Source organism: Glutamicibacter uratoxydans, assembly GCF_006539925.1.
Taxonomy (GTDB): Bacteria; Actinomycetota; Actinomycetes; order Actinomycetales; family Micrococcaceae; genus Glutamicibacter; species Glutamicibacter uratoxydans.
This window is the reverse complement of sequence record NZ_BJNY01000006.1, coordinates 1-219,806: the sequence shown is the minus strand read 5'-3', so window position 1 is coordinate 219,806 and position 219,806 is coordinate 1. Positions and strand designations below refer to the sequence as shown.

Annotated in this window: 184 protein-coding genes, 6 tRNA genes and 1 pseudogene; 54 read left to right on the top strand and 137 right to left on the bottom strand. The window is 60.1% G+C overall.

Translation table 11 applies throughout. The annotated features are described in order from the left end of the window. Together AUR04nite_RS06625 and AUR04nite_RS06620 are read right to left on the bottom strand one after the other, a co-directional pair. Positions 1-593 (bottom strand): hypothetical protein (locus AUR04nite_RS06625; protein ID WP_141363206.1); only part of this gene is annotated, 593 nt, incomplete at its 3' end. Between the two features lie 124 nt (positions 594-717). Next, positions 718-1,968, bottom strand: coding sequence for an ammonium transporter (locus AUR04nite_RS06620; protein ID WP_141363204.1), 1,251 nt, complete (start codon positions 1,966-1,968; stop codon positions 718-720). A gap of 272 nt (positions 1,969-2,240) precedes the next feature. On the opposite strand from AUR04nite_RS06620, the gene AUR04nite_RS06615 reads away from it, so the two are divergent. Then, the gene (locus AUR04nite_RS06615) at positions 2,241-2,891 is read left to right on the top strand and encodes a DNA-3-methyladenine glycosylase (RefSeq protein WP_141363202.1); all 651 of its coding nucleotides are present in this window, start codon (positions 2,241-2,243) and stop codon (positions 2,889-2,891) included. A 14-nt stretch (positions 2,892-2,905) separates the two neighbouring features. Here AUR04nite_RS06615 and AUR04nite_RS06610 read toward each other — a convergent pair whose 3' ends face one another. The 4 genes from AUR04nite_RS06610 to ftsY all read right to left on the bottom strand — a co-directional run bounded on the left by AUR04nite_RS06610 (position 2,906) and on the right by ftsY (position 9,071). Further along, positions 2,906-3,553, bottom strand: coding sequence for a hypothetical protein (locus AUR04nite_RS06610; protein WP_141363200.1), 648 nt, complete (start codon positions 3,551-3,553; stop codon positions 2,906-2,908). A 36-nt stretch (positions 3,554-3,589) separates the two neighbouring features. After that, the gene (locus AUR04nite_RS06605) at positions 3,590-5,110 is read right to left on the bottom strand and encodes an SH3 domain-containing protein (protein WP_170184118.1); all 1,521 of its coding nucleotides are present in this window, start codon (positions 5,108-5,110) and stop codon (positions 3,590-3,592) included. 252 nt (positions 5,111-5,362) lie between these two features. Next, a complete protein-coding gene (locus AUR04nite_RS06600; protein WP_141363196.1) occupies positions 5,363-7,504 on the bottom strand; it encodes an acyltransferase family protein in 2,142 nt (713 codons plus the stop codon). A 376-nt stretch (positions 7,505-7,880) separates the two neighbouring features. Continuing rightward, a complete protein-coding gene (ftsY, locus tag AUR04nite_RS06595) occupies positions 7,881-9,071 on the bottom strand; it encodes a signal recognition particle-docking protein FtsY (RefSeq protein WP_141363194.1) in 1,191 nt (396 codons plus the stop codon). A gap of 170 nt (positions 9,072-9,241) precedes the next feature. Between ftsY and AUR04nite_RS06590 the strand changes: the two genes are divergently transcribed. Continuing rightward, entirely contained in the window at positions 9,242-10,477 is a 1,236-nt protein-coding gene (locus AUR04nite_RS06590; RefSeq protein ID WP_141363192.1) for an MFS transporter, read from the top strand. Between the two features lie 80 nt (positions 10,478-10,557). Here AUR04nite_RS06590 and AUR04nite_RS06585 read toward each other — a convergent pair whose 3' ends face one another. Together AUR04nite_RS06585 and smc are read right to left on the bottom strand one after the other, a co-directional pair. Further along, complete coding sequence (locus AUR04nite_RS06585; protein ID WP_141363190.1) at positions 10,558-11,904, bottom strand: glycosyltransferase family 2 protein; 1,347 nt, start codon at positions 11,902-11,904, stop codon at positions 10,558-10,560. 207 nt (positions 11,905-12,111) lie between these two features. Further along, positions 12,112-15,684: a chromosome segregation protein SMC gene (smc, locus tag AUR04nite_RS06580; RefSeq protein ID WP_141363188.1), complete on the bottom strand. Its 3,573-nt coding sequence runs from the start codon at positions 15,682-15,684 to the stop codon at positions 12,112-12,114. A gap of 153 nt (positions 15,685-15,837) precedes the next feature. Here smc and AUR04nite_RS06575 point away from each other — a divergent pair, with 153 nt between their 5' ends. Next, complete coding sequence (locus tag AUR04nite_RS06575; RefSeq protein WP_141363186.1) at positions 15,838-16,650, top strand: serine hydrolase domain-containing protein; 813 nt, start codon at positions 15,838-15,840, stop codon at positions 16,648-16,650. A 14-nt stretch (positions 16,651-16,664) separates the two neighbouring features. Here the strand turns inward: AUR04nite_RS06575 and AUR04nite_RS06570 are convergent, their stop codons facing one another. From AUR04nite_RS06570 to AUR04nite_RS06540, 7 genes are all read right to left on the bottom strand, one after another. Next, positions 16,665-17,579, bottom strand: a complete 915-nt coding sequence (locus tag AUR04nite_RS06570) for a class C sortase (protein ID WP_246055413.1) — start codon at positions 17,577-17,579, stop codon at positions 16,665-16,667. A gap of 116 nt (positions 17,580-17,695) precedes the next feature. After that, the gene (locus AUR04nite_RS06565) at positions 17,696-19,111 is read right to left on the bottom strand and encodes a SpaH/EbpB family LPXTG-anchored major pilin (RefSeq protein WP_170184117.1); all 1,416 of its coding nucleotides are present in this window, start codon (positions 19,109-19,111) and stop codon (positions 17,696-17,698) included. A gap of 90 nt (positions 19,112-19,201) precedes the next feature. Next, the gene (locus tag AUR04nite_RS06560; protein WP_141363182.1) at positions 19,202-22,177 is read right to left on the bottom strand and encodes a SpaA isopeptide-forming pilin-related protein; all 2,976 of its coding nucleotides are present in this window, start codon (positions 22,175-22,177) and stop codon (positions 19,202-19,204) included. 370 nt (positions 22,178-22,547) lie between these two features. Continuing rightward, complete coding sequence (gene mutM, locus AUR04nite_RS06555) at positions 22,548-23,480, bottom strand: bifunctional DNA-formamidopyrimidine glycosylase/DNA-(apurinic or apyrimidinic site) lyase (protein ID WP_141363180.1); 933 nt, start codon at positions 23,478-23,480, stop codon at positions 22,548-22,550. Positions 23,481-23,488: 8 nt separating this feature from the next. Further along, entirely contained in the window at positions 23,489-24,187 is a 699-nt protein-coding gene (rnc, locus tag AUR04nite_RS06550; protein WP_141363178.1) for a ribonuclease III, read from the bottom strand. Between the two features lie 3 nt (positions 24,188-24,190). Next, positions 24,191-24,394: a 50S ribosomal protein L32 gene (gene rpmF, locus AUR04nite_RS06545; RefSeq protein ID WP_141363176.1), complete on the bottom strand. Its 204-nt coding sequence runs from the start codon at positions 24,392-24,394 to the stop codon at positions 24,191-24,193. A 2-nt stretch (positions 24,395-24,396) separates the two neighbouring features. Beyond that, positions 24,397-24,918, bottom strand: coding sequence for a YceD family protein (locus AUR04nite_RS06540; RefSeq protein ID WP_141363174.1), 522 nt, complete (start codon positions 24,916-24,918; stop codon positions 24,397-24,399). Between the two features lie 354 nt (positions 24,919-25,272). On the opposite strand from AUR04nite_RS06540, the gene AUR04nite_RS06535 reads away from it, so the two are divergent. Further along, positions 25,273-26,487 (top strand): CDP-glycerol glycerophosphotransferase family protein, encoded by a 1,215-nt coding sequence (locus tag AUR04nite_RS06535; protein WP_141363172.1) that lies wholly within the window; start codon positions 25,273-25,275, stop codon positions 26,485-26,487. Between the two features lie 89 nt (positions 26,488-26,576). Here AUR04nite_RS06535 and AUR04nite_RS06530 read toward each other — a convergent pair whose 3' ends face one another. The 11 genes from AUR04nite_RS06530 to coaD form a co-directional block, all read right to left on the bottom strand. After that, positions 26,577-30,314 carry a CDP-glycerol glycerophosphotransferase family protein gene (locus AUR04nite_RS06530; RefSeq protein ID WP_141363170.1) on the bottom strand — a complete coding sequence of 1,246 codons (3,738 nt, stop codon included), beginning with the start codon at positions 30,312-30,314 and terminating at the stop codon, positions 26,577-26,579. A 280-nt stretch (positions 30,315-30,594) separates the two neighbouring features. Next, the gene (locus AUR04nite_RS06525) at positions 30,595-31,854 is read right to left on the bottom strand and encodes a CDP-glycerol glycerophosphotransferase family protein (protein WP_141363168.1); all 1,260 of its coding nucleotides are present in this window, start codon (positions 31,852-31,854) and stop codon (positions 30,595-30,597) included. A gap of 69 nt (positions 31,855-31,923) precedes the next feature. After that, entirely contained in the window at positions 31,924-32,385 is a 462-nt protein-coding gene (locus AUR04nite_RS06520; RefSeq protein ID WP_141363166.1) for an adenylyltransferase/cytidyltransferase family protein, read from the bottom strand. 70 nt (positions 32,386-32,455) lie between these two features. Next, a complete protein-coding gene (locus tag AUR04nite_RS06515; RefSeq protein ID WP_141363164.1) occupies positions 32,456-33,346 on the bottom strand; it encodes a glycosyltransferase family 2 protein in 891 nt (296 codons plus the stop codon). Between the two features lie 36 nt (positions 33,347-33,382). Then, the gene (locus tag AUR04nite_RS06510; protein ID WP_141363162.1) at positions 33,383-34,204 is read right to left on the bottom strand and encodes a CDP-alcohol phosphatidyltransferase family protein; all 822 of its coding nucleotides are present in this window, start codon (positions 34,202-34,204) and stop codon (positions 33,383-33,385) included. Then, on the bottom strand, positions 34,201-35,238 hold the full coding sequence (locus tag AUR04nite_RS06505) for a glycosyltransferase family 2 protein (protein ID WP_141363160.1): 1,038 nt from the start codon (positions 35,236-35,238) through the stop codon (positions 34,201-34,203). Before AUR04nite_RS06505 ends, AUR04nite_RS06510 begins: the two co-directional genes overlap by 4 nt. A gap of 12 nt (positions 35,239-35,250) precedes the next feature. Beyond that, positions 35,251-36,138: an ABC transporter ATP-binding protein gene (locus AUR04nite_RS06500; RefSeq protein ID WP_141363158.1), complete on the bottom strand. Its 888-nt coding sequence runs from the start codon at positions 36,136-36,138 to the stop codon at positions 35,251-35,253. Continuing rightward, positions 36,122-36,970: an ABC transporter permease gene (locus tag AUR04nite_RS06495; protein ID WP_141363156.1), complete on the bottom strand. Its 849-nt coding sequence runs from the start codon at positions 36,968-36,970 to the stop codon at positions 36,122-36,124. The genes AUR04nite_RS06500 and AUR04nite_RS06495 overlap by 17 nt, the downstream gene beginning before the upstream one ends. Positions 36,971-37,114: 144 nt before the next feature. After that, entirely contained in the window at positions 37,115-37,987 is an 873-nt protein-coding gene (locus AUR04nite_RS06490) for an LCP family protein (RefSeq protein ID WP_246055412.1), read from the bottom strand. A 309-nt stretch (positions 37,988-38,296) separates the two neighbouring features. Further along, positions 38,297-39,199 (bottom strand): UTP--glucose-1-phosphate uridylyltransferase GalU, encoded by a 903-nt coding sequence (galU, locus tag AUR04nite_RS06485; protein WP_141363152.1) that lies wholly within the window; start codon positions 39,197-39,199, stop codon positions 38,297-38,299. A gap of 72 nt (positions 39,200-39,271) precedes the next feature. Next, a complete protein-coding gene (gene coaD / locus AUR04nite_RS06480; protein ID WP_141363150.1) occupies positions 39,272-39,742 on the bottom strand; it encodes a pantetheine-phosphate adenylyltransferase in 471 nt (156 codons plus the stop codon). A 112-nt stretch (positions 39,743-39,854) separates the two neighbouring features. On the opposite strand from coaD, the gene AUR04nite_RS06475 reads away from it, so the two are divergent. After that, complete coding sequence (locus AUR04nite_RS06475; RefSeq protein WP_141363148.1) at positions 39,855-41,063, top strand: aminotransferase class I/II-fold pyridoxal phosphate-dependent enzyme; 1,209 nt, start codon at positions 39,855-39,857, stop codon at positions 41,061-41,063. Continuing rightward, positions 41,060-41,842, top strand: coding sequence for a spermidine synthase (locus AUR04nite_RS06470; RefSeq protein ID WP_141363146.1), 783 nt, complete (start codon positions 41,060-41,062; stop codon positions 41,840-41,842). Before AUR04nite_RS06475 ends, AUR04nite_RS06470 begins: the two co-directional genes overlap by 4 nt. Here AUR04nite_RS06470 and rsmD read toward each other — a convergent pair. The 4 genes from rsmD to AUR04nite_RS06450 are packed head-to-tail and all read right to left on the bottom strand — an operon-like array spanning position 41,810 to position 46,641. After that, positions 41,810-42,403, bottom strand: coding sequence for a 16S rRNA (guanine(966)-N(2))-methyltransferase RsmD (gene rsmD / locus AUR04nite_RS06465; RefSeq protein WP_141363143.1), 594 nt, complete (start codon positions 42,401-42,403; stop codon positions 41,810-41,812). The two genes, AUR04nite_RS06470 and rsmD, sit on opposite strands and share 33 nt — an antisense overlap. Before the next feature lie 20 nt (positions 42,404-42,423). Continuing rightward, complete coding sequence (locus AUR04nite_RS06460; RefSeq protein WP_141363141.1) at positions 42,424-44,613, bottom strand: ATP-dependent DNA helicase RecG; 2,190 nt, start codon at positions 44,611-44,613, stop codon at positions 42,424-42,426. After that, positions 44,603-45,571: a DAK2 domain-containing protein gene (locus tag AUR04nite_RS06455; RefSeq protein ID WP_141363138.1), complete on the bottom strand. Its 969-nt coding sequence runs from the start codon at positions 45,569-45,571 to the stop codon at positions 44,603-44,605. The genes AUR04nite_RS06460 and AUR04nite_RS06455 overlap by 11 nt, the downstream gene beginning before the upstream one ends. A gap of 23 nt (positions 45,572-45,594) precedes the next feature. Then, positions 45,595-46,641 (bottom strand): LCP family protein, encoded by a 1,047-nt coding sequence (locus tag AUR04nite_RS06450; RefSeq protein ID WP_141363136.1) that lies wholly within the window; start codon positions 46,639-46,641, stop codon positions 45,595-45,597. Positions 46,642-46,716: 75 nt separating this feature from the next. Between AUR04nite_RS06450 and AUR04nite_RS06445 the strand changes: the two genes are divergently transcribed. Further along, the gene (locus AUR04nite_RS06445) at positions 46,717-47,229 is read left to right on the top strand and encodes a DUF3515 family protein (protein ID WP_407646666.1); all 513 of its coding nucleotides are present in this window, start codon (positions 46,717-46,719) and stop codon (positions 47,227-47,229) included. 87 nt (positions 47,230-47,316) lie between these two features. Here the strand turns inward: AUR04nite_RS06445 and AUR04nite_RS06440 are convergent, their stop codons facing one another. From AUR04nite_RS06440 to leuC, 6 genes are all read right to left on the bottom strand, one after another. Next, positions 47,317-48,429 (bottom strand): D-alanine--D-alanine ligase family protein, encoded by a 1,113-nt coding sequence (locus AUR04nite_RS06440; RefSeq protein ID WP_141363134.1) that lies wholly within the window; start codon positions 48,427-48,429, stop codon positions 47,317-47,319. Continuing rightward, a complete protein-coding gene (locus AUR04nite_RS06435; RefSeq protein WP_281285110.1) occupies positions 48,429-49,463 on the bottom strand; it encodes an NAD(P)H-dependent glycerol-3-phosphate dehydrogenase in 1,035 nt (344 codons plus the stop codon). Before AUR04nite_RS06435 ends, AUR04nite_RS06440 begins: the two co-directional genes overlap by 1 nt. Positions 49,464-49,493: 30 nt before the next feature. Next, positions 49,494-50,258: a lysophospholipid acyltransferase family protein gene (locus AUR04nite_RS06430; protein WP_141363132.1), complete on the bottom strand. Its 765-nt coding sequence runs from the start codon at positions 50,256-50,258 to the stop codon at positions 49,494-49,496. A 12-nt stretch (positions 50,259-50,270) separates the two neighbouring features. Then, positions 50,271-51,590, bottom strand: coding sequence for a UDP-N-acetylglucosamine 1-carboxyvinyltransferase (murA, locus tag AUR04nite_RS06425; RefSeq protein WP_141363130.1), 1,320 nt, complete (start codon positions 51,588-51,590; stop codon positions 50,271-50,273). 298 nt (positions 51,591-51,888) lie between these two features. Next, complete coding sequence (leuD, locus tag AUR04nite_RS06420) at positions 51,889-52,494, bottom strand: 3-isopropylmalate dehydratase small subunit (RefSeq protein ID WP_141363128.1); 606 nt, start codon at positions 52,492-52,494, stop codon at positions 51,889-51,891. Between the two features lie 14 nt (positions 52,495-52,508). Continuing rightward, positions 52,509-53,957, bottom strand: coding sequence for a 3-isopropylmalate dehydratase large subunit (gene leuC / locus AUR04nite_RS06415; RefSeq protein ID WP_141363126.1), 1,449 nt, complete (start codon positions 53,955-53,957; stop codon positions 52,509-52,511). A gap of 113 nt (positions 53,958-54,070) precedes the next feature. On the opposite strand from leuC, the gene AUR04nite_RS06410 reads away from it, so the two are divergent. Continuing rightward, positions 54,071-54,796: an IclR family transcriptional regulator gene (locus AUR04nite_RS06410; RefSeq protein WP_141363124.1), complete on the top strand. Its 726-nt coding sequence runs from the start codon at positions 54,071-54,073 to the stop codon at positions 54,794-54,796. A 32-nt stretch (positions 54,797-54,828) separates the two neighbouring features. On the opposite strand, the gene thiL is transcribed toward AUR04nite_RS06410, so the two are convergent. The 11 genes from thiL to AUR04nite_RS06355 form a co-directional block, all read right to left on the bottom strand. Continuing rightward, positions 54,829-55,848 (bottom strand): thiamine-phosphate kinase, encoded by a 1,020-nt coding sequence (gene thiL / locus AUR04nite_RS06405; RefSeq protein ID WP_141363122.1) that lies wholly within the window; start codon positions 55,846-55,848, stop codon positions 54,829-54,831. A gap of 6 nt (positions 55,849-55,854) precedes the next feature. Continuing rightward, positions 55,855-57,498: a GTPase gene (locus AUR04nite_RS06400; protein WP_141363120.1), complete on the bottom strand. Its 1,644-nt coding sequence runs from the start codon at positions 57,496-57,498 to the stop codon at positions 55,855-55,857. Beyond that, the gene (locus AUR04nite_RS06395; protein WP_246055409.1) at positions 57,495-59,282 is read right to left on the bottom strand and encodes a dynamin family protein; all 1,788 of its coding nucleotides are present in this window, start codon (positions 59,280-59,282) and stop codon (positions 57,495-57,497) included. Before AUR04nite_RS06395 ends, AUR04nite_RS06400 begins: the two co-directional genes overlap by 4 nt. Before the next feature lie 83 nt (positions 59,283-59,365). Further along, a tRNA-Glu gene (locus AUR04nite_RS06390) sits at positions 59,366-59,441 on the bottom strand. A gap of 46 nt (positions 59,442-59,487) precedes the next feature. Then, positions 59,488-59,559, bottom strand: a tRNA-Gln gene (locus AUR04nite_RS06385). A 108-nt stretch (positions 59,560-59,667) separates the two neighbouring features. Further along, positions 59,668-60,432, bottom strand: coding sequence for an HAD family hydrolase (locus AUR04nite_RS06380; RefSeq protein ID WP_218024640.1), 765 nt, complete (start codon positions 60,430-60,432; stop codon positions 59,668-59,670). Positions 60,433-60,449: 17 nt separating this feature from the next. Beyond that, positions 60,450-61,955, bottom strand: coding sequence for a glutamate--tRNA ligase (gltX, locus tag AUR04nite_RS06375; RefSeq protein ID WP_141363115.1), 1,506 nt, complete (start codon positions 61,953-61,955; stop codon positions 60,450-60,452). 113 nt (positions 61,956-62,068) lie between these two features. Beyond that, entirely contained in the window at positions 62,069-62,833 is a 765-nt protein-coding gene (locus AUR04nite_RS06370; protein WP_141363113.1) for a fumarylacetoacetate hydrolase family protein, read from the bottom strand. 49 nt (positions 62,834-62,882) lie between these two features. Next, the gene (gene galE / locus AUR04nite_RS06365) at positions 62,883-63,953 is read right to left on the bottom strand and encodes a UDP-glucose 4-epimerase GalE (protein WP_141363111.1); all 1,071 of its coding nucleotides are present in this window, start codon (positions 63,951-63,953) and stop codon (positions 62,883-62,885) included. 78 nt (positions 63,954-64,031) lie between these two features. Next, complete coding sequence (locus tag AUR04nite_RS06360) at positions 64,032-65,126, bottom strand: branched-chain amino acid aminotransferase (protein ID WP_141363109.1); 1,095 nt, start codon at positions 65,124-65,126, stop codon at positions 64,032-64,034. Between the two features lie 114 nt (positions 65,127-65,240). Continuing rightward, entirely contained in the window at positions 65,241-66,299 is a 1,059-nt protein-coding gene (locus AUR04nite_RS06355) for a 3-isopropylmalate dehydrogenase (protein WP_141363107.1), read from the bottom strand. 189 nt (positions 66,300-66,488) lie between these two features. On the opposite strand from AUR04nite_RS06355, the gene AUR04nite_RS06350 reads away from it, so the two are divergent. Next, positions 66,489-67,709: a sensor histidine kinase gene (locus AUR04nite_RS06350; protein ID WP_246055407.1), complete on the top strand. Its 1,221-nt coding sequence runs from the start codon at positions 66,489-66,491 to the stop codon at positions 67,707-67,709. A gap of 6 nt (positions 67,710-67,715) precedes the next feature. Continuing rightward, the gene (locus AUR04nite_RS06345) at positions 67,716-68,408 is read left to right on the top strand and encodes a response regulator (RefSeq protein WP_141363103.1); all 693 of its coding nucleotides are present in this window, start codon (positions 67,716-67,718) and stop codon (positions 68,406-68,408) included. A 100-nt stretch (positions 68,409-68,508) separates the two neighbouring features. On the opposite strand, the gene metG is transcribed toward AUR04nite_RS06345, so the two are convergent. The 3 genes from metG to AUR04nite_RS06330 all read right to left on the bottom strand — a co-directional run bounded on the left by metG (position 68,509) and on the right by AUR04nite_RS06330 (position 74,218). Continuing rightward, a complete protein-coding gene (gene metG, locus AUR04nite_RS06340; RefSeq protein WP_141363101.1) occupies positions 68,509-70,059 on the bottom strand; it encodes a methionine--tRNA ligase in 1,551 nt (516 codons plus the stop codon). Positions 70,060-70,115: 56 nt separating this feature from the next. Continuing rightward, entirely contained in the window at positions 70,116-71,120 is a 1,005-nt protein-coding gene (locus AUR04nite_RS06335; RefSeq protein WP_141363099.1) for an NYN domain-containing protein, read from the bottom strand. A 395-nt stretch (positions 71,121-71,515) separates the two neighbouring features. Further along, complete coding sequence (locus AUR04nite_RS06330) at positions 71,516-74,218, bottom strand: Mur ligase family protein (RefSeq protein WP_141363097.1); 2,703 nt, start codon at positions 74,216-74,218, stop codon at positions 71,516-71,518. Positions 74,219-75,365: 1,147 nt separating this feature from the next. On the opposite strand from AUR04nite_RS06330, the gene AUR04nite_RS06325 reads away from it, so the two are divergent. Together AUR04nite_RS06325 and AUR04nite_RS06320 are read left to right on the top strand one after the other, a co-directional pair. Next, on the top strand, positions 75,366-76,193 hold the full coding sequence (locus tag AUR04nite_RS06325; RefSeq protein WP_141363095.1) for a hypothetical protein: 828 nt from the start codon (positions 75,366-75,368) through the stop codon (positions 76,191-76,193). A gap of 28 nt (positions 76,194-76,221) precedes the next feature. After that, positions 76,222-79,662: a CapA family protein gene (locus AUR04nite_RS06320; protein ID WP_141363093.1), complete on the top strand. Its 3,441-nt coding sequence runs from the start codon at positions 76,222-76,224 to the stop codon at positions 79,660-79,662. A gap of 396 nt (positions 79,663-80,058) precedes the next feature. On the opposite strand, the gene AUR04nite_RS06315 is transcribed toward AUR04nite_RS06320, so the two are convergent. The 9 genes from AUR04nite_RS06315 to cuyB all read right to left on the bottom strand — a co-directional run bounded on the left by AUR04nite_RS06315 (position 80,059) and on the right by cuyB (position 94,354). Beyond that, entirely contained in the window at positions 80,059-80,853 is a 795-nt protein-coding gene (locus AUR04nite_RS06315; protein WP_141363091.1) for a hypothetical protein, read from the bottom strand. A gap of 27 nt (positions 80,854-80,880) precedes the next feature. After that, entirely contained in the window at positions 80,881-81,516 is a 636-nt protein-coding gene (locus tag AUR04nite_RS06310; RefSeq protein WP_141363089.1) for a nucleotidyltransferase family protein, read from the bottom strand. After that, positions 81,513-82,394 carry a sugar-transfer associated ATP-grasp domain-containing protein gene (locus AUR04nite_RS06305; RefSeq protein ID WP_141363087.1) on the bottom strand — a complete coding sequence of 294 codons (882 nt, stop codon included), beginning with the start codon at positions 82,392-82,394 and terminating at the stop codon, positions 81,513-81,515. Before AUR04nite_RS06305 ends, AUR04nite_RS06310 begins: the two co-directional genes overlap by 4 nt. Before the next feature lie 95 nt (positions 82,395-82,489). Continuing rightward, a complete protein-coding gene (locus AUR04nite_RS06300; protein ID WP_170184115.1) occupies positions 82,490-83,665 on the bottom strand; it encodes a CDP-glycerol glycerophosphotransferase family protein in 1,176 nt (391 codons plus the stop codon). Positions 83,666-83,680: 15 nt separating this feature from the next. After that, positions 83,681-87,358 (bottom strand): sugar-transfer associated ATP-grasp domain-containing protein, encoded by a 3,678-nt coding sequence (locus tag AUR04nite_RS06295; RefSeq protein WP_141363083.1) that lies wholly within the window; start codon positions 87,356-87,358, stop codon positions 83,681-83,683. Positions 87,359-87,874: 516 nt separating this feature from the next. Continuing rightward, positions 87,875-89,470, bottom strand: a complete 1,596-nt coding sequence (gene serA, locus AUR04nite_RS06290) for a phosphoglycerate dehydrogenase (RefSeq protein WP_141363081.1) — start codon at positions 89,468-89,470, stop codon at positions 87,875-87,877. A 492-nt stretch (positions 89,471-89,962) separates the two neighbouring features. Continuing rightward, positions 89,963-91,141, bottom strand: coding sequence for a hypothetical protein (locus AUR04nite_RS06285; RefSeq protein WP_141363079.1), 1,179 nt, complete (start codon positions 91,139-91,141; stop codon positions 89,963-89,965). Between the two features lies 1 nt (position 91,142). Continuing rightward, the gene (locus AUR04nite_RS06280) at positions 91,143-93,620 is read right to left on the bottom strand and encodes an acylphosphatase (RefSeq protein WP_141363077.1); all 2,478 of its coding nucleotides are present in this window, start codon (positions 93,618-93,620) and stop codon (positions 91,143-91,145) included. After that, a complete protein-coding gene (gene cuyB, locus AUR04nite_RS06275) occupies positions 93,617-94,354 on the bottom strand; it encodes a cysteate racemase (protein ID WP_141363075.1) in 738 nt (245 codons plus the stop codon). Before cuyB ends, AUR04nite_RS06280 begins: the two co-directional genes overlap by 4 nt. 820 nt (positions 94,355-95,174) lie before the next feature. On the opposite strand from cuyB, the gene AUR04nite_RS06270 reads away from it, so the two are divergent. Next, positions 95,175-95,789 (top strand): sunset domain-containing protein, encoded by a 615-nt coding sequence (locus AUR04nite_RS06270; protein ID WP_141363073.1) that lies wholly within the window; start codon positions 95,175-95,177, stop codon positions 95,787-95,789. A 72-nt stretch (positions 95,790-95,861) separates the two neighbouring features. On the opposite strand, the gene AUR04nite_RS06265 is transcribed toward AUR04nite_RS06270, so the two are convergent. The 5 genes from AUR04nite_RS06265 to ilvD (AUR04nite_RS06245) all read right to left on the bottom strand — a co-directional run bounded on the left by AUR04nite_RS06265 (position 95,862) and on the right by ilvD (AUR04nite_RS06245) (position 102,258). Next, a complete protein-coding gene (locus tag AUR04nite_RS06265) occupies positions 95,862-96,566 on the bottom strand; it encodes a class I SAM-dependent methyltransferase (RefSeq protein WP_141363071.1) in 705 nt (234 codons plus the stop codon). A 193-nt stretch (positions 96,567-96,759) separates the two neighbouring features. Continuing rightward, the gene (ilvC, locus tag AUR04nite_RS06260; RefSeq protein WP_141363069.1) at positions 96,760-97,791 is read right to left on the bottom strand and encodes a ketol-acid reductoisomerase; all 1,032 of its coding nucleotides are present in this window, start codon (positions 97,789-97,791) and stop codon (positions 96,760-96,762) included. Between the two features lie 69 nt (positions 97,792-97,860). Then, entirely contained in the window at positions 97,861-98,379 is a 519-nt protein-coding gene (gene ilvN, locus AUR04nite_RS06255) for an acetolactate synthase small subunit (protein ID WP_141363067.1), read from the bottom strand. Between the two features lie 3 nt (positions 98,380-98,382). Beyond that, on the bottom strand, positions 98,383-100,266 hold the full coding sequence (locus AUR04nite_RS06250; RefSeq protein WP_141363065.1) for an acetolactate synthase large subunit: 1,884 nt from the start codon (positions 100,264-100,266) through the stop codon (positions 98,383-98,385). Between the two features lie 288 nt (positions 100,267-100,554). After that, entirely contained in the window at positions 100,555-102,258 is a 1,704-nt protein-coding gene (gene ilvD / locus AUR04nite_RS06245) for a dihydroxy-acid dehydratase (RefSeq protein ID WP_141363063.1), read from the bottom strand. A 357-nt stretch (positions 102,259-102,615) separates the two neighbouring features. On the opposite strand from ilvD (AUR04nite_RS06245), the gene AUR04nite_RS06240 reads away from it, so the two are divergent. Beyond that, complete coding sequence (locus AUR04nite_RS06240) at positions 102,616-103,077, top strand: hypothetical protein (protein WP_141363060.1); 462 nt, start codon at positions 102,616-102,618, stop codon at positions 103,075-103,077. 130 nt (positions 103,078-103,207) lie between these two features. On the opposite strand, the gene idi is transcribed toward AUR04nite_RS06240, so the two are convergent. Beyond that, complete coding sequence (gene idi / locus AUR04nite_RS06235) at positions 103,208-103,720, bottom strand: isopentenyl-diphosphate Delta-isomerase (RefSeq protein ID WP_141363059.1); 513 nt, start codon at positions 103,718-103,720, stop codon at positions 103,208-103,210. Positions 103,721-103,859: 139 nt separating this feature from the next. Here idi and AUR04nite_RS06230 point away from each other — a divergent pair, with 139 nt between their 5' ends. Continuing rightward, the gene (locus AUR04nite_RS06230; protein ID WP_141363057.1) at positions 103,860-104,432 is read left to right on the top strand and encodes a GNAT family N-acetyltransferase; all 573 of its coding nucleotides are present in this window, start codon (positions 103,860-103,862) and stop codon (positions 104,430-104,432) included. A gap of 73 nt (positions 104,433-104,505) precedes the next feature. Here the strand turns inward: AUR04nite_RS06230 and AUR04nite_RS06225 are convergent. The 5 genes from AUR04nite_RS06225 to AUR04nite_RS06205 all read right to left on the bottom strand — a co-directional run bounded on the left by AUR04nite_RS06225 (position 104,506) and on the right by AUR04nite_RS06205 (position 105,761). Then, positions 104,506-104,590, bottom strand: a tRNA-Leu gene (locus AUR04nite_RS06225). Positions 104,591-104,681: 91 nt separating this feature from the next. Next, the gene (gene bcp, locus AUR04nite_RS06220) at positions 104,682-105,173 is read right to left on the bottom strand and encodes a thioredoxin-dependent thiol peroxidase (protein WP_141363055.1); all 492 of its coding nucleotides are present in this window, start codon (positions 105,171-105,173) and stop codon (positions 104,682-104,684) included. Positions 105,174-105,236: 63 nt separating this feature from the next. Next, positions 105,237-105,309 (bottom strand) — tRNA-Lys (locus AUR04nite_RS06215). A gap of 254 nt (positions 105,310-105,563) precedes the next feature. Next, positions 105,564-105,639: transfer RNA gene (locus AUR04nite_RS06210), tRNA-Lys, on the bottom strand. Positions 105,640-105,688: 49 nt separating this feature from the next. Beyond that, positions 105,689-105,761, bottom strand: a tRNA-Lys gene (locus tag AUR04nite_RS06205). Positions 105,762-105,934: 173 nt separating this feature from the next. On the opposite strand from AUR04nite_RS06205, the gene AUR04nite_RS06200 reads away from it, so the two are divergent. The 4 genes from AUR04nite_RS06200 (at position 105,935) to AUR04nite_RS06185 (ending at position 114,048) form a co-directional block, all read left to right on the top strand. Further along, positions 105,935-106,867 carry a 2-hydroxyacid dehydrogenase gene (locus AUR04nite_RS06200; protein ID WP_141363053.1) on the top strand — a complete coding sequence of 311 codons (933 nt, stop codon included), beginning with the start codon at positions 105,935-105,937 and terminating at the stop codon, positions 106,865-106,867. Positions 106,868-107,061: 194 nt separating this feature from the next. Further along, a complete protein-coding gene (locus tag AUR04nite_RS06195; RefSeq protein ID WP_170184113.1) occupies positions 107,062-108,903 on the top strand; it encodes an ABC transporter substrate-binding protein in 1,842 nt (613 codons plus the stop codon). Between the two features lie 87 nt (positions 108,904-108,990). Further along, positions 108,991-110,484, top strand: a complete 1,494-nt coding sequence (locus AUR04nite_RS06190; RefSeq protein WP_141363049.1) for a malate:quinone oxidoreductase — start codon at positions 108,991-108,993, stop codon at positions 110,482-110,484. 177 nt (positions 110,485-110,661) lie between these two features. Beyond that, positions 110,662-114,048 (top strand): efflux RND transporter permease subunit, encoded by a 3,387-nt coding sequence (locus AUR04nite_RS06185; RefSeq protein ID WP_141363047.1) that lies wholly within the window; start codon positions 110,662-110,664, stop codon positions 114,046-114,048. A gap of 66 nt (positions 114,049-114,114) precedes the next feature. Here the strand turns inward: AUR04nite_RS06185 and soxR are convergent, their stop codons facing one another. Next, positions 114,115-114,600 carry a redox-sensitive transcriptional activator SoxR gene (gene soxR / locus AUR04nite_RS06180; protein WP_141363045.1) on the bottom strand — a complete coding sequence of 162 codons (486 nt, stop codon included), beginning with the start codon at positions 114,598-114,600 and terminating at the stop codon, positions 114,115-114,117. An 84-nt stretch (positions 114,601-114,684) separates the two neighbouring features. On the opposite strand from soxR, the gene AUR04nite_RS06175 reads away from it, so the two are divergent. The 3 genes from AUR04nite_RS06175 to AUR04nite_RS06165 all read left to right on the top strand — a co-directional run bounded on the left by AUR04nite_RS06175 (position 114,685) and on the right by AUR04nite_RS06165 (position 116,630). Further along, positions 114,685-114,921 (top strand): hypothetical protein, encoded by a 237-nt coding sequence (locus AUR04nite_RS06175; protein WP_141363043.1) that lies wholly within the window; start codon positions 114,685-114,687, stop codon positions 114,919-114,921. 130 nt (positions 114,922-115,051) lie between these two features. Beyond that, the gene (locus tag AUR04nite_RS06170; protein ID WP_141363041.1) at positions 115,052-116,188 is read left to right on the top strand and encodes an LLM class flavin-dependent oxidoreductase; all 1,137 of its coding nucleotides are present in this window, start codon (positions 115,052-115,054) and stop codon (positions 116,186-116,188) included. After that, positions 116,172-116,630 (top strand): MarR family winged helix-turn-helix transcriptional regulator, encoded by a 459-nt coding sequence (locus tag AUR04nite_RS06165; protein ID WP_246055405.1) that lies wholly within the window; start codon positions 116,172-116,174, stop codon positions 116,628-116,630. Before AUR04nite_RS06170 ends, AUR04nite_RS06165 begins: the two co-directional genes overlap by 17 nt. A 54-nt stretch (positions 116,631-116,684) precedes the next feature. Here AUR04nite_RS06165 and AUR04nite_RS06160 read toward each other — a convergent pair whose 3' ends face one another. Beyond that, complete coding sequence (locus AUR04nite_RS06160; protein WP_141363039.1) at positions 116,685-117,161, bottom strand: SRPBCC domain-containing protein; 477 nt, start codon at positions 117,159-117,161, stop codon at positions 116,685-116,687. 121 nt (positions 117,162-117,282) lie between these two features. Here AUR04nite_RS06160 and AUR04nite_RS06155 point away from each other — a divergent pair, with 121 nt between their 5' ends. Beyond that, positions 117,283-117,879 carry a dihydrofolate reductase family protein gene (locus tag AUR04nite_RS06155; protein WP_141363037.1) on the top strand — a complete coding sequence of 199 codons (597 nt, stop codon included), beginning with the start codon at positions 117,283-117,285 and terminating at the stop codon, positions 117,877-117,879. 30 nt (positions 117,880-117,909) lie between these two features. Here the strand turns inward: AUR04nite_RS06155 and AUR04nite_RS06150 are convergent, their stop codons facing one another. Further along, complete coding sequence (locus AUR04nite_RS06150) at positions 117,910-118,419, bottom strand: GNAT family N-acetyltransferase (RefSeq protein ID WP_141363035.1); 510 nt, start codon at positions 118,417-118,419, stop codon at positions 117,910-117,912. 279 nt (positions 118,420-118,698) lie between these two features. Between AUR04nite_RS06150 and AUR04nite_RS06145 the strand changes: the two genes are divergently transcribed. Further along, complete coding sequence (locus AUR04nite_RS06145; protein WP_170184111.1) at positions 118,699-119,976, top strand: M15 family metallopeptidase; 1,278 nt, start codon at positions 118,699-118,701, stop codon at positions 119,974-119,976. 51 nt (positions 119,977-120,027) lie between these two features. Here the strand turns inward: AUR04nite_RS06145 and AUR04nite_RS06140 are convergent, their stop codons facing one another. Genes AUR04nite_RS06140 through AUR04nite_RS06130 form a run of 3 tightly spaced genes read right to left on the bottom strand, consistent with a single transcriptional unit; the run spans position 120,028 to position 123,884 of the window. Beyond that, positions 120,028-121,446, bottom strand: a complete 1,419-nt coding sequence (locus tag AUR04nite_RS06140) for a YlbE family protein (RefSeq protein ID WP_141363031.1) — start codon at positions 121,444-121,446, stop codon at positions 120,028-120,030. 3 nt (positions 121,447-121,449) lie between these two features. Continuing rightward, positions 121,450-122,985 carry an acyl-CoA synthetase FdrA gene (fdrA, locus tag AUR04nite_RS06135; protein WP_141363029.1) on the bottom strand — a complete coding sequence of 512 codons (1,536 nt, stop codon included), beginning with the start codon at positions 122,983-122,985 and terminating at the stop codon, positions 121,450-121,452. Continuing rightward, a complete protein-coding gene (locus tag AUR04nite_RS06130) occupies positions 122,964-123,884 on the bottom strand; it encodes a DUF2877 domain-containing protein (protein ID WP_141363027.1) in 921 nt (306 codons plus the stop codon). The genes fdrA and AUR04nite_RS06130 overlap by 22 nt, the downstream gene beginning before the upstream one ends. 113 nt (positions 123,885-123,997) lie before the next feature. Here AUR04nite_RS06130 and arcC point away from each other — a divergent pair, with 113 nt between their 5' ends. Together arcC and AUR04nite_RS06120 are read left to right on the top strand one after the other, a co-directional pair. Next, a complete protein-coding gene (gene arcC / locus AUR04nite_RS06125; protein ID WP_141363025.1) occupies positions 123,998-124,957 on the top strand; it encodes a carbamate kinase in 960 nt (319 codons plus the stop codon). A 192-nt stretch (positions 124,958-125,149) separates the two neighbouring features. Beyond that, the gene (locus tag AUR04nite_RS06120; RefSeq protein WP_141363023.1) at positions 125,150-126,778 is read left to right on the top strand and encodes an MFS transporter; all 1,629 of its coding nucleotides are present in this window, start codon (positions 125,150-125,152) and stop codon (positions 126,776-126,778) included. Positions 126,779-126,793: 15 nt separating this feature from the next. On the opposite strand, the gene AUR04nite_RS06115 is transcribed toward AUR04nite_RS06120, so the two are convergent. After that, positions 126,794-127,507, bottom strand: a complete 714-nt coding sequence (locus tag AUR04nite_RS06115) for a TetR/AcrR family transcriptional regulator (RefSeq protein ID WP_170184110.1) — start codon at positions 127,505-127,507, stop codon at positions 126,794-126,796. Positions 127,508-127,608: 101 nt separating this feature from the next. Here AUR04nite_RS06115 and AUR04nite_RS06110 point away from each other — a divergent pair, with 101 nt between their 5' ends. After that, positions 127,609-128,823: a glycosyltransferase gene (locus AUR04nite_RS06110; RefSeq protein ID WP_141363018.1), complete on the top strand. Its 1,215-nt coding sequence runs from the start codon at positions 127,609-127,611 to the stop codon at positions 128,821-128,823. A 9-nt stretch (positions 128,824-128,832) separates the two neighbouring features. Here AUR04nite_RS06110 and AUR04nite_RS06105 read toward each other — a convergent pair whose 3' ends face one another. The 5 genes from AUR04nite_RS06105 to AUR04nite_RS06085 all read right to left on the bottom strand — a co-directional run bounded on the left by AUR04nite_RS06105 (position 128,833) and on the right by AUR04nite_RS06085 (position 134,529). Then, the gene (locus tag AUR04nite_RS06105; RefSeq protein ID WP_141363016.1) at positions 128,833-129,975 is read right to left on the bottom strand and encodes a cysteine desulfurase family protein; all 1,143 of its coding nucleotides are present in this window, start codon (positions 129,973-129,975) and stop codon (positions 128,833-128,835) included. Next, a complete protein-coding gene (gene nadC, locus AUR04nite_RS06100; RefSeq protein WP_141363014.1) occupies positions 129,972-130,853 on the bottom strand; it encodes a carboxylating nicotinate-nucleotide diphosphorylase in 882 nt (293 codons plus the stop codon). The genes AUR04nite_RS06105 and nadC overlap by 4 nt, the downstream gene beginning before the upstream one ends. Further along, positions 130,850-132,448, bottom strand: coding sequence for an L-aspartate oxidase (locus AUR04nite_RS06095; RefSeq protein ID WP_141363012.1), 1,599 nt, complete (start codon positions 132,446-132,448; stop codon positions 130,850-130,852). The genes nadC and AUR04nite_RS06095 overlap by 4 nt, the downstream gene beginning before the upstream one ends. Further along, entirely contained in the window at positions 132,445-133,713 is a 1,269-nt protein-coding gene (nadA, locus tag AUR04nite_RS06090) for a quinolinate synthase NadA (RefSeq protein ID WP_407646665.1), read from the bottom strand. Before nadA ends, AUR04nite_RS06095 begins: the two co-directional genes overlap by 4 nt. A 90-nt stretch (positions 133,714-133,803) precedes the next feature. Beyond that, positions 133,804-134,529: an NUDIX hydrolase gene (locus AUR04nite_RS06085; protein ID WP_141363008.1), complete on the bottom strand. Its 726-nt coding sequence runs from the start codon at positions 134,527-134,529 to the stop codon at positions 133,804-133,806. Positions 134,530-134,658: 129 nt separating this feature from the next. Between AUR04nite_RS06085 and AUR04nite_RS06080 the strand changes: the two genes are divergently transcribed. Then, the gene (locus AUR04nite_RS06080) at positions 134,659-135,408 is read left to right on the top strand and encodes an alpha/beta fold hydrolase (RefSeq protein WP_218024639.1); all 750 of its coding nucleotides are present in this window, start codon (positions 134,659-134,661) and stop codon (positions 135,406-135,408) included. 124 nt (positions 135,409-135,532) lie between these two features. Here AUR04nite_RS06080 and AUR04nite_RS06075 read toward each other — a convergent pair whose 3' ends face one another. Both AUR04nite_RS06075 and AUR04nite_RS06070 read right to left on the bottom strand, forming a co-directional pair. Then, positions 135,533-136,036 carry a GNAT family N-acetyltransferase gene (locus AUR04nite_RS06075; RefSeq protein ID WP_141363005.1) on the bottom strand — a complete coding sequence of 168 codons (504 nt, stop codon included), beginning with the start codon at positions 136,034-136,036 and terminating at the stop codon, positions 135,533-135,535. A gap of 226 nt (positions 136,037-136,262) precedes the next feature. Beyond that, the gene (locus tag AUR04nite_RS06070) at positions 136,263-137,042 is read right to left on the bottom strand and encodes a helix-turn-helix transcriptional regulator (RefSeq protein WP_141363003.1); all 780 of its coding nucleotides are present in this window, start codon (positions 137,040-137,042) and stop codon (positions 136,263-136,265) included. Positions 137,043-137,128: 86 nt separating this feature from the next. Here AUR04nite_RS06070 and ilvD (AUR04nite_RS06065) point away from each other — a divergent pair, with 86 nt between their 5' ends. Continuing rightward, positions 137,129-139,039: a dihydroxy-acid dehydratase gene (gene ilvD, locus AUR04nite_RS06065; RefSeq protein ID WP_141363001.1), complete on the top strand. Its 1,911-nt coding sequence runs from the start codon at positions 137,129-137,131 to the stop codon at positions 139,037-139,039. A 121-nt stretch (positions 139,040-139,160) separates the two neighbouring features. Here ilvD (AUR04nite_RS06065) and AUR04nite_RS06060 read toward each other — a convergent pair whose 3' ends face one another. Further along, positions 139,161-140,117 (bottom strand): alpha/beta fold hydrolase, encoded by a 957-nt coding sequence (locus AUR04nite_RS06060; protein ID WP_141362999.1) that lies wholly within the window; start codon positions 140,115-140,117, stop codon positions 139,161-139,163. A gap of 47 nt (positions 140,118-140,164) precedes the next feature. Here AUR04nite_RS06060 and AUR04nite_RS06055 point away from each other — a divergent pair, with 47 nt between their 5' ends. Genes AUR04nite_RS06055 through hpaD form a run of 4 tightly spaced genes read left to right on the top strand, consistent with a single transcriptional unit; the run spans position 140,165 to position 145,022 of the window. Continuing rightward, positions 140,165-141,667 carry a fumarylacetoacetate hydrolase family protein gene (locus AUR04nite_RS06055; RefSeq protein WP_141362997.1) on the top strand — a complete coding sequence of 501 codons (1,503 nt, stop codon included), beginning with the start codon at positions 140,165-140,167 and terminating at the stop codon, positions 141,665-141,667. Next, a complete protein-coding gene (locus AUR04nite_RS06050; protein WP_141362995.1) occupies positions 141,667-142,326 on the top strand; it encodes a GntR family transcriptional regulator in 660 nt (219 codons plus the stop codon). The genes AUR04nite_RS06055 and AUR04nite_RS06050 overlap by 1 nt, the downstream gene beginning before the upstream one ends. A 59-nt stretch (positions 142,327-142,385) precedes the next feature. Further along, complete coding sequence (hpaE, locus tag AUR04nite_RS06045) at positions 142,386-143,891, top strand: 5-carboxymethyl-2-hydroxymuconate semialdehyde dehydrogenase (RefSeq protein ID WP_141362993.1); 1,506 nt, start codon at positions 142,386-142,388, stop codon at positions 143,889-143,891. A 33-nt stretch (positions 143,892-143,924) separates the two neighbouring features. Continuing rightward, positions 143,925-145,022 (top strand): 3,4-dihydroxyphenylacetate 2,3-dioxygenase, encoded by a 1,098-nt coding sequence (gene hpaD / locus AUR04nite_RS06040; protein WP_141362991.1) that lies wholly within the window; start codon positions 143,925-143,927, stop codon positions 145,020-145,022. A gap of 82 nt (positions 145,023-145,104) precedes the next feature. Here hpaD and AUR04nite_RS06035 read toward each other — a convergent pair whose 3' ends face one another. Together AUR04nite_RS06035 and AUR04nite_RS06030 are read right to left on the bottom strand one after the other, a co-directional pair. Then, positions 145,105-145,389 (bottom strand): META domain-containing protein, encoded by a 285-nt coding sequence (locus tag AUR04nite_RS06035; protein WP_170184108.1) that lies wholly within the window; start codon positions 145,387-145,389, stop codon positions 145,105-145,107. Positions 145,390-145,483: 94 nt separating this feature from the next. Further along, complete coding sequence (locus AUR04nite_RS06030) at positions 145,484-146,938, bottom strand: HNH endonuclease (RefSeq protein ID WP_141362987.1); 1,455 nt, start codon at positions 146,936-146,938, stop codon at positions 145,484-145,486. A 147-nt stretch (positions 146,939-147,085) separates the two neighbouring features. Here AUR04nite_RS06030 and AUR04nite_RS06025 point away from each other — a divergent pair, with 147 nt between their 5' ends. Both AUR04nite_RS06025 and AUR04nite_RS06020 read left to right on the top strand, forming a co-directional pair. Further along, positions 147,086-147,529, top strand: a complete 444-nt coding sequence (locus AUR04nite_RS06025; RefSeq protein WP_141362985.1) for an HD domain-containing protein — start codon at positions 147,086-147,088, stop codon at positions 147,527-147,529. Between the two features lie 60 nt (positions 147,530-147,589). Beyond that, positions 147,590-148,255, top strand: coding sequence for a phosphoribosyltransferase (locus AUR04nite_RS06020; protein ID WP_141362983.1), 666 nt, complete (start codon positions 147,590-147,592; stop codon positions 148,253-148,255). On the opposite strand, the gene AUR04nite_RS06015 is transcribed toward AUR04nite_RS06020, so the two are convergent. After that, positions 148,219-148,572, bottom strand: coding sequence for a hypothetical protein (locus tag AUR04nite_RS06015; protein ID WP_141362981.1), 354 nt, complete (start codon positions 148,570-148,572; stop codon positions 148,219-148,221). The two genes, AUR04nite_RS06020 and AUR04nite_RS06015, sit on opposite strands and share 37 nt — an antisense overlap. A 27-nt stretch (positions 148,573-148,599) precedes the next feature. On the opposite strand from AUR04nite_RS06015, the gene AUR04nite_RS06010 reads away from it, so the two are divergent. Then, positions 148,600-150,243 (top strand): ABC-F family ATP-binding cassette domain-containing protein, encoded by a 1,644-nt coding sequence (locus tag AUR04nite_RS06010; RefSeq protein ID WP_141362979.1) that lies wholly within the window; start codon positions 148,600-148,602, stop codon positions 150,241-150,243. Positions 150,244-150,247: 4 nt separating this feature from the next. Here the strand turns inward: AUR04nite_RS06010 and AUR04nite_RS06005 are convergent, their stop codons facing one another. From AUR04nite_RS06005 to AUR04nite_RS05975, 7 genes are all read right to left on the bottom strand, one after another. Then, positions 150,248-150,625 carry an META domain-containing protein gene (locus AUR04nite_RS06005; RefSeq protein WP_141362977.1) on the bottom strand — a complete coding sequence of 126 codons (378 nt, stop codon included), beginning with the start codon at positions 150,623-150,625 and terminating at the stop codon, positions 150,248-150,250. Between the two features lie 48 nt (positions 150,626-150,673). Beyond that, complete coding sequence (locus AUR04nite_RS06000; protein ID WP_141362975.1) at positions 150,674-152,185, bottom strand: MFS transporter; 1,512 nt, start codon at positions 152,183-152,185, stop codon at positions 150,674-150,676. 135 nt (positions 152,186-152,320) lie between these two features. Continuing rightward, positions 152,321-153,058: a TetR/AcrR family transcriptional regulator C-terminal domain-containing protein gene (locus AUR04nite_RS05995; protein WP_141362973.1), complete on the bottom strand. Its 738-nt coding sequence runs from the start codon at positions 153,056-153,058 to the stop codon at positions 152,321-152,323. 52 nt (positions 153,059-153,110) lie between these two features. Beyond that, positions 153,111-154,100 carry an HAAS signaling domain-containing protein gene (locus tag AUR04nite_RS05990; RefSeq protein ID WP_141362971.1) on the bottom strand — a complete coding sequence of 330 codons (990 nt, stop codon included), beginning with the start codon at positions 154,098-154,100 and terminating at the stop codon, positions 153,111-153,113. Positions 154,101-154,134: 34 nt separating this feature from the next. After that, positions 154,135-155,022: a sugar ABC transporter permease gene (locus AUR04nite_RS05985; RefSeq protein ID WP_141362969.1), complete on the bottom strand. Its 888-nt coding sequence runs from the start codon at positions 155,020-155,022 to the stop codon at positions 154,135-154,137. Beyond that, a complete protein-coding gene (locus tag AUR04nite_RS05980; protein WP_141362967.1) occupies positions 155,022-156,593 on the bottom strand; it encodes an ABC transporter permease subunit in 1,572 nt (523 codons plus the stop codon). Before AUR04nite_RS05980 ends, AUR04nite_RS05985 begins: the two co-directional genes overlap by 1 nt. A gap of 80 nt (positions 156,594-156,673) precedes the next feature. Further along, positions 156,674-157,933, bottom strand: a complete 1,260-nt coding sequence (locus AUR04nite_RS05975) for a sugar ABC transporter substrate-binding protein (protein WP_141362965.1) — start codon at positions 157,931-157,933, stop codon at positions 156,674-156,676. A 266-nt stretch (positions 157,934-158,199) separates the two neighbouring features. Between AUR04nite_RS05975 and AUR04nite_RS05970 the strand changes: the two genes are divergently transcribed. Both AUR04nite_RS05970 and AUR04nite_RS05965 read left to right on the top strand, forming a co-directional pair. Next, a complete protein-coding gene (locus AUR04nite_RS05970) occupies positions 158,200-159,879 on the top strand; it encodes a glycoside hydrolase family 13 protein (protein ID WP_246055404.1) in 1,680 nt (559 codons plus the stop codon). Between the two features lie 89 nt (positions 159,880-159,968). Further along, entirely contained in the window at positions 159,969-160,976 is a 1,008-nt protein-coding gene (locus AUR04nite_RS05965; RefSeq protein ID WP_141362961.1) for a LacI family DNA-binding transcriptional regulator, read from the top strand. Between the two features lie 69 nt (positions 160,977-161,045). On the opposite strand, the gene AUR04nite_RS05960 is transcribed toward AUR04nite_RS05965, so the two are convergent. Then, a complete protein-coding gene (locus AUR04nite_RS05960) occupies positions 161,046-162,383 on the bottom strand; it encodes an MFS transporter (RefSeq protein WP_141362959.1) in 1,338 nt (445 codons plus the stop codon). A 279-nt stretch (positions 162,384-162,662) separates the two neighbouring features. Here AUR04nite_RS05960 and AUR04nite_RS05955 point away from each other — a divergent pair, with 279 nt between their 5' ends. Then, entirely contained in the window at positions 162,663-163,370 is a 708-nt protein-coding gene (locus AUR04nite_RS05955) for an IclR family transcriptional regulator (protein WP_141362957.1), read from the top strand. A gap of 93 nt (positions 163,371-163,463) precedes the next feature. Here the strand turns inward: AUR04nite_RS05955 and AUR04nite_RS05950 are convergent, their stop codons facing one another. From AUR04nite_RS05950 to AUR04nite_RS05940, 3 genes are all read right to left on the bottom strand, one after another. After that, positions 163,464-164,693, bottom strand: a complete 1,230-nt coding sequence (locus AUR04nite_RS05950) for an MFS transporter (RefSeq protein WP_246055402.1) — start codon at positions 164,691-164,693, stop codon at positions 163,464-163,466. A 156-nt stretch (positions 164,694-164,849) separates the two neighbouring features. Further along, positions 164,850-167,906 carry an AAA family ATPase gene (locus AUR04nite_RS05945; protein WP_141362954.1) on the bottom strand — a complete coding sequence of 1,019 codons (3,057 nt, stop codon included), beginning with the start codon at positions 167,904-167,906 and terminating at the stop codon, positions 164,850-164,852. Then, positions 167,903-169,069: an exonuclease SbcCD subunit D gene (locus AUR04nite_RS05940; RefSeq protein WP_141362952.1), complete on the bottom strand. Its 1,167-nt coding sequence runs from the start codon at positions 169,067-169,069 to the stop codon at positions 167,903-167,905. Before AUR04nite_RS05940 ends, AUR04nite_RS05945 begins: the two co-directional genes overlap by 4 nt. Before the next feature lie 52 nt (positions 169,070-169,121). Here AUR04nite_RS05940 and AUR04nite_RS05935 point away from each other — a divergent pair, with 52 nt between their 5' ends. Further along, positions 169,122-170,054 carry a hypothetical protein gene (locus tag AUR04nite_RS05935; protein ID WP_141362950.1) on the top strand — a complete coding sequence of 311 codons (933 nt, stop codon included), beginning with the start codon at positions 169,122-169,124 and terminating at the stop codon, positions 170,052-170,054. An 83-nt stretch (positions 170,055-170,137) separates the two neighbouring features. On the opposite strand, the gene AUR04nite_RS05930 is transcribed toward AUR04nite_RS05935, so the two are convergent. Next, positions 170,138-170,515 (bottom strand): hypothetical protein, encoded by a 378-nt coding sequence (locus AUR04nite_RS05930; RefSeq protein WP_141362948.1) that lies wholly within the window; start codon positions 170,513-170,515, stop codon positions 170,138-170,140. 95 nt (positions 170,516-170,610) lie between these two features. Next, positions 170,611-171,612: an exonuclease domain-containing protein gene (locus tag AUR04nite_RS05925; protein ID WP_141362946.1), complete on the bottom strand. Its 1,002-nt coding sequence runs from the start codon at positions 171,610-171,612 to the stop codon at positions 170,611-170,613. A gap of 283 nt (positions 171,613-171,895) precedes the next feature. Here AUR04nite_RS05925 and AUR04nite_RS05920 point away from each other — a divergent pair, with 283 nt between their 5' ends. Further along, complete coding sequence (locus AUR04nite_RS05920) at positions 171,896-173,122, top strand: MFS transporter (RefSeq protein ID WP_141362944.1); 1,227 nt, start codon at positions 171,896-171,898, stop codon at positions 173,120-173,122. Between the two features lie 63 nt (positions 173,123-173,185). On the opposite strand, the gene AUR04nite_RS05915 is transcribed toward AUR04nite_RS05920, so the two are convergent. Genes AUR04nite_RS05915 through AUR04nite_RS05905 form a run of 3 tightly spaced genes read right to left on the bottom strand, consistent with a single transcriptional unit; the run spans position 173,186 to position 175,195 of the window. After that, positions 173,186-173,881, bottom strand: a complete 696-nt coding sequence (locus tag AUR04nite_RS05915) for a hypothetical protein (RefSeq protein WP_141362942.1) — start codon at positions 173,879-173,881, stop codon at positions 173,186-173,188. Then, on the bottom strand, positions 173,878-174,795 hold the full coding sequence (locus tag AUR04nite_RS05910; RefSeq protein WP_141362940.1) for an ABC transporter ATP-binding protein: 918 nt from the start codon (positions 174,793-174,795) through the stop codon (positions 173,878-173,880). Before AUR04nite_RS05910 ends, AUR04nite_RS05915 begins: the two co-directional genes overlap by 4 nt. 40 nt (positions 174,796-174,835) lie before the next feature. Continuing rightward, positions 174,836-175,195 carry a GntR family transcriptional regulator gene (locus AUR04nite_RS05905; protein WP_174787861.1) on the bottom strand — a complete coding sequence of 120 codons (360 nt, stop codon included), beginning with the start codon at positions 175,193-175,195 and terminating at the stop codon, positions 174,836-174,838. A 349-nt stretch (positions 175,196-175,544) separates the two neighbouring features. Here AUR04nite_RS05905 and AUR04nite_RS05900 point away from each other — a divergent pair, with 349 nt between their 5' ends. From AUR04nite_RS05900 to AUR04nite_RS05890, 3 genes are read left to right on the top strand one after another with little or no spacing between them, the layout of a single operon-like run. Then, positions 175,545-176,192 (top strand): DUF4956 domain-containing protein, encoded by a 648-nt coding sequence (locus tag AUR04nite_RS05900; protein ID WP_141362938.1) that lies wholly within the window; start codon positions 175,545-175,547, stop codon positions 176,190-176,192. After that, positions 176,189-176,977, top strand: coding sequence for a polyphosphate polymerase domain-containing protein (locus AUR04nite_RS05895; protein ID WP_141362936.1), 789 nt, complete (start codon positions 176,189-176,191; stop codon positions 176,975-176,977). The genes AUR04nite_RS05900 and AUR04nite_RS05895 overlap by 4 nt, the downstream gene beginning before the upstream one ends. Further along, the gene (locus AUR04nite_RS05890) at positions 176,974-178,620 is read left to right on the top strand and encodes a CotH kinase family protein (protein ID WP_141362934.1); all 1,647 of its coding nucleotides are present in this window, start codon (positions 176,974-176,976) and stop codon (positions 178,618-178,620) included. The genes AUR04nite_RS05895 and AUR04nite_RS05890 overlap by 4 nt, the downstream gene beginning before the upstream one ends. A gap of 77 nt (positions 178,621-178,697) precedes the next feature. On the opposite strand, the gene rdgB is transcribed toward AUR04nite_RS05890, so the two are convergent. The 3 genes from rdgB to AUR04nite_RS05875 are packed head-to-tail and all read right to left on the bottom strand — an operon-like array spanning position 178,698 to position 180,769. Continuing rightward, on the bottom strand, positions 178,698-179,333 hold the full coding sequence (gene rdgB / locus AUR04nite_RS05885) for an RdgB/HAM1 family non-canonical purine NTP pyrophosphatase (RefSeq protein WP_141362932.1): 636 nt from the start codon (positions 179,331-179,333) through the stop codon (positions 178,698-178,700). Further along, positions 179,330-180,064, bottom strand: coding sequence for a ribonuclease PH (gene rph / locus AUR04nite_RS05880; RefSeq protein ID WP_141362930.1), 735 nt, complete (start codon positions 180,062-180,064; stop codon positions 179,330-179,332). The genes rdgB and rph overlap by 4 nt, the downstream gene beginning before the upstream one ends. A 9-nt stretch (positions 180,065-180,073) precedes the next feature. Further along, a complete protein-coding gene (locus AUR04nite_RS05875) occupies positions 180,074-180,769 on the bottom strand; it encodes a helix-turn-helix transcriptional regulator (RefSeq protein WP_141362928.1) in 696 nt (231 codons plus the stop codon). Between the two features lie 91 nt (positions 180,770-180,860). Here AUR04nite_RS05875 and AUR04nite_RS05870 point away from each other — a divergent pair, with 91 nt between their 5' ends. The 3 genes from AUR04nite_RS05870 to AUR04nite_RS05860 are packed head-to-tail and all read left to right on the top strand — an operon-like array spanning position 180,861 to position 183,257. Further along, complete coding sequence (locus tag AUR04nite_RS05870) at positions 180,861-181,334, top strand: hypothetical protein (protein ID WP_141362926.1); 474 nt, start codon at positions 180,861-180,863, stop codon at positions 181,332-181,334. Next, positions 181,331-181,990 (top strand): GTP cyclohydrolase I FolE, encoded by a 660-nt coding sequence (folE, locus tag AUR04nite_RS05865; protein ID WP_246055400.1) that lies wholly within the window; start codon positions 181,331-181,333, stop codon positions 181,988-181,990. Before AUR04nite_RS05870 ends, folE begins: the two co-directional genes overlap by 4 nt. Positions 181,991-182,027: 37 nt before the next feature. Continuing rightward, on the top strand, positions 182,028-183,257 hold the full coding sequence (locus AUR04nite_RS05860) for an NAD(P)/FAD-dependent oxidoreductase (RefSeq protein WP_141362924.1): 1,230 nt from the start codon (positions 182,028-182,030) through the stop codon (positions 183,255-183,257). Positions 183,258-183,339: 82 nt separating this feature from the next. Here the strand turns inward: AUR04nite_RS05860 and AUR04nite_RS05855 are convergent, their stop codons facing one another. Further along, positions 183,340-183,780 carry a PACE efflux transporter gene (locus AUR04nite_RS05855; protein ID WP_141362922.1) on the bottom strand — a complete coding sequence of 147 codons (441 nt, stop codon included), beginning with the start codon at positions 183,778-183,780 and terminating at the stop codon, positions 183,340-183,342. A 155-nt stretch (positions 183,781-183,935) separates the two neighbouring features. Here AUR04nite_RS05855 and AUR04nite_RS05850 point away from each other — a divergent pair, with 155 nt between their 5' ends. Beyond that, a complete protein-coding gene (locus AUR04nite_RS05850) occupies positions 183,936-184,613 on the top strand; it encodes a CatA-like O-acetyltransferase (protein ID WP_141362920.1) in 678 nt (225 codons plus the stop codon). A gap of 193 nt (positions 184,614-184,806) precedes the next feature. Here the strand turns inward: AUR04nite_RS05850 and AUR04nite_RS05845 are convergent. The 4 genes and pseudogenes from AUR04nite_RS05845 to clpS form a co-directional block, all read right to left on the bottom strand. Continuing rightward, positions 184,807-185,601: pseudogene (locus AUR04nite_RS05845) on the bottom strand (MBL fold metallo-hydrolase); the annotation flags it as partial. Then, positions 185,598-186,521: a glutamate racemase gene (gene murI, locus AUR04nite_RS05840; RefSeq protein ID WP_141362916.1), complete on the bottom strand. Its 924-nt coding sequence runs from the start codon at positions 186,519-186,521 to the stop codon at positions 185,598-185,600. The pseudogene AUR04nite_RS05845 and the gene murI, both read right to left, overlap by 4 nt. A gap of 7 nt (positions 186,522-186,528) precedes the next feature. Beyond that, entirely contained in the window at positions 186,529-187,107 is a 579-nt protein-coding gene (locus tag AUR04nite_RS05835) for a DUF2017 domain-containing protein (protein ID WP_141362914.1), read from the bottom strand. 2 nt (positions 187,108-187,109) lie between these two features. After that, a complete protein-coding gene (gene clpS, locus AUR04nite_RS05830) occupies positions 187,110-187,394 on the bottom strand; it encodes an ATP-dependent Clp protease adapter ClpS (protein WP_141362912.1) in 285 nt (94 codons plus the stop codon). A 146-nt stretch (positions 187,395-187,540) separates the two neighbouring features. Here clpS and AUR04nite_RS05825 point away from each other — a divergent pair, with 146 nt between their 5' ends. Both AUR04nite_RS05825 and AUR04nite_RS05820 read left to right on the top strand, forming a co-directional pair. Then, a complete protein-coding gene (locus AUR04nite_RS05825) occupies positions 187,541-188,839 on the top strand; it encodes a nicotinate phosphoribosyltransferase (protein WP_141362910.1) in 1,299 nt (432 codons plus the stop codon). A gap of 82 nt (positions 188,840-188,921) precedes the next feature. Next, positions 188,922-189,515, top strand: a complete 594-nt coding sequence (locus AUR04nite_RS05820; protein ID WP_141362908.1) for an isochorismatase family protein — start codon at positions 188,922-188,924, stop codon at positions 189,513-189,515. Positions 189,516-189,543: 28 nt separating this feature from the next. Here the strand turns inward: AUR04nite_RS05820 and AUR04nite_RS05815 are convergent, their stop codons facing one another. The 5 genes from AUR04nite_RS05815 to AUR04nite_RS05795 are packed head-to-tail and all read right to left on the bottom strand — an operon-like array spanning position 189,544 to position 194,920. After that, positions 189,544-190,245, bottom strand: coding sequence for a DUF998 domain-containing protein (locus AUR04nite_RS05815; protein ID WP_141362906.1), 702 nt, complete (start codon positions 190,243-190,245; stop codon positions 189,544-189,546). Then, positions 190,242-191,114, bottom strand: a complete 873-nt coding sequence (locus AUR04nite_RS05810) for a hypothetical protein (protein ID WP_141362904.1) — start codon at positions 191,112-191,114, stop codon at positions 190,242-190,244. Before AUR04nite_RS05810 ends, AUR04nite_RS05815 begins: the two co-directional genes overlap by 4 nt. Next, positions 191,114-192,805, bottom strand: a complete 1,692-nt coding sequence (locus AUR04nite_RS05805; RefSeq protein ID WP_141362902.1) for a bifunctional lysylphosphatidylglycerol flippase/synthetase MprF — start codon at positions 192,803-192,805, stop codon at positions 191,114-191,116. The genes AUR04nite_RS05810 and AUR04nite_RS05805 overlap by 1 nt, the downstream gene beginning before the upstream one ends. 36 nt (positions 192,806-192,841) lie before the next feature. Beyond that, positions 192,842-194,608 carry a DEAD/DEAH box helicase gene (locus AUR04nite_RS05800; protein WP_141362901.1) on the bottom strand — a complete coding sequence of 589 codons (1,767 nt, stop codon included), beginning with the start codon at positions 194,606-194,608 and terminating at the stop codon, positions 192,842-192,844. 60 nt (positions 194,609-194,668) lie between these two features. After that, a complete protein-coding gene (locus tag AUR04nite_RS05795) occupies positions 194,669-194,920 on the bottom strand; it encodes a DUF3039 domain-containing protein (RefSeq protein WP_141362899.1) in 252 nt (83 codons plus the stop codon). Between the two features lie 152 nt (positions 194,921-195,072). Here AUR04nite_RS05795 and AUR04nite_RS05790 point away from each other — a divergent pair, with 152 nt between their 5' ends. Further along, positions 195,073-196,824: an HNH endonuclease signature motif containing protein gene (locus AUR04nite_RS05790; RefSeq protein WP_141362897.1), complete on the top strand. Its 1,752-nt coding sequence runs from the start codon at positions 195,073-195,075 to the stop codon at positions 196,822-196,824. Positions 196,825-196,929: 105 nt separating this feature from the next. On the opposite strand, the gene AUR04nite_RS05785 is transcribed toward AUR04nite_RS05790, so the two are convergent. From AUR04nite_RS05785 to AUR04nite_RS05770, 4 genes are all read right to left on the bottom strand, one after another. Continuing rightward, positions 196,930-198,495 carry a transporter gene (locus tag AUR04nite_RS05785; RefSeq protein WP_141362894.1) on the bottom strand — a complete coding sequence of 522 codons (1,566 nt, stop codon included), beginning with the start codon at positions 198,493-198,495 and terminating at the stop codon, positions 196,930-196,932. Next, positions 198,477-199,235: an ABC transporter ATP-binding protein gene (locus tag AUR04nite_RS05780; RefSeq protein WP_141362892.1), complete on the bottom strand. Its 759-nt coding sequence runs from the start codon at positions 199,233-199,235 to the stop codon at positions 198,477-198,479. Before AUR04nite_RS05780 ends, AUR04nite_RS05785 begins: the two co-directional genes overlap by 19 nt. Before the next feature lie 148 nt (positions 199,236-199,383). After that, the gene (locus AUR04nite_RS05775) at positions 199,384-200,298 is read right to left on the bottom strand and encodes a tetratricopeptide repeat protein (protein WP_141362890.1); all 915 of its coding nucleotides are present in this window, start codon (positions 200,296-200,298) and stop codon (positions 199,384-199,386) included. Between the two features lie 2 nt (positions 200,299-200,300). Continuing rightward, the gene (locus AUR04nite_RS05770; protein WP_141362888.1) at positions 200,301-202,010 is read right to left on the bottom strand and encodes a hypothetical protein; all 1,710 of its coding nucleotides are present in this window, start codon (positions 202,008-202,010) and stop codon (positions 200,301-200,303) included. Between the two features lie 161 nt (positions 202,011-202,171). On the opposite strand from AUR04nite_RS05770, the gene AUR04nite_RS05765 reads away from it, so the two are divergent. Next, complete coding sequence (locus tag AUR04nite_RS05765; protein WP_246055398.1) at positions 202,172-203,542, top strand: AI-2E family transporter; 1,371 nt, start codon at positions 202,172-202,174, stop codon at positions 203,540-203,542. A 19-nt stretch (positions 203,543-203,561) separates the two neighbouring features. Here AUR04nite_RS05765 and AUR04nite_RS05760 read toward each other — a convergent pair whose 3' ends face one another. After that, complete coding sequence (locus AUR04nite_RS05760; RefSeq protein ID WP_141362886.1) at positions 203,562-203,915, bottom strand: hypothetical protein; 354 nt, start codon at positions 203,913-203,915, stop codon at positions 203,562-203,564. Between the two features lie 59 nt (positions 203,916-203,974). On the opposite strand from AUR04nite_RS05760, the gene nucS reads away from it, so the two are divergent. Together nucS and nagA are read left to right on the top strand one after the other, a co-directional pair. Further along, the gene (gene nucS, locus AUR04nite_RS05755) at positions 203,975-204,670 is read left to right on the top strand and encodes an endonuclease NucS (protein WP_141362884.1); all 696 of its coding nucleotides are present in this window, start codon (positions 203,975-203,977) and stop codon (positions 204,668-204,670) included. 9 nt (positions 204,671-204,679) lie between these two features. Then, on the top strand, positions 204,680-205,888 hold the full coding sequence (gene nagA / locus AUR04nite_RS05750) for an N-acetylglucosamine-6-phosphate deacetylase (protein WP_141362882.1): 1,209 nt from the start codon (positions 204,680-204,682) through the stop codon (positions 205,886-205,888). 100 nt (positions 205,889-205,988) lie between these two features. Here nagA and AUR04nite_RS05745 read toward each other — a convergent pair whose 3' ends face one another. From AUR04nite_RS05745 to rho, 15 genes are all read right to left on the bottom strand, one after another. Further along, entirely contained in the window at positions 205,989-206,417 is a 429-nt protein-coding gene (locus AUR04nite_RS05745) for a DUF2550 domain-containing protein (RefSeq protein ID WP_141362880.1), read from the bottom strand. 8 nt (positions 206,418-206,425) lie between these two features. Beyond that, entirely contained in the window at positions 206,426-206,698 is a 273-nt protein-coding gene (locus AUR04nite_RS05740; RefSeq protein ID WP_141362877.1) for a F0F1 ATP synthase subunit epsilon, read from the bottom strand. 2 nt (positions 206,699-206,700) lie between these two features. Next, the gene (gene atpD, locus AUR04nite_RS05735) at positions 206,701-208,149 is read right to left on the bottom strand and encodes a F0F1 ATP synthase subunit beta (protein ID WP_141362875.1); all 1,449 of its coding nucleotides are present in this window, start codon (positions 208,147-208,149) and stop codon (positions 206,701-206,703) included. 37 nt (positions 208,150-208,186) lie between these two features. Further along, entirely contained in the window at positions 208,187-209,080 is an 894-nt protein-coding gene (locus AUR04nite_RS05730; RefSeq protein ID WP_141362873.1) for a F0F1 ATP synthase subunit gamma, read from the bottom strand. A gap of 78 nt (positions 209,081-209,158) precedes the next feature. Next, complete coding sequence (gene atpA / locus AUR04nite_RS05725; protein WP_141362871.1) at positions 209,159-210,796, bottom strand: F0F1 ATP synthase subunit alpha; 1,638 nt, start codon at positions 210,794-210,796, stop codon at positions 209,159-209,161. A gap of 125 nt (positions 210,797-210,921) precedes the next feature. After that, positions 210,922-211,734, bottom strand: coding sequence for a F0F1 ATP synthase subunit delta (locus AUR04nite_RS05720; protein ID WP_141362869.1), 813 nt, complete (start codon positions 211,732-211,734; stop codon positions 210,922-210,924). Next, positions 211,734-212,288: a F0F1 ATP synthase subunit B gene (locus tag AUR04nite_RS05715; RefSeq protein WP_141362867.1), complete on the bottom strand. Its 555-nt coding sequence runs from the start codon at positions 212,286-212,288 to the stop codon at positions 211,734-211,736. Before AUR04nite_RS05715 ends, AUR04nite_RS05720 begins: the two co-directional genes overlap by 1 nt. A gap of 80 nt (positions 212,289-212,368) precedes the next feature. After that, on the bottom strand, positions 212,369-212,581 hold the full coding sequence (locus AUR04nite_RS05710; protein ID WP_038990456.1) for an ATP synthase subunit C: 213 nt from the start codon (positions 212,579-212,581) through the stop codon (positions 212,369-212,371). 108 nt (positions 212,582-212,689) lie between these two features. After that, positions 212,690-213,481: a F0F1 ATP synthase subunit A gene (gene atpB, locus AUR04nite_RS05705; RefSeq protein WP_141362865.1), complete on the bottom strand. Its 792-nt coding sequence runs from the start codon at positions 213,479-213,481 to the stop codon at positions 212,690-212,692. Between the two features lie 286 nt (positions 213,482-213,767). After that, positions 213,768-214,307, bottom strand: a complete 540-nt coding sequence (locus tag AUR04nite_RS05700; RefSeq protein WP_141362863.1) for a hypothetical protein — start codon at positions 214,305-214,307, stop codon at positions 213,768-213,770. Positions 214,308-214,349: 42 nt separating this feature from the next. Then, the gene (locus tag AUR04nite_RS05695; RefSeq protein ID WP_141362861.1) at positions 214,350-215,489 is read right to left on the bottom strand and encodes an MraY family glycosyltransferase; all 1,140 of its coding nucleotides are present in this window, start codon (positions 215,487-215,489) and stop codon (positions 214,350-214,352) included. Further along, positions 215,486-216,214: an L-threonylcarbamoyladenylate synthase gene (locus AUR04nite_RS05690; protein ID WP_141362859.1), complete on the bottom strand. Its 729-nt coding sequence runs from the start codon at positions 216,212-216,214 to the stop codon at positions 215,486-215,488. The genes AUR04nite_RS05695 and AUR04nite_RS05690 overlap by 4 nt, the downstream gene beginning before the upstream one ends. Before the next feature lie 59 nt (positions 216,215-216,273). Beyond that, a complete protein-coding gene (prmC, locus tag AUR04nite_RS05685; protein ID WP_141362857.1) occupies positions 216,274-217,203 on the bottom strand; it encodes a peptide chain release factor N(5)-glutamine methyltransferase in 930 nt (309 codons plus the stop codon). 11 nt (positions 217,204-217,214) lie between these two features. Further along, positions 217,215-218,288: a peptide chain release factor 1 gene (prfA, locus tag AUR04nite_RS05680; RefSeq protein ID WP_141362855.1), complete on the bottom strand. Its 1,074-nt coding sequence runs from the start codon at positions 218,286-218,288 to the stop codon at positions 217,215-217,217. A gap of 172 nt (positions 218,289-218,460) precedes the next feature. After that, positions 218,461-219,806: transcription termination factor Rho (rho, locus tag AUR04nite_RS05675; RefSeq protein WP_141362853.1), on the bottom strand; the 1,346-nt coding region annotated here is incomplete at its 5' end.

The window sequence follows — 219,806 nt, the reverse complement described above, 5'->3', positions numbered from 1 at the left end:
GGATTCGACCGCCACCCATAAGGACTGGAAATCGACCGGGTCGTCACCGGGTGCATCAGCTGCAGGCCACCGGGAAGCTCACCGATCTGGCCCACCTCACCAGCAAGCAAAGTTTGCTGAGAGCCAAATATACTGCTGCGCTGCCCCCTGGACAGAGCACCGGAATCACCTGCAGCAATGATCTTTTGCTGCTGCGCATCAATTCTTTCCTGTCCTGACAGCGACACCGAATCAACGTACAACTCATTTTGAGAATTGAAGCCAATGATTTCATTGGTAAATGCCCCGGCTGCGCTTGGCTTGACCAGCACCGCTTCCTGCCCGGGCGGCATCTGCAACACCGGTTCAACTTCAAAAGTCCCCGTTTGGGCACTTGAAGTGGATGAATCAGCAATCAGCGGCCAGGCAATGGTACTAGTCAAGCCGAACGCGGCAGCTATGACAAACGCACCTTGGGCAACTGCTCGATTGAATGCGAGAGGTGCCTCACGCGCGAAGATAGTGGAATTCTGATGACGCCGTTTCATGTCTTGCCAGTCCCCCAAAACTGCAATACAACAACAGACCTTCAGCATAGGCTCAGCACGGCGCATTATCTAGAGGTTCTGGGGGCAATAATTAACGTTTGGTAAAGGCCCGCGTCATGAATCGATCTCAATATTCGCTTTGCACTTTAATGAAGCTTCGCTGAGATCAAGCTCCGACGGCCTCCCCGGGCTAGTCCTCGCGACTCCATCCGGCATCTTCTGAGGCTGCGACTAGGCGATATCCTGACTCGTTGTGCTCGACTTCATCAATTCCAGCAACCTCGACTTCAGATGAAACCCTCCACGGAGTGACTCGGTCGATGATCGAAGCGATAATCCATGTTGCCGCCGCAGAAAAACCAATGACAACCAAAAGGGCTACAGCCTGCGAAACAAGTTGACCCCAACCACCGCCATAGAGCAAGCCGCCGGCACTCTCCGAATTCGGAAGTGCGAAGAAGCCGAGGAACAACGTTCCAATGACACCAGAAACAAGGTGGACGCCGACTACGTCCAATGAATCGTCGTAGCCGAGTTTCCATTTGAGGTTGACTGCCCATGCTGATCCGGCTCCTGCCAAAACGCCCAGGAGTACAGCGGCCCACGGGGCAATGTTCGCGCAGGAAGGAGTGATGGCAACCAATCCTGAAACAACGCCCGAGGCCACTCCGAGCGAGCTTGGCCGGCTGCCGCGCAGCTTTTCAATGAGGATCCAGCCAAGAACTGCGGCGCCTGGGGCAACCAGCGTATTGATCCAGATCAGCCCTGCTTCCTCGACCGTGCTTGCTGCGCCGGCGTTGAACCCGAACCATCCGAACCAAAGCAGCGCCGCACCGAGCATGACTAGTGGGGTATTGTGTGGCTGCGGACGATCGTGGAAGTTGTATCGCTGTCCGAGTCGCAGCGCCAGCACGAGGGCTGCAATGCCAGCATTGGTGTGGACCACGGTTCCGCCGGCAAAATCAATCGCCTCGCCGAAGATTCTTCCCAAGGCGCCTTCCGCAGAAAGAATTCCGCCTCCCCAGACCCAGAAAGCCACGGGGGCGTAAACACAGGTAACCCACACCGGCACAAAAATCAGCCAAGGTGCGAATCGAGCACGGTCGGCGATAGCTCCAGAAATGATCGCTACGGAAATCATGGCAAATGTTCCGGCAAAACCGACAGACAAAAGCTGCCCGGGTTTCGTGGCCTCCAGCGCAAAATCACTGATGGGATTGCCGATGATGCCCGCGATCGCCGGTTCGCCGGCAGATACCGAGTACCCCCACAAAACCCAAACTACTGCGGTGATTGCAGCGGCGAGAAAACTCATCAGCATCATGTTCACGACACCTGTCGCACGGGTCATCCCTCCATAGAAGAGCGCCAATGCCGGCGTCATGAGCAAAACCATTGCCGCCGCGATGAGGATCCACACGCTTCCCACATCCAAAGCCATCTGACCCACATCCTTTCGATCTTTTGCAGCCACCGAATACGGCTGCCTTTGGCGAATTTGTTCGAGTTTCGCTTCTGGTTACATATTTTTCGGGATCAATGTTTCAGGAGTGCCGACGAAGCGTTACGTATAAGTCACAGATTCAGCTCCGTCGTTACCACTTCATTCCGAGGAGATTTCATGTACGTTTCACTGATGCGGCGAGTCACGGACTTACCTTTGTCCCGCAGCTGATCCACCGGCCTTGTCCTTGGCAGTCGCATACTGGATCTATGGATCGTTCATTTTTCTTGCCCCATGCCCTTGAGGTGGCACCGCGGTTATTAGGTGCTCAGCTGAGCCTAGATTCCGAGCAGGGGCCGGTCACGATTCGAATTACAGAAGTCGAAGCCTATATGGGATTGGGCAGCGGCGGCCGCTACGATCCGGGGAGCCACTCAAAAGACCGCAAGACCGATCGCAATGCGTCTATGTTTCTCGGGCCGGGGCACGCCTATGTGTACTTCAGCTACGGCATGCACTTCGCCCTGAATCTTGTCTGCTCGCCTGAAGGCATCGCCTCGGGTGTGTTAATCAGGTCAGGCGAGGTGCTCGACGGCATTGAGCTGGCCAGAGAACGGCGCCTAGCAAAGAGGTCTAAAGGCTCCGATCCGTCCACGCTGAAAGACAAAGATTTGGCTCGCGGTCCGGGAAATTTCGCCGCAGCATTGGGCATCACCAGGCCAGCGCATGACGGCTTGGATCTATTCGCTCGACCGTTCGCTATCCGGCAGGCAGAGGATCTGGAGGTGAAAATTGTGTCGGGGCCGCGCGTGGGAGTTGCTGGTATTGCCGGCGGTCCCGAGTTCCCGTGGAGGTTCTGGATCGACCGTGATAGGACAGTTTCAGCGTTCAAGCCCGGGCGCAATGCGCCGCGGGCTTGAATCAACGACGTCTACTAGTAGTCCCAGGTCCATCCTCCGGTGCCTTCTGGATCGTAGACTACCTGACCGGAGCTGTACGGAGAGTCGAGCATAATCTTTCCGCTGATCCGATCCCCTGCGCCGACAGCAATATCCATTGCCCCGCTCACATCGCAGGAGAAGGCGGCAATGGTGTCGAGACTGCGCTTAACCGGCTTATTTTTGCCAGAGGAAACGCCGAAGACCGAAGCATCCAGCGGCATGAGCGCGATCTCCTCGTCAACGTATTTTTCTGCCGAGGCCGCCAGCCAGGCTTCAGCGTCGACTAGTAGGAAGTACCCGTTCTCAGGCTTGATCTTTTTGCCATCGCCGCGAAGCGTACATGAATCGAGAACTTGGACATTCTTGACTGTGATTTCAAAGGATGGTTCAGTTTCACCTTCGACCGTCAGCTTTCCTGCTTCACCGAGGTTCTTGACGACCTGCGATTCCAAATCAACCAGCACCCGGGCTCCGGTTTGCGGATCAACAGGCGCAACGTTCTTGAGATTCAGCTGCTGGTCGTCGTTGGTCTGCTCGGCTTGAACGTTGTTTCTCTCCAAGACCATCCCGCCGCCGACGACGGCCGCTGCAACCACAGCCGTTGCGGCGATGCTGGCAATGACTTTGTTTTTCGGTTTCATCTCAAAGCACTCTCATGGGGGTTCGTCGTCAGGCTGCTACGACCGCTTGAGGAAGTCGCCGGAGGAAATGTATCTTCCAGAATTCTTGACGACCTTCTCTGAATACGGGGTTGTCTTATAGGTCCATGACTGCGAGCGGTCCTTCATGGTGACCTTTTGACGTGTGTACATCGGCTGGCCGTTGTACTTCAGCTGGCTTTCATAGGCATCGAGCTTGCTGAGCATGGCGGGCCCCCTTGCATCCGAGTACTGGAACTGTTCGGCCACAACCGTTTTGGGTCCGTTGGTCAGGAACGTCCAGTTACGGTTCCACAGCTGATACAGCGAAGAATTCGCGATGCGCTGATCGAGGTTTTTCTGTTGGAAGCCGCCCATGATTCCATATGCCGATTGGCCGGTCCGCAATGTTCCATAGACTGCCACCGAGTAGGGTCCGTGAACTCGCAGGTTGTCGCTGGTTTTCACCCAGCCCCCTGTATCGCCCAGCCAAGCACGAGCCCAGCCGCCTTCGGCTTCATGGGTGACGATCACTTTCATGCCCTTGGGAACTGTACCGACTGTCTTATACCCGCTGGCTGGTTGCGACAGTAGCGTGATCTTTTTGGTGGTGAACCTGGCGTAGTTCGACACGTTGGTCACCGTCGGCAACGGGTAGTTGCGATCGGTCACACCGCTCCACACCCACTTGCCGTCCAGCAGAATTTCGTCGCGCCGATTCTTCGAATCCCAGGCACCCCAGCGCACCTTGGTGCCTTTCTGAATGGTTCCGACAACGCTGGATTTGTTTTGGTCGGCTGCACTGTAGACATTGCCGGTCTTCTGAGCGTATCGGTACTGGTATTTCACGACTGGGCGATCGGTCGTGCTGGTCCAGACCCATTTGCCGTTGACCTTGATCTCGTCTCGGCGAGTTGAACCGACCCATCTCCGGTATTCATAGCGGTCTCCGTAGTGGATCCTGCCTGCATAGGAGCTCTTGGCAGGGTCCCAATGTGTATAGACAGAGCCGCTGGTCTTGACGTAGCGGTATTGAATTGCCGGGCGTTTCGTGGCAACCCGGTCAAGGGGAACCCAGCCGTGGTAGTACGCGGTCTTAATGTGGGCGAGCGACCCTTTGACCTCCAGCAGTGAAACCTGGGTCCTGAAGTTGACGCCTCCGATGTGGTGGGACATCGCCGAAGTTTCGTAGATTTCAGTGAACCCGGTCATGTACCGGACAGATTCGTCTTTGGTGTAGGTGCGGGTGGTCATGTACGTCCCTGACGCCCAGCCTGTTTTGGAACCCCAGTTCACCTGTTTCCATGAGCCTGAAGTCTGGCCGGTGGGAGCCACGATGGTGCCCTTGGGCATGATGCCGTAGCTCGACGCACTGGTCGACGGCTTGGTTCGCAGGTTCAGATTCTCCGTCGTTTTAGTTTCAGTGACTTTCTTGATGAACTTCGACGGCGGAGCGTTTTCAGGATCCCAAGGAGCCGATGCAACCCTGATGCTGGCGGCGGGGGCTTCAACAGAAGCAACCGCGGCCCCGGCTGGGACCAAGAGTGCTAGGGATGTCATTACTGCAAAAATGAGGCGAGGTTTTTCAATGATGTTGCTAGACATGAGGCTTCTCTGTCCAAACTGATTCGCAACAGAATCTTCGGTACGGTGATGTACTCACAGACCATAGCCCGGCCGACAGTGCTTCTCAACCCTTTAATCAAATTAATATCAAAATTGTACCCAAATATACATGCTCCACTTTTTCGACTAGTTCGGGTTGAGAAGTATTCATGGCAGGTGCTTTGACACCCCGGCCGTCAGGATTGCCTATTTGAACAGCTTTTCACTGTCCAGCTCGGCTTCCATACGCTTGCCAAGCTTCGGGCTCAGGCTTTGAGCGAAAGTCTCGGTCAGGTGCGAGTGGTCCCAGTAGGCCAACAGCCCGCCGACGACCGAATAGCATTGCCCGTCGCGGCATAACTGATCGTTCATGTCCACCGCGACAACTCCCGGCTCATCCAGCGCATTGACTGCATCAACTTGCGGATCAGCGGGGATCCATTTCTCGGCCGAACCGCTGCACTCCTCGAGGTCGCCGCGGTTCTGGGCCACGCAGTCCGGCACATTGTCCAAGGTTGTTCCTGGCCACGGGGTGTCCTTGATGACGACAACCTCGGCGCCAGTGTCCGACCACTGTGTCAGCAGCTTTTCATAGGCTTCGCGTGCTGGAGCTAAGGAATCCTCCATGCTGTGCCCCTGAACCGGCACTGACTGTCTGTTGGAAGAAATCACCAAGTCGTAGTCCTTGTCCCGGATCTGTTCGGTGACCCAGTCCCCCATCTGCTCACAGCCTTCCGACTTGTCGTCGGTATTGAATTTCTGTTCCTCGGCCATAATCGCGCAGCGGCTGGCCACGTAGGTGTCGACCTGCCAGTCGTTTTTCTCAGCCAGTTGTTCCACTGCCGGGAACCACTGCCCTGCGTGGGAATTGCCCACCAGCGCCACCTTGACTTTCCCCTTGCCATAGGAGCAGACCGGACGCTTTTGGAAGTCGGTGCTCTGGCTGGCGAAGCAGTCGTCGGCATAGACTTCCGGCTTGTCCGTTTTGGCAACCACCGGAGCAGGTGCAAGGTCCTTGTAGGAGGTTGCCTCATCCTGCACATTGTCGCACCCGCTCGTCAAAGCCTTCGAGCCGAAGCAGGAAGCACCGACTTCTCCCTCGACCTTCGCCATGGCCGCCGGAATATCCGAGCTGCGTTCAATTTGGACGCTGCTGTACTGGTAGAAGCCGCCGGCGGTGATGGCAAGAACCAAGCTGCCGGCCACAAGGAAGCGGGGAGCTGAGAGGTAGGCAGAGCTGTCGATGAACTTGCGGAACCTAACCTCGACGAGCTTCTGCGTCAGCGCGGCAAGGAGCAGGGTCAGCGCCACGACCCCGAACTTCTGGTACCAGTAGAAGTGCTCCATGGCGAAGGGCAGCAGGACCAGCAGGGGCCAATGCCATAGGTAGATGGCATAGGAGTTATCCCCGATGAACTGCACGGGCTTGAGCGAAAAGATGCGCGTCGGCGAGTAGGCATGGCTGCTGTTGGCAAGGATCATCAGCGCGGTGCCGAGCACCGGCAGCAGGGCGATGTAGCCGGGGAACAGCATTTCAGGGGTGAAGAACAAGACGCTGAAACCGATGGCCGCCAGCCCGACCCAGGCGGCAAGCATGCTCAGGACATCGCTCTTGGCGCGGAAAATTGCGGGCCCCAGCGCGGCGACCAGTGCACCGGCTGCGAATTCCCATCCCCGGGTGAAGGTCGAAAAATAGGCGACGCCCGAGTCCTCGATCGTGCTGACGACCGAATACAACAGCCCGGCAGCAAACACGGCGCCTAGCACGGACAGAAGCATCTTGCGCTGGGCCAGGCCGAAGCGCAGCGCCAGCATGATCGCAGCGGCAATCAGCACAGGCCAGACGAAGTAGAACTGCTCTTCCACTGACAGGGACCAGAAGTGCTGGAAGGGGCTGGGAGCATCCGCTTCGGCCAGGTAATCGACCTTGTTGGCAGCGAGGAACCAGTTTTGGAAATAGAAGGTTGCGGCCAGCGCCTGCTGCAGCCAGTCCTTCCACAGGGTGGAGGGAGCCAGCAGCCAGATCCCGACCACGGAGGCGATAATGACCAGGAACGAGGCAGGCAGCAGGCGCTTCACCCGCCGCATCCAGAAACTGCCGATGTCCTTGAGCCTGCGCGGCGGCTTGGAAATAAGGTGGGAAGTGATCAGGAATCCCGAAATGACGAAGAAGACATCGACCCCGACATATCCGCCGCCCAGCCGGTTGGGCCACAGGTGGTAGAGCACGACCGCGGTGACGGCGAGCGCTCTAAGCCCTTGGATGTCTGCGCGGAACCCCGACGGCTTCGCCGAGGCGCGCTGGGCTTGCGGTGGTGTTGGTGTTTGCTTCTCTTGAATCAGTGTCACTCGCGAGGTGGCTTTCTACAGGTTGATGGTCCGCCCCAAGTTCGCAGATCTTCCAGCAGCGGCAGCAACTGCCGTCCGCTTTTCCCCCAGTTCTCTTGTCTATCGAAAGTTTCTGGACAATTACTCAAAAAGGCGGCAAGGCCCACCGGACGCCTTCTGCCGGCCAGACGCCCAAAGACCGGAGAAACTGGCATCTGACCTGTTCAGTTTCGGGCGGCGTTGGGCGTGTGAAACACCGGGCCCCGGGCTCCGGCTCGGCGCGCAGATCCGGCGTGTCCTCCGCCGCTGCCGTATTGAGCGCACCGGGGCCCGGTGCTTAAAACAGCAGGAGCCCCGAATGACTCGGGGCTCCTGCTGGTGGTCGATCGGCTGCTGCCTAGCCTTCAAGCAGCGCGTCGACGAATGCTTCTGGATCAAACGGCGCCAGGTCGTCGGGGCCTTCGCCCAGTCCAACCAGCTTGACCGGGACGCCCAGCTGGCGCTGGATCGCCACGACAATGCCGCCCTTGGCGGTGCCGTCGAGCTTGGTCAGCACGATGCCGGAGACGTTGACTACCTCGGAGAAGACCTTGGCCTGGGCCAGGCCGTTCTGTCCGGTGGTGGCGTCAAGGACCAGCAGGACCTCGTCCACGGTGGCCTTCTTTTCGATGACGCGCTTGATCTTGCCCAGCTCGTCCATCAGGCCCACCTTGTTCTGCAGGCGGCCGGCGGTGTCGATCATGACAATGTCGACTTCCTGGTCGATGCCGGCGCTGACGGCTTCGAAAGCCACCGACGCAGGATCTGCCCCGTCGATGTCAGAGCGCACGGTCGGCACGCCGACGCGGTCGCCCCAGGTGGCCAGCTGCTCGGCGGCGGCGGCACGGAAGGTGTCAGCGGCACCCAGCAGGACGTCCTTGTCTTCGGCGACCAGCACGCGGGCCATCTTGCCGATGGTGGTGGTCTTGCCCACGCCGTTGACGCCCACGACCATGATGATGCTCGGGCGGTCGGGGTGGCGCTCGGGCAGGTAGCCGCGGTCCAGGGATGGGTCCACGAGCTTGAGCAGTTCCTCGCGCAGCATTTCCTTGACCCGGGCCGGGTCCTTGCTGCCTTCGATCTTCACGCGCTCGCGCAGCGCGTCGACCAGCTCGAGGGTGGGCTCGGTGCCCAGGTCTGCCAGCAGCAGGGTCTCTTCAACTTCGTCCCAGACGTCCTCGTTGATGGAGTCCTGGCTCAGCAGGGCCAGCAGGCCCTTGGAGAACATGTTGTTGGATTTGGTCAGGCGCGCGCGCAGCCGGGCCAGGCGGCCCTGGACGGGCTCGGGAACATCCAGCGCTGGGGCGGCCGGAGCCTGCGGCTCGGCGGCTGCAGTGGCTGCTTCGTCCTCGATGGTTGCGGTGGCGGTTCCCGCACCGGCTTCGGTTTCACCGTCTGCGACGGTGCCGGTGGGCACGTCGTCGGCGTCACGCTCAGAAGTGTAGGGGGTCTTAGGCTTGCGGCCCTTGGCTACGAAGGTGGCGACAAGAATGCCGACCACGGCAACGACCGCGACAATGATAATGGTGGTTAATAGCGAATCGGTCACCAGTTAATCGTCTCATATCCGCAGGCGCTGGTCTGCTTGTGTCCTTCGCCCGCCGATGGGCGCGGCCTCAGGCAAGGGCCTAGACTTAAGCCTTGGTGCCTGCACCATAGTGTTTCTCCAACGAAAGGCCGGCCCCGGCCCCGCGGCACCGCGGCGGCAGGGCCACGAACATGGCAACAATCCCCACCCGCACTGCGCGCCCGGCGATCCCCCAGGAAATCCGGGTGCTGCTGGTTGCGGCATTCATCATCGCCCTGGGCTTCGGGCTGATCGCGCCGATCCTGCCGCAGTACGCGGTGAGCTTCGACGTGGGCGCGGCGGCCGCGACGATCATCGTGAGCATCTTCGCCTTCACCCGCCTGGTTTTCGCCCCGGTGGCCGGATCGCTGGTCGGCAGGCTGGGCGAGCCGAAAATCTACGTGACCGGCGTGCTCCTGGTGGCTCTCTCCACGCTGCTGTGCGCCGTGGTTCAGGACTACACTCAGCTGCTGGTCGCCCGCGGTCTGGGCGGGTTCGGCTCCACCATGTTCACCATCTCCGCGATGGCGCTGATCGCCAGGCTCTCGCCGGAGGAATCACGCGGCCGCATCTCCGGGCTCTACGCAGGCTCCTTCCTGCTGGGCAATGTCGCAGGGCCTGTGCTGGGCACCGTGCTCGCCCCGCTGGGCATGCGCATTCCCTTTGTCATCTACGGCACCGCGCTGATCATTGCGGCCCTGGTGGTGTACTTTGCACTGGGTCGGCGCCGGGACCTGGACAAGAAGGCCGACAGCTCGGCGAATGCCGCCAAGCACATCGAGGTGGTCACTGTGCGCCAGGCGGTGGCCTCGCCCACCTACAGGGCGGCGCTGTTCTCCGGGTTCAGCTACGGCTGGCTGGCTTTCGGCGTGCGCAACAGCATGATTCCGCTGTTCGCCCTGTACGTGTTCGGCCAGGGCGAAGGGCAGGGCGTCGCTGGCATCTCGCTGGCGATCTTCGCCATCGGCAACGGTGCGGCCCTGCTGTTCTCAGGCAAGCTCACCGACCGCATTGGCCGCAAGATTCCCGTGCTGATCGGCATGAGCATCCTGGTGCTGTCCATCGGCGCCATGGGCTTCTTCACTTCCTGGGCAGGATTCATCATCTGCTCCATCATCGCCGGCTTCGGCGCCGGCACCCTGGGCCCTGCCCAGCAGGCCTCAGTGGCAGATGTCATCGGGGCAGGCAAGAACGGCGGCAAGGCGCTGGCAGGATTCCAGATGTGCCAGGACCTGGGCTCCATCATCGGCCCGCTTATGGCCGGAGCCATCGCCGACTGGTGGAGCTACCAATTGGCCTTCAGCATCTCGGCCGTCGTCGGCGTGGTGGGCCTGGCCGCCTGGCTGCTGGTCCCCCGCGCCATAACACCTGCCGGCGAACAGGCCTAGGACTGAGAGCCACACGCCAACGGCTGCGGCTGATCTCCTGAAACGGGATCGGCCGCAGCCGTTAGTTTTTGCGCGATTGGCTAAGCGAACTTTGCCTTGCGCAGATCGATGCTGAGCGCGCCATTGACAGTGCGGTACACCCGAGCCCCCTTGTCCTTGGTCTCCACAACCGAGCTAGCCACCCGGATGCGTCGGGTCTCAGCATGTGCGTACTTCACGTGCACATCGCCGATCGTCGAAGCCAAGGTTCCCAGCGTCTCGAAAGGCAACTGCACCATATGCTGCCCCTTGCGGCCCAGCTTGCCGATCGGGAATTCCAAACGCCGGTCTCCCCCGCGCTCATTGACCAAGATCGCCACCGGGTCGGGGCCGGCCACCGGGCTGGTGAACTGCAGTTCAAAGGCCTGGCCCTTGCTTGCCGACCTCACCAGCTCCGGCTTCTGCGCGGCCTCAAGATCCACTGCTGCCAGTTTCTTGAGCTGCTCGTAGTCGCCGGCGATGATGGCATCCGTCTTCGCGGCGTCATTGGCACTGAAGTATTCTTCCCGGTGGTCAGGCAGGTACTTGCTGATGTAGGGGCCAAAAGCTTCAATCCACAACTTGGCCCTGGCCTCGCGGTAGTTCAAGAAGCGCTCGCCGACGAAGAACTTCAGTCCCTTGCGCTTGAACAGTCCGGCGGTGAGCATGCGGCCCAGGTGTGGATCCTCAGTGGTGAGGTCCTTGATGGTCTGGCTGATGTGCGCGACCGATTCGACGTATCCGAAGGGCTCAAAGGGCTGGGCGCTGATGTTGTTGCCGTCTTCGCGCTCGCGGATGTAGTAGTACTCGTAGTCGGCAAGAATGCTTACGCGCTTGGCCAACAGGTAAACGGCGGAGAGCACCATCCCGTCTTCCAGCCGCACCTTCTCCTCGCTGAAACGCAGGTTGTTTTCGACCAGGAGGCTGCGGCGGATCAGCTTCTGCGGCATCAGCGTGGCGAAGATGGATTCCAGCGGAGCATCGACCATTGTCTTAGCGAACAGCGAGGTGCGGATCACGCGTCCCCCGGTGGGAACAAGCTTCGGAGCAAGAACATCGACATCGTATTTGAAGGCGAAGTCGCGCATGCGTCGCAGTGCTTCGGTGCCTAAGGTGTCGTCAGAGTCGGCGTAGAAGATGTACTCTCCTTGGGCCAAGTCGGTGCCGACGTTGCGCGGCTTTCCTGCCCAGCCGCTGTTTTCCTGGTGGACGACTTTGAAATTGCTATTGCGCTTGGCATAGATATCCAGGATTTCCCCGCCGAAGTCCGTGGACCCGTCGTCGACTGCGATTACTTCATAGAACTCTTTATCCAGATCCTGCAGCTCTAATGAGTTAAGCAATTCGGTCAAATAAGGCATCGAGTTGTAGACGGGAATGACGACACTGATGAAGATTCCGTCAGGCATTTCTGAGAGCGGGCGTCCGTGGTTTTCTGGTTCCTTTTGGGCTGCTTCTTGGGTGACCTTTTGGGGTTCGATTTCCCCTTGATACTTCTGGTCAGAACTTTTTTTGGAACGTTTTTTAAAAAAGGCCACTTCATCCCCAATTTTGAATACCAAATTTGGTCGAACAATTTGCTTGGTATCCACTATAGCGATGGAGAAATTCTGTGTTTAGTGCGACTCGCTGCGTTGCATCTTCTGACTGATCACAGTCGACACGCCATCCCCGCGCATGGTCACACCGTACAATGCGTCGGCCACTTCCATGGTCTTTTTCTGGTGGGTGATGACGATCAGCTGTGAAGATTCGCGCAATTCTTCAAAAATTGTAATCAAACGCCCCAAATTCATGTCGTCAAGGGCCGCTTCGACTTCATCCATGACGTAGAAAGGCGAGGGGCGCGCCTTGAAGATCGCAACCAACAGCGCAACGGCGGTCAGCGAACGCTCGCCGCCGGAAAGCAGGGACAGGCGCTTGATTTTCTTTCCTGCTGGCCGTGCTTCAACCTCGATGCCAGTGGTCAGCATGTTTTCCGGGTCGGTGAGCACCAGCTGGCCTTCGCCGCCTGGGAAGAGGCGTTCAAAGATTCGCTTGAACTGGACGGCAGTATCGTTGTACGCCTCGGTGAACACGCGCTCGACATGGGCGTCGACGTCCTTAATGATCTGCTGGAGATCAGTGCGGGACTTTTTCAGATCTTCGAGCTGCCCAGCGAGGAACTTATTCCGGTCTTCCAAGGCGGCAAACTCTTCCAGTGCCAGCGGGTTGACCTTGCCTAGAGCAGCCAAGTCGCGCTCTGCCTTTTTCAATCTCTTTTCTTGTTCAGCACGGTCAAATGGCAGGGTGCCGATGACGTTTCCTTCGTCGTCGACGTCCTGTCTCAGCTGACCCCATTTGTCATCCGGATCTGCCGGTTGCGGGATGAGCTGGTCCGGGCCGAAGTTCGCAATCAGGTGGTCAGGCGTGTAGCCGAGCTCTTCCAGCGACTTAGCTTCGAAAGCCTCGATCTTCATCCGCAGCTCGGCTCGGGCGAGTTCGTCCCGGTGCGCCGCATCCGACAATCGCGCCAGTTCAGCCGACAGTTGTTCCGACTCGGCACGCTGGGCAGTCAAAAGCTCATCAAGTTCAGCCTTCTGTGCAGACAGTTCTTCGCGCTGCTCGCTGGCCATAGTCACCGAAAGCTCGATGAACCGCAGTACCCTCTGGGCTGCCTGCTCCACGCGCAGCGCTTTGGCTGCCTGTTCCTTGCGCTGGGCAGCGCGCTGCTGGGCTACTTCTCGGTGGCTTCGCTCGGCGGCTGCCGTGCGGCGCAGGCCTTCGACTCGTGAACGCAACGCGGTCACACGTTCTTCACTGCTGCGCAGTGCAAGGCGTGCTTCGAGCTCCTGCTGGCGGGCGGATGCCGCCGCGTCGGCAAGTGCTGCACGAGCGGCATCGTCGACGGTCTCATCCTCATGATCGCTGGAAGCCATTTCCATGCGCTCAGTGATTTCTTCCAGTGACTCCTGTTCGATCTCCAACTTCTCATTGAAGTCTTCGAGCTTTTGGGCCAGTGCTTCCTTCTGCGACTTGGCGCTGCGCAGCTTCTGGCCCAGGCGTGCAAGGTAGTTCGACAGCTCGTCGATGGTCGCATCCGATTGCGCCAGCTGAGAGAAGGCTTCCTGCCGCCGCTGTTCTGCCTCCGAAAGCAGCGGCGCCCGCTGGGCTAGCTGAAGCTGCAGCTCGGCAAGCTCGTCCTTGGCCGCTGCCAGTTCTTCTGCAGTTTGCTCAACTAGGGCCTGCTGGGCGATGAGCGAAGCACCCTGCGAGTCGCCGATAGAACTTCTCAACTGGGAAATCGACTGCCCCTCAAGGGTTGTCAGTTTTGCGTCCGGGTGCGCGTCAAGGATCTCTTGGGCTTGAGACAGCTCCTCAATGATGAAGTGGTCGGCAAGGAGGTGGTCAAGGAGATTCGCAAATTCCGGCGCGCTGCCGACAACGCTGCGTGCGGTGATTGCATGGTCGCCGATGGCTTCCGTATGCCGGGGCGGCATGGACGCATGGATGAAGGAGGCGCTCGCGTTTGCAGTTTCTTCGAACTCGGAGATGATCGCCAGTGCCGAGCTTAGGTCCTTGGCAACGAGTATTTCCGCAGATTCGCGGAGGATCGAGGAAATCGCCTGCTCATAGCCTTCGGCGACGTTGATCAGTTCGCCGAGCCGACCCGCCAGTGAATCCGGGTTCCGTACAAGGATGTCCGCCGATTGGTCGTCCGGCTTGGTATTGAGCTTCAGCGCATCGAGTCGCGCCTGCAGCCCGGTAACCCGCGCGGAAAGTTCCCGCTCTCGGCCGAACTGTGCTTCCTGTTTGCTGCGCAGATCGGAAAACTCGTGGTCAGCCTTTTCGAAAACCTCGTTGAGCTCGAATTCTTGACCCAGTACGCCTTCAAGCTCAAGTGAGACTTCCGAGTGGGAGCGTGAGTCCGCGGCGAGATCCGAATCGAAGGACTGCAGCTGATCTTGCAGCCTGGCGATCTCGGCTCGGGTGACATCTACGCGGCTGCGCGCGGAGGCAACCTGGGATGCAAGTCTTGACATGCCTTCTCGGCGATCTGCGGCGGCGCGCAACATCGCCGCCATGCGCTGCTGTTCGGCCCGCGCCTGCTCTTCGGCGTGCTCCTTGGCTTCGATGGCCTCCGCAAGAATTTCGTGGCGGTCTTCCACCGATTCTTGGAGCTCTTCAAGCTCTTCGCTCATCCGCTCGGCCTGGGCTTCCAAACGGTCGGGGTCGCGGCTGGAATCAAAGTGGGTTTCATTGCTTTCCAGCAGTTTGCCGCGTTCCCTGGCTAGCGCGCTGAGCGAACGGAAACGCTCGGCCTGCGTCGAAAGGGATACCCAGGTTTCCTGAATCAGGCTCAGGCGAGGCGTCAAGACCTCTGATTTTTCAGTCAGCTGGGCGGTATAGCGCTTCACCTGTTCAAGTCTGGCGGTGGCTTCCTGCTGGGCCGCCTGCACCCGAGACTCGTCGTTGATGTCCTGGGCAAGCTTGTTGTTGAGTGTGACCAGGTCATCCGCCAGCAGCCGGGCCTTGGCGTCACGAACGTCAAGCTGCACGCTCTGGGCTCGGCGAGCAATCTTCGCCTGCCTGCCCAAGGGAGCCAACTGACGGCGCACTTCAGCGCTGAGGTCTTCAAGCCTGTCGAGGTTGCCCTGCATAGCCTGTAGCTTTCGCAGGGTCTTTTCCTTGCGCCGGCGGTGCTTGAGCACGCCGGCTGCTTCTTCAATGAATCCCCGCCGATCCTCTGCCGTTGCATGAAGGATCCGATCCAATTGCCCTTGGCCGACGATGACGTGCATTTCGCGGCCAAGGCCTGAATCTGAGAGAAGTTCCTGGATGTCCAGCAGGCGGCAAGAGCTGCCATTAATGGCATACTCTGATCCGCCGGCACGGAACAAGGTACGCGAAATCGTCACTTCGGCATAGTCGATGGGCAGCTGGCCGTCAGTATTATCGATCGTCAGCGATACGTGCGCTCGGCCCAGCGGGGGCCGCCCAGAGGTGCCGGCGAAAATGACGTCTTCCATCTTGCCGCCACGCAGGGTTTTGGCACCCTGCTCCCCCATGACCCACGAGAGGGCGTCGACAACATTCGACTTTCCCGAGCCATTCGGGCCGACGACAGCTGTAACGCCCGGTTCGAATTCAAAGGTTGTAGCCGACGCAAAAGACTTGAAGCCGCGAACGGTAAGAGTCTTTAGATGCACGGCGTGAAATTCCTAAGGTCGGCCCAATATCGATATGGTTAGCATGAAGGTTGCAGACCATGTGGTTCGAAATCGATTCTATCGAAATGAGTGCGTGATTCTTGGCTTCTGCCCACCCTATCTAAGATCCAAAAACGAGGGATAGATCAACTTATGAGTGTCTTGGCTCAAATTGAACAGTGGCCAGTGGAAAACGCAGTATCCGTAGTGGTGGATGGAAACGGCAAGATTATCGGCCGACATGGCGACGAAGAAAAGATCTATCCTTTAGCCTCGGTGACCAAGTTGCTGAGCACCTATGCGTTTCTCATCGCTCTAGAGGAAGAAGCAATCAGCCTGGCCGACCCGGCAGGTCCAGAAGGCTCCACCGTTCACAACTTGTTCTCCCATACCGCTGGCTATGATTTCGACTCTGATGTCATTCGCTTCCCCGTGGGAACGAAGCGCGGCTATTCAAATATCGGCTTCGAAAAGCTGGCTGAGCATCTGGAGCGCGAAACAGGAATTGATTTTCCAAGCTATGTCCAGGAAGCAGTCTTCGGCCCGCTGGGCATGGCCAGTACCGAAATTGCAGGCAGCTGTGCTAAGGATGGCAGGTCCACTGCCGCGGATCTGGCCAAGTTCGCCGCCGAGTTGCTGAACCCAACGTTGATTTCTTCAGCCACCATGTCCGAGGCGACCCGCGTGCACTTCGAAGGCCTAGCGGGGATCCTGCCAGGTTATGGACGCCAGAATCCCAATGACTGGGGTCTGGGCTTTGAGATCCGTTCCTCTAAGAATCCCCATTGGACTGGGGCAAGCCACCCTGCAGCGACATTCGGCCACTTCGGCCAATCAGGAACTTTCCTCTGGGTTGACCCCGTGGACAGGATCGCATGCGTCACCTTGACTGATCGAAACTTTGGTCCGTGGGCGGCCGAAGCATGGGCCCCATTCAACGAAGATGTGCTTCGACAGTACTCATAACCCGACTGCTGGTGCTATGCCGCGCCGTTCTTCCGAGGGCGGCCGGCTAGGTACACCCAGGTGCCTGAACCGATCACTGCCGCTGCTAGACCCCACGCCCACCAAGGGTGTCCTGGAATATCGGGGATTTTCCCGGCGGCTTCGATGTCCTCAATAGGTGTCGGAGTCACTCGTTCTGCGGTCACCAGCATGCGGTGAGTATTGATGCCCAATGGTGTACAGGTAACGAGCGTGACAAGGTCTTTGCCGTAGACAGGAATCAGGGCCTTGGATTCGTCGGGCAGGACCGTCTGAGTCTCTTTGACCTCATAGGTCAGGACTTCTCCGAACACCTCAACGGTGAAGCGGTCACCGATCTTCAACTTGGGAAGATCGTTGAAAAGTGTCGCGTCAGGTAGGCCACGATGAGCCGTCAAGACTGAATGCTGCGATTCACCACCTACCGGCAATGAGGTGCCTTCCAGATGTCCTACGCCCTTTTCGAGGGTCGAAGCTGCGGTTCCGTGATAAATCGGCAGATCCACTTTGATCGCTGGAATCTTTAGCCGTCCCATCAGGCCATCGCCGCGCACCTTGAGTAGATTGTTGTAGTCGAGCTCTGATCCGGAACGCCCGTTACCCATAGGGACGTTGCTTGAAGGGGAAAGCTCGGCTCCGCCAACTAGAGCCTTGTTGTATTCATGCGCTTTGAGAATTTCCTCGTGAAGAGCAGAAACACCTTCGCCCGAAACTTCGCTGCTCATCGAGCCGATGATCTTCGACTGGTTGTATTGGGAGAACCAGCTGGCAACCGTCGGGTAGGAAACAGTGAGTGCACCGATCAGGAAAATTAGTGCGATAACAAAAGTGCTCCACGGCATTTTCCATTTGCCGTCACGCGGCCGTTTTCTTCTCTGACGATCTTCGCCGAGTTTAGTCGTGGTGGACACTCGCAGACCTTTTCTTGAACCAAAATCTTTAAGTCGGATAATACGCAATCGGTGGGAGAACTACCATAAGGAAGTCCTCCCACCGATTACCAGTGTTCAGCCGAAGCCAGAACTATTTAGGAGTGGTTGCGGCGTGCGCGGCGAACCATGAGCGCGCCACCTGCTGCTACCATCAAGCCGATGCCAGCAACAGTGAACAGCAAGGTTCCCTGTGCACCGGTCAGTGGCAGATCCGGGCCGGTTGGCGAGAAGTTCTTGATTTCCACGGTGTTTGCGGTAACCGTTCCCTTTTCGACAAGGATTTCGGTCCATGGATCAGCCGGCAGGACGTAACCGTCTGGCGCCTTTGTTTCCACGACCCAGAAGGTCTGGCTCAGCTTATCCCCAAGATGCAGCTTCCAGTTGATGACGCCATTCACATCGGTAGGGGCTGTTGCCAGCGGCTCACCGACAGGATTGCCGTCCGCATCCGGAGCGGAAGCGTAGATTGCGAACTCTGCGCCAGCCAAAACCTTTGCCAGATCATTCTTATCGACCTTGTTGATGATCAGCTGGCCAACATTGGTCGAAGCATCAGGCTTTTCTTCGTTGCCATTGAGCTTGACGCTCGCAACGTTGGGAACCACGCCGTCTTCTGGCACTGCGATCACCTTGCTGTTGACGACAACGACAACGGTAGCTTCAGCGTCGGCAGTAGCAGTGTCGACCAGCTGGAGGCCATTCTCGGTGAACACAATCACGCCGTCGACAATCTCGTAGTCAGCATTAGGTTCCAACGTGGTGCCGTTCAAGGTCACGGCGCCCCAGGAAACGAATTCCAAGGCGCCGGTCATGTCATCAGCGATGGTCAACGACTCATATGGATTGGCAAGGCTTGGAACCTTGACCGAAATTTGCCAAGGAACATTCTGTCCGATGAGTCCCACAGGCGCATCGACGGTCTTGGTCGCGTCAAAGCCGGTCTTGACGTTCTTCGGGTACACGTGGACGTTGTAGTTCCAGGTGTTGTCGGCCTTGTTCGGGTAAGGAATGGTGACGAAGAACGGTTCAACCTTCTGCGAAATCAGGTGGTCGCCCGAGCCAACTTCTTCAACGTAATACAGGCCAGTGTGCAGACCGTTGGCGGTCACCGAGCCGTCAGCGCCAGTCACGACCGGTGTCATGTCGCCAAGAGTAAAGTCGGATCCCACTGCAGGGAAAGGATCGCTCGGAGTGGCGCCCAAGCTGTTGACCTTGTCCCAGCCTTCGCTGACAGTCAGGTCAATCGGATCACCCTGAAAGAGAACTTCGTGGATCTCGAATTCAACGCCTGCAAGTCCTGGGCCTGGCGCTGGATCGATGATGTTGCCATCACCCTTGTCACCGCGGTCGTCGAACGACTCCACGGCGGACTTATGGATTGTGAGGCTGCCTTCCTTATTGACAATGTCCTCTGCATTTGCAGCTGTCACCCCAATAAGTCCAACACTTGCAAGCGCCAAGGTGCTTGCTGTGGCAATAAGTTTGCCAACGCGTCCGGTTGTGCTGAACACTTAACTGCTCCTTACTAATTGTGCGAGTTACTAGGCCGTCCATCCCCAAATTTCGCAGCGGACGGCCTAGCTTCTGAATTGATGCTTACTTCAGCGCGTGCGGCGCTTCAGGAAGCCTCGTACCCCGAGTACAGAGGTGCCAATTGCAAGCACCAAGCCACCCAGAAGATAAATGTGGTCTCGTCCAATGCCGCCGGTGAGCGGCAGGTCTGGACCAGTCACCTGAACGTTCTCAATTGACTTCAAGTCAACTGCCCGTTCGAGGTCCAAGTTGGTAATTGTGAACTCGTGTACCGCATCAGATCGAACATATCCCGGAGGCGCCACCGACTCGGTCAGTTCATAGTCGCCCCAGGACAAGCCGTCGAGCTTGAAGGAACCGGCCGCCGGGTCCTGATCCAGCAGTACATCTACCTCGTCAGTTTCAGCGGCGCATGGTGCCTCGTCGCAGTCGACCACGGTGAAGCTCTTGCCGCCGTAGGTCACGGTCCATTCCGATCCCGGCAGCGGACTCTTGGTTACACTGTCAACCTTGGTCCAGGTCACCGAACCAGGCAGCGCCTTGTTCACCACTGTGCAGGTGACAGTATCGCCCAGTTCGACCTTGACCTGGTCGCCGTCGACGTCCGCTCCCTCGCAGGTCCATGAGCCTTCCTGCTCATAGCCCTGGGGGCCTGCCTCGCTCAAGGTGAAGGTTCCAGTCTCGACTTCGACGTTCTTTACATCGTCGCTGCCATGCTTGCCGGTAACGACGGGCAGGGAATCCTTGCTTGCTGTCAGCGTCCACTGGTCAGGATCCAGTCCAAGTTCGCCGCCATACGGCTCATTGTTGACTTGCTTGACCAGGGTCATTTTCTGCGTGCAGACTACCGTGTTGACCACGTTCACAACGTTGGTGTCGCCATCAACCATGGTGTGTTTGTAGGCTTCGCCAATCGTGACATCTTGGCCGTTGAAGGTAGAAGTCACGGTGCAGGTTGCAGGCAGGCCGGAGACTTTCTCAGAAATTCCGACCTCGTCGCCCAGCAGATTTCCAGTCAAAACGTCGCCGAACTTCGGATCAGTTTGTCCGTCAACTGACAACCCGGCCTCGCCAATTGGCTGCTTGCCGTTGTCGTATGCGTCCCCGTTGATCTTCCAGGACTTGTTGACCTGCAAATCAATCTCCACAGTGTTTGTGAATGTGCAGGTAACATGTGTACCCTTCGCGATCTCAACGCTGTCGCCAGTTAAGGTTCCGTTGTCGCACTTCAAAGCAGTCTGTTGGTACTTTGCTGCAGTTCCAGCCTCTGACAATACGTAGGTACCGTTCTCGATTCTGACGTTGGTTACAGCGTCACTGTCGGCACGACCCGAAACGGTATCTGGACCGGTGGCAGTCAAAGTCCAGTCACTTGGAACGGCGCTGCCACCCTTGACCTCTTTGACGAGAGTCAGGTGAGTACAAGTCACGGTATTTGTGATCTTGTAACGATTCGCGCCGGCCGACAGTTCAAAGTCTCCGATGTTTCCCTTCGGCACGTTGACACAGCCTGCCGGAACGATCACTGGATCGGACTCGCCGATCGTCACCGTTTGTCCAGCTTCGAATCGTGCGCCGGAAGTCCGCTCGCTGTAGGAGGTGCCAAACTCCGGATCGATGACTCCTGAGATAGTCAGCTCTGCGTCAAAGCCTTCCGGCTGCTGTCCATCTTTGAAAGTCTGACCGTCAATCACCCATTCCTTGTCGACGGTGAGGTCGGAGCAAGTGCTGGGAACATCTAATTGTGTCGGCCGGACCCAGTCCTTCAAAGAAGAGGTGTCGTTAGCTGCGGTGTTTGAACGAACATTGAGCCATCCGTAGTTGCCACTGCAATTTGCTGGGCCAAAAAGGGCAGACAGGTTGATTGCCACTTCAGCAAACATTCCGGTATCGATTGTTCTTCCATCCAGCGACTGAATTGGAGCAGTATTGATTGCGCCGGCAAAACCGTTTTTCCCGATCGCAATCCACTGGCCTGAGGACCACTTGTACGCTTGCACAAAGTCTAGATTCGAGTTGCCGTTCTGTTGAATCAGCAAGCGCAAGTCGTTTTCGGAGCGCGTTGTCACCGGAGAATTGGCAGGATTGTTGCCTTTCGCATTTAGTTCGATGGTAAATTGGACGGTTCCCGTATTTCGAGCGATTCGTTCGAACCCGAAGAAAGTAAATACGTCGCCATCAAGCGTTCGCTGTGTCGCATAGATATTGCCCAGGTCTGTTGAATCATTGAGGTTAGACCCGGAGCCACCGTACCTGTTCGAAGACCATGGCCAGTTACTTTCATCAGCACCTTGCGAAAACTGTGTGCTGTCGTTACTACCGTAACCATCGTTCATGACAGGCTGCCCTGGGACCGATGCCCAGTCGTCAGCTGAATTAACGCACAAGTTTCCATCGATTTCGAAACCAGCAACTGTCTGCGATCCTGTTACGGGGTTCTCGCAAGCGGCAACGGCCAGAGCCAATGATTTTGTCTCGTTCTGCGAAGCTTCAGTGGTGCTATTGTCTTCATGCGAAGAATCAGTAGCTAGCTCATCTGCCCCTGGGGCGCTGGCCTTAACTTCCTCGGACGTTTTCTTTGAGGTTTCTGGGTCCTGCTCAGTTGAGGTTGGCGCTGGAGTTTTGGAAATTTCTTTCGGTTCAGTCGTCGGTGCTACTACATCCGAATCTGAATTCTTCATGTTCTTTGCCGACGCGCTCGGTGATTCTTCGACCGACTGAGAATCATGGAGTTCAGATACTTGAACAGACGGTTTCTGACTAAACAACACAGAATCGGGTGAGCTGGACTTCAACGCTTTGGCTGACGGTTCTGCTTCAGTTTCGTGAATCAAGCTTGCTGAAGGCTCGGCCGAGTCCGAAGCTTCAGATGGCTGAACATCAGCAACTTGACTTTGACCAACGGCGGCAATAGCAAAGCCAGGCCCCATAACGACAACCACGATGCAGGTTAAAAGCGCAATAAATATGTTCCGAAACTTCGGACCATTCCCCTGCTCATTGTGCGCCGTCCCCATTTTTGGGCGCACCCATTTATCAAACACAACTGCTCCTACAGATTCCCCAAATACCTGCAAAGCCGTCAGTTAAACTTGAAGGCTCTTTTTACGAGTGAGTACTTGAGGGAAACTGTAGCAAGGGGAAATTAGGAAGACAACGGGAAAGAAGCAGAATTCTCCAAAAATTGAACATTTTAGAATTCAGCCTAGCACTTTGGCTTATTCTGTTGATGTGAATCAAATCATCACTTATTACCGTTAAGTACAAGAATTAAATTTCATGTTTCCTGAAGACGCGACATGATTCCCCAAAATGGGGACATATGCTGTAAAGTGCTGTGCCCTGGAAAATTGAATGACAAAAAGCGCCTGACTAGACGGTATCCGCTAATACAAGCTAGTCAAGTAGCAATCGCTAGGCTCGAGGCTGCCGCCGGGGCCGCGGCTGGCACACCGGGCAGGTGTAGGAAGAACGCCCCATGAATGGATCGCGCCGAATGAGCGACTCGCGCCCGTTGTCCAGGCATCGAAGGCATGGCTTGCCTTCACGCCCGTAGGCGTTAAGTGAGCGCGCAAAGTAGCCGCTTGCACCGTTCACATTGACGTACAGCGAGTCGAAGCTAGTTCCGCCAGCTGCCAAGGCACGCGTCATAACATCGATCAATGCGTCGTTGAGGCGCGAGACCTCGTTGCGGCGGATGGTTGCGGTGTTGCGCAATCCTAAGAGGCCGGCCTGCCACAAGGCTTCATCAGCATAGATATTGCCAACACCCGAGATGATTTCCTGGTCGAGGATCGCGCGCTTGAGCTGTGTAGTTTTCTTACGCAGCGAGAGGTAGAGGTCTTCTACGCTGCGGGCTGGGTCCAAGACATCTCGTGCAATGTGCGACGCGGCCTGTGGGATGAAGGCAGAAATACTTCCTGCCCCGCCGGCTTTGCTGTCTGCGGTGGGCACCAAGGGTGAAAGGAACATGCCGCCGAAGATTCGTTGATCGACGAATCGCAGTTCTGCAGGTGTATCCGCCAGATCGCTGAGCGAGAGCCGGACTTTTAGATGTTTCTCATCGGGTGCGTCAGATTCCTCAATGAGCAGCTGGCCGCTCATTCCCAGATGGGCGACAAGTGCCGCGGGTGTGTCCAGGCCATCCAGTTCCATCCAAAGGAACTTTCCCCTGCGGACCACGCTGGCCACAGTGCAGCCTGTCAGGGTTTGCTGGAAGTCTTCCGGGCCGTCCAGGTGGCGACGGGTTGAGCGTGGGTCGAGCACTTCGACGGCGTCAATCCGTCGATTGCGGACCCACTTGTCCAATCCCCTGCGGACAACTTCAACTTCAGGCAGTTCGGGCATCGACGATTCTAGCCCAGCGGGATCTGTTCGCCCGGGTGGATCTGCAGCCAGGTATTGCGGGCAGCTTCCTGCTCGGCTTCCTTCTTGGACGGACCATGGCCGACGCCGTAAGCCTGGTCGGCAATGACCAATACGGCTTCGTAGCTGCGGGCATGGTCAGGTCCGGTGCCGGTTACCTGGTAGTGCATTTCGCCCAGCTTTTTGGATGCGACATCTTCTTGGATTGCTGTCTTCCAGTCGGTGGTTGCACCCAGTAGGCGGGAATCCTGCAACAGCGGTGCGACAAAGCGCAGAACAAGCGAACGCGCGGCGTCCATTCCCTGCACCAGATAGGTAGCGCCAATCAGCGACTCCATCGTGTCAGCCAAGATCGATGCCTTATCGGCACCATTTGACTGGGCCTCGCCGCGCCCAAGCAGGATATGCTCGCCCACGCCGAGATCGCGGGCGATGATTGCCAGCGCGCGGGTGCTGACAATGGCAGCACGCCGCTTAGCCAGATCACCTTCGGGCAGATCCGGGAACGTTTGATACAGGTACTCGGCTATGGAGAACCCAAGAATCGAGTCGCCGAGGAACTCTAGGCGCTCGTTCGTGGGTATGCCACCGTTTTCATAGGCATATGAACGGTGGGTCAACGCAAGACGAAGCGTCTCGGAATCAATGTCGATTCCGAGACGCTTCAAAAGTTCTTCTTTAGAAGACATGTCTTAGACGTCTGCGACCTTGCGACCCTTGTACTCAAGGAACAGCTCGGTACCGGCCGAGTCGGTGACAACCTTAGCCTGGTGAGGCAGGCTGTAGGTTACGCGACCGTTTTCAACGGTCTTCACCAGGCTCGGTGCGGATGCCTTCCACTGAGAACGGCGGGCACGAGTATTCGCACGGGACATCTTCCGCTTTGGAACAGCCACGACTACTTCTCTTCTCTCTTGTCTGACGTATTATCATTTGCCGCATCATCTGCGACAATGTCGGCCAACTGCGCAAGCGCTGCCCAACGTGGGTCCAGTACAGCATGCTGGTGCTCAGGGTCATCATTGAGATTCACTCCGCATTCACTGCAGAGCCCCAAACAATCTTCCCGGCAAACCGGCTGGAATGGCAGGGCGGTTACAATTGCGCTCCGCACCACCGGGTCGATGTCAATCAAGTCATCGACTACCCAGTACTGATCCACTTCATCATCGGATTCGAATTCTTCGCTCCCCTCATAATAGAAGAGCTCTTGAATATCAGCCTCGTAGTCATACTCGATAGGCTCCAGGCATCGTCCACATTCCCCCGCAATCTGTGCGGTAGCGGTACCCGATACAAGGATTCCCTCGTGCACGGCTTCAAGGCGAAGATCTAAGTCAAGCTCAGATCCTCCACGAACACCGATGAGTGCATTTCCCACATCTGTGGGTGCCAAAACCTGCTCGTTCAGAACTTTCATCGATCCCGGCGAACGGCCAAGATCTTTGGTTGATATAACCAAAGGCGAGTTGCGATCGAGTGCGCCGTGTGGCGATCGATCAGAACGCTTATCGCTAATGATGACTCCTATAGAACATAGTCCGACATTTCATCTTAGCGTGACCAAGGCCCAGTTCCCAAACCGATACAGGACCACTCGGCAAATTTCACTTGTTGCAATGGCCACACTGGCCAGCAGAAGCGCGAAGCCGGAAGATATTTTCTGCGTAACATCTAGATACTCTGCGACTCGCCCGGCCGGGTAATTCTCATTCTCCCCGGCCGGAACCTTAACCTTAACTGTGCGAGTTTTTCTCTTCTGGAAGGTGCCATCATGAAGGTAGTCGACACCTTGGGCAACGCGGCATCCTATGCGACTACCCGGCTGAAGGCCCGAGCCCACCGCAAGTACATTGCGCAGCACGCCACGGAACTGAGCCATCTGCCAACAGGCGGGGAACGCTACCAAGCCGCGTTGTACTTCGCAGACGAAATGGTCAACGCCTACCAGATCCGCCAATGGTATGAACCGTTCAAGCAGCTTGCCGAGCAAGTGCCAACTGTCGTGATCACCAGGCTTCCTGCCACGGCATTGGCTCTGCGCGAAGAGTGCCCGCTGCCGGTGTACTTTGCCCCGGCCATCGAAGACGTTGAGCGCCTGGTGGATACGCAAGATCTCCGCACGGTCTTCTATGTCAACCAGAACATCCGCAATTTCCAGATGATGCGCTTCAATGAACCTTGGCACGTATTCATCTGCCATGGCGAGAGCGAAAAGGCCTACATGTGGTCGAACCAGCTCAAGGCCTACGACTACGTGTTTTCCGCGGGCCAGGCGGCATCGGACCGGCTGGCCAAGCACCTGCGCAATTTCGACGTCGAGACCCGGACCTTTAAAGTTGGCAGGCCGCAGATCGACGTCGAGTACCTTGCGCCCTATTCGCTGAACGAGTCCCTGCCCACGGTGCTCTATGCGCCCACGTGGGAAGGCGACAGGCCGTCGATGAACTATGGTTCGGTGCGATCCCACGGCATGGCGCTGGTCGATGCGCTCATCAAGGACGGCGGGTTCAACTTGATCTTCCGCCCCCACCCGCGCTCGGGCATGAACTCCGCTAAATACGGCGAGGCGGTGCAGTCGATTCGGGACAAGCTGCAGCTGGCAGATTCGACCTCTTCGGCACGATTCCTGTTCGACGACACCGCGCACTGGGGGTGGCAGTGGGCGAAGGCAGATGTCAGTATTACCGATATTTCAGCCGTCGCATATGACTTTCTGGCCACCGGAAAGCCGATGTTCGTGACCACGCCGATCTCTGCGGAAGCGACGCTGATCGACTCCCCCGCGCTGGCCCACGTCCCCGCCCTTGCGCAGGAGGACGCCGCCAATGTTCCGACGCTTGCCCGCCATGCGATGGCGGAGAAGAACTTGGAGCTTGCCGAGGTCGTCGAGTACTACTTCGGCGACATCCAGCCCGGTGCGAGCATGGCGCGTTTCATCGACGCTTCGCTGCGGCTGATCCGCGGCGGCGAAGCCTCCGGCAAGTAGCCGCAGCACCCCCTATAAAAAATGGTTCAGGGCCCGTCAATTGGACGGGCCCTGAAGCATTTTTCCCAGCGGCCGGCTGGGCGGTGCCGCTAGACCTTGGCCAGCTGCAGCAGCTGCTCAAACTGGGCCAGCGCACTGGCCTGGTATTCGGCGGCGTCGAACTTCTTCGGCGCCTGGTAGCCGGCCAGCTGCTGCTCCATGCCGTCGACCAGGCCCTGCACGGAATTCTCCACGAGCAGGCCGTAGCCTCCAACCAGAACGCTGTGCGAGCCCACGACATCGGTGGATACCGCCGGCAAGCCGAGCATGAGCGCCTCGACCATTGCCAGTCCCTGGCCTTCGTAATCCGAAGAGAAGACGAAGCAGTCGGCGCTCTTGAGGGTAGGGAACGGGTTGGCCAGAAGCCCAGTGATGGCTACGACCTCTTCCAGGCCCCTAGCCTCGATCTCGCGGTCAAGATCCGAGTGCAGCGGGCCGTCGCCGATCAGCAGCAGGCGGGTTTCCGGATGGCGCTGGTGGACTTCGGCGAAGGCTTCGAGCAGTTTGGCCTGCCCCTTTTCAGGCGACAGCCTTGCCATGTTGGCGAAGACCGTCAGGTTTTCCCCTTCGAACTCGTGGACCGGCTCGCCCAGCTTTGACCAGGCCAGCGGCTTGTCCAGGTCCAGCAGGTTCTCCGAAACGGTGAACTGCGCCGGGTCCAGGCCGAAGCGCTCGGAGAGCTGTTCGCGGTTCAGGTCCCCCACGCTCTCGGTCACCGAGACCAGCTGGTCGAAGTGCGGGTAGGTCACGAACAGGCCTGACATCGTGCCGAAGCGCAACAGCCACTCGCCGACCATGTCATTGTGCAGGTAGATCAGGGTGCGGTCCGCGTGGGAGTGCGCGGCGGCGAACAGCGCGGCCCAGAAGCGCGAATAGCCTTCAAAGTCGATGGCCGCATCGAAGTGCACGTCGCCGAATGAACGGTGCATTTCACGGGTCATGGTGCCCATGTGGATCTGCTCCGCGGCCGGCGAAGCGTGGCCGCGCTGCGCGTGGAACTGGTCGGAGACCCAGCGCTCCTCTGCGGACATCGTGGTCGCCCCGGCGCGCGGCAGGATCCGCACGTGCTCCGGCAGGGATTCAAGGATCTGCAGGGCATCGGGGTTGTTGGCCACCGCGTTGGTGTCCACCGCAATGGACACCAGGTATTTCCGCGGATCCAGCGCGCTGATCAGGTTCGTGAAGGCGGTGGCGATGCCGTTGGGCTTGAACCCGCCCTGGTAGAACAGCAGCTTGGTGCGTTCTTCCACCGGCTGCTCCAGCAGGTGCGAATCGTCGCCGAAGAAGAAGAATTCAATGACCCGCCCGGTGGCCGCGCCGTCCTCCATCGGGGAGAATTCGGCGGCGTTCTGCGCGAAGTTGGCGTGGGCTTCCACGCCCTGGCCGGAGGTCAGGCGCCGCACCTCGGCGGCCGCGTCATCAATCTCGTCGTAGACATTGCCTGGCCACGTGGCGCGGTCGAAGTACAGCCCGCGCTCGGCCTCATAGGCTTCATAGTCCGGCGTGTAGAAGACGACCGGGCGGTTCATCGGCAGGTAGTCGTAGAAGATCGAGGAGTAGTCGGTGATCAGCACGTCGACTACCGCCAGCAGCTCGTTGGTGTCGATCGATGCCGGGACAATGGTCGCATCCAGGTCTGCGTCGCCGATCAGCTGTTCGGCGAAGCGGTGGGCGCGGAAGAGCATGTGGTGTCCGCCCTCGGCCAGCTTGGCCAGGTCGTCGACCAGCCCTGCCACATCGTAGGAGCGGTCCTTAAGCTGGCCGCGCCAGGTGGGCGCGAAGAGCACGATCTTCTGCGTGCTGTCCGCGTCGATGCCCAGCAGTTCAAGGATCTCGCCGCGGCGCTGGGCGCTGAGGTTCAGCGTGCTGTCGATGCGCGGGCTGCCGGTCAGCGCGACCTTGCCCGGGAAGAGGCCGTCGAGGTCGTGGTCCACCGACAGCGTCTTGAAGGTGTGTTCGTTGGGGACCATCATGTGGGTGGTCGCCATGAAGTTGCGCTGCACATTGCGGTGCTCGGCCACGCCGTCCTTGACCAGCTTGCCCATGAACTTCAGCGGCGTTCCGTGCCAGGTGTTCAGCACCTGCTGGCCCTCGCGGCGCAGGAAGTAGGTGGGGAACGTCGCGTTGTTCACCAGGTACTTGGCGGTGCCCAGCAGCGAGATGTACTTGTCCGAATGCTGCTTGACGATCGCCACGTCGGCATCTTCAGCCAGCTGCTGCGGAATGGAGCTCTGGTCGTTATACACCCAGGCGTAGCGGAATCCGGCAAACCGCGGGTCCTGGCGCATGGCCTGGTAGATGGCGAACGGGTGGCAGTGCACGTTGTTGCCGTGGGAGGACTCGAAGAGCACGAGATGCTCGTCCATGGGCTGCGTGTCTCGAGCATGGATGGCCAGGGCTCCGCGGCGCCGGCCCACACCTTTGAGCGCGTCGCCGGTGCCTGCCACCGAGATTTCGGTGAACATGAGCATGTGCTCGAAGTACCGGCAGGCGGTTTCGAACTCGCCCAGCTTGGCGAAGGCGCGTCCGGCACGGGCCTGCCAGCCGCGTTCGGTGGAGGAAGCATGCCACAGCGCCTGCGCGAACTGCTCGGCCGCTTCGCGCCAGTCGCCTGCGGCTTCCGCTGCGGCGCCCAGCTGGAAGTGCTCGTTGCCGCGCAGGCCCGCCCACTTGGAATCCTTGTCCTTGCCGGCGTAGTAGCCCCACGCGTCGGCGGCCAGCAGGTACTGCTTGGCCGCGCGCTCGAACTGGCCTTCGCGCTGCAGCGAGTAGCCAAAGCGGAAGTAGGGAACTTGGGGCTTGATCGCCTGCTGCTCGCCCAGTTCATAGACGAAGGCCTCGTAGGCGGCTACCGCGTCGCGGTGCCTGCCGGCGCGGGCCAGCACCCGTCCGCGGGCATAGCTGGACTTCACGCGCTCTTCCGCCGTGGCGCCGAGCTTGGCCGCCGCGGCGAAGAACTCGGCCGCCTCGTCCAATTTGAACAGGCGCGAGGCCACCTCGCCGGCCCGGTAGTTCAGGTTCCAGCGTTTGGCCGGATCGCCGCCCAGTTCCAGCTGCCGCGTGTAGGATTCCAGCGCCTTGGCCCACTGTTCATTGCGCTCGTGCAGCCTGCCGATGCCGGTCTGGTGCACCAGTTCGCTGTTGGAAATGGCCACAGCCTGGGCATAGGCCTGCTCCGCCTGCTCGGCGCCGCCCAGGGATTCCAGGGCCTGTCCCAGCGCGTAGTGGTACTTCAGTACATCGTCGTTCAGCTCGATGGCCCTGCGATAGAAGTCCGCCGCCTGCTCGAAGCGGGACATGAAGCGTGCAGCTTCGCCTGCGAGATAGAACCATTCCGGCTCGCTCTCGTGCTGTTCTTGGTAGGCCTCGCGGATATCTAGCTCGCGCCAGCGCTGGCCGTGGTCCTTCAGGAAGGTAGCGATCGCGCCGCTGGCTTCGGGGCTGTCCGGGAAGTCGACGAGCATCTGGTCCAGGATTGCCAGCGCCTCGTCGTTCCGGCGGGCTTGGCGGGCGCATTTTGCCCAGCGCACGCGCCAGTTGATGCGGTCGGGTTCGCCTTGGCAGGCTGCTTCGAAGAGTTCCAGCGCGCGCTCGTAGTTCTTCATGCGCTGCATGTTCAGTGCCAGCGTCTGGATCCACCCATAGCGGTACGGCTGGCGGGCGATGGCACCTTCCAGATGGACCACTGCATCTGCGTACTTCTTGCACTTGTACAGGCTCAAGCCATAGGAAAACTGCACTTCGGGTGCCGTGGAGACTTTGAATCCCAGTACTTTCTTGTAGTACAAGGCGGAAATTCTAGTCCTCTTGATCCGGTCGATCCGACGACCAAGACTTAGGACAACACGGGTACGAAATGAGTTCACGAGCAACCTTCATGGTGAATAAAAAATTATGCTGCCAAGACTTTGAATCCGCCTACGACCGAACCAGGCTTGAGCAAACATGAAATCTTCTCACATTCAGCTTGGTATTACCTTGAAACATGAAGCCTCTTCGTCAATACCCCTGCCGAATGCAGTGCCCCGGCGATTCATTGCCTCCGGGTCCCAGGTGGTTTTGCGAGTTCTAGCTGTGCCAGCCCTTGAATTCGGCCAGCTGCCCCTCGCGGGTTTCAATAAGGTCAGCCACTACCTCTTGGAACCGTTCGGTGGACTGGCCCAGTTCCAGGTCGCCAAAGTAGAACTTGCGCATCTCCCGGCGCTGCTGGGCGTTTTCGTCCTTCAACAGGCCGGTTTCCAGCAGTTCATCGACTGAACCGATGCTGTCCTGGTCGATGACCGGGCAGGCTTGGGCGATGGGAGCGTCGCGCAGCAGCCGTTCGCGGTTGCTGCGGCGATCCGAGATGATCAGCGGCTTTTCGGGCTGCAGATACAGGTAGTCCAGGCCAACGCTTGAAACGTCGGTGATCAGCGCGTCGGTCGCCTCGAACATTGCAAGAATATTGCCCTGTTCGGAGACGATGTGTTCGCCGCCAGCGGCATTCGCTTCGGCAATCAGCTCCATGATCTTGGCATGGCCCTCGGCAACGCCCGGAGTCTTGCTTTCCTCGACCCGGGGATGCGGCTTATAGATCACCCTGAACGCAGGGTTGGACAACAGCGAGGCGACAATGGCCGTGCCGTACAAATCAATGGACGTGTAGTTGTTGTCTTCGTTCTCGCCTTCCCAGGTGGGAGCGTAGAGGACGTCGAACTTCCGGCTGGGTTCCAACTCCGGCGCAAAGTTGATGTCAAGCTGCGGGCGTCCGACGACCACCAGCTTGTCCAGGTCGAAGTCGATCAACATGGCCTCGTGGCGCTTGATTGCCGCGGGGCCAGCGACGAAGACCTTGTCATAGGCTTTGGCCTTGTTCGACACCATTGACAACTTGTCGCTCTCGCCATGGTTGACATGCACATGGACCAGGCGCGGGTGATCTAGGGACTGGAAATTGCTGCGCGAGTTGTTCACGTAGATCACCAGTTTGAGGTCGTTGTCGTCATAGAGGTCCATCAGGTCGCCAAAGCGGCGGACGAAGGCGCGAGGCAGCGCGGAGATCTTTCCGGCGGCCTTGTAGGCGCCCACCGACCGGAAGACCAGCAACACCTCGTGCTTCTCATGCAGTTCTTCAAGCACCGGCAGCCACTGAGTGAGCTGGTAGATCTTGTCCGCTCCATCGCCGAAATACACTGCGACGGTGCCAGGGATCGTGATATTCGAAATTCCGACGCTTGCACCTGCGGGATTGGAGTTGAATCCCATCAGCTGCGAGGCACGCCGCACCAGCGGCTGGCGTCCCAGCGCATTGAGCGAAAGTCTGATTCCGGCCTTGAACGAGCCACTCACTTCGTTGAACTTCCTTCTGTTTTTCCTGGTCTTAGCGAAACATCGATGGACGAGCTGTTGGTTAAGAACCTAGCTCAGTTCCTTGACGATCTGGCTGAGCGTATCAAGGGTGTTCTTCAGGGATTCGACGTGGCGTTCGTCGAATTCGCTGAGCACGCGCTTCATTTCGGTGGTCGAGATGCCTGCGGTGCGCGGCAGGTAGACAACTTCGACCTCGTCGCCCAGGTCGTCGAAGTGGCCCTTCCAGTCCTCGCCGATGCCGAAGACCTTCGCATCATACTTCTTGATGTCCAGGCGCTTCTGCTCCCAGTTCTCTTCCGGGATGGCCAGGTCAACGTACTTGATGGCCTCGACGATCTGCCGGCGCTGTTCGAACGGGACAACAGGCTTCTTGCCCTTGACCGCGTTGAACTCGTCGGTGGACACGCCGACGATCAGGCGGTCGCCCTTTTCCTTCAGACGCTTGAGAATGTTCAGGTGGCCGATGTGGAACAGGTCGAACGTTCCATAGGTCAGAACTGTTTTAGTCATGTTTACCTCCAAGCCACCTTCGTGGTGGATCATCGTAGCTGTAGCTGGTTCCGGGCTGTGCGCACGGACCTCAGATGACCGGCGGCCTGCCGGCCAGGGTCATCCGAAGCAAAGTCTTCCATTTAAGTTTAGGGCGCGGGTCCTTGTACCAGGGACTGCCCTTCCATCCGGCGCGCCATCCCGAAAGATACTGCTGCACTGCGCTGCGGTTCTTGCGCTGGCGCAGGCATTCGATGAGCATCCACGAGGTCGGGTAGATCCAGGTGAAAGGCGCCGGCAGGTTCCTGCGGGCAAGCCACACCCGGTTGCGGGCGTTGAGCCGGTAGAACTCGTCGTGGCGGCGCGGATCGACGATCGGGTGGCCGATGCGCATGTCCCCCGCGTACCAGACGTAGGTCCCGGTGTCCCAGACGCGCCAGGCAAGTTCGATCCCTTCGTGGGCGTACCAGAATCCGCCGGCCCATCCCCCGGTGGAGTCGAAGAGCTCGCGCTTAGTGACCAGGCAGGTTTCCCCCACGTGGAAGACCTTGCTCGGCTCCACCGCGGTGCGCTTGTTCAATCGCGGAATCCACCGGGTGGGGTTCTGGTCCTCGTGCTCGGGATCGGTGATCCGTGGCTGCAGCAAACCCATTTTTGGATACTTCTCGAAGCGGCTGACGGCACTGGAGAGGAAGTCCTCATCGAGGAACCAGGAGTCGTCGTCGAGGAAGCAGAGGTATTCGCCCTCTACCTGGGACACGCCGGCATTGCGTCCGGCGGGGATGCCCAGATTCTCCGGCAGGAAGTGAGTCTTGATCGGTGCCGGAATGTCGACAGGATCCCATCCATTGCCCACGACGACCGCGTCGATGGACACCCCGCGCTGGGCAAGCAGCGAGTCCAAGGCGCGCCGAAGTTCCACCGGGCGGTTGCCCATGGTCAGTACGACGACGCCGATGCTCGGCTTGGTTTCTGTGGACATCAATTCCTCAACCTTGGATGGACAGCGTATCGGCCGCTAGGCCTTGAGCCTGGACGAGGCCATATTCGACAGGAAATGGCCGATGTTGACCAGCACGCAGGCCGGAAGCAGGATCCAGATCATCCACTTCTCGGCCAGGCCGGGAACTCCCGCCACTGCGGAAACCACGGAACAGGCCAGGATGATCAGGCTCAGCTCTACCGCGTGCAGCAGCTTGTGGAAGGGCATGAAGCGCGCGAGGGAGCGCAGCCGTCCGATCAGGGTGGTGGTGGGCACCGCCCTGGCGGCCGCGGTGTCGGGCAGCTTGCCCAGCCCCGCCATGCCGCGTGCGGCGTGGACCATCAGCGACTGGGAGCGGTTGAGCACCAGCAACACCGAGAGGCAGGCGGCCATGAACAGCGTCGGCCAGGCCTGGCCGGCAGTGTCCTGCGTCGCGGAGAGCTCGGTGAACACCCGGTAGCCCAGCGCGATCGGAATCAGCGCCTCGGTAGTGTGGTGGCCCACCATGTCGATGAAGATGCCGCGCGGGGACTGGGTCCCGCGCCAGCGGGCCACTTCCCCGTCGGAGCAGTCGAAGTACAGCTGCACCTGGGACAGGACCACCGCCAGCAGCGGCCCCCAGATCCCCGGAATCAGCAACGCCAGCGACATGCACCAGCCGGCCAGGATCATCAGCCCGGTCACTCCGTTGGCTGAGATTCGAGTGCGGACCAGCACAGCTGTCAGGTAGATGGAAATGTGGCGCAGGTACAGCTCGGCTGTCCAGTGCTCGGCGTTCTTTCGGGCCCTGACCTCGGGCGGCTGGCAGACGGCGCGCAGCTGGTCCAAGGTGGGGCTTTTCGGTCGGTCTACGCTCACTTCACGCGGCCTTTATCCAGCGTGCCGGAAGCGCCGAAGAGGCGCCCCTTGACGTAGCCAGCGGCCCACGGAAGGTGGATCAGCGGATAAGCGGCGGCGGTCAGCAGCTTCTCCTTGATTCCCACCGCCGAACTGCGCAGCCCTGCCACCAGGCACACGCCCGCATACACGATGGGGCCCGCCTGCGCGGCGCTCATCAGGAAGTTGACAAAGCCAGGCACCGAATCCTCCACCATGGGCTTCACGAAGACCGACGCGATGCCGATCCCCAGGCCGAGCAGCATCAGCGGCGGGATGTCATGGCGCAGGGACTTGCCCTCCGGGAAGCGGCGGGCAATTTCCCCTCGCCAAGTACCGGAGGCAAAAGACTGGTTGATCAGCGCGATGAAGTTGTCCCTCGGGTAGTAGCCGACCTTCAGCTCCGGGTCGAACCAGACCTTGTATCCGGCCTGGCGGATGCGCAGGCACAGCTCCCAGTCCTGGGCGCGCCACATGCTCTCGTCGTAGTAGCCGACCTCTTCAAAGATCTCCCGGCGGAAAATACCGAGGTAGGCAGATTCTGCTTCGCCTTCGGGCGCGCCCGAATGGTAGGCAGGGCCGCCGAAGCCGAACTTCGAGTGGTAGGAGGCGGCGATCGCGCGCTGCACCGGGGTCTTGCCGCGGGCGTCCATCAGGCCGCCGACGTCGTGGGCGCCGACCCGGAACAGCGTTTCGACGCCGCGCTGGGTGTAGTTGGTGGGGATCTCGCTGTGCGCGTCCACGCGGATGATGATCGAGTGCACTGCCTGCGCGATGGCAAGGTTCAGCGCAATCGGGGTGCGGCCCTGCGGGTTGTACACCAAACGGACACGTGAGTCGGAGTCGGCAATGCGCTGGGCGACTTCGTCCGTATTATCGGTGCTCGGTCCGAGCGCCACGATCAGTTCCTTCTCGCCCTCGTATTCCTGGGCAAGGATGCAGTCGATGGCCTCTTGAAGGTAATCGGCTTCATTGAGCACCGGCATTATGTAGGAAACACCGGGTGATTCAGTCATGTGTCCCCAACTCTACTTCTTGTGCTTCTGATAGGCCTCGATCACCGTTTCCGGGTCGCCGTCCATTTTCTGGACGCCTTTTTCAATCCAAATACAGCGGTTGCAGGTTTCCTTGATGGAGTTCATCGAGTGGGACACCAAGAACACGGTTCCGGCGCTCTCGCGGATCTCGCGGATCTTTGCCTCGCTGCGCTTGCGGAACTTCGCATCGCCCACCGCCAGCGCCTCATCCACGATCAGGATGTCGTGCTGCTTCGAAGCGGCAATGGCAAACTTCAGGCGGGCGCCCATGCCGGACGAGTAGGTGCGCATCGGCAGGTCGATGAAATCTTCAAGCTCTGCGAACTTGGTGATTTCTTCGCGCATCTGCTCAACCTGCTGGCGGTTGTAGCCGAGGGCCAGGCCACCCAGGGTGATGTTCTTGTCTCCCGACAAGTCGGGGATCAGGGCGGCGCCGACGCCCAGCAGGCTCGGGCGCGACCGGGCATACACAGCGCCGGCGGCCGGCGGGGTCAGGCCGGTAATTGCCCGCAGCAGGGTGGACTTGCCCGAACCGTTGGAGCCGATGATCCCGATGGATTCGTTCTCGTAGGCCACAAAGGAGATGCCCTTCAGGGCGTGCACGGTGCGGATGCCGCGGGTGCTCGCAGGCTGCAGCAGGCGGCGTGCCCCTGCGTTGCCCACGGCCTTGCCGCTGGAGTACACCTGGTACTTCACATGCAGGTTGTCGACCATGACCACAGGCACCCGGGCAGGGTCAACCTGCAGGGTGGAGGTCTTGATGTCTTCCGGACGGATGACATCGATGAACGAGGTGTCGTCCGAGAAGATCGGCGCCGGCTCGTATTCGGGATGTAGATCCGGGTTGATCAGGTCGTCGAAACTAATTGGTCCGGCCATAACGCTCCTCCGCCTTCCAGAAGTACACAAGTCCAAATGCCAGTGTCAGCACCGACCAGACGCCGACCACAACCCAGGCGAAAGGGTCGTAGGGTGCGTCGTTCATGACCATCGCGCGGGCGATCTGCAGGAACTGGTAGAGCGGGTGGAAGTCGAAAATCCGGACCAGCCAAGGCCAGTGGTTGAGGATGCGATCAACGCTGAACAGCACGCCAGAGGTGTACATCAGGGCGCGGGTAACCAGCGGAAGGATCTGGGTGAAGTCCCTAACGTGCACGGTAATGCGCGCGCAGATCAGCGCGATGCCCATGTTGAAGACTGTCATCAGGGCAATCAGCGGCAAGATCACAAACCACGACCACTTGGGCGTGGTGCCCAGGATCATCGCGTAGATGAACATCACCACGACCATCGGCATCAGCGTCAGGACGTTTTGCGTCACCTGGGCGACGGGCAGCGTCAATCTGGGGAATGAGAGCGATTGCACCAGCGCCTGGTTGCCCGTGATGGACTTGGCGCCGCCATTCATCGAGGTGGTGAAGAATTCGAAAAGGAACACACCGATGACAACAAAGACTGGGAAGTCCGGGCCCTTGGCACTTCCCTGGAGGACGCCGAAAATGACGCCGTACATGATGGCGTTCATGGTCGGCTTCAAGACAACCCAAATCATTCCCAAACGGTTCTGCTGGTTCTGCCGCTGAACCCTGGCCTTTGCAAGCTCATAAATGAACTCACGACGTTCCCAAGTCTGCTTCAGATAGTTAGCCAAAGATGGGCGAGCACCAACACGGTGCAAACCATACTTTTCGGCCTCCTCTGCGACTGTCATGTGTGAAATGTCCTCAATATGTTCCGTCAATTAACATCTGGCAAAAAGCGCAGACACTTATTCAAAGTCTAGTAGATCGATAGGGTTTTCCTGCCCATCCATGCTGGCATAAACGCCAGCTGTAGCGTCCGTCACTGAATATCCCTACTCTTGCGGAGGATTATCCTTCAAGTATTGGGCCATGGTATCGGTTTTCAATGCTTCGCTAATTTGGGCAATCGCCGCTTCATTCGGAAGTTCAATCGACTGCCCATCCGGGCTGGTCGACGAGCCCGCCGTCGGCATGGTGAACATCTCCATGTGCTCAGGATCGACATTCTTCAACTGCATTCCCAAGCCAACCATCGTTGCAGCGTCAAAATTGCTGTCGAAGGTAAGGTACGGGGAGACCTTGTCAACGATGTCGTAGAGCTTGACCGGGTTGGTCAGCGTGTCCTTGGACAGCAGCTGGCTAGCGGTGGCGGCGATGAACTTGCGCTGGTTTGCCACGCGCTGGTAGTCGCCATTGGTGAAGGACTTGCGTTCGCGCACAAACCTCAGCGCCCTATCCCCCTCCAGGGTGATCTCGCCCTTGGGATAGAAGTAGTCGGTGTCATGGGCAGTGAACGGGATGTCATTTTTGACCGTCACGCCGCCCAGCGCGGTGGAAAGTTCCTTGAACCCGTCGAAGTCGATCATCGCAACATGGTCAATCTTCGTGTCCAGCATGCCTTCAAGGGTCTGCATCAACAGCGGGACGCCTCCCAGGGAGACCGCAGCATTCAGCTTGTTCTTGCCATGTCCGGGGATGTCCACGTACATGTCGCGCACCGTGGACATCACGTAAATCTGGGAGCGGTCTTCCGGGATATGCACGAGCATCATGGAGTCGCTGCGCTGGCTCACTGCACCATCCAACGCAGCGGACTGGGCAGAGTCGTCATCTGCATGGTCCACGCCGACCAGCAGAATATTCATCGAGCCGTCATCGGGGTCTTTCACCGGGCGGGCATTTTCCTGCTCCTGAGTGAAATTCAAGTCGACGGTATTCGACTTGGAATTAAAGGCGTGCTGCAAATTGAACAGGTAATAGCCTGCGGCGAGCAACGCGACAAGTACAACCGCTAAAACAGAGAGAACAATTGCACGAACCCTGCGCTTCTTGCGCCGCGCCGTGCCGAATTGTGCACTTCTGGACGCAAAAGTCTCGCGTGCTGGTTCTTCTAGTTTCATTCCTACCCCACCGGGAAATTCCGAGGAAGCCAACGGTTCTCCCGGGTGACTTCGTGCAATCAAAAAGACTACCCAAGATACTTGTGTGCATCCTGAGTAGTCTTTCCATGTTTTCTAGTCGTCGAGCTTTGCGACGAACTTCTTGAGCCAGGATTTGAGGCCATCGCCCAAATCATCATGGTCCACGGCCAAGGTGATATTTGCCTGCAGGTAGCTCAGCTTGTCGCCGGTGTCGTAGCGGCGGCCACGGAAGATGACGGCATGAACCCCGGCGCCTTCCCCTTCAGCGGAGGCAAGCACCTGAAGCGCATCTGTGAGCTGAATTTCGTGCCCGCGGCCCGGAGCCGTGTGCTCCAGCACTTCGAAGACGCGCGGGTGCAGCAGGTAGCGGCCAATGATCGCCAGGTTGCTCGGCGCTTCCTCAACCGACGGCTTCTCCACCAGGCCGTTGACCTTGACGTAGTCTTCGCCGTCAACGGCTGAGACATCCGCACAGCCATAGGCGCTGATCTGTTCCGGAGCGACTTCCATCAGGGCGATGACCGAACCGCCGGTATTGCGCTGGACTTCGGCCATGATGCTCAACAGCTCGTCGCGTTCGTCGATCAAGTCGTCGCCGAGCAGCACAGCGAACGGCTCATTTCCCACGTGCTGCTTAGCGCACAGCACCGCGTGGCCCAGACCGCGCGGATCGCCCTGGCGGACGTAGTGGATGTCTCCCAGGCTGGTGGCCTCGTGGATCGCGTCCAGCTTCTTCTTGTCGCCCTTGGCTTCCAGCGAATACTCCAGGGAAGGGACACGGTCAAAGTGGTCTTCCAGAGCGCGCTTGTTGCGGCCGGTGATCATCAGCAGGTCGGTGAAGCCTGCCTTGACGGCTTCTGCGACAACGTACTGGATTGCCGGCTTGTCAACGACAGGCAGCATTTCCTTGGGCATGGCCTTGGTAGCTGGGAGGAATCGAGTTCCCAGACCGGCTGCTGGGATGACTGCCTTGGTAATCGGCGACGGAGATGTCATTGTACTTAAACCTTGTCTATCGAAAGCTACAACTATTCAAGCATGTTCCCGAGGCCCGATAGGGCCATCTGACTACTTCTTCAATAGTCGTTTCATCACAGCGCGGGGGAAGTACTCCGTGACGTCACCGCCTAAGACCTGGACTTCCTTCAACAGCGAGGAAGATAGGTGGGTGAAACGGGTGTCAGCTTGCAGGAATACCGTCTCAACACCTGTCAGGTGCCGGTTCATGGTGGCCATGGGGATTTCGTAGGCATAGTCGACGGTGCTGCGAAGCCCCTTGACGATGGCCTCAGCTCCCTGTTCCTTGCAGAAGTCTGCAAGCAGGCCGTTGCCCATGGGCAGGGCTGTCACTCCGCGCAGTCCTCCCACGGTCTCTTCGACAATTGCTACGCGTTCTTCTTCGGTGAATCGATACTTTTTGGCATAGTTGGTGGACACCGCCACGATCACCTCGTCAAAGAGGCTGGCGGCTCGGGCGATGATTTCGACGTGTCCGTTGTGGATAGGGTCAAAGGATCCGGGGCAAACAGCTCTACGCATACGTTGAATGTATCAAGAAGATTCGCGAATCCAGCGCTTCGCCGGTCTGCGACCCGCAAGCATTACGTTCACAGTTGGCCTTAGTTTTCCGCGCTCACTTCATAATGGAGATATGAGCCTTGATTACACCCCGTGGCAGCGCACAGCTGATTCGGCCAACCTCCTAGACTCCAGCGGGACGCCGAGCATGACAATCTTCGAAGAGATCACCGCGCTGGCCAACAAGCACCAGGCGGTGAACCTCGGTCAGGGATTCCCGGATACCGAAGGGCCTGAAGAGATCCGCCGGATTGCCGTCGAAGCGATCCTTGGCGGAGCCAACCAATATGCCCCGGGCTCCGGCATCCTCGATCTGCGCGAAGCGATCTGCGAACACCAGCAGCGCTTCTACGGCATCAATTTGGACCCCGCCACCCAGGTGGTCGTTTCCACCGGAGCCACCGAAGCGATCGCCGCCTCGCTGCTGGCCTTCGTGCAGCCCGGCGACGAAGTGGTGACCTTCGAGCCCTACTACGACTCCTATGCAGCAATGATCGGGTTAGCCAATGCGCGCCACAGGGTGGTGCAGCTTGAACGCCCCGACTTCCAGCCGGATATCGAAAAGCTGCGTGCGGCGGTCACCGATGCAACACGCGTGATCGTGGTCAATAACCCGCACAACCCCACCGGTTCGGTGCTCAGCGACCAGGTGTTGCAGGAAGTGGTCGATCTGGCCCACCAGCACGACTGCATCATCGTTGCCGACGAAGTCTACGAGCACCTGCGCTTCGGGACCAAGCACACGCCAATCGCCTCGCTGCCCGGAGGCTTTGAACGCACCATCACCATTTCCTCGGCAGGAAAATCCTTCTCCTTCACCGGGTGGAAGGTGGGCTGGGCCAGCGGCCCGGAGCACCTAATCACCGCCGTGCGCACGGTCAAGCAGTTCCTGACCTATTCCTCGGGCCCGGCCTTCCAGCCCGCGGTCGCCCAGGCGCTGCGCCTGCCCGATAAGTTCTTCACGGGATTCGCCGAAGAACTGGGGCACACCGGGCAGCTGTTGGCCGCCGGTTTGGAGCGGGCCGGCATTCCGGTCTTCCGCCCGCAGGGAACCTATTTCCTGGTGGCCGATGTGGCCCAGCTCGGCTATGAGGATGCCACCGAGATTGCACGGATCATGCCCGAACGCCTGGGCGTGGCAGCCATACCACTGTCAGTCTTTGTACATCCGGAAAACCGGGCGGCCTACGCCTCGCTGCTGCGCTTCGCCTTCTGCAAGAAGGAATCAGTGATTGCCGAAGCAGTCACGCGGCTGCAGCGCATCGGAGAGTTGAAGCGATGAGCGGAAAGATCCCTTCGCGCTGGCTGGGTTTCGTCCAGCAGCATGCAACCATCTTCGACGACGACCTGGTGCCCAATGCCAAGATTCTTGCCATCGGCGGCGCCGAGCAGTCGCATGTGAACCTGGCCAGACCCGAGGAAGTCTTCTACGAATACCTTGCACGAATCGCCAATCACATCCAGGTGCTCAAGCCTGCCGGTTCCACGCTGCGCATGCTGCATTTGGGCGCCGGCGCACTGACTCTGGTCCGCTGGGCCAGCGTAGTCTACCCCGGCAGCACCCATGTGGCCGTGGACATCGAGCGCGAGCTGCTGGATTTCGTCTTGGAGGAGCTGCCGCTGCCCCAAGGCTGCAGCCTGACGCCGGTGGTGGCCGATGCCCGCGAGGTCTTGGTCAATGAACTTGCAGGCCAACAGTTTGACGTGATCATTGTCGACATCTTCAGCGGACCGGAAGCACCGGAGCACCTGACAGTGCCCGAGTATTACAAGCTGCTGGGTGCGGCGCTGCAGCCCGACGGCCTACTCTTCGTGAATATCGGAGACGATCCGCCGCTTCGGTTTACCGACAGCCAGGTGAAGGCAGCAGAACAACACTTGGACTTTGTGATGCTCTCGGCCCCACCGCAGATGTTCACCCGCAGGTATCCGGGAAATCTGGTCCTCACCGCCGCCAAGAAGAGTCTGGACCCCTCGGCGATTGCCGCCTGCGAGGCGGCTGGCCCCTTCCCTTCGGAAATCCACTACTCAGTCGGCCTGGACGGGTTCGGCAAACCATAACTGGGTTTCGCCGTATTTTTTAGAGGCGATCAGTTCAATGGACGCCGGCCAGCTGGGCTCGGGCGAGCGGCTGGAGCGCTCGATGACCAAGGTGGCATCCTCGGCAAGGATCCTTGCCGCCTTGGCCAGGGTGGTTTCCAGCTCCGCTTCGGTGAGCGGGTAGGGCGGATCCATGAAGATCACGTCAAAGGTCTTGCGCGGCTGCCCGGTGGATTCGTCGAAGTAGAGGTCGAGCACCGAGTCAACCGAGCCGCGGTGGACGTTGACAGTCTCGTTCTTCAGCACCTTGTTGACCAGCGCTGCATTCTGCTGGCACACGGCCACCGCCTTGGGCGCCTTCTCCACCAGGGTGACCTGGCGTGCCCCGCGGCTGGCAGTTTCCAGCCCTAGGGCGCCGGAGCCGGCGAACAGGTCAAGGACCCGCGCTCCTGAAATAATGTCCCAGCTCTCAAGCCGGGAGAACAGTGCTTCCTTGACGCGGTCGGTGGTGGGCCGTGTGGCATCTCCCGGCACCGACTTCAGGGGGTTGCCGCCGGCGGCTCCGGCAATAATTCGGCTCATAGTCTCAGACCTTCAGTTCACTAGTTCTTGTTCAAGAATTCGCGGGTGGATTCGTCGACCCAGCCCATCACCGTCTTGAAGAGCAGCGGGTACTCGTGATGCCACTGCGCGTAGCCCATGAGAATTTGGACGTCATGGCGCGCCTGTTCAATGAGCGTGCGGTCCTTGATGATGCTCAGCTCGCGCAGCGTCGATTGGCTGCCCGACTGCTGTACGCCAAGGATGTTTCCTTCCCTGCGCTCAAGCAGGTCGGCCTCCGCCAGTTCGAACCCGTCAAGGGTGGATTCGATGACCCGCAGCCGGTTGACCGAGGCGTGGTCCGCATCCAGCCAGGTGGTCAGCAGGCAAGTTCCGGGCAGGCCGCCGCGGCCCACTCGGCCGCGCAGCTGGTGCAGCTGGGAGATGCCGAAGCGTTCGGCATCCATGATGACCATCAGCGTCGCATTGTGCACGTCCACGCCGACTTCGATGACGGTGGTGGAGACCAGCACGTCGATGGAGCCGGCGGCAAAGTCATCCATGATCTGCGCCTTGTCTGCAGCGTCCAGCTGGGAATGCAGGCTTTCGATTTCCACGCCTTCGAATTCGGGCATAGAGCGCAGCATCTCAAACATCATCTCCACGCTCATGGTCTGCGCAGAGGTGTCCTCATAGGTGGCCAGCAGCACTCCCTGCTCCCCCGCAGTTTCGGTGATGCGTGGGCAGACCACGTATACCTGGTGCCCCTTAGCCACTTCTTCGCGGATCCGCGAATACAGCCTGTCGCGGTAGCCGGTCAGCTGCATCGGGACGATGTGGGTGGAGATCGGCGCGCGTCCGGCGGGCAGGCGCTTGATAGTTGAGGTTTCTAGGTCTCCGAAGACTGTCATTGCCACGGTGCGCGGGATCGGGGTAGCTGTCATCACCAGAGTGTGGGGCATCGCGTCCCCAGCCTTGGCGCGCAGGGCGTCGCGCTGTTCAACGCCGAAGCGGTGCTGCTCGTCGACCACGACCAGCCCCAGCTCGGCGAAGCGCACCTGGTCTGAGAGCAACGCGTGAGTGCCGATGATCAGCCCGGTTTCGCCGCTGGCAATGCCCAGCAGGGCCTCGCGGCGCTGGGCGGTCTTGGCCGATCCGGTCAGCAGAGCCACTCCGGTGCCTTCGCCTTCTCCGAAGAGCCCTGGATCTGCCAGAGGGCCGAGCATCTTGGTAATGGACGCGTAGTGCTGGGCCGCAAGGACTTCTGTGGGGGCTAGCAGCGCCGCTTGGCCGCCGGCGTCGATGACCTGCAGGATGGCGCGCAGCGCCACCACCGTCTTGCCGGAGCCCACCTCGCCTTGCAGCAACCGGTGCATGGGGTGCTCCAGCGACAAGTCCCCGCTGATCTCTTCACCGACCTGCAGCTGGTCTTCGGTCAGGGCAAAGGGAAGCCTGGCGTCGAATTTGTCCGCCAGTCCCCCACTGGTCCGGGCTCTTGGCACCGCGTGCTGGCTGCCCAGCTGCGCGTTCTTCTGCGCCAGCGACAGCTGGAGGATAAATGCCTCTTCATAGGCGAAGCGCTGCCTGGCGATATACGCCTGCTTGAGGTCGCGCGGGTGGTGCCGGTTGAAGAACGCCTGCCAGCGGGCGGGATAGCGGCGCGCGTCGAGCAGCGGCTGAGGCAGGAATTCGGGCAGGTTCTGCTCGTTCACGTGCTCAAGCAGAAGGCCCATCAAATCGCGGATCCGCTTGTTCGGCATCTTGGCGGAGGCAGGGTAGATGGGGATCGGGGTTGGATCCGCCTGGGAAGCTTCATCCAGGATGGCGTAGTCCGGCTGCGAGAGCTGCAGATGGTCCTGGTACCAGCCCACCTTGCCGCTGAACATGGCGATGGTTCCGACCTGCAGGTCGTTGCGGGCCTGGTAGCCGTTGAAGAATGTCATCCGCAGTTCTTGGCCGGCATCTCCCAGCTCGTCGCTCACGGTGACTTCAAAGATGAATCCCTTGCGCGAGTGCATCTGGCGCTGGCTGACATTCACCACCTGGGCAACCACTGTGGAGTGCTCGTCGAAGGGCAGCTCGGCAATGGGGGTCAGTTCCCCGACCTCTACATAACGGCGCGGGAAGTGGCGCAGGAACTCGCCAACACTCTGGTAGCCGAAGGCCTTTTCAAGGGCGGCTGCATGCTTGGCGCCCAGCGCGTCTGCCAGGGCTGTCTGTTCAAAATCTGCTGCAAGTTTTTTAGTCGTCATGAACGCAGAGGTCGGTCACGCTGATGTTTACTGGCTCGCCCTGTTTCCTGATCAATTCCAGGGCTGCATCCGAGTCTGGGACGTGGACATGCACGCGCCAGCGGTAGGTGTCTTCATCCAGCTGGTTGACCGGGGACATGATCACCGAGTCGCCGATCGAATCCAGCTGTCCACGCAGGGTGGCCGCGCCCAGCGCATCAAGGGTGATGGTGCACATGACTTCAAGACCTTGGGCCGCTTCGTACTCAAGGTGCACATGCGGGTCCTGGACATGGTAGCCGTGGAATTTTTCGTAGTCCTCAAAGTCGGCGTGCTCATTGCGCACCGCGGCGCACATCTCATCGATGATGATCATCATGCCGACGGCTCCGGCGTCGACGACTCCTGCCTTCACCAGGGAGGGCAGGGTGTTTTCGGTTCCCTGGACTGCTAGACGGGCGGCCTGGGTCATCTGCGAAAGCAGCGTGTCCAGGGCGGCGCGGCTTTCGAGGTCAACCTTGAGGTGGTTCAGCGTCGAGGCGGCGGCCAATGCCAGGGCGTTGATCACCGAGAGCATGGTGCCTTCCACCGGTTCGCTCAACGCAGACCAGGAGCGGACCTTGGCCCGTTCCAGGCCCAGGGCCAGCAACGGTGCGGTCAACCGCTCTTTGCCCTTGAGTGGTTCGCTGAGCCCGCTGAGGAACACCGCAAGCAATGTTCCGGAATTGCCGCGCGCTGACTCCATGGCCGCGCGCGCGGCAATTTCAAGGAAAGCTCCAATATCATCGCTATCCAGTTTGCTCACCGCGTCATGTCCTGCCCGGGCGGTCAGATACAGGTTGCTTCCCGTATCGCCATCCGCCACGGGGAAGATGTTGATGGCGTTAAGCCGGTCTGAATGATTCCCCAAGCTCTTGACGCTTCGTGCGAGCCATACAGCAATGGCGCGAACGGAAGTGTCAAGCTTTTGGGTCGTCATGATGAAGAGGATTCCTTCGGTAGTTACTGAGACAGATCCGTATTTGCTACGAACTCGTCAACTGTGTCGTTCTGCAGTGCTTCGCCAAACTTATTAATCGTAGCCATATCCGGTACGACAATCGACTGTCCGTCAGACGAACGGCCGGTTCCATTGTTTGGAAGCGTGAAGAACTCCATGTCGCTTGGGCGCACATTGATCATAGATGAAGCGATCGTAGCAATCTTGGCTGCGTCCAGGGTGTCGTCAACAGAGATGTATGGCGCAAACTCGGAAACGATGTTCTGCACCTTGCCCGGATCGGTCAAGGTGTCCTTGGACATGATCTCTCCCAGCAGCGACTTGACGAAGAGCTGCTGGTTCTTGACGCGCTGGTAGTCGCCGGTCTTGAACGCCTTGCGTTCGCGGACGAAGGCAAGTGCCTGCTCGCCGTCAAGCGTGATTTCGCCTTCTGGGAAGTGGGTGCTCTTGTCGTGAACCGGGGAGAACGCGATCGGGTTGTTCACCGTCACGCCGCCCACTGTATCGGTCAGGCCCTTGAAGCCTTCAAAGTCGACGGAGGCAACGTGGTCGATGCGGACGCCGAACAGGCCTTCCAAGGTTTCAACAGCCTTGGCAACGCCGCCGTAGGCGAAGGCCGCATTGATTTTCGCATTGCCGTGGCCCGGGATGTTCAGCCAGGTGTCGCGCATAATCGAGGTGACGTAGACGCCCTTGCGGTCCGAAGGAATGTGAACCAGCATCATGGTGTCGGAGCGTCCGCCGTTGGGCAGCGTGCCGAATTCTTCGCTGTTCGCATCGATGCCATCGCGCTGGGCGCGAGTGTCGCTGCCGAGCAGGAGGATGTTCAGGGCATCCTTGGATGCTTCCTTGACCTCTGGACGGTTCTCCTCCACGGGGAAGGCATTCTCAATCTTCTGGCTCTTCTCGTTGAAGGTCCGGCTGAGATTCCAAACGTAGCCGCCTGCGATGAGTCCGGCGATCACCACCAGTGAGAGGATGCTCAGCAGAACTATGCGCCCAGTGCGCTTCTTTTTACGCGGGCGCGTAGCCTGATTTTCAAATGACATATGTGACCTTTCACAGTTTCAACTCAGTACATCTTATCTTTCAGCCACGCACGGTAGGCTTTAAACGTGTCGAAAATCAGCTTGACCCTCGAACCGTCACCGAATCGTAATCTAAAGATTGGGCGAATCGCATCAGTTGTTCTTCTTGGCGGCTTTTTAGCTACCAGTTTGGCTTCCTGCGCTTCGGTGGCTTCCGTAGACGCAGCCCCTGATGCCGCAAACCCTGCTTGTGCCGAAATGATGGTTGTGCTTCCCGAAGTCATCGGCGACGCAGAACGCCGGCCTACCTCGTCCCAGGCAACCAGTGCATGGGGCGATCCTTCACAGGTGGTTTTGCGCTGCGGGGTTGAAGCCCCTGGCCCAACTACCGATCCGTGCGTATCAGTTAACAATGTCGACTGGGTCGCACATGAAGATAAGTCCGGCATTTGGACTCTTACTACTTATGGTCGCACACCTGCCACAGAAGTCGTCCTCGATCCGAATGTGATTCCATCCAGCACGGTTCTCGCTACGCTTTCCGATTCGGCTTCCCGCATTCCAGCGCAGAAGCAGTGCACCAGTGTGGAGAAGGCTGAAAAGTTCTAAATAACGGACGCTGAGATCCGGACAACATAAACCAAGAGGCACCTTGTTTGACTAGGTCAAGCAAGGTGCCTCTCGGTTTATGTCGTTTTAGCGTAGACCGATCTTTCGATCCAGTGCTAGGCCGATCAGCTCGTCGATCAACTCGCGGTATTCAATACCGGTCTTGGCCCACATCTGCGGGTACATGCTCGACGGGGTGAAGCCTGGCATGGTGTTAATCTCATTGATGATCCAGTCGCCTTCTGGGGTGTAGAAGAAGTCGACTCGCGAAAGCCCTTCGCCGTCCAGCGAGTCAAATGCCTTGACTGCCAGCTCACGGATCTCCTGGGTGGCTTCCTCGCTCAGGTCGGCCGGGCAGCTGAGCTTGGAGGCGGTGCCGTCAACATACTTGGCTTCAAAGTCATAGAAGGTGTGGCCGCTGTCAGCAACCGCGACTTCTCCAGGGAAGGAAGCACGAGTCTGGTCCGAGCCGCGTCCTTCTAGAACGCCGCATTCAATTTCTCGACCAATGATGCCCTGCTCAACGATGACCTTTGGATCTTCAGCTCGCGCAACTTCAATAGCTGCACGAAGCTCCGATGGGGAATCGACTTTCGTAATTCCAACGGACGATCCAGCGCGGGTTGGCTTCACAAATAGCGGGTACTGCAGGCGCTCACAGCGAGCAAGCGCTGCTTCGCTATCACGCAACCACTGCTTGTTGGTAATGACTTCATATGGGCCGACCTTGAAACCCGCGCCTTCGAAGGCAACCTTCATGAAGTGCTTGTCCATTCCGATAGCACTGGCGGCGATGCCGGAACCAACGTAGGACACACCTACCATTTCAAGCATGCCCTGCAGGGATCCGTCTTCGCCGAATGGACCATGCAGCAGAGGGAAGACCACGTCGATGGTGCCGAGGTCGGTAACACCGGAGTCCGTCAACGAAAGCAATGACGTTCTGCTCGGATCCGAGGCAAGCTGCACCGGGTGGGATACATCGGTGATCTCCGGAAGTTTGCCAGTGTTCAACGCCCAGTCCTGCGGATCTTCCTCAAGCAAGGTCCACTGACCTTGACGGGTGATTCCCACCGGAACGATGTCGAAGCGATCCTTGTCAATCGACTTCATGACACCGGCCGCTGTCACGCATGAGACGGAATGTTCTGAGGAACGACCGCCGAAAAGTAGCAGGACTCGGGGTTTCTTGTCGGTCATTACTGCTGTTCTCCTTCAGACTTCAATTCTCGTGACAGCAGTCGCTGGGCCATGTTCTCAACACTGAGTGTTCCTTCAAGCACCATGACGACTGCTTCAGTAATTGGCATTTCGACATTATTGGCACGTGATAGATCAAGTACCGCTCGCGCAGACTTGATGCCTTCAGCAGTCTGCGACATGCGGTCGTTTACTTCTTCTAGGAACAGACCTTGTCCCAGCAACCGGCCGGCCGTGTTATTCCTCGATAACGAAGACGAACAAGTTGCTACGAGATCCCCAAGTCCCGAAAGGCCGGACAAAGTCTCCATGCGCCCTCCCAAGGCAAGCACAAGACGCATGGTTTCTGCAAGTCCTCGAGTAATTACGGTGGACTTGGTGTTGTCCCCCATGCCCATTCCGTCACACATGCCAACTGCCAGTGCGATGACATTCTTGACGATGCCGCCAAGCTCTACGCCGAGCACATCGTCGTTGGTGTAGGGGCGGAAATACGCTGCCGAACACAGCTGCGCAATCCATCCAGCGGTGTCTTCATCCGAGCAGGCAACCACCGAGGCGGTGGGCTGTTCGCGGGCGATCTCCATGGCCAGGTTGGGACCGGAAAGCACTGCGATGCGCTCCTCAGGCAAGCCTGAGACCTCGGCGATGACTTGGCTCATCCTCATGTCGGTACCGCGTTCCAGGCCCTTCATCAAGGACAGGACGGTGACTTCTGGCTCGAAGAATTCCTTGAACTTGTCCAGCTCTGCACGCAACGACTGCGAAGGGATGGCCAGCACGACAAGATCAGCACCTGCAAGCACTGCCTGCTGATCCGATGAAGCACTGATGTTGGCGGGAAGCTTGGTGTTGCGCAGGTACCGAGAGTTGGTGTGATTCTCCCGGATTTCTACAGCGGCATCCTCGCGTCGAGCCCAGATTTCCACCTGAATGTTGTGCTCGGCCACGGCATCTGCCATTACCTTCGCGAAAGTGGTGCCCCAGCTGCCTGCACCCATTACGGCAATCTTGCGTGGTAGTGGCTTAGTCACAATTTTTCCTTTGACCGAACTGACACGAATTTATTTGTCTGGATTCTCAAAGCTGCGGCCGGTGCGGGCCTGGCCGTGCTCGCTGGGGTCCCACAGCTTTTCCGGAGGCGTTTCATTTCGAAGCTCCGCCTGCAAAGAAGTAATCGAGTTCATGATGCGCTCGGTGGCTACTTCCAGCACCTTGCGGGTGCGCGGCCCAGAACGCAGGTCATCGAGATCCACCGGCGAACCTACTGAAACCGTGACATGCTTGCGTGGGAAAAGATAGACCTTCTTGGAATAGCGCGGCAGGAATTCCTGGTCTCCCCAGTGCGCCATGGGCACTACCGGTGCGCCAGTCTGCAACGCCAGACGTGCAGCACCGGTCCGTCCGACCATGGGCCAGAGATCCGGATCCCGTGTGAGCGTGCCTTCAGGGTAAATGACTACTACTCCCCCGGCATCCAGCACTTTCTTGGCGGCCTTGAGAGATTCGCCAGCGCCGGAGGCACTGCGTGCCACCGGAACCTGACCGGTTTCGCGCATGATCCATCCGAGCACCGGCGGCTTGAACAGGGATTCCTTAGCCATCCAGCGCGGCAGCCGGCCATTGCTGTAGATAGCGTGGCCGACTACCAATGGATCAATCTCGGTGAGATGGTTCGGGCAGAGGATGTATCCGCCTTCCGGCAGATTCTCGAAGCCCTTCCACGTTTTGCCCATCAAGCTGTTCATCAATGGACGAACAATTGTTCCCAGAACATTGAAGATGCGCTTGGTTCTCGGATCTTCTCCGGGAGCCGTGATTTTTACCATTAACCGAACTTTCTATTCGCTCAATTCAACGTTGGCGCCCAAAGCAGTCAGCTTCTCCATGAAGTGCTCGTAACCGCGGTTGATCAGCTCGATGCCAGTGACACGGCTGGTGCCGTCCGCCGCCAAGGCAGCGATGAGGTGGGAGAACCCGCCACGCAGATCCGGTACATCAATTTCGGCACCGCTGAGCTGAGCCGGTCCAACGACGACAGCCGAGTGCTTGAAATTGCGCTGTCCGAAACGGCACGGAGTCGAACCGAGGCAGTCGGTGTGCACCTGAACGGTGGCACCCATACGCACCAGAGCGTCGGTGAAGCCGAAACGGTTTTCGTACACGGTTTCGTGGATGACCGAGACGCCGGAAGCCTGGGTCAGGGCCACGACCAGCGGCTGCTGCCAGTCGGTCATGAAGCCTGGGTGCACGTCCGTTTCGAGGATCAACGGGTTCAGGTCCCCACCTGGGTGGTAGAAGCGGATGCCGTTGGACTTGACCTCGAACTCGCCACCGATCTGGCGGTAGACATGGAGGAATGCGGTCAGGTCTCGCTGCTGCGCGTCTTGGACGAAGATGTCGCCCTTGGTAACCAGCGCGGCCGAAGCCCACGAAGCAGCTTCGTTACGGTCTGGAAGCGCGGTGTGGTCATAGCCTGAAAGCTTGTCGACACCCTGGATGCGGATGATGCGGTCGCGGTGCACCGAGATGATCGCGCCCATCTTCTGCAGCAGCGAAATCAGGTCGAGGATTTCCGGCTCGATGGCAGCATTGCTGACCTCGGTGACGCCCTTGGCGCGAACAGCCGACAGCAACACCTGTTCGGTAGTGCCGACGCTAGGGTACTTCAGATGGACCTTAGCGCCTTTCAGGCCCAATGGTGCAGAAATACGGATGCCATCTACTGCCTTATCGACTACTGCGCCGAATTCGCGCAGAACTTCCAGGTGGAAGTCGATTGGACGGTCGCCGATGCGGCAACCGCCAAGGTCTGGGATGAAGGCTTCGCCCAGGGAGTGGATCAGCGGGCCGCAGAAGAGGATCGGAATTCGAGAATCGCCGGCATGGGCATCAATCGCCTGATTCGATGCGGACTTTGCCTGGCTTGGATCCATGGTCAGGTCGCCGGTTTCCGGGTCCTGGTCAACCTTGACACCGTGGATCTCCAAAAGATTGCGGACTACGGTGACGTCCTTGATCTCGGGCACGTTGCGGAGCACCGATGGAGTGTCGCCCAACAGCGCAGCAACCATAGCCTTTGGAACTAGGTTCTTTGCTCCGCCTACTCGAACGGTGCCCTCTAGTGGCACACCGCCATGGATCGTCAAGACCTTACCCATGTATGAATTACCTCATCGCGTAGTCGTTATTGTCTGCCGTGGCCTGCCGGCCGAGAACTAGCAGGACTAAGTAAGCATACCGCCTTCACAGTCCATAAAGGGTTCATAGAGCTTCGTGGCGCATCGATTGTGAGCATGCTTTCAGGCGCGGAATTTCGGGAATAAATTGCGTGACTTAAAAGAGAAAAAGATTCGACTCGTTCGCAGGTAGCACAAACTGCATGCAGCCCCGTGAACGAGTCGAATCTTGGCGATTCTCTCTCGGAATCAAAATCTAGGCGTCAACACCAGGCAGCTATTAGTCAGCTGACCTAGCCGGAAGAGTCTTCGGCTTGTAAGCCGGACGGGAAGACTCATAGGCAGTGATGTCCTCTTCATGCTGAAGGGTCAGGCCAATGTCGTCCAGGCCCTCCATCAAACGCCAGCGGGTGTAGTCGTCGATCTGGAAGGGCGCAGAGATGGAACCGCACTGAACGGTGCGGGATTCCAGATCAACGGTAATCTGGGTGCCCGGATTGTTCTCCAGCTCCTTCCAAATCAGCTCGATGTCGCTCTGCGCAACTTCCGCCGCGACCAATCCCTGCTTGCCCGAATTGCCACGGAAGATGTCGGCGAATCGCGCCGAAAGCACCGCCTTGAATCCGTAGTCCTTCAACGCCCAAACCGCATGCTCACGAGACGAGCCAGTGCCGAAGTCCGGGCCGGCCACCAGGACCGAACCGGCATTGAATGGCTCCTGGTTCAAGATGAAGTTCTCATCACGGCGCCAACCTGCAAACAAGGCATCTTCGAACCCCGTACGGGTGATGCGCTTGAGGTAGACGGCAGGAATGATCTGATCGGTATCCACATTGCTTTGACGCAGTGGAACGCCGATACCGGTATGGCTAATAATCTTTTCCATGTTCAGAATCCTTCCTAGACCGCAACCGGGGTATTTGCGAGGTCGCTTGGAGATGAGAGGGTGCCGCGGATCGCCGTAGCGGCGGCAACCAATGGGGATACCAAGTGGGTGCGGCCGCCCTTGCCCTGCCGGCCTTCAAAGTTTCGGTTCGACGTGGATGCGCAGCGCTCCCCCTCGGCCAACTGGTCCGGGTTCATTCCCAAGCACATGGAGCAGCCGGCAAAACGCCATTCAGCACCGAAGTCCTTGAAAATCTGGTCAAGCCCCTCGGCTTCCGCTTCGAGTCGAACTCGCGCAGAGCCAGGAACAACAATCATGCGGACGTTAGGATCCTTTTCCTTGCCCTTGATGATCGCCGCTGCCGCACGCAGATCTTCCATGCGCGAGTTGGTGCACGAGCCCAAGAACACGGTGTCAACCCGGATGTCCTTCATCGGCGTGCCGCCGGTCAGACCCATGTAGGACAGTGCACGCTCGCAGGCCTTGCGGTCGTTTTCATCCTCAAAGTCTTCGGGCGCTGGCACCCGGTCAGACAGCGAGACGCCCTGGCCCGGGTTGGTACCCCAGGTGACGAACGGCTCCAAGGTGTCAGCATCGAGGAACACCTCAGCGTCGAACTGGGCGCCTTCATCAGAGTGCAACTGCTTCCAGTCTTCGACTGCCGCGTCCCAGTCCTCGCCCGATGGGGCATGCGGGCGTCCCTTGACGTAGTCAAAGGTGGTCTGGTCCGGCGCGATCATGCCTGCTCGGGCACCTGCTTCAATCGACATATTGCAGATGGTCATGCGGGCATCCATGGACAGTGCGCGAATCGCCGAACCGCGATACTCCAAGACATAGCCCTGTCCGCCGCCGGTGCCGATCTTGGCGATGACTGCCAAGATGATGTCCTTGGACGTCACACCCGGCTTCAAAGTGCCTTCAACATTGATGGCCATGGTCTTGAACGGCTTCAGGCTCAACGACTGGGTCGCCATGACATGCTCGACCTCGGAGGTGCCGATGCCGAAGGCCAAGGCGCCGAAGGCACCGTGGGTGGAGGTGTGCGAGTCGCCGCACACGACAGTCATGCCTGGCTGGGTCAGTCCAAGCTGCGGGCCGACCACGTGGACGATTCCCTGCTCCTTGTCACCCAGCGAGTGGAGGCGGACTCCGAATTCCTTGCAGTTTTCACGCAGGGTATTGATCTGGGTACGGCTCGTCAGATCAGCAATCGGCTTGTCAATGTCAAGCGTAGGCGTGTTGTGGTCCTCGGTGGCAATGGTCTGGTCCGGGCGGCGCAGCTTGCGGCCGGCAATCCGTAGACCTTCGAAAGCCTGAGGGGAGGTCACCTCGTGCAGAAGGTGAAGATCAATGTAAATCAGATCTGGCTGGCGGGACTCGCCCTCGCCCGAACCACGGCGAACGACGTGCGCGTTCCATACCTTCTCTGCCAATGTCTGTGGCGTTTGCGTTGCAGACATGCGACACACTCCTCAAGCTACGTACTTTTGATACCTCAACTTTGACACTTCACAGAAGGACTTTTCCAGTATGCGGACTTGAATCTCAAATACTGAGATACGACAATTGAACTATGACAACTGGTAGCGGCGTAGGCGTACTCGACAAAGCAGCGGCAATTCTGAATGCGCTGGAAAACGGACCAACGACACTTTCACAGCTCGTCGAGCTCACGCAGATTTCACGGCCGACAGTGCATCGCATCGCACAGTCCTTAGCTCACCACGGGCTTGTCGGACGGGACATGCACGGCCGCTTTGAGCTGGGTAGCCGGCTGGTCGAGCTGGCCAGCTCCGCCGGCGAAGACCGTCTGGTCAGCGCCGCTGGTCCCATTCTTCTCAAGCTTCGAGACCAGACCGGCGAGAGCACTCAGGTTTTCCGCAAGCAGGGTGAGTTCCGCGTGTGCATTGCCAGCGCCGAGCGACCTGTAGGACTGCGCGACACTATTCCGGTGGGCACCCAGCTGTCCATGAAAGCGGGTTCGGCCGCCCAAGTGCTTCTGGCGTGGGAAGACAACGAACGCATGATCGAAGGACTGCACCATGCACGCTTCACCCCAACCATTTTGGCTGGCGTCAGGCGGCGCGGATGGGCCCAGTCGCTGGGTGAACGCGAACCAGGCGTTGCTTCGGTCTCAGCGCCAGTTCGAGGACAGTCGGGACGTGTGATTGCCGCCCTGTCCATGTCCGGCCCCATTGAACGGCTCACCCGTCAGCCGGGGAAGATTTATCACGAAGTTGTCGTCGCAGCGGCGCATGAGCTCTCGGAACTGCTGCGAGTACAGAACGAAAGGCCCTGACTGGGCAGGCAGTTTCCTGCCTGCCCAACGCGTTAAGAGCTGAAGTGGTCGAATCCTCGGGATCCGTTGACAACTTCCCCGTCGATCTTGGTCAGTGAACGCCGTCCCGCCTGTTGCTGGACTTGCCCGATCACGGTAAATTCCTCCGGAATCTCCACCGAAGCAGGGAAGGTTGCAAGCAGTCCAAAGTCTTCTCCGCCTTCAAGCACCCAGGTCATCGGGTCCTGTTTGAGCCACAAGCTTGCCGGCTCCAACCGAGCCTTAAACGACTCAAGGGCAGTCGAATCAAAGTTGAAGTTCACCTTGCTGGCCTTGGCCATGCGAACAGCATCGCGCAGAAGGCCATCGGAAATATCCATCATGGCAGTTGCGCCAGCTACTGCGGCGCGCGGACCGGATTCAAGAGGCGGTTCAGGACGGCACTGTGCATCCACGAGGCGGCGCACCGAACGGTTCCAGGTCTGCCACTGCTTGCTCGAATCAAGCACTGCCAGCCCTGCCCCGGCCGAACCCAGGCGGCCGGCGACGGCGATTCTGTCGCCAGGCTTCGCACCGGTGCGCAGCACCTTGCCATGATGACATTCGCCTAGCACTGTTGTCGTTACGGAAATCTCCGTGGACCGGCCCAGGTCCCCACCTACGATCGCCAAGTCCTGCGCACCCAATGCCTCGATTGCTGCGCTCATGCCGGCGGCCAAGTCCTTGACCCACTCAACGCTGAGGTCTCCCGGCAGCGACAGGGAAACCACCGCGCCGGTAGGCACGCCGCCCATGGCGTTGATATCAGAAACATTCTGGGCAATGGACTTCCAGCCCACGTCAAATGCCTTGTGCTTGAAGCCGCTGGGCCACGCCTGGCGAAAATCCTGGTTTTCAACCAAGGTATCCACAGAGACGACAACCTCAGATCCCTTGACCTTCAACGCACCTGCATCATCACCAGGACCCAAGTTGGCTTTTCGCGTCGAGAGCAGGGGCAGCATTGCATCCAAAATGCCTTGCTCGCCAAGTTCGCTCACGGTAGGGATTTCATTGGTCTGACGAATGGTCACAGAGACTTAATCTGCTTTCTGCGCAGCCTTGTCAACTAAGGCCGCATAGCTGTTGTACTTGTCCAGATGCGTTTCGACAGGTCCCACGACGAGCTGCCGCACAACCATCGAAACTGATCGTTCGAGGTTCTTTTGTGCACGCTTTCCTTTTATCTTAGCGACCATTCGATTGAGAAATGACCCCAACAGGCCGAGAACGATTCCTAGGAGAATCCCGATAATCAACATGAGCGTCGGTACGGCGATTCCCTCGACTTTGGGAGCTGGCGGCAGGTCGAATTGCAGGTAGCCGGCTACTGCCATCCCGGCGAGCCACAGAGCTCCTGCCAGCGCAACGACGAGGGCTGTCCACTGCAGAAATTTGGTTGCCGGCCACCACCATGAGCGCTTGTCGATGCCCAGTTCGGTAGTAGCGATGGCAGTATCAATTTCTTGATCCAAGCGTTCTGACTGTGCCGCGACTTCGGCGCCGAGCGGATCTTTCCACCCTTGGGGAAGATCTTCAGCCGCCGTGGCTACGTACTTGTCAATGCCGAGACTGATTGCCGAAGACTCCGCCGCCGACCGCGGGCCGCGAGAAGTCGTGGCAAGTTGAGGATTTTCTTTGGCCCGGCCAAGGTTCAGACGCTTGAGCGGGTCGCTCTTGAGCCTGACAAGCCACGTGGTCAGCGGCCATCCTGTACTTGCCGAAGCGCGAAGCCGGTAGGAGTGCTGTACGGCTTCGGCAATGAGCTGGACTCCATGTGCGTGGGAAATAGTCTTTTCCAGCTCGGCTTGATCAAGTTTGGAGGGCATCCGCACCTTGATCACGACGAGCTCGGAAGCCAAGCTTTCCACGACTCCATCAACATCGGTCTTCAGCTTGCGTGTAGCAAGCGCACGATTCGAACAGGCTTTTTGAATGCCTGCAGCTAATTTTGGCAAGCCTTCGCCGGTTTGCGCCGAAACAGTCATCACGAGTGAATCCGCTAGCCCCTCGGCTTTCAGGATGCCGTCCAGAGATTCCTTGACTAGCTGGCGTTCAGATTCGGGGACCTTGTCGATCTGGTTCAGCACAACCAGCAGGTGCCCCTGATAGCTGTTCATATCCAGCAGGTAGCCGTGGTGGATGGATGCATCAGCATATTTCTGGGGGTCCAGCACCCAAATCATGAAATCCACCTGAGACCTCAGACGTTCAGAGATGGCGTGGTGTTCCACAGCGGTGGAGTCCATGTCTGGAAGATCTAGAAGAATCAGACCCTCGCCGCGTTTGAGGCTCTGGGTGAGCAGCGATGGAGGATTCTCCGAGCCGGCCACATGCCGCTGGTCGATGTCCAGCCAGTCAAGCAGCTCGCCTGAGCCTTCGGCTCCCCATATGGCCGCAACGGTTTTTGTGGTCGTCGGGCGAATCACGCCGGTTCGTGCAATGTCAGCGCCGGCTAGTTCATTAAACAGGCTGGACTTTCCTGAACCGGTCGCTCCGAAAAGGCCAATGACTACATGCTCAGAAGACAATGCGCGGCGTGACTCCGCCCGGGACAGGACTTGTTCGCCATGTTCAACCAGCTCGGGAGCCAGGTACTGGCCTCCTAGTTCCAACGCTTCAACCAGCGCATCGATCTGCTCATTCAGGCTGGATCTTGCACGAATGACTTTTCGTTCGCTCACGAGTGCTGACCTTTCTGCCCTTGGCTGCGGACAAAGGTTGTTAGCTGGGAAATAATTTCTGGTTGTTCATTAGTTTCAATAGTGTCCAGGTATTTGCTGGAGCTGTTGCTGATGAGCTCCTTTGCCCGGTTGTGAAGCATGGTCCTAGCCTTGGCGGCCATTCGACGCACGGCGTCCTCGCCGAATATTGCTTCAAGCAGCTTCTGGCCCACGACGGCCGAACCGCCCGCAATGCCGAGTTCGATTCCCGTCAGGCCTGCCGTGGAAGCAAAAACCACGACCATCAGGATGACTGCCACGCTATTGACGCCGATAGCTGCAATCCTTGCGCTCTTGCGTTTGCCCGAGCCTTCTTGGCGGATCATGGACAGGACATCGTTCTGCCATTCGCGGATGCACGTTGCGGCCCGCTCTTCTAGGTCAGCCGCTGGGCCGGCAGCAGGCAAGTTTTCGAGCAGCGCCTGGCCTGTTGGGGTATTTTTCCACACCAGTTCCGTGTCTTTGCATGCAGAAGTGATCTCGGAGACAAAAATCGTGTGCAAGCCTGTTTCAATCGCTTGCTCCACCCGGCGCTCGGCAGGGGGCTTGCCTGAGAAGAAGGAACCGATGCGGTCTCTGACCCGTCCAACGGCGCCTTCAATGCCCCTGAGCAGGTCCCCCGTGCCGACGAAGTCCTGCCATCGGGTCAGGATTTCTCCACGCAGCAGCGCACCATCATTCAGTGCATCAGTGGCCCTTTTCAAAGCCAGGCCGAAGCGGTGTTCCACGTCCTGTGTCAGGTCTTCGAGCTGTTGATGTTGGTCCCGAAGCTCGGCCAAAAGCTCCCCGACATCCGCGGTGGTCCGTTTAAGTGCACCGTCAAGGGTCTGAGCGGCGATTCTTTGGCGTTCCTGCGCATCGCTCGCCAGAGATTCAATCCACAGCCTTAGGTCTTGGACAAATTCTGCTGGGATGAATCCATTTGCATCCAGAACCACCTCGGGGATGACATGTAGACGCGACGGATCCAGCTGGTGCTCGGCAAGCAGCCGGCGCAAGTCGGGTGCTATTTCGGCATCCGCGCCCGGAGGAACTCGGTTGAGGACGACAAACACTGTGATATCTCTCACCCCGGCTTCCGTCAGCAACTCCCAGGGAAGTGCATCGGCATAACGATTTGCCGTCGTGACGAAAATCCATAGATCCGCGGCGTTGAGAAGTTGCGCCGATAGTGCGCGGTTGTCTTCCGAGATGGAGTCGATATCCGGCGCATCAAGCAGAGCGATGCCTGCCGGAACCCTGCTGTTGGGGGTCAGCAGCACTTTGCCTTTGCCAGCAGTCGTGCTTGCGCGTTCAGCACCTTCGGCTTGGACCCTGCGCAGGTCCGGCAGGATGCGCTGGTCGTCAAACCACGCTGTATCAGCTGGATTGTGGGCCAGAACGGGTACTCGGGTTGTGGGCCTAACCGCGCTTGAGATGCTGATCTGGTCCTGGAGCAGTGAATTGACCAGGGTGGACTTCCCAGAACCGGTGGAGCCGCCGACCACCGCGAGCAGTGGTGCGTTCAGGTTCGACAAACGAGGAATCAGGTAATCAGAAATCTGATGAATGCTTTTGATCCGCAGCACTTCACTGGGGTGGGTAGCTGCAGTGCCAGCTGAGAGCAATGTTGTTTGCTCCAGCGCATTTCGCAGTCCATCAAGGCTGGAAGTGATCGATGCTGCATAGTCGGAGTCTTCAGCGGACTGGTTCGTCTTCTTTGCTGGTCCCGGATCAAAAATTGCGGCCATGAGACCATCTTGCACTATTTGCTGGGCATTCTTCTGATGCGGTGCTGATTTACCAGTGATTAAATGAAAAAGCCACAGTCGAAACTGTGGCTTTTTGTTGGTGACCCCAGCGGGATTCGAACCCGCGTTGCCGCCGTGAGAGGGCGGAGTACTAGGCCGCTATACGATGGGGCCGTATGCCAAGATTGCTCTCAGCCCATCAAATTGCTTTGATGGAGCGCTGGGATACCAGGACTCGAACCTAGAATGACGGAACCAGAAACCGTTGTGTTGCCAATTACACCATATCCCAATGTGACTTGGAGCTTGACCGAAAACATTGAATGCTTCCCGTCTGCGCTCTTCAGCACGAGATACAACTATACAGAGGAATTTAACTGAGCACAAATCGACGGGAACGCTAGGCCAGTTCAGCGAAAAACCCCGGATTTTCAACGTAAAACGATGCAAATTGGTTAAAATTCTCGATCCGATGCCCAGCAAAATTCCTGTGAGTTGAACCACGATCCAATAAGAGTGACTGAAGGCCGGCGTCAACTGCGCCCTGGTAGTCTGTCAACGGGTTATCTCCGATGTACAACGTTTTCGCCGGCTCGGTGCCCAAGGCCAGGCAACCTGAGATGAACGGTGCCTTGTCAGGTTTCGGGGCGCCAGCCGTATCCGAACCGACCACTACTTCAAATCCGGGAATTCCAGCGGCCACCAGCTTGCCGCGCTGATACTCTTCGACGTTGTTGCTGACAGCCCCGTACGGAATCGCCAGCTCATCCAGCTGATTCAGAAACGGCAAGACGTCTGGAAAAGGCTTCCAGCCGGCACGAACTTTCAGCTCATAGGCATCTGCCCACGCCTCGAATTCCTCGTGCCGCGGAGGTTTGAGGCCCGCCTGTTCATAGGCGTAGGTCAGCCGCAGCACACGCTGGCCAAGGAACGTCAGTTCGCCGGCCATGTATCTGTCATAGGCACCGACGCGGTCATTCGCGAAGTCGCGGGCAATCAAGTCAATTTCCTGGCCGCCCAGCCCCGCAAAGTCTGCATGGACCATCTGCTTGAAACCGGCAATCGAAGCTGTTTTCAGGTCGACGAGCGTCTCGTCGATGTCAAAAAGGATGCCTTGGATGCCTCCGATTTCGAAGGCATCCAAGGCATCTGAAGGGTTCAACACGAAGCTGTGCTCAGTTCTTAGCGCGAAGCAGCGAACGCGCGGAGGCGGTTGAGGCTTGATTCTCGGCCGAGAATTTCCATGGACTCGAACAGCGGCGGGGAAACTTTCTTGCCCGAAACTGCAACACGTGCCGGTCCGAAGGCCTGGCGCGGCTTCAGCTCCATTTCATCGATCAGCTTTGAACGCAATGCTGCCTGGATTGACTCGGCGTTCCAGTCCTGGATGCCTTCAAGCGCTTGGACAGAAGCCTCGACGACCTCAACAAGGTTCGCGGGCATGCCCTTCAAGGCATTATCGGCAATGACAATCTCGTCATCAGACTTGAAGAGGAATTCCAGCATGTCCGCTGCTTCGCCCAGCAAGGTGATGCGTTCCTGGACCAGCGGAGCTGCCTCATCGAGGATCTCGTTCTGGCGGTCGGTCAGCACCTCGCCGACAAGGTCTGCAGCCTGCAGGTACGGAATCAACCGGTCGCGGAAGTCAGCTGCCTCAAGCATGCGCACGTGCGTACCGTTGATGGCTTCAGCCTTCTTGACGTCAAAGCGTGCAGGGTTGGACAGCACGTCGGCAACATCAAATGCCTCGACCAACTGGTCGCGGCTGAAGATGTCTTCATCGGCACTCAGCGACCAGCCCAGCAGCGCAAGGTAGTTCAGCAGGCCCTCTGGAATGAAGCCGCGGTCGCGGTGCAGGAAGAGGCTCGACTCCGGATCTCGCTTGGACAGCTTCTTGTTGCCCTGGCCCATGACATATGGCAGGTGGCCGAAGCGTGGCATGTAATCGGCAACACCGATGTCATGCAGCAGAGAGTAGAGAACAACCTGTCGCGGGGTCGAGGACAGCAGGTCTTCGCCGCGCAGCACGTGGGTAACGCCCATCAGCGCGTCGTCAACCGGGTTGACAAGGGTGTAGAGCGGCTGGCCGTTGGCGCGGACTACTACGTAGTCGGGGATGCTTCCCGGCTTGAAGGTGATCTCACCGCGGACGAGGTCGGTGAAAGTGATGTCTTCATCTGGCATGCGTACACGCAGAACTGGTTCGCGGCCTTCTGCCTTGAACGCTGCGATCTGCTCCTCGGTCAGCTCGCGGTCGAAGTTGTCATAGCCAAGCTTTGGATCGCGGCCAGCGGCCTTGTGGCGGGCCTCGACTTCTTCAGGGGTGGAGTAGGACTCGTAGACATGGCCGGCCGCGCGCAGCTTTGCGATGACATCCTGGTAGATGTCCGAACGCTGCGACTGGCGGTAAGGCTCATGCGGGCCGCCAACGTTGACCCCTTCGTCCCAGTCGATGCCCAGCCATGACAGCGCATCGAGAAGTTGGTTGAAGCTTTCCTCGGAATCGCGCTTCGCATCGGTATCCTCGATGCGGAAGATGAGCTTGCCCCCGGTGTGGCGTGCGTAGGCCCAGTTGAACAGGGCGGTACGGATCAGGCCAACGTGTGGAGTACCGGTAGGCGATGGGCAGAAACGGACGCGAACCGGAGTTTCTTCGGTCACGGAAGGAATCAGCGATAGATCAATCATGATGGTTTCATTCTATGCCTTCAGCCCGGCGCCGTGCACCACTATGGACAAGGCTCCGCATCACATTTGATGCGGAGCCTTATCCAGGATCATTCCAAGAACTGCCACTGAGGCTATCTGCGGAAAACCGAACGCAGGGCGCCTAGACCTTCAAGCTCGATTTCTACTACATCGCCAGCTTCTACAAGTCCCACGCCTGCTGGCGTACCGGTCATGATGACATCTCCGGGTAGCAGAGTAAAAGCCTCGGAAGCACGCGCCACGAGTTCTGCAACGGGCCAGATCATCTCATTGGTCGAGCCGTCCTGGCGGACTTCGCCGTTGAGCCGGGTGACAATGGCAATGTCATCCGGGTCATCCAGCTCAGTTTCGATCCATGGACCGAGCGGGCAGGAGCCGTCGAAGCCCTTGGCACGGGCCCACTGGGGGTCGGAACGCTGGGCGTCGCGGGCGGTCAAATCATTGGCAATGGTGTAGCCGAAGATTACATCCTTGGCTTTTTCCGCCGGAACATCTTTGCAGATGCGACCGATCACCACAGCTAGCTCGCCTTCAAAAGACACTTCCTGGGAGAAGGACGGAAGGGTTACAGGCTCGCCATGGCCCACCACGGAAGTATTGGGCTTGAGGAACATCAGCGGTTCTGCTGGAACTTCGTTGCCCAGTTCTTTGGCATGTTCGCGGTAGGTCCGTCCAAACCCCACAACCTTGGAGCGCGGAATGATCGGTGCGACCAGGCGGACATCATCCAGAGGGTGCACGGCGCCGGTGGTCTTGACGCCTTGGAAGAAAGGATCCCCGGCGAGAACATGCACGTTCTCTCCTTCGACCACTCCGTACATCGGGTCGCCGTCAACAACAAATCTTGCAATACGCAATCTAAATCCTCAATCTCATCGCGTTAGCCTGCACACTCACCGGGGAATTCTACTGATCACGGCGAAGAAAATCGACCAGCTCTTCGTCTGTCAGCTCATCGGTGTCGATTTCAGAGAAGCCCGTCGGGTTCATGCTCTGCCAGCGCCACATATCTTCAACCATCTGTTCAAGCCCGCGTTCAGCCTTCCATCCCAGATCCAATCGCGCCTTTTCTGGGTTGGCATAATTTTCGGCGACATCGCCAGGGCGGCGGTCGACAATTTCGTAGGGCACGGGCCGGCCGGAAACCCGCGCAAAGGATTCAACGACTTCAAGCACACTGGACCCCTGGCCGGTGCCGAGGTTCCATATGTGCGCCCCGGTGGTCTTCGAAAGGTATTCCAGCGCCGCAAGATGGCCTGCTGCAAGATCGACTACGTGGATGTAGTCGCGCACGCCGGTGCCGTCCACCGTGGGGTAGTCGCCGCCGAAGACGTTGACCTTCTCACGCCTGCCAATCGCGACTTGTGCAACATATGGCATCAGGTTGTTGGGAATTCCTTGCGGGTCTTCTCCGATTTCACCTGATTCGTGAGCTCCTACTGGATTGAAATACCGCAAATTCGCAATTGACCAGCGTTTGTCGGCGGCTGCCAATTCTTCAAGCATTTCTTCGATATGAAGTTTCGTCCGGCCGTAGGGATTAGTCGCTGAACGCGGTGTCGTTTCGGCCAATGGCAATGCGTCAGATTCTCCATAAACTGTTGCCGAAGAACTGAAGACAATGCGGCGGCAGCCAGCAGCTTCCATGGCATCAAGAAGATTGATGGTTCCGGTGACATTATTTCGGTAGTAGCGCAGCGGCTGGGCTACCGACTCCCCCACGGCCTTCAGGCCGGCGAAGTGAATCACCGCGTCCGGCTTCAGCTGCGCAAATAGATCGTGCAGACCTTGCTCGTCCAAGAGGTCAATCTTGTGAAGTGAAGCTGTTTTCCCCGTCAGCTTCAGCACGCGACGAATTGATTCTGGTGATGAATTGCAGAAGTTATCCACTATAGAAACTCGGTGGCCTTCTTCGAGTAATTGAAGCACCGTATGCGATCCAATATAACCGGCTCCCCCAGTTACCAGCACATGCATCTTTAAATTCCCATCGTCAAAGTACGAATTGCCTGCACAAACAAGTTGTACAGGCAATTCGCATGAAACTAAAACTTATTAAACTAGGCGCTCCAGCCAGCCGTGACGATCTTCTACGGTGCCGCGCTGGATGCCGAGCAACTCCTCACGAATAGACATCGTCACTTCGCCGGCCTTGGCATTCTCGTCGCCGATCAGCTCTTCGCCGTTCTTCAGCACGCCGATTGGAGTGATCACCGCTGCGGTGCCACAGGCAAAGACCTCGGCAATATCACCGCTGGCGACGCCATCGCGCCATTCATCCAAGGTGATCTTGCGCTCTTCAACTTCCAGGCCACGGTCCTTGGCCAGCTGGATCACCGACGACCGGGTGACGCCTTCCAGGATGGTACCGGTCAACGCCGGGGTAACCAGCTTGTTGTCCTTGGTTACGAAGAAGACGTTCATGCCGCCAAGCTCTTCAACCGCGTTGTCGTTGAACGGGTCGAGGAACAAGACCTGCTTGCAGCCGTGCTCCTCGGCTTCCAGCTGGGCCACCAGAGAAGCGGCGTAGTTGCCGCCGCACTTTGCCGAGCCGGTTCCGCCGCGGCCAGCGCGGGCATACTGCTGGGAAACCCAGATAGCCACTGGCTTGAGTTCGCCGCCGAAGTAGTTGCCTGCCGGAGAGGCGATCACGCGGTAGGAAACCTCGCGAGCGGCCCGAACGCCCAAGAATGCTTCGGTGGCGATCATGAATGGACGCAGGTACAGGGCCTCGCCGTCACCAGTCGGCACCCAGTCGATGTCAGCAGCCACAAGCTTGCGCAGTGATTCGACGAACGCTTCTTCATCCAGCTGCGGGAGCGCCAAGCGCGCTGCGGACTTGTTCAGGCGGGCAGCGTTGGCGTGGGGGCGGAACGTCCATACCGAGCCGTCTTCGTGGCGGTAGGCCTTGAGGCCTTCAAAGATCTCCTGGCCGTAATGCAATACGGAAGCGGCCGGGTCCATGCTGATCGGGCCGTATGGCTCGATGCGGGCATCATGCCACTGGCCATTGTGCCCCTGGGCATCTGCGGTCCAGTCAATAACGGCAGTATGGTCCGTAAAGAAGTCCCCGAAACCCGGGTTTGCTAGAACGCTTGCGCGTTCCTCGGCGCTCTTGCGATTCTCTGAGAGATTTTCGGTGAATTCCATCTACTTTGGACTTCCTTGTGTAATAACGAGCAACGGGTGCCCCACATCAGTAGCGGAACACCCGTTTGTGGATTTGCTGCCGATTATGCGCTAATCGGAAACATCACATTTAGCTTATGCCAGCAGGGACACAATTGCATCGCCAATTTCGCGTGTAGTGCGGTGATCTGTCAATTCCTGACGTGATGTGATCTCCTTTTCGACAGCCTGCTCAACCGTGCGAGCTTCGGCTGACAATCCGAGGTGGTCCAACATCAGCGCAACAGACAAGATCGCCGCGGTAGGGTCGGCCTTCTGCTGGCCCGCGATATCTGGCGCCGAGCCATGCACCGGTTCGAACATCGATGGATAGGTGCGGTCCATGTTGATGTTGCCGCTCGCCGACAGCCCGATGCCGCCGGTAATGGCGCCGGCCTGATCGGTGAGGATGTCTCCGAACAGGTTGTCGGTCACGATGACGTCGAAGCGCGATGGATCGGTAGTCATGAAGATTGTTGCCGCATCCACATGCAGGTAGTCGTGAGTCACTTCTGGGTATTCGGAGGCTACTGCTTCGACAGTGCGGCGCCACAAATGGCCTGCGTGGACCAAGACATTGTGCTTGTGCACCAGCGTCACGTGCTTGCGCTCGCGCTTGGAAGCCCGTGCGAAAGCGTCCCTGACTACACGCTCGACACCGTATGCGGTGTTGATCGATACTTCGGTGGCGATTTCGTGTTCAGTTCCGGTCCTGACTGATCCGCCATTGCCTACATACGGGCCCTCGGTGCCTTCACGCACCACGATGAAGTCGATCTCCCCCGGGTTTGCCAGCGGGCTCTCGATACCGGGGTACAACTTGGACGGACGCAGGTTGACGTAGTGGTCCAATGAGAAACGCAGCTTCAGGAGCATTTCGCGCTCGATCAATCCCGACGGAATGCGCGTATCGCCGGGTGCCGCGCCGACCGCACCGAAGAGAATCGCATCGTGCTTCTTGAGGGCTTCCAAGGTTTCATCCGGGAGAGTTTCTCCGGTCTGGAGCCAATGCTCGGCACCCAGCTTGTATTCGGTCAGGTTGACCTTGTTCTCGCTGCCATTGGTGACGAAGTTCAACACCTTGACTGCTTCTGCCACGACCTCAGGGCCGATGCCGTCGCCTGGAATTACTGCAATCTCAAAAACGTTTCCCATGAATTAAGACTAACGAATAACGTCCATCATTTGAGAGTCTGTCTCAAATAGTAAGATATTGGCGTTGGTGGAGTCCCAAACTTCAGACTCTGGTGGGAGGACAGGTGTCCCCATGCCTCACTAAACTAGGTTTACCGCCGTAGTTCTTTTCAGTTCACGGAACAGACCCGCACGTTCTTGAGGAAGCCGTTGATCCTTTCAAATCCACATCGTCGAATTGATAATTGGATACGCTCCAACCCGAACAAGGTGGACTTTGCTACTGGCTTGCTTTTCACGCTGTTCTGCTTGCTCATTGCAGGGACCTTCGGACTGAGCACATCAATTGCTTCGGCACTCTCGCTGGTCGCGATCTCCCTGATGCAAACCGCTCCCCTGATGATGCGCCGACGGCACCCCATGACCGCAACGGTGATTATTGCTGCAGGCCACCTGCTTCAGCTGGCGTTCGAAGGCCTCATGCTGCCTTCGCAGCTGTCGGTGCCCATCATGATTTACACCATGGCCGCTTATGGCAAGCGTTGGCAGTCTTTCGCAACACTCGGGTTGGGGTTCCTCGGCGCACTCTTGGCGACATCCAGCATTTTCAACAGCTCGTCCTATAACCCCGACAGCCATCAAGGCCTGACCTTTGACATGGTGATCTCATTTGTCGGCCTAGCACTGGTCGTCACTGTGTCGTGGACGTTCGGCGACCTAGCAAGGAACCGCCGGCTGGCAATGAAAGCGCTGCAAGACCATGCCGAACGACTCGAAAAAGAACGTGTCATTGAAAGAGATCTTGCCGCCTCCGATGAGCGCAACCACATTGCTCGCGAGATGCACGACATTGTCGCCCATTCGCTCTCAGTGATCATCACCCAGGCGGACGGTGCCCGCTATGCGGCGGCAAATGATCCGCAGATCGCCATAGATACGCTCAAGACAGTATCCGACACCGGCCGCTCTTCACTGCGCGAGATGAGAAGGCTTCTGGGGATCCTCCGAACAGACGAAGAACTGGAAAACCGACCGCTGCCGACTTTGGAAGACATCCCGGATCTGATCCAGGACGCCGAAAACGCAGGGCTAGAAGTAGCCTTCCAGTCTGGAGGAGTCCCTCGCAAAGAACTGCCGGCCGGAGCGGAATTAACTGCCTACCGAACTGTTCAGGAATCACTGACCAATGTCATCAAGCATGCTGGCCCCGGGGCCAAAGCAACGGTACAGGTGGCATGGACCATGCGTGGGCTGACGCTGCACGTCGAAGACGACGGCCGCGGGGCCGGAACGTTGACGATGAACGGCCCAGGACAAGGCCTGCGAGGCATGCAAGAGCGCGTCGCCCTATACGATGGAACTTGTAGCGCGATGCCGCGAACTGGCGGCGGCTTTACCGTATCCGTATTTATCCCCTATTCAGAGGACTAAAAGCTCATGACCTCAAGCGACACCATCAAAGTCGCACTGGTTGACGACCAGTTGCTGGTGCGCAGCGGCTTCCGCATGCTGATCAATTCACAGCCAGACATGGACGTCATTGCCGAGGCCGGCAACGGCAGAGAAGCACTGGCTTCGCCAGTGCTTCAACAGGCCGATGTGATCCTCATGGATGTACGCATGCCGGAACTTGACGGAATACAAACGACCGAACGAATTTTGGATCCAGCCAAGAAAGCCGCTGATGGTCCGAAGGTGATCGTGCTGACTACCTTTGATATGGATGAGTACGCGTTGAGCGCTATACAAGCCGGTGCCAGCGGGTTCTTGCTCAAGGATGCCCCGCCAGAAGAACTGCTGGAATCAATTAGAACAGTCAACCGCGGCGACGCAGTCATCGCTCCGTCGACTACACGACGGTTGCTGGATCATATGGCTCCAATCCTCAAGCGTTCTACTTCACAACCCGATGACCAGTTGATGAGCTTGGTGGATTCTTTGACTCCTCGCGAACGTGAAGTCTTTGGACTGATCGCTGCAGGCCAGTCCAATCCGGAAATTGCCGAGCATCTCTTCTTGTCCGAGGCAACCGTCAAAACTCACGTTGGTCATATTCTGGCCAAACTGGGCGCCCGGGATCGGGTCCAGGCAGTTGTGATCGCCTACCAGACGGGAATCGTCAGCCCGTAACGCCGGCCTGCCAGCGAATCTGGACAAACGAGTAAGGCACGGTCTGATTCCGAATAATTCGGAGTCAGACCGTGCCTTACTCGTTTGAGAAAAGTATCGGCTACTTTTCTTCTTCGTAACGGGGGAAGACCGGTGAAGGTGCAGGAAGTTCAGTTCCTGGAACCAACGCGGTATCGAAGTTCTCGAAGTTGCGTGCTGAACCTTCGCCGACGCCAAGGATGCTGAGTAGCGAGGTCATGGCTTGCGGCAACACTGGCTGGAGCAAAATGGCAACCTGGCGAACGATTTCGATAGTCACATAGAGAACAGTCTCCATACGGGCGGCATCGGTCTTCTTGAGCTTCCAAGGCTCCTGCTCGGCGAAGTAGGCGTTGGTATCGCCCAGTACGTGCCAAATAGCCTCCAGCGCGCGGCTGAACTCCTGGCGGTCGTATGCTTCCCGGTTGATCTCCAACAGCCTGGAAGCGGCTTCAAGGATTGCTTTGTCGGCATCCTGCAGTGCGCCGGGAGAAGGAACCACGCCGCCGCAATTCTTTGCCACCATGGACAAGGAACGCTGCGCAAGGTTGCCTAGGTTATTGGCCAAGTCGCCGTTGATGCGTGCCACGATGGTTTCATGGTTGTAGCTTCCGTCGGCGCCGAATGGAACTTCGCGCAGGAAGAAGTAGCGGACCTGGTCCAAGCCATAGCGGGTCACAAAATCGTCAGGCGAAACAGTGTTTCCCAGCGACTTTGACATCTTGACGCCGTTGTTATGCAGGAACCCGTGGATCATGACGCGCTTTGGCAGCTCCAGCTTGGCCGACATGAGGAATGCAGGCCAGTAGATCGCATGGAATCGGGAGATGTCCTTGCCGATGATGTGGACATCAGCTGGCCAGTACTTCTGGAATGAAGCCGAATCCACGTCCGGGAAACCCGCTCCGGTGAGGTAGTTTGTCAGAGCGTCGACCCACACGTACATGACGTGCTTTTCATTTCCCGGGACTGGGATACCCCAGTCAAATGTTGTCCGCGAAATCGAAAGGTCGTTCAGGCCGCCTTCGACGAAACGAATTACTTCGTTGAATCGTGAACGCGGCGCCCCGAAATCGGGGTTGGCTTCGTAGTAGGCAAGCAGCTTGTCCTGGTACTTCGACAAACGGAAGAAGTAGGACTCCTCCTCGGTCCAGGTCACTTCGGTCTCGGTTTCGGTAGAGTAGCGAACTCCATCTTCACCAACGTGCGTCTGCTCTTCGGTGTAGAAGGCTTCGTCACGCACTGAGTACCAGCCGGCATACTTGTCTAGGTAGATATCTCCGTTGGCTTCCATACGGCGCCACAATTCCTGGGCCGCGGCATGGTGGTCCGCGTCCGAGGTGCAAATGAACCGGTCATAGCTGGTGCCCAGTTCGTCATTCATTGCCTGGAAAGCGTCAGAATTGCGCTGTGCCAGCTGGGCTGGAGTGATGCCTTCCTTTTCTGCCGTCTGCATCATCTTCTGACCGTGCTCATCGGTGCCGGTCATGAAGAAAACATCATACCCGTCGAGTCGCTTGAATCGAGCCATCGTATCGGCCGAGACGACTTCGTAGGCATGTCCAATATGAGGAGTGCCATTCGGGTAGGAGATTGCAGTGGTTACGTAGAAAGGTTTCTGCTGAGAAGTCACGTTCTAAATTTACCTTAGTGCAGTTGGGAATACCGATTACGCGTAAACGAAGAACATCACATGAGACGATCCAAGTAGTCCCAGAAAGCTCCGCGCAGGACCCGACGAATCTTCTGCTGATCGGTCTTCCACTCCCCCAGCACCTGCGCGCAGTCCTTGAGCAGTGTTCGGTCGATCTCAGGCGGGAGCTGTGGCTTATCGGCCAGAATCTCTACAACATCAGCCTGCGTGGTCAGCGCCAACCAGGATTCGGCCACCTTGGCGCCAATCTCTTCAGCCACTGCCAATTCTTTTTGCTCGTAAGCTGCACTGCCTTGGTAGCCTTGACGATCGGTTCCGCTTGAATAAACGATCTCAGAAGGCACAGGTGCCTCGGGAACAACAGTGGGGACGTTCTTCTTGCCCATGACTGCTGGCGTGGGCACTGAACTGCGCGGAGTCGGAGATTCCGGGACTTCAGTAGCATTCGCAATCAATGCAGATTTTTCAGAATGAGTCTGGTCCCACTCGATGACCTTCGTGAACGCAGAATCCAGCAGCTGATCAGGAATCGTTTCAATACAATCTGCCGTCAAAGCCAGGTGCTCGGCCACCGAGGCAACTCCGAGCCGGCTGTTCGCCTTGCAAACTCCTAAGAGGACTACTTTCATTCCAAGGTCTTGGGCTTCTTCAACTGCCTCCGCAAGATCGTCATCACCCGAAACCAGATAAGCCACAGACGCGGCCCTTGTTCGAGCAACCCCGACAAGATCAAGAGCCAAGCGGAGATCAACCCCCTTCTGCTCCCCGTTGTACGAGATTCGTCCAAGGCGGACTTTGACGCCAGGAATCAGGCCGATGCGCTTGTGCTGTTCAGTAAATAAACCGTCCTTAGACGCGTCGTACCAATAGACGCGGAGGTTACTCAAGCCAGTATTCTTCTTCACCGTTTGCACGATGCCCCGGACTAAAGACTCATAATGCGTAGTAAAAGCAGACCGTAATGTTGTACCAGCAGCGCGATGGCCGCCTAAGGACAATAAGAACCCGGCATCGATAAAAATTGCAGTTTGATTAGACATACTTCGATCCTACTTGTACGTATACATCATTCAACTCTTCGGCTGTTGTAACACACTTACAACTTTCTTCAAGTATTAAGATTCATCCGTTTGGAGACGACATGCGCGGTTCTAGCAAGAACAGGAGCAATGAACCGGGGATCCATGCGAGAGCATGCCAATACCACTTAAATCGATACACTAATCCGATTGCATAATTTTAGTTGAAACCTAACAGCACTAATAAACAACTTGTTTCATTAACTAAATAGGCACCAAAGCCCCCATAAACGCAATACGAGGAAAGCGACTAAGGGGGCCAAGTGGACTACAATATTCGTACTGCTGGATTAGAATTTCCTGCAGATAGGTTCGATAATCTAACTCAAGACTTCCAACAAGTTAACTAGTGACGATTATGCAATAACCCCAAACAGTGGATAGACTACAAGCTTCGTCAGATTGACCGCGCCGGACGCCTTGAACAAAATGACATCGCCCGGACGCAATTCTGAGCTTAGCGCCCGAATCAGCTCCTCAGGGTCCATCGTATGGAACACCGGAATCTCAGAATTGCGGAGACGATCCGCAGTATGTGACACGCCTTCTCCGATCCCAAAGAACTGGTCAACAAGACATTTAGCAATCCTGTCCCCAATCAATTGGTGGTTTTCGACGAATTTATCGCCCTGCTCCCCCATATCACCCATAACAACCACACGTCGACCACCTGGACGCGGATTTTCCAATGACTGGAGAGTCTCTACAGCCAAAGTCATGGACAATACATTCGAATTGAACGCATCCAAGAAGACTTTATATCCACCAGTTTCGATCACGTTCTGCCGAATAGAAGATGGGCGATAACGCGACAATCCGGCAATGATAATGTGTGCCGGAATCAAGGCTTGGCGCGCGGCCGCAAAGGTTGCCAAAGCGTTGCTGACGTTATGTTTTCCCAAAACATTCAAGCGCACAAAATGTCGGTCACCTCCAGGTTCCACGACTTCAAATTCCATAGATTCGCCAACGGTACGCACATTAATCGCCCGATAATCGGCTGACTCGTCATCGATTCCATATCTGATCACGTTCACAGCTGGATCAACTGATTTCAAGTATTCATTGTCATTATTGAGTACAAGAACACCACCCTCAGTCAGGCCATCCGCAATCTCAAGTTTCCCTTGAACAATGTTCTCTATGGTGCCCATCTGTTCGAGGTGGCCTTCACCGATCGAGGTGATAATAGCAACGTCAGGTTTAACCATTTCAGAATGTGCTTTCGATGAGCCTGGAGTAGCACCATGCACTTCCTGAATGTAATAGCGGTCTTTCGGCGATAGCCGCATGATTGATGCAGCTCCTCGAATTTCCGTATTTCCATTTCCAGTTATATGCATGGTTTGCCCAGCCCGAGGAAATACCATACCAAGCATGTCTTTGGTCGTAGTTTTTCCAGCAGTTCCAGTGACAGCGACAGTAAATGGGTTATACCAATCGCGCACAGCCTTAATGAGCTGCATGTAAGCATCCCATGGCTTTTCTACGATCAAAGTCGGCACACCCTTCAATGACTTTGTCGCGATTGCCATTACAGGGGACGTCTCTATCACCTGACCATGGCTAATTCCTTTGAAGAAGTTGCGGCTAGACTCTCCACGTTTATAAGTCATTGATACAGCACAAACGTCTTCATTAAGAAGATCCGGAGTTGCGACTACTGGTACTGCCTTTTCAAGCCTATCTCCTAGTATCTTGAGATCTCGTGGCGAAAATTGCACACTCAATAGTTGCGAGATTTCCTTAGGGGTCAGTTGAGGGCGAACCGGAGTCACGTTAGAAATTCGGCGTTGCCCATTCAAACCGATTTCGCTCCCAAGGATTTTTTCTGCTTTTTGCTGAACTTCCATGCCTGCGGCTGAATCGAACTTACGATGCGCGTAGAACTGATGCGCTACCGCCACTGGCGATAGTCCGCCTTTGTCATACGCCTGGCGCCCGATTGGGATATATGAATCCTCATATTCAATGGCACCGTCTTCACGCTGACGAATCGTAACTGACAACAAGGCAGAAACTCTCGTGTAGGGCAACCCAATTCCAGCTAGAACGGTACCTAGACTTGAAGCAATTGGCACGACTCGCCCATCGCTGGCACGAAACTTTGAATATCGGGACATCGTCCGCGGCTCTGTACAAACGATGTAGTCAGCCCCAGCTTCGGCAAACTCACGCGCTAGTCTCTCGCGATCATTCAATTTATATCGACGATCGTTCGACTGAGTGTCGAGATATCCAATAATGAATTTAGCACCTCGTTCACGTAACGCTTGAATCTCCAACCGCGCACGTTCTTGGGCAAATTCCCTTACGAGCTTCGTGCGACCGTCGTCTGTAAGAGTGCTCTGCAGATTAATCGCTGCGCTAAATGAAACGAGCCCTATGCTGATGCCGTTTACTTCAAACAGTGGGCTTTCATGAACACCTAATCCTGCAGGAACCATTCCACGTGCCAAAACGTTGGCTTCTGTTGCAAGTGCGCCCCTTGCCCCAGCGTCGAGATTGTGCACGTTCGCAAGCGCTAATGCGTCAAAGCCACCGAACCTGATACCGTCAAGATATTCGACGCGTGCGTTTGAATAGTGCCCCCGACCCGATAGGGTGTGAGTCATTCGGCTAACTGTCGGATACATGTCCGCAACGGCAACGCCCAGACTCCCCACCGACAAATCCGCGCGAGTCAGAACGTCTCGAAGTCCGCCAAATAGGTGACGAAATTGAAACCGGTCTCCCACATTTGCATACGATTCCAGTAATCTGTCATACATCAATGAACCCGCCAGAATGAGATTCGCCTCACCAATAGCAGACGGTTCTACTTGTTTCCAAGTATTTGAAATAGGATCCAAATAGAAGTTACTTGGAACCTTTTCCAATGACGCATTTTGATACTGCATCGCAAATCGTGGTTCCTCAATCGAGAATTGCCGAACCAAATCCTCAATGTTCTCAGACAGCGCGGTCCCTAAAGCGTCCATGGCAGCAGTGCTTCCTAATAGTGTGAAGGGCGCCAAAATAGCAACTAGCTGGGTGACAAACTGACTGGTTTCGCGCAAATCGCCTTAGATGGAGTCGTCCTGTCAGCAAGCCCTTGCCCGGGTTTGTCACATGCGCAATACATTATGGTGCCCAATTGATACGACGGTCCCCACATCGTCACGGATTTGTAGTAATTCTATCGCAGACTGCAGCTCCAGACTGGAACGCCACAACCCATTCACCTCATAAAATTGCTCATCATCAGATAGACAGCCGCCATGACTAGGCAGGTTTTACTGGGAATACTGGGTCCTGTAGCTTCAAGAACGCTCTTTAGCTCCCTAAATCACAGCACTCGCGACCCCGTTCTACGGAATCATGCTTGCAGGACTCAATGAAGCTCGACTCGACACGCTCCGCTTTCGTGCCTTGGGCAGCCCTTCAGGGAACGCCTTACAAGGATTTCCTTCGATATGCACCCGTCCACAAAAGATTCCGACTAACCGATATGGGGATTGGCTGCCCAAATCTAATACCGTTGGCGCGAACTCAAGTACCTACCATTCACGACGATCACAACTCACGATTTTTTGTGGAAACTTACAGGTCAACAACAGCTTCAGATGCGGATCTCATGAATTGAACTACCATTATCACAGCTCCAAAGAGACAAATACTCACTAGTGAAACTGCGATTGAGCCGATGGACTAGATCACTTCGTGATGTTTCAGCTTCCGAGCGGCAGCTCAGAAGCGCACCTCAGACTCTGATTCTTCAAGTTAAGGGCTCAGCGCCAATGTTCCCAGATGAGCGCCATCTAATTGGCGCACACTGAAGCGGAAAAGCCTATTCGATATATGAAATTTTGACTACTAATAGTGTTCGAACGTAACCCATTCGACTACATGAAGGTCCTGGCTTGCGAAAGTTGCCAGAGGCCATTCCCTCCGCCCCAGACGAAAAGCTCGCCGATTTCCCATTGCTCCAGAGAAAGTAAAGTCGTTTCGGATATCACGCCGGTAATGTCAAGATGGTAGCCTAAGTCGGTCGAGAACTGTGATCGCCTGAAGGCCAGGGAGACCGTCGATGTCCACCCTCTTGTTGCGCAATATCAAAGTCGCACTCATGGGCCAGAATGGCACACAGGACGATCATCATTTTTAGTAAATTAAATAATTATCAATCCCAAAACCATAAATCAGAATTCACACAAGGCTATAGGCATGAAAACAATCTTAGATGGAAATAGCAAATACAAAATTATTTTTACTGCTCCCGAGTCTCCGAACCCTGAATATGCAGGGAAAATACTAGTAGGCTTTGGAGAAATTGGTTCGGGTATTGATAGTGCCGGATTCGGCAGCGCATTGGCCGAAAAGCTAGGAATTGCATACGTAACTGTAAACCAAGCGAAGCGAACACAGTATCAATATCTTACACGCGAGAAGATTCAATCTGTTCTAGAGCCACTTCAAGAGAATAATAAGTTCTATTTTTACGGAACTTCACTCGGCGGATACGCCGCCGCTTACTACAGCAGACCGCTTGGCGCCAACTTTCTTGCACTATCGCCTAGGTTGCCAGTTCACCCAATAACTGACAAGAGGATTCCCATTCGCTTCAGATCCGAGGGATATTTACACGACGCAATGAACGCAGGTCAAATGCCTTCGAACTCAAGCAGGAAAGTAGTGTTATTTGACCCGAAAAATTCCGTGGATTCGTTCTTTGTTCGCACAGAGCTTGCAGCAGCATATCCAGACCTTGAATTACATCATGTCAAAAATGCTGGGCACTATGTACCTCGTGTCCTACTACTCTCCGGCTCGCTCAAGAAAGTGGTCGTTGACTTCCTTTCTGACAATGACCTAGAAATTACCTTAAAGGAATCAGAGATAATAGAATGGCATCGTTCAAGATTCTATCTAAATCTGGAGAAAAAGCGATTTGGACATGCATCGGAACATCTTGAAGTACTGCTTGAGAATGATTCTCAAGAGCAAATTGATGAATATACCAAGTCGCTAAATAGCGCCATACATGAAAAATAGATTTTCAATTTCAAAGGATTAACTTCAAATGAGTGTAACCACTACTAATAGTGCAAAATCTGATGTCTTTCCACAACGGGTTATGATCCGGGGTGTTATTTATCGAATTTACGAAGATCGAGCGATCGTCATGGGACGTTCCGGCCCCAGACTCGATATCACGATTCGAGATGAAGTACGCGGAAAGAAAGTAACTGCAATTAATCGTCGTGCCTTTCAAGACGATTCAGCGCTGCAATCGATTAAGTTCCCAAATTCGCTAAAAACGATCGGTTCACATTCATTTGAAAACTGTGTCTCACTAACAGAGATTGAACTTCCGACCAATTTGGAAAAGATTAATTGGAATGCATTTGCTGGTTGCACGGGCTTGAAGCACGTGTATTTGCCTTTTGCGATTCAGCGAATTGGACATCACGCATTCTCAGGTTGTAGTGCACTTGAAGAGACTCCCCATTTTGTGCAGACCGGCCCAAGATCTCAGGCCAAACTATCGAGGTCGCTAGTGGAGCAGTCTTTGCCGGTGTCTTTAAGCCACCTCGGTGAGTCGGCTTTCGAAGGATGCACCGCACTCAAGCGTGTTGTTGTTCCTTTCAAGATCAAGTCAATTCCCGCGAATCTCTTCAGAAATTGTGAATCACTGGTCTCGGTGTGGCTCCATGCCCGAATTCAGGACCTTGGCGATGGGGCATTCCAGGGGTGTCTCTCGCTTGATGCTCTTCGAATTCCCGAAACTGTTTCGGAAATCGGCGCAGACGCAATTTCGGAGTCAACAACCATTATCAGCGAATCTGGCTCGATGGCAATTGAGTATGCGAAGCAGAAGAACCTTCGTTATCGTGTGACCGAACTCCCGCCGACATCAGTGTCTTCGTTACTAGGCGCACCCACTGCGTCGCAGTTCACCGAGTTAGTTTCGGACAACGACTTCGTTGCGCGAGTAGTAGAGCATTACGAAGTGCGGCCCTCGGCACCTTCTATTGAGCGATCGGATTACGAGCCGAGTATTGGGCAAGTACCCGCGTCTCGATTCCGCTACAAGGATGGAATCTACTATCAGGATGCTCCAACAAATGACGACAATGATGTAACACTTGCGCTGACAGGCGATCTTATGTGCGGATTCCGCCAACAGCGTCTAGCTGCTGACGGAACTTCGTATAATTTTGATGAGCAGTTGCAGCATGTGGCCCCAATATTTAGGCAATCAGACCTGGCTATCGGCAATTTGGAAACGATGGTGAATCCAAAATTGCCATTCATGTCAGAACGGCTTTACATCGACGATCGACCAAATCTGAACTCGCCGATTGAATACTTAGCATCCGTGAGGCGAATGGGTTTTGACGCAGTTATGAGCGCGCAGAATCACATGTACGACACCGGTGTCCAGGGAATCCTAGAAACTCTTGATGCGCTAAATCAAACAAACCTTATTCATGGTGGCCTTTTTAGCGGTAGTAATGATCCCCGCGTGCTTCACTTCAATATTAAGGGTATGCACATAGCAATCGTTGCTTATTTGGATCCAATCCGGCAACGAATGAAAAAGGCCAACTTCACCGCTCAGGGCCTGAAAGACATGGCAAGTTTGTTCGATGAAGAACAGATCGTCAAAGACATCAAGTCCGCTAGGGATGCCGGCGCTGAGTTCATCCTTGCTTACGCACATTGGGGCGTCGAATACACCTCTAAATTGGCTGATCGACAGCTTGGATTTGCTGAAATGTTGGCTAATTCTGGAGTTGATTACATCTTCGGGTCGCATTCCCACTGCCCACAACCGTTTGACTATACAGAATCAGCAACTGGCAAGAGAGTACCGACACTATTTTCAGCAGGGAACTTCCTTGCCGACATCCAACGACATGCACCCATTACCCACGATGCAGTCTTGGGTCTTGTCAAACTAACCCGAGATTCCGATGGTCAGGTTGTGCTCGCCGGAAATGGTTACATTCCTTGTCGGATTGTCCAAGCTGACCGTGCTTCGACAGTAACTGTTGTCCCTTGCGAAGCGCTAGCGGACGGACTGTTTGGGTTTACTGAATCAGAGGCAATTGCCGACGCACAACGCATCGGGAATGTTCTGGGCGACGATTACACACCTATCAGCATTAAGCATGTTAGGGATTCAGATCAAACCGTTTCTGTTTGGCAAAAACCAGCAGTACAGCGAGCTGAGAAAATCTACGAGGTCGCCGCAACAGCAAATGACTTTGGTTTCAATCCACTCGTGCATCTGGATAAAAACTCCTTAGAGAGCGCACTTATGGAAGTCCAGGCACTTGGATTTGGCCTGTCGACCAAGCGTTATTCCACGCAAGTTTTCACAGCTGCGGACGAAAAGCAAAACGAAATTGGTTTTAAACGTGTTGCCAGTAACTTGACCTCGATGGTTGGACTCGAATTCTGCGCGGACAAAATTCTTTGCAAGACTCTACTCTTGGAAAACGGTTTGCCAACCGCGTTCGGACTTCCGATGCCTAGGAAGGGCTACGCCGCTGCCAAACGTTTTGCCGATGACAACGGATGGCCGGTTGTGGTCAAGCCTCGTCGTGGTTCTGGCGGTCGAGCCGTGACTGCTAATATTCAAAACCACGAACAACTTGAAGCAGCGGTTAAGACTGCGGACGAATTCGGTGGATTCTTGATAGAAAAACATGTCCCCGGTGAAGACTACAGATTCCTAGTCTCAGGAGACGAAGTTCTGGGTGTCTGGTGTCGTGATGCTGCAAATGTCATCGGTGATGGGAAGTCTTCGATCGATGAGCTAATTGAGATTAAAAATGCTCTACGATCCAAAAATCCTCATCTTGCCTCTCGTCTGATTAAGAAAGACGACGCACTCATCCATCATTTACGCTGGTCTGGTCTGACACTAGCTCACGTTCCAGGACATGGCGAGAAGATCTATCTACGTAGTGCAGCGAATTTGAGCGCAGGCGGTGACAACATTGACCTAACCGACGAAACTCATGATTCTCTTAAAGAGATTGCGGTTCAGGCTAAGAAGGCGCTACCTGGAATCGAACTTGTCGGAATCGACTTCCTAATGCAAGACCACCGGCTACCGGTTACTGAGCAGGTTGTCAATATCTGTGAGATCAACTCAACCCCAGGGGTTTCAGCTCACGAGTACCCGATGTTTGGAAAACCGCGCCCTGCAGCGCGGAACTATGTTGAACACATTGCAAAATCATCGAATTTGGTTGTGAAACCTTTCACTGATCAAGGCGATTTTGTCCTGACCATCCACGGCCAGTTCAAAGATGATTCCCTAGAAAACGTGATTCAGAAATGGGCCACGACTTCGGGTGTCACCCTGACTGGTGTAAAGGCTAGCCGCGATCTCATCCAAGTTGAGTTCAGTGGCACAACGGTTGGAGCATCATTCATGAGCTATTCAACCGTCAAGCCGAACAAGTTGGATTCCCGGATTACTTCATGTGAACTAACTCGGAAATAATACCCGTGATGATGCCATCGAAATCATTTTAGAGCCAGGGTCCAACTTCCTTTTCGACTAGAGTGTCTTAGAGCCCTTCGAAAATATTCAATGGTAAATATATGAGCCTCGGAGTAAAACTTGAACTTACTCCGAGGCTCTGCCTATTCTCTTGTCTTGTCTGCAGAATAGCGATTGAAGGTACTTCTGTTCCGGTGAGATGGTATGAGATGGTACCGCTATTTCGTCCTCAAGGAACCAACCAAAATTGCCCATGGGGACCACCAATATTTCCGTTGGGAGCCCTTGACTCATCCAATGACAACCACCAGGCGCCAGCCGTTTTCAGACTACGATAGTCGCAACTATTCACACATGTTAAATGTTCAGAATAATTCATTCGCTCGACAGAAATAGCTATTTTTTTCCTACATATCGCCATATGTCGTATTCACGACCTCTGGCGTCTTCCCTCGCCCCATCAATTGGGTTGCGTCGCAAAACGGGCAAATGCGCCGTTGAGCTTTCATCCGTACCGAATGAAGCATCTGCAATGACGTTGTCTATCCCGTCCACACGCCCGAGCCATATCCAAGTATGGCCAGATCTTTGCTCGGCGCTTGAAATGAAGACGTCGCCAACCTTCAAAGTATTTTTATTTGGAGTAGTGGAAGACCCTACTTTGACCCATCCATTGCTCGGATTCTGTACGTACGCTCGTTGCTTGTACACCAGCAACCCCGGATAACTAGGATCAACTGTATTAACTATGACAGTCGCAACAAATGCACCGCAATCGGCAAAGTTACGTGTGCTGTTAGGTGGAACAAGATTGTTGGCAGCCAAAGCGATCGAGTGGGCTCGTGCCTTTGCCTCATAGTATTGTTTACTCGCTAAAACTTGATCCGCATTTCCGCCGCCAGTATACGAAGCTGGATATGGTTTATCGCCTAGTCCGAAAAGTGGAAATGACAATGAAATAGCTAAGCTTTTGGGCGAAGAGAAATCGGGTTCCGGAGCGAGTAATCCCTGGTAAGTGGGCTGCTTATCCGCATCATTCGATTCTTCTTGATTGTAGTGTGTTTTTTCAGCATCAGGTTGACTGCCGTATCCATCAAGAATCCTGAAAGTAGCAATCGTTCCGAAACTCAGAACAATAATTAAGAATAAAATGAGAATATTTTTTGCGCGATCTTTTGATCGATCCGCCATATTCGGCACCCTTTCCAACCTAATTATTTAATTGCTCGCGCTAACGTCAAAGTCGCGACCCATTACGTCTATAAATTTCCTTAAATCTTCAGGCGAATTAAAACCGCATGTCATCCGTTCATCGAGGCGAACGAAATAGTCGCCGATTTCAATGTCGTCAAAGAGTCGTCCGACAAACGACTGATATACTTGCCAGCCGATACAATTTTCAATTTGGCGAGCGGCAAACGCATCTCGTACGTTCTGGAGGTGATGTCTAAATAAAGATTCATCATGACAAGAAACCCCGACGATGCTCCGTTCATCGCCAAAAAAAGCGACGCCCTGTGAAGCAGCGCGAACAATTATCCGGATTGCCTCATCCGAATAATAAGTGTCACCATAAAGGAAGCACGTATTATTTGTTATCAGCTCCTCGACGAATCGATCTAACTCAATCTCATTACGTAGCGGAACATACCGCACAGCACCTTCGGTTTCATGACGTGGGTCCCCCGAGGAAATTACCACTTCAGCAGTGGGATCAAACTGTGATACTTGTCGAACAATTCGCCGTAAAAGGGTTTCGCCTTCAATTTCAATCAATTGCTTTGGAATGCCAAGATGACTCCCCCAGCGCGTCCCCCGGCCATTGGCCATGATTACATATCGCTTATGACTCACGAAAGTACTCCGTGTTGTCGATAGAAATCGCCAAGCTTTCCACTTCTCTGCGGTCCCCAGACCTGAATTATGTTTACACCAGATGAAGTATTCGCTTCGATCACTACAGGTCCGTCTTCAGTCAACAGCACATCCCAGGCAACAAACTGCAGATATGGGAGCGAATCCGCTAATTCCAGTACTGATTTACAAGTTTGTTCCCAGTTTGGCAGCACCGTACCTTGGATCATCGTGCCGGAATCAGGATGCACGTCAAATTCATCGTTCGACCATAGTGTGCGAGCTTGCGACAGTAGACCCGTTTCCAGATCGACATGTGCTACCAAACCGCCGCGACTACCATTATCGACGGGAACAGTCTTCGCCGTACCTACACGGAGCACTGAAAACAATAACTCCGCATCGCCATCCTGATTACGAACAGTAATCATCCGCAGCGTGTTTGTTGTCTCCGCATAAATTTCAGCAAGAATCGGATGCTGCTGCACACCGTGAGTAAGCAGCCAACCATCCAGAGTATCGATAAGATTCAGAATAGTCTGGTCATCAACCGGTTTACGGTCTAGGACATATTTCCCATCCTCAAAGTCAAGACGATGAACACCTTTGCCTTTACCGGCTGCCAATGGCTTCAAGAAATATGTTTGAGCATCTCGCAATGCCTCCAGAACTGCTTCAGGCTTCACTGACTTAGAAATGTCGGTGAGTGAAACAAGGCGGCCCTTATTTTTGACGAAGTCGATGGCCGGCACGGAAATATGGTGGCGCAAAACTTCGTTACAAGCGATCTTGTTGTTAAGCATCGAATCGAACGGAGCATTGATTGAGCGTGAACGATACCAGTCAAATTCCGACAAATACTCGTTCTTGTTTTTCAACGTTAGACCATAACGGCCTATCTGGTCGCAGGTATAGCCACCCGCGATAGCGTAAAAAACGCGCTTCTGGATTGAAACACCATAGTGATTCGGCGCTAGGAGGATACGACTGATCCAGAGATAAGCGAGTTTTCCTTGTTTAAGTGCTGCTCGTAGGAACGGGAGCAAAGTTCACCTACAGTCAAAATATGTTCTGCGAGATCCGAGGTTGAATGCCCGAGATCGGTGCTGATGTATTTCTTCTTATACTTTTGAAGAGTTTGAGTTGGATAAGTCTTGTATAGTGCCTGTACTAAGTCATCTGCCGATTCAAATACGCATCCAGGCATCTCCTCGTCCAAAGAGATATTCAAGCCATTATTCTGCAAATACTCTTCTCTGTCATAGACGTAATACATGGTATTAACATCTAAAATTGCAGCTTCTAGAGCGATCGAAGAATAGTCGGTAATCAGATAGTCAGTAACGGAAAGAAGTTCCGTCGCAGTAAAATCGGGAACTTCTATGTGTCCAGAGTCTGGCATAATCAAAGTGTCGCTGCCATGCATCTTAATTACAAGGTTAAATCGGTCAGTGTCCAGTGCTTCAACCAAACGCAACGCACCATCTGCATCGGTACCACGACGGAAAGTTGGTGCGTAAACCACTACCGGCTTCTTGCTCAGGTCAGGATAGCGTGAGTTGATTCTATCGGCGACCCTAAAACGTTCATGAAGCAGATAATCAGCACGAGGCAACCCAAAGTTGAGCAGTTGGCTTTCTTGGACTCCGAATGATTCAACGTATCTTGGGTTCCAAACCTCGGCGCCGGCAAGAACATAATCGTAACCTTGATGCATCTGCAGCACATCGGCTACCGCATGGTCACGGCCATCAGTACGTCCGACTGTCTGCAAACCCGATTGCTTGATCTTTCCTAGTGAATGCCAGATCTGATAAACAACCAATTCTGGACGATGAGTAAGCGCGGAAACAGCTGGCCAGTAAGAATCGAGAACACATACTTTGGCGGTAGCCAAATGGTAGATGCTTTCAATCAATACAGGGGCAAACTTTAAGGTTTCTTTCCAACCGCCTCGATACATCCTGGACAGGACTACAGGCCGAATTTCAGAATTCTGCTTCTGGAGCTCTTCAAGTAGAAGCCGAAAGTCCAAGGGCGTTCTATCCATTCGACGTCCAAGGAAGACAATCTTGTTCTCGTCGACAGACGTAAACTTCTTCACCGTCCAATAGGCGGCCGCCATCGAGGCTTTGACTGTCCTAGCCATGAATCGACGCATAAGCTAGCCCTTCCTCGAAGGCAACGAAATCAGCTTGCGCGGCGGATTGATGTCGTACCCGAACATGCGCTTCTTCTTGTCCAACTTGTAAAGCAGGTAGTCGATTGTCTCCGGAGTCAACTTATCAATGCGTGGGAAATCTGGCGAGCGGTTAATTTCTGGCAACATGATGCCAGTAGGTGTGATTGCCAAGTCGAATCCCAAGTACTCGAGCTGTGGCATGCTCGCTGCAATGTCCAAAACCTTTTGAACCGCGTACTCCCAATGTGGAATAACACCTTCAATTGCTACATCCGTATCTGGGTGACGTGGGCAGTCTGCGATACGACCATGTTCAAGAATCTTCGCATCGCCAAAACGACCGGTCGCTGGATCGATCTGTGCAAGCATCCCACCTGCCGCAGTGTTATCCACGTAACCAGATTTTAGTGAGCCGATTCGTAGATAGGCATTGCCGATCTCAGGAGTAACGCCGTCCTTTTTGAAGACGATGAGACGGATCGTATTGACTGAATGAGGATAGATTTCAGCCAGCACAGGATGCATCTGAATGAACTCAGTCACCAAGTACTGGTTCTTTGTATCTTGAAGAATCGCTAAGACTTCAGCTTCAGTTGCAGACTCGCCGTTGAGTAAGAACTCTGAGCCAGTCCACTCCAGACGATAAAAACCGTCACCGTGAGAGCCCTCGTCGGGCTTCAACGCAAGGACCTTCTTGTCCTTTGCCAGGCGAATGACAGAGGCAAAACTTGCGTCAAAGTCTTCAGGACAGTCCATCATTGGAACGACGGTATTCTCGCCCTCGTGAGCTGCAGTGTAGAAATAATATGCTGGCAAGCAATCATTGAATTCGGCAGCTACGTACTTAATGCTGATCTTGTCTTCAAGCCAATACTTGTACTTCTTGTTAATATGGCGGAGCCAGCGGTACTCAAAGTCGGAAATATACTGCTCGCGGTTTTCCTCAGTGATTCCATATTGAGGAATTCGGTAGGACAGGAACCCGTTCTTGTAGGCCCAAATCTTGGATGTCAGTGGAATTTCGTTTCGCTGGAACAAATCGCGGCGGATATCGCCAAGCCAACGAACCGACTGATACGGCACAAGACCCTTCGGATACAAAGCGTTTGCAAATTCTCGTCGGGTCTTCAACTTTGTCTGGTGAAGCCACTTGGTGAGCACAGTCTTAGTTGGCGTGCTCTTTGCTTCTTTCTCAACGAGTTCATGACGCAAGAACCGGACCGTCATCGGAGAAAACGCATACTCCTGGCCGTATAAAGGCGTCGCAGACACACCGTTGATGACTGGGCCGGACTCAGTCAGAACCACTGAGAATTCTACAAAACGAAGCTGAGGGGCAAAGAGGCAAAGTTCCTTTAGACGCGCAACGACTTCGTCCCACTGCGGGATCTCCCGAGCAATGAGATCTCCAGTGACAGGATGGTTGGTGTACACACGCAGACGTCCCTGTACCACTGAACGTGCTGCTTCAATGCGTCCAGTCTCGGGAGAAATCTGAGAGACCAAACGCAAACGTGCAACATGGATGTCCAGAGTATCGTCTTCAACAGAGATATCATCACCGTTGAAGCCAGGACCCGGGTCATCACCATCTGAGCGCTGATCTTCACCGGCCAACTGCATTTCGATGAGCTGTTCGTCAGAAACTGCAGCTGCAGCACGGCTGCGGATCTTGCCCAAACGGCCAAGTGCATATCCGTTTTTGCGGAACTCAACAATATGTTCAGCATCTTCAATCGCAACCACTGCAGCTTCCGCTACCTCAGGTGCAATACCGTTCGGGTTAAGCATCGTTACGCTAATGGCAACGTCGCCCGTAGTAGACAATTCTGCAAGTGGCGAGGAATCGACTTTCTTGTCTCCAAGAACATAGAACTGCTCGCGTACGCGGAAAGTCAACAACTTCTCAAACTCATCAGAAGTAAAAGGAATGTCGTTCATCACGAACTGACCGCCTTCGAACGTTACCTGATCTGAGACAGATCCGCTCCACGCCGATGACGACAATGTCAGCGAACCATGAGCGATCAGGAACTGAGCAACGCTGCTAATGTCGGAACCAAATTCCCGGGCTTCTTCCGACAATGCGATGATTTGAAGTTCGCGGTCACGGCGCAGCACTTGGTAATGAAGGGTTTCGAAAGAATCCATGTACGGTTTAAACACAGAACGTGCAGAAACACGGTCTCGAACCCACTTAGCGTATTTGCCGTTCAAAGGCTGTACATACAGGTAGTCGCGTAGCGAAAAGAACTCATTGCGATTTGCCTCAGTGATACCAAATCGACGAGCGTAAATAGGGTCAAATCCCCAGTCGATGGCCTGCTGATCGGTAGTGCTCAGAGCATCACTATTCTGAGTTTTCATAGCATTCACGCGACGAACCCACAAACGAGCTGTGCGGCCGGTGAAGCCTTTAGCACGAAGCTGGAACGCGTCGTACTTGCGGGAAAGCCGTTGAACCCGTCGCAGAGCCTGGGCTGATACGGTCTGTCGCTGCCCATTGTCGAGCTTTCGTCCGATGCGGGTATCTAGTACACCACTGAGGAACTTTGAAGCTTCTTCGTTGAATCCGGTGGACATTGGGAAGCGAGGAGCAATTGACAGGTCACGGATCTCGAAAGATTCCTCCGACCCCAAAACAACGTCTACGGAAATGAATGTAAAGTCATGGCGTTCGCTGGAGAGAACTGCCACCAGAGAGCTGGTGATTTCGTCGATTCTAGCAACCGTTGAAATTCCTCCGGTTGGCAACTTGAACTCGCCACTTTCGAGATCGACGTCAATCACGTCGTCGAAACGCTGCTCGCCAAGAGACATCCGCTGGCGGCGCTTGCCCCACCCTCGACGGACTCCATCCTGCTGTGATGCTTCAATCTCTTCAGGTGTTGGCTTGACGGCACGCCAGCGATCTCCAGCACAAAGTTGGCCCTGAACAACACGCACAGTTCCTTCTTCGTCGCGTGAGATGAAGAGGCGTAGAACAGCGTCCCCTAGTCCAAGCACTTCTCCAGTGAACGCACGTGCGTCAAAGCCCGGCAGGAGTACGCAGCGTGAGCCAGTGCTCATTTTTCGCAGGGTATTGAGAACGTCATCTGCGGTTGCTGGCCAACCATCAATTTGGTAATTCTCGCCATCAAAATCAATGTGGCGCCCCAGACCCCGGTCCCAGCGCACAGGACGGACCGTAATCTGCCCGAAGGTACGAATTACTTCCAGAAGTCCGTCATCATCTGCGGTCGCGTTCTCCGGGAAGTCATGCAGCCGAACAATATCGAATACGTCACGGTAGGTAAACACGGTGCAAATAGGGGTTGGCATGTACTTTTCGAAACCGTCGACAAAACGGTAGGCGGTAACAAGGTTGGTAAGCCATGCACGTTTACGGTTAATCGGGCTCAAGTATAAGAAATCTTTATAGCTTATGAGCTCAGATGAAGCACTAGCAGCTGACGCGGTAGAAGTAGTGTGCCCTGTTTCATGGAGTTTCCGCGTATCCAGAACATTGCTGAAGCTACCTGCAGACTGAAGATCCCTAATCTGGCTTCGGACCCAACGTCGAGCCGCCGCGGTAGAGAAGCCCTTAGTAACGAGTTGGTGAGACGCTACAGTTACAGCGGCCTTCCGTGCCTTCTTTGCCACTTTTTCAGTAGTGCTCATGCGTTGCCAAAAGACCTTTCGTCTTGCCGGTATTCAGGCCGACGTGCGTTTAACTTCAGCTGCTTTTCTGCAGGTACAAGTGGGTGCAGCTACCTACTGCTACCGTTCCCTCGAAGCGAATCCAACCTTTGCGCGACCTTAGCATCAGGTAAATCCACCATGTAAAGGATAGCAAGAGCTAGGCCAACCTCAAACACTCTGTGTTTTTACTGACAGTTTACGAATTGCCGACGATGGCAAAAATTATCCTTTAACATCATCGGGTGTACTTTAGACGTACTTGTCAACTGCATTATATACGAATATAAAGAAAGCATAACGTTACCCCTGCTTCGTGAGTAGCTTCGCCCACTCGGACCATGGGTAGCAGTCCCCGTACGATCCCAGTCCAAACACTACAGCTCCTTTTACTTATCGGAACGTAGTGGCGGAGAAACGAGAAATGCACCCACCAACAGTCGTTTGGCGGGTGCATTTTACGATTTCCCGGCTTACCTGTTCGGGGCCTTCCGGAAACTAGTCTGCGAGATTGACTTCCCGAGCCACGCTAGCGCCGATAGCTGCGCCAACGACGTCGAGGACGCCAGACGGAAGTGCTGAATCGATATTGATGACAGCGAGAGCCTCTTCACGCTTCTCATCGCGCGACACCTGCATGCCGGCAATATTGATCTGCTGCTCCCCCAGCACGTTGCCCAAAGAGCCGACAACACCTGGACGGTCCGCATAACGCAGTACCAGCATGTGATCTGAGATTGGGAGCTCGATCTCGTGGCCGTTGATGCCGACGATCTTCTCAATCTGCTTTGGACCGGTCAGAGTACCAGCCACCGAAAGCTGAGCACCTTCATTAGTTGCTCCCTTGATTGTCAGCTGGTTTCGGTATTCAGGTGAGTCGGCCGTGGTGATCAAGCGAGTAGCAACTCCGCGCTGCTCCGCTAGTACCGGAGCGTTGACGTAGGAGACCTGTTCGGAAACAACGTCCATGAAAACTCCCTTCAGCGCAGAGAGTTCCAATGCCTTGACGTCCAGGGCCGCGATTTCTCCGGCGATTTCAACGTCGATGCTGGTCAATGAGCCGGAAGTCAGGGCGTTGAAGATGCGTCCAAGCTTCTCAATCAGCGGAATACCTGGTCGCACGTTCTCATCGATGACGCCGCCAGCAACATTGACGGCATCCGGTACGAGTTCGCCAGCCAAGGCCAATCGAACGGACTTGGCTACCGAAACACCGGCTTTCTCCTGAGCTTCGTCGGTGGAAGCTCCGAGGTGCGGTGTAACCGTCACATTCTCGAATTCGAAGAACGGAAGGTCTGTGCTTGGTTCCTTGACGAATACGTCGATGCCAGCGCCAGCGATTTCTTCGTTCTTCAGCGCTTCATACAGTGCGTCTTCATCTACAAGGCCACCACGGGCTACGTTCACGACGTAGGCAGACTTCTTCATCTTGGAGAAGGCTTCCTTGCCGAGCATGCCCAAAGTCTCAGGAGTCTTTGGCATATGGATAGTAATGAAGTCAGCCTGGGCCAACAACTCATCCAAAGTCACGAGGGTAACGCCCAGCTGGGACGCACGAGCAGTTGTGACATATGGGTCGTAGGCAACGATCTCCATGCCGAAGCCCTGAAGACGGGCAGCTACCAGTGCGCCGATGCGGCCGAGGCCGATAATGCCGGCTTTCTTCTCGAAAAGCTCAATGCCGGTGAAGGAACTGCGCTTCCACGCGCCGCCCTTCAAGGAAGCATTCGCCGCCGGGATTCGACGAGCTAGGGAAACAATATGCCCCACAGTGAGCTCGGCGGCAGAGATGATATTTGATGTTGGTGCGTTGACAACCATCACTCCGGCCTGGGTAGCGGCCTTGATGTCTACATTGTCCAAGCCAACGCCTGCGCGGGCGATGACCTTCAGGTTCTTTGCTGCAGAGATAGCCTCAGCATCAACCTGGGTTGCAGAGCGGACAAGGATTGCGTCCACGTCTGCAATTGCTTCGAGCAGTTGGGAGCGGTCTGCTCCGTCAGTCTGACGAATTTCAAAGTCGGGGCCGAGTGCCGCTACTGTGGCGGGCGAAAGCTGTTCGGCTAGCAGTACTACTGGTTTGTTGTCAGACACGGGTGTGGCACCTTTGCGATTTCATTGGGCTGATGCTTGCTTGGAATCCTTCGACAAAAGAGATTCCACTACTCAGGTTAGACCTGAGAAGGGCTCAAAACCCTTGAATTTACGCATGTTACGTTTCGAATCGCGGACTTTGTGAAAACTTTCACTTAGTTGATAGCATGATTAAAACTGCGCCGAAAATGCATGCCATCCATGATTCTCTCCTCTCAATGCTGCCGATCGAACATTTGTTTATTGGGCCCTGCGCGTTGTCTGGCGAGGATATTTCATAGCAAGCAATTCATGGCTCGTTCCATCGTTTCGAAATTCAGATTTTAGTACCACCTTGTCGCACACTCGCACCGCTATGACGACAACCAAATGCCCCGACCGTTCGAGCTTCAGCTCATGGTCAGGGCAATTCGCTTGGACCTGCTCCAGCACTTCACTTTCAATCCAGCATCTGGATCGACTTGAGGTACTGATGCCGCTCGGTTTCCTTATCTAGTTCGAGGCAACGAATTTCGAACGCATGGCAGGAATCCCATCGACCTCGCCGCCTAGCAGAGCATTCATAAACAACGCAATATCGATAGCTTGCGCCTTGATCTGGGCCTCCATAGACCCAGCCAATTGATCAACCTCGGCCACGGAGAATTCGATTCCGTGATTCTTCGCAGATTGAGAAATCGCTTTAACGCTACCTTCGGCGTCGGGCAGTGCATGGATATGCAAAGTTCCCTGACGTGTTTCATTTGAAGGCGGCACGACGACCTGCTCGTTGGCAGCGTATGTCGCAAGAATCTCACGTCCCATTTCAAAGGCCAGCGATACGTCGACCTTGTGCTGCAACCACAGTCCTGGACGTTCCGAGAACTCGACGATGAATACTTCCTGTTCTCGAAGAGGCGCCGACAAGTTCGGAATGATGAGGTCCATAGAAACTACATCGAGGCCTGGAATCACCTTTGCTGCTCGGCTTACCAAGTCGATCGTCTGCGGGTCAAGGTCTTCAAGGACTCTGAATCCCTTGGTAAAACCGCCTGTTGACGGGATTCCATTGCAGTCAATCGCAGAAACTACTTTTCCGTCAATGACAAGGAATCTTACGTATCGGCCAATGGGATGTTTCTCCAAGAGGAACATATAGCCAGGAGGTACAGTCAGGTTACCCTCGTCGTCATAACCTGGCTCGCGCAATTCGGTTAGGCCATAGGCCGCGCGCGAAAACTCGTCACGTATATAGGTTGGCTGGCTAAGGTAGCTCAATGCCTTATCGATGCCTGAAGCCCCTGTCAGACCGACGAACGCTTCAATTCCGTTATCCCCGATTGCCGGCTTGACCGATACTGGATAGCCAATAGTACGGGCAAACTTCTTTGCAAGCGTTACGCCATGGCCCAAGGAAAACGTAGCGCCCTTCGGTACCGGAAACCCAAGTCGTTCCATCATTGAACGGCGCATGCGCTTATCCTGCGCGAAGGTTACCGGTGCAAGGCCGCTTGTTGCTGGCAGCCCGTGAACAAAGGACAAGCTCTGGCCGGCGTCATTCGCGCAGATCAGTACCTGCCGTGGGTAGAGATCTACCTTAAGCCCTGCTTCGAGCGCCGAGCTCAGCGCCAACACACCGTCAAACTGATCGTATTCAACGGCTGAAAGTTTGTCGGTATCAACGTTTGCCATTTCAGACGCTCGCCTTCTTAGTTGCACGGATTACGAAAGTTTTGTTCGTCGTGGCTGGAACATGAATCGTGGTGACTGAGGTTGGCTTGGCATCCTTGGGACCGAGCACTGCGGCGGCAACAAGTGCCGACACTGGATCTGTCGGCCCGGTAAGTACTGCGGTGACTGACCGCTTCCCGGTGTTCTGCACATACCCACGTACGCCGTACTCCGTGGCAAGCTGATGCATCCAAGCACGGTAGCCAACACCGACAACACGTCCGCGTACACGAACCTTCACCGAAAGCTCTGGTGAGCGCTCCGCCTTCACCTTCATTCCATAGGTATCTACGCAGAGATCCATGAACGTTGCAGCCACTGCGCGAGGCTTGCCGTACATAGGGAACTCGCAGTTGCCGATAGCTGCGTGAGCATTAAGCTCGCAAATACCTGCATCCTGCTCCGACAGCGGCTTGGTGTGGTCCTCCAGCAGGAAGTCCACTCCGCAGAACGCGAGCTCAGGAATTGCTTTGACAGCGGCTACTGCCGCTTCCTTGATCGATGGGTGCATCTCGTCAAGGACATCCCAGGAGTCTCCACCCTGGGAGAGGCTGCAGGAATTCGACAGCATCGCGTTGGCGCCGATTTCGGGAATTGAGGACGGAGTCAGACCTGCCTTCTCGAGCTGGAATTCGGCAGCGTCATCGAAAATAATGGGGCGGCCCCACAGATGCGGGTTCAGGCGACGCTGCGCGTTCTTGCGCAGAACAAGTTCAGCGACTGTATGCTTTCCATCGCCGACCACAGATGCAGGCTTGCGCAGAATGGCCGCGACAACTTCATCGCCAATAACTACGATCCGGTAGTCCTGGCCGTGGACGTGCTTCTCCACAATGAAGTCCTGACGTCCCAGCTTGCTGTCCCCCAGCTGTCTGAAAGCGATGTCCAGTTCTTCTTGGTTGGCAATTCCTGCAACCACGCCGATACCACGAACGCCCATAGCAGGTTTCACTACCACCGGGAATCCGATGACATCTGCATACTTCTTTGCCGTAGCCAGGTCACCATTGCGGAAAGTTCGGCCCTGAGGCACAGGAACCCCAAATTCGCTGAGCCGCAGACGTGTTGCTTCCTTATGGGTACACATGGACAACGCAACTGCGCTAGTCAGCGGTGAACGGCTCCATTTGAATACCAGTGACTTGTCATCGGAATCCGACGCAATGAAGGCGCCCTTTGAATAGCGCACCGAAGACAGGCCCAGAGCCAGTGCCTCACGCTCCATCAGGTGGCCTTTAGTTCCATTCGGACCTAGCGGCTGTAGGTATGGAAGTTCAGAGAAGACGTTGAACTTTGGGCCGACAACATCGAGCAGGCTGCCGGAAGCAGCATAACGGACAAACTCTGATTTGAGAACTTGTTCAAAATCGGGAAGTACACCGAGACCGTTGGTACAGGTTTCCGCGTTTCGCGAATTGGAACTGGGCGAGATAACGCCCGAAACGGCTGGCAAACTAGCAGCTAGTTCTTTGAGAACAGCATGATGGACGGAAGCGCTGTTTTCGTCGTCTGCTAGGAAAATTTGGATGTCTTCTGCAGGCTGAAGCGTTGCGAGCAACCTGCGGGTAGCTATCACGCCGCCCAGAAGAGCCGGCTTGAGAACAAGGATTCCGTTTTGGAATTCTCCAGCCTGGGAGACAGGCTCGTTTGAGTCAATCGCCAGACGGACTTGAGGATGGCTTTGCTTCACACCCTTGATTGAATAGGTAGCTTGGAGTGACTTATATTCAGCTTCGAGGCTTCCGAGCAATGGATGGTAGATGACAAATTCACGCGACGTCGCGTCGCCAAATTCGTCGATAATTCGACGTGGCCAACGCCCGGCGATCTCCATACCCAGGCGTCTTCCGAAATCAAGCCACAACGGGGAATTCCCTGCGCCAGATTCCTCAAGGAGTACACGGACTTCTTGGATAATCTCGACACGATTAGTCTGGGTAACTTTGTGAAGGGCAATTTCGGAAGGCACAGATATCTGTCCACCGAGCAATTCTGCGACCGTGGCACCGGAAGCCTTCGCAACCAAATCCAGTAATGCCGTTTCCAGGCCCAGCAACGCGCCTCTGAAAGTCAGCTCAATAGCATTGCCGTGTTCATCTGTTACTGGCTCCGGCAGTGAACCCAAGAACTCTGGTCCAAGTGAACTGAGGAATCCTTCGATCTCGACCAGTGCATCATCTGTGGAGTATGCGAATTCCCGATGCTCCAAAGCATGCATGGCATATTCCAGAAATTCCCATGATGGTTTGATCGAATCTGCAAACTCGCTGCGGAAATGGGCTTCGCCAAATCCTCGATACTCTGTGCCGTCGGCAGTCTTGCCAGAAACAATGATAAGAGCGTTCGTGCGACGGACTTCTTCTCCGTGACGACTAGTCCCCAGTACTCTGTAACGGCTCGTTTGCGCTTGCGTAATGCTGATTTTCACCGAATCACTCATTTCCTAATCACGTTGGCTAAATCTCGCTCTTTTTCTCTCATTCGAGAAATAGATTCGTTGGCCAAAACTTCTGAAGAGTCCCAAACGGGAATTTCAAACGGCAAATTGGTGCTGCCGAACGCAGCAGAAACCTCAGTGCAACCGAACACTAGGCCCTGGGCTCCTAACTCAATGAGTTGTTCAGCAGCCTCGGACAGTAGGCGCTGACCTAAGGAAACATTTCCTTGCTTAACAGCATTAATTCCCGCTACGGCAGGGTTGCCAGAGTGATGGGTATTGAGGTCGATAACTTCGCGGCTCGGACCAAAACCGCGAGAATAAATTCCGGCCGAGGTCGTGCCCATAGTTCCCAGCAGACCAATGCGGGTCAGCGACGGTGAGTCCAGCTCAACTTGATGAACGACAGCATCGATCATATTAATGATCGGAATCTTCACGGACTTTTGGATCTCATCAAACCAAAAATGGGCAGTATTGCACGGAATAGCTATATAGGATGCGCCGATGCTCTCAAGGAAAATAGCCCCACGTTGCAACGCGGGCAAAGGAGAACGCCCCGTTGAAATCAGAGCAGAAGTTCGATCCGGTATGCTCGGATCTGAGTAGCAGAATGAGACGATATGCTCTTGATCGGTGTGCGCATGAGCATTCTGCGCAAGCCTTGCAGAAAAATCCGCTGTGGCGGCGGGCCCCATGCCGCCAAGTATCCCCAAAATCGGACGATCCGATATCATCTTTCCCCCAAGAAAGCGCAAAAGCGTAATTCCCCAATTACTGCGCTGGCCTAGTCTAACTCATCTTCAAGCCACCGAAACATAGTTAATTCATCAACATCTAAGGCAACCGACCGCGCTACAATCTTCAGATTGTAAGTTCGTAAAGTTACAAGATCTAGTGACATGGAATTATTTGTCCAAAATAGTACCTAAACTTCTAACGAAACCAATGTTGAAAGCTCGGACTAAACGCTTCGTCAAATTCTGTTCATATTCAACTTCTACGAAACGAAGTTGAGTCTGAGAGGCCCAGGCTCGCTCACCTAGAGTCGAATTAGTAAGATCCTCATCCACAACCATTTGTACCTTGCTATTCGGCGAGCTTCGAACTTGAATCAACAGAATCATGAAGCATCAACATGGGCAGAGCAATAGTTTTCCGCCGTGACAAGTTTTTGGGTGTACTCATAAGCGGGAAGAAGAATCCGAAGTCCTAGGAGGCCCTCCAATTTCCTGCAAGGATGCAGGAAGGTGAAGCTTAACGACACGTTGAGATTCCACAATTGTTCAAGAGCGAAAACTCGTCGACTGCTATATCCGCAAGGTTCAAGAAAGCCCATCTTGCATCGACCGGATCCAGCACCGGATTCTCGACATCTAGCGATGTCACAGGTCGTTGCGAATCAACCATTGATTTATCGTCCATTGAGGTCTTGTCATTCACTACCGCTGCAATTCGCACCATAAAATCCAAAACTTAGGTTTACTACTTTTTTGAGATACCATCAATTGTGTCGGGGTATCTCTTTGCCCAATTCATCATCGCTTTAGGGAATTCATGAAAAAGTTCATAAAGACTCCTCTCGCTCTCCTCGCTGCGGCTGCACTCATACTTTCGGGAGCATCGGGAGCGGCAGCCAAACCGCAATTGACGTCCCTTTCACAGGTTTATGTGGCCGCAACGGCGAAAGCCGCACCAGCAGTTACGATTAAGAAGATCGGTAACAAAACCGTCTCTGGCACGTCCAAGGCGACTATCAAGCCTAGTTACTCCAAAGCCAAGAAAGTGACAGTTAAGTCAGCTACCCTGACCGTAAAGAAGGGTAAGAAGACCATTGCCAAGAACAAGTCGTCCGTGAAGCTTCCAATTGGTACTTACAAAGTCACTACAACGGTGAAATACAGTTATAAGGGCAAAACTTCGAAAGCTTCCAAGACAGAAACTGTCAAGGTCACTAAGAAAAAGGCTCCTAGGAAATCGTCAGTGACGATGAACGGGAAGATCAAGAATTGCCCAGCTGGCTACCCCGTTAAGGGAAACCGCACCGGAAGCCAGAAGGATTGGATTTATCACGTCAAGGGTGGCCAGTTCTACAACGTCACCAAACCTGAGGAATGCTTCCGCACAACTGCCGACGCCCGCAAAGCAGGCTATCGAGCATCTAAGCGTTAATCATTCGCTAATGCAATGAAGTGTGCGCGGCCGAAAGAGACTTCTCTTCGGCCGCGCACACTTTCTTAATCGCTATTTCGACGTTTGCAACTCAAAAAATATAAAGCTCAAGAATGCGTCGCGCTCACGGAGACGCTCAGGCACAACTTCCTGGGGAGCATCTTTTGAGTATGGAGGTTCCCAAACATTTCGAATATTAAATCCCGCCTCAATAAATGAGTTCATGGTTTCGTGTAGTGGTCGATGCCAGTATGTCAGCGATGCCGGCCGGCCATTGAATGTCAGTTCATCTGTATACTTCACCCGCTGGAAGTAGTCTTCACCAGGGTTGTTCCAGGGATACAGGATCGGGTGGTTCAAAGAAAGAATTAGGCGCCCTTCGGGCACGAGAACCCTTCGCACTTCAGCTAATGGCTGCGTCCAGTCTTCCAGGTAGTGGAAGACTAAAGAAGCAATGGCAATGTCGAAGGAATCATCGCCATATGGAAGCTTCTCCCGCAGATCAGCGACTCGAAGGTCCATGCCAGATCCCAGCCTTTGCTTGGCCAGCTCTAGCATTGCCTTGCTAGCATCAAACCCGCTGACTTGGGCCCCGCGTTCAAGTAGTTTCTGGCTCAGCGGTCCGGCCCCACAGCCGATATCCAAGACCCTGCGACCAGTTATGTTGCCCGCCATCTGCAGGATCGCAGGGCGTTCGTAGTAGGCGTTGAGCAGGCTTGTCTCATTCTCTTTCGAATACGCCAGGGCAAAGTCGTCATAGTTGGTTTCGGTACTCACTGATCAGCTCCTCTATTGGGCTGAGTCTAGCAACAGGGAAAGCCGAGGCCTGTTTATTACAGGCAATTGTCCCTCCCGGGTTTCTGCTCCGTCAGCACACTACGCCATCTACATAAAAAGCCCAGGTTCGCATCCCACGAAGGGAAACGAACCTGGGCTTTATATATGGTTTAGAAGCTATTTAGCGCTCCGCTTAGCGGGCTACCGAACCATCTACGTAGTCATCGTCAGCTGCCGAGGAGATCCAGGAGAACAGCGAACGCAGCTCGCGGCCGGTGGACTCGATTGGGTGTGCTTCGCCCTTGGCGCGCAGTTCCTTGAATTCCTTGGCGCCGTTGGCCTGGTCATCCATGAAGCGCTTTGCGAAGGCGCCGGACTGGATGTCTGCCAGCACGCCCTTCATGTTTTCCTTGACTTCTGGGGTGATCACGCGTGGGCCGGAAACGTAGTCGCCGTACTCAGCGGTGTCGGAGATCGACCAGCGCTGCTTGGCGATGCCGCCTTCCCACATCAGGTCGACGATCAGCTTCAGCTCGTGGAGCACCTCGAAGTAGGCGATCTCCGGCTTGTAACCGGCTTCGGTCAGAACTTCGAAGCCGTACTGAACCAGCTGGGAGGTGCCGCCGCACAGAACAGCCTGCTCGCCGAACAGGTCGGTTTCGGTCTCTTCGGTGAAGGTGGTCTCGATAACGCCGGCACGAGTGCCGCCGATGCCCTTGGCGTAGGACAGTGCCAGTTCCTTGGCGCCGCCGGTGAAGTTCTGCTCCACTGCGATCAGGTCAGGGATGCCGCGGCCAGCTTCGAATTCGCGGCGCACGGTGTGGCCCGGAGCCTTTGGAGCAACCAGTGCAACGTCAACATTGGCTGGCGGCTGGATGAAGCCGAAGCGGATGTTGAAGCCGTGGCCGAAGAACAGGGCGTCGCCTTCCTTCAGGTTATCGGCGATCGACTCTGCGTAGACCTTGGCCTGGACCTGGTCCGGGGTCAGGATCATGATGACATCTGCCCAGGCAGCTGCCTCGGCAACGGTAAGAACCTTCAGGCCCTCTGCCTCAGCCTTGGCGCGGGACTTGGAGCCCTCGGCCAGGCCGACGACAACCTCTACGCCCGAGTCGCGCAGGCTCAGTGCGTGCGCGTGGCCCTGGGAACCGTAGCCGATGATGGCTACCTTCTTGCCCTGGATGATCGAGAGGTCTGCGTCGTCTTCGTAGTACAGCTCAGCCACTGTGTTTCTCCTTAGTTGTGCTTCGGTAAAGAAGTCTTGATAAAAATTGTAAGTTTATTTTTTGGTGCTTTAGGCCGAAAGGCTCTTCAGCGCCCGGTCGCTCATGGACTTGGCGCCGCGGCCCACGGCCAGGGTGCCGGCCTGGACGATTTCCCGGATGCCGAATGGCTCCAGCACCGCCAGCAACGCCTCGATCTTCGCGGCGTTGCCGGTGGCTTCAATCACCAGCGAGTCGGTGGACACGTCGATCACCGATGCGCGGAACAACTCCGCGGCCTGGGTGACCTGCAAGCGGGTTGCGGCATCCGCGCGGACCTTGACCATGATGTGGTCGCGCTGCACCGAGGTGTCGGGCAGCAGCTCCACGATCTTGATGACGTTGATCAGCTTGTTCAGCTGCTTGGTGACCTGCTCCAGAGAATCCCCCTCGGCGTCGACCACCACGGTCATGCGGCTGATCCCCTCGATTTCCGTGGGGCCCACGGCCAGCGAGTGGATGTTGAATGCACGGCGGGCGAAGAGGCTGGCGACTCGGGTGAGTACGCCGGGTACGTCTTCGACCAGTACGGACAGCGTGTGCTTTGCCATTGTCTAGTCTTCCTCTTCCCACTCAGGGGTCAGGCCCCGGGCAATCTGAATCTGGTCGTTGCTGACTCCCGATGGGACCATTGGCCACACCATGGAGTCTGCGGAGACCACGAAGTCGATAACCACCGGGCGGTCGTTGATCTCCAGCGCCTTCTGGATGGTTGCGTCGATGTCCTCGTCGCGTTCGCAGCGCAGGCCCACGCAGCCGTAGGCGTCTGCCAGCTTCACGAAGTCGGGGATGCGGGCGGTGCCGTGGCCGGTGTTCAGGTCAGTGTTGGAATAGCGGGCGTTGTAGAACAGCGTCTGCCACTGGCGGACCATGCCCAGCGAGGAGTTGTTGATCACCGCGACCTTGATCGGGATGTTGTTGATGACGCAGGTGGCAAGCTCCTGGTTGGTCATCTGGAAGCATCCGTCGCCGTCGATGGCCCAGACTACGCGGTCAGGCTGCGCCACCTGGGCGCCCATGGCGGCGGGGACCGAGTAGCCCATGGTGCCAAGGCCTGCGGAGTTCAGCCAGGAGCGCGGGCGCTCGTACTTGACGAACTGCGCAGCCCACATTTGGTGCTGGCCCACGCCTGCAACGTACACGCCTTCGGGACCGGTCAGTGCGCCGATACGCTCGATCACGTGCTGCGGCGCTGACAGGCCGTCCTGGGTTTCGGTGTAGCCGATCGGGTAGGTTTCCTTCAACCGGTTCAGCAGCGTCCACCAGTTCTCGAGATCTGCCTGTGGCTCGGTCTCGAAGCGGGCGGCGCAGGCCTCGTGCAGCTGCGGGATGATCTCATCAAGCGAGCCGACGATCGGCACATCTGCCACGCGGTTCTTGGAGATTTCGGCAGGGTCGATGTCTGCGTGGATCACCTTGGCGTTCGGCGCAAAGGAGGAGAGCACGCCGGTGACGCGGTCGTCGAAGCGAGCGCCGAGGGTGACCAGCAGGTCGGACTGCTGCAGTGCGGTCACTGCGGAGACGGCGCCGTGCATGCCGGGCATGCCCACGTGCTGCGGGTGCGAGTCCGGGAACGCTCCGCGGGCGGTCAGGGTGGTGACCACAGGGATGTTCGTGAACTCGGCAAAGGCCTTGAGCTCCTCGTGGGCGTCGGCCTTGATCACACCGCCGCCAACGTAGAGCACCGGGCGGGTCGCCGAGGCGATCAGCTTGGCGGCTTCGCGCAGCTGCTTGTTGTGGCCGCGGGTCACCACGCGGTAGCCCGGCAGATCCACCTTCGGCGGCCAGGAGAAGGTCATCTCCGAGGTCTGGGCATCCTTGGTGATGTCAACCAGTACCGGGCCTGGGCGGCCGGTCTGCGCCAGGTAGAAGGCGCTGGCCATCACATGCGGAATGTCTTCTGCCTTGGTCACCAGGAATGCGTGCTTGGTGATCGGCATGGTGATGCCGACGATGTCGGCTTCCTGGAAGGCATCGGTGCCGATGAAGGCGCTGTTGACCTGTCCAGTGATTGCCACCATTGGAACCGAGTCCATATTGGCGTCTGCCAATGCGGTGACGAGGTTGGTTGCGCCTGGACCGGAGGTGGCGATGCAGACGCCGACCTCCCCGCTCACCATGGCGTAACCCTGTGCGGCATGGCCGGCACCCTGTTCATGGCGGACCAAGACGTGGTTGATCTTGGTCGAATCCATGAGTGGATCATAGGTGGGAAGGATGGCCCCACCTGGTAATCCGAAGACGTCCTTGACGCCCAGTTCTTCCAGCGAGCGGACGATGGCTTGTGAGCCCGTCATCTTTGTGGGAGCAACGATGTTATTCGGACCCTGCACCGGGTTCGAAGCCTCCACGATGGAAGAGACAGCGGCGGTGGCATCCTTAGGTCGACTGATTGACTTCGCAACCGACGCCGGATTGGCGGGTGTTGAGTTGCTCATCTGGATCCTTTCCATTTCTATCTCTTCATTTGCGCATAAAAAACGCCCCACGGCCGTCACTGATGACGAAAGGGGGCTGCGCGTTACCGATGCTCTGTCTAGCGGCAGACAGTGCCTCAGGCTCCGCGCCTGATAACTAGTAGAACATCGAAGTTTGTTTGCATGTCTCTAATCTTTCTCCACCCAAAGGCAAAGATCAACCAGAGGCCCCATGTATCTCATTATATGAGACGGATGTCCATTGATTGGACGCAAGGCGCGCCCAATCAATGGTTTTTGTTTTGCTGACTAGCCGCAGTAGGCGCCGGTTGACGCCGAATTGACCAGTTTTGCGTACTTCGCCAGCACACCAGAGGTGAACTTGGCTGGTAGCGGCTCCCATCCGGCCTTGCGGGCTTCGAGCTCTGCCTCATCGACCAACAAGTCGAAGGAGCGGGCCTCGATGTCCACGCGGATCCTGTCGCCGTCCTTGACGAAGGCGATCGGCCCGCCGTCCACCGCTTCGGGGGCCACGTGCCCAATGCATAGGCCGGTGGTACCTCCGGAGAAGCGGCCATCGGTCAGCAACAGCACGTCCTTGCCCAGTCCTGCGCCCTTGATGGCACCGGTAATGGCCAGCATCTCGCGCATGCCGGGGCCGCCCTTGGGCCCTTCGTAGCGGATGACCACCACGTCGCCGGCTTTCAGCTCGCCCTTGTCCAGCGCATCGAGAGCACCCTGCTCGCGTTCGAAGACGCGCGCGGTCCCCTCGAAGACATCTGCGTCGAAGCCGGCAGACTTCACCACGGCCCCCTCGGGAGCCAAGCTGCCCTTGAGGATCGTAATGCCGCCGGTCTTGTGGATCGGGTTGTCCATGGCGCGTAGGATCTTGCCGTCCGGATCAGGTGGCGCAATGTGCGCCAGATTCTCGGCAACGGTCTTGCCGGTGACGGTGAGGCAGTCGCCGTGCAGCAGGCCTGCGTCAAGCAGTGCCTTCATGACCACGGGAACGCCGCCAATGCGATCCAGGTCGTTCATCACATAGCGGCCAAAAGGCTTCAGGTCCGCGAGGTGCGGGACCCGATCGCCAATGCGGTTGAAGTCGTCGAGACTGAGGTCCACCTGGGCTTCGCGGGCGATGGCCAGCAGGTGCAGCACGGCATTAGTCGAGCCGCCGAAGGCCATGGTCACGGCGATGGCATTCTCGAACGCCTTCTTGGTCATGATGTCGCGGGCGCGGATGCCCTTGCGCAGCAGTTCCACAACCGCCTCGCCGGACCGGTGGGCAAACATGTCGCGCCGCCGGTCGGCCGAAGGCGGGGCCGCCGAACCTGGAAGGCTCATCCCGAGCGCTTCGCCGATGGAGGCCATGGTGTTCGCGGTGTACATTCCGCCGCAGGCGCCTTCTCCGGGGCAGATGGCCCGCTCGATGGCGTCGAGGTCTTTTTCGCTCATCTTGCCAGCAGCGCAGGCACCGACGGCTTCAAAGGCGTCGATCAGCGTGACATCCTTTTCGGTGCCGTCTTCAAGCTTGACCCAGCCTGGCATGATCGATCCGGCGTAAAGGAAGACTGCAGAAAGATTAAGCCGGGCTGCGGCCATCAGCATGCCGGGCAGTGACTTGTCGCAGCCGGCAAGGAGGACCGAACCGTCGAGGCGTTCAGCCATCATCACGGTTTCAACGGAGTCGGCAATCACTTCGCGCGATACCAGCGAGAAGTGCATGCCTTCATGCCCCATGGAGATGCCGTCCGACACGGAGATCGTGCCGAACTGCATTGGAAAGCCGCCGCCAGCGTGAACGCCTTCCTTGGCGCCTTGGGCCAAACGGTTCAGCGATAGGTTGCATGGAGTAATTTCATTCCATGAGCTGGCGATGCCAATTTGAGGCTTGGCGAAGTCTTCATCGCCCATTCCCACCGCGCGCAGCATACCGCGCGACGGAGCAGCATGGATCCCATCAGTGACGGCGCGTGAGCGCGGTTTGATGTCTGGAGTAGTGTCCTGACTCATAGAACAACATTCTAGGAGTCAATATGACCAATAGACCAACCCATGACGCGACAATGACACAAAATGATTTTGAGTAGAACTAGTCAATATGTCCAACAACTTCCCCCTAGGGAAGTGAATATGATCTATCGGCCATCTTTTCCCTGCGAACAGGCTTTTGCAAGGTTCGAACGGTTCGGCGAAATGACGGCGCTTTCAACCTCTAGCAAGGCTTGCCGGGTTTGCAAGATCGAGCCTCGTTATCGGCAGTTCGCCCATGGGAATAGCGATTTATCCAGAATTGTGCTCTAGATTGCATGTTTCGCCACAGGCAATAGTCACAGGTTTTGTCGGTATTCGTTGGGTAGAGTGTGGATTATGGACACAAGCCCAGACGCAAATCCAGCTGAGCAGGTCAAGGAACGGCTCCACCGTGCCTTTGACTCTCAGATCCCAAACTTCGCCAGCTACAACCTGGTGGCTGCCACCGGTGTGGCAGGCTCCGGGGGGCTCAAGGTTGTTGGCTATCGACGGCAGCCCGCTGAAATCGTCCTTGCGCCGATTAATTCCTCTGATTTGAGTGCTTCAGAGTCCGCAATCACGATCAACAACACCAACGTAAACCAGCTCGCTGTACTCAATGACGGCGGATATGAGATCGCGACGTCCACCGGGCGAGTCTTCCGTTTCACCGTTCCCGAGCATCCCAGCCTCGACTTGCAGCTCAATGATGCGGTATCTGTGGCCGCTGTTATCGATCAGGATGTTGATGCGCGAGATTTTGCAGATTTCATGGATCATTTCATGAATACCATCGAGGGTACTGAGAATTTCGTCTAAGCCCCAAGGGCAACTGCACCTTTATACCTATATAACTAACGCCTGATCCCATCCGGTCCAAAACCGGATGGGATCAGGCATTAGTCGCTTCGGACAACTTGTAGGTGGTTTCCTCGCGAGTGTCCCAGCGCTAGCGGTACAGCTCCATCTGCGCCGACTGTTCCACCAGCCAGGGGCTGAAAGCCCAAGGTGTCGCCGAGAGTGCATCGCCGAGTCGAGCCGGATCAACCCATTGGTAGTCCATGACTTCTTCCGGGTTCGCCGCCAGCTCGCCATGAATCCGGGCTGAGTACACTGGGCAAATTTCATTCTCAACAATTCCGGAGGCGTCTACTGCGCGATAGCGGAAGGTCGGAACCAAGGGTTCGATCATTTCAATTGCCATGCCAAGCTCGTGCCGGGCGTGGCGGATGATTGCAGATTCCATCCGCTCCCCCGGTTGCGGATGCCCACAGAAGGAATTGGTCCAGACCCCTGGCCAGGTCCGTTTGCCCAATGCTCGTCGTGTCACAAGCACCTGGCCTTGGTCGTTGAACACATGGCATGAAAACGCTTGGTGAAGTGCGGTGTCTTCCGTATGGACAAGTTCCTTGGGGCAGGTTCCAATCGGTTCGCCAGACTCCGACAGCAAGATGACATCCATGAACTTTTCCTAGCCTTTGGCTTTCGCCTAATTACCAACTCGCGCACCACCAATTAGATGCTCGATTAACCGTACCCGAGTTAACCTTTTAACACCGTTCCGTGCCTCACCTCTCAATACCAGTTGGAGCAGCGCCTGCATGAATTTCACCGTTAAACTAGCCCATCCGGACCAATTGGAAGCCGCCGCTGAAGTCTTAGCTGATGCCTTTGACAGCTCGGAATGGACTCGCTGGATCATTCCAGCTGAGGGGTATCGAGACAGGCTCTTCAAGCTACAACTGCTTTATCTAACTCATGCAATGGATCATGGATTGGTGCTTGTCGATAATCAGCTTCGGGCCGTAGCTGCATTGATGCCGGCCAGCGCCCCAGATCCATCTATCGCGCTGCAGGAGCAGATGGCCGCGCTTCACGGAGACAGGCTGGCGAGGCTGGAAGCACATCTGGACAGCGTGCCATTCACTGCTGATTGGACTCTGTCCACCATCGGAGTGAAGGCGGAACATCAGGCACAGGGACTCGGGTCTGCCCTCTTGACGGCAGCTTTGCACGATTTCATTCCTATCGATTCCAGCGTCACTCTGGAGACGTCCGATGCGGGCAATGTCCGCTTCTATGAAAATTTCGGATTCGCGGTCGTCGACAAGTTCAAGCCGAAAGAAGGCCCAAGCACGTTCACCATGTTCCGCGAGCCGCGGGCAGCAAATTAAACTTCGGGATTCACCGCTCAGCCCACCCGAAAATGCGAAAACCGCGAACAGTTGCTGTTCGCGGTTTTTCATTTGGTGCGAGTAGAGAGACTTGAACTCTCACGTCCGAAGACACTGGAACCTAAATCCAGCGCGTCTACCAATTCCGCCATACTCGCCAGCGCTACACCGGATGATGGCTCAACCGATTCACGACCTCAACCAGTGTAGCGGACTTTCTAGTCGATGCGAAATCGACCATGAACCCACTTATTTGGGATCAATGCCCAAGTCACGACGGAGCTTTGCGACGTGGCCGGTAGCCCTCACGTTGTATTGAGCCAAGCTGACTTTGCCTTCTTCATCCAGGACGATGGTCGAGCGGATCAGGCCCTCGTAGATGCGGCCATAGTTCTTCTTTTCGCCCCAAGCACCGTACGCTTCCGCCACAGCGTGATCCTCGTCAGAGAGCAGCGGGAAGTTCAGCTCTTCCTTGGCCGCAAACTTCTCCAATTTGGCAACGCCATCTGGAGAAACACCAAGCACCTGGTAGCCAAGACTTTTCAGGGACTCAATGGAGTCCCTGAAATCACAAGCCTGCTTCGTGCAGCCAGGCGTTGAAGCAGCCGGGTAAAAATAGACGATGGTTTTTTGTCCGCGGAAGCTTGACAGGGTTACTTCGCTGCCTGCGGAGTCCTTCAAAGTGAATTCCGGTGCAACATCACCAATGGCCAGTCGCCCCGTCTTTTCAGCAGCGCTCATCAGAGTCTCCTTTTCGTGGATATAACAAAAAATCCGATCTGAACTAACAGATCGGATCTACTGTGCGCCCCCCGGGACTTGAACCCGGAACCTAATGATTAAGAGTCATTTGCTCTGCCAATTGAGCTAGAGGCGCTAACTTCACTCTGACTAGATCGTTTCCGAACTTCGTCTTTGCGACGTAGACAATCATAGGCACAAAGCGTCAAAAATCAAAAATTGATGCCATCGACCAGAAAAACTACAAAATTCCTAGTCAGTCCCAATTTTAATAGTGAACTTAATCCGGAGGGTAACCCACGACACACTTTTTTATTTTTCAACCGCCGGACCCACAGCGATACGGCCAAGGAAAACAAAAAAGGCCAGACAAAATGTCTGACCTTGAAATGGTGCGCCCCCCGGGACTTGAACCCGGAACCTAATGATTAAGAGTCATTTGCTCTGCCAATTGAGCTAGAGGCGCATATTTATTTTTGTAAACAATGAGCGGAACAAGCCGAACTAATTGTTCGTGCGCCCCCCGGGACTTGAACCCGGAACCTAATGATTAAGAGTCATTTGCTCTGCCAATTGAGCTAGAGGCGCCCGCTGCGATGTTCTAGAAGCTTTTGGGCTTCGCGCTTTCGCAACGAGATAAAACTCTACCCAGCTTTTGAACATCGCGCAAATCGAAAACCCACTTTTTTGTGGTGAGCTACATTACAAGAGATGACTAGGGGTTACTACCACAACGCCCAACACATTTGTAGAGTGATTTCATGAGTAAACAGCGCACGGTTTCCTTCCCAACTGCCGAACTGCTTGAAGCTGTCGGTGAACTGCCCAAGAACCTGAAACCAGTGATTTGGGATCTCGAATCTGATCCGGACTCACCGCTTGAAGACATCGACATCACGATCTTCCCGTATATGGCGGACCCCGCCTTCCTGAAAAACGTCCGCAAGGCACCAAATGTCAAGATCGTCCAAACCCAAACCACCGGGTACGACGGGATGATCGACATGATCGGAGACCGCGCTGACATCTGCACCGCGGCAGGAGTCCATGCCGCGGCCACCGCCGAAATCGCTCTTGGTCTGGCCATCGCTTCCCTGCGCGGGTTCCCGACCTCCGTGCGCGACCAGGACAACAACCGCTGGAATCCAATCCAGTGGCCAGGCCTGGCCGACCGCACCGTGGGGCTGGTAGGCGTAGGCGGCATCGGTGAGGCCATCCGCAAACGGCTCGAACCATTTGAAGTCAACCTGCTGCGTTTTGGTTCCACCGCCCGTACTGACGAGCATGGACAGGTGTACGGCACCGATCAGCTGCTGCAGATGGCAGGCCAGATCGAGGTGCTGATTTTGATTGTTCCGCTCAATGCCTCAACCCGCCATCTGGTCAATGCCGAGCTTCTAGCCCAGCTCCCCGATGGAGCAACCGTCGTCAACGTCGCACGAGGCCCGGTCGTGGACACCGATGCCCTGGTCGCAGAGGTAGCCAGCGGTCGACTTAATGTTTCCTCCGACGTCTTCGACCCGGAGCCCCTGCCGGCAGACCATCCGCTGTGGCAGTACCCTAATGCGCTGATCACTCCTCACAACGGCGGCAACACCAAAGCATTCTTCCCCCGCATGGTGAGTTTGCTCAAGCGCCAGCTCCAGGCTTGGTCTGCTGGTCAGGACGGAGAAAACCTCGTACATCGCGCCTAGGTTCAGCGCATATTTCTAACGTTTTGGTCTCACTTGGTTCCCACTCGAAGAGTTTCAAAGGAGACCACCAGATCGTTGCGCTATCTTTGATAGATATCCCTGATCGCACAGCAGCCAGTCGCGTGTCCGCAACGCAGGCAAGGCGCTGATTCAGGACGTTGTTTCGCCCGACATGAAAGAAGTTGAGCTTCATAGTGCCTGCCACTTCGCTACACCACGTCTCACGACGCGCACTGCTGACCGGCACCGCTGCCACGGCTGCGCTGGCACTAGTTGGCTGCACCACCACACCGACGTCCACGACTGCAACAGCGTCGACCGGCCAAGCAGCAAAACAGCTCCCGCGCACCCTTCGCCTGGCGGCTTCGGCTCCCCCGGTAAAGCTGGATCCGGCGATCGTTGCAGACAACGAGTCCTTCCGAATTACCCGGCAGATCTACGAAACACTCATCTCCATCGACGCGAACACCGGCAGCCCGATTGCTGGGCTCGCCGAGTCCTGGACGCAGAGCGACGACGGGCTCACCTATACCTTCAGCCTGCGCCAGGGAGTGAAGTTCCATGACGGCACCGAGCTTGACGCCCAAGCGGTTGTAGACAACTTCAAGCGCTGGGCCACTATGCCCGCCAAACTGGCCGCGGACTCCACCCAGGGATTCAACGCCGTATTCCACCACCGCCAAGATCTGCCCAAGCTGCCAACGCAGAAAGAGGTAGAGACCAAGGTCAAGGACGAGCAGACCCTCTCTGAATTCGAGCAGGGCGCGCAGCAGCACCGCCTGGAACAGCTTGAAGCGCTCAAGCCGGTGTTCCACGAGACGCTGTTCGCCGGAAAATCCAGCGCCGGCAGCGCCAGTTACTTCTCCTCGATCAGCGCAACCAGCAAGTACCTGGTGACGCTGAAGCTGCGCCGTGCCCTTCCCTCGCTCATTGATGCACTCACACTGCCGGGCATGGCCATCGCGGCGCCTTCAGCCTTGACCGGCGGCCCCAAGGACAACCCTGCTCTGGCCCTGTCAACCACTCCCATGGGCACCGGCCCGTACACACTGGCCTCCAACAAAGACGGCCTGGTCCGCCTTGAGATCTTCAAGGACTACTGGAATCCCGCACGATTCGAAGCGAACCAGAATCATCCTGAAGTCGTGCTCGTCTCCTCGATCCCCTCCCCGTACAATCGCGAAACTGCGATGCGCGCCGACGAAATCGACGGGTTCGACCTTGTTTCGGTCGACATCATGCGCAACCTGATCCGCGGCGCCAAGCTCGTGGTGCAGCGCGACCCGTTCTCGGTGCTGTACCTGGGCATCGACCGGCGCAATAAATGGCTTGCCAAGCCTGAGGTCCGCCGCGCCATTGCCCACGCGATCAACCACGGCCAGCTGGCAGACAAGCTCTTCATCCAGGGCAGCAAGTCGGCAGGCAGCGTGCTTCCTCCCGCCCTGTCCGTCCCGGAGCCAGAGCCGCGCTACAACCTTGACCAGAACCAGGCGGTCAAGCTGCTGGCCGAGGCTGGATACAAGGGCGAGGAGATCGAGTTCGCCTACCCGCTGCGGGTCTCGCGAAACTACCTCCCGCTGCCCGAACGCACCTTCGCCCTGCTTGCCGAAGACCTGGCCAAGGTGGGCATCAAGATCAAGCCGCGGCCGATCCCCTGGACCGACGGCTACGTCCAGACCGTGCGTTCCAAGGAGTTCAACGGCCTGCACCTGCTCGGCTACGCCGGCGGGTACCGCAACGAGGACGACTTCCTCTCAGGCATCCTGGCCGCCAAATCCGATGAATTCGGCTACAACTCGGCGTTACTTGACTCACAAATTCTCGCCGCCCGATCCCTGGCACCGGGTGAAGATCGGACCAACGCCTATGCGGCCATCCTTGAAACCATGAACTACGATTTGCCGCTGGTGCCGCTGGTATTCCCTATCTCAGCACTGGCGTTCAATTCGAATGTGACCTTCTATCCCTCCTCGCCGATGCTCAATGAATGCTTCGCGGATATACGGATGAGCAATTCACCGGCGATCTCAAGTTAGCTACCGGCCAGCCATACGTATCAGTTAAGGATTTCTAACCGGCGGTGGAATAGGTCTACTCTGGGTTAGAGCAAAGTACCACTGTCGATGGAGTTCCTCGTGCCTTCACAAACGTCAACCGAATCTTTTGACGTCGTCCTAATCGGTGCCGGTATCATGAGTGCCACGCTGGGCACCCTGATCAACCAGCTGGAGCCAACCTGGTCAATCGGCCTCTACGAAAACCTGGACAAGGCAGGCCTCGAGTCTTCCTCGCCATGGAACAACGCGGGCACCGGACACTCGGCACTGTGCGAGCTGAACTACACCGCCGCCAAGGCCGACGGCTCGGTAGACCCTGCCAAGGCCATCGGCATCAACGAGCAGTACCAGATCTCCCGCCAGTTCTTCTCCTGGGCGGTTGAGAACAAGCGCGTTGAAGGCAATGGCTTCATCAACCCGCTGCCTCACATGTCATTCGTGATCGGCGAGGACCACTCCAAGTACCTCAAGACCCGCTACGAGGCGCTGAAGCCGAACACCCTATTTGACGAACTTGAGATCACCAACGATCTTGACACCATCAACGAGTGGACCCCGCTGGTAGCCAAGGGCCGCGACCAGTCGCAGAAGGTTGCAGCTTCCCGCGTAGTCTCCGGAACCGACGTGGACTTCGGCCGCCTGACCGCCGACCTGACCAACTCCCTGGGCGCAGCTGGCGCCTCGATCAACTTCGGCCACAAGGTCAAGAACCTCAAGCGCGACGGTGCCGGCTGGGAACTGACCATCAAGGACAACGCCAGCGGTGCGGTCAAGACAGTGAAGGCAAAGTTCGTGTTCGTCGGCGCCGGTGGCGGCGCACTGCCGCTGCTGCAGAAGTCGGGCATTGACGAGATTAAGGGCTTCGGCGGCTTCCCGGTCTCCGGCCAGTTCCTGCGCTGCACCGATGAGACCATCATCAACCAGCACCACGCCAAGGTCTACGGCCAGGCATCTGTGGGCGCTCCTCCAATGTCGGTGCCGCACCTGGACACCCGCTTTGTCGACGGCAAGCGCTCGCTGATGTTCGGCCCTTACGCCGGCTTCTCCATGAACTTCCTGAAGTCCACCGGCCAGATGGACCTTCCGCTGTCGCTGCGCCCGCACAACATCATCCCGATGCTGGCAGTGGCCAAGGACAACATGTCCCTGACCACCTACCTGATCAAGGAAGTCCTGAAGTCCCGCGCCAAGAAGGACCTGTCGCTGGCAGAGTACTTCCCAGAGGCCGACGGCTCCAAGTGGGAGCTGATCACCGCCGGCCAGCGCGTGCAGGTCATCAAGAAGGACGCCAAGAAGGGCGGCGTCCTGCAGTTCGGCACCGAGGTCATCACCTCCTCGGACGGCTCGATCTCCGGCCTGCTCGGCGCATCGCCAGGCGCTTCGACCGCCACCCCGATCATGATCGGCCTGCTCTCGCGCTGCTTCCCGAAGGAATTCGCCGGCGGCTGGGAGACCAAGCTGAAGGACATCATCCCTTCCTACGGCCAGAAGCTGAACGACAACCCTGCGCTCTACGCCGAGGTCAAGGCAGCCACCGACAAGACCCTGGGACTGAACTAGTCCACCGCGCCAAGGGCCGCTCATCACTTGATGAGCGGCCCTTGGCGTTTCTCCACCCGAAATACGCACAACGGATGATTTCGGTCCGATTCCACCAAGATTATTCGGTTGTCTAAACACAACGAACTAGAGTTAATAGCGAGCCTTATTTCCCGACACCGCTAGGACCACACCCGCATGCAGCGCTTGGCCACTTTGTCACTTAAGAACCGGGCGCTGATCGCGCTGATATCGGTCTTCATCGCCGTCTTCGGCGTCTTCTCCATGACGAGCCTGAAACAGGAACTCATTCCCTCTATGGAGTTCCCGCAGATTTCCGTCATGGCCACCCAGACCGGCGCCAGCCCCGAGGTGATCGACCAGCAGGTCGCCGCCCCGCTGGAGACGGCGCTGCAGGCGGTTGAAGGGCTCGAGTCCTCCACCGCCACTTCCTCTTCCGGGTTCACGCGCATCGCGCTGACCTTCGAGTACGGCACGGACATGGACCGGGCCAGGGCCCAGGTGGAACGCGCCATCTCCAATGCCAAGCCGAACCTGCCCGAGGATGTGGAGCCGAGCGCCATCGCCGGATCCATCGCCGACCTGCCGGTGATCCAGCTGGCGGTGGCCTCCGACCAGTCGCTCGAAGCGCTGCATGACGACGTGAGCCGCATCGTGATCCCGAAGCTGCAGAAGCTGGACGGGGTGCGCGAAGCCTCGGTCTCCGGCGGCGCCAGCCAGCACATCTCGGTGATTCCAGACGATGCCAAGCTGGCCGCGGCTGGCCTGAGCGTCAAGGGCATCACCGATGGCATCGAGAACGCCGGCTCCCCCATGCCCATCGGCACCATGGACACCGACGGGCTGACCCTGCCGGTGATCGCCGGCTCGGCCCCCGACACCCTGAAGGCCATCGGCGAAATCCCGCTGGTCTCCGACCGCGGACCGGTGCTGCTCAAGGACGTCTCCAAGATCTCGATCAAGGCCGATGCGGCCACCAGCATCACCCGCACCAACGGCGCGGACACCCTGTCGATCGCCGTGACCAAGACCCCTAGCGGGGACACCGTCGGCATCTCCCAGGCGGTCAACGACCTGCTGCCGGGCTTGCAGGAGGAGCTGGGCCACGGCGCGGTGATCACCAACGTGTTCGACCAGGCGCCGTTCATCACCGATTCCATCGACCACATGGCGCTGGAAGGCGTGCTGGGCCTGGGCTTCGCCGTGGTCGTGATCCTGGTGTTCCTCTTCTCCATCCGCTCCACCCTGGTCACCGCGATCTCCATTCCGCTGTCCCTGATGGTCACGTTCATCGGCATGTACGCCGGCGGCTACTCGCTGAATATGCTGACCCTTGGCGCACTGACCATCTCCATCGGCCGTGTGGTGGACGACTCGATCGTGGTCATCGAAAACATCAAGCGCCACCTGTCCTACGGCGAGTCTAAGCTGCAGGCAATCTTGCTGGCGGTGCGCGAGGTGGCGGGCGCCATCACCGCCGCGACCCTGACCACCGTGGCGGTCTTCCTGCCGGTGGCACTGGTCGGCGGCATGGCCGGCGAGCTGTTCCGCCCCTTCGCCATGACCATGACCATCGCGCTGCTGGCCTCGCTGGTGGTGGCGCTGACCATCGTGCCGGTGCTGGCCTACTGGTTCCTGCCGCACCGCCCGGGCACCGCCTCCGGCCATACAGCGCATGCCGCCGAGGACAAGTCCTGGATGCAGCGCGCCTACACCCCGGTGCTGCGCGGCACCCAGCGCCACCCGGTCATCACCCTGTTCGCCTCGATCCTGATCCTTGCAGGCACCGTGGCCATGACCCCGCTGCTGAACACCAACCTCTTGGGCAGCACCGGAGAGAACACGATCTCCATCAAGCAGACCATGCCTTCGGGATCCTCCCTGGCAACCACCCAGAAGGAAGCGGAGAAGATCGAGGCCGCGGTGCGCGGCATCGAGGGCGTACAGGACGTGCAGATGAGAATCGGCACCGGCTCGGGCATGGCGTCGCTGTTCGGCGGCGGCTCCGACACCGCGAACTTCACCCTGATCACCGACAAGAATGCCGACCAGGAAGCGCTTGCAAACACCGTGCGCGGCGAAGTGCAGGCGCTTGACCTGGGCAAGGACACGCAGCTGAACTTCGGCAGTAACTCGGGCTCCATGATGAGCTCGGATATCACCGTAGAGATCAAGGCTCCGGATGAGAAGATCCTGCGCGATGCCACCACCGCGGTGCGCGAGAGCCTGAAGGACACCGCAGACATCACCGGGATCAGCGACAACCTCTCGGCCATGCGCGAGCAGGTGTCCATCGACATCGACGCGGAAAAGGCCGCCAAGGCGGGCATGAGCGAAACCCAGCTTTCGGGACTGGTCGCCTCCCAAGTCTCCCCCGTTCCGGCAGGGACCCTGCGCCTTGACTACACCGACATGAAGGTGCTGGTCGGCGAGGGCATGAAGCTTGACTCAGTGGACAAGCTCAAGAAGCTTGAAATCCCCACCGCCACCGGAATGGTGCAGCTGCAGGACCTGGCCAAGGTTGAGCGCAGCAAGGTAGTCCAGGAGGTCACCACCTCCAACGGCGAACGCATTGCCACCGTCAGCCTGACCCCGGCGGAGAACAAGCTGGGCGACGTCTCCACCGCGGTGGCCAAGACCCTTGAGGGACTGGACCTGCCGCAGGGCGCGACCGCCGAGATTGGCGGCGCGGCCACCGAGCAGGCGGATTCCTTCCAGCAGCTCTACCTGGCGCTGCTGGCGGCGGTGGCGATCGTGTACGTGATCATGGTGGCGACCTTCAAGTCACTGATCCAGCCGCTGATCCTGCTGGTCTCTATCCCGTTCGCCGCCACCGGCGCGATCGGCCTGCTGCTGATTTCCGGCATCCCGCTGGGTCTGCCTTCGCTGATCGGCATGCTGATGCTGGTGGGCATTGTGGTCACCAACGCGATTGTGCTCATCGACCTGATCAACCAGTACCGGCTGGACACCCCTGAGCGGGCCGCCATGCCGCTGGAGCAGGCGATTATGCAGGGCGCCCGCCAGCGCCTGCGCCCAATCCTGATGACCGCGCTGGCTACCGTGTTCGCGCTCATGCCGATGGGCTTGGGCCTGACCGGCCAGTCGGGCTTCATCTCCCAGCCGCTGGCGGTGGTGGTGATCGGCGGCCTGGTAACCTCCACGCTGCTGACCCTGATTCTGGTTCCGGTCCTCTACCGCCTGATCGAATCGCGCAAGGAGAAGAACGCCGCACGGCGCGCCGCACGCCGCCACGCCAAGTTCGCGGTGGAATCGGCGCCGGCGCTGAGCGCGGTCCTGGATGAGGCCACCGGCCATCTGGGCAAGGCCCCGAACCTCGGCAGCGTCGACACCGCCAAGAAGCAGAAGCCCGGTAAGGAACAAAAAGCCGTGAAGGAACCCACGCCAAGCAAGGAGCCAAGTCCGGCACCGGCAGACTCCTCGGCCAGCGCTTCCACGACGGCTACGGTGCTGAACCCGGAAACTGGCCAGATGCCAGTCTCGCGCAAGGAGCGCAAGGCCTTCGAGCAGATGATGAAGGACCAGGACCCACAGCAGCCGTAGCAGCTGCTGGTTGTCATGCCGCCGCCCATCCGGGCGGCGGCATTTCTTTTATCCTCGCGTTGAGGATCAGGATTCGTGCGGGCCGAAGTCGGCATCGAAGTTTCGGATCCACCGGGATCCGGGCCCTTCGGCCGCCGCTTCATCCTGCGGGTTGAACAGCGAACATTTGGTGGTGGAGAGGCATCCACAGCCGATGCAGCCATCCAGCGAGTCACGCAGGGAATGCAGCTGCGCGATGCGCTGGTCCACCAGCATCTTCCACTTGCTGCTCAGTTCTTCCCAATGCTGCTGGGACGGTGCGCGGTCCTTGGGGAGGTCGGCGAGCGCTTCGGCGATCTGTGTCAGCGTCAGTCCCACGCGCTGGCCGGCTGCGATGATTGCCACCCTGCGCAAAGTATGAAGCGGGTAAATCCGCACGTTGCCGCTGGTGCGGGTAGAAAAGATCAGTTCCCGCGACTCGTAGAAACGAAGGGTTGCCACGGTGACCCCGGCGCGGCGCGCAAGATCTCCAATGCGGATTTGGCTTCTGGGCAAGTGCTGGGCAGAGGACATGCTGCCATTATTTCCGGCTCCCCGCTTGAGCTCAAGCTAACTAGAGCTTGTTGACTGGTTGCTGACACAACGAAAGGACCAGTCATGACAGTCATTTCCACCAGCCCCTGCGATGCGCCACTCTACTTCGCCAAGCCATTAATCCCCGCACTTCCCCTTGCCGCTTCCCTTGTCGATTTGTGGCTGGCTAGCCGGCAGCTGCACGCACTGCGCAGACAGCAGCGGGACTGCGGCTGCGGTTATACCGACAGTGCACCGCCTCACCCACAGGAGCGGCAGTCGCTGATTCTTTCCGGAGGATTCATCCCGCTGGCTCGATAGAAACGCGGGTGATGAACGCCACGGCAGAACCCGGGGAATAATTGACGCCTCAACTTGTTATTACATGCATACGCATATAAATTAGAGAGCAAGCACAGAACGCAAGTTCTCGAAACCACAAGGAGTAGGCATGCAGTTCGGAGTATTCTCAGTCAGCGACATCACCCGCGACCCAACCACCGGCCGCGTACCCACCGAGAAGGAGCGCATCGACGCCGAGGTAGCGATCGCCAAGAAGGTCGAAGAGATCGGCATGGACGTCTTCGCCATCGGCGAGCACCACAACAAGCCGTTCTTCTCCTCCTCGCCGACCACCACCCTGGCCTACATCGCGGCCCAGACCGAGCGCATCATCCTCTCCACCACCACGACGCTGATCACCACGAACGACCCGGTGAAGATCGCCGAAGACTTCGCAATGCTGCAGCACCTGTCCAACGGACGCACCGACCTGGTACTGGGCCGCGGCAACACCGGCCCGGTCTACCCATGGTTCGGCAAGAACATCCAGGACTCAGTGAACCTGACCGTGGAGAACTACAACCTGCTGCGCCGCCTGTGGGATGAAGAGGTAGTGAACTGGGAAGGAAAGTACCGCACCCCGCTGCAGAACTTCACCGCTACCCCGCGCCCGCTGGACGGCGTCGCTCCATTCGTCTGGCACGGATCGATCCGCACCCCGCAGGTAGCAGAGATCGCCGCCTACTACGGCGACGGCTTCTTCGCCAACAACATCTTCTGGCCAAAGGAGCACTACCAGCAGCTGATCGGCCTGTACCGCGAACGCTACGAGCACTACGGCCACGGCCGTGCAGACCAGGCCATTGTGGGCCTGGGCGGACAGTTCTACATGGCCAAGGATTCCCAGCAGGCAGTGAAGGAATTCCGCCCGTACTTCGACAACGCCCCGGTCTACGGCCACGGCCCGTCGCTGGAAGACTTCACCGCTCAGACCCCGCTGACCGTCGGTTCGCCGCAGCAGGTGCTAGAGAAGACCCTGAGCTTCCAGGAGTACTTCGGCGACTACCAGCGCCAACTGTTCCTTGTGGACCACGCAGGCCTGCCGCTGAAGACCGTGCTGAACCAGCTGGACATGTTCGGCGAATACGTGCTGCCTGAGCTGCGCAAGGAAATGGCTTCACGCGCCCCGGCAGACCTGACCCCTGCCCCTACCCACGCAGGCCTGGTCGCTGCTCGCGACGCTAAACTGGAAGCCGAAAAGGCAAACGCACCTAAGGAGCCAGAGGTCAGTGACCGGGACCAGTAAAACAACAGCATCTCTCAAGGTCACTCTCGACTCTTGGGAATCGCTGTTCAGGGCGCAGGTAGCAGTCATGCGCAAGATCTCCGCCATGGAAGAGTTCAACTCGCTGTCCATGCGCGAATATGATGTGCTGTTCAACCTGCGCTTCTGCCCCGGCGGACGCAGCCGGCTGGTAGACCTGAACCAGAATCTGCTGATCTCGCAGCCAAGCCTGAGCCGCATGGTCACACGGCTGGAAGACAAGGGGCTGATTACCCGCGAATCGGACCCTGACGACCACCGGGCGCTGCTGCTCTCGCTGACCGAGAAGGGGCTGGCGCTGCAGCAGGAGATCGGCCGGCAGCATGCAAAGCACCTGCATGAACTGCTGGGCGATGCCATGAGCGAAGAAGAATTTCGCGAAATGCAGCGGCTGACCGGCAAGCTGCGCGAAGCAGTCGCCTAGGAACCACCAATGGCGGCGGAAGGATGATCCTTCCGCCGCCATTGCTGTTTGCCGCTACTTGTAGAAGCCATCCCGAAGGTTGATGCCGTACTCGACCCAGCACTTCATCGCCGCCAGCATGCCGGCCCAGCCCTCGCAGTTGCCGAAGGCCGCTTTAGCTCCGGCGGAGGTGGGCAGCCACGCAGATTCCGAGATTTCCACCCTGGTGCGTGTTCCGTTATCCACGTCTTTGAAGGTGAAGGTCACAGTATTTTGGCCGCTGCTGTTCACGCTGGAGTCGCCGCCCCAAGTAAAGGCCAGCTCTTCATCCTGTATAGCCCGCACCACCTGGACCGGGAACGCTCCGGGGAAGTCATGGAAATCCCACGTGACGGTGCCGCCAGTTTCCATCCGGCCTTGGGCCCCGCCGGTGGTGAAGTATTTGGAGAGCTGTTCGGGATCCGCCACAGCCTCATAAACCTGATGGCGGGGTTTGGAGATATATCCGCCAATGCTGAATGACAACTCGTTGAGTTCTGTTTCTTCGCTCACGTATCGTTTCTACCCCGGCCCAGCTGGGTAGACAAGGAAAACTAGAAGATTGCCAGCCACTGGGCCGCTAGCTGCTGTTATCCTGACGCCACAGTCCAGCAACTGAGAGGAAGGCACGGGCATGGGACGGGTAGTCTGCGATGTCACGATCTCCATGGATGGCTTCGTCGCCGGAGAAGGCCAGAGCTTGGATGAGCCGCTGGGCCGCGGCGGCGAACAGCTTCACCGCTGGCAGTTCGAAGGCCTCGCGCAAAACACCAGCGAACGAGAGGCCATCACCGCCGCTGGGGCGTTCATCATGGGCAGGCACATGTTCGGCCCGCAGCCCGGTGACTACGCAGAGTCCTGGAATGGCTGGTGGGGCCAGGATCCTCCGTACCATGCTCCGGTGTTCGTGCTGACGCATCACGTGCGGGCGCCGCTGCACCTGGACGGCGGGAACGTATTCCACTTCGTCGACCAGGGCATCCATGCCGCGTTGCGGCAGGCTCAAGCCGCAGCAGGATCCCTGGACGTAGCAATTGCCGGAGGCGCGTCAACCATCAACCAGTTCCTGGCAGCGGGCCTCATTGACGAGCTGCGGCTTCATATTGCACCGGTCACCCTCGGCGCCGGTGAACGGCTGTTCCCACAGGTCCCTGCAGTGAAGTTCACACCGGTATCCTCGCGGACCACCGACCTGGTGACGCACGTGGTCTACCGCCGCGCCGAGGACTAGGCTGATCACAGGCCGCTTCGGCCCGCGCTCCTAGCAGCCGAAGGGTGCCGCGTAGCGGTAGTTGCCTGCAGGCAGCTTGTCCTTGTCAAAGACCCGAACCATGAAGTGCTCGTCCCAGCTTGGGTCGCTGGGATGAATGCCATGCCCGGTGGCAGTCTCATAGCCAAAGCGGCGGTAATAGCCGGGAGATCCCAACAGGACGATGCCGCTGAGCCCGAAGTTCTTGGCGTTGTCGTGAATGTGCTGCATGAGAATCGATCCGACCCCGCGGTGCTGGTATTCCGGCGCTACGGCAATGGGGCCCAGACCCAGCAGCGGCTCCTCCCCCACCGTGCCCCAGGTGGCGATCACATGGCCGATGACTGCAGAGTCGTCCCGGGCGATGATGGAAAACCGAGGATCGTACCCCTCGCAGTCGAAAAGCCGCTGCAGCAGGCCGACTTCTTCCGGCTCAACCATTGGGTCCAGTCCAGCGAAGGCAGCATGGGTGACCGCGTAGACGGCGGCTCGGTCATCATAAACTTCCGGACGAATCTGCATGTTGGCTAACCTACCAAATCAGGATTAACATCAAAAATTCAACGGCGACTGGAGTAACGGACGTCAGCGCTCTTCCCCTGCGACTTCTTAGCCCTGCCCAGCTCAGCAGTACACCGGAATCCGTGGCATGGCAGCGCACCCGGCATGACGCCAATTCTCATTTCGCATGACTAAAAGGTTGCCTCAACGGCCGAACAATGGTCCAATGAGGCTTGCGCACCCTGCCCCGATCAAAGGACAACCATGCGTCGACAGCGAAGAGCCCTGTTATCCCTTGCCTTGAGCGGCGCACTTCTGGCGGCCGTTCTTCCGGCCCTTCCGGCCAACGCTTCAATGGATGCCGCTGCCGGCGGCGTGCAGGGCGCCAATATTTCCCATGCCGCTGCCCCGGCGAGTGCGGCGATGCATCGCGACCCACGCCGGGTCGATGTGTTCGTGAACAAGCAGTACCCGTTGAAGCCGCAGAACTACGTACCCTCAACCAAGGCCGTCTCCGGGTCCAGCGTTCGGCTGCAGACCGAGGCGGCTTCGGCCTACAACAAGATGGCCAAAGCGGCTGCGGCGGATGGCGTGCAGATCAAGGCCGTCAGCGGCTACCGCTCCTATGCACGGCAGGTTGAACTGTTCAACTACTACACCAAGCTCTACGGCAAAGAATACGCTTCGAGAATCTCCGCAGTTCCCGGCACCAGCGAACACCAGACCGGTCTGGCCATGGACGTCGGCAACTACAGCGGCGCCTGCGCCCTGGAAGAGTGCTTTGAAGACACTGCCGTGGGCCGCTGGGTGGCCAAGCATGCACAAAAGTACGGCTTCATCCTGCGCTATCCCAAGGGCCAGGAAAAAGTCACCGGCTATGCCTATGAACCGTGGCATTTCCGCTATGTAGGAACATCCTTGGCCAACAGCTATAAGGCCTCCGGAGCCAAAACCCTGGAGCACTACTATGGCGTGGCCGCCGCACAGAAGCAGTACCGCTATGCGCAGTACACCGGCGCCGTCTATGACCAGGCCAGCACGTCCGGCGCAAAGAAAGTGGGCACGATCCGCAAGTACACCAAGGTCGAGTACCGCAAGTGGGATGCAAAGAACCGGCGGGACCAGGTCAAGCTCAACGGACGCTGGGTGTGGACCAGCGCCACCAACTGCACCATGCCCGCAAGCGAGTACCGCTACGCGCAGAAGACTGCCGCCGTTTACGACCGGGCGGACAAGGCAACCGCCAAGCAGGTCGGGACGCTGCACCGCGGAGCGAAGGTCAAGTTCGCCACCTGGAACTCGAAGAACCGCCGCGACGAAATCTGGTACAACGGCCGCTGGGTGTGGAGCGGAAACACCAACCGCACCAAGCCAGCAGCCGAGTACCGCTACGCCCAGAAAACCGGCGCCACCTATGACAGGGCCAGCAAGTCAGGGGGCCAGCGGGTGGGAACGATCACCTGCGGCGAGCGCGTCGTCTACTCGCAGTGGAATGCGAAGAACCGCCGCGACGAGGTGTGGCACAACGGCCGCTGGGTGTGGACCCCGGTGACTAATCGCAGCAAGCCGCGGTGCTGACCGGGTAGTACGAGGCTGGGGTGAGCCGGGCTTCCCAGCCCGGCCTTCTTCCTAGCCCAGCTCTTCGGCGAGCGCCACGATGGCCTTTTCAAAGGCTTCCATCGGCGGATGGGTGATGCCCGCGCCGATCATTCCGATCCCTGGTTCCTTGTGTGCGATCGCCGTGTTGATCAGCGGCAGGATACCGGTCTCCACCACCTTGCGCACGTCGATGCCGGTGGGCAGGCCCAGGAAGCCCAGCGCCGGGATGGTAACGTTCGGGTTGGTGGTCGTGGTGATCTCCAGCATTTCAAGGCTGTAGGCGGTGGCATCTTCCACGGTGCCGCCTACCAGCGAGACAATCGCCGGGGCCGCGGCCATGGCAAAGCCGCCAAAGCCATAGGTTTCGGTGATGGCCGAGTCCCCGATGTCCAGGCCCGAGTCCTCCGGCTTGTAGCCGGCGAACATCGGGCCGATAACCTGCTGAGCAGGGCCGGTGAACCAGCGGTCGGCCGGCTGGCCCGCCACGCGCAGTCCGTGCTCCACGCCGTTGCGGGCCATGGTGATGAGGACGGTCGAGCCCTTCACGTCCAGCGCTGCATCCAGTGATGCCTTGGCGGTGGCCATCCAGGTAGGTCCGGAGAAGTAGTCCGAGGAGGCGATGAAGTCAAAGACTTCCTTCTTCGCTTCGGTGCTGAAGGAGGACTGCAGCAGGCCGGAGGCCAGAGCTTGGAAGAGCAGCAGGGTGCCGGCGCCGTTGCGGTTGTGCGCCTCGTCGCCCATGTGGATGGCTTGGGACAGCAGCAGGCGCAGGTCGATGGGTCCGGTGATTTCCACGGCTTCTGCCAGCATGGGGCCGAAGACGTCGCGCATCCAGACTAGGCGGTCGATGACCGACTGGTCATTGGCGCCCATGCGCAGGATCTTTGCCAGCTGCTCGGAGAGATTCGTGTAGGCGTAGTTGCCGTGGGTTTCGTTCTTCACCACGTGCATGTACATGGATGCGGAGGTCACTCCGGCCATGGAGCCGACGCAGGAGTGCTCGTGGCAGGGCGAGAAGGTGATCTTGCCGCTGGCCGCCACTTCCGCGGCCTCAGCAAGGTCTTTGGCCAGTCCTTCGAAGACGATCGCGCCGGTGACGGCTCCCTTCATGGGGCCGGACATGTCCTCCCAGGCCACCGGTGGGCCTGCATGCAGGATGGTGGTGGGCGTCATTCCCGGGACCACGTCCAGCGCCTTGGCGTAGCCCACGAGCATCGGCTTGGCTTCGGTGATGCGCTTGACCACTTCGGCGTTGGCTGCCTCGATCTTCGCGGCGGTCTGTGGCTGCGCCAGCTTCTCCAGGGCGGCGATGACCTCCGGCTTGCCGCCGCCCGGGGGCGTCCATTGCAGGTGTGCCACGTCAGTGCCCTGAGCGGCGAGGTCGTCGGCGAACATCTGCAGGCCGACATTGATCACCGACAGTTTTGAATTGAACAGCGGGTTGGTCATTTCTCAGTTCTCCTTGGCTGCCAGTGCGCGGATGGTTTGGCCGGTGGCGGTGCTTGAAGCGGTCACGGTGACTCCGGCGTCCAGCAGCTGCTTGATCTGCGCTTGGCGCGAGGGGGCGTCCGCGTCGGTGCCCAACACATAGCCGATGATTTCAAGCTCGCGGCCTTGCGCTGCTGCTGTTTCTTTCGCCTGCTTGATGTAGGGGATGGTGGCTCCCACCGGGTCCTCGTGGGCGCCGTAGCCGAGTACGAAATCCATCACGATGGCCAGCACGCTGGGGTCTTCCGCTTCGGCGGCGACGCGCTGGGCGCGCAGCGACGGATCGATCATCGGGTGCGGTCGGCCGTTGGTGAACTCGTCCTCGCCGAAGTCCAGGAAGCTGTGCTCCCGGGATTGGTCATTGGGGCCCAGCCTGAAGGCGGGGTCCTTGCCCATGTTCGAGTAGACCTGGTGGTCATCGGCCAGCAGCGCATACATCGACTCGTCGGCCAAGGTGCCGCCGCAGAACAACCCGCGAATGTATTGCTGACCTTCCTGGGCGTTGGCGCGGACTGCGGCGATGCGTTCGGCATCGATGTTGGTTTCGGCAGGCGAGCCGCCGTCGAGCAGGGCGACCGCCTGGGCGGCCGCCGAGAAGCTGGAGGCGGCGAAGTGCCCGCCGGCCTTGGCTACCGCTTCCTCGTCGCCGCCGATGAAGTACACCACCACCGGCTTGCCTGCCTTGGCGATCTCTTCAAGCACCTTGGCTTCCGTTTCTGGCGCCGGCGGCTTGGAGACCAAGGTGATGACCTTGGTGTCGGGATCGGCGGCCAGCATGCGGATGCCGTCGATCATCATGATGCCGCCGACCTCGGCAGACAGGTCGCGTCCTCCGGTGCCGATCAGCTGGGAAATTCCGGCGCCCAGGGCGTGGATCTGCACCGAGACTTCCTGGGATCCGGTGCCCGAAGCGGCGACGACGCCGATGTAGCCGGGGCGGACGTTATTGGAGAAGGCAAGGCCGACATTGTTGATGATCGCCGTGCCGCAGTCCGGGCCCATCATTAGCAGCCCCTTGTCGTGGGCGAGCTGCTTCAGCGAAATCTCGTCCTCCACCGAGACATTGTCGGAGAAGAGCATGACGTTCAGTCCGCCGTTCAGCGCTTTGCGGGCTTCGGAGGCGGCGAAGGCGCCGTTGACGGCGATGACCGCAAAATTGGCCTCGGGGATCGCTTCCTTGGCTCCGGCGATGGTCTTGTACACGATGTCGGAGTCGCCGGTGGGAGCCTTGGCGGTGAGCAGCTGCTCGATCTGCCCGATGAACTGACCGCCGTCCAGCCCCGGCGCGGGAACGACAACCATCATCAGATCCCCCGTGCCCGCCGCGCGCAGCTGGTCATCGAGCAGATTCAAGTTGTCCAGCACCGCCTTGTTCATCTCGGTTCCCATGGCGACGAAGGCTTGCTCAATGCCTTCAATGGTGTTCGCCTGCGTGGAAATACGCATGAGCGACACCGAGTCGAAGTAGGTGTTCTTCTTTACCACTGCTGTGATAGACACAAATATCCTCGCAGTTCTTGTTCCATTTCTAGTCCTGCCAGAAGGCCTGTCAGGATGTCGCTTCCAGAGCTGTGCCCTATCCCCAGGGCCGCGTTAATCCAAAAGTCCGTTTCGTTCTCCGCACCGCTGGAAACCAGCGCATTGGCTACGCGGACAAGGGTGGTGCTGAAGTCAGCGTTCAGCGCCGCTGTCAGCATGGCCCTGCTGACGCTGGTGGTCTTGGCCGGGTGGCGCCTCAGGTAGCCGCGCAATTGGTCGACCATAAAGTGCATCGAGGAGTCTGAATGGCTGGCTACCAGCAGGATGCCGGTGAGAAAGTCATCCAGGCTCGGCGTGCTTCCCGGACCCAGGCCAATCGCGGCGTCAAAAGCCTGCTGCAGCCGGGCTGAGTCCCGGTTTATGACAGCCAGGTGCAGCGCATCGGCCGCTTGGTACATGCTGCGGGCGAAGTGCGCGGCGATGCTGGTGTCGCCGGGGCTGGGCTTCGCAGCCCCGCCCAGGGGACGCTGCTCAAGAGCGCGGCACAGCACGCTGGCCGCGCGTTCCAGCACCTCTGAGCTGGCCTGAGCCACGGCCGGGATCCGCCTTGGCCGCCTGCGGGCGGCGCTCCAGTCAAGCATCGGCAGCTGTTCACCCAAGGTTTGCCCCCGCGTCATATTCAGGTACTGACCGGGGTGAATCGGCCAAGTAGTGAAATCATGGACGTCAAGTCTTGCAGTTCGGGGCGCATCATCCAGCGCGCGGGCTGCAAACGTGAACAGCTCGCCTTGTTCGTCTTGAAGGTTAATTGCACGGTGGTAGATCGAATCAACAACTAGCCGCCGGGGCTTGTGTGCATCATCCAGCCAGACTCCGTCTGCGCTCACAACGCGGATCGCACCAGCGTCCTTCTGCGTCATACGAGTCCTCTCCCAGGCGGTCGTCCGATCCGGCGGGGCAGGTTCACCCCAACAGTTAAACGGTATACCATCATGGTCTCATCCGAAATGGCCGAGATCTCAAAGGAGTATTCATGCGCATTGTGATCGCCCTGGGAGGCAACGCATTAGCCCGTCGCGGCGAACCCATGACCGCTGACAAGCTTCGAGCCAATGTCCGCTCCACCTGCCAGTCGCTGGCCAAGCTGGCTGGCGAGCACGAGCTGGTCATTACCCATGGCAACGGGCCCCAGGTAGGATTGCTCGCCCTGCAGAACCTTGCCTACAAGGAAGTTCCCGCCTACCCGCTGGATGTCCTGGGTGCCGAAAGCCAGGGCATGATCGGCTACGTGGTGCAGCAGGAGCTGTCCAATGCGCTGCAGTCCCAGCGCGAGGTCGTCGCGCTGCTGACCACAGCAGTCGTCGACGCCAACGACCCCGCCTTCGAGCATCCAACCAAGTTCGTCGGCCCGACCTACACCGAAGAAGAAGCCGACGCAGTCGCCGCGGAGCACGACTGGATTATTGCCCGCGACGGCAAGGCCTTCCGCCGGGTCGTCCCCTCGCCCCAGCCGCTGCGCATTGCCCAGGCCCCGGTGGTTTCGCTGCTGCTGGAACATGGCAAGGTGGTTGTCTGCGCCGGCGGCGGCGGGGTTCCGGTGCGGGCCGCTGCGGCCGGAGGCTTTGAGGGCGTGCAGGCGGTGGTCGACAAGGACCTTGCCAGCGCGGTGCTTTCCGCCGAGCTGCAAGCAGACCTCATGATCATCCTGACCGACGGCGACTACGCTGCCAAGGACTGGGGCATGGACACCGAGCGCTCAATCTTCGCCGCCACCCCGGAGGAAATCTCCAAGCTCCGCTTCCAGGAAGGCTCCATGAAGCCAAAGGTGAATGCGGGAATCCGCTTTGCCCAAGCTGGTGGCCGGGTGCTCATCGGGCCGCTGGGCCACATCGAGGACCTGCTGGCCCGGAAGGTCGGCACCGAAATTTCGAATAACGTGCCCGGCGGCATCATCTGGGTGGACGAGCTCGCCGAGAAAGCCGCCGCACACTAACCCTTTCGGCTCCCGCACGCGCCCGGAACGATCGAGATCCTGCACTGTGCAGGCATTCAACCATATGGTTGATCCCTTGCAACTGTGCAAGGTTTAGGCTCGGTAGCAACGGGCGCCGCACAGCCTTTCGCACCGGCGCCCACCGATAGGCAGAGGGTAACGGCAGTGAAGAACGACAAGTTGCAGAGCAGCATGAAAGATCCTCAGGATCCAGCGGTCCCGCACCGCTGGGCGGCGCTGGGAATCCTGGCCGCCGGCCTAGGCCTGGTGGTTCTCGACGGGACAATCGTCGGCGTCTCCCTGCCGACAATCATCGCCGACATCCACCTTGACTTGGGCGACGCGCAGTGGGTCAACAGCCTCTACGCCGTGGTGCTTGCAGCACTGCTGCTTTCGGCAGGCAACTTGGCCGACCGCTGGGGGCGCAAGAAGCTGTTTGCCGCTGGCTTGGTGATCTTCATGGCGGGCTCCCTGTTGGCCGCCAATGCGGACGCCGCCGGGCCGCTGATTGCCGCCCGCGCCCTCCAGGCGGTGGGAGCGGCCAGCATTATGCCTTCCACCCTGTCCACGGTGAATTCCATGTTCCAGGGCAAGGAGCGCGCCGCGGCCTTCGGTATCTGGGGCGCCGTGATTTCAGGCGCCGCGGCGATCGGGCCGCTGGCCGGCGGCCTGCTGACCGAATACGCCTCCTGGCATTGGATCTTCCTGGTGAACCTGCCGCTGGGCGCCGTCCTGCTGGTCCTCGGGCTCATGTTCATTCCGGAAACCAAGGGAAAGGTCAACGGAAAGGGCGTGGACGTGGACGGCGCGCTGCTCAGCTCGCTGGGCATGGGCGCCCTGGTCTTCGCGATCATCGAAGGACCCGACGCTGGCTGGATTACTCCCAGCAAGGAGCTAAAGATCGGCTCCTTCATCTGGCCGGCCGATGCTCCCGTCTCCCTGGTGTCCGTAGCCCTGCTGGCCTCCGCGGCCGCCCTGACGCTGTTCATCTTCTGGGAGCGGCACCGGGCCCGCAATGGGCGCTCGGCCCTGCTGGAGCTGCGCCTCTTTGAGCACAAGACCTTTTCCTGGGGCAACCTGACAGCCGCCAGCGTTGCCATCGGCGAGTTCGCGCTGCTGTTCGTGCTGCCGCTGTTTCTTGTCAACGCGCTGGGCCTGAGCGTGCTCCAGGCTGGCTTCATCCTGGCGGCCATGGCGCTGGGCGCCTTCGTCTCCGGCGCCGCGGCACGTCATCTTGCCGCAGTACTCTCCCCCGCCGGCACCGTGCTGCTGGGTTTGGGCATGGAGACCGCCGGCGTTCTGGTGCTGGCGCTGCTGCTCAGCTCGAATGTTTCGGTGTGGATCATTGCCGCCACGTTGGTCTTCTATGGGCTGGGGCTCGGCCTTGCCTCCGCACAGCTGACCAGCACCGTACTCGCAGAGGTGCCGGTGCAGATCTCCGGCCAGGGTTCTGCCACGCAGAGCACCGTGCGACAGATCGGCTCCGCCCTGGGCACCGCCATCGCCGGTGCAGTGCTCTCAGCCGCCCTAGCGGTCACCCTTCCCGCCCGGCTTGATGGATCCTCGGTCCCGACGGCCCAGGCTTCCCAACTCGCCGAAGCCACGAGGCAGAGCGCCGGCACCACCATTTCACAACTGCGCCTCCAGCCTCCTGCTGGATTCGACCCGGCCTCGGCCATTGATGCGCTGTCTTCCGGGTTTGCCGACGCCACCCGCTTGTCCATGCTCGCCGCCGCACTGTTCCTGCTGTTCGGTGCCGCCGGCGCCTGGCGGCTGCTGAGCGCACAGCGCTCCACCGCGCACCCGGCAGTCAAGGGGTGAACACCGAGACTGCACTTACTTTCTTTCGCTCAGCCCGGCGCCCTGCAGGTAGGTGCCGATGATCTTCTCGAACTCCATGTCCAAGTTCACCGGCGCCAGCTCCTCTGCCATCACGGCAGCCAGCGCCGGGTAGGCGTCAGTGGGCAGGACCTGTGCCATGTACGCTGCCCGAGCCGATGCATCAACTGGCGAGTGGTTGGCACCGGGATGAAGAGGCAGCTCGTTTTGCACGAAGGCTGACGTCACCGCGGTGAGCATGGCCGCGGTGCGCAGCTTGGCCGAAGATTCAAGGCTAGTTTCCTGCAAGATGGACAACGCGAAGTCCAAATACGCCAGGGAATTCGGTCCCATGGATGGCTGGGAAAGAAACAGCGGCGCCGACCACAGGTGCCTTCTCATGATCTGCCGCCCCTGCCGCGCGAGATCCAGCAGTGCGCGTTGCGGAGCTTCTCCCTCGGCGCCATTGGCAGGATCCAGCACATATTCACCGCTGATCTCATCGAGCATGAGCTCGATCAGCTCATCATGCGATTTCACGTAGCGGTACAGGGAAGCGGCTCCCGCGCCAATGGCTGCTGCAACTTTCCGAATGGAGACCGCTTCGATTCCCTGGTCATCGGCAATCTTCACGGCTGCCTGCACGATCGACGCCCGCGAATGCTCCGGCTTTCGCCCTGCCGAGCCCTGCTCCGCGCGAAGCCAGATATCGATTGGGTCCTTCGAGCTCATCGCCATTCCTGTCCTGCCGCCTGGGAACTTGTCACCTCACAGGCTACAGTTTATCGTTAATTGCGAACAGTGTTCGCAATTAGATGGATTGAGGCTGGAAGATGCGCGTGCTCATGATTGCCCCCGGTACACGGGGCGATGTCGTTCCCATGGCAGGGCTTGGCAGCAGGCTGATTCCCTTGGGCTTCGACCTGGCCATCTCGGCCAACCCCGCCTATGCGCAGGTGATCACCGATGCCGGATGCGAATTCCGCGAGCTGCCAGGAGATATGAGCGAGCTGGTCACTCCCGCTGCGCCCGGCCAGAAGACCACCGGGTCCGTGCTGCGGAACTACTTCGAGCAGCTGGGCCAGTACATGGAGCTGGCGGCGCATGGAACACTCACCGCCGCGCAGGCAGGGGCCGATGTCATCCTCGCGAACTCGGTAGCGCCCTATGCCTATGACGTCGGCGAAGCCCTAGTCATCCCGGTGATCGGCGCGCACCTGCAGCCCACCGAACCAAGTTCGGCCTACCCTCCGGTGGTGCTGGGCAGCGCACGCAGCCTGGGCGCAGTCGGCAACAAGCTGCTCGGCAGGCTGATTTCAGCCGGCAAGGCACCCTATGACGCCCCGGCTGCCAAGCTGCGCCATGAGCTGGGTCTGCCGCCGCTGACCCGCGCCAAAGCCGAGAGCCGTCGGCGCAGGATTCAGCAGCCGATCCTTCACGGCTTCAGCGAACACATTGTGCCCAGGCCCGCCGATTGGCACGAGGGGCTGAGCATCGACGGCTACTGGTGGCCGGCTGCCGCCGAAGGCTTCCAGCCAAGCGACCAGCTGGCGCAGTTTTTGGCCGACGGTCCGCCGCCGGTGTTCATCGGGTTCGGCAGCACCGAAGCCATGGACGCCCAATTCATGCTCGACACCGCCCGCAAGGCAGGGGTCCGAGCGGTACTCCAGGGCATGGAAGGCATTGATGAACCGGATGCCATCAGCATCGGCGCGGTACCCCATGAATGGCTCTTCCCGCGCATGGCGGCGGTTGTCCACCATTCAGGGGCCGGCACCGCCGCCGCCGGGCTTCGGGCGGGAGTTCCCACCGTCTCGGTGCCGATCTTCACCGACCAACCCTTCTGGGCCCAGCGCGTCCACCAACTCGGTGCAGGTCCAGCACCTGTCCCCTACAAAAAGCTGAACAGCGACTTACTGGCGGCAGCCATCAGCCAAGCGGTCAGCGATCCTGCATATGCTCGGAACGCACAGCAGATCTCACGCCTGCTTGCCGGCGAGGATTCGGTGGCTCCGGTGGCCGCCGCCCTGCGCGGCATCGCCGGCTGAAACGGCGTATTACCCCAACAAGCGCGAGAGCACAGCGATCACGGTGCTGGCCACCTGGCTGATCTCGTTTTCCTTCATGCCGCGGCCGAAGGAGAAGCGCACAGCTGTATGCGCCAGCTCCGCCTCATAGCCCATGGCGGTGAGCACCGGCGAGGGGTCGGTGGATCCTGCGGCGCAGGCGGAGCCCGAAGAGCAGAGTACTCCCTTGCGTTCAAGCTCGATGAGCACGGTCTCCCCTGCGGTCTTCGGGAAGACGAAGGAAACGATGCCTCCAATGCGCTGTTCGCGGTCGCCGGTCAGTTGCACGCAGCCGGGGAACTTGGCCTCCAGCTGGTTGGTGATCCGTTCGATCAGGTAGCCGGAGAAGCTGTTGCCCAACCCCTGTTCGCGCTGTGCAGCGCAGAGCTTGAGCGCGGCGGCGATCCCCACCGCGGCCGCCGGGTTTTCGGTGCCCGAGCGCATGCCGTCCTGCTGTCCGCCGCCGTGCAGCAGCGGGATGAAGCGGTGCTTGAATGACAGGTACAGCGCACCGCTGCCCTTGAGCCCGCCGATCTTGTGCCCAGAAATGCTCAGGGCATCCACCACCTGGGCCAGCGGAGCCAGATCCAGCCAGCCCGCGGCCTGCACCGCATCGGTGTGCATGAGCGCCCCGGCGGCATGGGCCAGTTCTGCAATCTGCGCTACCGGCTGGATCGTGCCGACCTCGTTGTTCACCGCCATGACGGAGACCACTGCCACCGACTCGTCGATCAGCTGCTTAGCCGCGTCGACATCCACGAGGCCCTGGCGGTTCACCGGAATGATGCGCACTTCGAAGCCGTGGAAGTCCGCCAGGTACCTGCAGGCTTCAAGCACCGCCGGGTGCTCGATGGCGCTGGCCACCACCACCTTGCCGCGGGGATTGCCCAGGGCGCCGCCGATGACCGCGGTGTTGGCCCCCTCGGTGCCGCCAGAGGTGAAGTAGATTTCCTCCGGCGCTACCCCCAGATGCGCGGCCGTCTGGGCGCGGGCCCAGTCGGAGGCGCGCTTGGCCTGGTGTCCTGCCTCATGATGAGAGGCGGGGTTGCCGAAGTCGCGGGTGAGCAGCGGGCTGATCATGTCCAGCACTTCTTGGCGCGGCGGCGCGGTAGCCGCGGCATCCATGTAGATCATGCAACAACCATATCTAGTCCCAGGTCGATTGCCTGTACCGAGTGGGTGATCGCGCCGGAGGAGATAACATCCACTCCCGCCTCTGCTACGGCACGCACGGTCGAGGCGTTGATATTGCCGCTGGCCTCTACGATGGCACGTCCCGCGATCAGCTCGATGGCTGCAGGGATGTCGGCCGGGTCGAAGTTGTCCAGCATGATCACATCCACGCCCGCCTCCAGCACCGCCGGCAGCTGCTCGATGGAGTCCACCTCCACCTCCATGGCGGTGGTGTGCCCCAGCCGGGAGCGCACATCCTTCAGCGCTGCGGTGAGCGCCGGTCCGTCGCCAAACAGTGCCAGGTGGTTGTCCTTGGCCATGAAGGCCTCGGAGAGGTTGTCGCGGTGGTTCACTCCCCCGCCGCAGCGCACCGCATAGCGTTCAAGCACGCGAAGCCCCGGGGTGGTTTTGCGGGTGTCGACGATGCGCGCCTTGGTGTGCGCCACCTCGTCCACCAGCACCCGTGTGGCGGTGGCGATGGCGCTCATGCGCTGCAGCAGGTTCAGCCCCACCCGCTCTGCGGTCAGGATGCTGGCCACCGGGCCGGTCACGGTCAGCAGGGTGTCCCCTGCCTCGAAGCGCTCCCCTTCGGCCACCAGCTGCGCCACCTGGATTTCAGGATTGACCTTCTCCATGGTGCGGGCGAAGACCACGCCGCCCGAAAGCACGCCTGGCTGGCGGGCTTTCACCGCGCAGGTGGCAATGGCGCCGGCCGGAACAATGGTGTCTGCGGTGATGTCTCCGCGCGGATTGTCCTCTGCCAGTGCGAAGTCCAGGATCCGGTCGATTGCCGCCAGCGGGACGCCGTGGATGGTGCGGGTGGTAGTGGTGGTGCTCATGCGTTCAGTTCCTTGCTCATAATGGTTGGCTGCAGCCGCTCTGCTTCCGGCAGCTGCCAGCCGAAGCGTGTGCCCGGCGCCGGTTTTCCGGTCGAGTCCAACCGGTGGTGGGCGCCGAGGCTTGCTGTGCGGTGCAGCGCCGCCTGGGTGATGAAGCGGGCGGCGGTCCACAGGTTGCCCAGTTCGTGCTGGGCCCGCTGGGTGGAAGCCACCGGTGCGCTGCGGGCCAGCAGCTGTGCGAAGTCCTCCAGGCCCGCGCCCGTGCGGTAGACGCCGATGGCCTTGCTGGCCTCCTGCTGCAGGTCCGCCAGCTCCAGCGGCGCCTGGGCGTCGGCGTCAGGCAGCTGGTCCACGCGCAGGCCTGCGGTGTCAGCCCGGGCCTCCGCATCGTCGTTTAGCGCCGCCTGCACCGCGCTGCGCGCAAAGACCATGGCTTCCAGCAGCGAGTTGCTGGCCAGCCGATTGGCCCCGTGCACCGTGGTGTTGGCGCATTCCCCGGCGGCGTAAAGCCCAGCCACGCTGGTGCGGCCCTGCGCGTCGGTGTAGACCCCGCCCATGTAATAGTGCTGCGCCGGCACCATGGGGATCAGGTCCGCAGCCATGTCCAGCCCGGATTCAGCAAGCTTCACAGTGATGGAGGGGAAGCGCCGGGCCAGGAATCCGGCTCCGCGCTGTGCTTCGACGCCGCGGGCGTCAAGGTAGACGCTGCGCCCTGCCAGCAGCTGCTGGTGGATGCCGCGGGCCACGACATCGCGCGGCGCCAGCTCGGCATCCGAGTGGATCTCCTGCATGAATCGCTGCCCGTCCCCGGTGACCAGCACCGCGCCTTCCCCGCGCACCGCCTCGGAGACCATGCCGGCAGAAGGGAAGCGCGCCGGGTCCACCAACGTGGGGTGGAACTGCACGAACTCGGCGTCTGCGATGACTGCTCCGGCCCGCGCCGCAAGCCCCAGCCCGTCGGCGGTGGCTCCGGCAGGATTGGTAGTGGCCGCAAAGACCTGCCCGATGCCGCCGGTTGCCAGCAGCACCGCCTCGGCAGGCATGAAGCGCTGCTCCCCCGCCTGCAGGTAGTGCACGCCGTCCACCCGCCCGCGCGGATCCAGCTGCAGGTCCACCGCTTGGGCTTGTTCAACCACGGTGACCTCGCCGCGGGCCTGCAGCACCCGCACCGAGCTGCGCAGCGCGTCCACCAGCCCTGCACCGGTGGCATCGCCGTTGATATGCAGAATGCGGTGGGCGCTGTGGGCTGCCTCCAGCCCCAGCTGGAACTCGCCTGACTCTGTGCGGTCAAACCCGGCGGCATGCGCCTCAAGCAGGTCCACCAGCTCCTGGGCGCTGGCGCACATGAACTGCACCGGACCCAGCCCGCAGTGCCCCGCCCCGGCGGCCAGGGTGTCAGCCACATGGGCCGCCACCGAGTCCCCGGCGGCGATGGACTGCGCCGTCACTGCGGACAGACCGCCCTGGGCCAGCTCGCTGTTCGAGTCCCCCAAGCCATCCTTGGTCAGCAGCACCGGATGCGCCCCGGCGGCCGCGGCCTGCACCGCTGCCATCAGCCCGGCGACCCCGGAGCCGACGATCGCAAGCTCGGTCATGGCCGCGCCGCCAGCATGCGCTCAAGGGCGATCTTGGCGTCTCCCTGCTGGTCCTTGGGCACGGTAATCTGGTTGACGGTGCGCCCTGCCACCAGCTCTTCGAGCACCCAGGCCAGGTAGCCCGGGTGGATGCGGTACATCGTCGAGCATGGGCAGATCACCGGGTCCAGGCAGAAGATGGTGTGCTGCGGGTACTGGGCCGCGAGCCGGTTGACCATGTTGATCTCGGTGCCCACAGCGAAGGTGGTCGGCTCGGTGGCCGCGTCAATCGCGGCGCGAATGTACTCGGTGGAGCCTGCCTCGTCGGCCGCGTCCACCACCTCCATCGGGCACTCTGGGTGCACGATCACGCGCACGCCCGGGAAGGTCTCGCGGGCCTTGGCGATCTGCGCCGGGGTGAAGCGCTTATGCACCGAGCAGAACCCGTGCCACAAGATCACCTTGGCATCCTGCAGCACCTGGGCCTCATTGCCGCCTAGTTCCTTGCGCGGGCTCCACAGCGGCATCTGCTCCAGACCGATACCCATGGCCTTGGCGGTGTTGCGGCCCAAGTGCTGGTCCGGGAAGAACAACACGCGCCGGCCGCGCTCAAAGGCCCATTCCAGCACCGTGGCGGCATTGGAGCTGGTGCACACCAGTCCCCCGTTGCGGCCGACGAATGCCTTCAGCTCCGCCGAGGAGTTCATGTAGGTCACCGGGATCACCGGCGCCTTGCCGTCAGAAGAGTCCTCGTCCTTGTAGAGCTCCATCAGCTCATCCCAGCAGCGCTGCACGCTCGGCCCGTCGGCCATGTCCGCCATGGAGCAGCCGGCGGCAAGGTTCGGCAAGATGACCTGCTGGTGGTCGCCGGAGAGGATGTCGGCGGTCTCCGCCATGAAGTGCACGCCGCAGAAGACGATGGCCTCCGCCTTGTCCCGGGTCAGCGCCGCGTTGGCCAGCTGGAAGGAGTCGCCGATGTAATCCGCGTACTTCACGATCTCATCGCGCTGGTAGTGGTGGCCCAGGATGACCACGCGCTCGCCCAGAGTTTCCCGGGCGGCGGCGATGCGCTGATCCAGCTCCTCGTCGCTGGCCTGCAGGTAGCTTTCAGGGATGGTTGCCTGCACCGGGTAGTCGGCAGGAATCTCGTCATCCTGCGAAGCGCCCGGGCCGTAGCCCCCGGGAGTGTCCCACGGGCTGGAGTTCAGGTCTTTGGAACATGAAGACTCGGTGGCCAGCAGGTTCAGCCGGGTGATGTTCTGCGCCACCGAAGCGCTGGAATCCAAGAGAAACGCGTCGGTGAAGGTGGTTTCGGTGCTCATGTCAGGGCCCCTTTCAGGGGTGGGAATTTCTGCGTGTGTAAGAGTGTGGTGCCGCTAGCCGTGCAGCGGGTCAACTTCCAGCGGGTCCGGCCCGTGGCCCACATAGCGGTAGAGCCGCGGAGGGCGGTGCTTGCCACCCGCCAGGTATTCGTCGGTGGCCTCGATGCTGGCTGTCGAGTTCAACGTGCGCCTGAAGTTCGCCGGATCCAGCCGGCGCCCCAGGATCGCTTCATACACCCCTCGCAGCGCGGCCAAGGTGAAGCGCTCGCCGAGCAGGCGGTGGGCGATCTGCCCGTATTCGGTCTTGTTGCGCAGCCGCCACAGCGCATAGTCCACGATCTTGCGGTGGTCGAAGGCCAGCTGCGCGATGGCTGGGTCGTCGATGTCGAACCAGGCGACGTTCGGGTCCTGCACCGTGGCGCCCACCTGGTCGACGTGCAGCAGCGCGAAGTAGGCGATGGTGACCAATCGGTGCGTTGGCGAGCGGTCGATGTCGCCGAAAGTGTAGAGCTGTTCTAGGTAGTTCGGCCGCAGTCCGGTGGTCCCTGCCAGGGTTCGCCCGGCAGCCTGGCCCAGGGATTCCCGGGCGTCCACCGGTCCGCCTGGCAGCGCCCACATGCCGGCGTGCGGTTGGCGAATGCGGCGCACCAGCGGCAGGCACAGCTTGTCGGGGCCTCCTTCGACCCCAGGCCGGATGCCGAGGATCACCGTGGACACAGCCAGGGCGGGCGGCAGGTTGCGCCGCTCGTCGACGTTAGCCCAGCTGGGTACCGATGTCATCTATTCCAACTCGCTTCTTGACAACAAAATCTTCACGGCGAATCCGCGTTAGAGTCATTTTGACATTAACTAGGGGCCGACGCCACCACAACAAGGCATGAATACCCGATTTGGCCTATGATCAAAGGCATGACCCTCGATCTTAATCATCGCGTAATCCGCACTAACACCGAGGTGAGCGGGCCATCCGTACTGCTCATTCACGGCTTCGCCTCATCTGGCGAACTTAACTGGGAACGGGCCCGCTGGACGACGTATTTGACCGACCACGGCCGCAATGTCATCCTCATCGATCTTCCTGGCCACGGAGAAAACCCATTCCGCAATGACGGCAGCTGGGCTCCGAGCCAGATTCGCCAGGCGCTGGCAGCCATCGTCATGGAACTCGACGAGGGTCCGGTAGATGTCTTGGGCTACTCGCTGGGCTCGCGCCTGGCTTGGGAATTCGCCGCATGGAACCCTGATCTGGTCAACCACCTTGTCATGGGTGGCCCGGGCGCCAACGACCTGCTGGCAGGTTTCGCGATCGAACAGGCCCGCGACCACATCGCCACCGGTGCAGCAATTAACGATGAGCACTCGGAGTCGATCTTCAAGATTGCCTCGGCTGAGCCGTCGAATGATCCAGAAGCGCTCTTCCGCCTCATCGAGGGCATCAAGACCGAACCTTTCGACCCTGCAGCCAAGGTGCCGACTTCCTCGACCCTGCTTGTCGCCGGCGACCAGGACGACCTGGCCACCACCATGCCGCAGCTGCGCCGCCTGCTCAAGGACGCGGGGACCCGCAACGAGGTCCTCTGGCTCGCTGGCCGCAACCATGCGAACGCGGTGACCAGCCGCGAGTTCAAGGAAAAGGCTATTCAGTTCCTGGCTTCGTAGCCGCCAGCATTTTCAGCCGCCAAAAAGCGGTGGGAGTCCCAGATCGAAAAGACCGACGTGCTCCCACCGCGGCCCTGGCTGCAGGTTCAAGTTACAGCTGGAGAATCTCCGCTTTCGTCGAAAGCTATAACTTCTTTTCAAATCTCATCACTGGATGCCACGAAACTTCAGGGCCGAAATCAACGATCCCGCGTTCCTTATAGCCATTGTTCTCGTAAAAACGCCTCAAGGTGTGGTTCGAGGCAACACAGTCGAGCTTGGCCCAGGTCTTTTCCTGCGAGCGAATCTTTTCCTCTGCGATATTCAGCAGCTTCTGGCCGATGCCTTGACCAGACAGCGAACGGTCAACCATAAGCCCGTGAATATAGGTTGAGTCAGGATGGTCATCAGGCCAAACTAGTTCGTCTCGTTGGCTCAGCCGGAATGCAATCAGTACATCGCGTGAGTCCGGGCCAATCCACCATTCACACATATCAATCTGTTCGGAAACTTGTGCAGCAGTCAGCTCTCCGGGAGACCACTGCTCGATGCCCCGCTCCTGTTGCCACAGCGCGAGAGAGTCCCTGAGCCGAACGATTTCTGATGCGGCTGCGCCATCTGCCAATCGAAGCGTAAATGTGCGTTCCATATGGGGAAGTATTCCATTGACGAGGCTTCAAACAGTCGAAGCTGGTGGTACACCCGCTAAACATCAGGCGGAATCCGAGCCTCAGCCCATCATCCCATGGGCATTTCGATCAGCCTGGTGTCCCCACACCAGCACGCTGAACGACGAGGTCGGATTCCGCCTGACAAAAACTAAGAGTCGATGATCCAAGAATCATGACGCAGAATTCGAAAACTTTTTTGCGCACCTACAGCGGCGCGTACATCAGCAAGGTGAGATCGGGTGCCTCAGCCGGGGTGAGATTGTGCTGCTCGTATCTTGTCAGTCCCTTTTTCGGGTGGTTGAACAGCCGCTCACGCGTGCTGAATCCCGCGACGTCCAACTGCTGCCAGATTTCGGCAAACTCCGAGGAAGCAGCAGACACCCGGGCGACGATGCCGCTCTCCCCCGCCGGGTTAAGCCACCCGCGGGTTTCGGCGCGAAAACTGCCGACAAAGCTGCGGCTCTGCTCTTCCCAGTCCGGCAGCATCTTTCGCAGCTGGGCATCGGTAAAGACCAACCACAGCAAATTTCTATCCTCTTCACTCACCGAATCAATCCGCGGGTACAGCTGCGAATAGGCATCGTTCCAGCCGATGATCGACCAGTCCTCGGAGAGCAGGAATGCTGGGAACCCCAGTGCGTCAACCAGCCGCTGCAGTGCAGGGGTCATGGAACTTGAAGTTGTGGGCGCCAATTCGCCATGCCCGCCTAAGGACAAAAGATACGTGCTTTCCACCGGCGAAAGCCTGAAGAGCCGTGCCAAGGACTCAAGAACCTGCCGCGACGGATTGATATCCCTGGCCTGCTCAAGCCACGTATACCAGGTGACCGAGACTCCGGCCAGAGTGGCGACTTCTTCGCGGCGCAGGCCGGTGACGCGGCTGCGTCCTACTTCGGGCAGCCCGTGGGCCGCCCGGTCGGCACGAGACCGCCGGTCCTTGAGAAAAGCGGCTAATTCCTTGCGGCGTCCCATTCCAGCATCCATTCGCCACCTCCTCTTTTCATGGTAGTACCAGTAATAGTATTGACACCGTCTTCAGTGGAATACCAAAGATGTGATCTGATTAACCCATGACCACACTTCGTTCACATACCGTTACCCATGGCCGCAACATGGCAGGCGCTCGCGCCCTGTTCCGTGCAGCCGGCGTCAACGGCGCAGACCTCGGCCGCAAGCCGATCATCGCCGTCGCCAACAGCTTCACCGAGTTCGTTCCAGGCCACACCCACCTACAGCCGGTTGGCCGCATCGTCTCTGACGCTATTACCGAAGCTGGCGGTATCCCACGCGAGTTCAACACCATCGCGGTGGACGACGGCATCGCCATGGGCCACGGCGGCATGCTCTACTCCCTGCCATCGCGCGACCTGATCGCCGACTCGGTGGAGTACATGGTCAACGCACACTGCGCCGACGCCTTGATCTGCATCTCCAACTGCGACAAGATCACCCCGGGCATGCTCATGGCTGCCCTGCGCTTGAACATCCCGACCGTCTTCGTCTCCGGCGGCCCGATGGAATCCGGACGCACGACCTTGGTTGACGGCACCGTCCGCACCCTTGACCTCGTTGACGCCATCTCCGAGGCAGTGAACGAGAACGTCTCCGACGCAGACATCCTGCGCATCGAAGAATCAGCCTGCCCAACCTGCGGCTCCTGCTCCGGCATGTTCACCGCCAACTCGATGAACTGCCTGACCGAGGCCATCGGCCTGTCCCTGCCGGGCAACGGCTCCACTCTGGCAACCCACACCGCCCGCAAGGCGCTGTACGAGGACGCCGGCAAGCTGGTCGTGGACATCGCCAACCGCTACTACGGCGAATCCGATGAATCGGTGCTGCCGCGCAGCATCGCCACCGAGAAGGCCTTCGGCAACGCCATGGCCCTGGACATCGCAATGGGCGGTTCCACCAACACCATCCTGCACCTGCTGGCAGCCGCCCGCGAGGCCGGCGTGGAGTTCGGCCTGGATGAGATCGATGCAGTCTCTCGCCGCGTTCCCTGCCTGTCCAAGGTGGCACCGAACTCCGCAGGCAACGGCAAGACCTACTACATGGAAGACGTGCACCGCGCTGGCGGCGTTCCAGCCATCCTCGGCGAGCTGCGCCGCGGCGGCCTGCTGGATGAATCGGTCCACACCGTCCACGCCAAGACCATGGGCGAATGGCTCGATGAGTGGGACATCCGCAGCGGCAAGGCCAGCGAGAAGTCTTCCGACCTGTGGCATGCAGGTCCGGCAGGCGTGCGCTCCTCCAAGGCCTTTTCGCAGTCGGTCCGCTGGGAAACCCTGGACACCGACGCTGAGAACGGCTGCATCCGCTCCGTCGAGCACGCCTACTCCGCCGACGGCGGCCTGGCAGTGCTGCGCGGCAACATCGCAGTGGACGGCGCAGTGGTGAAAACTGCTGGCGTCGACCCATCGATCTGGACTTTCAGCGGCCCAGCCGTGGTCTGTGAGTCGCAGGACGAGGCAGTTGAGAAGATCCTGAACAAGCAGGTCAAGGCCGGCGACGTCGTGGTCATTCGCTACGAAGGACCGAAGGGCGGTCCTGGCATGCAGGAGATGCTCTACCCAACCTCGTTCCTCAAGGGCCGCGGCCTGGGCAAGGAATGTGCACTGATCACCGACGGCCGTTTCTCCGGCGGTACCTCGGGTCTGTCCATCGGCCACATTTCCCCTGAGGCTGCCTCCGGCGGCATCATCGCCCTCGTGGAAGACGGAGACATCGTCTCCATCGACATCCCCACCCGCGATCTGACCCTGAATGTCTCCGAGGAAGTTCTGGCAGAACGCCGCGAACGCCTGCTGGCCACCACCGGCTACCGTCCTGCAAACCGCGAGCGCGTGGTCTCCCCTGCGCTGCGGGCCTACGCAGCCATGGCCCTGTCCGCAGACAAGGGCGCCGTCCGCGATGTAGAACGCGTGGAGCGCGCCATGCGCGAGGCAGACGAGCGTGAGGCACAGGCCGCCAAGGCCTAGCCACCAGCCACAGCACTTCGGCCCCCGGAATCACTGATTATTGACGTGATCCCGGGGGCCGAATGCCGTTTTTCGGAGAAAAGCATTGGTCAGTCAATGCTTTTCTTCCGCACCAGATGCTTCAAGAGTTAAATGCTTTTCGCGACGCCTTGCCGATGATTCGCGCGGCGACCTTTCCTTGGGCTGGTGTCAGCTCATGCGGTCCGCGCGTACGCTTGATCCGCACATGCTTCCGGTTCTTCAGTTGAACCCTATTGGTATTGCCGCGGATGATAAAGAAGTCAAAAATCCCGTTGACGAACACCGCCGGGATGTCGAGGCTGCATGCCTGCCGGTAGCTGTCGAACTGCATGATCGTATTCTCAAGGCTCTTGCGGTAGGCAGGCCAAGTTTCCTCGGTAATTTCCATGCCCTTGACAAACGGAACGTATTCCTCGGCCAGCTGCCCGCCTGCCTGAATTGCTTCGGGAGAACGCTGCACCAGCTCGAACAATGAAAAGTACAGCCCCTCGGATCGCAGCAGACTGCGTATTTTTCCGCCACGCGGGGCCCGCCGGTACAAGGGTGCACCGAAGAGCACGAGCTTGCTCACCAGTTCGGGATGTCTAGTAACCAGATCCAGGGCAATATTGCAGCCCATTGAATGTCCGGCAACCACGATGTCTTTAAGGCCCAACGACTCCAGCGTCGCAGCGATCGCATCGCTGTGGTCCTCCAAGGTGTATTGGACATCCGGCTTGGGCGCATCGCCAAAACCCAGCAGATCTACTGCGATCACGCGCTGCCGCGAATAGTCCAGGTGTTCAAGGACGAATTCCCAACTGCAGTGATTGTTCCCCAAACCATGCAGCAACAGGACCGGAGTACCGGTACCTCGATCAATCTTCACCGGCAAGACATGCTTCGACATAGTGATCACAGAATAACAAAAGAAGCACGTGACAGCCGGATAGACGCCACGTTCACCTCCCTGCGCAGCCCCGATTCCAGAAACCTGCTCAAGGCAGAATTCGGCTAATAAACAGCCGAGAATATTGTTTGCGAGTTGGCTCTTGACATCGCCTGGGATAACGAGCAAACTAATCGTATACGATTTGATGTACGACGAAAGTGGGCAGATCACCGATGAGCACTCCGATTCCGGTCACCGAAGAAACCTTCAGCCAGGCAGGCAAGGTTTTGGCCGTACACCTGAGCTACTCTTCACGCGCCGCGCAGCGCGGCCGCACCCCACAGTTCCCGAGCTACTTCATGAAAGCATCATCCTCCCTGGCAGTCTCCGGTTCAACCGTTGAGCGCCCGGCAGGCACCGAGCTTCTGGCCTTCGAAGGCGAGATCGCGCTGATCATCGGCACCGAAGCCCGCCGCGTCTCGGTCGAGGATGCATGGAGCTATGTCGGCTCGATCACCGCTTCCAACGACCTTGGCGTGCACGACATGAAGTACGCGGACAAGGGTTCGAACATCCGCTCCAAGTCCGGCGACGGCTACACCCCGATGGGCCCAGCAGCACTGGATGCCTCCACCATCGACCCTTCCAAGCTGCGCGTGCAGACCTGGGTCAACGGCCAGATCGCCCAGGACGCAGACACCTCCGAACTGCTCTTCTCCTTCGCGCAGATCATCGCAGACCTCTCCCAGCAGATGACCTTGTACCCAGGCGACGTCATCCTCACCGGCACCCCGGCCGGCTCCACCGTGTTCTTCCCGGGCGACGTCGTCGAGGTTGAAGTCACCGACCTGATCTCCGGCGCCACCACCGGCAAGCTGAAGACCACCGCGGTTCAGGGCACCGAGGAATTCGCAGCCTTCGGCAACCAGCCAAAGGTCTTGGAGAAGGACAAGGAAGATGCCTACGGCGACCGCGCAGCGGCAGGCCTTGAGCCAAAGCTGACCGGCAAGGACGCGCTGACCGCAGAGGTCCGAGAACAACTGGCGGCAGTAGCCACCGCTACCCTGTCCGGCACCATGCGCAAGCTGGGCCTGAACAACGTGAACATCGAAGTACCGGGCGCCACCAAGGGCATGCAGCGCGTGATCGGCACCGCCGCCACCCTGCGCTACATCCCGAACCGCGAGGACCTGTTCAAGTCCCACGGCGGCGGCTACAACGTCCAGAAGCAGGCCATCGACGCCGTCAAGGAGGGCGAGATCCTGGTCATGGAGGCCCGCGGCGAAACCGGCGCCGCCACCCTGGGCGACATCCTGGCCCTGCGCACCCAGCAGCTGGGCGCCGCGGCCATCATCTCCGACGGCGGCGTGCGCGACCTGGACGCAGTGTCCAACCTCGACATCCCGGTCTTCTACAACGGCGCGCACCCTGCAGTTCTGGGACGCAAACACGTGGCCTGGGACCGCGACATCACCGTGGCCTGCGGCGGCGTTTCCGTGCAGCCGGGCGATGTGATCGTGGCAGACTCCGACGGCATCGTCGTCATCCCGCCGGCCATGGTGGCCCAGGTGGCTGCGGCCGCCCTCGCCACCGAGGAGAACGACGAATTCATCTTCGAAATGGTCAAGCGCGGACACGGCATCGAAGGCCTGTTCCCAATGAACGCCGAGTGGAAGGCCAAGTTCACCGCTTGGAAGGAAGCCGGCAAGCCGGAACTGGACTCATGGCAGCTGTAATGAGCCCGTCGAAATCCGAGGCCGCCTACCAGCTGGTCTCCGAGCGCATCACCAATGGCGCGTACTCCCCGGGCTACCGCCTGGTGCTGGGCACCATCGCCGCAGAGCTTGGCTGCTCGGTGGTTCCGGTGCGCGAGGCGATCCGCCGGCTGGAAGCCGAGGGGCTGGTGCACTTCACCCGCAATGTGGGCGCCACCGTCGCCCATGTGGATTCGACGCTGTACCTGCACACCATGCAGACGCTGATGATCATCGAACCTGCGGCCACTGCCCTGGCCGCCGATGCGATGGACGCGGCCTGGCTGGCCCAGGCGCGGGAGCTGAACGACAAGATGCGCCAGTGCCTTGAGGATTTCGATCCGGTGGCATTCACCCGGATGAACACCGAGTTCCACCAGCTGCTCTACGGACAGTGCCCCAACCCGCACATCCTGGATCTGGTGCAGCGCGGCTGGCGCAGGCTCGCCGCCATGCGCGCCAGCTCCTTCACCCACATTCCGAACCGGGCCAAGGCCTCGGTTGCCGAACACGATGCGCTGCTGGACTTGATCGCGGGCCACGCCACCCCGGCCCAGATCGAAACCGCGGCACGTGAACACCGGGCCAACACCCTGAACGCCTACCTGCAGGCCGCCGGGATGCCGCCCAGCGTGATCTAACCCAAGCTCCACCCAAATTTGCACGACCAAACCTTCAGTACGAAAGGAAATGCCCGCTGATGAGCAAGCACTTCGTTCCAGAAAACCTGCCGGCCAAGATCCAGCACTACATCAACGGTGAATTCGTCGACTCCATCGGCGGCGAAACCTTCGAGGTGCTCGACCCGGTAACCAACACCGCGTACACCACCGCAGCCGCAGGCCAGAAGGCAGACATCGACGCCGCCGTCGCCGCCGCCACCGAGGCCTTCAAGAACGGCCCATGGCCCAAGATGAAGCCGCGCGAGCGCGCCAACGTGCTGTACAAGATCGCCGACGCCGTCGTCGCACAGCAGGACCGCCTGGCCGAGATGGAAACCTTTGACACCGGCCTGCCGATCACCCAGGCCAAGGGCCAGGCACAGCGCGCCGCTGAGAACTTCCGCTTCTTCGCCGATCTGATCGTCGCCCAGCACGACACCGCGCTGAAGGTCCCTGGCACCCAGCTGAACTACGTGAACCGCAAGCCAATCGGCGTTGCCGGCCTGATCACCCCATGGAACACCCCGTTCATGCTTGAATCCTGGAAGCTCGCACCTTCCATCGCTTCGGGCTGCACCGTGGTGCTCAAGCCAGCCGAGTTCACCCCGCTCTCCGCTTCCCTGTGGGCCACCATCTTCGAAGAAGCAGGCCTGCCAAAGGGCGTCTTCAACCTGGTCAACGGCATGGGCGAAGAAGCCGGCGACGCATTGGTCAAGCACCCGGGCGTTCCACTGATCTCCTTCACCGGCGAATCCTCCACCGGCCAGCTGATCTTCCGCAACTGCGCGGAGAACCTCAAGGGCATGTCCATGGAGCTGGGCGGCAAGTCCCCTGCCATCGTGTTCGACGATGCAGACTTCGACGCAGCCATCGACTCCACCCTGTTCGGCGTCTTCTCGCTGAACGGCGAGCGCTGCACCGCCGGCTCGCGCATCCTGGTCCAGCGCGGCATCTACGAGAAGTTCACCGAGGCCTACGCTGCCCGCGCCAAGAACATCAAGGTCGGCGATCCGCACGATCCAGCCACCCAGGTCGGCGCACTGGTCCACCCAGAGCACTACGACAAGGTCATGAGCTACGTGGAAATCGGCAAGTCCGAAGGTCGCCTGCTGGCCGGCGGCGGCCGCCCAGAGAACCTGCCGGAGGGCCAGGAAAACGGCTCCTACGTCGCCCCGACCGTGTTCGCCGACGTGGCACCGGATGCCCGCATCTTCCAGGAAGAGATCTTCGGCCCAGTCGTCGCCATCACCCCATTCGACACCGATGAGGAAGCACTTCAGCTGGCCAACAACACCAAGTACGGCCTAGCTGCCTACGTCTGGACCAACGACCTGAAGCGCGCACACAACTTCGCGCAGAACGTCGAGGCCGGCATGGTGTGGCTCAACTCCCACAACGTCCGCGACCTGCGTTCGCCATTCGGCGGCGTGAAGGCTTCGGGCCTGGGCCACGAGGGCGGCTACCGCTCGATCGACTTCTACACCGACCAGCAGGCAGTGCACATCACCCTCGGCGATGTCCACACCCCTAAGTTCGGCGCCTAACCACTAATTTTCTGCTTGCAAAGGAGCAAAGTCATGAGCAACGAAATCCCTAAGCCATCGGTTCCAGCACCGGATATCCTGCGCTGTGCCTACGCCGAACTGGTCGTCACCGACCTGGAGCGCTCGCGCAACTTCTACGTGGACGTCCTGGGCCTGCACGTGTCCTACGAAGATGAGAACCAGATCTACCTGCGTTCCTTCGAAGAGTTCATCCACCACAACCTGGTGCTGACCAAGGGCCCAGTCGCAGCGCTTAAGGCCATGGCATTCCGCGTCCGCTCCACCGCTGAGGTCGACGCAGCAGAGGCCTACTACAAGGAACTGGGCTGCCGCACCGAGCGCCGCAAGGAAGGCTTTGTGCGCGGCATCGGCGATTCGGTCCGCGTCGAGGATCCACTGGGCTTCCCATACGAGTTCTTCTTCGAGACCACCCACGTCGAGCGCCTGCACATGCGCTACGACCTGTACTCGGCCGGCGAGCTGGTCCGTCTGGACCACTTCAACCAGGTCACCCCGGACGTGCCACGCGGCCGCAAGTACCTCGAAGACCTGGGCTTCCGCGTCACCGAGGACATCCAGGATGACGAAGGCACCACCTACGCAGCATGGATGCACCGCAAGGGCACCGTCCACGACACCGCGCTGACCGGTGGCAACGGCCCACGCCTGCACCACGTTGCCTTCTCCACCCACGAGAAGCACAACATCATCCAGATCTGCGACAAGATGGGCGCACTGCGCATCTCGGACCGCATCGAGCGCGGCCCAGGCCGCCACGGTGTGTCCAACGCGTTCTACCTGTACATCCTGGATCCAGATGACCACCGCATCGAGATCTACACCCAGGATTACTACACCGGTGATCCGGACAACCCGACCATCACCTGGAACGTGCACGACAACCAGCGCCGCGACTGGTGGGGCAACCCTGTTGTGCCTTCGTGGTACACCGAGGCTTCCAAGGTTCTGGACCTGGACGGCAACGTCCAGGAAGTCATCGAGCGCACCGATGACTCCGAGCTTGAGGTCACCATCGGCGCCGACGGCTTCTCCTACACCCGTGCAGGCGACGAGGACGGCTCGTACCACGGTCAGGCTTCCAAGGGCTTCAAGCTGGGCAACCAGCTCTAAACCCTAGAGTCTTCCAGCTAGACCAAAAGCCCGGTGTGGCGGCAAAGTTTTTCCCTGAACTTCAGCCACCGCACCGGGCTTTCTAGCGCTTCAAAACACCAATCGATTGGCCAGCGAGATCAAAGATTTCCAACTGCCCATCATTGATTTCCGCAGAGCTCGCAGCGCCCAGCCACGTTTGCACACCTTGGCAATACATCAGCGTGCTTAGGATCGGGCCGAAGCTAATATGGCCTTCGTGAACTTCAAAAGTGCCTGAGATTCTATTGCATCCGTCGCTTCCAGCGGCCTGTCCGTTCGACGCCAGTTCCAGCCACGGTTCGCCATAATTGCCCTTTTGGCCCCAGAGTCCATAGATGTCATCCATAGGAACACAGTAGTTTGTCTGAGAAGGACTAAACACACAAGGGTGCTGATTCAAGCGGAGATAACCTCCACCGAACCAGCACCCATGTGAAGAGTCAGAGCCGCCCATCATTAATTGGCAGCAACCGACCTTCCCTCGCTACAGGGAACTGCAGCTCCATCAATTCGTACTGTTCCCTAGACTCCAACCACGCCCCTCGAATTGGAGGCGACGTCGACCCGTACTTCACCCCGGGATATGGGCGCACTTGGATACTGTGAGGACCGGAGGACTCAACCTCTTCGTCCCAACCTGGTGCTTCTTTGGCCAGATTGCATTGCTTACACCGCATCGCACTGTTCGCGGCATCCGTTGCGCCGCCCTTTGCTGCCTGCTGCACATGATCAGCTTCCTGAGCAAGATTGTTGCAATACGGAGTCCGGCAATAGCGGTCCCTCAGCTTGATCAAATTCCTCAATCCGCCGGTGAACAAGCGTTCCCGCGAGTCCATACCCACCAAATCCTGCTTATTGGGGCCTAAATACAGGCGTCGCAACTTAATGATCGCTTCTGAACGCGCCGCAAATACGGCGTTCTGTTCATCTGTGACCGAGCCTTGCTGCTCATGCAGTTGCTCGTATTCCATGATCAAGTTTTTTGCATACTCGGCAGGTATATCCCCATAGCCAGGCATGTAGGAAGTACCCGGTTTGCCCATGATGAGACTTTCATCTGTCATCACTAGACCGACATGAAGCGTTTCGGGCAAATAAGAACCATTTCCTGTGCTGGTGAAAGCTTCGATCAAAAAGTCAGCACGCAGCTGGCTACCAGATCGTTCATCACCATTTTTCTTGGCCTTGTTCACCATCTCTTCCAATGCAGCCTTGACGGACACTCCAGCCTCAGCTGGAACTTGGGCATTAATGCTCATTCCTGATTTCGTCTTCCGGAATCGAACATCCCTGCGTGCACGCTGCTTTGTCAGTTCTTCGCTCATGTCTACGTCGTGGCGGGTCATCATAAACTTTGCAGTGATGTCTTTGCATTCGTTGACGCTGGCTGCATCGAAAATGGCTGGGTTGTTCTTGTAAATCGTGTCGAAGGCCGTCCGGTCCTCAGCATTTCCCGCATGCAAGGGCGAAAGCAGAGCGAACAGCTGGTCGCCAGTTAGATCTCCGTCTTCCAGCCGATGCAAGGTGTAGGGCATTTCGGCAACCAAGTATGCGAGATTTTCGTAGAAGTTCATTGCCGAGTAAGGAGAGATGCGAAGGGCCATGCAGATTGCGTGGGCATCCCCACGCTTCACGTCTACGCGCAACTTCCCATTGGCATCCGCGTGAAGTACATAAAGCCTGTGTACGGCCCGAGCAATGAGGGAAAGATAGAAGCTCTGGAAGCGCCGGGAGAATTCCAATAATGAAACGGCAAGCTGGTCGCTGCCTTCAGTCAACGCAACCGCGAGGTGGTGAGCCAGCTGTTCATTGGCGCCAGGTAGTCCGTCGAAGAACTGAGACGCCTTGCGAAGTTCTTCGAGTGAAGCATTGTCTTCTCCACGCTGTTCGGACATACTCCTATTTTACGCCTTTCCGTACGAGTCATACAGTCATTGTGCAAATCTGTTCGAAAATACTTTCGAATTTAAGATTAGAAACCTGCGGCTTTGCGTCGGCGAGGTGGCCTAGCATGAGAATTAGATCAATCACCGGGAGGAACTGTGCCAACACCAGAAGTAGAACTGGCAAAATCCATTGCAACCGAGGCCCATGACGGCCAGGTGGACAAGCTTGGTGCCGCTTATATCGGCCACCCTGCACGAGTGGCGGGTCACGCGAATCGGCTGGGCGGAAGCGAACAAGCAGTGGCAACCGCTTGGCTGCACGACGTCATTGAAGATACTTCTATTACCGCGCTTGATCTACTCAAAAAGGGCATCAGCAACGAGGTGGTGTCCGCGGTAGAGCTCCTCAGCAAAATTCCCGGACAGAGCATGGAGGAATATTGCCAAGGCATACGCTCGAATCCTCTGGCACTGTTGGTCAAGGAAGCGGATCTGGCAGACAACACAGATCCTGCCCGCACTGCGCTGCTCGATGATGCAACCCGAGAACGACTTGCCGCGAAGTATGCAAAGACCCGCCGCTTGCTGGGCCTGGTCTAGAAATCTGCGTATGAGCTAGTCATCCCTTGACTTTGCACAACGTTGGGCAAGACTTGGGATATGAAGGCTGAAGATCACACAAAGTATTCAAACCGCACGCACGCAGGTTCCGTACTGGGCATGAATCTCGCCTTGTCGCTGCCGGCTGCGGACTATACCGTATTGGGACTTCTTCGCGGAGGCGTCCCAGTTGCGGCTCCGGTTGCTCAAAGCCTGGGTGCCGAACTTGGCGTCGTTGCGGTCAAAAAGCTCGGTGTGCCCAGTAACCCCGAGCTGGCCTTCGGCGCTATCGCCAGCTATCAACATGAACAGGCCAGCTACTTCAACCAAGAAATCAGGCGTCGCGCCATCTGCTACTTCGGCGAGGACGAGCTGGAGAGCCAGCGGCTCGGTGCCACCGCCGATCTCAGTGCTCAAGCGAAGTTCTTTGCTGACTACAATCCCGCGCTAGAGGGAAAGAACGTCATCATCTGCGACGACGGGATCGCCACTGGCGCCAGTATGTTCGCCGCCTTGCAGGTGGTGCGCGAACAGCATCCTCACCAGATCATTGTCGCCCTGCCAGTCGGACCCGAGCAGATGAGCACAGTGCTGCTTGGGTGGTGCGACCAGGCGTTCATCCTGCGCCAGCCGCAGAATTTCAACTACGTCGGCGCCTACTACGAAGACTTCTCCCAGGTGCACCGCGATCAGGTGGTGCGTGCTTTGGAACTTCGCAGCCAGTAGACGGTAAAGCTCACCACGGTGGCCACAAGTCCTGCTGCTCCGCCCAGCCAGCCCGCGATGACAAGTCCGACACCCCGAAGATCCAGTCCTCGGCCACCGGCAAATGCGGGGTCATAGGGCGGCGGAACCAGCCAGTTGGCCACGAGCGGCGCCAGGAACGCATAGACCAGGGCCAAGAAGGCCCCGGTTCCCAGATAGATCTTCAATGCCTCGCGGCGGCCCCGGCGATGCACTCCAAGTCCGGCGCCCACTGACACGAGCACCGGGGCGATAATGAGCACGAAGAAGAGCACAGCGGATACCCTCTCGTAGGTCATGGCCGCTCTCCCCCTAAACTTGAACCTATGACTGCAACGCTTGTCGCCAAGGATCTGACTGGCGGACATACCCACCGTACACTCTTCGCCAATCTGAACTTCACCGCCGCCCCCGGGGATGTCTACGGGGTGGTCGGCGCCAATGGGGCAGGCAAGAGCACCTTGCTGCGGCTGCTGGCCGGCGCAGATACGCCCCAGGGCGGCGGCGTGTCGACGGCGCCGGCCTCGGCGTTCATCGGCTGGATGCCGCAGGAGCACGAGCGCATCGCCGGTGAAACCATTGCCGGCTACATCGCCCGGCGCACCGGCTGCGCCGCTGCCACCGCCGCCATGGAAGCTACTGCCGAATCCCTGGGTACAGGCACTTCCGAAGCAGAGGACGCCTATGCGACCGCCTTTGACCATTGGATGGCATCGGGTGCTATGGACTTGGATGAACGGATCCCCGCGACCCTAGCCGACCTCGGGTTCACCCTGCCCGAGGATACCTTGATGACTGCGCTGTCCGGTGGACAGGTCGCCCGCGTCGCCCTGGCGAGCCTGCTGCTCTCCCGGTTCGACGTGGTGCTGCTCGACGAGCCGACCAACGATCTGGACCTGGACGGCCTGCAGCGCCTGGAGAAGTTCGTCGCTTCGCTGCGCTCCCCGGTGATTCTGGTGTCGCACGACCGCGAATTCCTGGCCCGCTGCACCACAGGCATCATCGAGCTGGATCTGGCGCAGAATCAGGTGGCAGTCTATGAAGGCGGCTACGATTCCTACCTGCAGGAACGCGAGGTCAACCGCACCCATGCCCGCGAGGCCTATGAGCAGTTCAAGGGGCAGAAGGCAGATCTCGAAGCCCGGGCCCGGACCCAGCGCGAATGGTCCTCCCAGGGCGTGCGCAATGCTATGCGCAAGGCTCCGGACAGCGACAAGCTCAAGCGCCGCGCCAACAGCGAATCGGCGACCAAGCAGGCGGCCAAGGTGCGCCAGATGGAATCGCGCATCGCCCGGCTGGAAGAGGTGGCCGAGCCGCGCAAGGAATGGGTACTGCAGTTCTCCATCGCCGCCGCCCCGCGCGGCTCATCGGTGATGTGCACGCTGAACGAAGCGGTGCTGAACCTGGGCAGCTTCACCTTCGGCCCGGTGTCCGTGCAGGTCAATGCAGGGGACCGCATCGGCATTGTCGGGCCCAACGGCGCCGGAAAGTCGACCCTGCTCGACCTGCTGCTCGGCCAGCTGCAGCCCGATTCGGGCAGCAGCACGCTGGGAACCTCGGTAGCCATCGGGCAGATCGACCAGGCCCGCAGCCAGCTGTCCGCCGAGCTCGATTTGGGCTCCGCCTTCGAAGCGGCGGTGCCCGAGTATTCCTCCTCCGAGGCCCGCACGCTGCTTGCCAAATTCGGCCTGAAGGCCGCGCAAACCGCCTCGCTGGTCAAGGACCTGTCCCCCGGCGAACGCACCCGCGCCTCCATGGCCCTGCTGCAGGCGCGCGGCGTGAACCTGCTGGTGCTCGACGAGCCGACCAACCATCTGGACCTGCCGGCCATCGAACAGCTGGAGCAGGCGCTCGAATCCTATGAGGGCGCGCTGCTGTTGGTCACGCACGACCGGAGGATGCTGGAGAACGTCAGGCTGGATGCCCGGTGGGAGGTCAACGCCGGCACGGTGCGCGTGCAGTATTCCTAGCCGGCTATTTGGAGCGCTGCAGGGTGCCGATGACCTGGTCCTTGGCATCCTTGACGGTGAGCGTGTCCTGCTGGAGCGTTGCCGTCGCCGCGCTGCCCAGCCACGAGTCCACGCCCTCGCAGTACATCTTGGTGCTCGCGATGGCGCCGAAGTCGGCCCCGTCCTTGGTCTTGGTCCACGTGCCGCTCAGGGAATTGCAGCCGTCATTTCCGGTCAGCGCGCCGTCGGCCCCGAGGTTCAGCCAGGGCTTGCCTGCCTCGTGGCTGCCCCAGGCGCCGCCCGGATCCGCCGCGGCGGTTTCAGCCGGCCGGTCCTGCGAACCGCAGGCGGCCAGGGCCAGCACCAGCGACGATGCCGCAAGGAGTGCAAAAAGTCGTTTCATGGCTCAAGCCTAGGCCAGCGCTTGGCTTGCGACCAGTGCTTTTCGCGGTTATTCGGCGGCGGGAGCGGACGGGTGGGCCTGCAGTTCGCTGCCGTGGCCGTGGCGCCAATCCACCACCGCGATCCACAGGGTGACCAGCACCAGCAGGATGATCGCGACGAAGGACAGCGTCATCGCCGTGGCGTAGCCGGCAAGATGGTTCATCCCGTAGAAGACCGCGGTGATCACTGCGATGCCGACCGCCGTGCCCACGCGCTGCGAGGTCTGCATCAGCCCTCCGGCGCTGCCCGAATTCTGCACCGGAACTTCCATCAGGGTCAGTGCCTGGTTCGGCGAGATGATGAAGCCCTGGGCCATGCCGATGAATGACAGCGAGAGCAGCAGCCACCAGATGCTCATCATGCCGCGGGCTTCGAGCTCCACCACGGCGATGGTTCCCAGCAGGCCGAACAGCGCGCTGAGCGTGCCGCCGATGACCAGCCGGCGCCCGGCGGTCATCACGAACTTGCCGGCAATGTGGGCCGAGAGCGCAGAGAACAGGGCCGCCGGCAGGGCGACCAGTCCGGCCTCCAGGGCGCTGAATCCACGGGCCTGCTGCACGTAGATCGCCACCAGCACCCAGACGCTGGACACGCCCATGAAGTACATGCCGGCAATCAGCGTGCCGTTGGTGAAGCTGGGAATCTTGAACAGCGCCAGCTCCACCATGGGCGCCCCGCCGCGCTGCTTATAGCGCTTTTCCCACACAACCCACAGGACCAGGCACGCCAGCGCCACCGCCAGCAGCGACCACAGCAGCGGGTTTTCGCGCCCCTGCACAAAGGGGAAGAGGAAGGCGAAAATGCCCACTGCCAGCAGGATCGTGCCCACCGGGTCCAGGTCCAGTTTGCCGGCCGGCATGGTGAACAGCGGCTTGGGCAGCCAGAAGAAGGCGATGAGCACCGCAATCAGGCCGATGGGCACGTTGACCAGGAAGGTGGCGCGCCATCCGGCGTCGGCTCCCAGCCAGTCGATGAGCAGGCCGCCCATGACCGGGCCGATCGCCACGGAGAAGCCGACGATGGTGCCCAAGAACCCATAAGCCCGACCGCGGGCGGCGCCGCGGAAGTGCTGCTGGATCAGGCCCATGACCTGGGGGTTGAGCAGGCCGGAGCCAATGCCCATGACAAAGCGCGCGATGTTCAGCTGCATCGGGTCGCTGGCAAGACCCGCCAGTACCGAGGCGCCGGTGAAGATCACCACGCCGGCGATGAACATCATGCCGCGGCCCAGCAGGTCCCCTGCGCGCCCGGCCGCCACCAGCACCACGCCGAAGGTCAGCGCATAGCCTGCCAGTACCCACTGCATGTCTGCTTCGCTGGCATTCAGCGAGGACTGGATGGATGGCAGCACCACGTTCACGATGCTCACCGAAACCAGCGACATGAACATCACCGCCAGCAGCACGCCCAGCAGCTTGTTGCGGGCGGCGCCGGAGAGTTGTTCCGGGTCTCCAGCCGCCGCGGCAGACGCGGAGGCCGGCGGCGGGAAGTTCTTCGATGACTGCGGCTTCGTTGACATGGACGACCTTAGAACGGCGGTGACGTGGGAGAGCCCGGCTGCCAACGGCGCAGCAAGCCCCACCTGGTACAGCAACCGCCGCCCGCGGGATATTCCCGCACCCGGCTATCGCGGGTATCAGCCCTTGGGCATTGCTCAGGCGAGCATCCCGCGCACTGCAAGGATGCGCAGCTCGATCAGCTCCTCGAAGAGCTCGTCGCTGTTCTGTTCGGGCAGCGTCAGCGCTTGGCGCGAAAGCGGAGCCTGGATCTGCGGGTAGCGGTCCAGCCACTGCTCGGGCACCGCCCGGGAGACGTAGGTGCGGCCGATCGCCGGATTGCGGTCGAAGTAGTAGTCCACCTGCAGCACGAACCCGAAGACCTCGCGCTCCAGCGAGCGGGTCAGCGCCAGCGCCTGCTGCAGGCTCAAGCCGACCTTGGTGTAGAAGTCCAGCAGGCGTTCCATCAGCTCGGTGCGCCGCGGTCCGCTGTCCACCTGGACCGAGTCTTCCACTGGTACCAATGAAGCCAGCGGGTAGGCCCGGTAGGCCTTGCGCGACTCGTGGTAGATCTCGCGCAGCGATCGCTCCCAATGCTGCGGGTCCAATTCGATGAACGGGCTCTGGGCGACGAACAGCTCGATGACCATGTTCACGACCTCGCGCCGGTCGGCCACGTAGTTGTACAAGGCCCTGGGCGTGGCATCCACGGCGGCCGCCAGCCGGTGCATGGTCAGCGCCGCGTAGCCTTCGGCCCCGGCGATCTCCAAGGCGGCCGCGGCAATGCGCTCCCTGCTCAGCGGCGCGAAGGCCGAATCCTTGCGCGGCCGGCCGCGCCCCCGCTTTACCGGCGGATTCTCCTCGCCAGGCTCCCCAACAGCCGGTTGTTCACTCATGGCAGGAGCATATCCGCGCACCTGCACTTAAGCCAGATCAGGCGCAAAGTGTTTAGAGCAGCGCCAGAAGGTTACGCGCCCGCTCATGCCACATGCCCGCCGCCAAGGCGAGATGCCCGACGGCAAAGGACATGGCCCCTGCCAGCCACGGCCACACCAGCGGCGCCTGGTACATGCTTGGCAGCGAGGCGGCGCAGCCGGCCGCCATGACCAGCAGCCCGGCGGCGATCAGCGCGATGTTCGCCCAACGCCACCTCATCGGCAGCAGCAGCGCCAAGATCCCGAGCACGCAGGCCGGCGCAAGGACCAGCCATGGTTCGCCGGCAAATCCCTGCAGTCCCTGCCAGGTGGCCGCCGCCACCGAGGCGAGCAGCCCCAGCGCGGCGGCGACCAGCCAGCCGGGCCCCGGGCGGGCCATGGAACCGCGCATCATCAGCAGCGGGGTGAAGACCTGGGCCCAGAGCAGCACCGCCAGCGGGATCAGGAACGCGCCCAGCGAATTGAACCCCAGAACGGCCGCAGCGCTGGTGGCCAGGGCGCCGAGCAATGCGGCGATGAACCCGGCCGCGCCGCGCAGCACCAGCGGGAGCAGGCTGAAGACCACGGGGATCATGGCAATCAGCAGGATGTAGGAGCCAATGACCTGCTCAAGCTCGGAGGCCGAGCCCAGCCAAGAACCCTCGGCCAAGCCGATGGGGCGTTCAGGCAGCAGCGTCATGGACCCGGGGCTGAAAATGATCATGGCCGCGGTGAGCAGCGACAGGGCGAAGATCGGCCAGGCCAGGATGCGGGTGAGGAACTGCCGGCCGCTGCTGACCTTCAGCTCCTGCGGTTCGGTGCGGCTGAATCCCGCCGCCACCGCCTGCGGCTCTCCCATCAGCCGCAGCAGATCTGCCTTGCGCCGGCCCTTGCCGGGAAGGTTCAGGATCTGCGCCCGGGTCTGTTCAAGGACCGCGGCGCGCTCTTCCTCGGTGAGGAAGCTCAGCTCGCGGCGCAGCTGCTCAAGATAGTTCCGGGCGGCTCGGGGCAGAAAGGACTTCATGCCTTTCAGCTTAGTTGCCCCTGCCTGCAGGGTCCTACTTTCCGGCGCCGGCGGTCAGTCCGCCGACGATGTACTTCTGCAGGAAGAGGAACAGCGCCATCACCGGCAGCGCGGCGAGCACCGCGCCGGCGGCGAACACCGACCAGTTGGAGGTGAACTCCTCGGAGACATAGGAATACAGGCCCACGGCCAGCGTCTGGTTTTCCGGCGAGACCAGCACCACGGAAGCGATCACAAAGTCGGAGGTGCTGGAGATGAATGACAGCAGCCCCACCACCGCGAGGATCGGTGCGACCAGGCGCAGCACGATGGTGAAGAAGATCCGCGCGTGTCCGGCGCCGTCGATCTTCGCCGCCTCGTCGATCTCCACCGGGATCGTGTTGAAGAAGCCGTACATCAGGTAGGTGTTCACGCCCAGCGCCCCGCCCAGGTACACCATGATCAGCGCGATCTGGTTGTCGATGCCCAGCGCCGGGAAGACGTCGCCCACGCTAGAGAGCAGGATGAAGATCGCCACCACTGCCAGCAGCTGCGGGAAGATCTGCACGACCAGCAGGCTGACCAGCCCAAAGCGCCGGCCGGTGAAGCGCATCCGGGAGAAGCTGTAGGCCGCCAAGGCACCCATGAAGACCGAGGCCGCGGCGGTGGTCAGCCCGATGAACAGGGTGTTGCCGAACCAGGCGGCGAAGGGCCGTTGGGGATTGGCGAACAGGTCCTGGTAGCTCTGCACGCCGATGCGGGAGAACAGCCCGTTGGAGGACAGCAGGGTGCCGTCGGGGTTCAGCGAGGCCGAGAGCACATAGAGCAGCGGGAAGGCGGCGTAGATGCACAGGGCGATGCCGATCAGGTGCCGCCAGCCGGTGGCGGCGAACCATTTGCGCAGGCTGCGGCGCTTTGTGGGAACCGGGGTGTAGGTGCTCATTAGTTCAGCTCCTCCAGGGCCTTGGTCTGCTTGAAGCTGATGACAGCGATCAAGGCGACCAGTACGAAGATGATGATCGAAAACGCGCTGGCCAACCCGTAGTCGCGCTGCGATCCGACGAAGGCGACCTTGTAGACCATGGAGATCAGGATGTCGGTAGATCCCACATTCAGCCCCGCATTTTCAAGCCGCGGGCCGCCCTCGGTCAGCATGTAGATCACGTTGAAGTTGTTGAAGTTGAAGGCGAAGGAGCTGATCAACAGCGGAGCCACGGAGACCAGCAGCAGCGGCAGCTTGATCAGGCGGAAGATCTGGAAGGGTTTGGCCCCGTCGATCTTTGCCGCTTCGGCCAGCTCATCGGGGATCGACTGCAGCGCACCGGTGCAGACCAGGAACATATAGGGAAAGCCCAGCCACAAGTTGACCCAAAGCACCGAGAACTTGGCCAGCCACGGATCGGTGAGCCACGGGATCTGCGCCCCGCCGAAGATGACCTGGTTGATGAAGCCGAAGTCGCGGTTGAGCATGCCTGCCCACACCAGGCCGCCGAGGAATGCCGGGAAGGCATAGGGAAGAATCGAGATGACGCGGTAGAACTTCTTGCCCTTCATCCGCATGTCGTTGAACACGATCGCCAGGAACAGGCCCAGGAAGAAGGTCGTCGCCACTGACAGGAAGGCGAAGGCGAAGGTCCACACGGTGACCGAGGCCAGGGCAGAGCGGATGGACGAGTCGGTGAAGGCCCGGGTGAAGTTCTCGAATCCCACGTTGATGGACCAGCCGGGCATCAGCTGCGTCCCGTCGCCGGCGGTGAATGCCCCGACCCCGGTATCCGAGTAGACCACGCCGGTTTTCGAGTCGGTCATGGTGTCTGCGGCCTGGTCGTACACGAGGTTGGAGACATATTGGTAGGCGGTGCGCCCGTCCGAGGTGCGCAGCGAACCCTGCGCCGGGTCCTGGCTGATCGGCACCCGCAGCGAAGTCACTTCCTGCTGGCGCCCCAGCAGGTCGGCGAACTGCAGCTGGGTGTAGCCGGCAAGATCGGCATCGCTGGCGGGGGCCAGCGCATCATCGCTGTCGCCGATCATCTTGGTCCCGTCCCTGGTGACCAGCAGCGAGAGCTGCCCATCGCGTTCAAGGACTGTCACCGGGTAGGCCGGAGAATCCGGGACGCGCTCCTGGTTCGACTGCAGCAGCGCCATCACCGCGTCCTCCTTGGTCGAGTTGTGGCCCGAGCCGTAGTTGGTGAAGGCGATGTACCCGGTATAGCCGATGACGAAGACCTGGAAGATCAGCAGGAAGATGGTGCCCGGCAGCAGGTATTTGGCAGGCAGCCAGCCGCGCTTGAAGTACACCAGGTTGATCGCGGCGGTGATCGCCGCAATGACCCCTGCAATGGCCCAGGCTTCACGGCCGATGGCGGTGAACAGCGCAAAAAGTGCTGTGGCATCCACGATGGCGATCATGATGATCTTGGCCAGCATGGCTCCCAGCGAGGTGGAGGAGGCGTGGGCGAAACGGCGGGCGGCCGGCGACAGTTGCGGCGGCTTGCGCTCTTGGGTCAGTGACATCGTTCAGGTATTCCCGGGTAGTGAATCGGGGCAGCGGCCAGGTGCGGTGCGCTGCCCCGATGGGTGGATGAGGGCAGAGACTACTTGGAAATCGCCTTCTGGATATCGGCGGTCATCTGCTTCCAGCGCTTGACCGGGTCGGCCTTGCCGTTGATGATTTCAGCCTCGGCGACACCCCAGAATTCCCAGACGGCTGCCATTTCCGGGATATTCGGCATGGGCACGCCGTTCTCCCCTACCGCGCCGAAGGCGGCGATGGCTTCGTCGGCCTTGGCGGCTTCGAATGCCTGCTTGTTGGCCGGCGGCCGGTTGCCCACTTCATAGAGCTTGGTCTGCACCTCGGCGGTGCCAATGTAGTTGGTCAAGAACTCGGTAGCCGCCAGCAGGTTCTCTGTCTTGGATGAGACGAAGAAGCCTTGGACCGCTACGAACGGCTGGGCGTCCTTGCCGCCTGCGCTGGGGATCGGGTCGATGGCCAAGTCGATCTTGGCCTTCTTCACCGCATCGACGTTCCATGGGCCGGTGAGCAGGAATGGCGAGTCTCCGGAAACGAACTTTTCCTTGGCGATGTCAGCATCGACCGAGGTCTTCAACGTGCCTGCCTTGCCCTGCTCGGCCAGCCACTTGGCGAACTCCTGGCCGCCTTCGTTGCCGATCTGCAGATCCTTCGGGTTGTAGGCTCCCTTGTCATCGGTGCCGAAGACCGGTGCGCCGAATGACGTCTGGAACGGGTAGAGGTGGAATGGGTCGCCGACCTCAGAGACCTGGACCAGGAATGGGAATTCGGTACCGGCCTTCTCCCCCTGGGCGATCATCTCGTCAAAGGTGGCAGGTGCCTTGTCGGCGAGCTTTTTGTTGCGCAGCAGCGCCAGGTTTTCGGTGGCATAGGGCACGCCATAGGTCTTGCCTTCGTAGCTCATGGCGTTGATTGCCACGTCTTGGAAGCCTGCTGCCTTGTCCCCCAATTCCACCGGCTGGACGACGCCGTTGTTCACCAGGTTGCCCAGCCAGTCGTGGGCTCCAATGGTGATGTCAGGCCCCTTGCCGGTGGGCACCTGCTTAAGGAAGTCCTCTTGGATCTTAGAGAAGTCCTTGATGACAAGCTTGACGTCAACACCCGACTGCTTTTTGAAGTCAGCGGCCGCTTCCTTGAGCACAGGTTCACGGTTGGCATCAACCCACACCGTCAGCGAACCGGCGTCAGCGGCTGGCGAGGACTGCTCGGTGGCGGGCGAGGTTTCGGGGGCGGTGCCGCCGCCGGTTCCGCAGGCAGTCAATGACAGTGCCGCGACGGCGGTCATAGCTGTGCCCCAGAGCAGGGAACGCTTCTTCACCTTCATGGGATGTCCTTTCATGACAACTTTGTCCAGAGGACCGCCGGGATACATCATGCTGCAGCCCTTGGGTCGGGATCATTCGAGCTGTAATCCACAACTTAATTGTAAGCGTTTCCAGAGTGGCATAGATCATGAAGATTGACAAGAAGATCCATAAAATCAGTTTGAAAACCCGGAACCTCGCTTCACGCCCACGTTCGCCTCAAGAGCTACCTTCAATAAAAGTGAAAGCGTTTACATGTGGTGATTTTTCCTTTATGGTTACCGTCATGACTCAAATGCGTTCCTCCGCCGACTCTTCCCCCACGTCCAACGGCGACGAGTGGTGGCGCTCGTCGGTGATCTACCAGATTTATCCACGCTCGTTTGCAGATTCAAACGGCGATGGAATGGGCGATCTGCCGGGCATGACCCAGCGTTTGGACTCTCTGGCCGCCTTGGGCGTCGATGCCATCTGGCTCTCCCCCTTCTTCGCCTCGCCCCAGAAGGACGCCGGATACGACGTATCGGACTACTGCGACGTAGACCCACTGTTCGGCACCTTGGAGGACTACGACCGGCTCGTTGCCCGAGCCCATGAGCTTGGGCTGCGCGTCATCGTCGACCTCGTGCCGAACCACTGCTCCGATAAGCATCCATGGTTCCAAGAAGCTCTGGCATCCGACCCGGGATCGCCCGAACGCGACCGCTTCATCTTCCGGGACGCCCCCGAATCCGGCTACCCCAACAACTGGGACTCGGTCTTCGGCGGGCCGATGTGGACCCAAACCACCAACCCCGACGGCACGCCGGGCCAGATGTACCTGCATATTTTTGATTCCTCGCAGCCGGATTTCAACTGGCACAACGAGGATGTCCGAGCCATGTTCCGCGATGTGCTGCGCTTCTGGCTGGACCGCGGCACCGATGGATTCCGCGTCGACGTGGCCCACGGCCTGATCAAGGCCGAGGGGCTTCCCGACTTCACGCCAGATCCAACGGCCGCTTCCATGGGCGGAACCGAAGAGCTCGCACCCTGGTGGGGCCAGGACGGAGTCCACGAGATCTACCGCGACTGGCGCACCGTGCTCGACGAGTACGACGGCGAGCGCGTGCTCTGCGCCGAGGCCTGGGTTAATCCCCTGTCTCTGATGGCCAAGTGGGTGCGCTCCGATGAAATGCACCAGGCATTCAACTTCCCGTACCTGTCCTGCGGATTCGACGCGGCGCAGATCCGGTACACCATCGACGAGTCGCTGCGGGAGTTCGCTGCGGTAGGGGCTCCGAGCACCTGGGTGCTGTCGAACCACGACGTGGTGCGGCATGCTACGCGCTTGGCGTTGACCGACGAGAATCCGCAGGGCGAAGGCATCGGACCCAAGACGCCGAACCTTCCGGATCCCGCGGTCGGCCTGCGCCGGGCCCGGGCGGCCAGCGCACTGATGCTCGCCCTGCCCGGGGGCGCGTACATCTACCAGGGGGAAGAGCTGGGCCTGCCAGAAGTGGCGGAGCTGCCCGATGAGGCACGTCAGGATCCCACGTGGTTCCGCACGAACGGCGAGCGCTATGGACGCGACGGCTGCCGCGTGCCGATCCCCTGGGAAGCTGACAGCCCCGCCGCAGGCTTCTCCTCCACCGGCGCATCCTGGCTGCCCCAGCCGGAATATTGGGCTGGCTATGCCCGCGATGCACAGCAACAGGATCCCGGCTCCACCCTGAACCTGTACACCGCGCTGCTCGCGCTGCGCCGGGAGCATGCTTTGGGCGCAGGCGCCTTGGCCTGGCTGGAGTCGGAAAGTGAGCAGGTGCTGATGTTCAGCAACTCCTCGGTCATCATGGTCGCCAACTTCTCCCCCGAAGCCCAGCCCCTGCCTGAGCGCCTGCGCGGATCGGTGCAGCTGGCATCAAGCGCCGTGCAGGATGCTGCGGGGCAGGTCGCGGCCGAGTCGACCATCTGGTTTACCAAGTAGAAGCACTGTGCCCACCGGGTAATCTGGAGCGTGGGCCCTGAGCAGCCATTGTCTGGCACGGGGGCCGCGCATTACGTGAAAGGATCATCGTGGCCGGAATCAAAGACGTCGCCGAAGCCGCCGGCGTTTCGGTAGCGACGGTGTCCCGCGCCCTGTCGGGCCGGGGCAATGTGTCGGCATCGGCGCTGGCCGCCGTGCAGCAGGCCGCCGCCGAGCTGGGCTATGTCGTTTCCTCCAGCGCCTCGGGCCTCGCCTCGGGCCGGACCCGCAATATCGGCGTGCTGGTTCCGGTGATCAACCACTGGTTCTATGCCAGCGTGCTGGAGGGGATCTGCACCGCGCTGATGCGCGAAGGGTATGACACTACCCTGTACCAGCTGAGCAAGGATCCGAAGCAGCGCGACAGGGTCTTCTCCGATTTCCTGCAGCGCCAGCGCGTGGACGCCGTCATCGCCATCAATGTGGAGCTTTCCGAGGACGAGCTGGTGGCCCTGCATGCACTGAACAAGCCGTTGGTCGGAGTCGGCGGGCCGCTGCCCAAGGTCCCCACCCTGCATGTGGACGACGAGGCGGTGTCTGCCTTGGCCACCGAGCACTTGATTTCGCTGGGGCATTCGCGGATCGGGTTTATCGGCGGCTCGCTGGAGACCGATGTCGATTTCCAGGTGCCCTCGCACCGCCGCATCGGCTATGAGCGCGCCCTGGCACAGGCTGGAATCGAGGTGGATCCCGCACTGATCGTGGGGGCCGATTTCACCATGGCCCAGGGCTATGAGGTGGCCAAGCAGCTGCTGGGCAATCCGGCGACCAGGCCCACCGCGGTTTTTGCGGTCAGCGACGAGATGGCTATCGGCGCGATCTTGGCAGCTCGGGACCTGGGCCTGAGCGTGCCGCAGGACCTGTCGGTGGTTGGCGTGGATGACCACGAGCTTGCCGCCTTGTTCTCGCTGACAACCATCCAGCAGCTGCCTCACGAACAGGGCGAGATGGCGGTGGGCATGCTGATGCGGGCCATCCGCGGACAGGAACCCGCCATGGCCCACCAGGTGGAGCATCGGCTGATCGTGCGAGGCTCAACGACCCGCCCGCCGCTTTAACTAATCATGGCCGGATAAGACGACGATTACTGTGTCTTATCCGGCCATGAGGTTCAGCAGGGGTTCAGCCTAGGCGTGGTCAACCTTCGACGATTCACCCTCGACCTCTTCCAGATGCAGGCTGCGGCCGCGGGTTTCGCCGACCCACAGCACCGCCGCAACGGAGATGATGGTCAGCACCATGATGTAGATGGCGATCGAGATCGATGCGCCGGTGGCCTGCAGCAGGATCTGCGCCACGGTGGCCGCGAAAGCGCCGCCCAGGATCGCGCCGATGGCGTAGCCAATGGAGATGCCCGAGTAGCGGATGTGGGCCGGGAACATCTCGGCGTACATGGCCGACTGCGGGCCGTAGGACAGGCCCAAACCGATGGTCAGCACGAAGATGCCCAGGGTGTAGAGGTAGATGTTGCCGGTGTCCACGAGCATGAACATCGGGATCATCCAGATGAACACCAGTGCGTAGCCCCAGACGAAGGTGGCGCGGCGGCCGATCTTGTCCGAGAGCCAGCCACCGACCAGCGTGAAGATCAGCCAGCCGAAGGAGCCGATGGTGGTGGCCAGCAGCACCGGCGCCACTGGCATGTTCAGCACCTTGGTGGTGTAGGAGATGAAGAACGCAATCACCAGGTAGCCAGCGGCATTGTTGGAGATAAAGATCAGCGCGGCCTGGACAACCTGCTTGAAGTTGCTGCGCATCAGTTCCTTCAGCGGCGTGTGCTCCGAAGCCTTGCGTTCTGCCATCTGCTTGAAGATCGGGGATTCCTCCACGGCACGGCGGATCATGTAGCCGACCAGGATCAGCGCCACGGAGAGCAGGAATGGAATGCGCCAGCCCCAGGCGGTGAACTGCTCTGGGGTCATTGCCACGCGCAGGATGTAGAGCAGTCCGGTGGCCAGGATCATGCCGATGGGCACGCCGATCTGCGGGTAGGCGCCGAAGTAGCCGCGGCGGTGGTCCGGAGCGTGCTCCACTGCCATCAATGCCGCGCCGCCCCATTCGCCGCCGGCAGAGAAGCCCTGGATGACGCGCAGCAGCACCAGCAGGATTGGAGCCAGGATGCCCGCGGTCGCATAGGTCGGCAGCACGCCGATCAGTGCGGTAGCAGCACCCATCAGGATCAGGGTGAGCACCAGGATCTTTTTGCGTCCATAGCGGTCGCCCAGGTGGCCGGCGATGATTGCACCCAGCGGGCGGAAGAAGAAGGAGATGCCGATCATAGCGAAGGACAGGATCTGGGCCAAGCCCGGGTTTGATTCTCCCAACGGCGCCAAGAACAGCGGCGTCAACAGGGTCGCGGTGAGCTGCGCGAAGATGAAGAAGTCGTACCACTCAATAGTGGTTCCCACCAGGGTGCCGGCGAGAACGCGCCGCTCTTCCTGGGTCCGGGAAACGGTATTAGACATTGAGGTGTCCCCTTGATGCGAGTTTAGTTACCGACCGTTCGGACGGTTAGACAAGATCATACTAGGCGATAAGTGAGTCGCATCACAATACCAGCGATGTAACACTTCAGCATCAACCCATGATCAAGCACGCAAAGACGCTAGTCAGCAAATTATTCGCCGAAGTGTCCTGCGATCTGTTCTAATAGTGAACTACGAGGACCAGGTTTCTTTATTCACTGAAACCACCCGGCGCCCGGGCTGCTCCCCTGGTCCGCCCCGCGCCAGAAGATCTAAATCATGCCAACGTCGCAAACCCTTTCACGCGGAGTCCAGGTACTTGAAATCGTCGCGGCAGCTCCATCGGCCCTCTCCATCGCCGATGTCGCCGCACAGCTGGAAGTCCACCGTTCAATCGCCTACCGCATCATCCGCACCCTAGAACAACACCGGCTGCTCAGCCGCGACGAGGCGGGGCACATCCGCCCAGCGGCCGGCCTGAGCGTGCTTGCCCGCTCCGTCCAGCGAGACCTGCAGAATGCCGCCGCACCCGAAATCGCCGCACTGGCAAACCAGCTGTCGATGACGGCGTTCCTCGCCGTCTGGGAGCACGATGTCTGCACCACCCTGCAGTCGGCCCAGCCCCGGCAGGACTGCAAGATCATGGAGCACCGGGCCGGCTCGGTCCATTCCATGGATCTGGGCGCAAACAGCATCGCCATCCAGTCCTTGTTCACCAAGGAACAGTGGAAGGCCAAGGAAACCGGCATCGAATACCGCTCCCAGGCCAGGGAAGCGCGCATCGACGGGTATGCCTGCACCCAGGACGAGGTGAGCCCCGGGGCCAGCTGCATCGCCGTGCCGATCATCAGCCAGCAGTGCGCCCCTGCCACGCTGGCCGTGCTCTATCCCACCTCGCTGCAGCCCGAACGCGAGGGCATCGTCCGGGCGCTGAAGGAAGCGGCGCTGAACATCACCGAGGCGCTGGAAGAACGTTCCGGAGCCTAGACACCGCCCTAATGACGGACAACGGCAGCGAGCCGCCGAGACCCTGTGGTCTCGGCGGCTCGCTGCTTCTTGGCTTTCTGCGGCGGCTCCGGTCTAGCGCACCCTGCGCAGGGAGGCGGATCGCGCGACGACCAGCTTCATCAGCACGGCGGAGACCAGGATGACTGCCGAGGCGCCGGTGGCAACCCAAAACGCCCCCAGGTAGCCCATCGATTCGGCCAGCAGGCCGGCCAGCCCATTGCCGATGGCGGTGCCGACCACGATTCCGGCCGAGAGCATCGTCATCACGGTAGACAGCCGCTGCGGCGGAGCCACTTCCCCGCCAAGGGTCATCACCGTCACGATGACCGGGCCCACGCCGAAGCCGGCGATGAACAATGCCGCCAGCATCCACACAGTGGTGTCGGCCAGGTGCATGCCGAAGCTGAGCACCGTCAGCACCGCGCCGCAGGTGATCCAGCGGCTGATCTGGGTGAATCCCTGGGGCCAGGCAGCCACGGACACTGCGGCGATCGCGCTGGAAAGCCCCATGGCGCCATAGAGCAGGCCGCCCTGATTCGAGTCGCCTTGGGCACCGGCAAAGGCCAGGGTTCCGGCGGCGGTGGAGCCAAAGACCGTGCCCAGGGCAATCATGCTCAGCACCAGGGCGCCGATCGCCGCGACCTGCCCCTTGCCGATGGCCGCCTTGGCCCCGTGCTGCGCGGCCGCGCTCGGTGTGACCGCGTTACCGGTGGGGTGCAGGGCGAACAGCGGCACCAGGATGATGGTCAGGACCGCTGCAATATACAGCGGCAGCACCGGCGCCAGCAGGGAGGCGAGCAGGCCGACGGCCACCGGGCCGAAGACGAAGCCGAGCTCATCGAGCATCGATTCCAGGCTCAACGCGGCGGAAAGGGTCTTCGGCTCCTGCTTGCGCTGGCGGGAGATCGCAATCCAGCGCACGCGGGACATGGGACCGACCTGCGGCCCGGTGGCTCCGGCGGCCAGGCACAGGCCGATCAGCAGGCCTGCGGAGAGGTCGGGTCCGGAGTTGCCGAAGATGCTCAGCGCAACGAGCAGCAGGGTGTGCAGCACCGCGGCAGTGATGAGCACCGGGCGCTGGCCAATTCGGTCGGCGATGTAGCCGATGCTTGGGCCGCCCACTGCCGAGCCGATGCCCACCATGGCGGCGGCCAGGCCACCCAGTGCATAGGATCCGGTGCTGGCGATCACCAGGGTCATCGACCCGATGGTCAGCATGGCCAGCGGCAGCCGGGCAAGGAATGTCAGGGGGATGAATGGTGCGCCGACCATGGGCAGCAGCGCCGAGTAACCGGATTTCACGGCGGGTTCCTTTGCATCGTCACGGTGCAAGGTATGTTGAGTCAACAAATCTCCAACACGAAGCGTGCGCCGTCCCACACCCCTCGACGCACAAATTGCCCATACATGCCGAATGGCACTAGTTTCAAGATAGCTAGTGCCAATGGCAGTGTCCAGTCATAGTGCGGCTAGTTGCTTAACCTCACGCTCGATGCGCGAGCCATACTGGGTCTTCACCACGCTGACGCGGTTGGTGATGCGCTGCTTCATCTCCGCAACATGGGACACCAGCCCGATGGTGCGCCCGCCGGCGCGCAAATTCTCCAAGGCGGCCATCACCTGTTCGAGGGTCTCGGCATCCAGCGAGCCGAAGCCCTCGTCCACAAACAGCGTCTGCATGTCCACGGCTCCCGAATGGTGGGAGATCACATCGGCCAGCCCGAGAGCCAGGGCCAGGGAGGCCATGAAGGTCTCACCGCCGGAGAGGGTCTGGGTTTCGCGGTGCTTTCCGGTCCAGGAGTCAAGCACGGTCAGGCCCATGCCGGACTTGGAGTTGCCCTGCTTGGAGTCGTCGTGGTGCAGGGAGTACCGCTCCCCCGACATGACCTTGAGCCTTTCGGTGGCCGCCACCGCCACCTCCTCCAGGCGGGCGGCGAGCACATAGGTACTCAGCGTCATCTTGTACAGGTTCTCGCCGCCGCCTCGGATTACCTCGGCCAGGGCGCGCAGCCGGCGGTAGGCCTCGATCTTCGGACCTGCTGCTTCGCGCTGGGTGTGCAGAAGCTGCACCGCATCGTGGTGGCGTTGCAGCTGGGACTGCGCCTGCACCTGCACCTTGCGTGCCGCTTCGAAGGCTAGATCTGCAGCGGTGAGCGCGGAAGCAGCCTGCTCAATTTCTTCCTCTCCCGGGGCGGAGGCTCCTTGCGCGATCAACTGCACACCGCGCTGGTAGTCGGCGGAAGCGCGCAGGGTTGCAATCGAACTGGCCCGTTCGGTGTCCTGTTGAATCAGTGCACGCAGCGCCTGGCGATCAGCCTCCACCAGCACCGCCGCCTGATAGGCCTGGGTGTCGGCAAAACCAGCGGCGCCGCGCTCGTCCTCCCAGCGCTGGCTGGCGGCTTCGGCGGCTTTTCGAGCCTCCCGGCAGCGGCCCAGTGCGTTGTACCCGCGGGTGAACGCGGCGGCGCGTTCTTGGAGAACTGCAACCTTCTGCTCAAGGCTTTCGTGCTCGGCACGCACGGTCTGCAGTTTGTGGTCCAGTTCTTCCAGCTTGGCCTGCTGGTTCTTCACCGTGCTCTCCGCGGCGGCCAGGTCGACGAGCAGCTGCGAATGCGCGGCGCTGTCCTTCTCAATCCGGCTGCGCAGAGCTTCGATCTTCTTATTCAGCGTAGCGACCGCGGCGCCGTGTTCACTGGCGGCCTTGAGCTGATCTGTGCACTGCGCCAGTTTGGCTTGCAAGTCCTCGACGCTACCGCCGGCGGCTGCCTCGCTGGCGGCTTCCAGCCTGGTGGCAACCGCCTCGCGCTGGTTGCCCAGCGTGGTCAGCACTGCGCGTTCCTTGTCCACTGCGGCGCTGAGCTGTTCAACCTGTTCATCGTCGATCAGCTTCGCCTGGGCGTCGGCGCGGGCCGGGTCCGGGTGTTCGGTGGCCCCGCAGACCATGCAAGGTGTTCCATCTTCCAGGGCGGCGGCCAAGCGCAGCGCACTCTGTTCCAGCTGCGTGCGGCGAAGTTCCAGCAGCGCCTTCTCGGCGTCGACAACTTTCAGCGACTGCGCGGCAACTGCCTGCTCCGCCTTGGCTATGGTGCCTTCAAGCTTGTCGCGCAGCTTGGCCTGTTCAAGCTGGGCTTCGATGGCTTGCTGTGCGGTTTTCGCCTCCTGCACCGCCGCATCGGCCGCCTGCTGGTCGGTGTCCTGTGCCTCGAGTTCTTCGCGTTCACCGCGCAGCGCCTCAAGGTTTTCACGCGCCTTGCTTTCCTGCGTGGTTGTGGCCTGCTGCAGTTTCTTGGCCGCTTCCAGTTCCTTGGCCAGCTGTTCGCGGCCAGCCTCCTCGCGCAATGCGGCCTTGGCTATAGTCAGTTCGGCTTCCTGCTCCTTGACCAGTGCAGAGACCTGCGTAAACGACTCGGCTGAATCGGCAAGGTCGTAATCCTGCTCGGCCTTGAGCCTGGCTTGAACGGAGGCCAGAGCCTGCGCGGTGGAGTCGCGCAGCTCGGCCGCCGCAGTCGATGCTTCCAAATAGGCTCGCACCGAGGCAGCCTTGGCATCTTTTTCCACCTTGGCCGCGGCGTCCACAGCGGCTGGATGCTGCAGCTCGTGGTCCTCCACTTTGGCTTTCAGCTGCGCCAGCAGGGCAAAAACGCGAACCCGCTCTTCCAGGTCGCGAACCAGCTGCTGGGCGGATTTCAACGAGGTCCTGGCGCTTTCGGCGGCTCCTGAGTAGTGCTGAGTACAGCTCTGGATCCGCTGCGCGTAATTGGAGAATTCTTCCTCAATGCTCAGCCCCGCTGCCGCGGCCTGGACTTGTTCGTCTGCCTCGGCCTGCTCGTGCTGGGTCAAAAAGGCAGTGGCGTCATGGCGGATCACATTTTCACTGGCCGTGAGCTCTGCTTCCAGCGCTTCGGTGTTTTTGCGCTCCAGGTTCAACCTGGCGGCGAATTCTTCCTCAATGGCGGCATAGTCGCTGGTGTCGAAGAGATTGGCCAGCAGGTCTTCGCGGTCCTTGGCCTTGGCGCGCAAGAAGTCTGCGAAGCCGCCCTGCGGCAGCATCACCACCTTGGTGAACTGGTCCCGGTCCAGGCCCAGCAGACCGCCGAGGATCTGGCCCACCTCGTCATTGCGGGTGGATAGCTGCTCCCACGCCCCACCCACCCATTCGCGAAGGTGGCTGGCCGCCTTCTGCTCGGTGGTCTTGTTCTTCCCGCGCTTGGAGGGACGCATCCAGGCAGGCGAGCGGGTGACTTCGAAGCGGCGGTCGCCGATGGTCAACTCGCAGATGACCTGCGGCTCGACGCCGGCGGCTGCATGGTCAGAGCGGATCTGCCGGCTGCCGGTGCGGTTGCCCGGCAGCGAGCCGTAGAGGGCATAGCAGATGGCATCGAGGATGCTTGACTTGCCGGCACCCGTCGGGCCGTCGAGCAGGAAGAGCCCGCCCTCGGCCAGCTCGTCGAAGTTGATGACCTCGGCGGCCGCAAAGGGGCCGAAGGCCTGGATCTGCAGCTGGTGTATTCTCACAGGCTTGCCTTTGCTTCACGAGTGGCGGTGATGACCGAACGGACCAGCTCTTTTTCTTCCTCATCGGCGGCGCGTTCACGAACATGCTCGATGAAGCCATCCACCAGGTCTTCGGTGCTGGAGGACTTGGCAAGGCGCTGAGCGTAGCTGCTCGGCTGATCCTTGGCCTCCACGCCCTGCGGGTCGAAGTTCAACACCACGGTGTCCGGGAAGCGCTCGCGCAGCCGGTTCATGGCGTCGGCCGGGCGTTCCTTGTCGGTCAGCGTAATCTGGCACCAGGCGTCCACCGCGTATTCAAGCTCGGGGTCCGCCAGCAGCGTTTCCAGCTCCCCGCGCAGGGTGGCCAGTGGCTTGGGCACCGAAAGCAGCACCTCTTCAACCTCGCCGAGCCCATCGGCGGTGGTATTGATAATCCAGACGCCCTTGATCTGCTTGGCTTCGGAGAAAGAATAGGCCAGCGGCGAGCCAGAGTAGCGCACATGCTCACGCACCTTCTGCCGCCCATGCAGGTGGCCCAGTGCCGTGTAGTCGAAGTGCTCAAAAAGCTCCACCGGCACCACGTCCAGGTTGCCGGTGCTCAATTCGCGTTCGGAGTCGCTGCCGACGCCACCGGCGGCAAAGAGGTGAGCCATGGAAATCGAGACCACCGAATTGCCCTCTGCACGCCGGCGCGCAAGATCCTCGTTGATGCGTTCAATGGCCGCCGCCACGACCGATTCATGGGTGGCTTTCTCAACGCCCAGCTGGTCCATGACCATGCGGGGTTCCAGATAGGGAACGCCATAGACTGCCACCTGGTGGTCTGCTGCGTCGAGCAGCACCGGGGTGAGCATCCGCTGAAGGTCTGCGTAGATGTGGACGCCGGCGGCGTCCAGCAGATCAGCGCCGAAGTTCAGCCGGGAGGCCGAATCGTGGTTGCCGCTGGTCAAGATGATCTTCGCCCCGGTGGCTGCCAGCTCGCGAAGCGCCCAGTTGCACAGCCGCACAGCATCCACATGCGGCAGCGCGCGGTCGTAGATGTCGCCGGAAATTAGCACGGCGTCGATCTTCTGCTCCCGGGTGATCTGGATCATTTCGGCAAGGACCGTGCGCTGGGACTCCAGCAGCGACGCACCGTGGAATGTGCGCCCCAGATGCCAATCGGAGGTGTGTAGCAATCGCATATTTTCCACCTTATGCAATCACACGGACACAAAGGACATTAGACTGTTGGATGTGAATGAAACCGGTGAAATTGCACTCCTGCCAGAGAACTACTCAGACAAGGTGTTCGCCATTCTGCTCGGCCTAGCCGACGGCGCAACCCACGCCCGCGACGACATTGATCCCGGGGCCACCGAAATCCTCCCGCTCTACCTTGCCGACGGCCTGCTCGAAGCCCTGGAATGGGCCAACGACGGCGTGGCCAGCGACGAAGCCGCCTGCATGTGGCTGGCCGCCCTGCGCAGCTACCGCAAGCTGACCGGAGCGTTCCCCGACGGAGCACCGGAACCGCTGAACCGCTGGATCGACGAGGAACTAGCCCACGTGGAGATCTTCGAGGAAATCCACCCGGGCGACGAGAACAACCTCAACGGGCTGAACAGCAATGAAATGGGCCAGGCCGGCCGGCCTACCGGCGCCGGGGCCGACTCCACCGGCGTGCTGCCGCGCGCGGCCATTGCGGCGCTGCTGGGCCGCGTTCCGGTGAGCACCACCGAATCCCTGGCCCGCTCGGCAGCGTTCCTCACCCATGACGCCCAGGCCGCCGCCGTGTGCATTGCCGCGGCGAAGATCGTGCGTTCGGCCATGGAAGAAGGCGAAGAGGCGGCCGCTAGCTGGCCCGCGCTGCTCGAACCGCTGGAAGGCGAAGCCGCCGCGGCCCTGCAGGACATCGTCGCGCGCATCAGCGCCTCGATCGGCCAATCCCCCGCCGACGCCTACAAAAGCTACTTTGAAGCCGCCGAAGAGCAGCCGGAATCCGATGTGGAAGCCGTCGAGGTGCACAGCGCCGATGAGGAAATCCTCCGCGATCCGGAAGCCGACGCCTACGCGGTGGCGCTGCTGGCGGCGCTGCACGGCTCGGATGCCATTGGCGAGCGCCCGGCCACCGCGCTGGATGACGTAATTTCAGAGCTGCACGACCGTTGGATGGCCCTGCTGGTCTAGGCCAGCACCAACCGCCAAGATATCCAACAGATCCGCAAAGAGCGCCGTCTGCTAGAAGCAGCCGGCGCCCTTTGCGTGGGAATTCAGGCCGCCGCGCGGGCAGGCTGCGGCTTGTGTCGCAGGGACGGGGCGAAGCTGAGGAACGTCGCGGCAACCCCGGCCAACGCCAGCCAGGCGGCCGATTCGAATACCGTCTGCTGGACGACCTGGCAGATGCTGGTGGCCGTCTCGGCTCCTGGCGCGCTGGCGGCGATGCCGCAGGTGGTTCCGTCCAAGGAAAGCGGCATGAGCAGCGTTACCACGGCCAGGCCGGTGAGGATGACCGCGCTGGCGGCGGCGAAGACCCCGCAACGGGCAAGGTGCGCGAACCTGACAAGGAATGCCGCCAGGCAGGCGACAAACAGGATTCCAGCCATGGCGAGAACGAAGCCCGCAGGAGGATCGGCAAGGAAGGTGATCATGCTCGGTGCCTTAGGTGGGGGTCAAGACACTTCCAACCTAACAGCAGCCGCCTCACACGCAGCGGGTTTAGCATGCCGTTTCCCCGCATCCGTGCCTAGGCGGTCAGCGAGAAGCCCCCGACAAGCTGCAGGAACTCGCCCTCGGAAATAATCGTGACCTTCTGACCTTTTTCCCTCAGGCGCAGCACATGCTTGGCCTTATTGGTCAGCCGGCCGGTGGCCAGATCCTGCGGGATGAATCCGTCGCCGACAACCAGCGCGGTGGTGGCGCGGGTAACCCGAGAGGCGGTCTGCGCGCCATTCTGGGCCGCCAGCTGCTTGGCCTGCGGGCGGGGCATACCTAGGTTTCCGGTGAAGACCAGCACCTGCCCGTAGAGCGGATGGCTGGGATCGGCGTGCAGATTCGGCTCGGGGTTGGGCCCTTCCTGTGGCCAGTTGGCGAAGGCGTCCTGGGCCGGCAGCTTGTGCCCGGCAGCCAGCCATCCCTGGGCGTCCTTGGTGGCCCGGGACAGCTCGTCCCCCGGCTTCCAGGCGCGGGTCAGGCCCATGCCCACCTTGTAGTGGTCGGCAGCCTGCAGCACGGTGGTGCTGCCGGCGCGCTGGGCCATGTCGATCATCGCCCAGGCGCAGGCGGTTGAATCCGCCAAGGCCTCATGGTGGTTCTCGATCGGATGCCCTGCCTCCTCGGCGACGAAGGGCAGCGAATAGCTGGGCAGGTCGTAGGCCTTGCGGGCAAGCTTCACGGTGCACAGGTGCGCGATTTCGCTGACCGGACGCTCGCTGGCTTCGCTGGCGGCGCGGATGACGCCCGAGTCGAAGGCCGAGTTGTGGGCAACCAGGACATCAGGCCCGACAAAGTCCATCAGGTCGTCGAGCAGCTCGTCCACGCGCGGAGACGCTGCAACCATCTCTGGTGTGATGTGGTGGATCGAGACATTGCGCGGGTCGAAGTGGTCGAAGCCTGCCGGTGGTTTCATCAGCCATTGAGCGGTTTCAACGATCCGCCCCGAGCGGACCTTGACCAGGCCGACCGAGCAGGCCGAGCCGATAAATCCGTTTGCCGTTTCAAAATCTACTGCAGTGAAGTCCAATGCCACGCAGTCAAGTATACTTCCATAGCCTTTCAATCGGCCCCAGGCTGGCCTTCTGAGGCCATCTTCCCCGTGCTTGACTGCGCGCTGGACAGCCGCCGGATCAGCACCATGTTCGACTCCTGACATGCTTCAACCGAGCCGGCCGCGCCGCTGCGGCGGGCACGCTGGCAGCAGCCGTCCATGGCCAAAAGCACACCAAAAATGGGGCCCCGGCCGCAGTTTTGCCGTAAAATTGAGTCGTTTGCCCACTTTTGGCGATCATCACCCCAGCAGCTGAAAGGCCTCCATGTCCACACAAACACCGGCAAGTCCACCGGCCGAAAAATCCGACAAGTACGCACGCAAGGCGGTCTTCGCCGCGGCCATCGGCTATGGCCTGGACGGCTTCGACCTGCTCATCCTCTCCTTCGCGCTGACGGGAATCACCGCGAGCTTCGGGCTGAGCAATCCGCAGGCAGGCTCGCTGGCGACGCTGACCCTGCTCGGCGCGGTGCTGGGCGGATTCGTCTTCGGCGTGCTGGCCGACCGGTTTGGCCGCGTGAAGATCCTGACCTACTCGGTGCTGATCTTTGCCGTCTTCACCGGACTTTCGGCGGTGGCCACAGGCTTCTGGGACATGGCAGCCTACCGGTTTATCGCAGGCATCGGCATCGGCGGCGAGTTCGGCATCGGAATGACGCTGGCGGCCGAGGCGGTCCCCGCCCGTTGGCGCGCCCGGGCCACCAGCTGGGTGGGCATCGGATTCCAGTGCGGCGTCTTGGCCGCCGCGCTGATCTCCGCGCCGGTCATCGCCGCCTTCGGCTGGCGTGCACTCTTTGTCATCGGCGCGATTCCAGCGGTTTTCGCGATGTTCGTGCGCAAGGGCGTGGAAGAGCCTGAAAAATTCGCTGCGTCCGATCACCGTCCGTCGCTGCGCCAGTCATTGGCGCCGCTGGTAAACACCCCGGCTGCCCGCCGCATCTCGCTGGCGATGATCATCCTGACCAGCGTGCAGAACTTCGGCTACTTCGGCATCATGACCTGGCTGCCGACCTACCTGGCCAAGCAGTACGGCATGACCCTGACCGGTTCAAGCCTGTGGACCGCGGTGACTGTCGCCGGCATGATGGTCGGCATCATTGCCTTCGGCCAGGTGGCCGACCGCGTCTCGCGCCGTGCCGCATTCTGGATCTTCCAGATCGGCGCTGCAGTTTCGGTGCTCGCATACTCGCAGATCACCAACCATGCGCTGCTCATGGCGGCAGGCTTCGTGATGGGCGCCTTCGCCAACGGCACCTTGGGCGGCTACGGCGCCCTGCTGGCCGAGCTCTACCCGACCCATGCCCGCGCCACCGCACAGAACGTGCTGTTCAACATCGGCCGCGGCGTCGGCGGCTTCGCCCCGCTGGTCATCGCCCTGCTCGCACAGTCCTATGGCTTCCCGGCCGCGCTGGCAATGCTGCCGGTCATCTATCTGCTTGGCTTCTGCGCCATGTTCCTGATTCCCGAGCGGCGCGGAGCTGAACTGAGCTAGTTCGCCCCGCAGCAAGAAGCCTGCCACCTCGCCAAGAACGAGGTGGCAGGCTTCTTGCGTTTCCTAGGCTGTCGCCTTGCGCAGCGTCAGATAGGAAGCTCCCGCCAGCACGACAGCCAGTCCTGCGCCCAGCAGGGTCACGGACCCGGCAGTCCAGGCCGCCAGCCACTGCCCCACCGCCGGCCAGTGGTCCCCATAGGTAATGATGGCGACTGTCCCCAGCAGCACTACTGCCAGCGAGATGGTGAAAAGCAGCACTCCGGTGGTGCGCCACCTCATATACAGGGTGGCTGAAAAGAAGCCGAGCATGAACAGCAGGGACATCAGCACCCAATAGAAGGCGATCTGGACCACCGCGTTGTTTTCGGCCACCCATCCAAGGGCAAAGAACTGACCGTTGACTCCCCATCCGCTGGTCGCGGTTTCCACCAGTCCCATCAGGTAGTAAAAGATCGACAATGCCAAGGCGCACACGCTGAACAGCGCCACGGTTCCCAGATAGAACGTACGCCGTGAGACGCTCATTGCCATAGAGAACGGGAAGGTCAGCGTCAGCGCCTGGATGCCCAGGGCGAGGAAGTACCACATGGGCGCCTGTGCGCCGCCGCTGTACACCGAATCCTCTGCGCCGGCTCGGCGGACAATCGCCCAAATGGCCAAAGTGAGCAGGAACGAGCAGGCGAGAACCAGCAGCGGAATGCCGATGAAGGTCCATTTGTTGATCAGCTGCATGCGGGCAACTTTGATGATGCGGTTCATTTGCGCGCCTCCTGTTCCATGGTTCCGTTCTGGTCGGCGGCTGCATTCAATGTGCTGCGCACGACCAGCTGCTGCAGGGACACCGGGCTGAGGTCCAGTCCAAGCTCTGCCGCTTCGCGGCGCTGCTGATCGCTGAGCCGTCCTTGGACCGTCAAACTTGCAAGGCTGCCCAGCGCATCGCGGTGCAGCACCTTGCATCCGGCAGTGAATTGAGCGACCTTCTGCGCATTGCCGGTGACGGTGAAGGCCGCTCCCTGCAGCTCTTCGGCTTCCGCGTTGATGACGATTCGCCCCTGGTCGATGACGATCACGTGCTCCAAGAGGTTGGACACCTCGTCGATCAGATGGCTTGACAGGACAATGGTCCGCGGGAACTGCGCAAAATCTTCAATCAGTCGGTCGTAGAAGATCTGCCGGGCTACAGCGTCCAGGCCCAGATAGGGTTCGTCGAAGAACGTGATCTCGGCGCGCGATGCCATGCCGATGATGACGCCGACCGCCGACAGCTGTCCACGGGAAAGCTTTTTAATTCTGCGTTTTACGGGCAGGTTGAACGCTCGGACCAGATCCTGCGCCAATTCTTCATTCCAGTTCTCAAAGAAGATCGCTGCTGCTTTGAATGCCTGAGAAGCTTTGAAGTCATCTGGGTATTTCTGCGACTCCCGGATGAAGCAGATGCGCGACAGGGTGGGATCGTGTTCGAAGGGTGTGTGGCCAAAGATCTCAGCTTCTCCCTCCGTGGCGAAGTTCTGCCCGGTCAGAATCGACATGAGCGTCGTCTTTCCGGCTCCGTTGCGTCCCAGCAGTCCGTAGATTCGGTTTGCTGGAAGTTCGAGGTTGACGTTGTCCAGGGCGCGGACATCCTTGTAAGTTTTGCTCAGCGCCCGGGTGAGAATTGCTGGGGCTTCACTCATGGCTCGTTCCTGATGTTTATTGCAACCCGCCGCACAATGGCTAAGTCGGCGAGTTGGCTTTGATCATGGCAAGCAGTTCATCTTCGTTGATGCCGAGCTTGGCTGCTTCGGCTTTCAGCGGGGCGATGAACTGATTCGCGAAATGTTCACGGCGCTGCTGGCGCAATTTTTCTGGTGCACCTTGGACCACAAACATCCCGATTCCCCGCTTCTTATATAGCAGCCCCTCGTCAACCAGCCTGTTGATTCCCTTGGCGGCAGTTGCTGGATTGATCCGATAGAAGGCTGCGAACTCGTTTGTCGATGGAACCTGCGATTCTTCGGCCAATACGCCGGAGATGATGTCGTTCTCAATCAGTTCGGCAATCTGCAGAAAGATCGGCTTGGAATCATCGATCACTTCCGACTCCTCTCTGTTGCCGACAATTTCAACTGTTACCAACCACTTAGTTAGCTGGTTAGTTACTCATGTAACTAACCATAGAACCACAGTGGCGCCACATGCAACCCCCTCAACGGGACGACTCATAGAAAGTGCAAACTATTCGCATACTAAATCCCGGATAAAACCTGAAAATAGGCTAGATTCTGCAATTTTCATCCACAGGAAACCTCACCCCAATCAATCAAAAATTACGATATTGACCTGCTCCTTAGCCGTTTCAAGATGATGCCAAAGTTGTCGCACAGCCACAGATACAAGCCTTGGAAAGACCCCCTTCCCGATTTTCTTTCAAGGAATCAATCCGATGAATATCCTGCTTTTCGCTGTGGTCGACCTCGTCGCCATCAGCATCCTGACAGCATGCTTGTACCTGCCGCGGCACCGCAGGCGGGATCTGTTTGTGTCCTATTTCGGCATCAATATCGGTGTCTTTGCCGTGGCCGCAGCGCTGTCCTCCAGCACCGTGGGCATCGGCCTCGGCATGGGGCTGTTCGGGGTGCTCTCGATCATTCGACTGAGGTCAAATGAGCTTGAGCAGCACGAAATCGCCTACTACTTCTCGGCCCTGGCCATTGGACTAATTTCCGGCATGACCCCTTCGCCCCTGTGGGTCGCCATGGCGCTGATTGCGCTGATCCTGGTGGTCATGCTGGTGGTCGACAATTCAAAGGTCCTCCGCCGCTACCGCCACCAGGAAGTCGTGCTTGACCGCACTTTTGCCACAGAAGAACAACTCGAGTCATACCTGAGCCAGGTACTGGGCGGAGCAAGAATTCACCAGTACACGGTGCAGCTGCTGGATCTGGTCAATGACAAGACCGTTCTCCGAGTCCGCTTCTCAGCCGCAACTCCCCCAGTCACCGGTGCGGAGCCTATAGAGACAAACTCTGCTGCTACTTCCGCACAGTTCTCAGCTCCCAGCCCTCAAGCACTTGTCCAGGAGACCCGATGACCTGGGCATCCGACCTTGCAGCAATCAGTCTGGACGCGCTGAATGAAGCCGCTGCCCTGCAAACCCGAACCGACCGGAAATACATACTTTCATCGCTTCAAGCAGATCGACTGTTGCCGATGCTGGCCTCGGGGGCCCGCATCCTCGCCATCGACGGGCTCAGGTCATTCCGCTATCGCTCCATGTACTTCGACACCCCACAGCTGACCAGCTACTACTTGGCAGCACACCCCCGACGTCGGCGCTTCAAGATCCGCACCCGCAGCTATACGGACTCCCTGCAGTGCTATCTGGAGGTCAAAACCGAAGGCGCCCGGTCCCAAACCGTCAAGGAACGAATCGAACACGACTACCTGCGCAGCAGCGACTTGGACAAGGCGGCACTGGCCTACATTGCCTCAACCTTGGAATCGGACCTGGGCGCATGCCCGATCGATCTAGCCCAGCTCAGCGCGGTGATCGAATCCTCCTATGCCCGGACCACCCTGTACCTGGCGGCAACGAACAGCCGCGTCACGGTCGACGAGCAGCTGACATGGCGCGATCCTTCCTCGGGTTCACTGCTGCGCTGCAGTGAAGTCATCGTGGAAACCAAGTCAGCCCATCATGCAGGGCCTGCCGACAAGCTGCTGTGGCAGCACGGCATCCGGCCATCGAGAATCTCAAAATTCGCCACCGGCATGAGCCTGATGAATCAAAGCCTGCCGGCCAACCGATGGCATCACAGCACCAAGCACAAACTGACCACCCAATTTCACCTCCACCCTGAGGAGTCTTCGCTATGAACCCACCAGTCCCCGACCGTCCGGGACGACGCTACTCCCGCCTCAACATGCTGGCCGCTTCCCTGTCCATTGCGGCTCTCGCCTTGGCAGGCTGCTCTGCTTCGGCTTCACCTGATTCACAAAGCAGCAGCGTCATCAACACCAGTGTCAGCACCGAAACCGCAAGCTTCTTCAACAGCGACAAGGTCCACGAGATCAACGTCGAGGTATCCGAAGATTCCGTGCAGAAAGCGCTCAAGGCCTATGAAGACGACCAGTCCAAGGAATGGGTCAGCGCGACTGTCACCATCGACGGGAAAGAATTCACCAATGTCGGTCTGAGGTTGAAGGGCAATTCGACTCTTCGACAGGCAGATACCAGTTCCAATGCGGCGGACCTGCCCTGGCAGATCCGACTGGACAAATACGTGAAAGGCCAAAGCTATTCCGGACGCACCCAATTTGTGGTGCGAACCAATAACTCCCAGACCTCGCTCAATGAGGCGGTGGCACTCGAACTGCTGGGCGAGGCAGGACTTGCCACCGAACACGCAGCAGCCACGCGGTTCACGTTCAACGGAAAGGACGCCCAACTGAGGCTGGTCATCGACAATCCGTCGGACGAACTGTACAGCCAGGAATCGTTCAACGAAGACGGCATCACCTACAAAGCCGACGCCAGCGGGGACTACTCCTACCGCGGAGATCAGGGTAGCGACTACGAATCGGCGTTCAGCGTCGAATCAGGCCGAGAGGTTCTCACCCCGGTGGCCGAATTCTTGAACTTTGTGAACAATTCTTCGGATGAAGACTTCGCTTCGCAGCTGGCACAGAAGCTGGATGTCAACCAGTTCGCCGCCTATCTGGCGATGCAGGATTTGGTCTCCAACAGCGACGATATCGACGGCCCCGGCAATAATTCATACCTGCGCTATGACCAATCCAACGGCACCATGACAGTGGTCGCCTGGGACCAGAACCTCTCATTTGGAGGCATGGGCTGGGGCAAGAATCCGGATGGAGGACAAAATCCCGGCCGCCGGCAGGATTTTGACAGCGATTCGCTGCTGAAGCAGTTTTTGCCCGATGGCGCTGACCTTGCAGATGCCAAGACCCAGATTTTGAAGGGCGTCCTCCCCGATGGCGCCGCACTGCCCGAAGGGATGGCTTTGAACAGCGGCGCGCAGCTGATCACAGTCTTGAAGTCGCTGGTGGAAGGAAAAATGCCTAACGACATCACATTCCAGGGCATGGACCCCGGCAACGGCAAGCGCCCGCAGATGCCAGGCGGTCAGGATGGGGCCAAGCCCGATGATGCGCAAACCCAAGGCGGACGCGGCTTTGGCTCCAAGAGCAATCCTCTGGTCACACGGTTCTTGGCCAATGACGAATTCAACGCCAAAGTAGAGCAGGCCAAGAGCGAGCTGAAAACCAAGCTCTATGACTCCGGCACCGCCAAAAAGATCTTGGACAAGTGGAGCACATTGCTGACCGAGCAAGCGGTGGACCTCGTCGATGCAGAGACCATCGCCAGCGAGTCGTCAAAGATCGCGGCGTATTTCACCGCAGATGTCAGCAGCAGCCAGCCAGGCAGCGTGCAGCCTCGCTCGGAAGAAGAGGACGAGCCCTCTTCCAACGCCTCGACTCTGGCCGACCAGTCATAAGAGGCTGTGCATAGTTCGGCCCCGCAGTTTTCGAGCCGAGAACTGCGGGGCCGAATTCTTGTCGCGTGGCGGCGGGATCAGGAGGCGGCCAGCGCCTTGGTGACCTCGTCGATGATCGCAGGCAGCAGGGCGGCGAATGCGCGGGCCCTGTGCGAGGTGGCGTTCTTTTCCTCCGGGGTGTGCTCAGCCATGGTCTTGCCCGAGCCGGACGGCTCAAAGATCGGGTCGTAGCCAAAGCCGTGCTCTCCGGCGCGTTCGGTGCGCAAGATGCCTTCCACCTTGCCCAGCTCGACGTGCTCGTTGCCGGTTGGTGTGGCCAGGGCTGCGGCGCAGACGAACTGTGCGCCGCGGTGCTCGGCGGCGATGTCGCCCAACTGCGCCAGCAGCAGGTCGATGTTGCCTTCGTCATTGCCGTGCACGCCGGACCAGCGGGCGGAGAAGATGCCCGGCGCGCCGCCGAGCACATCAACGCTGAGCCCGGAGTCGTCGGCCAGGGCGATCAGCCCGGTGCTCGCGGCGACTTCGCGGGCCTTCTTCAGCGCATTGCCTTCGAAGGTCACCTGGTCTTCCACCGGGTCGGTGGCGCCGGCGGTCGCTGCGTCGATGACCTGGGTGTCGACGTCCAGGCCCGGCACCTGGCCGCGCAGCAGCTCGCGCAGTTCGCGCAGCTTGCCTGCGTTGTGCGAGGCGAGGACTACTACCGGTGCGCTCATTTGCCGGCCCGCAGGGTGTCGCGCTGGATCTGCGCCAGCTCGGTGGTGCCGATCAGCGCCAGGTCCAGCAGCGAGTCGAGTTCTTCGCGCTTGAACGGCACGCCTTCGGCGGTGCCCTGCACTTCGACGAAGTCGCCGGAGCCGGTGACCACGACGTTCATATCGGTCTCGGCGCGCGAGTCTTCCTCGTAGGGCAGGTCGAGCATCGGGGTTCCGTCGATGATGCCCACCGAGATGGCGGCGACCGAGTCGGAGAGCACCTTGGCATTCGGCTTCAGGATGCCCTGGGAACGGGCCCATTCGACGGCCTCGGCCAGCGCCACATAGGCGCCGGTGATGGCCGCGGTGCGGGTGCCGCCGTCAGCCTGCAGCACATCGCAGTCGAGCACGATGGTGTTTTCGCCCAGTTCCTTGGTGTCCACCACTGCACGCAGCGAACGGCCGATCAGGCGTGAGATTTCGTGGGTGCGGCCGGACAGCTTGCCCTTGACCGATTCGCGGGAGTTGCGGGTATTGGTGGCGCGAGGGAGCATGGCGTATTCGGCGGTGACCCAGCCGGTGCCCTCGCCCTTGAGCCAGCGCGGCACGCCTTCGGTGAAGGAAGCGGTGCACAGCACGCGGGTGTTGCCGAATTCAATCAGCGCAGACCCCTCTGCCTGGGCGGACCAGCCGCGGGTGATGGTAATGTCTCGAAGTTGCGCGGCGCCTCGGCCGTCAGCACGTAAAGTCATGATTCCATCCTATCCACCAACAGGCGGCAATTTACCAACTGACGATTGGGAGTCGGGGTGGATCACCACACAGCATTTTCCGGGCCGCGGGCTCAGTTCCGCCTGAGCCGAGGTGCAGGCGCAGCCCCGCAGCACCCCGTCGATCAGGTGGTAGTTCATGGAGCACACCAGCTGTGTTTGATGCTGGGCCACCATGTGGAAAGGGCAGTTTTCCATGCAGATGCTGCCGTCGTCCTCCTGCACCGGCGCGTAGCCCAGCTCGTCGAGCAGCTGCATCAAATCATCTGCTCCGGCGCCCAGGCTTTCGCCTTCGCTGCGCGCGGCTTCCAGCAGCGCCTGCTGGACCATGCCGGACTCGTCGGCCGCCGCGGCGGCGGCCAGCAGGCTCGACAGGAGCCGGTAGTTGCGCGGGGGCACGCTCAGCGAGACCTCTTCCTGTGCCAGTTCGTAGAGTTTGGCAGGGCGCCCAGCCCCGGGACCGGTCTTGCCCTGGATTCTGGCAAAGGTGGTTGCCAGCAGTCCGGCTTCGGTGAGCTTGTCCAGGTGGTAGGCGGCCAGGGTCCTGCTGGTCCCGGAAGCCTTGGCGGCTTCATCGCGGCCCACCGGCGCACTGCTTTGCGACACGAAGTCGAACAGACGTCGTCGAACCGGGTCACCCAGCGATTTAAGCACCGCATCTGATGTTGTTTTCTGGTTCTTCGTCATATTCCAAATTCTATCAACAATGGATCTTGACAAAAAGGTTTCCGGGGAGAATTCTAAGACTTACGAACATTAGTTTTAGAGGGTGGTGATCATGAATGCTGCATTCAGTGAAAGGCCTTCGGCTTCACTGACTCAGGCAAGCTTTGGTGCACGGGTCCGTACGGATCCGTCGTTCAGCGCATTCTGGATTTTGCGCATTGGATTTGTCGTCCTGCCGTTGTTGATGGGACTGGACAAGTTCGCCAATGTGATGACCTATTGGCCGGACTATCTGGCAGGCTGGGTTGTCGGATTCCTGCCGTTCTCTGCGCAGAGCGCGATGTACATCGTGGGAGCCGTGGAAATCTTCGCCGCGATCGGCATTGCCGTCAAACCGCGCTATGCCAGCTACGTGGTGGCCCTGTGGCTGGCCGGCATCGTGGTGAACCTGCTGCTGCTCGGCGGCGTTCTTGATGTAGCCCTGCGCGATGTCGGCCTGCTTGTAGCGGCCCTTGCGCTCTCTCGCCTCGCCAATCAATACGACGCCCCGTGGGGCGCACGACATTCCCAAGGTGGACGCAAATGAGTCACTTCACGCAGCTCGACGAAGGCATCGAACTGGAAGGGGAGCTTGATCCGGCAGGCCTGGGCCTGCCGGTCAGGGTTCCTGCCGGCGGTGGCCAGCACCGGATGGACCTGGACGCCGCCGAACGCGCCGCGGCCGATTTCCTCGCGGCGCTGGGCATGGACTTGAACGCGGTGCACCTGCAGCGCTCCCCTGCCCGCATGGCGCAGGCCTGGGCGCAGATGCTCACCCCGCGCGAGTTCAACCTGACCACCTTCCCCAACGAGGAGAAGTACGACCAGCTGGTCATGGTGCGCGACATCCCGGTGCGCTCCCTGTGCGAGCACCATCTGCTGCCCTTCACCGGAAAAGCCTGCGTCGGCTACCTGCCCGGCGAGCGCATTGTCGGGCTGTCGAAGCTTGCGCGCATCGTCGAGCACTTCTCCTGCCGCCCGCAGACCCAGGAACGGCTCACCCAGCAGATCGCCACTTGGCTGCAGGACGAGCTGAACCCGCGCGCGGTGGGCGTTGTCATCGCCGCCGAGCATTCCTGCATGACGCTGCGCGGAGTCAATACCCCGGGCACCAGCACCGTCACCTCGGCGCTGCTGGGCCACCTGCGCCACAGCACCAGCGCCCGGCAGGAATTCTTGTCGTTCTCCGGGCTGATGAACTAGCAGATTTTCACGGTACATTGATCGAGAGGACCCTGTGATGGGCAATCAACAGCATGTGGCAATCATCGGCGGCGGTCTGGCCGGCGCCAAGAGCGCAGAAGAGCTGCGCGCCAAGGGCTTCGAGGGAGCCATCAGCATCTTCGCCGCAGAAGACCACCTTCCCTACGAGCGCCCGCCGTTCTCCAAGGACTACCTGCAGTCCAAGAGTGAATTCGCCGACGCGCTGGTGCACGATGGGCAGTGGTACCAGGAGCACGAGATCAGCGTGCACCAGAACACGCGCGTTGTCTCCATCGACCCCGAGGCCAAGACCCTGGCCACCGAGGCAGGCGAGATCGTGGGCTGGGACAAGCTGATCCTGGCCACTGGTTCAGCGGCCCGCCGCCTGCCGCTGCCGGGCACCGATGCGTCCAACGTCTACTACCTGCGCACAGTGGAGGACTCCACCAACATCCGCAGCCACTTCGGCAAGGGCAAGAACCTCGTGATCATCGGCGGCGGCTGGATCGGGCTGGAAGTAGCGGCGGCCGCCCGGGCGGCGGAAACCAACGTGACCATCCTGGAGGGCGCCGCGGCGCCGCTGCTGAACGTCCTGGGCCCTGAAAATGCGGCGGTCTTTGCCAAGCTGCACACCGACCACGGCGTGAACCTGCGCACCGGGGTGAAAATCACCGAGCTGGCCGTTGAGGGGTCCGCGGCCACCGGCGTCATGCTGGCCGGCGGCGAGGTCGTCCCGGCGGATGCCGTGGTCATCGGCATCGGCGTGGCCCCCGAGGTTCAGCTCGCCGAGTCGGCAGGCCTGGATGTGGAGAACGGCGTGCTGGTGGATGCCGCGCTGCGCACCAGCAACCCGGAAATCTTTGCGGTGGGAGACATTGCCAACCAGGCCCACCCGGTCCTGGGGCACCGCGTGCGCGTGGAGCACTGGGCTACAGCCCTGAACCAGCCCGCCGCGGTGGCCGCCAGCATCACCGGACAACCCACCGAATACACCGAGCTGCCGTACTTCTTCAGCGACCAATACGATCTGGGCATGGAGTACATCGGGAATGCTCCCAACGGCTCCTATGACAAGATCGTGGTGCGCGGCGACGCAGGTTCGCTGGAATTCCTCGCCTTCTGGGTCAGCGCCGAAGGCAGGGTGCTGGCCGGCATGAACGTGAACGTCTGGGATGTGGTCGACGACGTGAAGTCGCTGATCCTCTCGGGCAGGAGCGTGGATGCCGCCAAGCTGGCCGATCCTTCGGTGCCGCTGGGCGAGCTCTAGGCCCTTCGCGGCCCCTTGCACAGCGCGGCGGCCCGCCACCTGGAGATCTTCAGGCAGCGGGCCGCCGTCGGCGTTATTGCGCTCAGCTGTGCAGGGCTTCCGCCTCCTGCGGCCTGCTGTGCGGCGCGGGGACCAGCTGGTCGAAGGCCCACGCAAACACGAAGGTGTAGACCAGGAAGAAGACCAGCAGCCCTGCCTCCAGCACCAGGGCTTCAAGGATGCCCACCTGCAGGATCAGCGCCAGCAGCGGAACCAGGATGAGCACCAGACCGCCCTCAAAGCCCAGCGCGTGGGCGATGCGGCGGGCCAGCGTGCGACGGGTGGATGCCTGGCGTCGTTCCCAGGATTCAAAGAGCAGGTTGAACAGGTAGTTCCAGACCAGGGCGGTACCCGAGGAAACCACTGCCACCATCGAGGAGTGCGACCCGGAATAGCCCAGGGCCCATAGGCCAAAGGTTGTCGCGGCCACGGCGATGAGCTCGTAGGACAGGACATAGACAAGACGACGAAGCGATGCGGACACGATTTTCTCTCCTTGCGGTTCACCACAGGAAGTCCTGAATCAGGGTTCGCGTCCATGGTCGTTGTTGGTTAACCACCAAGGTAGCACGCACAAAAATGCATGGCATCTTCTGGTCATTAAGCTCACCTTCGGCTAATTCGTGCAAAGATGTGCTCATGAGCAGCCCCACCAGCCCCGAAGCACAACCCATCGATCTGGCTGCCTGGCCCCGCGCCGAGCAGTTCCAGCATTTCCTGCAGGCTTCCCCCTGCACCTACTCGATGACGCTCGACATCGATGTCACTGACCTTGTCTATGCGCTGCATGATTCAAGGTTCAAGACGTATCCAACGCAGATTTGGCTGCTGGCGACGGCGGTCAACAGGCTTCCCGAGGCCCGCCTGACCCTGGATTCCGAGGGAAAGCCCGCGATCTGGCCGGTGGTGCACCCGGTGTTCACCGTGTTCAATCCTGAAACCGAAAGCTTCTGCGCCGTCCCCGCACACTACAACGGCGACTTCGCCGAATTCCACGACCATGTGGCGCAGCTGCTCCAGGAGCACAAATCCAGCACGCAGTTCTTCCCGCTGGGCGAGCCTCCGGCGAACAGCTTCGATATTTCCTCGATCCCTTGGGCATCGTTTACCGGGTTCAACCTGAACATCGCCAAGGACCAGGGGCACCTGGCGCCGATCATCACCCTCGGAAAATATGCGGAGCGCGCCGGCCGGGTCTACCTGCCGGTGGCGCTGCAGGTGCACCATGCCGCCATGGACGGCTTCCACAGCGCACGGCTGCTGGAGTACTTCGCCGAATTGTGCAGCGACCTGACGTGGTTTAACGCCCACGGCTAGGCACCGGTGCTTCGGTGCCTAGCCGTGGGGTCGATGCTGCGCGGAGCTATTTCTTGCGCTTGAGCAGCGGGAATTTGCGGGTCTTCTCGTAGGTGACCACCGGCAGCGAGCCGGTGCGCGTCTTGAGGTAGTCGGTGCCCTTGTCGCCCTTGAACAGCTCGGGGTCCTTCCCGTCCTTCAGGCTGCCGGAGTACACCCCATAGGTCACTCCGGACACCGCCACGGCGATGCCGCGGTCATAGGTTTCCTTGGCCTCGTCCACGACCTTGTTGATGTCGGTCCACACCGGAATGTGGGTGAGCAGCAGGCGTTCGGCCTGCGCCGCGGTGGCCATTTCGCCGGCGCGCTTGCCGGTCAGGTGCACCCCGTCAATGTGGTCGTCGCGGCCCTCTTCGAAGGCCGCCTCGCAGAGGAACATGTCGGCCTTGCGCGCGGCGTCCACCAGTCCGTCGCAGGAGTCGGTGTCCCCCGAATAGGTCAGCACGCTGGTGAGGATCTCGCCGTCGGGACCCGGCTCGTGCGCTTCAACGCGCAGCGCGTAGGCTTCCTCGATCGGGTGGCGCACCGGGTACGGGGTGATGGTGAACGGGCCGATGTGCACCGGCTTCAGCGATTCCCATACCTTGAAGTTATAGTCCTGGTGCATCGTGTCGCCTTCGGGCAGCCCATAGGCGGTCTCGATGCGGTTCGCGGTGTCCGCCGGGCCGTGCACCAGCATCTTCTCCCGGCCCCAGCCGTTGGGATCCCAGCGGATCGCTACATGCAGACCGCACAGGTCCATGCAGTGGTCCGGGTGCAGGTGGGAAATCATGATCCCGTCGATGTCTTTCAGGTCCGTGTAGCGCTGCAGCACGCCCAGTGCGCCGGAGCCGAGGTCCAGCAGGATCTTCCAGTCCCGGGTGCCATCAAAGGCCGACACCAGGTAGCAGGACGCGGGCGATCCCGGCCCAGGGAAAGACCCGGTGCATCCAATGATGGTCAGCTTCATTCGGTACTCGCTTTCGACGCGGCAATCATCTGCGGGGTGATCCGCGCGATGGCTCCGGTCGGATAGTGGGCGGCCACATGGTCCACATGGCGCACCGCTGAGACCTCGGGGCCGAGGAAACGGCGTGCCAGTACCCCAAAACTATCAGCGTTGCCCGTGGCAAGGAATTCGTGACGCGCCGCAACCCCGTCATCGCGCACCAGCGAATGCCGGGTCAGCGCCCGGAAGGCGTCCTTGGCGGTCTCCTCAGCGGAGGACACCAGGGTCACCGAATCCCCCATCACATAGGAGATCACGCCCGTCAGCAGCGGGTAGTGGGTGCAGCCCAGGATCAAGGTGTCCACCCCGGCGGCCTGCAGCGGAGCCAGGTATTCCTCGGCCACGCCCAGCAGCTCGGCTCCTGCGGTAACGCCGGACTCCACGAATTCGACGAAGCGCGGGCAGGCCACGGAGGTGACTTCCAGGTTCGGCGCCGCGGCGAAGGCGTCCTCATAGGCGCGCGAGCCCACGGTGGCCTGGGTGCCGATGATGCCGATCTTGCCGTTCTTGGTGCCTGCCACCGCGCGTCGCACCGCCGGCTGGATGACCTCCACCACCGGGATGCCGTAGCGTGCGGTGTAGCGTTCGCGGGCATCGCGCAGCACCGCCGCAGAGGCCGAGTTGCAGGCGATGACCAGCAGTTTCACCCCGGCGTCGACCAGCTCGTCCATCACGCCCAGCGCATTGGCGCGCACCTGTGCGATGGGCAGCGGGCCGTAGGGCGAGTTCTTGGTGTCCCCCACGTAGATCAGCGACTCGCCGGGCAGCTGGTCGATGATGGCGCGGGCCACCGTCAGCCCGCCCACGCCCGAATCGAAGATGCCGATGGGGGTATTGGCTTCTGGCACCGAAACCTGTCCGGTGGCAAAAAATGAATTCACGTGCTTCCTAGTTCTCGGCGTCCATCAGCGCGAACATCAGTGTGTCCTGCACCCAGGAGACCAGGTTGTAGACCAGCGCCAGGTATTCCTCCGGACTGGTGACATCCTTGGCGTCGACCATCTGCGCGATCCGCTCGGAGTCTGCCTCGTCGCGGATGTCCAGGCGCTGCGCGAGCACCAGGCGCACATCGTTCAGCGCCTGCGCGAAGCGCTGGGCTCCGGCCGGATCAAGCACGATTTTATCGGTTTCCAGCAAAAACTGCGCCTCGCGCAGCCGTCCGAGCTTCTCCGAGATCAGGTCCGCCTCGGTGAGCCGGCGGTGCTCGTCGGCGATCTCCTTGTCATCGCTGGCATCCGGCAGCAGCCGGGCCAGCGCCGCGTCCTTGATCGGCGGCAGCGCCAGCTCGGCCGGACGGATGCCTGTCAGCGCGTAGAGCGGGTCGATGTCATCGGGCAGCCGGTGCACCTCGGCGCGCTCTTCGAGCATGTGGATGATGTCGCCGAACAGTTCGCGCAGCAGCTTGCGCTCGGCCGAATGCAGCGAGCCGGTGATGCCGCGCGAGCCGTTCTTGAAGGCCTTGGCCACCCCTAGTCCTCCTGGGTCATGGTGGCCTGCAGGCCGAAGTTGTGCATCGCCTGCACATCGGATTCGATGGCTTCGCGGGAGCCGCTGCGCACGGTGCAGGAGCCGTCGTTGTGCACCTGCATCATCAATGTGTCGGCGCGCTGCTGGGAGAAGCCGAAGTAGGAGCGGAAAACATAGGAGACATAGCTCATCAAATTCACCGGGTCGTTCCACACGATCAGGCGCCACGCCTTCTCGGGAACCACCCGGGCCTGCGGGGAAGATAGTACATCGGGCATTGCGGTCATGCCCCCATTTTACGCCCGATGCCTGTGCGCCACACGGCGGCGCCAAATAACGCATCGGCTGCGAGCCGTTATACAGTGAATTTCGGCTGCCGCGCACTTTCGCGCGCCCGGCCCACGACGAGCACCACTTCGATCCAGGAGCGTTCATGCGCACCAGCTTCTTCACCGACCACTATGAGCTGACCATGCTGCAGGCGGCATTGGCCTCCGGCGCGGCGCACCGACGCAGCTTCTTCGAAGCCTTCTCCCGGCGCCTGCCCGACGGCCGGCGCTACGGCGTGGTGGCGGGCACCGGCCGCCTGCTCGAAGGCCTGGCAGACTTCCACTTCGGCGACGACGAACTGCGCTACCTCAAGGACCACAAGGTCGTGAACGACGAGACCCTGAAGTACCTTGAGAACTTCAAGTTCACCGGCAGCATCACCGGCTATGCCGAGGGCGAGCTGTACTTCCCGAACTCGCCGCTGCTCATGGTGGAATCCACCTTCGCCGAGGCCTGCGTGATCGAAACCTACCTGCTGTCGATCCTGAACCACGATTCGGCCATCGCTTCCGCCGCCTCGCGCATGATCGCCTCCGCCGCCAACCGCCCGTGCATCGAAATGGGCTCGCGCCGCACCCATGAGGAATCCGCCGTGGCCGCGGCCCGCGCCGCGGTCATCGCCGGATTCACCGCCACCTCCAACCTGGAGGCCGGCGCCCGCTACGGGCTGCAGACCCTGGGCACCTCTGCCCACTCCTTCACCCTGCTGCACGACACCGAACGCGCCGCCTTCCAGGCGCAGGTCGATTCCCTGGGCCGCGGCACCACGCTGCTGGTGGACACCTACGACGTGGAAGCCGGCGTGCGCACTGCGGTCGACGTGGCAGGCCCGGAATTGGGCGGAGTGCGCCTGGACTCCGGCGACCTGGTTCAGCAGGCAGGCTGGGTCCGCAAGCTGCTTGACGACTTGGGCAACTGGAACACCAAGATCACCGTCACCTCGGACCTGGACGAATACGCGATCGCGGCCCTGGCCAGCGCCCCGGTGGACGCCTACGGCGTGGGCACCGCGCTGGTCACCGGCTCCGGGCACCCCACCGCCTCCATGGTCTACAAGCTGGTCTCCCGGCAGAACGATGCCGGCGACTGGGTGTCGGTGGCCAAGGCCGCCGCCAACAAGGCCAGCGTGGGCGGACGCAAGTTCGCGGTGCGCCAGCTCAACGAGCGCGGCCGCGCCGTGGCGGAGGTCGTCTCCACCGCGCCGTACAGCACCGGCGAGCCGGAGCGCGACCTGATGGTGCCGCTGGTCATCGACGGCCAGGTCGATGCGTCCTACACCGGCGCCGAGGGCGTCGCCAAGGCGGTGGCCCGCCACCACGCCTCCATCCAGGAGATGCCCGGCGAGGCCCGCAAGCTGCAGCGCGGCGAGCCGGTGATCCCGACCATCATGGTGCGCGGCTAGCCCGCTCCCACGCGGCTCACAGCACCGCCCACTAAGCTGTTCCCCACGAACCACCGGCATCCCAATCCCCACGGAGGCAGTCATGACCCGAGCCCTTTTGATCATCGATGTGCAGCCCGACTTCTGCGAAGGCGGGGCGCTGGCGGTTGCCGGAGGCAATGTGGTGGCCGCCGGAATCGCCGCTGACGCCGCCGAGCGGCGCGACGCCTACCAGGTCATCGCCACCACCCAGGACTGGCACATCGATCCCGGGGAGCACTTCTCCGCCACCCCGGACTACGTCGACTCCTGGCCGGTGCACTGCGTGGCAGGCACCTCCGGGGCGGCGCTGCACCCGCTGCTGGCGCAGCTGCAGGCCGACGCGCACTTTGCCAAGGGCCGCTTCGCCGCAGCCTATTCGGGCTTCGAGGCACGGCTGCTGGATCCCCAGGCGGACATCGCCGACGAGTCCGGCGCCCTGCTGGGCGACTGGCTCAAGGAGCAGGGGATCACCGCCGTGGATGTGGTGGGCCTGGCCGCCGATTACTGCGTACGGGCCACCGCCCTGGACGCGGCCGCCGCGGGGTTCGCCACCACCGTGATCAGCCCGTTCACCGCCGCGGTGGACCCGCAGAACATGCCATCGGTCAATGAGCAGCTGCGCGAGGCTGGGGTCACCGTGCTGACCTTGGGCTGATCAGGCAAGAGGCTAATCGGGCAAGGGGCTAATCGGCCTCTTCCTGCGCCTGCAGCGCCGCCAGGTCCAGGCACACGGTGGCGAAGGCCAGCGTCTGCACCCGCTGCACCGCGCCGGGCAGCAGCTTCGGTGAGGCCAGCGCCGCCACCCCGGTCAACAGCAGCGCCACCGTGGCCGGAGCCGCGGCCGCGCGCAGCACGCCAGCTGCACCGGAGCGGCGCGGGGCGCGGCGGGCCAGTTTCCAGTGCTCTAAGCAGATCCCGACCGAGGCGCTGCCGGCAATCGTCGTCGTCACGAAGTGCGCGTTGTGGCTGATGCTCGGCGCCCACGGTTCATCTCCTGCCCCATCTCCTGTCCCCGGACGCAGCGCCGCGTGGGAGATCGGATAGTCCAGCGGGCTGAAGGCATCGGCGATGGTGGCCGCGCCGAACACCACCAGGCTCGCCGCGGCCAGCTTGCCGGCCTTGCCGACTTTGGCGCTGCGAGTCTGCTGCAGGCCGGAGGCGGCGAACAGCGCACCGGCGCACACGTCCGATGCCTGGAAGATCCTGCGGTAGCCGCGGTCCCGAGCCGCCAGCTCGGAGAGCAGCGTGGTCGCAGGGTTCAGCGGCCAGCGCAGCAGCGCCTCGGAGACGATTCCCGCGCTATAGGCGGCAGCGCCGGCCCGCAGCGCACAGCGCGCAATCAGCGCACGGCGGGCGGTGCTCCTGGATTCCTGAATCTTGTTCATGAGCTCATCCCCTCGGCTTCCTGTTCGGCGTCCTTCTGGTTGTCATCCTGCGCCGGCGCGGCCCCGGTCGCCGCCATCAGCGCATCCGCCCCGCCGCGCAGGGCAAGCCACACCCCGGCCGCCAGGCTCAGGGCGATGGCGGCGAATTTTGCAGCTTCCCAGCCCGGTCGGGCGGCATCGCCCAGCAGCACCATGCCGGCAATGCCCGGCACCAGCACCTCGATCACCGTGTAGAGCGCGGTCAACGGCCCCACGCTCCCCTGCTCCAGGGCCCGCGTATAGGCGACCATGGCGAGCACCCCCGAAACCGCGATGATCCACGGCAGCGGATCGGCCAGCAGTCCCCAGGAGATGGCGGACAAATCCAGGCTGCGCGCCGCCAGGGCCGCGGCGCTGGCCGCCAGCCCGGCAAGGGCGGCGAAGAGCAGCGGGAGCCGGCGCCGGTAGCAGGCGGCCAAAACCGCCAGCAGCAGCACCAGTACCGCAGCCAGCACCGGCACCAGGCCGTCGGGGGCGCCGCCGGCCGGCTGCTCGCCGGTGGACAGCGCGATCACCACCAGGCCCAGCACCAGCAGGCCCATTGCGGCCAGCGCCTGCGTGCCCAGGGCGGTGCCGAACACCCAGCGCGCCAGCAGCACCGTGACCACCAGCGAGCCTGCCAGCAGCGCCTGCACGGTGAACACCGTCAGGAACTGCAGCGCATACAGCGAGGCGGCCCAGGCCAACAGGTCAAGGGCGATGCCCAGCAGGTAGATCGGCTGGGTAAAGACGCGGGCGCCGGTGGCGCGGCGGGCGGCTGCCGCTTCGAGCACCGAAGCGCTGCCGTAGCCGATGCTTGCCGCCACCGCGGCGATCAGGGCCGGCAGCATCAGTGATCCTGCTGGTGTTCGGCCCGCGCCGCAAAGCGGTCAAGCCCGGGCAGCTCGGCATAGCCCTCGGCCTGGGCGATGCGCAGGCCCTGGGCAAGCCAGAGGTCGATGGTGCCCACGGCAGCATAGCGCGGGGCCCAGCGCGGATCGTACTTGGCGTTGAACTTGTACAGGGAGGCCACCTGGGCGTGCTTGGAGGCCTGCTTGGCCACCAGCTTTTCAAGGCGCGAGGCCCCGGCGCCGCCCTGCACCGCCTCGCGCAGCACCGCGAAGTTCAACCCCAGTCCCCCGCCGCCGGAGCCCGCCATCATGGCAAGGGTCTCGATGATGATGAAGTCGGTCAGCCCGCCGGGCAGCTCCTGCGCGGTGGAGCGGCGCATCACGTCCAGCGACCAGCCGCCCACCTTGGACGCCGGCACCCATTGGATGAACGCCTGCGGCGCGTCGGCCGCGTCGAAGGCGATGGACAGCAGCAGCTCGGTGTCCAGCGGGTCGAACAGGCGCGAGAGCGTCATGGAGAAACCGCGCTCGGCCTCGCCCTGCCGGCTCTGGGTGCTCAGTTCAAGCAGCTGCGCGCGCAACGCCGCCGGCACCTGCGGGGCCTTGATGTGCTCGACGCGGTAGCCGGCGCGCAGCAGCCGGGCGTGGCCCTGGCGCAGCGACTTGGACTTCTTGCCAGCCAGGGAGAATCCGGCGCTGTCGACGATGGCCTCGTCGCCCAGGTAGACGCTGCGCAGCCCGGAAGCCTCGTAGATGCCCAGCCAGTCCTGGGCCGCGCCCATCACGCTGACCGAGCAGCCGCGGCGTTCGGCGAAGAGCATGAACTCCGCCCAGACTTCTTCGCGTTCGGCCGCCGGCCCGATCGGGTCCGGGGAGACCAGCGCCACCGAGCCGCGCACTGCGTAGGCGACGACCGAATTGTGCAGGAAGAAGAATGCCTTGTCATCGCGCAGCGCAAAGTAGTCAAGGGTTCCGCCGCCGTGGGCCGCGAGCACCGCGCGGGCCCGTTCCCGGGCGGCCAGCTGCTCGCGCGAACCCACCTGCCGGCGGCGCATCCCGTCCCAGAGGAACCAGCCGGCGGTGCCCAGCAGGCAGATCAGCAGCGCGATGAATCCGGCGACGTGCGGGTGGCTCGATGTCTCGTGCAGCTCCCCGTTCAGCGCGCCGAACAGCTGCCCCACCCCAGCGCCGAAGCTCTGCCCGGTGCGCCGCGCATGGTGCACCAGCGCCCCGGCGGCGATCAGCGTGGCTGCGCCGAGCACCACCAGGGTGACGACGATGACGCGGCGGGTGAGCACCCTGCCCGGCCAGACGGGGAAGGCCCGGTGCTGCCAGGCCAGCCATGCCAGGGCCGCGGCGCTGAGCACCGCCACCGGCAGATCCGCGCCGCGCCCCAGGTGCAGCACGGTATTCGCCGCCAGCAGCGCCATGGATCCGGCCCAGGCGACCCGGTTTCCGGAGCGCAGGTACTTGGCCACGACCAGCAGGCCGAAGGCGCCGAAGATCGCATAGACCCGGGAAACCTGGACCAAGAACTCGGGCAGCAGCGCCGGAAACAGGCCGTGCAGCCCGCGAAACATCGGGGCCGCGAGGCTGATCAGCGCCAGCGCGACGGCAATGTAGGAGGCCGCCGCCCGCGCGTTGTCGCGCCGCCGCACCTTGGCCACAGCGCTGAGATTCGCACTAGTCATAGCAGGAGTATCCCACTATTCCCGGCGGCTTCGGCGTCATTTGCGCCCGACGAACCAGTCCTGGAGCTTCTCGATGCGCGCCTGCAGCTGGTCCGCGGTGGCCTGCGGCACGGCGGGCCCGCCGCAGACATTGCGCAGCTTGGTGTGGATCTGCGCGTGCGGGGTGCCGGTGCGCGCAGACCAGGCGGAGACGTTCTTGGACAGCTTGGTACGCAGGTCCATCATCCGCCGGTGGTCGGAGACCGGCGCCGGCTTGGAGCCGCCATTGCTGATCTGCTTGCTCTGCTGGGCACGCAGCAGCTCGGAGACCTGCTCGGTGTCCAGCAGGCCCGGGATTCCCAGGAAGCCCAGCTCCTCGTCGCTGCCCAGCTCCGCGCCGGTGCCGAATTCGCCGCCGTCGAAGAGCACGCGGTCGAAGGAAGCCTGCGAGTTCAACGCCTCGAACTTGCTGCGGGTCAGCTCGTCGCTGGCCTTGTCTTCCTTGTTCGCCGCCTCCAGCAGGTCATCGTCCAACCCCTGGTCCGCGTCCGAGCCTTCGCGGTCCAGCGCGTGGTCGCGCTCCACTTCCATCTCATTGGCCAGCGCCATGAGCACCGGCACCGAGGGCAGGAACACGCTGGCCACCTCGCCGCGCTTGCGGCTGCGCACAAAGCGGCCCACGGCCTGGGCGAAGAACAGCGGGGTGGAGGTGGATGTGGCGTACACGCCCACGCACAGCCGGGGCACGTCGACGCCTTCAGATACCATGCGCACGGCAACCATCCAGCGCGCATCGGAGGCGGAGAATTCGTCGATCTTCTCCGAGGCCTTGGGGTCGTCGGAGAGGATCGTAGTGACCTTTTCCCCGCAGATTGCTTCCAGCTGGGCCGCGTAGCCTCGGGCGTCCTCGTGATCGGTGGCGATGACCAGGCCGCCGGCATCCTTCACCGTGCGGCGCACCTCTGACAGGCGGCGGTCGGCGGCCTGCAGCACCGAGGGGATCCAGTCCCCGTGCGGGTCCAGCGCGGTGCGCCAGGCGTGGGCGGTGACGTCCTTGGTGAAGCCCGCGCCGAGGTTCGCCTCCATCTCCTCGCCCGCGGCGGTGCGCCAGCGCATCGCGCCGGAATAGGCCATAAACAGCACCGGGCGCACGACGTGGTCGGCCAGCGCACTGCCGTAGCCATAGGTGTAGTCCGCCTTGGAGCGCCGGATGCCGTCGCCCTCGTCGACGTACTGCACAAAGGGAATCGGGGCCGAGTCGGAGCGGAACGGGGTGCCGGTCAGCGCCAGGCGGCGGGTAGCCGGTTCAAAGGCCTCGCGGATGCCGTCGCCCCAGCTCAGCGCATCGCCGGCGTGGTGGACCTCGTCCATGATCACCAGGGTGCGCGCGTTTTCGGTCTTCGCCCGGTGCACCGCCGGCTTGAGCGCCACCTGGGCGTAGGTGACGACGACGCCCAGGTAGTGCGAGCCATGGCGGCCGTCGGAATTCTTGTAGTTCGGGTCCAGCGCAATGCCCACCCGCGCCGCCGCGTCGGCCCACTGCTTCTTCAGGTGGTCGGTGGGGGCGACGACGATCATGCGGTTGATCTTGCCCGAGTCGATCAGCACCTTGGCCAGGCGTAGCGCGAAGGTCGTCTTGCCTGCGCCGGGGGTCGCCACCGCCATGTAGTCGCGCGGCTCGGTCTCGAAGTACTTGGCCAGCGCCTCGGCCTGCCAGGCGCGCAGCTTCGGCCCGGTGCCCCAGGCGGCTCGTTCCGGATACGCTACCGGCAGCTTGTCTTCCAGTGGAAGCTTGTCGCCAAAATCAAAAAGTGCCTGCGTCATTTACCCTTTTCCCGGACCGCGTACATGTTCATCTCTTCGGGCGCGTTTTCCGCGCGCGCACTAGCCCATCAAGGACTCGTAGATTTCCTTGCACTCCGGGCAGACCGGGAATTTCTGCGGGTCGCGGCCCGGGGTCCACACCTTGCCGCACAGGGCGATCACCGGTTCGCCGGACAGCGCCGACTCCATGATCTTTTCCTTGCGCACGTAGTGGGCAAAGCGCTCGTGGTCGCCTGCCTCGATGTTTTCGCGGACCTCGGTGCGCTCGATCGTCGCCGTGCCGCCGCGGGTTTCTTCTGACTGTTCCACCATGGCATCAAGTCTAGTACGCGGCGCCGTGCAATGGGTGAATGACAGGTGGGAGCTTCTGCACATCCGCGCCCGGGCAGCTTCCCTGCGCCCGGTTATCCACACCTCGCGCTGCGCGGGCGCCGCAGGGCAGGATGCCGGGCAACACTGGTGCCATGAACACACAGCAGCCCGCGGCGCAGCTTGGCGCCGCCATCGACGCACTGGGCCGCGACCTGGCCCTGTACGGCACCGGCCGGCAGGAGCACGAGCTCCCCTCCGGCGCACAGCTGCGCGCGCTGTTCACCGGCGGCCTACAGCTTGTCTCGGCGCTGCGCCGCGCCTTTGCGAACACCGAGGATCCGCGGCTGGCTCTGGAAATGGCGATGTGCGCCCAGCAGCTGTCCTTCGAAGCCACGCGCATGGAGCTGGCAGCGGCCGACCGCACCAGCGCCACCGCCGCCCATACCCTGGCCCAGAGCGAGCTGGACCAGCTGCGCGGCGCCCCGGCTGACACCGAGCAGCCCGCCGAGCGCGCCACCGGCCGCACCAGCTACAAGAACCCCGCCGAACTGCTCGCGGCCTGGACCGGGCGCACCTACGGCTCGATGCACCGCACCCTGCTCGACGCCCAGGACCTGATCGGACGCCGCTCCCCCTCCGGCGCCCAGCTGCCCCCGCGCTTCCCCCACCTGGCCAAGAAATTCCAAGATCCCGACGCCGACCCGTGCACCGTGCGCCTGGTCAGCGCCAAGCTGGCCAAGGCCGAGCCCAAGGACCGCACCTTTGAGGGCGTCTCCACCGAGGCCACCCTGCGTCATGCCGATGGGCGCACCCTCGACGAACATGCCGCGGCGGCAGTGGAGAATGAATTCACCGCCGCCGCGGCGCTGAAAGCCGTCGCCAACCTCATCACGGATGCCGCGCACCAAGGCGGGCAGGATGGCCAGGACGACCCGCCGCCGCGCATCCGCCGGGGCTTGTTCCCTCTGCCCGTCACCAATCCCTACGAGCGCCGCTACCTGTTGTGCGTCTCCGCGCTGGAAGGCGCGCTGATCGACTCCTTCCGCGCCCACGCCAGCAACCCGCGCACCCAGGCCGGCCAGGCGGCGCGCAAGAACCCCGACTCGGCGCGCCCCGACGCAGCACACCCCGGCGCAGCATCGCGGGAGGACCAGGCACCTGCCAACGGCGCGGACGATTCGGCGGGAAGCTTCCAGGAGGGATCGATCCTCGACCTGCTGCCCGAAGGCGAAGGCACCCGCTGGAATGACGACGATGAATTCGTCGACGAGGCCGCCCCTGCAGAACGTGCTGTCAACGGCCTGCTCGACCTGCTGCAATACGAATATTTCGAGAACTTCAGCTACCCGAGGCAGGACCCTCCGCCCGATGAGAATCCGGCAAGGAACCGGCGGCGAATCCGCCCGCAGCTGATCGCCCACCTGCAGATCGACGACCTGCGCAATATCGCCGCCGCCCACGCCGAGACACAAAACGGCGTCGCTCTGCCCCCGGCCGCGCTGCGGCGCATGCTCTGCGATGCAGAGCTGATTCCGGCAGTGTTCAACTCCAAGGGAGCGCTGCTGGACTATGGGCGAGCCGTGCGGCTGGTGCCCGAGGCAGTGCAGAAGGCGGTGCTGGCAAGAGACCGGCGTTGCATCGTCCCCGGCTGCACCGCCGCCGTGGAACAGCTGCAATTCCACCACATCAAGCCCTTCAGCCAGGGCGGAAGCACCAGTGCCGGCAATACCGTGCCCGGCTGCGGCACGCACCATATGGAGATGGATCTTGGGCTCATCAAGGTGTTCTGGGTCCAGGGGCTGCCCTGGGTGCTGCTGCCCAGGGACCGCGATCCGCAACAGCTGCTGCGGCGCAACTACTGCCCCGACGGAGTCCCCAAGCACATCGCCCCGCCGCAGGGCTGATGCCAGAACCAGCTAGGCAAGCGATTGCCACCCAGCGCGCGGAAAGGGCCGGACCGCCATCGCAGTCCGGCCCACGCCGCCCAGATCGCCGCTTGCCGCGCGCGGCTAGCGGTTGAGCAACACCGCCTGGAACAGCTCCGGCGCACGCTGTTCATACCATTTGCCGCCCAGCACGATCCCGCCGGCCAGCAGCCCAAGGCCCAGCACCAGACCAATGCCCAAGGCGAGGAAGCCCAGCGTCGCGGACTGCGTCGCCAGCCCGATGCCGAAAGGCACCGCCACCGGAATCAGCAGCACCGCCATGGTGCCCATGGTGCCCAGCTGGGTCAGCGCCATGCGCAGGCCGTTGCCCGGCGGGGTCTTCATCGGGTTCTCCCCCGGCAGCGCCACCGCATAGGTGTAGCGCGCCGATGCCACCGAGGAGACGCCCAGGGCCACCAGGAAGGCGGCCAGCGACAGGCCTAGGTCCCCGGGCAGGCGCCAAAGCTGGTCGGAGAGCACCGCTGGAAGCACCGCTGCCAGCAGCAGCGGGATGATGCCGACCAGGAAGCAGGCCGCCGCGCGCCCCGCTCGGTCGGCCGCCCCGGAAATGCCGGTGAGCACGTGCAGTGCAAAGGCGGTGTTGTCATAGGAGACGTCGGCGGAGATTGAGAAGCCCAGCAGGATGCCGAACAGCGGGCCCAGGAAGTACATCATGGTGTAGCTGCCCGACTGGTTGCCGGCGAACCAGAAGATGATCGGCAGCATCGGCACCATCAGGATGCTGATCGCATAGCGCGGGTCCTTGAACCAGTAGGTCAGCGCGCGGGCCGCCACCGCGCCCACCGGCGTGGCGGGCAGCAGCTTGAAGAATCCCAGCCCACGGGCGGTGGCCGCGCGCTGCTGCGGCGCAGGGGCGGCGGTCGCGGCGCCGGTGGCTCGCACCAGCAGCACATACAGCCCGCCCAGATACACCGCGCCGAGCACCGCGCAAATGCCCAGCCGCGCGAAGTCTCCGGCGGCCAGCGCCCCGGGCAATGCGTTGAAGGCGCCCAGCGGCGTGTAGGCGAGCACTGCCGAGATGGGATCGATCCAGTCGCTCATGGTTTCGGCCGCCGAAATCACCGAGCTGAGCAGCGGGCCCAGGGAGACCAGCAGCAGGAACAGCAGGCCGAAGGTCAACTCGCGGAAGCGGCGCTTGGCACGCAGCGCGGTGGCCATGATCGTCAGGTATTGGCACAAGAGCACCGCCATCACCGCGGTGGCAAGGTTCGCGGCCAGCGCCAGCAGCATGACCCCGGGCTGCAGCCGCCACATGCCGGCGGATCCCAGCAGCCCCAGGATGGTCAGCAGCGCAGGAACCGAAATGAATCCGGCCAGCACCAGGGCCGGGCCCAGCACCTTGGGGTCGATGCCGAAATGGACGAAGCGGGAGGGCTCCAGGGTCAGGTCCACGCCGGTGAGCAGCGGCGGCACCACCGCCCAGCCAAGCACCGCCACGGAGCCGATCAGGATGCTCAGCTGCCCCGGGAAGGGGTTCTGCTCGGCGGTGAACCAGCAGGCTAGGGCGAGCATTACGATCATGCCCAGCACATAGAGCCCTCCGATGACCACGCCGATCAGCTGCCCCACCGAGCGCTTGAACCCGTTGCGCAGCAGGCGCAGCTTCAGGCCTAGGATGTGTGCAACCATGACAGCCCCTCGTTGGTTCCGCGCCCGCCGACCAGATCCACGAAGCGCTCCTCCAGGCTCTTGCCACCGCGGACCTCGTCCACGGTGCCCTGCGCCTTGAGCACGCCGGCGGCGATGACCGCCACGTGCGTGCACATGCGCTGGACCAGGTCCATCACGTGGGAGGAGACGATCACGGTGCCGCCGAAGCTCACGTAGTCGTTGAGGATGTCGCGGATGTTCGCGGCGGAGACCGGGTCCACCGCTTCGAAGGGCTCGTCGAGCACCAGAAGCTTGGGCGAATGGATCATCGCGGTGGCCAGCGAGATCTTCTTGGTCATGCCGGCGGAGTAGTCGACGACGAGCTTGTCCCCGTCGGAGGCCAGGTCCATCACGCGCAGCAGGTCTTCGGTGCGCCGCGCCACCTCCTCGCGCTCCATCCCGCGCAGCAGCCCGGAGTAGGTGACCAGCTGGCGTCCGGTGAGCCTATCGAACTGCCGCACCCCGTCGGCCAGCACACCCAGGGTGCGCTTGGCGGCCTGCGGCTCGGCCCAGATGTCGATGCCGTTGACCAGCGCGCTGCCGGCATCCGGGCGCAGCAACCCGGTGGCCATGGAGAGCATCGTGGTCTTGCCGGCGCCGTTGGGGCCGACCAGCCCGTAGAAGGAGCCTGCCGGGACCTGCAGGCTGACGTTGTTTACTGCGACCTTGGCGCCAAACTGCTTAGCCAGGGCGCGAATATCAAGCGCGATCGGATTCATACCTCGAGATTAGCAACCGCCCAAGTCAGCATGCATCATCCTTTGGAGCTAATCCTCACAGCGCACGGCAGCGCCGGTGCTCCCTGGATGGGAACACCGGCGCTGCTGGGTGCGGGCGGCGCGGCTGCGCGCCGCTGGACCGCGGGGGCTAGAACAGCACGCGGGCCAGCTTCTGCCGGGAGGCCGCCACGCGCGGGTCGTTGTTGCCGATGACTGCGTAGAGCTCGATCAGCCGGCGGCGCACGCGCTCGCGGTCCTCGTCCGCCAGCCGTGCGATCAGCGACACCAGCCGGGCGAAGGCGTCCTCCACGTGGCCGCCGACCACGTCCAGGTCTGCCACGTCCAGTTGGGCGGCCAGGTCATCGGGGTTGGCCGCCGCGGCGGCGCGGGCCTGGTTCAAATCGAGGTTCTGGGTGCGCGAGAGCAGGCGGACCTGGTAGAGCCCCACCTGGGCCTCGTGGTCGTTCGGCTTCTCGTTCAGGGCTTCCAGGTAGGCAGCTTCGGCGGCGGCGTAGTCGCCCTCGTCGATGGCATCCACCGCCTTCTGGTGCAGCGGCGGAAGGGCCGGCTGCGCCTCGGCCTGCCCCGCAAAGGGCGGAACCGTGCCGCTAAGGCCCTGCTGCACCGCCAGCTGGTGCAGCTGGCCGAAGACCTGTTCGATCTGGTCGGTAGCGGCAGGCCCCTGGAACAGCGGCACCGGCTGGCCGTTGACCAGCGCGACGACCAGCGGGATCTGCTGCGCCTGGAACGCCTGGGCGATCTGCGGGTAGGCTTCCGCGTCGACCAGGCCCAGCACCAGCGAGCCTGCACGGGCGTCGACCAGCTGCTTCAGCGCGGTGTCCAGGTCCACCGAGACCTGCACCCGCGGCGAGCCCAGCGAGACGATCGCCGGCACGCGCTGCGAGAGCGCGACGAACTGCTGGAACGAGGCCTCGTCGAGCTGCATGGTCCAGGTGGCCTGCTGCGTGCCAGCGTCGGCGTCGGTGGCCTGCAGCTGGTGGGAGGACAGCGAACTGAGGTCCACCGCACCGCGGGCCGAGGGGATGCTCGCTTCTTCGCTCATTGCTACTTCACTTCCTTTGCGTTCAGCAGGACGACCTCGGCGGCGATGAGCTGGATCTTCTCATCCGAGCCCTCGGCCGGCACGTAGATCATCACTGGCTCGGCGTAGTTGATTTCAACGTCTCCGGTGGAGCTCGCCTTGCCCAGCAGCTTCTTGGTCAGGTCGTCCTTGCCCTTGAGCGGGTCCGAATCCTCGGTGCGCTCGAAGACCGCCTTCTGGTTCAGCTTGCCGGTGACGATTGCGCCGCCGTCAGGGGTGGAGACCGCCTTGGTGTCGCCCTCGGTCACGCTGCGCGAGTACTTGACCTTTGCCTCGTTCGCTTCCTTGGACTCGTCTTTCTGGTCCGCGTGGATCGCCTTGATGAACTCCGAGTCGGCGAACTTGCCGGCGGCCTTGGACTTTTCGTTGCTCAGCACGTCGGCCAGGGACTTCAGCGCCTGGGCAGGGGTCTGCTGCAGGCCCTCGGCCTTGGCATCGAGCTGCTTGATCGACGGATCGCCCACGGCGATGCCCGGGAAGCTGGCGCCGGGAAGCATCTGCTCGGCGAAGACCACCTTGTAGTTATCCCGCGCGCTGTTCTGCACCAGGGTCAACGCGATCGGCAGGGTTTCGGCGTCCGCATCCTTGGCGGTCACGACGCTGATCACGCGCGGGAACTTCGCTTCACTGGTGTTCGGGACGGCGGCCGAGCGCAGCACCGAGGTGTTCAGGGCCAGCGGCTTGGTGACCTTGATGTCGTCCTTGAGGATGTCGTACCGGCTGGAGCGGATGTACTTGAAGGCTCCGGCCGCGCGGGCTTCGAGGGCCTTGGCATCCTGCTCGTCATCGGCCTTGCCCACCTGCTTCTGCACGTCGGCCAGGATGCGGGTGAGCTGTTCCTCGGTCACGACGGGGAAGGCCGCAGGCGCCGCCTGCTCCGCGCCTTCGCCACTGGCAGTTGCCTCCGCCGGAGCGGTTTCGGTGGCGGGGGTTTCGGTGGCGGCGGACTCGGTCGGGGTCGCGCTGGCATCGTCCTTGGGAGCCATCGGCACCGCAACGCCGGAAACCGCCAGTGCGACGACGGCTGCGGCGGCGATGGAATGCTGCGAGGTGGACTTTGCGGCAGGTGCCGCCGCGCCCTTGCCGGTGCGCATCACCAGCAGCGCCAGCCCGAAGACCAGCAGCAGCGCGCCGGCGATGATCAGCGGCAGCGCGAAAGGCATGGCGGCGTTGTTCGCGTAGGTCACCGAGATGTTGGTCGGGGCGTCGGCCTTGCCGTCGGCGGCCAGCAGCAGCGACCAGTCTCCGGAATCCGGAGCGGTCCAGCGGTAGGTCATGGTGCCGTCGGCGGTCTGCGAGTCGAAGAAGACGTCGCCGCCCTTGGGGTTCGGCACCTCCTTCTTGCCGTCCACGAAGGAGGCCTGCATCTGGTGGTTCTCGGTGTCGATGCCGGTCACCGAGACGTGGGCGGCGTCACCCACCCAGGAGTCCACGTCGAAGCTGCGGCCAAGGGATGCGGTGAATTCGCCGTCGCCGGTGATCACGAGTTCAACCGGGGCCAGCTTCTCCGAATTCACGCTTGATTCAATCAGCGTGAGCGGGGCTGTTCCATCAAGTTGGGGCATAGTAGCGGTGACCGTTTCGGGCGGGGCCCAAAAGGTCTTCTGTCCGATGCCGACAACCAGGGCAGCGGCCCCGAGCAGCATCGCGATCACGGAGATTACTTTTCGCACGATTTCACCTAATTTACCTACGTCTGCAGCTGTACTTTCCCAAGTCTAACGAGTATGTCCCGCCCGTTGTTCCTAAAAGGTTCTGTGAGCTGACTCATTTGACCTGTGCACGCGGTGTCTTTGAGCACAATCTGCGCCCGTCTGCGCGTATGCTCGTTGCCATGCACTCAGATCAGCCACGTGAACGGCGCGAACCCGAGGTGAACGGCGGGCATCCTCCGCAGCACGCACAGCACGCCGCCGACGGCGATGCCGCCCCGGCAGATGCTGGGTCGCGGCATGCAGGCGGCTCTCAGGTTCCGCAGCAGGGCGCCGACGGGGGCCAGCACAACGCCCCGGAGCGCACTGCCCCCGACGCCCAGCCGGCGGCCCCAGTCCAAACGCGCCGGCCCGGGCGCCTGGCCCGGAGGCTGAACAGCTTCTTCAGCCCGCCGCGCCGCGCCGACGCGCTGGGCGAGGTTCCCGAACAGGGCGCGGAGCAGGCTCCGGAGCCGATTGCCGCGCTGCACCCGATCTCCATGGGCTTCTTGGCAACGATCGGCGTCGGGTTGGCTTTGGGCGGCTACTACGTCCTGACAAATGTGGGCTCGCTGATTACCTGGATCGCCATCGCGCTGTTCATCGCGCTCGGGCTGGATCCGATTGTGCGCGCCATGGTGTCCAAGGGGCTGAGCCGGCCGTTGGCCGTGGCGGCGACGATGGTGGGCATCCTCGCGGTGTTCGGCGGGTTCATGGCGCTGATCATCCCGACGCTGGTCACCCAGATCACGAACTTCATCACCTATGCGCCGACGTATATCGACGACTTCCTGGGCAGCGAATGGCTGGTGCAGATCGACCGGCAGTACGCGCTGACCCAGCGCATCAACGACGAGGTGAACCGCTTCTTCGGCGACTCCGGTGCGATCACCAACGTCTTCGGCGGCGTGCTGGGCGTTTCGCAGACCGTCGCGCAGTCGATGTTCGGCATCCTGATCGTGCTGGTGCTGGCGATCTACTTCCTGGCCTCGCTGCCCACGATCATGGGCTTCGGGCTGCGCCTGGCCCCGCGCTCCAAGCGCGAGCGCGTGGGCGAACTGGCAACCCGCATCACCCGTTCGGTGGGTAACTACGTCATGGGCCAGGCCACCGTTGCGTTCCTGAACTGCTTGGTGGCGCTGCTGCTGATGGTGATCCTCAAGGTGCCCTTCGCCGCCCTGCTGACCCTGGCGGTGGCGGTGCTTGCCTTCATCCCGCTGGTGGGCGGGGTGATCGCGGGCCTGCTGGTCACCGCGGTGAGCCTGTCTCTGGGCTGGCAGAGCGCGCTGATCTACGCGTTGTGCTACTTCGGCTACCTGCAGGTGGAAGCCTACTTCGTCTCCCCGCGCATCATGCGCCGTGCGGTGGCGGTCCCCGGTGCGGTGGCGGTGATCTCGGTGATCGCCGGCGGTGCGCTGGCGGGCGTGGCCGGCGCGCTGATGGCAATCCCGGTGGCGGCCAGCGCGATGATCCTGCTGCGCGAGGTGTTCATCGCCCGCCAGGACCGGCTCTAGAACCGCGCCGGAGCCGAGGCTAGTACCTGTAGGAGCGGGTCTCCCAGCAGCGCGGATGCCAGTGCCTGCGCGCCGCCGCGGAGGCGTCGTCCCCCGACCAGTGGTCGGCGCGCCAGGCCACGATATGAGCCACGCCGACGGCGATATTGCGGTGGCAGCCCGGGCAGGAGTAGATCTTCTGCGCGTTCAGCGGTGAAATCTTGCGCACATGCCACTGCCCGTCCGGCGCGTCCTGCAGCACTTCCACCCCATAGCGGGCGCGCTGCATCCACACCTCCTGCTCCCCTGCCTGCGCTTCGAAGTCCTCAGTCGAGTAGCTGCGCGAGGAACCACGCGATTTGGAGTTGCGGCGGGGGCGGTTTGAACGGGGCATGTCATTAATCATGCCGTATCGCCCGGCCGCACGGGCAACCAGCTAGTAAAGTGGGTCGGGTGCGTTTAGTGGTTGCAAAGTGTTCAGTAGATTACGAGGGCCGGCTTCGGGCCCACCTGCCGTTGGCTACCCGCCTGATCATGGTCAAGGCCGACGGCTCGGTGCTCATCCATTCCGACGGCGGCAGCTACAAGCCGCTGAACTGGATGAACTCGCCGCTGACCCTGCGCGAAGCCGCGCCCGACGAGGACGCCGCCGCCCTGGGCGCCACCAGCAGCTGGATCGTGTCCAGCACCAAAACCGATGACAAGCTGACCATCAACTTCCAGTCCATTGAGCACGACTCGGCCCATGAGCTGGGCACCGACCCGGGCCTGATCAAGGACGGCGTGGAGGCGGACCTGCAGCGCCTGCTGGCCGAGCAGATCGAGCTGCTGGGCGACGGGCACAAGCTCATCCGCCGCGAATATATGACGGCGATCGGGCCGGTGGACATCCTGGCCCGCGACGGCTCAGGCGCCACCGTGGCGGTGGAACTCAAGCGCCGCGGCGACATCGACGGCGTCGAACAGCTCACCCGCTACCTGGAGCTGCTCAACCGCGATCCGCTGCTGCGCCCGGTCTCCGGCGTGTTCGCGGCCCAGCAGATCAAGCCACAGGCGCGCACGCTGGCCGAGGACCGCGGCATCCGCTGCCTCACCTTGGATTACGACGCAATGCGCGGAGTCGATGACTCGGCGGGCCGACTCTTCTAAGCTGTAAGCATGACTGCTTCGCGCTTAGTAATGTTCGCCACCCTGGTCTCCGACGGGCTCAAGCTCACCGACGGCGCTTTGGCCATCGACGGGGACCGCATCCGCTTTGCCGGCAACCGGGACGACTTCCTGCTGCTGGAAGACGCCGATGACTTCCAGGTGCACCCGGTGCCCGAAGGCGCCATCCTCACCCCCGGGCTGATCGACATCCACTGCCACGGCGCGGTGGGCGCCGACTTCGCGGCTCCCGAGCACCAGGCGGTGGGCCAGGCCATCGACTTCCTGCACCGCGCGGGCACCACGACGCTGCTCGCCTCGCTGGTCACCGCCGAACGCTCGGCAATGGTCGAAGCAGCCGAAATCCTTGCCGAGTTCGCCGAGGCCGGGCAGATCGCCGGGATCCACGCCGAGGGGCCGTTCCTGTCCCACGACCGCTGCGGCGCCCAGGATCCGCGCTATCTTTCGGACCCGCAGCCCGAGTTCGTCGACGAGCTCATGGCGGCCAGCCGCGGACAGCTGCGCACCATGACCTATGCGCCGGAGCTCGCAGGCACCGAGGAGCTGATCAGCCAGCTCGTCGCCTATGGCGTCGTTCCCTCGCTCGGCCATACCAATGCCTCATTCCAAGCTACCGCGGATTCGCTGCGCTTCGCCCGGGAGCAGCTGCGCAGCGCCGGCGTCGACGGCTTCACCGAAAAGCCCACCGTCACCCACCTGTTCAACGGCATGCCGTCGCTGCACCACCGCGAGCCCGGGCCGGTGGGCGCCTGCTTGGAGATGGCCCTGCGCGACGACGCGCTGCTTGAACTCATCGCCGACGGGGTGCACCTGTCCCCCGACGCCATCCGGCTGGTGTTCAATCTGGTCCGCGCCCGCGGGGTCATCCTGGTCAGCGATTCCATGGCCGCCACTGGGCTGGCCGACGGCCAGTACTCTCTGGGCCCGCAGGAGGTCGTCGTGGCCCAGGGACAGGCCCGCCTGGTCAAGGACAACTCGCTGGCCGGCGGCACCTCGACGATGCTGGACATCGTGCGCACCGTCGTCGCCAGCGGCGTGCCGCTGGTCCAGGCGATCTACGCTGCCACCGTCAACCCCGCGTCCTTGATCGGGCTTGCCGACGAGGTCGGCTCGCTGCACTATGGCTTCGCCGCCGATGTCCTGGTGCTCGATCCGCAGCTGAATCTGGTTGAGACCTTCCGCAAGGGACAGCTGCTCTAGCCAGCCAGCCCACCGGGCAGAACAACGCAAAATCCCGCTGCCTCCTCCCGTCAAGGAAGGATGCAGCGGGATTTTTTGGGTTTCCTGATGCTTGAAGCGGCTAAATCTGCCAGGATCCGGCGATCGGGCCGGCTTCAAGCCACGAGGAGAATCCCGTGTAATCCTGATAGTCCATGGCAAGCAACAGCGGCTGCCCACCGCGGACCAGTTCGACAATGACGAATCCCTGGGGAATCATCTGCACTTCGTGCTCGTCCGGCTTGCGCCAGCCGGTGATGTCAAGCCCCCGACGTTCGACGACGAAGCGTGGGATGGGCGAGACAGAGAAAAACCGCAACAGGTCTATATGCCCTCCGCCGTAGCGGCCGATCACCATCATCCATTTGCCCTTGGGCGTGAGGATGCTGGCGTCGAAGGTGCCCAGCGTGCGCCGCAGTTGAATGCGGCGCACTGCCATGGCGCCAAAGAACATCACGATGCCGGCCAAAACCAGCAGCGCTATAAGAACTGGTGCGGTTATCTCAATCAATTCATCGCCTACGCTGCGTTGTCCAGCACAGCGTTGTCGGCAACGATCACCACGCGGTCCGAATCAACGGAGAGGAAGCCCCCGTCGATCTGAACCGTGAAGCGGGACCCGGAAACCGGTTCGATTTCCAGATCGCCGGCGGCGAGCACAGCCAAAGTTGGAACGTGACCGGGCAGAACTCCGATCTCGCCGTTGACGGTGCGAGCCTTGATCAGCTTCTTCGCAGCGCCCGACCACACGAAGTGGTCGGCCGCGACGATTTCGACCTGAAGTTCGGCCATCGTTACTTGCTGGCCTTCTGGATCTGTGCCCACTGACGCTCAACGTCGTCCAAACCACCGACGTTGAAGAACGCCTGCTCTGCAATGTGGTCCAGGTCGCCATCGCAAATGGCCTTGAAGCCTTCGATGGTGTCCTTGATGGAAACGGTCGAGCCCTCGACACCGGTGAACTGCTTTGCAGTGTAGGTGTTCTGGGACAGGAACTGCTGGATACGGCGTGCACGTGCCACGACGATCTTGTCCTCTTCGCCCAGCTCGTCGATGCCGAGGATGGCGATGATGTCCTGAAGTTCCTTGTTCTTCTGCAGGATGCCCTTGACGCGGATAGCCACGTCGTAGTGGTCCTGACCGATGTACTGAGGATCCAGGATGCGCGAGGTCGAGGTCAGCGGGTCGATTGCTGGGTACAGACCACGCGACGCGATTTCACGCGACAGTTCGGTGGTTGCATCCAGGTGGGCGAAGGTCGCTGCCGGAGCCGGGTCGGTGTAGTCATCCGCAGGCACGTAAACTGCCTGCATCGAGGTGATCGAACGGCCCTTGGTCGAGGTGATGCGTTCCTGCAGCAGGCCCATCTCATCGGCAAGGTTCGGCTGGTAGCCCACGGCGGAAGGCATGCGGCCCAGCAGGGTCGACACCTCGGAACCGGCCTGGGTGAAGCGGAAGATGTTGTCGATGAACAGCAGCACGTCCTGGTTCTGCACATCGCGGAAGTACTCCGCCATGGTCAGAGCGGACAGTGCCACGCGCAGACGAGTTCCTGGTGGCTCATCCATCTGGCCGAACACCAAGGCGGTGTCCTTCAGAACGTTTGCCTCGTCCATTTCGACCCAGAGGTCGTTACCTTCACGGGTGCGTTCGCCAACACCGGCGAATACCGAGGTACCGCCGAAGTTACGTGCAACACGGGTGATCATTTCCTGGATCAGCACGGTCTTGCCCACGCCTGCGCCGCCGAACAGACCGATCTTGCCGCCCTTGATGTAAGGGGTCAGAAGGTCGATGGACTTGATGCCGGTTTCCAGCATCTCGGTCGAGCCTTCAAGGTCTGCGAACTTCGGTGGCTGGCGGTGGATTGGCCAGCGCTCGGTGACCTGGATCTCCGAGTTGTCAACGTCCAGGGCGTCGCCCAGCACGTTGAAGATGTGGCCCTTGACTCCGTCGCCAACTGGCACGGAGATAGCAGCGCCGGTATCGGTCACCTGGGTGCCGCGAACCAGGCCGTCGGTGGCCTGAAGGGACACGGCGCGGACCAGGTTGTCGCCAAGGTGCTGGCTGGTCTCGAAGGTGATCTTCTTGGTCTCGCCGTTGAGGGTCAACTCAGCGGTGAGTGCGTTGTAGATTGCAGGCATCGCATCGGCAGGGAACTCGACGTCCACGACCGGGCCAATCACGCGGGCAATACGACCGGTGGCCCCTGCGGTAACCTGCTCATTGAGTTGGGCAGTCATCTTTCTCACTTCTATCTCTGGTAGGAAGGTTTCGGTCTTAGTCGTTCAGCGCGTCTGCGCCGGCGACGATTTCCGAAAGCTCCTGGGTGATTTCAGCCTGACGGGCGTTGTTACGAAGTCGCGTGTACTTCTTGATCAGTTCGCCGGCGTTGTCGCCTGCGGCCTTCATCGCACGCTGGCGTGCAGCGAGCTCGGAGGCGGCAGCCTGCAACTGGGCGTTGAACAGACGCGAATCGATGTAACGCGGCAGCAGTGCATCCAGCACTTCCTCCGGCGATGGCTCGAATTCGTACAGTGGCAACAGTTCGTCGGTCGGAGTCTCGGTCTCTTCCTCGACAACCTCCAACGGCAACAGACGGATAACCGTCGGTTCCTGCGTGACCATCGACTTGAACTGGGTGTATACAACGTGGATCTCATCCACGCCGCCCTGCTCGTAGTCGGTAGCGAAGTCCTCTAGGAGGATTTCGCGCAGCTCGCGTGCGGTTTCAAAATGCGGGGAATCGGTGTTCCCGGTCCACACTCGGGCGTACTCGCGCGAACGGAAGTCGAAGTAAGCCTGGGCCTTGCGGCCGACCAAGTAGGTCTTGACTTCCTTGCCTTCTTCACGCAGGAGTTCCACGAGGTGCTCTGCCTGCTTCAGAACGCTGGCGGAGTAGGACCCGGCAAGTCCTCGGTCCGAGGTCATCACCAAAACTGCCGCGCGGCGGACGTTGTCCGGCTCGGTAGTCAGCGGGTGGTCAACATCGGCCTGGGACGCGACGGCGGTAACTGCACGGGTGATCGCATTGGCATACGGCAGCGAAGCCGCGACACGCGAACGTGCCTTGCCGATGCGGGATGCAGCGATCAGTTCCATCGCCTTGAAGATCTTGCGCATCGACGAGGTCGAGGCAATCTTCTGGCGGTAGACCCGAATCTGGGCTCCCATGTGTGTCCTTTCCTTATTCCCAACGTTTGGGGCGCGGCGCCAAAGCTGGCGCCGTACCCCTAAACGTTATGGAAAATGTCAGCGCTTCTGCTTGACGATCTGTTCCTGGTCAACGGACTCGGCGTCAAGAGCTGTGTGCTCTTCGCGGCCGGCTGCAACCAGCTGGTCATCGCCCTGACCGAAGAAGCCAGCCTTGAAGTCGGCGACGCCGGCCTTCAGTGCTTCAACGGTCTCGTCCTCCAGCTTGCCGGTCTGAGCCAGAACGGTCAGAACCTCGGTGCGGTGGCGCAGGTAGTCGATGAACTCGCGCTCGAAGCGCAGTACGTCTTCCACAGGAACATCGTCCAGGTAGCCGTTGGTGCCGGCCCACACGGAGACAACCTGATCCTCGACGGCGTACGGCTGGTACTGGCCCTGCTTGAGCAGTTCCATCAGTCGTGCACCACGGGTCAGCTGCTGCTTGGAAGCTGCATCCAGGTCCGAAGCGAACATTGCGAACGCCTGCATGTCGCGGTACTGAGCCAGTTCAAGCTTCAGGGTACCGGAAACCTTCTTCATGGCCTTGACCTGAGCGGCACCGCCCACGCGGGACACGGAGACACCCACGTCGACAGCTGGGCGCTGGTTGGCGTTGAACAGGTCCGACTGCAGGAAGATCTGGCCGTCGGTGATGGAGATGACGTTGGTCGGAATGAAGGCCGAGACGTCGTTCGCCTTGGTTTCGATGATCGGCAGACCGGTCATCGAACCTGCACCGAGCTCGTCCGATACCTTTGCACAACGCTCAAGCAGGCGGGAGTGCAGGTAGAAGACGTCGCCTGGGTAAGCTTCGCGTCCTGGCGGACGGCGCAGCAGCAGCGACACGGCGCGGTAGGCTTCAGCCTGCTTGGACAGGTCGTCAAACACGATCAGAACGTGCTTGCCGCCGTACATCCAGTGCTGGCCGATGGCCGAACCTGCGTATGGTGCCAGGTACTTGAAGCCGGCTGGGTCGGATGCTGGGGACGCCACGATGGTGGTGTACTCCAGTGCGCCCTGCTCTTCAAGGGTCTGGCGGACAGCTGCGATGGTCGAAGCCTTCTGGCCAACTGCTACGTAGATGCAGCGAACCTGCTTGGTCTGGTCGCCGGTTGCCCAGTTCGCCTTCTGGTTCAGAATGGCGTCGACGGCAATTGCGGTCTTGCCGGTCTGGCGGTCGCCAATGATCAGCTGACGCTGGCCACGGCCGATCGGGATCATGGCGTCGATTGCCTTGATGCCGGTCTGAAGCGGTTCGTGAACCGACTTGCGCTCGGTTACGCCTGGTGCCTGGAGTTCCAGGGCGCGGCGGCCCTCGGACTCGATTGGGCCCAGGTTGTCCAGTGGCTCACCCAGCGGGTCAACCACGCGGCCGAGGAAGGCGTCGCCGACTGGAACCGAGAGGATCTCGCCGGTGCGCTCTACCTTCTGGCCTTCTTCGATGCCGGTGAAGTCGCCGAGCACAACGACACCGATTTCGCGGGTGTCGAGATTCTGGGCCAGGCCCAGAGTGCCGTCTTCGAACTTCAGCAGCTCGTTAGCCATGACGGAAGGAAGGCCTTCCACCTTTGCGATGCCGTCGCTCGCGGTGATAACGCGACCCACTTCGGTACGCGATGCCTTACCCGGTTCGTAGGATGATGCGAACTCGTTTAGGGCATTACGGACGTCGTCAGCGTTGATGGTCAAATCGGCCATCTGCAGTCCCTGCTCTCCTAAATTGTGATCCACCGGCAAAGCGATGAATCGATGTGAATGAAGTCTGTGGTGGTCCTGGCGGGCCAGAACTTGATCCCGAGCCTCAAGGGCCTGGGAAGAAAGTCCTAGCCAACCAGGGCGCGGCGCAACTCGGCCACACGAGATGCCACGGAAGCGTCGACAACTTCGTCGCCAACCTTCACGACCAGGCCACCGACCAGCGATGGATCGGTAGTGGCGTTGAGCTTCAGCTTGCGACCGTAGATCTTGTTCAAGCTGGTCTCAAGACGCGATAGCTGTGCCTGCGAAAGCTGGACCGAGCTGGTCACCGCTGCGATCCAGCGCTGCTGCCGCTTGGCAACCAGCTCAACGAAGCGCTCAACCAGGGAAACCGGCTTCAGCCCGCGAGGGGCGGAAACTGCCTGGGAGATCAACGCCTGCGAGGTCTTCGACGCGTTTGGCACGAGCTTGAGCGCCAGAGCGCTCTTTGCCTCGGCTGGGGCCTGCGCATCATCCAACGCACGCTGCAGTTCGTGGTTAGCACGAACTACCTCGATGAAGGAGAACAGATCCTGTTCCAGCTTGGCCAGCCCCGAAGGCCCGTCCTGCTGCTCGGCCACTGCGGTCACCGCAGTGACAGCCAGCGTTTCGAGCGCATCGCTAATGTCGCGTTCCGAGCTCCAGCGGGTGGAAGCCAGCTGGGCGACGATGGCCTCGGCATCTGCCGAAACCTTTCCGCGCAACAGCTGTGCCAACAGGCTTGCCTTCTCGGCGGCTTCACGGGCTGGGTCAGTCAATGCTCGGCGGAGACCGGCATTTGCATCCAGTACTTCCAGGACCGCGAACAGTTCCTTCGGCAGCTCAATTGATGCCTGTGCCAGCTTGGGTTCAGCGAACTCCAAAGCCTTTGCCAATGACTCGCTCGATACACTTGCCATTAGTTCGATGCACCTGCGTTCTGCTGAGCTTCCAAATCGTTCAGGAACTGATCAACCACGCGCTGTGCACGGGCATCGTCCTTCAGAGCTTCGTCAACAATCTTGCTTGCAAGCTCGGTGGCCAAGGTGCCCACGTCGGTGCGAAGCGACGACAGAGCAGCAGTGCGCTCGGCCGAGATCTGACGCTGAGCCTGCTCGGTGATTCGAGTAGCCTCATCGGTTGCCTTGGTCTTCAGATCTGCGAGGATCTGAGCACCTTCGCTACGAGCATCCTCGCGGATGCGGTTTGCCTCGGTGCGGGCTTCCAGAAGCTGGGCCTTGTACTGTGCCAAGGTCTCCTCTGCTTCCTTCTGCGCAGCCTCGGCCTTCTCCAAGCCACCTTCGATCGCGGTGACGCGATCTTCGTAGGACTGCTCAAACTTCGGAGCAATCACCTTGACGACGATGAACAAGAGGAGCGCGAAGCCAACGCCCGTGACGAGAATTTCCCACGGGTTTGGCACCAGCGGGTTGGCCGATTCGCTCGCAGCGAGGATGAAGTCAGTGCTGTTCATTCTCACTATTCCTTATCTACTAGTTTTCGCTTGTGTGTCTGCCTCGCGATAGTGGCGAGGCCACTACAGTTGCGAAAAGACTAGGCGCCGACGACGAAGGCGAAGACCAGGCCCAGGATGGCCAGTGCTTCTGCAAGGGCGAAGCCCAGCATGGCGATTGGCTGCAGAATACGCTGAGCCTCTGGCTGACGTGCAACACCGTTGATGTAAGCAGCGAAGATCAGACCCACGCCGATGGCCGAACCGATAGCAGCCAGGCCGTAGCCGATCATATTCAGGGAGCCGTGCAACATGTGATTATGTTCCTTTCAAGATACCGAGCTGTTTGCCGGTAGGTTGTGAGGTATTCCTTGAGTGGCTCAAGGAAGAACTTTGATGGTTGGAAGTGACGAAGTTATGGCTTAGTGTGCGTCAGCATCGATCGCACCCTGGACGTAGATCGCGGTCAGCAGGGCGAAAACGAACGCCTGCAGAACCATGATCAGCAGTTCCAGGAAGTACATTGCGACCGAGCCGGCAATGATCAGAACGCCAAGGCCGTTCATGGCCAAGTTGTCCTGAACTACGATCAGGTAGCGTGCGCCGGCGGCAGCCAGCATCACGATCATGTGACCAGCCAGCATCGTTGCCATCAAACGCAGCGAGTGCGTCAGCGGGCGAACGATGAAGTTTGAAATGATTTCCAACGGAATCATCAGCGGCATGATCCAGCCCGGAACACCGGACGGAACAACGGCCAGCTTGAAGTAGCGGATACCGTGGTTCTTCAGGCCTACGGCAATCCAGGTGCCGTAGATGATGATTGCCATCGCGTATGCAGAACCAGCGTGTGAGAACGATGGAAGCTGCAGGAACGGAATTGCACCGAAGAGGTTGTTCAGCAGTACAAAGAAGAAGGTCGCGAACAGCAGAGGAACCCATGGACGGAAGTTCTTCTCGCCGATGATGTCGCGGCCAATGCCGTTACGCACGAAGGCGTAACCGGATTCAGCGATGTACTGCATCTTGCCTGGAACCAGCTTCGGGTTCTTGATGGCTGCGGTGAAGAACCAAGTGATGAGCACGATCGAGAGTACGATCATGAGCATCTGCTTGCCGAAACCCGTACCGTACTCAGCCAGCCAAGGGAAAATCTCTGGCAGGTGGGTGTCGGATACGGTCGGCGGAACGAATCCGCCTTCTTCTGAGGCCATTGGGAGCGCAAACGCGAGCAACGCGCTGTCCTCTCTGCAGTAACGGTCACGGGCAAAAGGTGGTGACTGGCGGTAACTGCCTTTCACCGTGTGAAGAAAAGATCAAACGGGCAACTCACAGAGTTGCCAAGAAAAGCATCAACTCTGATAGAGTGCCATCCTCAGGTCTCCCTGAAGATGAATTCCGATTCAACCGCGCACGATTATGCGCACGGCCGAAAATGACCCGTTAGTAAGCTTATCAAACTCACAGCATTCCTTTGACATATTTGTCGGAAGGCTGGGCCTACTCTTCGTTATAGATTGCAAGGCGGGCCTTCATGAAGGCACGCACCTCGCCAACCTGCCAGGCAACGAGAGAGATGGCAGCTGCAAGCACGAATCCCTGGCGGTCGACCCAAACGGGCAACCCCAGGTTCAACAGAACGAAGGCGATGCCGAAGACCTTGACGACGAATACCGCAAGAAATGCGGGCATAGCCCACGAACGGCGGATTCGTCCGGCAGCTTCGGCAATGAGAATGCCAATAGCAAAAAAGCCAATAACCATTCCGGCGGCCAGGGCCCCGGAGAGTGCGTACTGAAGATCAGCGATCAGCCAAGAAATCAGGAAAAAGGCCAAGCTCGCAATGATCGAGTACACCAATGACAGGCCAAGAATCGGCAGCCAGATGGACTTCGGTGCAGACGAAGCACTGACGCGGGCAGAACCAGAAGCCAAGTCCGCATCCTTTCTTCGTCTAAATCGAACGACCATCATGCACCCATCGATGCTGATGAAACTCAAGTCCTCCCAGGGCCGCAAAGCCCAAGGAAGAAGATCCACATTGAATTCTACACGAGATAGAAGTGATTGTCGGGATCCAGGCTAGGGCAATTTTCCGCTCGACTTTTTTCCAAACTTCACCCGTAGGGCACTCCACCGCTCGACGACCAGCGGTTTCCACGTTGCTAAGGCGACGCCGAAGAACACCAGCACGGCGATGGGCCAGACCAGTTCGACTGGGATGAATGCGATAGACACCACAGTCACGGCGATGGTTCCGGCCCAAATGTAAAGCAATATGACTGCTCGACGCACCGAGTGACCTTGGGCAAGCATCTTGTGGTGAATGTGCTTTGCATCGGGCGAAAACGGGGAGCGCTTATTCGCCAAGCGTCTGAAAACAGAGAGCACAAGGTCCAGTACTGGTAGGAAGACGATCACCATCGGCAGCAGCATCGGCATATAGGCGGGGATGTTCCGGAACCTCTGCGCTTCCAGTCCGCGCACATCGCCGGTGACGGCGATCGCGGATACCGAAAGAACCAGTCCGATTGCGAGCACGCCTGTTTCACCCATGAAGATGTTCGCCGGGTTGAAATTGTGCGGAAGGAAGCCTAAGCAGGCGCCGAGCAGCAGCGAGCAGAGCAGTGCTCCGACATTGGCATAGTCCTCGGCGCTGACGTGAGTGGCCAGGATGTACGAATAGACGAAGAAGGTTGCGGCGCCGATGGCGGCCAGGCCGGCGGCGAGTCCATCGAGCCCGTCGGAGAAGTTGATGGCATTCATCGTCAAAACGATCAAGAATACAGTGACTAGTATTTGTAGCCACTTGTAGTCGATCTCCCACGAACCCACCGGCAGCGACTGGATGAGGATGCCGTGGGTGGAAATGATCAGGCCCACCGTGATCTGGGCAGCCAGCTTCACATACCAGCGCAAGTCGAAGAGGTCATCGGCCAGCCCCAGGACAAGGATCAGCAGCATTGCCAGCACGATGCCGATGATCGGCTCGGGGTTGCTGAAAATGCCGTTGAAGAACCGCAGTTGGCTTGCCAGGGCGAGCCCGGCAAGGAATGAGGCGATGATCGCCACTCCACCGAATTTCACGATGGGGCTCTTGTGCTGATCCCTGGCGCGGACTTTCTGCCCGACGGTGTACCTCTCCCCGACCGATCTGACGATCGGTGTGAGCAGGTAGGAGACCGCAAATCCGAAGGCGATCAGGATGACATAGCTTCTCATGCGTCCTGGCCGGTGGCGTCCTGGCCTGGCTGGGGTTCTGAAGCGGCGGCGCCTGCGTCAGGCTCTTGTCCGAGGTCGAGGATCTGCGGCACCACGACGCGCAGTTCTGCAATGCTGATGGCGCCGGCTCGCACCACCCGCAGCGTCTCTCCGGTGGCGTCGACGATGGTGGAAGGCAGCACCTCTTCTCCGTCAGCGCCCCGGGAGCCCCCGTCGAGATACACGTCGACGGACTCCCCCAGCTGGTCCATGGCCTCGTCGGCTGTGGTGGCGGCGGGGTTTCCGGTGCGGTTGGCCGAAGACACGGCGAGCGGGCCGGTGACGGCCAGCAGATCCAGGGCCGTCTGGTCATTGGGCACGCGCAGCCCCACGGTGCCGCGGGTTTCGCCCAGATCCCAGGTCAGCGACGGCTGGGCCTGGAGGATCAGGGTCAGCGCGCCGGGCCAGAAGGCCTCGGCGAGCTTGCGTGCGTCATCGGGAACGTCGCGGGCCAGCCCATCCATCGTGGCGACCTGGGAAATCAGCACCGGAGGGGGCATCGTGCGGCTGCGTCCCTTGGCGGCAAGCAGCATGGCTACGCCCTGCGCGCTGAAGGCGTCCGCGCCGATCCCGTACACGGTGTCTGTGGGCAGGACAATGCAGCGCTGGGCCGACAGCGCCTGGCGCGCGGCCGCGAGGCCATCGGCGTATTCCTGCTCGTTGCTGACCGAAAATCGTGTGCTCACGGGTTCATTCTTTCATGTGCTGGTGCTGGTTTATGGTTCATCGCGCCGCAAAGGGCGCCTCAGGAAGCGATGCCGCTGGTAGACCGGGGCCTGCCGCTCAGATCCAGGTGCCCGGTCACCGAGGCGAAGCCGGCCTCGCGCAATAGCTGGGCCGCCGAGTGCTCTTGGACTTCTGCGTGTTCCATCACGAACATCCCGCCGGGGCGCAGCAGGCGCCGGGCCTGAGCGGCGATGGCCCGCGGGATCTGCAGCCCGTCCTCCCCCAGCCCATAGAGCGCCATCTGCGGATCGTGCTCGCGCACCTCGGGTTCGCGCGGCACCGCATTGGGGGGAATGTAGGGCGGGTTGGAGACGACCAGGTCCATCGTGCCCTCCAGCTCGGCAGGGAGCTTAGAGGCGTCCTGGTGCAGCACAGTGACTCCCACGGGTTCGCAGTTGGCCCGGGTGTAGCCGATGGCGTCGTCGGAGAGCTCCACCGCCCAGACTTCCGAGCCCGCGGCCTCGGTGGCCAGGGCCGCGGCGATTGCGCCCGATCCCGAGCACAAATCCACGCAACGCGGATGCGCCAGCTGCTGCGCGGCGAGGAAGTCGAGCCCCACTTGGACTACGCCTTCGGTTTCCGGGCGCGGGGAAAAGACCCCGGGGCCCACCTTGAGCGTGAGGTAGCGGAAGAATGCCTGCCCTGTCAGATGCTGCAGCGGGATGCGGGTGGCCCGGGCGGCAAGCAGCTCGCGGAACTGCGCTGCCTGCTGCGCGGTGAAGCTCTCGCCGCGCAGCTCGCGCAGCTTCAGCTCGGGCTTGTCGATGCCGAGCACGAAGCAAGCCAGCAGGTCCGCGTCCGCCATCGGGCTGGGCACTGCGGCGGCGGCCAGCTGGGCGATGCCGGCGCGGCGCAGCGCAGAGATCTGCAGGTGCCGGGCCTCGCGCCCATCCTGCTGGTCCTGCGCGGAAGCGCCGTGCCGTCCGCCGGTGCTGATTTCAGACGCCATGGGCTTGCAGGCTACTCGCCCAGCGCCGCCAGGCGCTCTTCCTCGTCCATCTGGATGCAGGATTCGATGACCGGCTGCAGGTCGCCGTCCATCACCGCGTCCAGGTTGTAGGCCTTGTAGCCGGTGCGGTGGTCAGCGATGCGGTTTTCCGGGTAGTTGTAGGTGCGGATGCGCTCGGAACGGTCCATGGTGCGGATCTGGCTGGCGCGCTGGGCCGAGTTCTCCGCGTCGATCTGCTCCTGCTGGTGGGCCAGCAGGCGCGAGCGCAGCACGCGCATGGCCGCTTCGCGGTTCTGGATCTGCGACTTCTCGTTTTGCATGGCCACCACGATGCCGGTGGGCAGGTGGGTGATGCGCACCGCGGAGTCGGTGGTGTTCACCGACTGGCCGCCGGGGCCCGAGGAGCGGTAGACGTCGATCTTCAGGTCGTTCTGGTGGATCTCCACCTCTTCGGGCTCGTCAACCTCCGGCAGCACCAGCACGCCGGCGGCGGAGGTGTGGATGCGGCCCTGGGATTCGGTGACAGGTACGCGCTGTACGCGGTGCACGCCGCCCTCGAACTTCAGGTGGGCGTAGACGCCCTCCGCCGGGTCGTTGGACGAGCCCTTGATGGCCACCTGGGCGTCCTTGTAGCCACCGAGGTCGGACTCGTTGTAGGAGATCATCTCCACCTTCCAGCCTTTGTGCTCCGCGTAGCGGGTGTACATGCGCAGCAGGTCTGCTGCGAACAGGGCTGCCTCGTCGCCGCCTTCGCCGCCCTTGACTTCGAGGATGACATTGCGTCCGTCGTTCTCATCGCGCGGGATCAGCAGGCGGCGCAGCTTTTCCTCCAGCGCGGGCAGCTGCTCGGTGAGGGTTTCCACCTCTTCGGCGAAGTCCGGATCCTCGTCGGCCATTTCCTTGGCGGCTTCCAGGTCCTCGGTGGCGGCATGCCACTTGTTGTAGGCCTCGACGATGCCGTTCAGCTGCGCCGAGCGGCGGCCGAGCTTGCGGGCCAGGGACTGGTCGGCGTAGACCGCAGGATCGGAGAGCTGCGCCTGAATCGCGGCGTGCTCCTCAAGTAGCGACTTGACGGATTCAAACATGGTGTAGCTCTTCCTTTATGTCTACGCGGGACCGGTGGTGGCCGAATTAAATTCTACGGCTAAATCTATGACACGCTGCGAGCGTGCTGGCGTGATCTGCGTGGCAGCGGCACGCTGACGCGCCGATGGCGTCCAGCTGAATCAACAGCTGGACGCCATGGCGGGTGCGGAACTAGTGCTTGTCCGGAGTGGTCTTGTTGACCAGCATCAGGAACTCCGCGTTGGACTGGGTCTCGCGGATCTTGCCGGTGAGCACTTCCAGCGCCTGCTGCGGGTCGATGCCCGAGAGCATGCGGCGCAGACGCCACATGATGCGCACCTCTTCGGCGCTCATCAGGGCCTCTTCGCGGCGGGTGGAGGACGCGTTGACGTCGACCGCCGGGAAGATGCGCTTCTCTGCCAGCTGGCGCGAAAGGCGCAGCTCCATGTTGCCGGTGCCCTTGAACTCCTCGAAGATGACCTCGTCCATCTTGGATCCGGTCTCCACCAGCGCGGTGGCCAGGATGGTCAGCGAGCCGCCGTTTTCGATGTTGCGCGCGGCGCCGAAGAAGCGCTTCGGCGGGTACAGGGCCGCCGAGTCCACGCCGCCGGAGAGGATGCGTCCGCTGGCAGGGGCCGCCAGGTTGTAGGCGCGGCCCAGGCGGGTCATCGAGTCGAGCAGGACGACGACGTCCATGCCGAGTTCCACCAGGCGCTTGGCGCGCTCGATGGCGAGCTCCGCCACGGTGGTGTGGTCATCGGCCGGGCGGTCGAAGGTCGAGGCGATGACCTCGCCCTTGACGGTGCGCTGCATGTCGGTGACTTCTTCGGGACGCTCATCCACCAGCACCATCATCAGGTGCACTTCTGGGTTATTGGTGGTGATGGCGTTCGCGATGGACTGCAGGATCAGGGTCTTGCCGGCCTTGGGTGGCGAGACGATCAGGCCGCGCTGGCCCTTGCCGATCGGGGCGACCAGGTCGATGACGCGCGGGCCGACCTTCTTCGGGTCGGTCTCCAGGCGCAGGCGCTCGGTCGGATACAGCGGCACGAGCTTGTTGAACTCGACGCGCTCCTTGTTGTCCTCTGGCTTCTTGCCGTTCACGGAGGTCAGCTGCACCAGAGCGTTGAACTTCTGGCGCGGGTTCGGGGTTTCGCCCTCGCGCGGTGCGCGAATGGCACCGACGATGGCGTCGCCCTTGCGCAAGTTGTACTTCTTGACCTGGCCCAGGGTGACGTAGACGTCGTTCGGGCCCGGCAGGTAGCCGGCGGTGCGGACGAATGCGTAGTTCTCCAGCACGTCCAGGATGCCTGCGATCGGCAGCAGGACGTCGTCCTCGCTCAGCTGCGGCTCGTCGTCGTCGCGGCGGTTCCGGCGGTTGCGGTTGTTCCGGTCGTTGCGATCCTGGTTGCGGTCGTTGCGGTCGCGGCGGTTGTTGCCGCGCTCGTTGCGATCCCCGCGGTCATTGCGGTCGTTGTTGCGCTCGCGGCGTTCACGGCGCTCATTGCGGTCGTTGTTGCGCTCGTTGCGATCGCCCC

Coding starts and splice junctions, on each gene's coding strand:
- AUR04nite_RS05730 (WP_141362873.1), bottom strand. CDS start 209,080: ATGGGAGCCCAGATTCGGGTCTACCGCCAGAAGATTGCCTCGACCTCG.
- AUR04nite_RS05875 (WP_141362928.1), bottom strand. CDS start 180,769: ATGACGAAGAACCAGAAAACAACATCAGATGCGGTGCTTAAATCGCTG.
- AUR04nite_RS05960 (WP_141362959.1), bottom strand. CDS start 162,383: ATGTCTAATACCGTTTCCCGGACCCAGGAAGAGCGGCGCGTTCTCGCC.
- AUR04nite_RS05895 (WP_141362936.1), top strand. CDS start 176,189: ATGACCTGGGCATCCGACCTTGCAGCAATCAGTCTGGACGCGCTGAAT.
- AUR04nite_RS06575 (WP_141363186.1), top strand. CDS start 15,838: ATGAGTGTCTTGGCTCAAATTGAACAGTGGCCAGTGGAAAACGCAGTA.
- AUR04nite_RS06130 (WP_141363027.1), bottom strand. CDS start 123,884: ATGACGCAGAAGGACGCTGGTGCGATCCGCGTTGTGAGCGCAGACGGA.
- gltX (WP_141363115.1), bottom strand. CDS start 61,955: ATGATTGATCTATCGCTGATTCCTTCCGTGACCGAAGAAACTCCGGTT.
- AUR04nite_RS05740 (WP_141362877.1), bottom strand. CDS start 206,698: ATGGCCGAACTTCAGGTCGAAATCGTCGCGGCCGACCACTTCGTGTGG.
- AUR04nite_RS06320 (WP_141363093.1), top strand. CDS start 76,222: ATGAGTGTAACCACTACTAATAGTGCAAAATCTGATGTCTTTCCACAA.
- hpaD (WP_141362991.1), top strand. CDS start 143,925: ATGAGCAACGAAATCCCTAAGCCATCGGTTCCAGCACCGGATATCCTG.
- AUR04nite_RS06460 (WP_141363141.1), bottom strand. CDS start 44,613: ATGACGACTAAAAAACTTGCAGCAGATTTTGAACAGACAGCCCTGGCA.
- AUR04nite_RS06355 (WP_141363107.1), bottom strand. CDS start 66,299: ATGGGAAACGTTTTTGAGATTGCAGTAATTCCAGGCGACGGCATCGGC.
- leuC (WP_141363126.1), bottom strand. CDS start 53,957: ATGTCTGCAACGCAAACGCCACAGACATTGGCAGAGAAGGTATGGAAC.
- AUR04nite_RS05955 (WP_141362957.1), top strand. CDS start 162,663: ATGCCAACGTCGCAAACCCTTTCACGCGGAGTCCAGGTACTTGAAATC.
- AUR04nite_RS06240 (WP_141363060.1), top strand. CDS start 102,616: ATGGACACAAGCCCAGACGCAAATCCAGCTGAGCAGGTCAAGGAACGG.
- AUR04nite_RS05970 (WP_246055404.1), top strand. CDS start 158,200: ATGACTCAAATGCGTTCCTCCGCCGACTCTTCCCCCACGTCCAACGGC.
- AUR04nite_RS05765 (WP_246055398.1), top strand. CDS start 202,172: ATGCACTCAGATCAGCCACGTGAACGGCGCGAACCCGAGGTGAACGGC.
- AUR04nite_RS06035 (WP_170184108.1), bottom strand. CDS start 145,389: ATGGATGACATCTATGGACTCTGGGGCCAAAAGGGCAATTATGGCGAA.
- AUR04nite_RS05695 (WP_141362861.1), bottom strand. CDS start 215,489: ATGAGAAGCTATGTCATCCTGATCGCCTTCGGATTTGCGGTCTCCTAC.
- AUR04nite_RS05990 (WP_141362971.1), bottom strand. CDS start 154,100: ATGAAGTCCTTTCTGCCCCGAGCCGCCCGGAACTATCTTGAGCAGCTG.
- AUR04nite_RS06450 (WP_141363136.1), bottom strand. CDS start 46,641: ATGTCATTTGAAAATCAGGCTACGCGCCCGCGTAAAAAGAAGCGCACT.
- AUR04nite_RS06150 (WP_141363035.1), bottom strand. CDS start 118,419: ATGCAGATTCGTCCGGAAGTTTATGATGACCGAGCCGCCGTCTACGCG.
- bcp (WP_141363055.1), bottom strand. CDS start 105,173: ATGAGCGCTGCTGAAAAGACGGGGCGACTGGCCATTGGTGATGTTGCA.
- clpS (WP_141362912.1), bottom strand. CDS start 187,394: ATGACCGCAATGCCCGATGTACTATCTTCCCCGCAGGCCCGGGTGGTT.
- AUR04nite_RS06250 (WP_141363065.1), bottom strand. CDS start 100,266: ATGAGCAACTCAACACCCGCCAATCCGGCGTCGGTTGCGAAGTCAATC.
- AUR04nite_RS05915 (WP_141362942.1), bottom strand. CDS start 173,881: ATGAACCGCATCATCAAAGTTGCCCGCATGCAGCTGATCAACAAATGG.
- AUR04nite_RS05940 (WP_141362952.1), bottom strand. CDS start 169,069: ATGCGATTGCTACACACCTCCGATTGGCATCTGGGGCGCACATTCCAC.
- AUR04nite_RS05810 (WP_141362904.1), bottom strand. CDS start 191,114: ATGCTGCCGGCCCTGATCGCCGCGGTGGCGGCAAGCATCGGCTACGGC.
- AUR04nite_RS06605 (WP_170184118.1), bottom strand. CDS start 5,110: ATGACATCCCTAGCACTCTTGGTCCCAGCCGGGGCCGCGGTTGCTTCT.
- AUR04nite_RS05790 (WP_141362897.1), top strand. CDS start 195,073: ATGAACACACAGCAGCCCGCGGCGCAGCTTGGCGCCGCCATCGACGCA.
- idi (WP_141363059.1), bottom strand. CDS start 103,720: ATGGATGTCATCTTGCTGTCGGAGTCTGGCGAACCGATTGGAACCTGC.
- AUR04nite_RS06085 (WP_141363008.1), bottom strand. CDS start 134,529: ATGACATCGGTACCCAGCTGGGCTAACGTCGACGAGCGGCGCAACCTG.
- AUR04nite_RS06455 (WP_141363138.1), bottom strand. CDS start 45,571: ATGACGACCCAAAAGCTTGACACTTCCGTTCGCGCCATTGCTGTATGG.
- galE (WP_141363111.1), bottom strand. CDS start 63,953: ATGCATGTGCTGGTAACTGGGGGAGCCGGTTATATTGGATCGCATACG.
- AUR04nite_RS05760 (WP_141362886.1), bottom strand. CDS start 203,915: ATGCCCCGTTCAAACCGCCCCCGCCGCAACTCCAAATCGCGTGGTTCC.
- rph (WP_141362930.1), bottom strand. CDS start 180,064: ATGACTTTACGTGCTGACGGCCGAGGCGCCGCGCAACTTCGAGACATT.
- AUR04nite_RS06430 (WP_141363132.1), bottom strand. CDS start 50,258: ATGGTAAAAATCACGGCTCCCGGAGAAGATCCGAGAACCAAGCGCATC.
- AUR04nite_RS06440 (WP_141363134.1), bottom strand. CDS start 48,429: ATGACCGACAAGAAACCCCGAGTCCTGCTACTTTTCGGCGGTCGTTCC.
- AUR04nite_RS06230 (WP_141363057.1), top strand. CDS start 103,860: ATGAATTTCACCGTTAAACTAGCCCATCCGGACCAATTGGAAGCCGCC.
- AUR04nite_RS06140 (WP_141363031.1), bottom strand. CDS start 121,446: ATGACCAACCCGCTGTTCAATTCAAAACTGTCGGTGATCAATGTCGGC.
- AUR04nite_RS06520 (WP_141363166.1), bottom strand. CDS start 32,385: ATGACTAAAACAGTTCTGACCTATGGAACGTTCGACCTGTTCCACATC.
- AUR04nite_RS05710 (WP_038990456.1), bottom strand. CDS start 212,581: ATGTTGCACGGCTCCCTGAATATGATCGGCTACGGCCTGGCTGCTATC.
- AUR04nite_RS06540 (WP_141363174.1), bottom strand. CDS start 24,918: ATGAAAGTTCTGAACGAGCAGGTTTTGGCACCCACAGATGTGGGAAAT.
- AUR04nite_RS06410 (WP_141363124.1), top strand. CDS start 54,071: ATGACAACTGGTAGCGGCGTAGGCGTACTCGACAAAGCAGCGGCAATT.
- ilvD (WP_141363001.1), top strand. CDS start 137,129: ATGACCACACTTCGTTCACATACCGTTACCCATGGCCGCAACATGGCA.
- AUR04nite_RS05975 (WP_141362965.1), bottom strand. CDS start 157,933: ATGAAGGTGAAGAAGCGTTCCCTGCTCTGGGGCACAGCTATGACCGCC.
- hpaE (WP_141362993.1), top strand. CDS start 142,386: ATGAGCAAGCACTTCGTTCCAGAAAACCTGCCGGCCAAGATCCAGCAC.
- arcC (WP_141363025.1), top strand. CDS start 123,998: ATGCGCATTGTGATCGCCCTGGGAGGCAACGCATTAGCCCGTCGCGGC.
- AUR04nite_RS05890 (WP_141362934.1), top strand. CDS start 176,974: ATGAACCCACCAGTCCCCGACCGTCCGGGACGACGCTACTCCCGCCTC.
- AUR04nite_RS06360 (WP_141363109.1), bottom strand. CDS start 65,126: ATGGAATTCACCGAAAATCTCTCAGAGAATCGCAAGAGCGCCGAGGAA.
- AUR04nite_RS05715 (WP_141362867.1), bottom strand. CDS start 212,288: ATGAACAGCACTGACTTCATCCTCGCTGCGAGCGAATCGGCCAACCCG.
- AUR04nite_RS06335 (WP_141363099.1), bottom strand. CDS start 71,120: ATGTCTAATCAAACTGCAATTTTTATCGATGCCGGGTTCTTATTGTCC.
- rdgB (WP_141362932.1), bottom strand. CDS start 179,333: ATGAGCGCACCGGTAGTAGTCCTCGCCTCGCACAACGCAGGCAAGCTG.
- AUR04nite_RS06075 (WP_141363005.1), bottom strand. CDS start 136,036: ATGGAACGCACATTTACGCTTCGATTGGCAGATGGCGCAGCCGCATCA.
- nagA (WP_141362882.1), top strand. CDS start 204,680: ATGACTGCTTCGCGCTTAGTAATGTTCGCCACCCTGGTCTCCGACGGG.
- AUR04nite_RS06190 (WP_141363049.1), top strand. CDS start 108,991: ATGGAGTTCCTCGTGCCTTCACAAACGTCAACCGAATCTTTTGACGTC.
- AUR04nite_RS05995 (WP_141362973.1), bottom strand. CDS start 153,058: ATGAGTGAACAACCGGCTGTTGGGGAGCCTGGCGAGGAGAATCCGCCG.
- ilvD (WP_141363063.1), bottom strand. CDS start 102,258: ATGAGTCAGGACACTACTCCAGACATCAAACCGCGCTCACGCGCCGTC.
- AUR04nite_RS05815 (WP_141362906.1), bottom strand. CDS start 190,245: ATGAACAAGATTCAGGAATCCAGGAGCACCGCCCGCCGTGCGCTGATT.
- AUR04nite_RS05900 (WP_141362938.1), top strand. CDS start 175,545: ATGAATATCCTGCTTTTCGCTGTGGTCGACCTCGTCGCCATCAGCATC.
- rsmD (WP_141363143.1), bottom strand. CDS start 42,403: ATGAGCCGAATTATTGCCGGAGCCGCCGGCGGCAACCCCCTGAAGTCG.
- cuyB (WP_141363075.1), bottom strand. CDS start 94,354: ATGATATCGGATCGTCCGATTTTGGGGATACTTGGCGGCATGGGGCCC.
- AUR04nite_RS05910 (WP_141362940.1), bottom strand. CDS start 174,795: ATGAGTGAAGCCCCAGCAATTCTCACCCGGGCGCTGAGCAAAACTTAC.
- AUR04nite_RS06505 (WP_141363160.1), bottom strand. CDS start 35,238: ATGACTGAATCACCCGGTGTTTCCTACATAATGCCGGTGCTCAATGAA.
- AUR04nite_RS06515 (WP_141363164.1), bottom strand. CDS start 33,346: ATGTCCACAGAAACCAAGCCGAGCATCGGCGTCGTCGTACTGACCATG.
- AUR04nite_RS05820 (WP_141362908.1), top strand. CDS start 188,922: ATGACCCGAGCCCTTTTGATCATCGATGTGCAGCCCGACTTCTGCGAA.
- AUR04nite_RS06620 (WP_141363204.1), bottom strand. CDS start 1,968: ATGGCTTTGGATGTGGGAAGCGTGTGGATCCTCATCGCGGCGGCAATG.
- AUR04nite_RS06200 (WP_141363053.1), top strand. CDS start 105,935: ATGAGTAAACAGCGCACGGTTTCCTTCCCAACTGCCGAACTGCTTGAA.
- AUR04nite_RS06345 (WP_141363103.1), top strand. CDS start 67,716: ATGACCTCAAGCGACACCATCAAAGTCGCACTGGTTGACGACCAGTTG.
- AUR04nite_RS05860 (WP_141362924.1), top strand. CDS start 182,028: ATGGGCAATCAACAGCATGTGGCAATCATCGGCGGCGGTCTGGCCGGC.
- AUR04nite_RS06010 (WP_141362979.1), top strand. CDS start 148,600: ATGACTGCAACGCTTGTCGCCAAGGATCTGACTGGCGGACATACCCAC.
- galU (WP_141363152.1), bottom strand. CDS start 39,199: ATGACATCTCCGTCGCCGATTACCAAGGCAGTCATCCCAGCAGCCGGT.
- AUR04nite_RS06285 (WP_141363079.1), bottom strand. CDS start 91,141: ATGGCAAACGTTGATACCGACAAACTTTCAGCCGTTGAATACGATCAG.
- AUR04nite_RS06030 (WP_141362987.1), bottom strand. CDS start 146,938: ATGTCCGAACAGCGTGGAGAAGACAATGCTTCACTCGAAGAACTTCGC.
- mutM (WP_141363180.1), bottom strand. CDS start 23,480: ATGCCCGAACTGCCTGAAGTTGAAGTTGTCCGCAGGGGATTGGACAAG.
- prfA (WP_141362855.1), bottom strand. CDS start 218,288: ATGTTTGAATCCGTCAAGTCGCTACTTGAGGAGCACGCCGCGATTCAG.
- AUR04nite_RS06495 (WP_141363156.1), bottom strand. CDS start 36,970: ATGACAGTCGCAGAGGAGGCCGAAAAGTATGGTTTGCACCGTGTTGGT.
- AUR04nite_RS06070 (WP_141363003.1), bottom strand. CDS start 137,042: ATGGATGCTGGAATGGGACGCCGCAAGGAATTAGCCGCTTTTCTCAAG.
- soxR (WP_141363045.1), bottom strand. CDS start 114,600: ATGTCCTCTGCCCAGCACTTGCCCAGAAGCCAAATCCGCATTGGAGAT.
- AUR04nite_RS06475 (WP_141363148.1), top strand. CDS start 39,855: ATGAGCCTTGATTACACCCCGTGGCAGCGCACAGCTGATTCGGCCAAC.
- AUR04nite_RS06175 (WP_141363043.1), top strand. CDS start 114,685: ATGACAGTCATTTCCACCAGCCCCTGCGATGCGCCACTCTACTTCGCC.
- AUR04nite_RS06295 (WP_141363083.1), bottom strand. CDS start 87,358: ATGAGCACTACTGAAAAAGTGGCAAAGAAGGCACGGAAGGCCGCTGTA.
- atpD (WP_141362875.1), bottom strand. CDS start 208,149: ATGACTGCCCAACTCAATGAGCAGGTTACCGCAGGGGCCACCGGTCGT.
- AUR04nite_RS06315 (WP_141363091.1), bottom strand. CDS start 80,853: ATGGCGGATCGATCAAAAGATCGCGCAAAAAATATTCTCATTTTATTC.
- prmC (WP_141362857.1), bottom strand. CDS start 217,203: ATGGCGTCTGAAATCAGCACCGGCGGACGGCACGGCGCTTCCGCGCAG.
- coaD (WP_141363150.1), bottom strand. CDS start 39,742: ATGCGTAGAGCTGTTTGCCCCGGATCCTTTGACCCTATCCACAACGGA.
- AUR04nite_RS06470 (WP_141363146.1), top strand. CDS start 41,060: ATGAGCGGAAAGATCCCTTCGCGCTGGCTGGGTTTCGTCCAGCAGCAT.
- AUR04nite_RS06535 (WP_141363172.1), top strand. CDS start 25,273: ATGAAGGTAGTCGACACCTTGGGCAACGCGGCATCCTATGCGACTACC.
- AUR04nite_RS06610 (WP_141363200.1), bottom strand. CDS start 3,553: ATGAAACCGAAAAACAAAGTCATTGCCAGCATCGCCGCAACGGCTGTG.
- AUR04nite_RS06590 (WP_141363192.1), top strand. CDS start 9,242: ATGGCAACAATCCCCACCCGCACTGCGCGCCCGGCGATCCCCCAGGAA.
- AUR04nite_RS06280 (WP_141363077.1), bottom strand. CDS start 93,620: ATGAGTGATTCGGTGAAAATCAGCATTACGCAAGCGCAAACGAGCCGT.
- AUR04nite_RS06120 (WP_141363023.1), top strand. CDS start 125,150: ATGAAAGATCCTCAGGATCCAGCGGTCCCGCACCGCTGGGCGGCGCTG.
- AUR04nite_RS05720 (WP_141362869.1), bottom strand. CDS start 211,734: ATGGCAAGTGTATCGAGCGAGTCATTGGCAAAGGCTTTGGAGTTCGCT.
- AUR04nite_RS05780 (WP_141362892.1), bottom strand. CDS start 199,235: ATGAATCCGATCGCGCTTGATATTCGCGCCCTGGCTAAGCAGTTTGGC.
- AUR04nite_RS06500 (WP_141363158.1), bottom strand. CDS start 36,138: ATGGCCGGACCAATTAGTTTCGACGACCTGATCAACCCGGATCTACAT.
- AUR04nite_RS06000 (WP_141362975.1), bottom strand. CDS start 152,185: ATGTCAACGAAGCCGCAGTCATCGAAGAACTTCCCGCCGCCGGCCTCC.
- AUR04nite_RS06585 (WP_141363190.1), bottom strand. CDS start 11,904: ATGCCTGACGGAATCTTCATCAGTGTCGTCATTCCCGTCTACAACTCG.
- AUR04nite_RS05920 (WP_141362944.1), top strand. CDS start 171,896: ATGTCCACACAAACACCGGCAAGTCCACCGGCCGAAAAATCCGACAAG.
- AUR04nite_RS06095 (WP_141363012.1), bottom strand. CDS start 132,448: ATGACCGAGCTTGCGATCGTCGGCTCCGGGGTCGCCGGGCTGATGGCA.
- ilvN (WP_141363067.1), bottom strand. CDS start 98,379: ATGGCAAAGCACACGCTGTCCGTACTGGTCGAAGACGTACCCGGCGTA.
- AUR04nite_RS05980 (WP_141362967.1), bottom strand. CDS start 156,593: ATGTCACTGACCCAAGAGCGCAAGCCGCCGCAACTGTCGCCGGCCGCC.
- leuD (WP_141363128.1), bottom strand. CDS start 52,494: ATGGAAAAGATTATTAGCCATACCGGTATCGGCGTTCCACTGCGTCAA.
- AUR04nite_RS06170 (WP_141363041.1), top strand. CDS start 115,052: ATGCAGTTCGGAGTATTCTCAGTCAGCGACATCACCCGCGACCCAACC.
- AUR04nite_RS05775 (WP_141362890.1), bottom strand. CDS start 200,298: ATGAGCGAAGAAGCGAGCATCCCCTCGGCCCGCGGTGCGGTGGACCTC.
- atpB (WP_141362865.1), bottom strand. CDS start 213,481: ATGGCCTCAGAAGAAGGCGGATTCGTTCCGCCGACCGTATCCGACACC.
- AUR04nite_RS05985 (WP_141362969.1), bottom strand. CDS start 155,022: ATGAGCACCTACACCCCGGTTCCCACAAAGCGCCGCAGCCTGCGCAAA.
- nadC (WP_141363014.1), bottom strand. CDS start 130,853: ATGAGCACCACCACTACCACCCGCACCATCCACGGCGTCCCGCTGGCG.
- AUR04nite_RS06325 (WP_141363095.1), top strand. CDS start 75,366: ATGAAAACAATCTTAGATGGAAATAGCAAATACAAAATTATTTTTACT.
- AUR04nite_RS06005 (WP_141362977.1), bottom strand. CDS start 150,625: ATGAAACGACTTTTTGCACTCCTTGCGGCATCGTCGCTGGTGCTGGCC.
- AUR04nite_RS05785 (WP_141362894.1), bottom strand. CDS start 198,495: ATGGTTGCACACATCCTAGGCCTGAAGCTGCGCCTGCTGCGCAACGGG.
- AUR04nite_RS06270 (WP_141363073.1), top strand. CDS start 95,175: ATGAAAAAGTTCATAAAGACTCCTCTCGCTCTCCTCGCTGCGGCTGCA.
- AUR04nite_RS06615 (WP_141363202.1), top strand. CDS start 2,241: ATGGATCGTTCATTTTTCTTGCCCCATGCCCTTGAGGTGGCACCGCGG.
- atpA (WP_141362871.1), bottom strand. CDS start 210,796: ATGGCCGATTTGACCATCAACGCTGACGACGTCCGTAATGCCCTAAAC.
- AUR04nite_RS05850 (WP_141362920.1), top strand. CDS start 183,936: ATGAGCAGCCCCACCAGCCCCGAAGCACAACCCATCGATCTGGCTGCC.
- AUR04nite_RS06080 (WP_218024639.1), top strand. CDS start 134,659: ATGACCCTCGATCTTAATCATCGCGTAATCCGCACTAACACCGAGGTG.
- AUR04nite_RS06020 (WP_141362983.1), top strand. CDS start 147,590: ATGAAGGCTGAAGATCACACAAAGTATTCAAACCGCACGCACGCAGGT.
- AUR04nite_RS06155 (WP_141363037.1), top strand. CDS start 117,283: ATGGGACGGGTAGTCTGCGATGTCACGATCTCCATGGATGGCTTCGTC.
- AUR04nite_RS06300 (WP_170184115.1), bottom strand. CDS start 83,665: ATGGCTAGGACAGTCAAAGCCTCGATGGCGGCCGCCTATTGGACGGTG.
- AUR04nite_RS05870 (WP_141362926.1), top strand. CDS start 180,861: ATGAATGCTGCATTCAGTGAAAGGCCTTCGGCTTCACTGACTCAGGCA.
- AUR04nite_RS06115 (WP_170184110.1), bottom strand. CDS start 127,507: ATGAGCTCGAAGGACCCAATCGATATCTGGCTTCGCGCGGAGCAGGGC.
- AUR04nite_RS06110 (WP_141363018.1), top strand. CDS start 127,609: ATGCGCGTGCTCATGATTGCCCCCGGTACACGGGGCGATGTCGTTCCC.
- AUR04nite_RS05795 (WP_141362899.1), bottom strand. CDS start 194,920: ATGGTGGAACAGTCAGAAGAAACCCGCGGCGGCACGGCGACGATCGAG.
- rnc (WP_141363178.1), bottom strand. CDS start 24,187: ATGTCTTCTAAAGAAGAACTTTTGAAGCGTCTCGGAATCGACATTGAT.
- AUR04nite_RS05800 (WP_141362901.1), bottom strand. CDS start 194,608: ATGACGCAGGCACTTTTTGATTTTGGCGACAAGCTTCCACTGGAAGAC.
- murA (WP_141363130.1), bottom strand. CDS start 51,590: ATGGGTAAGGTCTTGACGATCCATGGCGGTGTGCCACTAGAGGGCACC.
- AUR04nite_RS06105 (WP_141363016.1), bottom strand. CDS start 129,975: ATGATCTACATGGATGCCGCGGCTACCGCGCCGCCGCGCCAAGAAGTG.
- AUR04nite_RS05930 (WP_141362948.1), bottom strand. CDS start 170,515: ATGATCACCTTCCTTGCCGATCCTCCTGCGGGCTTCGTTCTCGCCATG.
- AUR04nite_RS06015 (WP_141362981.1), bottom strand. CDS start 148,572: ATGACCTACGAGAGGGTATCCGCTGTGCTCTTCTTCGTGCTCATTATC.
- AUR04nite_RS06050 (WP_141362995.1), top strand. CDS start 141,667: ATGAGCCCGTCGAAATCCGAGGCCGCCTACCAGCTGGTCTCCGAGCGC.
- AUR04nite_RS06055 (WP_141362997.1), top strand. CDS start 140,165: ATGAGCACTCCGATTCCGGTCACCGAAGAAACCTTCAGCCAGGCAGGC.
- AUR04nite_RS06185 (WP_141363047.1), top strand. CDS start 110,662: ATGCAGCGCTTGGCCACTTTGTCACTTAAGAACCGGGCGCTGATCGCG.
- folE (WP_246055400.1), top strand. CDS start 181,331: ATGAGTCACTTCACGCAGCTCGACGAAGGCATCGAACTGGAAGGGGAG.
- AUR04nite_RS05805 (WP_141362902.1), bottom strand. CDS start 192,805: ATGACTAGTGCGAATCTCAGCGCTGTGGCCAAGGTGCGGCGGCGCGAC.
- AUR04nite_RS05825 (WP_141362910.1), top strand. CDS start 187,541: ATGCGCACCAGCTTCTTCACCGACCACTATGAGCTGACCATGCTGCAG.